The sequence below is a fragment of the Streptomyces sp. NPDC047017 genome (assembly GCF_040644175.1).
Lineage (GTDB): Bacteria > Actinomycetota > Actinomycetes > Streptomycetales > Streptomycetaceae > Streptomyces.
The window spans coordinates 19123-243674 of the sequence record NZ_JBEYVW010000015.1 but is presented as its reverse complement, the minus strand read 5'-3'; the positions used below and the strand labels follow the sequence as shown (position 1 = coordinate 243674).

Below are 224552 nucleotides of genomic sequence, written 5' to 3'. Positions count from 1 at the left end.
CGTGCCGACCGGAGGTCCAGTAGGAGTCGGCCGCCAGGTGAACGACGTTGCGGTGTGTGTTGGCCACGCCCTTGGGCTTGCCGGTGGAGCCGGAGGTGTACATGACGTACACGAGCTGCTCGGAGTGGACCGTGGCCTGCGGTGCGGCCGGGTCCGCACCCGTCCCCGCCGTCGTGTCCGTCTCGTTCTCCGTGTCGGCCTCACCCCGGGACGTGACGCGGATGACGGGGACGTCCGCGGTGAAACCGATGTCGTGCCGTGCCCGATCGGTCAGCAGGGCCATGGCGGCGGTGTCCTGGAGGATGAACTCGGAGCGCCCGGCCGGCTGGTTCGGGTCGATGGGTACGTACGCGCCGCCGGCCTTGAGAATGGCGAGGGACGAGACGACGACGCCGATGGAGCGTTCCAGGAGGACGGCGACCCGGGACTCGGTGGTGACGCCGGCGCGTCGGAGCCTGCGGGCCAGCCGGTTGGCGCAGGCGTCCAGTTCCGCGTACGTCAAGGTGGTCGTGCCGTCGGTGACGGCGTGGGCGTCGGGGGTGCGTGCCGCCTGGGCTGCGAAGAGTTCGTGGACGGAGATGTCGTGCGGATAGTCGACATCAGTGTCGTTCCAGGTGTGCAGGATCCGCTCGCGCTCGTCCGGTGTGACCATGTCGGCCTGGCGCAGGGGGGCGCCGGGATCCGCGACGAGCTGCTTCAGCAGGCTCAGGTACCGGGTCTGGTGGGAGGAAAGTTCCTGCCGTTCGTACAGGTCAGAGTTGCCGTCGAAGTCGATGACGGGGCCCCGGGCGTCGTCGACGTCACGGACGACGATGGACAGGTCGGGTACGGGTCCGCTCGACAGGTTGTGGGGGGCGCCGTGGAGATCGCCCAGGGATATGCCGTCGTTGAACGAGATGATGTTGGCGACGACGTTCCAGATGCGCTGGGTGTGGTTCCCTCCGCGGATCTCCCGGATCAGGTCCTCCGAGCGGAAGCGCTGGTGGCGCAGTGCCTGGTTCACCTCGGCGGTGGCCCGGGCGAGGAGGTCGCTGAAGGATTCCTCGCCGGAGACCGTCAGGCGGAGCGGGAGGACGTCGGAGAGGGTGGTGACGGTGTGCCTGGCGTGCACCGACTTGCGGCCCGTGACGGGAAGGCCTACCAAGATGTCCTGTTCACCGGTCATGCGACGGAGGTAGACGAAGACGGCCGCGATGAAGACGACCGCGCGTGTCGTCCTGTGCTCGTGGGCGAGGTCGCCGAGCGTGTCGCTGGCCGTCTTGTCCAGCTCCGTGGTCACCCGGGTGACGCGCCCGTTGACGCCGGGCTCGCGTGACGCGAGTGTCGTCGGGTGCGGACGGTCGGCGAACTTGTCCAGCCAGTAGGCGCGGTCGGCGGTGTACTTGGGCGAGGCGAGGTACTTGCGGTCCTCCTCGCGGAGCGGACCGAGCCCACGCGGGACGGCTGCTTCAGGCGCGTGGGTGCCCGGCGACCGGAGCGACATGTAGATCTCTCCCAGGCGCTGCTGGAACAGGAAGCCGCCGTAGCCGTCCATGAGGAGGTGGTGAAACCTCGCGTACCAGAAGTAGCGCCTGTCGGAGATCCGGAAGAGGGCGAACGACCAGAGTCGATCGGTGAGGACGTCCACGCGTCGGCGGAGGTCGGCGTGCATCCATTCCCGCGCCGCCGTCTCCGGGTCGGGCCGGTCGGAGACGTCGATGTATCCGACATCCGGGACGAGGGAGGGGTCGAGCGTCTGCCGTACGCCTTCCGGTCCTTCGCTGAACCGCTGGTGCAACGCTTCGGACTCGCGGAACGCCTGTCGGCAGGCCTCCTGGAACAGGGCGACGTCGATGTCGCCGCGGAAGTCGACGTACTCGGCGATGTTGTAGGCGTGGCCCGAAGGGTCCAGCTGGTGGCCGAACCAGATTCCCGTCTGAGCAGTGGACAGTTCCTTGTGCTCGCGCTGCTCCTCGGACATCGTCATCCCCTCACGCTTCAAGCCAACAACTGGAACGGGCAACACGACGGCGTACCGGTGCGCCGGTGTGCCGGGGCGGGGCGCCGTCGGGCCCGTGTCTCGCTCGCGGCGGGCCGCTGGTCAGCAGGCGTCCCTTCTCGCTTCGAGCACGCTGAAGAACGAGTCCGTGAGCCGGGTGACGTCCAAAAGGTGCAGGCCTGCCTGCCCGAGCAGGGCCCTGTACTGGTCCAGGGTGCGTTCGCGGCCACCGAGGACGACCATCATTCCCAGGTCGCTCCACCAGGCGGGGTGGGCTTCCCCCGATTCGGGCAGCAGCATCTCGCAGATGAGCAGGCGGCCGTCCGCGGAGAGTGCCTCGCGGCTGCGGCGCAGGATGGTGACCGCGTCGTCATCGTCCCAGTCGTGGAGGACGCTGCACATCAGGTGGGCGTCGGCGCCGGCGGGGATCTCCTGGAAGAAGTCGCCCGATGCGGTCCGGCAGCGGTCTCGCAGTGGAGCGAGTTCGCCGGAGACCTCGGCCCGTTCGACGACGCTGCGCCGGTCGAAGAGAACCCCGGTGACGTGCGGGTTGGCCGTCAGGATGGAGGCGAGTACGGCGCCCTTGCCGCCGCCGACGTCGAGGAGGCAGCGGGTGTCCTTCCATGCAGGGAGGGTGGCGAGGCCCGCATAGAGACGACCCGCCCGCTCCCGCATGCGTTCGTCGAAGGTGGCGCCGAGCTGGCCGTCGCTGTCCTTGTGGGTGAAGAAGCCGGCGCCGAACTGGCTGTCGAAGGCGGGCCGGCCGGTGGCGATGGTGTCGACGGCCCCGAGCCAGGCGCGGTAGGAGTCGACGTTGGTGAGGGTCGCCCGCATCGAGACGGACGAGTCGGTCTGGAGCAGTTGGCCCAGCCGGGTGAGGGAGAACAGGCCTTCACCGTGGTCGGTGAAGAACCCGCAGCTGGCAAGGGTCCGCAGGAGCCGTTCCAAGGCTCCGGGCGACAGCTCGAGCGCCCCGGCCAGCTCCTCCACCTTCCGTTCGCTGTCGCTGAATTCGTCCGCGATGCCCAAGTGGGCGGCGACGGACAGCGCATACGGCAGTACGGCGACGATGCTGTCGTCTGCCATGCGCAGGAATTCGCGGACCACCGGGTCGGTCGCGGTCGCGATGACGTGCTCTCGGTCGGTACTCACCCGGTTGGGCCTTCCGTTCATGCCGTCAGTTCGCTGGCGTCTTCAGGAGTTGGTGTCGCCCATGGCGTCCACCAAGCTCTTCGGGCGCATGTCCACCCAGTTCTCGTTGATGTAGTCGAGGCAGGCCTGTCGGGTGTCCTTGTCGTGGACGACGGTCCACCCTGCGGGCACCACGGCGAACGCGGGCCAGAGGGAGTGCTGTCCTTCGTCGTTGACCAGAACGGTGTAGACGCCCTCGGGGTCCTCGAACGGGTTGGCCATCGGGTCTTCCTTCCTTGCAGAGCGGATTCCACAGTGCCCGGTGCGGCTGAGTGCACCGGGTTGTTCAGCGGCCGGACGACGGCAGGCGCAGCAGCGCGCAGGCCACTGCTCCGTCGGGATCGCCGGCGCTGACCAGCGCCAGGCGGTCGCCGTCGTGGCCGGGGTCGGAGGCGGCGTGCTGTGCGGTGCTCAGCAGCGCCACGATCTGGAAGACGGAAGCGGCGGCGGAGGTGTCTCCGATCAGCGATCCGATCGCGGGCCGGGAGACGGCCTCCGTACCGAACATTTCCTCGAGCAGCAGGGTTTCCCCGGGCGTCGGCGTCCCGTCGCAGCTGCTCGGCATGGCAGCCCAGACGTCCCCGGCCGCCACTGCGGCGGCGTCGAATGCGGCGGACAGGCACGAGCGCAGGGCGGCGACGGGATCACCGTCCACGTCGATGCACGAGGTGACCGCCAGGACCTCGGCCAGGACGGTGCGCTCGGCGCCGATGCCGTCGGGCCGCTCCAGCAGGAGGACGGCGCATCCCTCGCCCAGTGCCGCGTCCGCGTCGCCGGGGTGCCGCCGGTGGTGCTCCAGCCAGGAGCGGGCCTGCGAGTACTCCTCGGTGGCGCCGACGACGACACGGTCGGCGCGGTGCTGCGCGAGCAGCCGACGGCCGTGTTCGAGGGCCATGAGGCCCGATACCCGGCCGGCGGCGAGGGTGCTGTTGGGGCCGCGGAGGCCGTGGAAGATGGCGCTTGCCGAAGTGGCCCTGTTCATGGCCATGTTCGGGATGGCTACGGGTGGCACGTCCTGGGGGTGTCGTCCCTCGAAGGAGGCGCGGGTCAGGTCTGCGTATCCCTGTGTGCTGCCGGCGGTGGTACCGAGCACGATCGCGGTGGTGAGACCGCTGTCGTCGACGATGTCTGGCGTGTGGCGCACCAGTTCGCGCACCGCCGTGATCGCCAGGCCGGTGGCCCGGTCGAGCCCTCTGGTGCCGGCCTTGCCCAGGACCTCCCGGACTTCGAAGTCCGGTACGAGATGGGCCAGCGGCTCGGCGACGACCCCCCAGACGTCGGTGTCGGGGCGCCGGGCGGTCGTGCGGCCGGCCGACAGTCCCTGTTCGAAGGGCTCGTGTCCCACCCCGAACGGCGACACGGCCGACCAGGCGGTGATGACGGGGCGCTGTGGCCGGCCCGCCTCGGTGCTCAGCACGGCTGCTCCTCTTGTGCCATCCGCTCGTGGTCCGGGTTCCGTGCGCTCGGTGGGGTGCGTTCGCCGTCGGGGCTGCCGAGGACGAGGACAGCGTTGTTGCCGCCGAAGGCCAGGGCGCTGTTCTGGACGATCCGCACGTCTGCTTCGACGGATCGGTTGGGTGTGCAGTCGACGGCGCATTCCGGGTCGGTGTGCCGGTGGTTGGCCGTGGGCGGCACGAAGCCGTGGTGGATGGCGAGCGCACCCGCCACCGCGCCGAGGGCGCTGGCCGCGCCCATGGTGTGCCCGATCATGGACTTGACGGCGGTGGCGCGGGGCAGCTGTGCGCCGAAGACGTCGTGCATGGCCTGCACTTCGGTGATGTCGTTGGTCTCGGTGCCGGTGCCGTGTGCGCAGACGAGGTCGACGTCTTCGGGGCTGATTCCGGCGTCGTCCAGGGCCAGGCGCATGCAGCGGGCCACGCTTTCCCGTTCGGGAGCGACGGGGTGGTGGGCGTCGCAGTTGAGGCCGTAGCCCATGACTTCCGCGTACACGCGGGCGCCGCGGGCGCGCGCGGAGTCTGCGTCCTCCAGCAGGAGCATGCCAGCTCCTTCGCCGAGCAGGAGGCCGTCGCGCCCTGCGTCGAAGGGGCGGCACTCCTCTTCGGCGACAAGACCGAGCCGGGTGAACCCGGCGAGCGTCTTGCGGCACAGCACGTCCGCTCCGCCCACGAGGGCGTAGTCGGCCTCGCCGGACCGTACCGCGTCGAGTCCGGCGCCGATGGCGTAGTTGCCCGCGGCGCAGGCAGTGGCGATCGTGATGGCTTCGACGTCGCGGAGGCCGAGCTCGCGCGCGAGGTGTACCGAGAGCTGCGATGCGGGTACGCGGCGGGCCAGGGTGGCCGGCATGTCTTCGAGGCCTCCGGGGAGGACCGTCTCGACTATGCCGTCCAGGTCCGGTACGCCGCCGTCCGTGGTGCCGACGGCGATGAACCCGCGCCGTCGCATGTGCAACTCCGACGCGGTCGTTCCGGCGTCCGACAGGGCCATGCGGGTTGCCGCGATGGCGAATCCCGCGGCCGGTCCCACCTCTTCCAGGGGAAGGTTGTGGATCCAGTCTCCGGGTTTGTAGTCCGCCACCTGATGTCCGCGCCGCTGCGGGAAGTCCCGTGTGTCGAAGCGGGTGATGTCGGTGGTGCCCGCGCGTCCGGCCCGCAGCGCGTCGGTGAACGGCCCGACACCGTTGCCGATGCTCGAAAGAACGCCCATGCCGGTGATGACCACTCGTCGGCGTCGGCCGTTCGCACTGTCCCCCGTGCTCTTCATCTACCGTGCCTTGGCCGTTTCGAGGATCTCCAGCACCGTTTTCAGGTCGACGATGCGCTTGAGGTCTTCCCGCGCGATTTCGATGTCGAGCGCCACTTCGATTTTGCTCTGGATTTCCACGGCGTTCATGGAGTCCGCACCGTAGTCCTCACGGAACCGTCCGGTGGGGGTCAGCTCCTCCTCCTCCAGTTCCAGCACATCGCAGATGATTTGGCGGACTTTTGCCTCGCGCTCGGCAGGAAGCACCGCTGCTCCTTTTCGCTCGGGCCGTGACGGCACAGGGAATTCATTCTTGTTCGGCCAGGGTCTGTCGGTCCAGCGATGATGTCGAATGTCACCCAAGTCACTTGGCGAGTGACGAGCGTTCGTACGCGTCGCTGTGCAGGCCGTGCCGATAGGTTTCCATTCTGAGCAGCTCTTCCAGCCGTACATTACCCAGAGCGACGTCGGCACCGAAATGGTCGAGCAGTGCGAATTGGCTCGGCTTGGTTGGCGCCTCGAATATGAGGCGATCCAGTCCGAATTCATCCGCAAGAGTGTCGGCGAGTCCGCGGCTCAGCTGGCCGCGGGAATCGAAGAGCCCCACGTCAGCGGCGTTTTCGCGGCCTTCGACGACAAGATGGGTGGCGCCTTCGTTGAGCCACTGGCCGCCCTGTGCGATGAGCCGCTTCGTCGTCGCCTCGTCGAACGCCCCGTCGTGCTTCCCCCCTATCTCGTAGGTGACCGTGAGGCCTCGGGCCGTCGCGGCCTCCAGCACGCGTCCGGGGTGGGGGTCGGAGCGGGTGAAGCCCTGTCCCGCCTCGATGCCCGTGACGTTCAGCCGCTGACACAGGTCGAGGTACTCGTCCAGCCGGCCGAGGTCGGCGGCTATCTCGAACATGCCGCCGCCGACCGTCACCGGAAGGCCGTGGTCCCGGGCGGCCCGGATCTTCTGCTGGAGACTGCTGTCCTCGATGAGCAGCCACGTCGCCATGGAGAGCTTGAGCCCCGCCATCAGGGAGTGGCTCTGGCCGATGTGGGAGACCACCGTCGCGACGTCGTAGCCGGGGTCGAAGGGGTAGGTCCGGGGCGCCCGGCGGACGACGCCCAGTGATGCGAGGAAAGCCCGTTGCGGGGACTGAGCGCCGTTCGCTTCGGACGCGATTGCTCTTTCGTTCACTGAAAGGGGGTTACCTTTCCAGTCGAGTACCCACGCCGTTCTCGACGGCTCGTCCGTAGACGGCGGCCGAGCAGGCGATGTCTCCGACGGCCTGTCCGATGGGGTTGAAGAAGATGGTCTCCTCGGGCTTCTCGCGGCCCGGACGTGCGCCGGTGACGAGCTGCGAGAGTTCCGCATGACAGCGATCGGGACCGAAGGTGCCCTGCTGCGCCATGGTGTGGAGAAGCTTCCCGGGACGCATGACCTGCTCGTAGCAGTCGACGACGACCTTGTCGCTGGCGAGGACGACGTCCGGCATGGGGTCGGCGAGCGAAACGTTCAGGAACAGGGAGCCGCGCGGCACCCATTCGGCGGGGATCCACGGCTCGGGGGCGGTGGTGACCACGAGGATGACGTCGGAGTCGCGCAGGCATCCGGCGGCGTCGTCGTGGACGTTGACGGTCAGCCCGTGCTCCTCGCGGGCCCAGCGCGCGAAGGACCCGGCCTGCTGGGGGGAGACGTCGTGGACCTCCACCGCCTCGGGCCTGTCCCACGCTTCACACAGGAGCGACAGATGCGTCCTGGCGAGGAGACCGGCTCCCAGCACCGCGAGGCGCCTGCTCTCGGGCGCCAGGTACCGGCAGGCGAGGGCGGAGACCGCGGCGGTCCGCCATGCGCTCACGAAGGAGCCGTCCATGATGGCGACGGGGTAGGCGCTGTCCGCGTCATTGAGGACGATCACCGCGGAGGCCCGCGGTACGCCCCGGACTTCCTGGTTGTCGTGGGCGCTGCCGATCCACTTGATGCCGGAAAGGTGGACCTCGCCGCCCACGTAGGCGGGCATGGCGATGATGCGGTCGGTCGGGTGCGGGCGATCGGGCCGGCGCAGATAGGGCTTGAGCGGTTGCACCACGTCGCCGGCGGCCTGGGCGCGAAGCGCGGCCTCCACGGCTTCCACGAAGAGTGTGCGTTCGGGGCCGACGGCACGTTCGACGTCGGCCGCCGACAGGTAGAGCAGCCCATCGTGTGCGATGGGGTCCAACGCGTTCAAGATTCCCCCTGGGTGCCGTTCACTGCCGATCCGAGTGCTCAGCTGTCGGCAGGCTGACCGGTGTGTGAATACGTCGCGCTGCTGCCTGTCATCCGATGGATGGCGCGGTTCACCTGATGGGCGAATTCCTGCTCCTGCTCCAGCAGGTAGAAGTGACCGCCCGGAAAGGTGTGGCTGTTGAAGGTCCCCGTTGTGGCGTCCTGCCACTTGGCCACCCTATTCCAGGGAACGCCCTCATCGTCAACACCGGCAAATGCGGTTATAGGTACAGAGATCCTGCGAAGGGGTTGCGGCGAGTATTCCCGCACGAGACGGAAATCTGCACGGACCGCGGGCAGCACCAGCTCGCGCAGTCCGGGCTCGAGCATCGGATCGGTGTACGTGCCGCCGGTCCTGCGCAGTTCGGCGATCAGCTCTTCATCGCTCTCTCCGGGCCATTCGCGTTCCGGAGGCAGGTGAGGCGGAATCTGGGCGGACACGATGAGTCCGGCCGGTCGGCGGGCGAATGACATCTCAAGGAGTCGTGCCACTTCGAACGCGACCCAGGCGCCCATACTGTGCCCGAAGAGAACAAGGGCGGAATCGTCATCGAGGTGCGGCTGCAGGGCCTGGACCACTTGGGGTGCCAGGTCTTCCATCCTGGAGGCGCACGGCTCGGATATGCGGTCCTGTCGGCCCGGGTACTGGACGGAGAGCAGATCGATTCCGTCGGGAAGCCACGAGGCCCAGGAATTGTGGAAGGAGGCGGTGCCGCCGGCGTGCGGCAGACAGAGCAGGCGTATCCGTGCGTCACGACATCGCCGGGTGCCCCGGATCCACGACGCTCCGGCGACGGGACGGTCAGAGGGCATACCCGCCTCCGCGCACTCCGAGCGGGCGCCCCTGTCCGTCGGGAACGCCTGCCGCACCCCCAGAAGCATCTGCGCCTAACGCCGCGAAACGCGACATGCCGACGCCCACACAGCGCCGTACCATGCCATTCACCCCCGTGCGAGTCAGCATATGTGATATTGCAGCTGTGAACAGGCTGCGATCATAGGTGAGTTGAGGGCAGAAGGCAACGAAGATCAACCCGTGAACGCCTGGTCACACGCCGTGATCACCGCGTGGCGCCGACGCCGGTCCGCCGGCGGCCAGCGGGCGTTCCGAGGCTCGTCAGCCCCTCCTCTCCGAGCCCGTCCGCCCGACGCGCTCAAGGACGCGCACGGCGTCTTCGAGAGGGCTTTCCGTAGCCAGCTTCTCTGCGAGCCGCCTGGCGTTCCGGGTGATGGTGGGGTCGGTCGTCGCCGTGACGATGCCAGAGCGGAGCGTTTCGGCCGTCAGATCCCGGAACTTCACGGGCGCCGCCGACACGCCGAGGCCGTGGACGTGGTCCGCCCACATCTGCTGTTCGTTGTGGAACGGACAGGCCATCTGCGGGATGCCCGCCACCAGGGCGGCGTTGTAGGTCCCGGTGCCCCCGGCGTGCACGGCTGCACGAACCCGGGGGAAGAGCCAGTCGTAGGGGACATCCCTCACCACCATGACGTTCTCGGGCGGGTCCACCACCCGTATTCCGCCCCGGCCCTCGACGATGACCGCCCGCTCGCCGGCGGCGGTCACCGCCTTGACGACCAGTTCGCCGGTCGCCTCGGGATCTCCGCCGAACATGCTGCCGAAGCCCACGGAGATGGGTGTCCGGCCCTGCTCCAGGAAGCGCACCAGCTCGGCGGGCGGCTGTCAGTCCGCGCGGTGGGGCAGCGTCCAGAACCCGGTGGTGTGCACCCACTCGGGCCAGTCGGCGGCAGGCTTCAGGACGTGCGGGCTGAAGCCGTGGAGCACGGGTGTCGGGTTGCCGTGGACATCGGTGCGGAACTCCGTGTAACCGTCCCGGGGCGCCAGCCCGAGGACGTCCGAGCGCCACTGCCCCACCCAGTCCGACAGCGGTGGCTCGAGGGGCCTGTTGACGCGGGCGTGGTCCTCCATGTTCGTAGCCGTCGGCCGCAGGCCCGGGCCCGGCGAGTACTCCCGGGAGACGACGTGGTGCGGGTAGAGGGAGGCGAGGACGTGCGGCACCCCGAGCCGCTCGGCGATTTGGTGTGTCACCTGCCGAGAGGGCGGCGAATAGACGATCAGGTCGGCCCCGGCCGAAGCCGCGTCCCACATCTCCCTCATCATCAGCGGGAACACCTGCGGGAAGAGCGCCGTCATGCGACTCCCGCAGTCGGCGCTGCACCTCTGGGTCGTCGTTGTTCAGGTACAGCCCGCGGACCTCGGGACTCGACTGGGGCCGGACCAGTTCGTCATTGAGCGGAGCGAACGGAACGTCGAATTCCGCGGCGAAGTCCCCGTAGAGACGTGGGCCGACGAGCGTGGCGGCGTGTCCTGCCCGGTTGAGCGCGTAGGCCAGGGCCAGATACGGCTGCACGTCGCCACGGCTTCCGTCCGTCACATAGACCAGAACCTTCAACTCCGTTCCTTCCTCGAGACCAGACCGGGATACATCTCGACACGGAGCGCTGCCGGGGGATCGATGCGGCTCGCAACAGGCGAACGTACGTGATGGGAGGGGGAGCGGCGGGGCGCCGCGCATCCGTGTGCCGCGGCCGTGCCCCGCTCGGGGACCGTCCCGGCCGTGTCACGGGCGGGACCGCGTCGATCATACAGGCAGCACCTCGCCGGACCGCAGCCCCACACCCCAACTCCGGCTGTTTCCAAGCTCTTTGTCGCGTTCCGGGCAAGCCACGCCCCTGCCGGGCCCCGGAGGCACAAGCGGGCGGTTCCCGCTCCGGTTGTGCCCTTGATCACTTGCAAAATACCCCGGCCGCAGGTCAAATCAAGGGGTTACGGTGCGATCGGCCACGGGGGCATCCCAGGGTGCGGGCCATTGCCGCCGCAGGCATCGCCGTGTTCCGGCACTCGTTTCCCCTGCTGCTCCGCCTGCTGTACGCCCCCATCCGGAGCGGCTCCGAGCATGGTTGTGACAGCCCATCGAGGTAGCAGAGGAAGCCAGGGAACAGGTGGACCAGAGCAGAAGGCGGATGGGTGAGGCGTCGGCCCCGACACACCACGGCGAGGTGCTTCAGGGGATGTTCCGCGACCGGGGCACGGCGCGGCGCGGCCTCGTCACCCTCCCCTGCCCCCTGTACCGTGTGCGTGCACGCTTCGCGTCGGACGGCCGGGCCGACGTCACCGTGTCCCCCGGCTGGCGCACCAAGGCCCGCACGGCCGCGCGCCTGGCTCTGTCCGCCCACGGCCTGCCCCCGGGCGGACATCTGGAGATATCCAGCGACGTGCCGCTCGGGCGCGGGTTCGGGTCTTCGACGAGTGACGTCCTCGCGGCGATCGGGGCCGTCCAGGACAGGTACGCGCTGCGCCTGCCCCCGGCGGACAAGGCCCGGCTCGCGGTACGCGCCGAGACAGCGTCCGACTCGTTGATGTTCGACTCGACGGCCGTGCTCTTCGCCCAGCGGGAGGGCGAGGTGATCGAGGATTTCGAGCACCCCCTTCCCGCGTTGTTCGTCCTCGGCTTCGGATCCAGGCCGGCACTGGGAGGCTGCGGAGTCGAGACCCTCTCCCTGCCGCCCGCCCACTACACCGATGACGACGTCCTGCAGTTCGGGGAGCTGCGCGCCATGCTCCGCGAGGCCGTTCTCGCCAAGGACGTGGCCCTGCTCGGCCACGTGGCTACTGCCAGCACCCGGCTCAACCAGCGCCACCTTCCGGTACCGCAGCTGGACCGCATCCTCAACATCGCCGAGGAAGCCCGGGCGTTGGGCCTTCAGATCTCGCACAGCGGGGATGTCGCCGGGCTGCTCTTCGACCGCGACGACCCCGCGCTCACCGTCCGCTCCACACACGCCGAGGGGTTACTGCGCGACATCGGCATCGTCGAGTCATGGAAGTTCGCGACGAACGGATGAATGAGTTCATGACGATCCAGCAATCAGCCGTCTACCCCTCGGTGATCGAGGCGGTCGAACTACCCAAGATCATACATATTGGCGGCAACCTCTACGCCGCCGCGTTCACCCTGATGAAGCTCCTGCCGGCCCGCCACATCATCGACAGGGCCATCGCCGCCGGAGACCTCACACCGGGCACGCCGGTCATCGAAACGTCCTCCGGCACCTTCGCCCTCGGACTCGCCCTCGTCTGCCGGCAGCGGGGCCTCCCGCTCACCATCGTCGGCGACCACTCCATCGACGACGACCTCCGCAACCGCCTGGAAATGCTCGGAGCCGAGGTGGAACTCGTCGAGGACCACGGGCGGCCCGGCGGTATTCAGGGGGCCCGGCTGGCCCGGGTGGAGGAGCTGCGCCGGGCCAGGCCGGAAAGTTTCGTGCCACAGCAGTACACCAACCCCGAGAACCCGGCCGCCTACGCCTCCGTGGGCCGGCTCGTGTCCCGCACTCTGGGGCCCGTCGACTCCCTCGTCGGGCCCGTCGGCTCGGGAGGGTCCACGTACGGCATCGCCTCGACCCTGCGCGCGGACACGCCAGCGCTGCGCCTGATCGGCGTCGACACGCACGGCTCCGTCATCTTCAGGGCACCGGAGGGCCCTCGGCTGCTGCGAGGTCTGGGCAGCAGCATCGTTCCGGGGAACGTCGTGCACACCGCGTACGACGAGGTCCACTGGGTGGGGCCGGGCGAGGTCTTCCACGCCACCCACGAGCTCTACCGGCGCCACGGCCTGTTCATGGGTCCGACCAGCGGTGCCGCGTTCCTCGTGGCCTCGTGGTGGGCGCAGCGCAACCGCGACTCCACAGTACTGGCGATACTCCCGGACGAGGGGTACCGCTACCAGTCCACCGTCTACAACGACGCCTGGCTGCGCGGCCAGAACGTCCGGCCCGCGCTGCCCGCCGACGGCCCCCGTCTCGTGGAGAGGCCGGGAGAGGGCGACGGGAGCTGGTCCAGACTCCTGTGGAACCGCCGCACGTACGACGACGTCGCGGGCACCTCCAACGACCTCCAGACACAAGGGAGCCCCACGTGACACAGCCCGTGCTGCTACTCGTGGAAAGCAACACGACCGGAACCGGACGGCAGTTCGCCCAGCAGGCGAGGACACTGGGCATCCGGCCCGTCCTGCTCTGCGCGGACCCCGGACGCTACCCGTACGTGGCCGAGGACGACGTGCGTGCCCTCGTCGTCGACACGGCGGACGATGCCGCCGTCCTCGTCGCCGCCCGGCGCCTGCAGGAGCAGGCTCCGATAGCCGGGGTCACGTCCAGCTCCGAGTACTACGTGGCTACCGCCGCCGCCACCGCACGCGCCCTGGGTCTGCCCGGCCCGGACGCCGACGCCGTACGGGAATGCCGCGACAAGGCACGGCAGCGACAGCGGCTGCACGAGGCGGGCGTGGGTGTTCCGCGCCACGAGCGGGTGCACGGCGTCGACGGGGCGCGGGCCGCCGCGTCTCGCATCGGGTACCCCGTCGTGCTGAAGCCCGTCCAGGGTTCCGGCAGCCTGGGCGTGCGGCTGTGCGCGGACGCCGAAGAGGTGTCGGCCCACGCCGCGGCCCTGACGTCCGCCGCCGTGAACGAGCGCGGCGTGGCCGTACCCCGGGACATCCTCGTCGAGGAGTACCTGCGCGGCGCCGAGTACTCCGTGGAAGTGTTCGGACACACGGGCGTCGTCGTCGTCGCGAAGCACCTTGGCCCGCTGCCGGACTTCGTCGAGCTGGGCCACGACGTTCCGGCCCCGATACCGGCAGACGCCACGGCACTGCTTCGGGACGAGGCCGTACGCGCGCTGAAGGCACTCGGACTCGGCTGGGGAGCCGCACACGTCGAGCTGCGCATGGACGGCGACGACGTCCGCGTCATCGAGGTCAATCCGCGGCTGGCCGGCGGCATGATCCCGGAGCTGGTCCGCCTCGCCCTCGGCGTCGATCTGGTGGCCTGTCAGGTCAGGACAGTCGTGGGTGCTTCCTCGACCGACACCCCGTCGGCGGCGGGCAGGGCGGCCGCGATCCGGTTCCTCACCTCCGGCCGTCCGGGCTTCATCGCCGACCGCACCCGGACCGAGCGGGCCCTGGAGACGGCCCGTTCGGCACCCCACACCGAGACCGCCGTGCTGTACCGCGCTCCCGACGATCGGGTCGAGCCCGCCCACGACTTCCGGGGCCGGCTCGGACACGTCATCGCAGCTGCCGCCGACGCGGCCCTCGCCGGCGCATCCGCCGACGAAGCACTGCGCGAACTGGCCGGCGCGCTCCGCCCGGCTTCCCAGGGGGCAGAAGTATGAGCTCCGAACACACCACGGATGCGGCTGCCGCGACGGCGCGACCCGGTGTGGACACCGGAAGGCTGAGCACTGGACTGAACGACGAGGCCCACGCGATCGTCTACGACCAGTACCTCTCCCCCGTCGACGTGGCCGACGGACTTGGCGAGGAGCTCCACCTCATCAGTGAGGTCGACCGCGCCCACCTGGTGATGCTCACCGAGCGCGGGATCGTCCAGCCGGCCCACGCGTCCGCCCTGCTGAAGGCCATCGACGACCTGCGCCGCTCCGACTTCGCCGCGGTACGGGCCAGGCCCATGCCCCGGGGCGTCTACCTCGCGTACGAGGGCCTGCTGACCCAGCGGCTCGGCGAGGGGATCGGCGGTGTGATGCATACCGGCCGCTCCCGGAACGACCTCAACGCGACCACGGCCCGGCTGCGCGGCCGTCGGCACTTCCTGCGCCTGGTGGACGCCACCGAGGCGTTCACGAGGACCCTTCTGGACAAGGCTGAGGAGCACAGGGCCGTCGTCATGCCCGCGTACACCCACGGGCAGCCCGCGGTTCCCATCACCTACGGGCACTACCTGGCCGGCGTGGGCTGTTCCGTGCTCCGCGCACTCGAGGACCTGCTCCATGCCGGGCGGGAGCTCGACGTCAACCCACTCGGCGCCGGAGCGGTGGGCGGCACGTCCGTGCCCATCGACCCGGAGCGCACGAGCCTCCTGCTCGGGTTCGCGGGCCCGGCGCGCAACTCGGTCGATGCCGTTGCCTCCCGGGACTTCGCGCTCAGGCTGCTGGCCGCAGCCTCGGGGCTGGGCGTCACCGTCGCCCGTGTCGCCCGGGACCTCTCGGCCTGGACCTCCGAAGAGGCCGGCCTCGTCCACCTTGCGGACGACCTGGTGGGCTCCAGCTCGATGATGCCGCAGAAACGGAACCCGTTCCTCCTGGAGCACGTCCAGGGCCGGGCGACCGCGAGCCTGGGCGCGTTCACGGCCGCCGCCTCCTCGATGGCCACCGCCTCGTACACCAACGCCATCGCCGTGGGCACGGAGGCACTGCGGCACACCTGGCCCGGGCTGGGGAACGCGACGGACGCCGTGACCCTGCTGCGGCTCGTCGTGCACGGCGCCGAACCGGATGGGGAGCGCATGCTGCGGCGCGCCGTCGAAGGCTTCACTCCCGCCACCTATCTGGCCGAGCGGCTGGTTGCCACGGGGATACCTTTCCGCAGTGCGCACCACCTGGTGGGCAAGACGGTGGTGCACGCCCTGGACACGTCCCGATCCTTCGCCGAGGCCGCCCGTGACGTTCCGGAGATCACCCGGCTGGCGTCCCACCACGGCGAGCCGGAATCCACCAGCGGGGTGGACGACTGGCTGCAACCGGCGGCTGTCGCGCGGGCCTGCGCATACGGCGGAGGACCCGGCGGTGACTCGACAGCCCGCGCCGTGGCCGCACTCCACGCTGATCTGGAGAAGGCGCGGGCCGGGTCCGATGAGCGCCGGACACGGTGGGCCGCCGGCGCAGCCGCGCTCGACGAGGCAGTGGAGAGACTGGTGTGACCACTCCCGGGGACGGCCCCGTCTGAGGTGACCCCGGCGGCGACTCTGCTGGTCTTTTCACGGTGAATCTTGCGTGATCTTCGTGAGGGCGGGACAGTGAGCTCGTATAGGCGTTCGCGGGGATCCGGTGGGGTGATCCGTGATGTCGTTGTTGTCCAGGCCCGGTTATGAGGTTCCGGCGTTGACGGAGCGGGTGGCGCGGGCGGCGTTCCCGAAGGGGTCGCTGGCGATCCGGATGCGCGACGCGCTCGGCGAGGTGTTCGTTGACGAGGAGTTCGCCGGTCTGTTCGCGACTCGCGGGTATCCGTCCACCGCGCCGGCCCGGCTCGTGATGGTTTCGGTGCTGCAGTTCGCCGAGGGCCTGACGGACCACCAGGCCGTGGAGGCCGTGCGCGTGCGAGTGGACTGGAAGTTCCTCTTGGGCCTGCCGCTGGAGGATCCGGGATTCGACGCCTCGGTACTCAGCGAGTTCCGCACTCGCCTGACCAGGCAGGACGGTCGGACGGACCGGCTGCTGACCTTGCTGCTGCGGCACCTGCGAGAACATCGCCTGCTGGAGCGCGGCGGGCGGCAGCGTACCGACGCCACCCACGTGCACGCCGCGGTCCGCCTGCTGAACCGCCTGGAACTGGCGATGGAGACGATGCGCGCGGCCCTGGAAACCCTGGCGGTCGCCGCCCCGGTCTGGCTACTCGAACACGCCCCGGCTGCGTGGTGGGAGCGGTACGCGAAGCGCGCGGACGATTACCGGCTGCCCCAGTCCGAAACCGCCCGCACCGCACTGGCCGTCATCGTGGGCGCCGACGGCTACCAGCTCTTGGACGCGGTCCATCGCCCCAACGCCCCGGCCTGGCTGCGGGAACTCCCCGCACTGCAGGTCCTGCGTCAGGTCTGGGTCCAGCAGTACTACCGCGATCAGTTGGGCCATCGCTGGCGGGACAAGAGCGACCTGCCGCCCAGCGCGACCGCGATCGGCAGCCCGTATGACACCGACGCCCGCTACGGCATCAAGCGCGGCATGGGCTGGCGAGGGTTCAAGGGGCACTTCACTGAGGTCTGCGAGCCGGACCGGCCGCACGTCATCGTCCATGTCGCCACGACCGCGGCCACCCTGAGCGACGTGGAGACCGTCGGTGCCGCCATGCCGACCTGGCCGCCGCCGACCTACTGCCGGAAAGGGAATCGGTGGACGCCGCCTACGTCAGCGTAGACCACATCCTCGAGGCCGCCCTCGTCCACGGCGTCGACCTGTTCGGTCCCGTACCCGCCGGTCACCAGTGGCAGACCCGCGACCCGGACGCCTACGACCTGACACACTTCACCGTCGACTTCGACCACCGGCATGTCACCTGTCCCACCGGTGCGGTCAGCCGCAACTGGCGTGACTCCATCAGCGCCGATGGACTGCCGACCATCCAGGTCACCTTCCGTCTCCCGGACTGCACCCCCTGCCCGCAGCGCGCTCACTGCACACGCTCGACGGTCAATGCCCGGTCCCTGACCTTCCGCCCCCGCCCGCAGTTCGAGGCCCAGCAGCGCCTGCGCGCCGAGCAGGCCACTGATGCCTGGAGGGAGCAATATGCCCTGCGCTCGGGAATCGAGGGCACCATGTCCCAGGCATCCCGTCGCTGCGACGTCCACCACGCGCGCTACAAGGGGATTGCCAAAACCCACCTGCAACACGTACTTACCGCGATTGCCCTCAACCTCGTCCGCATCGACGCATGGCTCTCTGGAACCTCGCTCGGCGGCAGCTGGACCTCACGCCTCGACCACCTCCGCCTCTCACTCGCGTCACCGTGAAAAGACCAGCAGGGTCGGCGGTGTGGACACTCTGACAACGGATCTTGCAGATCCAAGGGAAGGTGTCCTGGTGGGACGTAGGTCTCCGTATCCGGAGCAGTTCAGGAGTGACGCGGTGGCGTTGTACCGCGCGGCGGGCGGGAAGCGTACGTACGCGGCGGATGTCAGGGTGACCGGCGAGACCTTGCGGAGCTGGGTGCGCCAGGCCGACGAGCAAGCGGGCCGCGGTCGCAGCCGCGGTGACCAGACCGGGGAGAGCAGGGATGAGGAACTGGCCCGGCTGCGGGCGGAGAACGGCCGACTGTGCAGCGGTCATTGCAGTGTCCGTGCGGCTTGTGGGCTGCCCGAGCGCGGATCACATTCACCGCATTGAGCTCAAAGATGAAACTCGCATCGATCTAGGGACACGAGTGGCCGGTTAAGCGGCCGCATGTCAGGATCGAACTGTGCCTGCTTTCCTGGACGCCGCAGAGAGTTCGAGGTGCCCTGCCGTGCCGCCTCCCAGGATGAGGCGGGTAGCGTTCGTCGCGGTGCTGAGCTCGGACGGGCGGCTTGCCCTGGTGGCAGACGACCTGCCTGGACCTCTTCCCCGATGGGTACTGCCTTCAGGATCCGCCCGAGCCACAGAAACCTACCGCGAGGCGGCAATGCGCGTACTCCGCGATGTGGTCGGCGCGATGCCGGTGCGCGGGGGCGCCGTTGAAGGATGCCGTTGGGCTCCGGTGCCTGTGCCTGTCGGCCGGAGCCGTCGAGAGGCACACGTGTTCATCTTTCGTCTCGCTGCGGCTGGTGATCCGCCGGAGCATCTGTCCTGGAGAGGAGCGACACACTGGGCGGGGCCTGAGCAGTGGCAGGAGTTGTGCACACGGTGCGATCTGCCAGATGTGGATGTGCTGTTGACGGGATACCTGGAGGGGTGGGTCCCGGACGGGCGGATCACGTTGGGGTCTTGAGTCCCGGTACCTCGGCACCCGCTGTCACTCTGCCCTGGCGATTGTGGTGGCGGTCTCCTGCAGGGCCGCGGCAACCGCTGGCATATCCTGTTCACGCAGACGTACGGCGGGTGCGTAGACGGAGATCGCGGCGAGCGGTTCCCCGATGCGGTTGCGAATGGCCACGCCTACGCCGTGCAGGTCGTGTGCGCTTTCCTCGAGGTCTGCCGCCCATCCCCGGACTCTGACTTCCTCCAACTCCACCTCAAGCAGTGGCCACTCAGTGATGCTTCCTGCCGCCGTGGCAGGGAGCGCGGCCGGGAGTGTCGCGCGTACATCTGCCGGGTCGCGCAGTGCGAGCAGGGCCTTGCCCGCCGCTGTGACGTGGGCGGGGAGCTCCTGTCCGAGCGGAACGCTGACGCGCAGGACATGCCGGCACTCGACTCCGTCGAGTAGTCGGACGACGGCCGCATCCAGGGAGTACAGGCACACCGTCTCCTGTAGCTTCTCGGAGAGCTCCTCAAGGGGTCTGCGCGCCTGTCGTCGGACGTCCAGCTGGGCGATCGCTGCCAGTCCCATGCGTACGAGTTGCGGCCCCGCTGAGTATCCGTGCTGGCCAGGATCGTGGCGCAGGAAACCCGTGCGCTGGAGGGTGACCAGGATGCGGTGTGCGGTGGAACGTGAGATACCGAGCTCCCGGGCGGTTTCGGTAACACCGATCTCCCCCCGGTCATACGCCAGGACGAGAACATCCAGGGCCTTCGTCACCGACGCCAAGGCCTCTGTCGCCGACAGATGCTTGCCATCCACCATGAAGGAACCGTAGCGCTCGAACGTTCCCGGAGACCGGGAGCTTCGACAGAATCCACACGTCAGGATTCTGTGGTGGCACGTCCCACAGTTCCGGTGCTGCATCGCTCGAACCCAGCGAGCCAACTCTCCGCCAAGACAGGTCGAGCCCTGCGCTAACCTCGACCGGACTTGCCGCGCTTGAGCGCACTGCTGACCGTTTGATAGCACCTCAGAGGAACTGCGTGCGTGCCACAGTGTGCCGTCCCTACACTGGCAGCGGTCTTCCTTAGGAGTTCGCTATGGCGGGATACCGGACCAGCGCACCTGCGTCAGACAAGGGTGTCTACATCGGCCAGGCCCGGCATGCCGTGAAGGAGCTGATCACTTCACTGCGAGGCGAGTTGGCGACATTGGAAGCTGTGTACGCGATGATGTGCCAGGGAATCGAATCCACCGATGTCCGCGAAGTGCCGTCGGACGCTGGCGAGGATGCGGAAACCGCCCAGCCTTCTCGGGAGGGTCTGTCTGAAGTTTCTGTCGCCGGCGAGGATCCTTCGTCCGAAGATGCGCGCCCGGGCATTGGCGCTCGGGCCCTGGGGCCACCGCGTAACGGAAGCATGCGCGATGCGATCCTCACACTCCTGTGCGCCGCTCAAGAGGCAATGTCCATCACCGATATCGCGGCGGCGGTGCGCCCGGGAGCGGACGCGACGGTCCGCTCATCCGTAGGAAAAACCCTCAACCGCATGAAGCAACTTGGCGAGGTGGAAAACGTAGCACCGGGAATGTTTCGGGCCGTGCTGTCGTCCCGGGCTGCTTGATCCACCCGAGAACGACCCTAACCCAACAAGCAGGCCTCCCTCGATTAGCGGTCGAGGGAGGCCGCCAAACACGCGAACGGACGCTTCTCCTAGCAGGGTTCCGGTCCGTCGCGCACGTTCACTCTAGCGCTCCCATGGGTGGCGCTATAGGGCGTCTACGCCATTCCGTACTTGAGCGTGCACGGCTGACCTCAAATAGGCAATTGGGGATCAGTCATGAGCACATTGGGTCGCATTCGATCCGGGCCAGAGCGTCAGGCCCAGGGCGCGCTCCAGTCGGCAGACCGTCAGCACGTCCGGCCAGGTGGCGCCCGCCAGCAGATCGCCGATGGTCTGCCTGCCGACGTTGCTCTGTGCGGCGAGTGCACGCAGCGAGAGCTCTGGCCTCTCACGCAGGGCGGCGGCGAGGCGGCGGGCAATCGTCTGGACCACCGCCGCGGCGGGCTCCCCGGCGATCCGGGCATCCGGCCACTCCTCCGGATCGACGGCGTAGCTCCTTGGCGGCGCCGTGCGCGCTCGGCCTCCGGTCATAAAGATGCGTTCCTTCAGATCGTGATCGACACTGACACCAGCGGCCGGTTAACCGGCCACCTGTCATGGGCCTTGCGCCTGGAGGTCGCTGTGTCGAATTGCCTGCTGGCCTACGCACCGAAGGCGGAGACGGTGCCGCCCGCCCAGTGGCGCCGCATCGCTCCGGTCGTCCGCTCGCTGGGATTCATGGCCGTCGCAGCGGGACCCTACGGCCCAGACGTGGTCATGACGCCGCTCGCACGGCTGGTCGCCTGGGTCGAGGCCCAGGGCCTCCCGCTCGAACCCTCGGTGATCCTTGACCAGAGCACCGTCGAACGATTCATCCTCGTCGGCTGCCGCGACATGGCCGCCAACAGGCGCCGAACCTGCAGCAGCCAGCTGCGCCGGGCCTCCGAAGCACTCCTGCTGGACCAGCTCGGACAGCATCCGCCGATCCGGCTGAAGGCCACGGCCGTACCAGTGGCCCCCTACCCGCCGGCGGAAATCGCCTACTGGCTGATCTGGGCGCAGAGCCTGCCCACCCCGGCCCAGCGGCGCAACGCCTGTCTTCTGTTCTGTCTCGGCGTCGGCTGCGGGCTCGCCGTTGAGGATCTTGTGTACGTTCAGGGGCGGGATATCCTCGCGGGCCCCACCGGCCGGGCCCTGGTCAAGGTGCACGGGCGCCGTCCGCGCACTGTCGTATGCCGCTACGCCTACGAGGAACTGCTGCTGGCGGAAGCCGCCCACATCCCGGCGGACGCGTACGCCTTCCGGCCTGACTGGCAGGACCGCACCAGCAAGCACATCGGACTGGCTGGCCAGGTACCCGCGGATCATCGGCCGTTGTGACGGTGCAGTGCTGCAGACCCAGCGGCTGCGTACGACCTGGCTCGTCGAACTGCTGAATGCAGGCATTCCGCTGAAGGTGATCCTCAAAGCGTCGGGACTCGGGACCCTGCACAGCCTCTCGCGCTACCTCGTCTTCCTCCACGACGTGCCCGAAGCGGAGGCATCCGATCTGTTGCGGGGGGCGGCGGCATGAGCAGGAAGAACCCGGAGGACAAACCCTGCCGGCGTACCGGCCTCGCCTTACGCCCTGCACCGCAGGCCCCCGGCCGTACCCTCAGCGACCGCGTTGTGAGGCAGGTCTTCGACCTCGTGCGCCACAGTGGAATACTGGAACGCCTTCCCTCTGACGAGCACCGGCCAGGCCCGAAGGGCTTCCCGTTCCGCACAGTGCTGATCGGCCTGATCCTGTCGCAGTACATGGGCAAGAGCGCCAACATCGACGATGCGTGGGAGACACTCTTCTTCGCACTGTCTCCAGGGTCCAAAGCCCTCCTTGACGTCCCCGACGTCGACCTGCACATCCCCGAGGACGCAACCCGAGAAGAGATCGACCGCGTCGCGCACCAGCAGTACGCGACGTCGAAGCGCGTCTACCGGTCCTGGGCCTCGATGACCCGGCGCCTTGACCCGGCACCACACGACCGCCGCAAGCGGCTGTCTCTCAGCGAGGCCAAGACGATCCGACGGAAGTGGAATGCCCGCGACAACCAGGACACCGTGCGCAACCTGGAGGCCATCGCCCAGGATCTGATTCTCGCTCCGGTGATGGCTTCCTACCGGCGCGGCGACTTCGCTCGGTGGCCTGGCCACATCGCGGTCGACGACACTCCGGTTCCGGTCTGGGGCAAAGAGCCGGACTACCACCAGGACCGGGCCTCGCTTGAGATCACCGCCGGGATGTACGTGAAGGGAGGAACGCAGAAGAAGTCGGGGCCCAGCGGCAAAGCTGCAGCCTCCACGAACACTGGCACCCGGCGCGGCACGACAAACAAGCCACCGCCTCGCAAGACCAAGTCGGCACGGGAGAAGAAGGCCAAGGCGCCGGAGAAGAGAGAGTTCCGCTACGCCATGATGGCCGCGTTCCCAGGCCATGGCCATGGCGACCTCGCCGGCGCCTACCCCGCGGTCTGCCTCGGCATGATCCTTCGCACCCCGGGCACCGAACCCGGCCCGGCCGCCCTGCGCGCCATCCAGCCGGCCTTCGAACGAGGCCTGGTCAAAGACCTGTTCTGCGCCGACCGGGGCATCACCCAGGCCAAGCCTCACAACCTGCATCTGCAGCTGCTCAAATTCGGCCTCAACGCGGTGAAGCACTACAACGACGACAAGGTCGACCAGCAGGGAGAGTTCCGCGGCATGCAGCTGGTCGGCGGCGAGTTCTACTGCCCGCTGATGCCCACCCCGCTCATCACTGCAGGCGCCACATACATCGACAGCCGCACGGACGAGGACCGCGCCCACGCACTCAACCTGATCCAGTCCCGGAAGGACTACCAGACCAAGATCAAGGAATACGGGCCCGCAGGGGACCAGCGTCGACAGTGCCCCGCCCTCGGGCCGCACGCCACGGTCACCTGCTACCGCCGGCCCCAGCCGCGCCCGTCCACCGTCGTCGACCTCGACACCCCCACTGTCCGTACCCCGGCAGCCCTGCCCACCATCCCCAGGCCCAAGCGGGACACCCCCGTCTACCCCGACATCTGCAGGGGGAAGAGCATCACCGTCCCGGGCACCGTGTTGGCCAAGTGGCGGCAGAAATACCCCCTGTTCACCCCTCTGTGGCAGGAAGCCTGGTCCGGACTGCGCAGTCAGAACGAGGGCGGCAACGGCAACCTCAAGAAGTCCGCCCTCGACAGCATCGACAATCCCCAGCTCCGCCTGCCGCACGGACGCGTCGCACAGACCCTGCTCAATGCCGTCATCATCTTCGTGGCAAACCTCAGAGCCATCCGACGGTTCCTCCGCGACCAGGGCATCCAGCCCCGCAAGGCCAGCACGCAGAGCGCCGCAACCCAACCCGGTGAGCCCTCCGACCCGCCCCTGGCGCGACCGCTTCCGGCCGAGCAGGTCGAGCCTCCGCCACGCGAGTGACACACCTCCGTCGCGCTCCGCCCCCTGAAAACCCCACATGCCTGCGCCACGGCTACCAGCCGTCGCGCAGGCATGTCCTGTTTCCGCAGGTGAGAGGCGCAGTACCTGGACCGCCACCGCCTCACCTCCTCATCGAGCCGATCACGAGGCTCGAGGCCCCAGAAACGACGAATTACCGGTGAGTCACATGACTCGACCGGTAATTCGTGAACGCTTCGGGACGATCTCGTGAACGTCCCTGCTGGTGTCCGAGGGGGGACTTGAACCCCCACGCCCGATAAAGGGCACTAGCACCTCAAGCTAGCGCGTCTGCCATTCCGCCACCCGGACCAGGTGTCTGCCGCTTCGCGGGGTGTTCCCCGCGGCGACATGGACAACCATACCAAGGTTTCGCGGTGCGTTTCACCTGCGTATTCCGGTGGGCGGGGGCAGGGAGGAGGGGGCACTCAGGGGCAGCGGACGACCTGGCCGGCGTAGGAGAGGTTGCCTCCGAAGCCGAACAGGAGTACGGAGTCGCCGGTCGTGACCGTGCCGTGCTCCACCAGTTTGGACAGGGCCAGCGGGATGCTCGCCGCCGAGGTGTTGCCGGACTCGCTGACATCGCGGGCGACCACGGCGTTCACGGCGCCGATCCTCGCGGCCAGCGGCTCGATGATGCGCAGGTTCGCCTGGTGCAGGACGACCGCGGCGAGTTCCTCGGGGGCCACGCCCGCCCGCTCGCAGGTCTGCCGGGCCAGCGGCGGGAGCTGTGTGGTGGCCCACCGGTACACGCTCTGCCCCTCCTGCGCGAACCGCGGCGGCGTGCCCTCGATCCGTACCGCGTGCCCCATCTCCGGCACCGAACCCCACAGCACCGGCCCGATCCCGGCCGGCGTACCCGGCGGGCATGCCTCGACCACGGCGGCGCCCGCGCCGTCACCGACGAGCACACAGGTCGTCCGGTCGCTCCAGTCGGTCACGTCCGACATCTTGTCGGCGCCGACGACCAGGGCGCGGGTCGCGGCCCCGGCCCGCACCGTGTGATCGGCGGTGGCCAGCGCGTGGGTGAAGCCGGCGCACACCACGTTCACGTCCATCGCGGCCGGTCGCGGCACTCCCAGCCGGGCCGCCACGCGGGCGGCGGTGTTCGGGGAGCGGTCCACGGCCGTGGAGGTGGCGACCAGGACCAGGTCGATGTCGGCGGGCGTGAGACCGGCCGCCGCCAGCGCCTTGGCCGCGGCGTGCGCGGCGAGTTCGTCGACCGGCTCGTCGGGCCCGGCGATGTGCCGGGTGCGGATGCCCACCCGGCTCCTGATCCACTCGTCACTGGTGTCCACCAGGGCGGCCAGGTCCTCGTTGGTCAGCACCTCGGCGGGCTGGTAGTGGCCGACGGCGGCGATACGCGTGCCGGTGGTGCCGGTCAGGCCGGTCGTGCCGATCATGGGAGTCCCCCTCGTTGCCGTGGGTGGCGGTGCCGTGGGTGGCGGATTCATCAGTCTGATCAGTGACCCGTGGGTACGACGGCAGGTGAAACCACAGGAAACGGGGGGACTCCTTGTCGGCTTCTGTCAGACACCCGTGTCCCGCGGTGCCGCCCTCCACTGGAGGGGACCGCAGCACCTCCCGGCCCGTGCAGGACAATGAGCCCACGGCCGCTTCGGTTGCCGGACCGCACCCACACGTACAGAACCGGGGCTGATCAAGGACATGGGACGAGTCACGGAACGACGCAAGGTGATCCGCATCCGGGACGGTGCCGTCTCCACCCGTCCGGACACCCTGGTGGCCGAGGAGCCGCTGGAGATCCGGCTGAACGGCAAACCGCTCGCGATCACCATGCGCACCCCGGGCGACGACTTCGCGCTGGCGGCCGGCTTCCTGGTCAGCGAAGGGGTGCTGGGGGCCGCGTCGGACCTCGTGAACATCGTCTACTGCGCGGGCGCGACCGCGGACGGCGTGAACACCTACAACGTGGTGGACGTCAGGACCGCCCCCGACGTCGTCCTCCCCGACATCACACTCGAACGCAACGTCTACACCACCTCCTCCTGCGGCCTGTGCGGCAAGGCCAGCCTGGACGCCGTGCGGACCACCGCCCGCTGGCCGATCGCGGACACTCCCCCGGTCCGCGTCGAGCCCGGACTCCTCCTGAGCCTTCCCGACCGGCTGCGCGCCGCCCAGCGGGTCTTCGACCGGACCGGCGGGCTGCACGCGGCGGCCCTGTTCAGCGAGGAGGGCGAGCTGCTGGACATACGGGAGGACGTGGGCCGCCACAACGCGGTCGACAAACTGGTCGGCCGCGCCCTGCGAAGTGGTGGCCTGCCGCTGTCCCGGGCCATCCTGCTGGTGTCCGGCCGCGCCTCCTTCGAGCTGGCGCAGAAGGCCGTGATGGCGGGCATCCCGGTGCTGGCGGCGGTCTCGGCACCGTCCTCGCTGGCGGTGGACCTGGCCGCGGAGACCGGCCTCACCCTGGTGGGCTTCCTGCGCGGCACCGGCATGAACGTGTACGCGGGCGAGGAGCGCCTCGCGCTGAGCAGCGACAGCGACGGCGACGGCGACGGCAGTAGCGCGATGACCGAGGGCTGAACCTCAGCCTCGCGTCCCCGACACCCGGATCAGCAGCTCCACGAACCGCTCGCGCTCCGCCTGCGACAGCGGTGCGAGCAGGGTCTCATTGGCCTCGCGGGCCGCCTTCTCGCAGCGGGCCAGCAGCCGGCCGCCCTCGGCGGTGAGGCTGACCGCGTTCTTGCGGCGGTCGCCGGGGTCCGGCTCGCGCAGGACGTACCCGGCGGACTGGAGGTCGTTGAGGACGCCGACCAGGTCCTTCGGATCGAGTCCGACGCCCCGGCCGAGGTCGGCCTGGGCGACGGGGGCGAGGTCACGGACGGCGGAGAGCACCACGTGGTGCCACATCTTCAGTCCTTCCGCGGCCAGCGCCTCGGCGACCAGGGACCTCCCACGGGCGGCGGCCCGGCCGAGCAGCCAGCTGGGCAGGGAGCGGATCTCGGCGAGGGGGGCTTCGACTTCGGCCATGGCGGCAGCGTAGCGAAGAATTCGTTGGACTTCCCTACGATTGCGCCTATATCGTTGGGGCTCCCAATGAGTTCTCCGTGAGTCCGTCCGTCCCGGCGGGCCGGCCCGCCCTGGAGGTGCGATGCGACGCGTCCGTTACGAGTCGACCGGTGGCCCCCTGTTCCTGGAAGAGGTTCCCGTCCCCGAGCCGGGGCCCGGTGAACTCCTGGTGCGCTGCGAGGCGGTCGGCGTCACGCTGCCCGTCGTCCGCAAGGTCACCGAGGCCGCCGAGCCGATCGCGCTCGGCGGCGAACTGGCCGGCGCGGTCACGGCCGTCGGACCGGGCGTGACCCGCTTCCGTACCGGTCAGCGGGTGACCGGGCTCTGCTTCGGGCACGGGTACGCCGACTACGCGCTGCTGCGCGAGGCCATGGCCTCCCCCGTCCCCGACGACGCCGGTGCCGTCGACGCGGTCGCCCTGGTCCGCAGCGGTCTCGTCGCCCTCGGCGCGCTGGCTGCGGCCCGGCCCGAGCGCGGCGAGGCGGCGCTCGTGACAGCGGCGGCGAGCGGCGTGGGCCACCTCGCGGTGCAGCTCGCGCGGGTCCGCGGCGCGGCCCGCGTCGTGGGCGCGGTCTCCGATCCGGCCAAGGCGGCCTTCGTCCGCTCCCTGGGCGCCGACACAGTGGTCCGCTACGGCGACGACGGCTGGGGCGAGCCGGTCGACTACGTCCTGGACGCGGTCGGCGGCGGCCTCCTCACCCCGGCGGTGGCCGCGCTCGCGCCGGGCGGGCGGCTGGTGGCGTACAGCTCGGGCGGCGGGACCGTCCAGGCGTACGACCTGCTCGTGGGCGCCAAGTCGGTGATCGGCTTCCACATGGCCCGGATCGCCCGTGGCCGCCCCGAGCTGTACGAACGCTGGCGGCAGGAGCTGTGGCGGCTGTTCGGGGAGGGTGCGCTGCGGCCGGTCGTGCACGGCGAGTTCGCCCTTGAGGACGCGGCGAGGGCGCACGCGGCGATCGAGTCGCGGAGCAACCTCGGCAAGGTGGTGCTGCGCCCCTGAGCCGGGGAGTTCCGTCCGCGACCTCCCGGACGGCTCAGCGCGAGCCGCTCACCGGGTTCACCGTCCCCGCGGCGGCGGAAGAGGAGGAAGGAGCAGGAGCAGGAGAAAGAGAGCCGGCCGCACCCTCCGCTTCCGCGTCGTGCGCCCGGCGCTTGGCGATCACCGCGCACACCATGAGCTGCATCTGGTGGAACAGCATCAGCGGCAGTACGGCGAGGGAGGCGTGCGCGCCGAACAGGACGCTCGCCATGGGCAGCCCGGAGGCCAGGGACTTCTTCGACCCGGCGAACTGGATGGCGATGCGGTCCTGCCGGCCGAAGCCCAGCATCCGGCCGCCGTACCAGGTCAGCGCCAGCATCACGGCGAGCAGCACGGCCTCCACGGCGAGCAGGCCGCCCAGCCGCAGCGGGCTGACCTGGTGCCAGATGCCCCGGACCATGCCCTCGCTGAACGCCGTGTAGACGACGAGCAGGATCGAGCCCCGGTCGACCAGCCCGAGCACCTTCTTGTGCCGGGTGAGAAAACCGCCGACCCAGCGGCGCAGCACCTGCCCCGCCAGGAACGGCACCAGCAGTTGCAGCACGATGGTGACCAGCGAGTGCGCCGAGAAGCCGCCGCCTCCGCTGCCCAGCAGGGCGGCGGCGAGCAGCGGGGTGAGGATGATGCCCACGAGGGAGGAGAAGGAGCCGGCGCAGATCGCCGCGGGCACGTTGCCGCGGGCGATGGAGGTGAAGGCGATCGACGACTGGATGGTCGAGGGGACCAGGGTGAGGAAGAGCAGGCCCTGGTAGAGCGGCTGGTTCAGCAGTACCGGGACCAGGCCGCGGGCGGCGAGGCCGAGCAGCGGGAAGAGCACGAACGTGCAGGCCAGCACGGTGACGTGCAGGCGCCAGTGCTTCAGCCCGTCCAGCGCCTCGCGGGTGGAGAGCCGGGCGCCGTAGAGGAAGAAGAGGAAGGCGATCGCGGCGGTGGAGGCGCCGGAGGCCACATGAGCGGCGCCGCCGCGGGCCGGCAGGAGCGCGGCCACGCCCACGGTCGCCAGCAGCAGCACGATGTACGGGTCGATCGGCAGCCGGCTCGGCCAGCGCAGGCGTTTCACGGTGCTCCACTTGCTCGTACTTGCTCGTACTTGCTCTGCTTGTGCGTACTTCGGACGCCGGGTTCTCCCGCCCCATCGTCCCCCACCCCCCGGCGATCGGGAAACCGTCACACCGCTCTGACTGTCATCATGAAACGCGATGAGCGCCGCTAGTCTGGGAGGGTGTACGACCCCGCTCAGCTGCGTACCTTCCTCGCCGTCTCGCAGACGCTCAGCTTCACGCAGGCGGCGCGGCGGCTCGGGCTGCGGCAGTCGACCGTCAGCCAGCATGTGCGCCGCCTGGAGGAGGCCACCGGGCGGCTGCTGTTCACCCGCGACACCCACTCGGTGGAGCTGACCGAGGACGGCGAGGCCATGCTCGGGTTCGCGCGCCGCATCCTGGAGGCGCACGAGCAGGCGACGGCGTTCTTCACCGGGACCCGGGTGCGCGGCCGGCTGCGGTTCGGCGCGTCGGAGGACTTCGTGCTGACCCGGCTGCCGGAGATCCTGGAGCACTTCCGCTACGGGCATCCCGAGGTCGATCTCGAACTGACGGTGGAGCTGTCGGGCACGCTGCACGAGCAGCTGGCCGCCGGGAAGCTGGATCTGGTGCTGGCCAAGCGGCGGCCGCAGGACCCGCGCGGTGAGCCGGTCCGGGAGGACCGGCTGGTGTGGATCGGCGCGGAGCGGCTCCGCCTGGACCCCGACCGGCCGGTGCCGCTGATCGTCTACCCGCCGCCCGGCATCACCCGGGCGCTCGCCTTCCAGGCCCTGGAGCGCCAGGGGCGGGCGTGGCGGGTGGCGTGCACCAGCGGCAGCCTGAACGGGCTGATCGCCGCCGCCCGCGCGGGCCTGGGCGTGATGGCGCACTCGCAGGGGCTGATCCCGCCGGGTCTGGTCCGTGTGCCCGAGCGCGCCGGGCTGCCGGAGCTGGGCCGGGTCGGTTTCGTCCTCGTGCACGGCCGGCACCGGCCCTCCGCGCAGCCCGCCGCCGACGCTCTGGCGGCGGCGATCCTGGCGGGCGGCGAGCGCCTGCACCGGCGTTAGGGACCTCCCCCGGGAGCCAGAGCAGTGCCTGGGCGGTGCCTGGGCGGTGCCTGGGCGGTGCCTGGGCGGTGCGGTCAGCGCGGTCTGCGCGCGTACGTGAGCTGCTTGACGCGGCGCAGATACGGTGTCGCCTCCACGTGCTGGACGCCCGGCAGGGCGCCGAGGGGGCCGCTGAGGTAGGCGTACAGGCCGGCGGTGTCGGGGGCGACGGCGGTCGCCATGATGTTGGAGGGGCCGGCCGTGGCCGTCACGAAGGCGATCTCGGCGTGCGAGGCGAGCGCCTGGCCGACGCTGTGCAGGGCGGCGGGCGCGGCGGTGATCCACAGGGCGGCGCCGAGGCGGTGGCCGAGGAGTTCGGGGTGGTACTCGACGTCGAGGTAGACCGCGCCGGAGGCGATGAGCGCGGTCAGCCGGCGTTTGACGGCGGACTCGGAGCGGCCGGTGGCGCGCTGGAGTTCGGGCAGGCCCGCGCGGCCGTCCCGTTCCAGGGCGGCGACCAGCGGTTCGTCCTCGGGGTCGATCCGGGCCGGGCCCGGGCGGGGCGGCGTCTCGGGGCGCAGCGCCTCGGTCTCGGCGGCGGTGAGCGCGCGGAACTTGCGCACCCAGCCGTCCGGGCCGCCGAAGAAGCGGTGGAGCAGCTGGTGGGCGCGGATCTCCACCACGCTGGGGGTGCGGGGCAGCTTGCCGAGCAGCAGGTCGTCGCGGTCGCCGGGGCTGCGCGGCCGGGTCCCGCAGATCACCTCGGTGCCGCCGGAGGCGAGCGCGATCCAGTGGGTGTCGGGGCGCTTGGCGAGCGCGTCGGCGATGGTCTGGGCGGTGTCGGGGACGCAGCGCAGCCGCAGCATCCACTGGTCCTGGCCCAGCCGCTCGGGGTCGCGGACGGCGACCACCCGCAGCCCGCCCTGGGCGCGCAGCCTGCGGTAGCGGCGGGCGACGGTCTGGTCGGAGACGCCGAGGACCGCCCCGATCCGGCTGAAGGAGGCCCGGGCGTTCACTTCGAGGGCGGACAGGACCCGCAGGTCGAGCGGGTCGAAGGTGTCGGACCGCAGGACCGGTGCGGGGGATTCCGTCGTCATCCGGCTGTCTCCTGTCGGGTTCCGGCGCGCGGCGGGTGGTTCCGGGGAGGACGCCGCGCGCCGTCCATCGTAAGGAGGCGCGCGTACGCGGTGTGCGCGGGCGCCCGAGTCGCACGGCCCGCGCCTGGCGGCAGCCGCACCACACGCCACGCGCCACGCGTCGGGTGTCGGGCGCCGTACAGATTCGGTGGAGATACGGCACCGAAACTTACTGAAGCGTAAGGAATTCTGTCCGGCCCTTCCCCTTGTGGGCGCATTTTCCGCCACTGACCAGGGCGGACCTGAGCACCGCTCGCTTTTGGCCCCCCTCCCGCCCCGCCGTGGTGTGGGGTAGCTTTCACGGCGCTGTGCGGAGCGTCACAGGCAGGGCGGTACAAAGGGCGGGAGCGGGGTTTGCGCGAGTTCACCAGCCCTCCGTCGGCGTCGGCACCGCCGGTGGGCGGACTGGCCGACGTCGTGTTCCAGCACGCCCGGAAGGACCCGCTGCGCGTCGCGCTCGGCCGCAAGGACGCGACCGGGCGGTGGCGTGATGTGACCGCCGCCGAGTTCCGCGACGAGGTGCTCGCGCTCGCCAAGGGCCTGCTCGCCCAGGGCGTCCGCTTCGGCGACCGGGTCGCGATCATGTCGCGCACCCGGTACGAGTGGACGCTGTTCGACTTCGCGTTGTGGACGATCGGCGCGCAGGTGGTACCGCTGTACCCCACCTCCTCGGCCGAGCAGTGCTTCTGGACGCTGTACGACGCGGAGGTGTCGGCGGCGATCGTGGAGCACGAGGACCACGCGATGACGATCGCCACCGTCATCGACCGGCTGCCGCGGCTGCGCCGGCTGTGGCAGTTGGACACGGGGGCCGTGCAGGAGCTGTACGACGCGGGCGCGTCCCTTGAGGACGAGGTGGTGCACCGGCACCGCGAGGCCGTCACGCCCGAGTCCGTCGCCACGGTCATCTACACCTCCGGCACCACCGGCCGCCCCAAGGGCTGTGTGCTGACCCACGGCAACTTCATGGTGGAGGCGGACACGGTCCTGGACCGCTGGGAGCCGGTGTTCCACTCCCGCAAGGGCGACGAGGCCGCCACGCTGCTGTTCCTGCCACTGGCGCATGTCTTCGGCCGGATGGTGGAGGTGGCCGCGGTGCGCGGCCGGGTCCGCTTCGGCCACCAGCCGCAGCTGAACGCCGCCGCCCTGCTGCCGGACCTCCAGGCGTTCCGGCCGACGTTCATCCTCGCCGTGCCGTACATCTTCGAGAAGGTGTTCGACGCGGCCCGGCGCAAGGCCGAGAAGGAGGGCCGGGAGGGACCCTTCGAGAAGGCGGTCGACATCGCGGTGAAGTACGCGGACGCGATGGAGGCGAAGGCGTGGGGCGTGGGCCCCGGCCCGTCGGCGGCGCTGCGCGTGCAGCACCAGCTCTTCGACAAGCTCGTCTACGCCAAGGTGCGCGCGGCGATGGGCGGCCGGCTCCGCAACGCCATGTCCGGGGGTTCGGGGATGGACCGCCGGCTCGGGCTGTTCTTCGCCGGCGCCGGTGTGCAGGTCTACGAGGGCTACGGGCTGACCGAGTCCACGGCCGCCGCCACCGCCAACCCGCCCGACCGCACCCGGTACGGCACGGTCGGACAGGCCATTCCGGGCGTGACCGTGCACATCGCCGAGGACGGCGAGATCTGGCTGCGCGGCGGCAACGTCTTCCAGGGCTACCTCAACAACCAGAAGGCCACCGACGCGACCCTGCACGACGGCTGGCTGGCCACCGGCGACCTGGGCTCCCTGGACGAGGACGGCTATCTGACCATCACCGGCCGCAAGAAGGAGATCCTGGTGACCTCCGGCGGCAAGAGCGTGGCCCCGGGGGCCCTGGAGGAGCGGGTGCGCGACCATCCGCTGGTGTCCCAGTGCATCGTCGTCGGCAACGACCGCCCGTACATCGCCGCGCTGGTCACCCTCGACCACGAGGCCGTCGAGCACTGGCTGAAGATGCGCGACAAGCCGAAGCCGGCCACGGCCGCCGCCCTGGTGCGCGACGCCGATCTGGAGACCGAGGTGCGGCGGGCGGTGGTCGCCGCGAACACGCTGGTCTCCCAGGCCGAGTCGATCCGCACCTTCCGCATCCTCGCGCAGCCCTTCACCGAGGAGCACGGGCTGCTGACCCCGTCGCTGAAGCTGAAGCGCAGGGCCATCGAGAAGGCCTACGCCGACGAGGTCGAGGCACTGTACCGGGTGTGAGCCGGCGGATCGGGGGGACCGGTTCCGGACGGAGGGGCCGGTCAGGAATGCGGCACGGCCCGTGATCGTTGACGATGTCAGTACCACTTCTGACGACAAGCGAAGGATCAACAGCTCGTGAGCAGCAAGGTCCCCCCGATCACCCTGAACAACGGCGTCGAGATGCCCCAGCTGGGCTTCGGCGTGTGGCAGGTGCCGGACGACGAGGCGGAGCGCGCCGTCGCGACCGCGCTGGAGGCCGGGTACCGCAGCATCGACACAGCGGCGATCTACGACAACGAGGAGGGCACCGGCAAGGCCATCGCCGCCTCCGGCCTGCCCCGCGAGGACATCTTCGTCACCACCAAGCTCTGGAACGGCGACCAGGGCTACGACGCCACCCTGCGCGCCTTCGACACCTCGCTGGCCAAGCTCGGCCTGGAGTACGTGGATCTCTACCTGATCCACTGGCCGCTGCCGTCCGAGGGCCGGTACGTCGACACGTACAAGGCGTTCGAGAAGCTGCACGCCGACGGCCGCGCGCGGGCGATCGGCGTCTCCAACTTCCTTCCGGAGCACCTGGAGCACCTGATCGCCGAGACCTCGGTGGTCCCGGCCGTCAACCAGATCGAGCTGCATCCGCACCTGCAGCAGCGCGCCTCCCGTGAGTTCCACGCCGAGCAGGGCATCGCCACCGAGGCGTGGTCGCCGCTCGGCCAGGGCAAGGGCCTGCTGGAGGTCCCGGCGATCGTGGCGATCGCGCGGAAGCACCAGCGCACCCCGGCGCAGGTCGTGCTGCGCTGGCATGTGCAGCTGGGCAACATCGTCATCCCGAAGTCGGTGACGCCGTCCCGGATCAAGGAGAACATCGAGGTGTTCGACTTCAGCCTGGACGACGAGGACCTGGCGGCGATCAGCGCGCTCGACGAGGACCGGCGGCTGGGCCCGGACCCGGCCACCTTCGACGTGGTCTGACGGCCCACGGACCGGGCCTGACGGGCGCACGCGCCCTCGGCGGCGCGTCCCGGACCGCTTCACTGCGGTCGCGGGGCGCGCCGCTCGCGTGGGCCGGGACCCACCCGGACGGCGTGAAACGGCCCGCCCGCTCCCGGCGGTCACGCAGGGCGACAGGCCGGCCAGGCAGTTCCTCCCGCCCCGGCCTCCCGCGTGTGTTCAGCCGGTGCGGACGGCCGTGTGCACGGTGTACGCCTTGAGGACGAAGACGTCCGGCCTGCGGTGCACGCTCGCCTCGTCGTCGGGGTCGAGGAGCCGGTCGAGGGCCGCGCGGTCCTCCGCGTCGATCCTCTCGGACATGGAGTCGCGCAGCCGGCCCAGGGTGTCGGCGACATAGGCGCGGGCCTGCCCGGAGGCCGGGGCGGGCAGGTCGAGGAGGAAGGTGCGGGTGCCGGTGGGCTTGAGGCCGGCCGCGCCCAGCAGCGCCGGCCAGTCCTCCGTCTCCGCGACGGAGCCGGGCAGCTCCTCGCGCATGCGGTGGAACCACTCGGCCTCGACCGCGTCCATCCGGGCCTGCAGCCCGGGGCGGCCGACGCCGAGGTCCCGGGGCAGGTAGCGGGCGGGCAGGCCGCCCTCCAGCAGGGCGAGGGTGCCGCCGGGCGCCAGGTGCTCGGCGAACGCGGCCAGGGCGGCGCGCTGGTCGCCCAGGTGGTGCAGGCTGTTGCTGGCCCACAGCAGGTCGGCCGGGTACGCCAACTCGCTCAGCACGTCCGGGAGTTCTCCGGAGATCGTGGTGAAGCGGTCGGCGAGCCCGAGCCGGGCGGCACGGTCGCGGGCCCGCTCAAGCAGCGGTGCGGAGCCGTCCACCGCCACCACCCGGGCGTTCGGGAAGGTCTCGGCGAACAGGCAGGCGACCACCCCCGGCCCGCTGCCGGTGTCGGCGATCAGCGCGGGCTCGCGGACCGTCTGCCCCAGCCAGTCCATGACCTGCCGGTACAGCGGTGTGAAGAGTTCCGCCTGCGACTGGAGCAGCGGGGCCAGCACGGCCCAGTCGAGGTCGGCCCCGTGGTGATGGCCGTGCGGTCCCCCGTGCTCGTCGCGGCCGTGGCCGTGGTCCTGGTGGTCCTGGTGGTCGTGGACGTCGTCGTGCGGACCGTGGTGGCCGCTGTGCTCCTGCGCCATGATGATCAGCCTCTCCTCTCGGTGCGCACAGCGTGCGCCGCCGCACCGTGAACGAGCCAGTTCCGTTGCCGGGACGGCAAAAAATCAGGTGCGGAATTCTCGGTCGGTGCCCCACCATGGGCCACATGGACGACACGATGGCCGAGCGTTTCCTCGAAGACGGGTTCGTGAAGATCGAGGGCGCCGTCGCGCCGCGCGTCGCCGAGGACTGCGCCCGCCTGCTGTGGCGCGAGACGGGCTACGACCCGGAGGACCCGGGCACCTGGCAGGAGCCGGTGGTCCGGGTCTCCGACATGGCGCAGGGCCCGTTCGCGGCGGCCGTCAACAGCCCCGCGCTGCACCGGGCGTTCGACCTGCTGGTGGGCGAGGGCCGCTGGACGCCCCGGTACTCGCTGGGCTCCTTCCCGCTGCGGTTCCCGCACGAGCGGGAGCCGGACGACGCGGGCTGGCACATCGAGGGGAGCTATCTGCCCGAGGGCGCCCGGTGGTACTGGGCGAACCTGCGCTCCCGGGACCGCGCGCTGCTCATGCTGTTCCTGTTCTCCGAGGTGACCGAGGACGACGCGCCGACCCGCATCCGGGTGGGCTCCCACCTGGACGTGCCCCCGCTGCTCGCACCGTACGGCGAGGCAGGCGTGTCCACGCTCAGGATCGCGCCGCGGCTGGTCGAGGCGTCGGCGCACCGCCCGCTCGCCCACGCCACCGGCCGCCCCGGCGACGTCTACCTCTGCCATCCCTTCCTGGTGCACGCCGCCCAGCCGCACCACGGCACCCGGCCGCGTTTCATGGCGCAGCCGCCGCTGTACCCGGCGGCGCCCTACGCGCTGGACCGGCCGGACGGGGCCTATTCACCCGTGGAGGCCGCGATCCGCCGGGGGCTGGGCCGCACGGACTGACCGGGGGCGCGGACCGACCGGGGCCGCGGACCGACCCGGGCGCGGACCGACCGGGGGCCCGACTGCCCGGGCGGCTCACCCCGGCGCCCGCGCCGGCCGGTTCAGGCGGTGGGCGGGCGGCGGAAGGCGCGCAGGGTGAAGACCGGGTCGGGGCGGGGGCGGTCCTGGTCGGGGAGGGCGGCCAGCCGGCTGGCGAACTCCTCGGCGCGCGGGGCGCCGGGCGGCAGCGTGACGAACCAGCCGCGCCGCAGGTCGGCGATGGTGCGGCGGGGGCTGCGGCCCTGGCCGCGGCCGGTGAAACGGGCCCGCCCGGCCGGCCACAGGCCGTGCTCGGTGGCGTACCGGACCACCAGGGCCTCGGCGTCCCGGGCGGGGCTGGGCGGCCGGGTGGCGAGTACGGCGTCGATGTCGCTGCCCACGTTGTGGGAGGCGGCCTTGTCGACCGTGGTGACGTACACCCCGCCGGGCCGCAGGGTACGGACGCACTCGGCGACGACCGCGCGGGCGTCGGCCGGGCTCGGCGCGAGGTGCAGCAGCCAGACGCCGGTGACCGCGTCGAATCGGCCGTCCGGGAAGGGCAGCCGGCGGCCGTCGGCGAGGACGACGGCACCGGGCAGGCGCGCCGCGGCCCGGCGGGCCATGCCGGGCGCCCGGTCGGCGCCGGTCACCCGCGCGCCCGGCAGGCCGGCGGCGAGGCGGCGGCTGACGATGCCGGTGCCGCAGCCGAGGTCGAGCAGGTCGCGCGTCCCCGGCGGCAGCAGGCCGAGGACCGCCTCGGCCGCGGCGGCGGCCCGGTCCTCACCGCCGCGTAAGTCGTCGTAGCGCTCGGCTTCCTCGTCGTAGTCCAGCACGCGGCTCTCTCCCCCTCCCGTCCGGCGGCCGGATGCGGCTCAGCCCGCCCCGTGGCCCGGCGCCAGGTCCTGGACGCGCCGGGCGAGCTGGAAGTCCTTGTCGGTGACGGCGCCGCCCGCGCTGTGCGTGTTCACGCTGAGGGAGACCGTGTGGTAGCCGAGGGTGAGGTCGGAGTGGTGGTCCAGTTCCTCCTGCACCTGGGCGATGTGCACGACCAGCGCGGCGGCCGCGAAGTGGGAGCCGAGCCGGTAGGCGCGGGTGAGCCGGTCCCCTTCCAGCGACCAGCCGGGCAGCTCGGCCAGCCGCTCCTCGATCTCCTTCTGGGGCAGCGGTTCGACGGGCATGGGCCGGCTCCCTTCCTGGGCGGCGCGCGGCCGCGCGCACACGTCGTGGCGGTACGGGGGCGTACCCGCCCAGCCTGCCACAGGACGGCTGCCGCGTCCCAGGTCAGCGGGGAGGGCGGGCCCCGGGCCGGTAAAAATTCGGCCGCCGGACGGAGCCCGGTCGGCTACGGTCCTCCTCATGACCATGGTCGCGACCAAGAACACCGTGCCCCCCGCCGACCCCACCGCCCCCGCGGGGCAGGGTGTGGGCCCGCTGCTGCGGGCCTGGCGGGAGCGGCGGCGCGTCAGCCAACTGGAGCTGGCGCTGCGCGCGGACTCCTCCGCCCGGCACATCAGTTTCATCGAGACCGGCCGGTCCCGGCCCAGCGAGGAGATGGTGCTGCGGCTGGCCGAGCACCTGGAGGTGCCCGTGCGGGAACGCAACGCCCTGCTGCTGGCGGCCGGTTACGCCCCGCGCTATCCGGAGACGTCGCTGGACGACCCGGCGCTGGGCGCGCTGCGGGAGGGCCTGGAGCGGCTGATCCAGGGCTACGAGCCGTATCCGGCGCTGGTGGTCGACGCCCTGTACAACGTGGTGACGGCGAACCGGGGCATCATGATGCTGCTGGAGGGCGTCCCCGAGCACCTGCTCGCCCCGCCGCTGAACGCGATACGGCTGACGCTGCACCCCGAGGGGATGGCGCCGCGCATCCGCAATCTGCCCGAGTGGCGCGGGCACCTGCTGGCGCAGATGGAGCGGGACATCGCGCTGCACCGCTTCCCGGCGCTGCGGGAGCTGTACGAGGAGGTCGCGGCCTACCCGGTGCCGGACCGCGGTGACGGGCAGGAGGCGGCGGGCGAGGTGCCGTACTTCGCGCTGCCGCTGCGGATCGAGCACCAGGGCCAGGTGCTGTCGTTCGTCTCCTCGATCTCCACCTTCAACACGCCCATGGACGTGACGGTGTCCGAGCTGGCCATCGAGACGTTCCTCCCGGCGGACCCGGCGACGGTCAAGTACTGCCATGCGCTGATGCCTTGAGACGTGCGGGCGTGGCACACTGCTGCGCGGACCTCGACACGTGGGGGGAGGGCGTGGCGTGAGTGAGCGGCGGCCGGCGCCCACCGTGGGGCAGGTGGTGCTGGGCAGGAGGCTCCAGGAGCTGCGGGACGCGGCCGGGCTGACGCGCGAGCAGGCCGCCCGGGTGCTGCGGGTGACGTCGGCGACGGTGCGGCGCATGGAGCTGGCCGAGGTCTCGCTGAAGATCCCGTACGTGCAGGTGCTGCTGGAGACGTACGGGGTGGCCGCCGAGGAGACCGCCCAGTTCGTGCACCTGGCCGAGGAGGCCAATGAGCCGGGCTGGTGGCAGCGGTTCCACGACGTGCTGCCGGACTGGTTCAGCCTGTACGTCAGCCTGGAGGGCGCCGCCCGGCTGATCCGCTCCTACGAGCCGCATTTCGTGCCCGGGCTGCTGCAGACCGAGGACTACGCGCGCGCCGTGCTGCGGTCCGGGACGGTCGGGCAGACCGGCGCGGAGGCCATCGAGCGGCATGTGTCGCTGCGCATGGCCCGCCAGGAGCTGCTGGAGCGGCCGGACGCGCCGCACCTGTGGGTGATCGTCGAGGAGACGGTGCTGCGGCGGCCGGTGAGCGTGCGCGGCGAGGTGATGCGCGAGCAGTTGGACAAGCTGCTGGAGTACACCGAGCGGGACCGGGTCACGGTGCAGGTCGCGGAGTTCGCGGCCGGTCCGCATCCGGGGACGTACGCGCCGTTCTCGCTGTTCCGCTTCGCCGAGCCGGAGCTGCCCGACATGGTGTACACCGAGTACCTGACCGGCGCCCTGTACCTGGACTCCCGCAGCGAGGTCGCCGTGCACCTGGAGGTGCTCGACCACATGACGGCGGCCGCCGCGTCCGTCGAACGCACCCGCAAGCTGCTGCGGGAGTGCCGCCACACCTACTGAACGGGCCCTCGCGCCCCCGCTGTTCACCCGCCGACCCCCACGCTGCCCGTCCAACGCCTTGACCGAGCCGAGGAGTACGCACCGCATGACCGGACCCGACGCCGCGCCCGCCCGTATCGACACCAGCCGGCCGCACCCGGCCCGGGTGTACGACTGGTGGCTGGGCGGCAAGGACAACTACCCGGTGGACGAGGAACTGGCCCGCCGGATCCTCGCCGTGGACGACACCGCCGTCCGGGGAGCGCGGGCCAACCGGCGGTTCATGCAGCGGGCGGTACGGGCGGCCGCCGAGGCGGGCGTACGGCAGTTCCTGGACATCGGCACCGGCATCCCCACGGAGCCCAATCTGCACCAGGTGGCCCAGGGCGTCGCACCCGAGTCGCGGGTCGTGTACGCCGACAACGACCCGATCGTGCTGCGGCACGCCGAGGCGCTGCTGACCGGCTCCGCGCAGGGCTCCACCGACTATGTGCACGCCGATGTCCGTGAGCCCGGCACGATCCTGGACCTGGCCGCCCGGTCGCTGGACTTCTCCCGGCCCGTCGCGCTGTCGCTGGTGGCGCTGACGCACTACCTCTCCGACGCGGCCGACGGGGACGACGTGCACGGCCTGCTGAAGCGGTACGTCGACGCCCTCGCGCCGGGCAGCCATCTGATCGTCTCGCAGGTGACGCCGGACCTGAACCCGGAGGCGGTGGGCCGGGCCGCGGAGCTGTTCGCCCGCAACGGCACGCCGTTCCACCCCCGTTCCCTGACGGAGTTCGCCCGGTTCTTCGCGGGGCTGCGGCTGCTGGGGCCGGGGATCATCCCGGTGACGGGCTGGCGGCCGGAGCCGGTGGACGTGGCGGCCCAGGCGGAGGGCATCGTGCCGGTGTACGCGGGGGTCGCGGTCAAGCCCTGACCGCCGGCCCCGGGCTCCGGCCGGCCTCCTGAATCAGGCGGCGCCTCCCTTGGGCTCCCGGTCGTCGTCGACGATCTCCGCGTCCACGACGCCCTCGTCGTCCTGCGCACCGGCCTGACCGCCCTGACCGGTCTGCCCCGGCTCGCCCGGGCCGCCAGGTTCCTGCTGGGCCTGGGCGTACAGGGCCTGGCCCATCTTCTGGCTGACGGCGGCGAGTTCGTCCACGCCGGTGCGCAGGGCGGTGGTGTCGGCGTTCTCCTCCAGCAGGGTCTTGACCCGGGCGGCGGCCGACTCGACCTCGGTCCTGGTGTCCGCGGGGACGCGGTCGCCGTTGTCGCGGAGGAACTTCTCGGTCTGGTAGACGAGTTGCTCGGCCTGGTTGCGGGTCTCGGCGGCCTCGCGGCGGCCGCGGTCCTCCTCGGCGTACTGCTCGGCCTCGCGCATCATGCGGTCGATGTCGTCCTTGGGCAGCGCCGAGCCGCCGGTGACGGTCATCTTCTGCTCGCGGCCGGTCGCCAGGTCCTTGGCGAAGACGTGCATGATCCCGTTGGCGTCGATGTCGAAGGCGACCTCGATCTGCGGCACGCCGCGCGGGGCGGGCGGCAGCCCGGTGAGGTCGAAGACGCCGAGCTTCTTGTTGTAGGCGGCGATCTCGCGTTCGCCCTGGTAGACCTGGATGCCGACGGAGGGCTGGTTGTCGTCGGCGGTGGTGAAGATCTCCGAACGGCGGGTGGGGATCGTGGTGTTGCGCTCGATCAGCTTCGTCATGATGCCGCCCTTGGTCTCGATGCCCAGGGACAGCGGGGTGACGTCCAGGAGCAGGACGTCCTTGACGTCGCCGCGGATCACCCCGGCCTGGAGGGCGGCGCCCACGGCGACCACCTCGTCCGGGTTGACGCCCTTGTGCGGGTCCTTGCCGGTGAGTTCGCGCACCAGATCGGTCACGGCGGGCATCCGGGTGGAGCCGCCGACGAGGATCACGTGGTCGATGTCGGAGAGTTTGACGTTCGCGTCCTTGACCGCCTGGTGGAACGGCTTGGTGCAGCGGTCCAGCAGATCGGCGGTGAGTTCCTGGAACTGGGCGCGGGTGAGCTTCTCGTCCAGGTGCAGGGGGCCCTCGGCGGACGCGGTGATGTACGGCAGGTTGATCGTGGTCTCGGTGGACGAGGACAGCTCGATCTTCGCCTTCTCCGCCGCCTCGCGCAGTCGCTGCACGGCCATCCTGTCCTTCGACAGGTCCACGCCCTGCTGCCCCTTGAACCGCTTGACCAGGTGCTCGACGATCCGCTGGTCCCAGTCGTCGCCGCCCAGGCGGGTGTCGCCGTTGGTGGCCTTGACCTCGATGACGCCGTCGCCGATCTCCAGCAGGGACACGTCGAAGGTGCCGCCGCCCAGGTCGAAGACGAGGACGGTCTGCTCCTCGCCCCGGTCCAGGCCGTAGGCGAGCGCGGCGGCCGTGGGCTCGTTGATGATCCTTAGCACATTCAGGCCGGCGATCTCACCGGCCTCCTTGGTGGCCTGCCGCTGCGCGTCGTCGAAGTAGGCGGGGACGGTGATCACGGCGTCGGTGACGTCCTCGCCGAGATAGGCCTCGGTGTCCCGCTTGAGCTTCTGGAGCACCCGCGCCGACAGCTCCTGCGCCCGGTAGCGGGTGCCGTCGACGGAGCCCTCCTCGGGGAAGCGCCAGTGCGCGTCGCCCATGTGACGTTTGACGGAACGGGCGGTGCGGTCCACGTTGGTCACCGCCTGCCGCTTGGCGACCTCCCCGACGAGCACCTCGCCGCTCTTGGCGAACGCCACCACCGACGGCGTGGTGCGCGCGCCCTCGGCGTTGGCGACGACCGTGGGCTCGCCGCCCTCCAGGACGGCCACCACCGAGTTGGTCGTCCCGAGATCGATCCCGACCGCACGTGCCATCGTCGTCCCCTTTCCACCCGGTCCTGTTTCCACCCGGCCCTGTCCACCTGGGTCCTGCGGACCGGGTACCCCGGCGGGGCGGAACGACGACGCCGGACCCCGGGAACACCGGCGCCGCGCCTTCGGGGACGAGGGCGCGGCGTCGGCGGGGCGGCCGCTCGCGTCAGGCGAGCTTGGCCTCCAGGGTGATCGTGGTGCCGGTCAGGGCCTGGCTGACCGGGCAGTTCTTCTTGGCGTCCTCGGCTGCGGCGACGAAGGCGTCGTCGTCGAGGCCGGGGACGGTGCCCTCGACGGTGAGGTGGATGCCGGTGATGCCCTCGCCCGGCTGGAAGGTCACGTCCGCCTTGGTCTCGATCCTGGTGGGCGGGGTGCCGGCGCCGGCCAGGCCGTGCGAGAGGGCCATGGAGAAGCAGCTGGAGTGGGCGGCGGCGATCAGTTCCTCGGGGCTGGTCTTCCCGTTGGCCTGCTCGGCGCGCGACGGCCACGACACCGGCTGGCTGCCGATACCGGAGGAGTCGAAATCGACGACGCCGCTGCCTTCGAGCAGGTTGCCTTCCCAGACGGTGTGTGCGGTGCGCGTGGTTGCCACGGTGTGTTCCTTGCCTTTCGCCTACGCCTGGGAGCCCGTTTCCCGGGCTCCTTCGCACCCATCCGATCACATCCGTGCCTCGCACACCTGTCGAACAGGCCGCGGGACGGAGGCGATGTGCCGTGCTCCGCGGCGCTCAGGCGGCCCGTTCCTCCGGTTCCGCGGTGAGCGGCACCCGCCGGCCGGCGGCGGCCTCGCTCAGCCAGCGGCGCAGGACGCCGTGGATCTGCTCGGCGCCCACGAGCGGGCCGCTGTCCTCGGCGGGCGGGGAGCACACCAGCGGTGACAGCAGGAACGGGCGGCCCTGCGCCCCGCCGAGCCCGCCGTGCGAGCCGATCTGCTCCTCGAAGGCGAGGACTTCGCCGTCGGCCGGGTCGTACAGGGAGTTGACCATGATGTCGGCGGTGTGCGGGAAGGCGTGGGTGCGCCGGACGGCGTCGGCGGCGCCCGGGCCGAAGGCGGCCAGCGGCCCCGGGTCGGTGTCCAGGTCGTCCAGGGGCGCCTGGAAGCCGCGCGCGCCGAGCAGCACGCCGCCGTGCTGCTCGCTGCGCACCAGCAGGAAGCCGACGCCGGGGTGGTCGGCGAGGGTGGGCAGCAGCGCGGGGTGGCGGGCGTCGATCTCCTCCCGGCTCATCCGGTGCGGCACGTCCGGGAAGGAGATCAGGCCCAGGTTGCCGGAGGCGAGGACCACGGGCTCGGCGCGGCGGCCGGCGGGCGGGCGCGGCGGCCGGTGCTCCTCGACCGGGCGGCGCAGCGCGGCCCGGACCGCGGCGCGCGCCTCGGCGCCGCTGCGGGTGCGGCCGGCCCGGCGCGGCACGGGCAGTCCGCAGCCGGCCCGGACCAGATCGGCCAGGGTCAGGCCGTAGCGGGCGTGGAAGGTCTCACCGGGACTCTGGCCGTGGTCCGACAGGACGACGATCCGGTACGGGCGCGGGGCGTGCTCGGCGGCGTCCTCGATCAGCGCGAGCGCGCGGTCCAGGCGTTCCAGCACCTGGTGCGCGTCGCGGCTGTGCGGCCCGGAGTGGTGGGCCACCTCGTCGTAGGCGACGAGGTCGGCGTAGACGGCGGTGCGGCCGGCGAGCAGGTCGCCCATGACGGCGGCCACCACGACATCCCGTTCGACGACGGTGGCGAAGGCCCGCACCAGCGGGTACAGGCCGGCGCGGGAGACGCGCGGGCGCTGTCCGCGCAGCCGGGCGCGGACGGACTGGCCGATCTCGCGGCCCACCTCGGCGATGAAGGACAGCGCGGTGCGCACGGCGTTGGCGGGGTCGCAGAAGTAGGCGAAGTATCCGGCCCGGGAGCGGTTGTCGCGGCCCCGGCGGGCCGCGACGGACAGCACCAGGGCGAGTTCGCCGGCGCCGCCGCCGAACAGGTTGCCGCGGCTGGCACCGTCGGCGGCGAGCAGTCCGCCGTCGCCGGTGCGGGCGACGGCGCGGCGCTGGAGTTCGACGGCGCTGGCGGGCCGGTTGCAGACCATCACCTCGCCGGTGTCCTTCTCGTACCAGCGGAAGGCGGGCACGTCGTGGTTGCTGCCGTGCAGGATGCCGAGCTGGCTGGCGCCGGTCTGGCTGGACCAGTCGGTGCGCCAGGGGGTGAGCCGGTGGGTGGCCTCCTGGCCCGGGCCGGCGCCGAGCCAGCGGGCGACGGTCGGCATCAGTCCCCTGTCGACGGCGTCGCGCAGCACGTCGTGGCCGACGCCGTCGAGCTGGAGCATGAGGGTGCCGGGCGTCGCCGGGCACGGCGGCCGGTGCCGGCGGCGGCGGTCGGCGAGCCGGTGCAGCCGGCGCCGGTAGGCGTCGTCGTCGCGGACGGCGAGGGCGCCGCCGGTGGCGGAGGCGACCGCGGACATCACCGCGGCCACGATGACCGCGGTCTCGGGGGCGGCGCTGGGGTGGCCGGAGGGGTTGACGCGCAGGGCGAGCAGGAGCAGCGAGCCGTTGAGGAAGAACACCAGCAGCCCGAGGACCAGCGCGGGCACGAGCAGCAGCAGCTGGACGAGCAGCGGCCAGACGACGGCCGAGAGCACACCGAAGGCGCCGGCGCCGAGGGCGGCGGTGACGGCGATGGTGGTGGCGCTGTCGCCGTCGGCCGACTGGAGCCGGAAGTCCGGCAGGGCTCCGGCGAGCAGCAGCATCGTGAGCGTGGAGACGGCCCACACCGCGATGCTCCGCCCCGCCTGACTGGCGGCCCGCCGCCACCACCCGTCCCGCACGCCCGCACACCTCACGTCCCGGCCCGGTCGTCCGCACGGGCCCGGTCCAGCTTGTCACACGGGCGGGAGGGGGCGGCCGGGGCGCCGCGGGAGGGGCTGGTCACTGTCGGCCGGCTGCCGGCTGCCGGCTGCTAGCGGCCGTCGTAGCCGGCGGTCGGCATGGACAGGCGGCGGTGCACGCAGGCCTTCATCTGGGCGTCGTACGACGGCTCGGCCCGGCCCACCGTCTCCACCCGCACACCCCGCCGCGCGCACTCCGCGGTGAACGCCTCCACGGAGGACAGCGCCCGCTCCAGCACCCGGCGGCTGGGCGCGACGAACAGGTCCATGCCGGGGCGCACGCCCTCCCACAGGGCGCAGTGGTCGGGGCGCAGGCCGCGGACGAGCAGTTCGCGCGCGATGACATAGCCGTGTTCGGCCGCCCACCGGGCGCACATGGCGTGCTGGCCGCGGGAGTCGACGAGGAAGGGGTCGTCGTTCAGCTCCTCCAGTGGCGTCAGGCTGGCGATCGCCGTCACGCGGACCGGCGTCGCGGCGGCCGCGCCCCGGGCGTCCCGCACCTGTCCCATGGAGTCCCCCTCACCTCCGGGTTTTCGCCGCCGACCCTACCCCTGCACGTAGGCTCAGGGGGAGTCGCGCGAAGGAGGCAAAGAAGTGCCGGTGGAGATCACCTGGTGGGGTCACGCGACGTGCACGGTCGAGGATTCGCACGTACGTGTGCTGACCGATCCGCTGTTCGCCCGCCGTCTCGCGCATCTGCGCCGTCGCCGGGGCGCGCCGCCGCCACCGTGCGCCCGGCGCGCGGATCTGGTACTCGTCTCCCATCTGCACGCCGACCACCTGCATCTGCCGTCGCTGGCCGGGCTCGCCCCGGGCACGTGGGTGCTGGTGCCGCGCGGTGCGGCGCGGGCCGTGCCGGGGCTGCGCCGGCTCGCGCGGCCGGGCGGGCTCAGGATCACCGAGGTGGCGCCGGGCGACCGGGTCGGGGCCGGGCCGGTCTCCGTGCGGGTGGTGTCCGCGTGGCACGACGGACGGCGGCTGCCGGTGGGGCCGCGTCGCTGCCCCGCGCTGGGTTTCGTCGTCGAGGGCGAGGCGCGGACGTACTTCGCCGGGGACACCGGTCTGTTCGAGTCGATGGCCGAGGAGGTCGGGCCGGTGGACACGGCGCTGCTGCCGGTGGGCGGCTGGGGGCCGTCCCTGGGCGAGGGGCACCTGGACGCGGGCCGGGCGGCCGAGGCGCTGGCCCGGCTCTCGGCGCGCAGTGCGGTGCCGGTGCACTACGGCACGTACTGGCCGATCGGGATGGACGCTGTGCGCCCCCACGAGTTCTATGCGCCGGGTGATGAGTTCGTGCGCCTGGCCGCGCTGCGTGCGCCGGGGGTCGCGGTGCACCGGCTCGGGCACGGCGAGAGCGTGCGCCTGGAGGTCGTACGGTGATACGGCTCGCCGTCGCGGTGACGACCGTGGTGCCGCCGGAGTCCACGCAGCAGGCGCTCGGCCTTCCGTCGCTGTTCCTGCTGGTGCTGATCGGGGCGCTGGTGCCGGTGGTGCCGACCGGCGCGCTGGTCAGTTCGGCGGCGGTGGTCGCGGTGCACCAGACAGCGCCGTTCTCGCTGGCGCTGGTGTTCCTGACGGCGTCGTCGGCCGCGTTCCTCGGGGACGCGGCGCTGTACTGGCTGGGGCGGCGCGGGCTGCGGTCGAAGAACGGTTCGCGCTGGCTGGAGGCGATCCGGTCGCGCGCGCCGGAGGACCGGCTCGCGCAGGCGCAGGAGAAGCTGACCGAGCACGGGGTGGCGGTGCTGGTGCTGTCCCGGCTGGTGCCGGCCGGGCGCGTCCCGGTGATGCTGGCCTGCCTGCTGGCCAAGTGGCCGCTGCGCCGCTTCGCCCGCGGCAACCTGCCCGCCTGCCTGGCCTGGGCGGTGACGTACCAGGTGATCGGCATCCTGGGCGGCTCGCTGTTCAAGGCGCCCTGGGAGGGCGTGGTCGCCGCGATCGGACTGACGGTGCTGCTCGGCGCGGCGCCGAGCGCGTGGCGCCGGGTCCGGCGGTCGGCGCTCGCCCACCGCTCGAACTGAGCTGACGCCCGGCGGTGGCTGTGGTGGCTGTGGGTGGCTGTAGGTCGTGGTCCGCCGGGCCGCGCGTGGCGCTGAGTCATGGCTCAACTGCCCGCACATGCCGCCGTGTTGACCCAACGGCCTGCGCGTGCCACGCGCCCTGATCCGGCCTTCCGTCCGCCGGGCCGTGGGCCGTGGGCCGTGGGCCGTGGGGCCTTACGTCCTGTCCTGCCCCGACGGCCCACGCGTGGCGGGTGCGCCTCGGCCCGACCGCCTGCCGGGCCGCGCGCGCCACCGCGCCGCGTCCCGCCCCACCCCGCCCCGTCTCAGTCCAGCACGCGTGAGGCCCCCACCGGCAGGTCCCACAGGTCTTCGCGGGGCAGGCCGGCCTTCTCCCAGGCGGTGCGGACTCGGGCGAGGGGTTCGAGGACCGGTTCGGCGGAGAGGACGAACGTGCCCCAGTGCATGGGCGCCATCCGGCGGGCGCCGAGGTCCACCGCGGCCTGCACCGCCTCCTCCGGATCGCAGTGGACGTCGCTGAGCCACCAGCGGGGGTCGTAGGCGCCGATGGGCAGCAGGGCGAGGTCGATACCGGGGTAGCGGCTGCCGATACGGGAGAACCAGTGGCCGTAACCGGTGTCACCGGCGAAGTACACGCGCTGCCCGTCGGGGGCGGTGAGCACCCAGCCGCCCCACAGGCTCCGGCAGGTGTCGGTGAGGGTGCGCTTGGACCAGTGGTGGGCGGGCACGAAGTCGAGGCGCAGGCCGTCCAGTTCGGCCGCCTCCCACCAGTCCAGCTCGGTGACGCGGGTGAAGCGTCTGCGCTGGAACCAGCGGGCGAGCCCGGCGGGCACGAACACCGGGGTGTCGCGCGGGAGCCGGCGCAGGGTGGGCGCGTCCAGGTGGTCGTAGTGGTTGTGGCTGATGACGACCGCGTCGACGCGCGGCAGCGCCTGCCAGTCCACGCCGACCGGCGTGATACGGGCCGGGGTGCCGATGATGCGGCGCGACCACACCGGGTCCGTCAGTACGGTCAGGCCGCCGATCCGGACGACCCAACTGGCGTGCCCCGCCCAGGTGACGGCGACGGTCCGGGCGTCCACCCGGGGCAGTGGCCCCGGCTCGTACGGCACCAGCGGGATGCCGGCGAGTCCGTCCCGGCCCGGGCGTACGGCCCCCTCGCGGGCGAACCGGGCGAGGGCCTTGAGGCCGGGCAGCGGCGCGGTGAGCCGGTCGTGGAAGGCCCGCGGCCACACCCGCCGCTCCCCCAGCGGCCGGGGCTCGGCGAGCGGCGGGAACGCGGCGGGCGGCGCGGGTGCGAGGGTGGACGCGCTCAGGACGTCGTCGTCCCGGACACCGCCCGGGCTGGTGGTCGCGGACGTGGTCGACTCGGACTGCTGCGTCATCGAGGAAGCTCCCATCGCCGAGCGTCGTCACGGAGATCGTCGAAGACGGACTCCAAGGAGGTCAACGCGCGTCGCACCTGCGGCAGTTCCATCGGCGCCGGGGACCGGAGGCACTGCGTGCGCTCCTCGTCGGTGGCGCCGAGCAGTTCCGCGGTGGACAGGCGTACGCGCAGCGCGGCGAGGTCGTCGCCGAAGCGGTGCCCGCCGGGCGTGCTCATGCCCAGGCGGGCGCCGAGGTAGTCCTCCAGTTCCTGCGCGTCGCCGACCCCGCGGGCGGCCAGCGCGGGGCGCAGCGGGCCCAGGTCGGCGTACAGATGACGGCCGGCCTGCGGCGGCCGGGCCGGCGCGCCCGCGGCGACCACCACGGCGTGCGCGGCGCGCGCCACGCGCGCGTGCAGGCGCGTGGCGGCGGTCAGGCGCGCGGTCACCGGGCCGGGTTCGGCCAGGGCGTAGGCGGCCGCGGCGGCGACCGGTTCGGCGATCCGGGCGTCCAGCGCGGTGAGGATGTCGAGCACGCGCGCGTGCAGCGCGTCGCCGGTGGGACCGGCCGGGAAGCGGGCGATCGCCGCGGGCCAGCCGGCCGGCAGGAAGGCGCCGGCGAGGTCGCTGACGACGGTGACCCGCTCGGGCAGCATCTCGGCGGGGCTGAGCAGCACCCTCTCGTGCGGCGCGTGCACGGTGTCGCGCCAGGTCTCGTCGCTGACCAGGTGCAGTCCCTCACCGGTGGCGGCCTCGACGGTCTCGTGCAGCAACTCCGGCGGTGCGACGGTGGCGGTGGGGTCGTCGGCGACGGACAGCACCAGCAGCCGCGGGTCGCCGCCCTCGGCGCGCACCCTGCGGACGGTCTCCAGCAGGGCGTACGGGTCGGGTACGCCGCCGCACTCGGCCGGGGTGGCCACCGGGAAGGCGGGTCTGCCGAGGAGCCGGGCGTACGGCGCCCACCAGGCGGCGCAGGGCCGGGGCACCAGGACGTCACCGCCGAGCGCGGCGGTCAGCGCGAGCAGCAGGGACGGCGCCCCGGGGGCGGCGGCCACCCGGTCGGGCCAGGTGGCCAGTCCGCGGCGCGTCCAGTAGCCGCAGGCCGCGTCCAGGAGTGCCGTACCGCCGCCGATGGGCCTGTCCCGGCCGCTCGCCGCGGCCGCGGCGAGCGCGGCGGACAGCTCCGGCAGGACGGGCAGTCCGTCGTCGGGGAGGGCCGACGGCCCGTAGCGGACGGGGCCGTGGCCTTCGGGGTCCGTCCGCCGCATGGGTACCTCCGCGCAGTCCCGGACGGCGAGTCGTGTCGTCCTGTCGCTGTGGGCCTGTGGTCGTGGCCCGGTGCCGGGCCCGGTGCTGTCATGCGCCCGGTCGCCGGGTACCCGGGCGGGCGCCGTTCCATGGCCGCGGGGGCGGGTCGCGCGGATCACAACGGGCCCCGTGACGTCCGTACGTCCGCGCGTCCCTGGCCCGGTCAGCCCTCCTCCCTCCTGCGCCGCCACAGCCGGTGCGCCGCGCCGCAGAGCGCGAACGCGATGAGCGCGGCGCCGCCGATCAGCGCCGGCAGGGACGCGGTGAAGGAACCGCCCTCGCCGGCCTGTACGCCGTGCTGGGTCGCGCCGGGGACGCGTGAGGGCTGGTCACGGCCGGGGTCCCGGGTGTCCTCGGGGCGGCCGGGGGCGCGGGAGGGGGACGCGTGCGGGGCCGCCTGGCCGTGGGTGGGGTCGTACGAGGAGGAGGTGCCACGGGAGGGGGCGTACGAGGACGCGCGGGAGGCGGCGGGGGCGGGGGCGGTGTCCGGAACGGAATCCGGGCCCGGACCGGAGTCGAGGGCCGGGCCGGAGTCGAGGGCCGGGTCGTCGCCGGGGCCCACTCCGGGGTCGTGGGCGAGCGCGTCCCGCAGGATCGGGTCCTGCAAGGGGTCCTGCAGCATCTGGTCCGGCGGCAGGTCGCCGGCGGAGGTGGCCTGGGGCGCGGGGGCCGGCAGGGCACCCCCGGCGGGGACCGGCAGGCCGTCACCGGAAGCAGAATCGGAAACGGCAGCGGGACCGGACCCCGATACGGCCGGATTGCCCCGCGCGGCCGGAGGTGCCGACCGGGCCGGATGCTCCGACCGGGCCGCCGGAGCCGTCGCGGCGGCGGCCGAGGTGGCGGCTGTCGCGGCGGACCCCGTTATGAGACCGGCCAGGACGGCGGCGGACAGGGCGCGGGAGGTGGTTCGGCGCATGGGCGGGGCTCCTCGGACCGGCGGACGGCGAACGGCACGGCGTCCGTGCCTTCTGAGCCATCACAGCCCCCGGCGTCGCGCACCGCGCGCGGCCGAGCCCCATTCGCGGGACACCGGCGGGCCTATCGGGTGACGGACGGACGGCGTACCGGAAAGCCCGTGTCGGCTCCGCCTGCACGGGTACGCGGGGGGCCACCCCCGACCGATCTGGAGGGAGATATGCAGCGAGGCAGCGACCGGCTGAGTGTCCACCGTGACGACGAGATGAAGCACGAACTGCAGGGACTGCTCAGGTCGGGCCACCCCACGCGGAGCGAGGAGTGGCACGACCCGGAGCCGACCGCCGAGGACGACCCCGAGGTCTGGGGCGGACCGGTGGCCCCGGGCGGGTCCCGGGCGTCCCTGGAGACCGTGCGCCTGGAACTGGCCAGGATCCTGGGCCGCAGCGCCTTCCCCGCGGCACCGGGCGAACTGGCCCGCGTACTGCGCCGCAAGAACGCGCCCGACGCGCTGATCGAGGCGCTGGAACAGCTGCCGCGCAAGGCGCACTACGCCAATGTGCAGGAGCTGGCGAAGGACCTGACCCGCGACGAGCGGCCCGCACGGGAGGACCGTGCCTAGGCGCGCGGACCTGCCGCCGCCGGGACGGCGGCACGGGGCCAGGAACGGCAACAGGAAGGGTCCGAGGTGACGGCGGAACTCGTCAGGGACGCCATGACACCGGGTGTCGTCGCCGTGCGGCCGGACGCCTCGCTCGTCGAGGCGGCCGGGCTGATGCTCGCCCACGACATCGGTGACGTCGTCGTGGCCGACGGGCACCAGATCGTCGGTGTGCTCACCGACCGCGACATCGTGGTGCGGGCCGTGGCCGAGGGCCTCGACCCGCAGACGGTGAGCGCGGGGTCGGTGTGCACGTCCGATCCGCTGGTCGTCGGTCCGCTGGACCCCGTCGAGGCGGCCGTGGCGCTGATGCGCGAGCACGCCGTGCGCCGGCTGCCCGTCGTCGAGGACGGCCTGCCCGTCGGCGTGGTGAGCCTGGGCGACCTGGCGGAGGCCCAGGACCCGGGCTCGGCGCTCGCCGGCATCAGCCGGGCCGAGCCGGACACCGGACCGGACCCGCGCTCGGCCCCCGGGCCCGCCGGTCCCGGACCGGCCGGCCCTGGCGCGGCCGGTCCGGGAACGACCGGTCCGGGAACGACCGGCTCCGGAACCGAATCCGGCACGTGGCCATGAGGCACACGGTCATGAGACGCACGGCCATGAGACCCAACGCCATGAGCCACGCGGCCATGGGATACGCGGCCCCGAGACACGCCGCCCTGGGACGTGTGGTCACCGGACGCGCGGCCACCGCACCCCTGGTGACGAGACGCGCGCCCACCGGACCGGGCCGCCGCGCCCGCCCGGTCACGCTCCGGGCGAAGAACAGGCACGCCGGGGGCGAACAGCCCGCCGGCGGTCGACGAGAGGACTTGGAACCATCATGCGCATCGCATTTCTGACCGCACCCGAGGGCGTGGAGCAGGTCGAGCTGACCGAGCCGTGGAAGGCGGCGCGGGAGGCCGGGCACGAACCCGTGCTCGTGTCCACGCAGTCCGGCCAGGTCCAGGGGTTCGACCACCTGGACAAGGCGGACACGTTCACCGTCGACGAGGTCGTCGGGGAGACCTCCGCCGATTCCTTCGGTGGACTGGTCCTGCCGGGTGGCGTGGCCAACCCGGACTTCCTGCGCATGGACGAGAAGGCCGTCGCGTTCGTGCAGGACTTCTTCCAGCAGGGGCTTCCGGTGGCCGCGATCTGCCACGCGCCGTGGACGCTGGTCGAGGCCGACGTCGTACGCGACCGGACGCTGACCTCGTGGCCGAGCCTGCGCACGGACATCCGCAACGCGGGCGGCACCTGGGTCGACGAGCAGGTGAAGGTCTGCGGCAACGGCCCGAACACACTGGTGACCAGCCGTAAGCCGGACGACCTGAAGGCGTTCTGCCGGACCTTCCTGGAGGTGTTCGGCCACAAGAGCGGCTGAGGGAGAGCGGCTGAGGCCGTTCGCCGCGGTTCCCCGGGCGGTTCCCCTCCCCGGGCGGTTCCCCGGACGGAGCGGTGCCCGCCGACGCGCTCACCCCGCGCGCCGGCGGGCACCGCTCCGGTCAGCCGCGTTCCCGGGCGCCCTCGCGGGTGCGGCCCGCGGCGACGGGCCGCCGCGGGTTGCGGCGCAGGTACTCGCCCTCCAGCTGCGCCATGCGCTCGTTGTGGGCCCGCAGCGCGTCGTTGGAGCCGTACAGCAGCGTGTCGTGCCGCGTGCGGTGGATGGTCTCCAGCTCCTTCATGAGTTGCTGGTCGTCCAGCCGGTCCGGGTCGACTCCGGTCATCGCGATGCCCCGTTCGTCGTGTTCGTCCATGCGGTCCGGGTACCCGCCCGGCGAGCACTGCCACCGAACGGCATCCCGGAGGGAGCCATGGATCTCGCCTTCCTGCATCCACTGTACGAACATCCCGGCCCCTGGGCCTCCGTGTACGTCGACACCTCGCGGCACACGGAGGACACCGCGCACGAGCTGCACCTGACGGCCCAGGCGATGGTCCGGGAACTGGCGCGGCAGGGCGCGGACGAGGCCACCTGCCACGCCGTGGAGGACGCGGCCGAGGAGCTGCGCCACTCCCCCGACCCGCACGGCCGGGCCTTCTTCGCGCGGGCCGGCACGGTCGTCCTGGACCCGCCGCTGGCCCGGCCCCCGCAGGGGGACAGCCGGGCCGAGTGGGCGCCGCTGCCCCGGGTGGGCCCACTGCTCGAACTGGCGGGTGAGGACCCGGTGGCGATCGTGGCGTACGTCGACCGCAAGGGCGCCGACTTCGAGCTGCGCAGCGCGCTGGGGCGGCGGCCGGCGGGCACGGTGGCCGGGCGGCAGTGGCCGATCCACCGGACGAGCACCGTCGACTGGTCGGAGCGGCACTTCCAGCTGAAGGTGGAGAACACCTGGGAGCACAACGCGGCGGAGATCGCCGACGCGCTCAGTGTCTGCCAGGAGGAGGCCGGGGCCGATCTGCTGATCATGGTCGGTGCCGAGCGGGAGCGGCACGAGGTGCGCGACCGGCTGCCCAAGCGGCTGCACGACCGTGTGGTGGAGGCGTCGCACGGCGCCGGCAGCAGGCTCCTGGACGAGGACGTGGAGCAGTTGCGCGCCGAGCGTGTGCGGGACCGGATCGATGGCGAGCTGGACCGTTTCCGGGCCGCCCGGGCGCCCGACGACACGGGTCGCGCCGGTGCCGTGGAGGGGGTGCCCGCGCTGGTCGAGGCGGCCCGCGAACACCGTCTTGAGGAGTTGCTGATCCGTCCCGAGGGCGCCGACGCCCATCGTGGGGTGTGGATCGGCGAGGACGCGGACCAAGTGGCGACGCGCCGTACGGAGCTGACCGTGCTCGGCGAGCAGAACTCCTGGTCGGCGCGTGCCGACGACGCGTTGATCCGCTCGGCGGTCGCCACGGACGCGGCGGTCTTCTCGCTGGCCCCGGTGACTCCCCTGCGGGAGGAGGACGCGCCGAGCGGCGGGCTGGGCGCGATCCTGCGCTGGAAGTGACCGGCGCGCGCCCGGGACCCGGGGCCGGGGGCCGGCAGCCCGCGGCCCCGGGGAACCCCTGGGGCCCGGCTACCGGGCCCGTTCCACCCGCCGTTCGTCCCACACCGGCTCCGCGGTCTCCCGGACCCGGCCGTCGCTGCCGAAGACGAGGTAGCGGTCGAAGGAGCGGGCGAACCAGCGGTCGTGGGTGACGGCGAGGACGGTGCCCTCGAACGCCTCCAGGCCCTCTTGGAGCGCCTCGGCGGACTCCAGGTCGAGGTTGTCGGTGGGCTCGTCCAGGAGCAGGGCGGTGGCGCCCGCCAGTTCGAGCAGCAGGATCTGGAAGCGGGCCTGCTGGCCGCCGGAGAGCCGGTCGAAGCCCTGCTCCGCCTGGCCGGTCAGCTCGTAGCGGCGCAGCCGGGACATGGCGGCGCCGCGGTCCTGCGCGTGCTCGGACCACAGGATGTCCAGCAGGGTACGGCCCTGGAGTTCGGGGTGGGCGTGGGTCTGGGCGAAGTGGCCCGGGACCACGCGCGCGCCCAGCTTCCACGCGCCCGTGTGGGCCACGTCCCCACCGGCCAGCAGCCGCAGGAAATGGGACTTGCCGGAGCCGTTGGAGCCGAGCACGGCGACCCGCTCGCCGTAGAAGACCTTCAGGTCGAACGGTTTCATCAGGCCGGTCAGTTCCAGGCCCTGGCAGGTGACGGCGCGTACGCCGGTGCGGCCGCCCTTGAGGCGCATCCGGATGTCCTGCTCGCGGGGCGGCTCCGGCGGCGGGCCGGCCTCCTCGAACTTGCGCAGCCGGGTCTGGGCGGCCTGGTAGCGGGAGGCCAGTTCGTGGCTGACGGTGGCGGCCTGCCGCAGGCTCAGCACCAGCTTCTTCAGCTGCGCGTGCTTCTCGTCCCAGCGGCGGCGCAACTCCTCGAAGCGGGCGAAGCGTTCGCGCCGGGCCTCGTGGTAGGTGGCGAAGCCGCCGCCGTGCGCCCAGGCGTCGGCGCCGGCCGGTCCGGGCTCGACCGAGATGATCTTCTCGGCGGCGCGGGCGAGGAGTTCGCGGTCGTGGGAGACGAACAGGACCGTCTTGCGGGTCTCCTTGATGCGCTCCTCCAGCCAGCGCTTGCCGGGCACGTCGAGGTAGTTGTCGGGCTCGTCGAGCGGCAGCACCTCGTCGGTGCCGCGCAGCAGCGCCTCCAGGACCAGCCGCTTCTGCTCGCCGCCGGACAGGGTGCGCACCTGCCGCCACTGCGCCTTCTCGTATCCCACGCCGAGCGCGGCCGTGGTGCACATGTCCCACAGGGTCTCGGCCTCGTAGCCGCGTGCCTCGGCCCAGTCGGAGAGGGCCTGCGCGTACTGGAGCTGGGCGGCCTCGTCGTCGACCGTCATCAGGGCGTGCTCGGCGGCGTCCACGGCCCGCGCGGCCTCCCGGACCCGCGGCGGGGCGACCGACACGAGCAGGTCGCGTACGGTCGTCTCGTCCCGTACGGACCCCACGAACTGCCGCATCACGCCGAGGCCGCCGCTGACGGTGACCGTGCCGCCGTGCGGTTTCAGCTCGCCGGAGATCAGCCGGAGCAGGGTCGTCTTGCCCGCGCCGTTGGGTCCGACGAGGGCCACCGCGGCGCCCTCGCCCACCCGGAAGGAGACGTCGCCGAGCAGCGCCCTCCCGTCGGGCAGGTCGTATGCGAGGTGCGCGGCTTCCAGGTGTCCCATGGTCAGGCATTGTGTCCGCCGCCGGGAGATCCGGGCAAACCCATATCGCCGCGCGCGTGCAGTGATCACCGCCGCGCGCATGGCGTGATCGCCGTCGCGCGCGTGGCGGGCAGGCATCGGACACACAAGATCGGACGCACAAGAAACGGCCACTTCAGGGTATCGGTGCCTGTATGAGCCCAGACGTCGACCTCACCGTCCCCAAGACCGGTGCGCACAGCGCGCTGAAGCGGCTGCTGGCAGCGGACTGCCGGCTGTTCGAGGCAGCGGCCGAGCGCCACTGGCCCGGCGCCGGGCCCGTGCTGCCCCGGCTGAGCCGCAGCGCCAACCACGGCGTGCTGTGGTTCGCCGCGGCGGCCGCCATCGCGGCCACCCGCACCCCGCGCGCCCGCCGTGCCGCCGTGCGGGGCCTGGCCTCCCTGAGCCTGGCCTCGCTGACCATCAACACGCTCGGCAAGCGCTCGGTGCGCCGCCCGCGGCCCGTCCTGGACCCGGTGCCGATGATGCGCCGGCTCAAGCAGCAGCCGATCACCACGTCCTTCCCGTCCGGGCACGCGGCCTCCGCCGCCGCCTTCGCCGCCGGTGTGGCGCTGGAGTCCCCGGGCTGGGGCGCGGCGGTGGCCCCGGTGGCCCTCTCGGTGGCGGTCTCCCGGGTGTACACCGGCGTCCACTTCCCGAGCGACGTGCTGGCGGGCGCGGCGCTCGGCGTGGGGGCCGCGTTCGCCGTACGGGGCCTGGTGCCCACGCGGGCGCAGGTGGTGCCGCCGGCCCGGCCGCTGGCCGAGGTGCCCGCGCTGCCGGAGGGCGAGGGCCTGGTCCTGGTGGCCAACCACGCCTCCGGCACCGCCGAACGGGCCCGGGCCCTGCGCGACGCGCTGCCCGCCGCCGAGATCGTCGAGTGCGACCCGGAGGATGTCGCCGAGGAACTGGAGAAGGCGGCGGCGCGGGCCCGGGTGCTCGGGGTGTGCGGCGGCGACGGCACCGTGAACACGGCCGCCGGGGCCGCCCTGCGGCACAACCTGCCGCTCGCGGTGCTGCCCGGCGGCACCCTCAACCACTTCGCGTACGACCTGGGCGTGGAGGACGCGCGGGCCCTGAGCCGGGCCGTGGAGCGGGGCGAGGGGGTGCGGGTGGACGTGGGCCGCTTCAGCTCCGGGCGCGCCGAGGGCATCTTCCTCAACACTCTCAGCCTCGGCGTCTACCCCGAGCTGGTGCGGGAGCGCGAGCGCTGGTCGGAGCGGATCGGCGGCTGGCCGGCCGGGGTGCTGGCGGCGCTGCGGGTGCTGCGCGCGGACCGCCATCCGCTGCGGGCGGAGCTGCGGGGGCGCGTCCGCCCGATGTGGCTGCTGTTCGCCGGGAACGGCACCTATCACCGCATGGGCCTGGCGCCGGGCCGCCGGCTCGACCTGGCCGACGGGGCGCTGGACGTACGGGTGGTGCACGGCGGCCGGTGGCCGGCCCTGCGGCTGCTGTCCGCCGCGCTGGCGGGCCCGATCTCCCTCCCCCGGGCGCTGCGCACCGGCCGGCAGCCGCACCCCATCCATTCGGAGGCCCGGATGCGCCGGCTGGTCCTGAAGGGACTGGCGCCCGGCACGCTGCTCGCCTACGACGGCGAGGTCACGGAGGTGGAGGGCGAGGTCCGCCTGGAGAAGCTGCCCGAGGCGCTGACGGTGTACCGGCCGCTGCCCGCCGGCACCCGCCCCTGACGGCCGCCGCGTCTCCCGCGCCCGGCGGCCACCACCGCCCGTACCCGCGGCCGCCGGCGCCCGTGACTGACTGGCCGTCAGTCCATATAGCAATACGCTGGTCTCAACATTCGGCATGCGCGCGTACCGTGATCCGTACCGCCCCGGGGCCACGGGCCCGCCGGGCAAGGGTGACGAGAAGGGGTACCGCCATGCCGAAACCGCGCGAGACGGCCGTCTACACACACGGGCACCACGAGTCCGTACTGCGCTCGCACACCTGGCGCACCGCCGCCAACTCGGCGGCCTACCTGACCGGCTCGCTCAAGCCCCATATGAAGGTCCTGGACATCGGCTGCGGGCCGGGCACCATCACCGCCGACCTGGCCGAACTGGTCCCCGACGGGCATGTCACGGGCGTCGACCAGGCGCCGGGCGTGCTGGAGCAGGCGCGGGCCACGGCCGCCGGGCGGGGCCTGGACAACGTCGACTTCGCGGTCGCGGACGTACACGCCCTGGACTACCCGGACGACACGTTCTGCGTGGTCCACGCCCATCAGGTGCTGCAGCACGTGGGGGACCCCGTGCAGGCGCTGCGCGAGATGCGGCGGGTGACACGGCCGGGCGGGTTCGTCGCCGTCCGGGACGCGGACTACGCGGCGATGACGTGGTACCCCGAGGTGCCGGGCCTGGACGCCTGGCTGGAGCTGTACGAGCGGGTGGCCCGCGCCAACGGCGGTGAGCCGGACGCGGGCCGCCGGCTGCGGTCCTGGGCGCTGCGGGCGGGCTTTCCCGAGGCCGCCGTCACGGCCACCTCCGGCACCTGGACGTACGCGACCCGCGAGGAGCGGGAGTGGTGGAGCGGGCTGTGGGCCGACCGCACCCTGGCCTCGGCGTACGCCGAGCGGGCGGTCGGGGGCGGGCACGCGACCGAGGAGGAACTGCGGGCCGTCTCCCGCGCGTGGCGCGAGTGGGGCGGGCACGAGGACGCCTGGTTCGCCGTCCTGCACGGCGAGATCCTGTGCCGCAAGGACGCCTGACCAGGCACCGTCCCGGCGCTGGGCCCCGGCGCCGGGCAGCCGCTGAAGGCGTTCCCGCGTCACTCCCTGGGGAGCAGCGGTCCCAGCGGCCCGAGGTCCAGGTTGAGGTCCTCGGGCCGCAGGCCGTAGCGGTCGCGCAGCTCGCCCATGCGGTCCTCCAGAAGCATCAGGGTCAGCCCGATCCGCTCCTCCTGCTCCTCGGTGAGGTCCCCCTCGTCGAAGCGCCGCAGCGCCTGCCGCTCCATGAGCTGGCGCAGCAGCTCGACAACCGTGAGCACGAGTTTGACGAGGTCGCGCTCCACGGTGTCGGGTTCGAGTTCCAGGTGCTTGCGGGCGGTCACAACGGCTCCTCAAGGGCCTCGAAGGGGGAGGGCACCTGCGCGTTCACCGAGCTGATCAACGCGTTCAGGTCGATACGGACGAGATCGACGTCGGCGATGCGCAGGGTGATGTCGCCGGTGATGACGACCCCGCCGGCCAGCAGCCGGTCGAGCAGGTCGACCAGGGCGATCTCACGGCGTTCGACGACCGTCATGCCCTCTCCCCCGCCGTCTCACCGGCTGTCTCCCCCGCGCCGCTCTCCCCGGCCGTCCCGCCACTCGTCTCCCCTGCCGTGTCCCCGGCGAAGGAGTACGCCGCCCAGGGCCCGGTGAGTTCCACACGCAGCCCCGGGGCGTCGTCCTTCGTGCGGTCCACCAGCTCCACGAACTCCTCGGAGTGCGCGCGGGGCACCAGATAGGCGGCGTTGAGCACGTTGCGGCCGGCGGCCCCGGAGAGCGTGGGGTTCTGCGGGGCGTGCAGCCGGGAGTCCTCCGCGAACGCGGACAGCCTCTCGTGCAGACGCGTCGCGAACGTCTCGGCCCGCTGCCACTGGTCCTCGTGGGCCCGTGTCTGCTGCCGCCGCTGCCGCAGGTAGTCCCGGCCGGACGCGGCCTTGGGCGCGGGCTGCCGCGCGCCGGACTCCTCCGGACCGCTCTCCAGGTACACCTTGACGCCCCACTCCACGCGCCCCGCCAGGCGGTCCAGGGCGGCGCGGAAGTGCTCCTCCCGGGACTCGATCATGGCCCGCACCCCGCTGTCGTCCCGGAAGACCGTGGCCAGCCGCAGCGGCAGCGGGGTGGTGACGACGGTGAGCGCGTCGATCACGCCCTGGTGGGCGCGGGCGGTGGCGGCGAGCCAGTCCAGGTCCTCCAGGCGGGCCCGCAGCGCCTCCTCGGAGAAGTCCCGCTCCGGGACCTCGCTGACGACCGCGACCAGGCCGTGGTGGTTCAGCAGCTTGGCCGGCGCGCCCGCCACCCCCGTCAGCTGCGCCTGAAGGGGCGCGCCGAGGGGGCGGCAGACGGCGTAGACGTACCGCAGTCCGGTCATGGTGCCTCCTTGGGGGCCGTGCGCCGGGTACGGCCCGTACGGGCCGTACGGCCGCTGCCCTGTTCCAGCTCCAGCTCCTCCAGGCGCGCCAGTCGCTCACGCAACTCGGCGTTCTCCCGAGTGAGTTCGTCGCGGCGGGCCCGGGAGGAGAGCGCCGGGTCGCTCTCCCACCAGTCGATGCCCATCTCCTTGGCCTTGTCGACCGAGGCCACGACGAGCCGGAGTTTGATCGTGAGCAGTTCGATGTCGAGCAGGTTGATCCGGATGTCGCCGGCGATGACGACACCCTTGTCGAGCACCCGTTCAAGGATGTCGGCCAGATTGGCCCCACTGCCCGCGCCGTACGGATCCGGCAGCCTGCTCGGCGTGGTCATCGACGGCTCCCGCCCTCGGCGTACTCGTCCTCGTCCGCGGGCTCGTCCTCTTCCTCTTCCTCGTACTCGCCCTCGGGTTCGTCCTCGTACTCGTCCTCGGGTTCCTCGCCCTCGGGCTCGTCCTCGTACTCCCCCTCGGGCTCCTCGTCGGCGTCGGACTCGTAGGGCTCCTCCTCGGACTCGTCCTCGTCCTCGTAGGCGGCCTCTTCCTCGTCCGGCTCCTCCTGGCCCTCCTCCTGGCCCTCCTCGGTGCCCTCGGCCTCCTCCTCCTCGGCGACCGCGTCCTCGTGGCTCTGGACGACCTCGCCGTCGCGGATCTCCCCGCGCCAGCCGTCCTCCGCCTCTCCCTTGAGGGTGATGAACCGGGCGAAGTTCTTCAGGTCGAGCCGGGCGCGGCGGCCCTGGGCCCGCCAGATGTTGCCGGTCTTCTCGAAGAGGCCGCTGGGGTAGTACTCCATGACCAGCAGCACCCGGGTGAGGTTCTCCTCCAGCTCGTGGAAGGAGACGACGCCCTTCGTGCTGCCCTTGGCGCCCTCGGACGTCCACTGGATGCGGTAGTCGGGGATCTGCTCGGTGGTCTGGGACTTCCAGCTCCGGCTGGACCAGAAGACCTTCGCCTGCCAGTCGGAGTGGGTGTCGTCGGCGCGGCTCGCGCTCTTGACGCCCTTGGCGAAGGTGGCGAAGTCCTTGAACTGGGTCCACTGGTCGTAGGCCGTGCGCTGGGAGACGCCGACGTCCACGGACTCGATGATGACGGTCGGCTTGTTGCCGCCGCCGCTCTTGCGCTTGCCCTTGCCGCCGCCCAGGTTCTTCAGCGCGCCCACCACGCTGTCCTTGGCGTGCGAGGCGCCCAGTTCCAGCGCCGAGCGCACCGGCCCCTTGCCCTCGGCGATCTTGCGGCCGCCTTCGAGGGCGAGTTTCGCGAAGCCGGGGCTGTTGCCCTCGGCGATGTCGTTGAGCTTCCCGGTGGTCTCACCGAGCTTGCGGCCGAAGCCGGCCAGCAGCCGTTCGGCCTGCGCGGCCAGGTACTCCTGCGCCTCCGCCTTCAGCCGGTCGGCGGCCTCGCTGTGGGCGAGGTCGCTCAGCGGGTTGTCCTTGGTCGCCTTGCCCGCCGCCTTGCCGGCCGCGGAGGTCGCGGACCCGAGGGTCTCGGTCATCGGTCACCGCCGCCCTTCGCCGACCGGGACCGGGCAGCGCGGGGAGCGTCACCGGCCGCGGCCGTCTTCTTCGCGGCCGTCCTGCGGGCCGTGGTGGTCTTCTTCGCCGCCGTCTTCTTGGCGGGGGCCTTCTTCGCCGTCTTCTTGGCCGGAGCACCGGACTGTGCCTTCTGGGCGGCCTGCTTCGCGGGCGCCTTCTTGGCGGGGGCCTTCTTGGCGGCCCGGCCGCCGTTCGACCGGCGGTCACCGCCGCCGCGGCCGCCCCGGCCTTCCGCGTCCCCGGAGTCCTCCTCGGAACCGGACCCCTTTCCCGACGCCTCCTCGGATTCGTCCTCGGACTCGGGTTCCTCCTCGGCCTCGCGGCCCTCCCGGTCCTCGTACTCGTCCTCCTCGCCGGCGTCCTCGCCGCCCTCGGAGTCCCGCCGGCCACCGTCGGGCACCACACCGGCCAGTTCGTCGCGGACCTGGGCGGTACGGCCGTGCAGCCGGTCGGCGAGCGCCGTCATCTGCCGCTCGACCATGGCCCCGGAGGCCGCCTTGCCCACACCGCGCAGATCCTGGCGCAGCTGGTCCCCGATCTCCTTGAACTGGGGATTGTCCTTGAGCTGCTGGCCGAGCAGGTCCGCGAGGGCGCGCGGGCTCAGGTTGAGCTTCTTGCCCGCGACCAGGCTGCCCACGGCGAAGGCGAGTTTCGCCTTCTTGGTACGTCCCAGCAGATATCCGGCCCCTACCGCGAGGCCCAGTCCCATTCGGTTCATCGTGCCGTCCCCTCACCCGTCCCCGCGCCCCCGCGCAGGCCGATCTCCATGCGGTCCAGAAGCTCGTCCTCCTGGCGGTCGAACTCCTCCTCGGTGATCTCTCCCGCCTCCAGACGCTCCTCCAGCCGTGCGAGTTCGGCCCGGACGGTGGCCGGGTCGTAGTAGATGCGCTCCGCCTCGCGCAGCACCTGTCTGATCGCCCAGGAGCTGCCGCGCGCCGGAGCGAACGGCAGCAGCAGCACCTCCGAGATCAGTCCCATGACCTCACTCCGCTCCCGCGTCGGCCCCCGCCGCGGTACCCGCCGGCTCGGCCGGGCCGGGCTCGACGAAGCTGTAGGGCGGCAACGGGCCGTTGACGCGCAGTTCCAGATGGGGCAGGTCCTCGCGGGCCTGCTCGACGGCCTCCAGGAAGGCGGCCGCCTCGTCCCGGGCGACCAGGAAGGAGGCGTTCAGCAGCCAGCCGGTGGACTCCGGGCCCTCGCTGACCGCCGCGGCCCGGGACTCCACCGCCCGGATCACCTGGCCGCCGTCCTCGGCCTCCCGGGCCTTGACGGCCGCCGCGACCAGCTCGCCGAGCCGGATCTTGTCGTCGTAACTGCCGCCGCCGGAACTCCGGTTGGCCTCCGCCTGTGCGCGGATCTCCGGGTTCTCGGCCATCACGCGGTGCAGCACGGCGTCCTCGACGTGGCTGCCCTTGATGTTGTACTCGACCTTGCCGTCCAGCGCCCGCAGCCGCTCCTTGTAGTGCTCGGCCCGCTCGGTGAGCACTCCAGTGACGGAGTCGTCGTCCGGTGCGACGCTGCCGAACCGCATGGGCAGCACACAGCCCTCCGCGCCGGCCTCGCCGAGCACGGTCTGGTGGGCGAGGAGGTCCTTGCGCTTGGGCCGCAGCCCCTCGGGGGCGTCGCTGACCACGGCCGACAGCTCGCCCGCCGTCAGCACGCGGATCACCCTGGGCGGCTCACCGACGCCGGCCAGTCCCTCCGGCAGCGCGGGGTGCGAGGCGGCCGTGATCCCGTAGACGTACGTGCTCACTCCTGCTCCTCCTTGCGGCGCGACGACGTGGCCTTACGGGTACGCGGCCGGGACTCGGACTCGCCCGAGCTCTCGGAGCGGGCCTGCTTGAAGGCGTCGGAGACGGTCTGGGCCGCGCCGGACAGCGCGCCCTTGGACTTGCCGCGCGCACCGGACTCGGTGACCTCACCGACGAGGTCGGGCAGGCCCGGGTTCTTGTGCGGACCCGATTCGAGGTCGAGCCGGTTGCACGCTTCCGCGAAGCGCAGGTACGTGTCGACGCTCGCGACGACGACTCGTACGTCGATCTTCAGGATCTCGATACCGACAAGCGAGACCCTCACGAAAGCATCAATCACCAGCCCCCTGTCGAGGACGAGTTCCAGTACGTCGTAGAGGCCGCTGCTGCCGCCTCCGCCACCGGACGTCTGTGCCGGTACAACGGTCATGCCGACCGTGCCTCCTTGTCTGGGTGATGTGTGACTGTGTGCGGGATGTGTGTCCGGGCTAGCGGCCGCCGGAGCGGGCGTCGGACCGGCCGCGTTCGTAGCGGCTGAGCCGCCGGTAACCGGTGAGCTGCCCCTCGGGGTCGAGTTCGACCACGTAGCTCGCCATCAGGCTCATCGTGTCGGGCACCCGGGCGAGTTCCAGGACCTCGATCTCCAGAGACCAGCCGTCCTCGGTCTGCTCGAACGTGGTGACGGACTCCGGGGCCAGCCCGGTCAGCTCCGTGAACTGGGCGCGTGCCTCACGCAGCACCTCCATCGGCCGGGGCCGCTGTGGTTTCTGTGGCTTGTGTGACTCCGATTCGTGTGCGTCCTGCGGCTCTTCTGTGCTGTCTTTGTTCGCCATGGCCACCTCTCCTCTCCGTGTGGCCGCAGGTTCCATGGCCAAACCTTCACGGGCACAGCTGTCCCTGACGCCGGGCGTTCTCCCCGCGTACGACACCCTCCTGACCTGCCCGGACAGGTCAGGACAATCCCGTCAGGACCGATCAGCCGCGTCGGGCGTCCAGGCGCCGCCGGGCCGGGCCCAGTGCCCGGCCACGGCCGGGCAGCCCGGCCCAGGGGCGGGTACGGGCCTGGTCGGCGGCGTCGGCGACGGTCCAGCGGCGCGGGGCGAGGCCGGGGTCGTCGAGCTGGTCCCAGGAGACCGGGGTCGCCACCGGCGCGCCGGGCCGGGCGCGGACGGCGTAGGGGGCGACCGCGGTCTGGGCGTATCCGTTGCGCTGCACGTCCAGGTAGAGGCGGTCGCCGCGGTCCTTCTTGCGGGCGGCCGTGGTGAACCGGTCCGGGTGCGCGGCGGCCAGCAGTTCGGCGGTGTCCCGGGCGAAGGCGCGCACCGCGTCGAAGTCGTGGCGGGCGTCGAGGTGCACGATCACGTGCAGCCCGCGCGAGCCGGTCGTCATCAGCGCCGCGGGCAGCCCCAGCTCGTCGAGCAGGCCGCCCAGCAGCCGGGCCGCCTCGCGCACCGGCGCGAAGTCGTCCCCGGCCGGGTCCAGGTCGAAGACCAGCCGGTCCGGCCGCTCGATGTGCCCGGTGCGCGACAGCCAGCGGTGCGGGGTCAGGCAGGCCTGGTCCGCGAGGTACACCAGGGTGGCGGTGTCGTCGCAGACGGTGTGCGTGACGGTGCCGCCCTCCTTGGCGACCTCGGCCCGGGTGATCCAGTCCGGATAGCTCTCGGGGGTGTTCTTCTGCATGAAGACCGGCCCGTCCAGGCCGTCCGGGTGGCGCTCCAGCATGAGCGGGCGGTCGCGCAGGTGCGGCAGCATGTACCGGGCGACGGACCGGTAGTACTCGGCCAGATCCGCCTTGGTGTACTGCGCGGTGTGCCCCGTGTCCCCCTTGCCCTCTTCCCCGCCGGCGGTGTCGGCGGGGAAGAGGACCTTGTCCGGCCGGCGCACCTCCACGGTGCGCCGGCCGGCCCGTACCGTGTGCGGATCGCCGCTCACGGCACCACCGCCTCTTCCACCAGCAGCCGGGCGGAGGCGGCGATCGACTCGGCGTCGATGCCCGCCGCGTGCAGCTGCTCGGCCGGCGAGGCGGACCCGGGCATCGTGCGGACGGCGAGCCGGACCAGGCGCGGCACCGGGCGCCCGTCGAGGAAGGCGTCGAGCACCGCGTCGCCGATGCCGCCCTCCTCGCGGTGGTCCTCGACGGTGAGCAGGCAGCCGGTGTCCTCGGCGGCCTGGCGCAGGGTGGCCCGGTCGACGGGCTTGACCGAGTACAGGTCGATCACGCGGACGGGGATGCCCTCGCCGTCGAGGGCGTCGGCGGCGGCCAGCGCCTCGTGCAGGGTGACGCCCGCGGCGACGATCGTCAGCCGGTCCCGGTCACCGGAGCGCAGCACCTTGCTGCCGCCGACCGGGAACTCCTCGTCGGGCCCGTAGAGCACCGGGCTCTCGCCGCGCGAGGTGCGCAGGTAGCGGATGCCGTCCAGGTCGGCGGTGGCGGCGAGCAGCTTGGCGGTCTGGTTGGCGTCGCTCGGGTACAGCACGGTCGAGCCGTGGATGGCCCGCATCATCGCCAGGTCCTCCAGGCCCATCTGGCTGGGCCCGTCCTGCCCGATGGACACGCCCGAGTGCGAGCCGTTGACGTTGATGCCGGCGCCGCTGACGGCGGCCATCCGCAGGAAGTCGTGGGCCCGGGTGAGGAACGCCGCGAACGTGGAGGCGTACGGCAGCCAGCCGCGCCGGGCGAAACCGACCGCCGTCGCGATCATCTGCTGTTCGGCGATGTAGCACTCGAAGTAGCGCTCGGGATGCTCCTTGGCGAAGAACTCCGCGCGGGTGGAGTCACCGACCTCGCCGTCCAGGGCCACGACGTCGCCGCGCGCGGTGCCGAGCGCGGCCAGGGCGTGGCCGTAGGCGTCCCGGGTGGCGACCTCCTCGCCCTTGTCCCAGCGGGGCAGCTCCACGGTCTTCGCGCCCGCGGTGTGCGGGGAGCGGACGGAGGGCGGCTCGTGCACGTGCACGCGCAGGTCGCGCGGGCCGCCGAGTTCCTCGATCGCCTCGCCGGCGTCCTTGACCGGCTTGCCGTGCAGTCCCTCGCGGTCCTCGGTGGCCTTGACGCCCTTGCCCTTGAGGGTGCGGGCGATGATGGCGGTGGGCTGGCCCTCGGTGGAGATCGCCTCGCCGTAGGCCCGGTCGACGGCGTCCACGTCGTGGCCGTCGATCTCGATGGTGTGCCAGTCGAAGGCGCGGAAGCGGCGGGCGTAGGCGTCCAGGTCGTGGCCGTGCCGGGTGGCGCCGCGCTGGCCGAGCCGGTTGACGTCCACGATCACGGTCAGGTTGTCCAGGTGCTCGAACCCGGCGTGCTCGGCGGCCTCCCAGATCGAGCCCTCCGCCATCTCGCTGTCGCCGCACAGCACCCACACCCGGTAGTCGGTGTGGTCCAGACGCTTGCCGGCCAGCGCGATGCCGACGCCGATGGGCATGCCCTGCCCGAGGGAGCCGGTGGCCGTCTCCACCCACGGCAGCCGCTGCGGCGTGGGGTGCCCCTCCAGGCGGCTGCCCAGCTTGCGGAAGGTGAGCAGTTCCTCGTCGTCGATGGCGCCGGCCGCCTTGTAGGCGGAGTACAGCAGCGGGGAGGCGTGTCCCTTGGACAGCACGAGACGGTCGTTGCCGGGGTGGTCGGGGTGGTCGAAGTCGTAGCGGAGGTGACGGGCCAGCAGGACGGCCATCAGATCGGCGGCGGACATGGACGACGTGGGATGCCCGGAGCCCGCCGCGTCGGCGGCCCGCACGCTGTCGACCCTCAACTGCTGGCCGAGTTCGACGAGTTCGTCGCTGTTCATGTGTCTCCTTCCGTAGGGATGTCGTCGCGCTTGACCGGGCCGGGGGCGGGGTGCGGACCGGTGGGGTGCGGTTCGGCGGGCTGCGGCCGGGCGGGACGCACGGCCCCGTCCCCGGCCCCGGACGGCCCGCCCGGTCCGTTCCCGCCCGGTCCGTTCCCGCCCGGTCCGTTCCCGGCCGCCTCGGGCGGCCCACCGGACCGGCGGCCTCCGGCGGGCGACGACGGGCCGGCCCGGCCGCGCCCCGCCCCCGCCTCCGTCCCCGGTCCCGGCCGCCGAGGTGCCGGCTCCGCGCCCGCCAGCTGGGCCTTCTCCGTGTTGTCGATGATGTCCGTGATCGTCTCGCCCTCCGGAACACCGGACCCACCCGTTCCCCGCCCGCCCGCCCCGGCGGCGGCGTCCGCCCCCTCCGGGCCGCCCGCCACCCGCGCCAGCTCGGGTGACGCCGTGTCCAGCGGCACCGACCAGGACCGTACGAGTCCCAACTGCACGGCCTGGCGCGGCAGTACGGCGCCCAGCAGCCAGTCCGCGGCCACCCGGACGCGGTTGCCCGGCATCGCCGCGAGGTGGTAGCCGCGGGTGACCGCGCCGGCCAGCGGCCCGGACAGCGGCACGCCCAGCGGGTCGGCGGCGGCCTGCGCGCCGCCGAGGTCGACGACGAAGCCGAGGTCCCGGTGGCGGTAGACCTGCCGCGCGCGGACGCCGAGCGAGGCGGCGACGTTGACGGCGGCGGTCCTGCCCTGCCGCCAGGCGTGCTGGGCGGTCATCGGGGTGTATTCGCCGGGGTTGTCGAGGTCGGGCACCGCCGCCGCGTCCCCGCACGCGAACACCTCGGGCCGCCCGGGCACCTGGAGGCAGGGGTCCACGACGAGCCGGCCGCGCTCCAGCGGCTGCCCGGTGGACTCCACCAGCGGGTCGGGCCGTACGCCCACGCACCACACCAGGGTGCGGGTCGGCACGAACGCGCCGTCCGTCAGCAGCACCCCCTCGTGCGTGGCCTCCCGCACGGAGGTGCCCATGCGCACGTCCACGCCCCGTGCGCGCAGCACCCGGTCGGCGGTGCGCGAGAGCCGTTCGTCCAGTTCGGGCAGGACCCGGGGTGCGACGTCCAGGAGCAGCCAGCGGGGCCGTACGCCCCCCGGCAGCGGGCGTCGGCGCGTCTGGGCGTCGGTGTACATCTTCCCGTGCGCGGCGACCTCGGTGCCGGTGTAGCCCGCGCCGACCACCACGAAGGTGCTGCGGGCGGCCCGGCTGTCGGGGTCCTCGTCGGCGCTCGCCAGCTCCAGCTGGCGGGTGACGTGGTCGCGCAGGTACAGGGCCTCGGGCAGGCCGCGGAAGCCGTGCGCGTGCTCGGCGACGCCGGGGACCGGCAGCAGCTTGTTGACGCTGCCGACCGCCAGCACCAGCCGGTCGTACTCCAGCGTGCCGCCGGCCCCCTCGGGGCCGGTGTAGCGCACGGTGCGGGCGTCCATGTCGACGTGGTCGGCCTCGCCGAGGACCAGGCGCGCGCCGGGCAGGGTGCCGGTGAGGGAGACGGTGACCCGGCGCGGTTCCAGGATTCCCGCGGCGACCTGGGGCAGCAGCGGCAGGTACAGGAAGTAGTCCGTCGGGTTCAGCAGGGTGACCTCGGCCTTGCCGCGGGACATCCGGCACAGGGTCCGGGCCGCGTGGTAGCCGGCGAAGCCGGCACCGACGATCACGATGCGGGGTCGGCCCACGGTTCGCCTCCGGCCTGTCGCGGTGCGGGTACGGAACCTTCCGCGTCCCCCTGGCCGGGGTGCCCAAACGTGCCGGCGGCCGGGCGCGGCGGGGCCCGGCGGCCGGTTTCCGCCACCGCCGCCGGGTACTCGGGCCGCGACCCCACCCGACCATGTCGCGGAGGTACTCCCCCATGCCCGAGTACGGCTACTTCCTGTCGTGCGAGCAGTACGGCCCGGCGGACCTCGTCGAGCAGGCCAGAATGGCCGAGCAGGCCGGTTTCCAGGCGCTGTGGATCTCGGACCACTACCACCCCTGGAACGACGCGCAGGGCCAGAGCGCGTTCGTGTGGTCGGTGATCGGGGCGCTGTCCGAGGCGGTGTCGCTGCCCGTCGAGACGGCCGTGACCTGTCCGACCGTACGGATGCATCCGGCCGTGGTGGCGCAGGCCGCGGCGACCAGCGCGGTGATGACCGAGGGCCGGTTCCGGCTCGGTGTCGGCTCCGGCGAGGCGCTGAACGAGCACATCCTGGGCGACCGCTGGCCGCCGGCGCACATCCGCCTGGAGATGCTGGAGGAGGCGGTGCAGGTGATGCGCCGGCTGTTCACCGGTGAGGAGGTGAACCACCACGGTGCGCACTACACGGTGGAGAACGCCCGCCTCTACACCGTCCCCGACGAACCCGTCCCGATCGACATCTCCGGCTTCGGGCCGAAGGCGACCTCGCTCGCCGCGCGCGTGGGCGACGGCTACATCACGATGATGCCGGACGAGGAGATGGTCACCCAGTACCGCAAGGGCGGCGGCGGGGCCAAGCTGGTCAGCGGCGGTACGAAGGTGTGCTTCGGTCATGACCGCGACGAGTGCGTCCGCACGGTGCACCGGCTCTGGTACACCGAGCAGCTCCCCGGCGAGATGGGCCAGGTGCTGCCCACGCCCCGCCACTTCGAGCAGCTGGAGCCGCTGGTCACCGAGGACACGATCCGGCAGAACGTGGTGTGCGGCGACGACGCGGACCAGCACGTGGCCGCGCTGAAGGAGTTCGCCGACGCGGGCTTCGACCGGGTCTACGTCAACCAGATCGGCTCCGACCAGCGCGGTTTCTTCGATTTCTACCGCACCAAAGTGCTGCCGCAGTTGCCGTAGCGACCGGCCCCGCGCGCACGCGCCGACGCCCGCCCCCGCGAAGGCAGGGGGCGGGCGCCGATGCGCGGTACCCGTCCGGCCCCGGGTCTACCGGGTCCAGCAAGCGTCGCCGGTCAGGAAGCGTCGTCGTCCCGCGAGCGCGCCGGGTGCGGCACGGCGGGCGGGTCCGTCGGCATCGGCGGTACCGGCGGCACCGACTCGTGCGCGGACTGCCAGGACCCGGCGGACGGCCGGGCCTCGGACGGCCGGGGGCCGGACGGCCGGGGGCCGGACGGCCGGCCCGCCGACGGCTTGGCCGCGCGGCGCAGCGCGTACGCCGCCGCGCCCAGCACCGCCGCGGTGATCAGCGCGGCCGCCCAGCCGGGCAGCCCGATCGCGAGGGCGAGTCCGGCGGCGAGCGCGACGGCGGCTCCCGCGTAGAGCGCGACGGCGCCCGACGCGGCGTACAGCATGGCGGTACGGCGCTGCCTGCGGGTCTGCTCGCGCAGTTCGTCGCGCACCGTCTCGCGGGCCACCTGCGCCAGTTCGTCGACCAGGTGCTTGTCCAGATGCTCCAGATGCTCCAAGCGCTCCATGGACGGCGGGTACCCGCACAGGTGTACGCATAACGCCGGGTCGCGGTACGGTCCGGGCGATCCCCCGGAACGATCTCCCGCCGGTCCGGCCCCAACTAGGCTTGTGGGCATGGAGATTCTGGGAACCAGCCTGCGCGTCTGCGTCGACGATCTGGAGACCGCGGTCCCCTTCTACGAACGGCTGGCGGGCGTCCGGGCCCTCCAGTTCGAGCGGGGCGGTGTGAAGGTGGCCGCGGTCGGCTGCTTTCTGCTGATGAGCGGGCCGGCGGCCGAGATCGAGGTGCTGCGCAAGGTGGCGGCGACCATCGCCGTGGCGGACGTCGACGAGGCCCACCGGGTGCTGACCGAGCTGGGCGCCCGCATCGTCGCGGGCCCGGTCGGGTCCCCCGCGGGCCGCAATCTGATCGCCGTGCACCCGGACGGCACGGTGTACGAGTACGTGGACCGCCGCACCTGACCGCCGCACTCTGAGCACCCGCACCGGCACCGGCACCCGCTCAGGCCGACGGCGGGCGCATCCGGAAGTCGTGGCGCTCGGGCAGCGGTTCGTCGCAGACCCGCTCCCACACCCGGCCGATCCGCTCGTCGCCCTCCCGGAGGTCGGCGACCTCGAAGCCGTCCTCGAAGACGGCCCGGGCGCGGTCGCGGTCCCCCTCCGCGAGCAGCAACTCGGCCTCCAGGAGCCGGAACCGGCCGCGTGCCCGGGTCGCCGCGGGCACCCGGTCCCACACCGCCCGCGCCTGCCGCGGCCGCCGCACCCGCAGCAGCGCCTCGATGGCCTCCCGGGCGAGCGCCGCGGTGGCGGCGGCCCACCGCTCGCCCTGGTCGCGCCGCTCGTGGCACAGGTCGTCGAACGCCTCGGCGTACCGGTCGGCGGCCCGCTCATGGTGGCCGGACTCCTGGTCGGCGACGGCCAGGCAGCGCAGCAACGGCCACAGTGACGGGGCGAGTTCGAGCGCTCGCTCCCAGCTGCGCACCGCCTGGGCCCGGTCGCCCGCGTGCCACTGGGCGACACCGAGGTGGTACTCGGTGAGCGGGGTGGCGGGCGCCGTCTCCAGCAGGTCCCGCCAGGCCGGGGCGACCAGGGACTCCCCGGGCGGCGCGACGCGGCGCGGCTCGGGGAAGGAGCCGGTGCGCAGCAGTTCCCGCCACGGCTGCTGCGCCTCACCGATCGCGGCCTCCGCGAACGGCGTGCCGGGCAGTTTCCAGCCGGTGCGCAGCACTTCGAGCGCGCCCCAGCCCGATCCGGTGGCGAGGATCTCGCCGGGTTCGGCGTCGGCGTACGGCCTCCAGGCCGCGTGGGCGGCGTCCACGGCGGCGCGCGGCAGCACGGCCTCCAGCCGCTCCTCGGTACGGCGGACGGCGGTGTCCCACTCCCCTGCCGGGGGCGGGGCCTCCAGCGGGCCGTACGACTCCAGCCAGGCCACCTCGCTCTCCGCCTCCAGCCGTATGTGCTCCAGCTGGGTGCGGGCCAGGCCCGCCTGGATCTCGCAGTAGCCGCCGGTGCCGGGCTCGGTGAGCCACCGCTGCCAGCGCCGTCCGCCGGGCCCGGCGCCCCACACGAACAGCTTGCGGCCGCGCAGCACGTCCGTGGAGGTCTGCACCAGTCCGGCGCCGTCCTGGTCGAGGGCGGCGATCCAGCGGCGCCGGTCCTCGGGCACGTCGTAGAAGTAGTCGGCGGCGTAGGTGCTGTGCAGCGGGTAGGTGCGGTCGGCGCCGTCGTACGCCGGGACGGGCACCCGGCCGAGCCGGCGCTCGTAGCCGAAGTGGTACGCCGCCTCGGCGGGGACGAGCACCCGGCGTTCCTCGGGGACGGCGATGTTGGACCACCAGTAGGCGGGCACGGCCCGCTCGTGCGGGTTGCGCACGCGGACGCCGACGTGCAGGAAGTCGGAGCCGTCCGGCAGCCACAGGTCGACCTGGAAGGGCAGGTCGCGCAGGCGCTCCCACTCCCACAGGCGCAGCATCTCGCCCCCGTCGGGGGCCGGTACGCGGGCGGCGTGCACGGGGGCGCAGGAGAGGGTGGTGTGGCCGGTGGCGCCGATGTTCCATTCGATGCCGCCGGAGAACCAGGCGCCGTTGAGGGCGAAGTTCGCGGGCTGGAACACCGGGTTGCGGTACAGGAGTTCACGTCCGGTTGTCTTGTGGACGAGGGAGGCGATCCGGCCGCCGAGACCGGGCAGCACGGTGGCGCGCAGCCGGTCGTTCTCCAGCACGAGGGCGTCGATCCCGCGTTCCTCGCGCGCTCTGCCGTAGCCGTCGCGGACCCGTGCCGGCAGCAGGCTGTGCAGCGGGGCGTAGCCGATCTGCCGGGCCATGTCGTGCGGCAGGCCCGCCGTGTCCCGTTCGTCGATGCGGTGGACCTCGTCGAGCGGCCGCAGCGCGGGCAGCGGATTGTCCGGCCCGAGCGGTGCGGCGGGGAGGGTCAGTACCTCGCGTCGGATCGTCGTCACGACGACCATGCAACCCGGTGACCGCGGAGCTGACCAGGGGCGCTGCCGGTCAGGATTGCGCAAAGGCACCCGCCGGAGCGCGCGCCGGGGACAGCGGCGGAAATCCCGTGGGCGGGAGCGCGGGGGACCGCATACAGTCGGCCTTTCGGCCCTTTCGCCGACGAGGTGCGCGCGAGCGCGGAGGAGCAGCGGGAACAGATGAGTGAAGAGCACACCTACCGGGTCATCGTCCGGGGCACCTGGGACGGGCTGACCGAGGAGGCGCGGGCCCGGCTGCTCGCCGAGGCGGCCGGCCATTCCCTGACGAGCATGCGGTTCACCCCGGAGGGTTCGCTGTCGTACGAGCCGTCGCCGCTCAAGCACTTCTCGATGCGCTACGTCGTGGTCTGCGAGGCGCGGGACGGCGAGGAGATGGCGGCGGCGATCGCGGAGGACCGCGCTGAGACCGCGTTGCGCAACCTCGGGTACGGCTTCGCGGGTCTGCGGTCGACCGTCACGGACCTCGACACGATGAAGATCAACCGGAAGTCCGCATCCCGGCGGTGAGCGCCCACCGCTCATGGTCCCGCCGGGCCCCGTCGCCACCGGGCCCGCCGCGCCCCGCGGGCTCAGCGCAGCGCGGGCGCGTCCAGCGTCAACGTGCCCGCGTCGGCGTCCAGTTCGGCCGGGACGCCGAACGGGATCGTCAGCGCGCCCGGGCAGTGCCCGAAGCCGAACTCCTCGGCGACGGGCACCCCGAGCCCGCCGAGCCGGTCGGTGAGCAGGGCCCGCACCCGGTCGGGGGCGTCGCACTCCTCCCAGGAGCCGAGCAGCACCCCGCGCACCCCGTCCAGCCATCCGGCGCGCAGCAACTGGGTGAGGTAGCGGTCCAGGCGGTACGCCTCCTCGCCCACGTCCTCCAGGCAGAGCAGGCCGCCGGCCGCCGAGGGCCGCGCGTGCGGTGTGCCCAGTTCGGCGGCGAGCAGGGCGAGGCAGCCGCCGAGCGTGACGCCCCGGGCCCGCCCGGGCACCAGGGCCCGGCCGCCGGAGCGGAGGGTGCGGACCGTCTCGGGCGCGAACAGGGTCGCCTTCAGCTGCTCCTGCGCGCGGGCGTTCTTGAGGAAGTCGATGCCCGCCGCCATCGGCCCGTGCAGGGTGACCAGGCCCAGCCGGGTGGCGAACGCCTCGTGCAGCGCGGTGATGTCGCTGAACCCGACGAACACCTTGGGTCCCGCCGCGCGCAGGGCGTCCCAGTCCAGCAGGTCCACCATCCGCTGCGCCCCGTACCCGCCCCGCGCGCACAGCACCGCGTCCACCGACGGGTCGCACCAGGCGTGCTGGAGGTCGGCGGCGCGGTGGGCGTCGGCGCCCGCCAGGTAGTCGAACACGCCGTGCCGGTCCAGCACGTGTGGTGCCACCACCGGATCGAGGTCCCAGCCGCGCAGCACGTCGAGCCCGGCCTGCAGCCGCTCCTCGGGGACGGGACCGCTGGGGGCGACGACGGCCACGCGGGCGCCGGGGGCGAGCCGCGCGGGGCGCAGCGGTTGCGTCATGTACGGAGCTCCAGGGTGGGGACGTCCACGGCGTCGAGGCCGAACACCTGAGCGTACAGCGACAGCTCCGCCTCCAGCGCCCGCACCATGGTCGCGGCCCGCCGGAAGCCGTGCCCCTCGCCCTCGAAGGCGAGGTAGGCGTGCGGCACCCTCCGCCCGTCCAGGCGGGCCAGGAACCGCTCGCACTGCGCCGGCGGGCAGATCACGTCGTCCAGGCCCTGGAGCAGCAGGAAGGGCGCGGTGATCCGGTCGGCGCGTCCGGCCGGGGAGCGCTCGGCGTACCGTTCGGGCACGTCGGCGAGCGGCCCGACCAGGGACTCCAGATAGCGCGACTCGAAGTCGTGGGTCTCCCCCGAGGCCCAGGTGGCCAGGTCGAAGATCGGGTACAGGATGGTGCCGCAGGCGTAGACGTCGGTGCCGGTCAGCGAGGCGGCGGTGGTCCAGCCGCCGGCGCTGCCGCCGCGGATCGCGAGCCGGGAGCGGTCGGCGGTGCCCTCGTCGGCCAGGGCGAGCGCGACGGCCGCGCAGTCCTCGACGTCGACGACGCCCCACTGCTCGCGCAGCCGTTCGCGGTACGCGCGGCCGTAGCCGGTCGAGCCGCCGTAGTTCACCTCGACGACACCGATGCCCCGCGAGGTGAAGTAGGAGACCTCCAGGTCGAGGACGAGCGGGGAGCGGCTGGTGGGGCCGCCGTGCGCCCACACCACGTACGGCGGCAGCTCGCCCTCGGGCGCGGCGCAGTCCGGGTTGCGGGGCGGGTACACGTGCGCGTGCACGTCGCGGCCGCCCGGGCCGGTGAAGGTGCGTGCCCGCGGTGCGGGGTGGAGGGCGGGGTCGACCGGGTCGCGGTGGGCGGCGCCGATCACCCGGGCCCGGCCCGTGCGCGTGTCCAGCTCGACGACCTCGTACCCGCTGCGCGCACCGGCCCCGACCGCGACCACGCGCTCTCCGTGCACCGCGAGGGTGGCGTCGAACTCGGTCCAGGGGCCCGCCGCGTCGACGAGTTCGCCGGTCTCCGGGTCGAGTATGCCGAGGGCGGCCGGGCCCCGGCCGTGCACGACGGCGATCAGTCCGCTCTCCAGCGGCGCGAACCAGCGCCGGCCGAGCGTCCACAGCGGCCCGGCGAACTCCTCCTCGCGCGGGCACAGCGGCCGCCCGTCGCGGTAGAGGTGCCACCAGCCCTCGCGGTCGCTCGCGTACAGCAGGGAGCCGTCGGCGGCCCACTCGGCCTGCGCGACGGACTCCGCCGGGCCGCCGGCGACAGTGCGGACCGCGCCGAACAGGCCGTCCTCGCCCACCTCGGCCACCACGAGTTCCGTGCCGTCCCACGGCATCCGCGGATGGTCCCAGGCCAGCCAGGCCGCGCGCCGCCCGTCGGGCGACAGCCGCGGCCCGGTCACGAACCGGTGCCGCTGGGCGGCCAGTTCGCGCAGGGCGTCCCGGTCCCCGGCGGCCGAGCCGTCCAGCGGTACGGCGACCGGGACGCGCCGCACGTCCGAGGGGCCCTCGCCGGTGTACTCCTCCAGAACGCACCAGACCTCGCCGCGCTCGGGCAGCAGTAGCGGCTCCGCCCAGCGCAGTCCGCCGCCCACCGCCGACACCGGCGTGAGCGGGCGCGGTTCGCCGCCGGGCTCCCAGCGGTAGAGCCGCTGGTCCGCGAAGTGCACGAACACCACGAGCGGCGTGCCGTCCTGGGCGGTCCCGGCCCAGGGCCGGCCGCCGTACTCGATGACCCTGCTGCGCACGTTCCACGGGGCGGGCAGCACCGACTGCTCCGTCCCGTCGGCGGTGCGCCGCACCAGTGTGCGCCGGCCGCCCTCCTGCGGGCGCGGCTCGGTCCACCACACCTCGTCCCCGACGAAGCCCACCCAGTCCGGGCGGCCGTCGTGGGCGGCGACGAGCGCCGCGTCGACGGGCGACGGCCAGGAACCGTACGGCAGGATGTGCACTGTCTTCCCCCACTCTCTTGGGCGGTCACTCTTCCCGGGCGGCCGCTTCCGGGGCGGCCGCCCGGCTCAGGCGGTCCGCAGGAAGCGGTCCAGGACGCGGACACCGAAGTGCAGCGCCTCGACGGGGACGCGTTCGTCGACGCCGTGGAAGAGGGTGTTGTAGTCGAAGCCCTCGGGCAGCTTCAGCGGCGAGAAGCCGTAGCCGGTGATGCCGAGCCGGGAGAACTGCTTGGCGTCGGTGCCGCCGCCCATGCAGTACGGCACCGTGCGCCCCTCGGGCGCGAACTCCTCTACGGCGGCCCGCATCGCCGCGAACACCGGTGTGTCGACCGGCGACTGGAGGGCCTCCTCGCGGTGGTGGAACTCCCAGTCCACGTCCGGGCCGGTCAGCCGGTCCAGCGTGGCGCGGAACTCCTCCTCGCCGCCGGGCACATACCGCCCGTCGACGTACGCGACGGCCTCGCCCGGGATCACGTTGACCTTGTAACCGGCTTCCAGCATGGTCGGGTTGGCGCTGTTGCGCAGGGTGTCCTCGACCAGCCTGGCGGCCGGGCCCAGCTTGCCGAGGAAGGTGTCCATGTCGCTCAGGTCGGGCTCGACGCCGTACAGCGCGGCCAGTTCGGTGAGAGCCGCGCGGACCGTCGGGGTGAGCCGCAGCGGCCACTGGTGGGCGCCGATGCGGGTGAGAGCGGCGGCGAGCCGGGTCACCGCGTTCTCCTGGTTGGCCCGGGAGCCGTGCCCGGCCCGGCCCCGCGCGGTCAGCTTGAGCCAGGCGGTGCCGCGCTCACCGGCCGCGATGGGGTAGATCTCCCGGCCGGCGCCGTCGTGGAAGGTGAACGCCCCGGACTCGCTGACGCCCTCGGTGCAGCCCTCGAACAGCGCCGCGTGCCGCTCGGCGAGGAAGGCGGAGCCGTCCTCGGCGCTGGCCTCCTCGTCGGCGGTGAACGCGATCACCACGTCCCGGCGCGGGCGCACTCCCTGCCGGGCCCAGGCGCGGACCACGGCGAGGATCATCGCGTCCATGTTCTTCATGTCGACCGCGCCCCGGCCCCACACCACGCCGTCGCGGACCTCGCCGGAGAACGGGTGCGCGCTCCAGTCCTCGGCCCGCGCCGGCACCACGTCCAGATGACCGTGCACGAGCAGTGCGGGCGCAGACGGGTCGGTGCCCTCGATCCGGGCGACCACGTTGGCCCGGCCCGGGGTGCGTTCGAGCAGGACCGGCTCCAGGCCGGCCCCGGCCAGCTGCCCGGCGGCGTACTCGGCGGCCGGGCGCTCCCGGCAGTCGCCGCCGCCCCGGTTGGTGGTGTCGATGCGGATCAGCTCGGAGGTGAACCGGACGACCTCGTCCAGTGCCCGCTCGTCAGCCATACTGCTCCTCGATGGCGGCAGAAGCGATCGTGGTGACCGCCTTGAAGGTGCGGATGCCCTCGTACATGGTGGCGCTGGTGTACACCACCTTGCGCTCCCCGGCGCGGGTCACTCCGGGCACGACGGTGGCGGCCATGGCCAGGTGCTCGGCGTCGAACTCCACGGCGACGGTGAACGGGCCGCCCTCCGCGGGGGCGTGCCGGACCGCCAGGGCGGCCGCCTCCTTGGCCGCGGCGCGGATGTCGGCGGCGGTGCGGGCCGGGGTGCGGCACACGGCCGCGTACCGCGACACATGGTCCTTGACCGCGACCTTCAGCGCCTCCGGCGCGTACCCGAGCGCGTCCTCGCAGGCCACGTCGTCGCCGGTGACCAGGACCACCGGCACCCCGAACTCGGCGACCACGTGCGCGTTGAGCAGCCCCTCGCTGGCCCGTACGTCGTTCACCCACACCCCGGTGATGGAGTTGGCGAGGTAGGTGTGGGCGAGGACGCCCTCCATGCCGGCGCCCGCGTGGTAGCCGACGAAGGCGATGCCGTCCACGTCACCGTGCTGGACGCCCTCCACCATGGACAGCGCCTTGTGCCGGCCGGTGAGCATCTCGGCGCGCTCGTCCAGCTCTTCGAGGAGCAGGTTGCGCATGGTCGAGTGAGCCTCGTTGATGAGCACCTCGTCCGCGCCGCCGTCGAAGAAGCCGAGCACGGCGGCGTTCACGTCCGAGGTGAACATCGACCGGCACCGCTCCCACTGCGCCGCTCCCGGCAGCACGTCCGCCGGCCAGGTCACGCCGGTGGCGCCTTCCATGTCGGCGCTGATGAGGATCTTCATGGGGCCTCACGTTACGCGCCGGCGTGAGAACTGCCTACAAGCCGGCGCACGGCGAAATGCAGGTCGCGCGCGGTGTGCTCCGCCCCCCGCATTACCGGCCCGGCCGCGCGACGCTGCGTCAACACCGCTGTGCTGTGGGTGAGTTGCGTGAAAAAAATGGGGGTCGTGGTGAGATTTTGCGTGGTGGGGATTTGAATTCATCACGAAGTCGTCACTAGGTTTGGCGTCGAACTTCCGAGCGGGTGTTCACTCACAAGAAGGAGTTCGCTTCCGTGGCTTCCCACCGCCGTCCCAAAAAGCCCAGTCGCGCACGTGCCACCGTGCTGACCACGGCGGCCGCGGCCGCCGTCGCCATCAGCGCGCAGGCCGCCGACGCGGCTCCCAGCGCGAAGCCGAGCAAGGACGAGGTCAAGTCCAAGGTCGACAAGCTCTACGAAGAGGCGGAGCAGGCCACCGAGAAGTACAACGGGGCCAAGGAGAAGCAGGAGCAGCTCCAGAAGGAGATCTCCACCATCCAGGACAACGTCGCCCGCGGTCAGCAGGAGCTGAACAAGCTGCGCGACGGCATCGGCTCGATGGCGGCGGGCCAGTACCGCTCGGGCGGTATCGACCCCTCGATCCAGCTGTTCCTCTCCTCGGACCCGGACGACTACCTGGACAGGGCGTCCACCCTGAATCAGGTGAGCGGCCAGCAGGCCGACGCGCTGAAGACGATCCAGGACAAGCAGCGTCAGCTCGCCCAGCAGCGCGCCGAGGCCACCGCGAAGCTCAAGGACCTGGCCGCCACCCGCACGGAACTCGGCGCCAAGAAGAAGGAAGTCCAGGGCAAGCTCGCCGAGGCTCGGCACCTGCTCGACTCCCTCACCGCGAAGGAGAAGGCGGACCTGGAGACCGCCGAGCAGGGCCGCGCCACCCGTGGCACCGACCGCGCCGCGATCGGCAGGATCACTCCCGGCACCGGCCGGGCCGGCGCCGCCTTCGCCGCCGCCCAGAGCAAGATCGGCAGCCCCTACGTCTACACCCACACCGGCCCGTCCTCGTTCGACTGCTCGGGCCTGACCTCCTGGGCGTACGCGCAGGCCGGCGTCACCATCCCGCGCACCTCCGAGGCGCAGGCCACCATCGGGCAGCGGATCTACTCGCAGAGCCAGCTCCAGGTCGGCGACCTGGTCTTCTTCTACGGCGACCTGCACCACGTCGGTCTGTACGCGGGCAACGGCACGGTGCTGCACGCCCCGCACTCCGGTGCCTTCGTGCGCTACGAGGCGATGGGCGACATGCCCTTCCAGTTCGGCGTCCGCGTCTGACGCGACCCGCGGGGCGGGGCGTTCAGGCGGCCTGCTGGGAGGCAGCCGCGTCGGGGCGCAGATCGGCCGGAGTGAGCGGGTGCGCGGGCGGGTCGGGCAGCGCGTTATGGCGGGTGGTGCGCAGGTCGGGACCGACGTGCAGCAGTTCGCCCGCCTCCATCAGGCGCCAGTCGGGGTGGTCGTCCATGCGTTCGCTGGCCACGACCACCGCGGGGTGCTCGGCCAGGTTCGCCGAGTGGACGCGCATGCGCCCGTCGGTGCCGCTGTGGTCGAGGTGCCGGGTGCCGTGCAGACCGCCCGCCCGGCGTTCGAGGACGTACAGCTCATGGGTGGCGGGGTAACGCAGCGCCCACAGCTCGTCGGGGGTGACGAGGACCAGATTGAGGGCGTAGACGGGCAGGTGGGCCGCGATCCAGCGGGCGGCGTGCCCGATGCCCTGCGTGACGTCGCCGCCGTGGTCGCGGCTCTCGCGGGTGATGAGGGCGAAGAACCGCTCGGAGTCGGTGTCGCCCCGCACCAGTGACCGGTCCGCGCCCAGGTGCTCGTCGAGCAGGTCGAGGCCCTCGATGACGCCGTTGTGCGCGAACAGCCGGCCCTGCTGCTCGAACGGGTGGGTGTTGCGGGCGTCCAGGCCACCGGTCGAGGCGTAGCGCACATGGGCGAGGAAGGTGGCCGACTCCACCCGGCGGGCGTCCTCGGCGAAGGCGCGGTCCCGGTAGGCGGCGATCGGCGCCTTGTCGACCCTGGGAGTGCCGTCCGGGGCGAAGTAGCCGAGCCCGGTGCCGTCGGGGTCGTGGTGGCTCTGCCGGCTGAGGCTGTCGGGGGCGTCCAGCAGCCAGAAGGTGGCGTGCGTGCGCGCGGGGGCGCTGCTGAGGCCGAACAGGCGGCACATCGGGTGTCTCCCTCGTCAGTGGCGGCCGGGCCGGCGCGGGTTCTTGGTCTCCGCGCCGTGCGCGAAGGTGCCGGCGTCGTCGGCGCTGCGGTGCGGCTCGCGCTGGGTCTGAAGCCTGCTCAGCACGCGGCGCAGGTCGTCCAGGAGCAGATCGGCCAGATCGTGGCTGAAGCCGTTGCGGATCACGATGCGCAGGACCGCCAGGTCGGTGCGGTTCTTCGGGAAGGTGTACGCGGGCACCAGCCAGCCGTGCTCGCGCAGCCCGGCGGAGACGTCGTACACGCTGAACCGGTCGACGCCCGCGCGCACCCGGAAGGCGAACACCGGCAGCTCACCGCCGTCGGTGACCAGCTCGAACGGGCCCAGCTCGGCGATCCGGCCGGCCAGTCGCATGGCGATGTCCCGGCAGGTCTGCTGCACCCGCCGGTAGCCGTCGAACCCCAGCCGCAGGAAGTTGTAGTACTGCGCGACGACCTGGGCGCCGGGCCGGGAGAAGTTCAGCGCGAAGGTCGGCATGTCGCCGCCCAGGTAGTTGACGTGGAAGACGAGGTCGTCGGGGAGGGCGTCCTTGTCCCGCCACAGCGCCCAGCCGACACCGGGCATGACCAGGCCGTACTTGTGCCCGGAGGTGTTGATGGAGGCGACCCGCGGCAGCCGGAAGTCCCACTCCACGTCCGGGTCGAGGAAGGGGGCGATCATGCCGCCGGAGGCCGCGTCGACGTGGACGGGGATGTCCAGTCCGGTGCGGGACTGGAGGTCGTCCAGGGCGGCCGCGACGGCGGCGACCGGTTCGTAGCTGCCGTCGAAGGTGGAGCCGAGCACCGCGACCACCCCGATGGTGTTCTCGTCGCACAGCGCGACGGCCTGCTCGGGGGTCAGGTGGTAGCGGTCCCCCTCCATCGGAACGTAGCGCGGCTCGACCTCGAAGTAGTCGGCGAACTTGTCCCAGCAGATCTGGACGTTGACGCCCATGACCAGATTGGGCCGTTCGGTGGACCTGCCCTCGGCGCGGCGCCGGTGCTGCCAGCGCCGCTTGAGCGCGAGACCGCCGAGCATCGCCGCCTCGCTGGACCCGGTCGTGGAGCAGCCCACCGCGTGCCGGGGGTCCTCGGCGTGCCAGAGCCGGGCCAGCATGTGCACGCACCGCAGTTCGAGTTCCGCGGTCTGCGGGTACTCGTCCTTGTCGATCATGTTCTTCTGGAGGCACTCGTCCATGAGCGCCCTGGCCTGCGGTTCGGTCCAGGTGGAGACGAAGGTCGCCAGGTTCTGCCGGGCGTTGCCGTCGAGCATCAGCTCGTCGTGCACCACCTGATAGGCAGTGTCCGGCTCCATCTCCCCCTCCGGCAGCGCGTAGCGCGGCACCTGGAGGGGTTCGCGGCTGAAGAGCGGGTTGACCGCCAGGTCCCGGCTCTCACCACGGTGGTCGCGGTCGTTCCACACGGCCATGCGCGCTCCGCCTTCGTTCGTCGTCGCTCTCACCGGCGGTCCTGCGCGGACCTCAGCGTTCCAGGAGGTCGAACAGTTCCTCCCAGCGGCTGGTGACGGCGTCCGGGTCGAACCGCCGTACGCTGCGCAGGGCCTGCTCGCCCATCCTGTCACGCAGCTGCCCGTCGGACATCAAGCGCACGAGGTGCCGGGCGAGTTCGGAGGTGTTGCCGGGCCGGGCCAGCAGCCCGTCCGCCTCGTGGGTGACGATCTCACGCACCCCGGGGGCGCAGTCGAACGCCACGCACGGCACCCCGCCTGCCATCGCCTCCAGCAGGACCAGCGGGAAGCCCTCGCCGCGGGAGGACTGCACGAAGACGGAGGCGGCGCGCAGCGCCCCGGGCACGTCGCCGGTCTGCCCGGCGAAGTCCACCGAGCCGTCCAGGCCCAGTTCGGCGCACTGCCGCCGCAGCCCGGCCTCGGCCTCCCCGCTGCCGTGGATGCGCAGGGTCCAGCCGGGCTGGTGCGGCACGGTCTCGGCCCAGGCGTCCAGGAGCAGGTCGACGCCTTTCTCGTGGGAGAGCCGGCCGACGCTCAGCACCGTCTTCTCGGTGCGCGGGGACGGTGTGCCGAACGCGACCGGCAGCGGGTTGGGCAGGAAGCCGACGTTGTTCAGGCCCTCGCCCACCCAGCGGTCGGCGTCCTCCTGGGTGAGGGCCAGCAGCCGGTCCACGTCCGTGAAGTACTTCTTGACGCGTGCGAACCGGGACGACTTGCGGGCGGTGTCGAAGGACTCGTGGGTCATGCCGATCACGGGGTGGCCGGCGGTGTCCGCGAGCGCCACCCACTCCATCGCCCACACCTGCGGGACGATGATCACCGCGCCGGGCCCGGCGGCCCGGAACAGGGCGGTGAGCCGGGCGGCGGCGCCGCGCATCCGCCGCTCGTGGCGGCGCGCGGCCGGGCCGGCCGCCCCCAGCAGGCGGCGCGGGCGGGGGCGGCCTGGCGGCCGCTGGGCGTAGAGCGTCACCGTGCGGAACGGGGGCCGTTCGCCCAGGTCCATGGGGTGGTTGGCGGGGGCGATGCCGACGACGGTGACCCGGTGGCCGCGCCCGGCCAGCAGTCCGGCCAGCTGGGCCTGCCAGCGGCCCACGCCGCCCAGTTCGTCGACCTCGTTGGCCACGAAGATGATGTCGCGCTGGGTCATCGGGCCTCTCCCACGGGTCCGAAGAAACGGTCCACGATCTGCGCCGCGGCGTCCCCGCGGTCGTACTCGCCGTACTTCTCCACGAATTCCTTGAGCCGTGCCTCGTACGCGGTGTGCACGGCGGTCAGGTCGCCGAGCGCGGCGAACAGCTCCTCCTGGGTCCGCGGGACCGGCCCGGGCGCCTCGGCGAGCAGGTCGAAGTAGGTGCCGCGGGTGTCCTCGGCGTACTCCTCCCAGTCGTGGGCGTAGAACACCATCGGGCGCTGGAGCAGCGCGTAGTCGAACATCACGGAGGAGTAGTCCGTGATCAGGGCGTCGGAGAGCAGCATCAGCGGCGTGATGTCCGGCTCGGCGCTGACGTCGACGACGCGGCCGGCCACCGCGGGGGGCAGGGTGAGCCGGTTCAGGTAGTGCGCGCGCACCAGCAGCACGTACGCGTCGCCGTAGCGGTCGGCGAACTCCTCGACGTCGAAGGGGAACGCGAACTCGCGTACGGGTCCGCCCGGGCGGGAGCGGAAGGTGGGCGCGTACAGCAGCACCCGGCGGCCGGGGGCGATGCCCAGGCGTTCGGCGAGCTGCCGGGTGCCGGGGTCCGGGGTGCCGGACTGCCGGGCCCGTACCAGCGCGTCGTTGCGCGGGTAGCCGGTGCGCAGCAGCTTGTGCTCCGGGACGCGGTAGGCGCGGGCGAGGGTGCGCACGTCGTGCTCGCCGCGGACCACGAAGTGGTCGAACCGGTCCAGGGCCTGCTGGTAGGTGAGCTGTTCCTGCTCGGACCGCATCCGCTGGAGGGGTTCGTCGAAGCCCATCTTCTTGAGCGCGGAGCCGTGCCAGGTCTGGATGTACGTCGTCTCCGGGCGCTTGGCCAGGCGCAGCGGGTAGCCCTGGTTGTCGATCCAGTACTCGGCCTGGGCGAGCGCCTTGAGGTACCGCCACGACCAGCGGCGCACCAGCTCGGCGTCCTCGGGGAAGCCGTCGGGGCGCGCGCCGGCGTAGGACCAGATGGGGGTGAGGGGCAGGCCGCGGCGGCGGATCTCCTCGTAGATCGCGCGCGGGCTGTCGCTGTACTGCTTGCCGAGGTGGCTCTCGAAGACGACGGTGCCCTTGCGGACGGGCAGTTTCGTCAGCATGCGGTCGTAGACCTGGAGCTTGCGGGTGCCGGAGTGCAGGTCGCGGCGGACGGCGCGCAGGGTGCGGTAGGCGCCCTTGGCGGTGCGGGCGGGGCGGCCGTGCAGGTTGCGTTCCACGGCGGCGCGGCCGGTGCGGGCGAGCCGGCCGTGCTGGGTGAGCCGGAAGGCGAGGTGGCCCTTGGCGGACACCTGGGCCTGGAGGCGGTCGGCCAGGAGCCGGGTCAGGCGCGGCCGGACCGGAAGGGCGTCGGCGTGCTCCAGGTCGACGGTGCCGACGGTGAGCCGGCTGGTGGTGCGGCTGCCGTCCGCGGTCAGGTGCAGCCGGACGTCCCAGACGTCGTCGATGACGCCGAGCGGGCGCAGCCGCCGGCCGAGCGGGAGCTCGGCCCGCCAGCTGATCGCGTCGCCCTCGTGGACGAGGTCGGCCACCGGGAAGCGGAAGGTCTGCAGGCTGCGGCGCCGGGCGCGGAACTCCAGCTCGGCGGTGAGGCGGGCGTCCGGCGGGACGGTGTGCAGCGGGTTGACGATCTTCCCGGCCAGCTGTACGTCGCCGCCGTGCACCCGGTACTCGGTGAGCCGGTTGCGCAGGTACATCTGGTGCAGCCGCTTGGCGTGGTGGCCGAGGGCGGTGACGTCCAGGACGGAGCGCATCTCGGGGTCGTCGAGGTAGCGGTCGGTCCAGTAGATCCGGCCGTCGCGCTCGGTCAGCGGGGTGGCGATCTTGTCCCGGTTGATCAGGGTGTCGATGGCCGGCATCAGGTCGGTCCAGTCCTCGCGCAGCAGCAGCTGGGCGCAGATGGCGTGGACGCGGTCGAGTTCGGCGTAGGCCGCGTCGGGGAAGTCCCGCACATAGCCGCGGGCCAGTTCGGCGAAGCCGTGGCGGTAGTCGTCGTCGAGGAACGGCAGTTCCCGCAGGTACAGCACGAGGTCGTGCTTGAGGAACTTGATGTCCTTGGCCAGTTTCAGCCCGGCCTCGCCCCGCTGGTCGAGGAGGGCGTCGATACGGCGGTGGATCTCGACCCGGTCGGCGAAGTTGCGGATCTCGCCGCGCCGGTTGCTGATCGACTTGTCGGCGGTCTTCTCGGCGACGTTCCAGAAGTAGACCGTGTTGGGGACGAGGGTGATCCGCCGGGCGGCCAGGTAGGCCTGGGCGGAGAACAGCAGGTCCTCGTAGTGGATGCCCCGAGGGAAGGCGAGGCCGCCGCCGAGGAGGAAGTCGCGCCGGTAGCACTTGTTGGTCGACAGGGTGTCGAAGACGAACAGGTCCGGCAGTTCGGCGACGGAGTCGAGGGTGCGGGTGGCGCGGTACAGCCACGGGTACCACGGGACGCGCTTGCCGTGCCGGCTGTCGGTGAACACCCGTACGCACCGGCCGGAGACGAGGTCGGCGCCGGTGCGGTCGGCGGCCTCGACCATGTTGCGGCAGGCGTTGCGTTCCAGGGTGTCGTCGCTGTCCAGGAACATCACGTACCGGCCGCGGGCGGCCTTGACACCCTGGTTGCGGGGCTCCCCGCAGCCGCCGCTGTTGGCCGGCAGGCGGATCGCGCGGACCGTGCCGGGGTGGGCGGCGGCCAGCGCCCGCGCGACCTCGTGGGAGCCGTCCGTCGAGCAGTCGTCGGCGATGATCACCTCGACGTTGCGCAGGGTCTGCGCGAGGACGGAGCCTACGGCCGTCGCAAGTCGCTCCCGGTCGTTGTAGACGATGACGACGACACTGACGTCCGGTGCGGGCGCGGCGCTCGACACGGCCACCTCTCGTCTCTGTTCCGTGGGGGGTGCGGTGGGTGGGGGCGGGTGCGCGGGGGCGGTCCATGCCCCGCGACGGGCGGGGGAAGCGGCCGTCCCCGCACCCCAAACTACGCCAATGCGACAATACGCAGTCCTGCTGACACGCAGGTCCGGCGGGGCGGAGAGAGGCGCGCCGGGGGCGGGATAGGCGGGCCCGCGCCCCCGGCGGCCGGGTCAGTCCTCGTGGCCGAGCTGGAGGTCCCGCTCGGTGCGGCCGCCGCCGGCGACCTGGAGGACCGTGGCGACCGGCGGGTAGCCGGCCGCGATCACGGTGTACTCGCCGGAGGAGAGGTCGACGAACCGGAAGGTCCCGTCGGCTCCGGTGGTGAGCGTGTCGACGACGTTGCCTGCCGCGTCGAGGAGGGTGACGCGGGCCTCCTCGACGGGGCGGCCGCCGCTGGCCCGGACGGTTCCGCGCAGCACCGCGCCGCCCGCCAGCTCCACGTCCTGGCGGGTCTCCCGGGAGGCCTGCACGCTGACCGGGAGCGCGGCGGGGCGGAAGGCGGGCGCGCTGGCGGCGAGGGTGTACTCGCCGGCGACCAGCTCGGTGATGACGTAGCCGCCCTCGCGGCCGCTGCGGGTGCTGGCGACGACCTCGCCGTGCACATTGGTCAGGGTGACGGCGGCGTCCCGCACGGGGCTGCCGTCCGCGGTGCACACGGTGCCCGCGAGGCGTCCGGCGCCGCCGAGGACGACGTCGAGTTCGACGGGCCGCTCCCCGACGGTGACCGAGACCGCCTGCGGCTGGTGCCCGCCGGCCGCGGCGATCAGGACGTAGGAGCCGGTGCCCGGGGTGGACAGCGCGTACCGGCCGTCCTCGCCGCTCGCGCCCCGCCCGATCTGCTGTCCGCCGACGTCGATCAGGGTGAGCGCGGCGCGGGGCACGACGGTGCCGTCCGCGTGCTGCACCGTGCCGCAGACGGGGACTCCGGCCGGGTAGGGCGCGCGGGCCTGCGGCACGGTGGGGTGCGGCGGCTCGGGGTCGGTCTCGAAGGCGGCCGGGGCGGGGGTGTTGTGGGACACCAGCGGTTTCTCCTTGAGGAAGCAGGCGATGATCAGGCCGAGGACGAGCACCGGCACCAGATAGAGGAAGATCCGCGGCATGGCGTCGGCGTACGCCTGGATGTAGGCGTCGCGCAGGGCCGGCGGCAGGGTGCGCACCACCTGGGGGGTGATCGACTCGGGGTCGGGGAGGGCGGCGCCCGCGCGCGGGGGGAGGCGGTCGCGCAGCGCGTCGGCGAGCCGGTCGGCGAAGAGGGTGCCGAAGATCGCGGCGCCGACGCTGCCGCCGATCTGCCGGAAGTAGTTGTTGGCGCTGGTGGCGGTGCCCAGGTCGGCGGGGCGCACGGAGTTCTGCACGGCGAGCACCAGCACCGGCATCACCAGGCCGATGCCGGCCCCGAGCACGGCCATCCAGGCGCTGTACTCCAGGCGGGAGGTGTCCACCTCCAGGCGGGACAGCAGCCACATGCCGACGGCGGACAGGGCGCTGCCGAGCAGCGGGTAGACCCGGTAGCGGCCGGTGCGGCTGATGAGCTGCCCGGAGACGATCGACGCGCCGACGATGCCGCCCATCATGGGCAGCATCAGCAGCCCGGACCCGGTGGCGGAGGCGCCGTCGACCATCTGCAGGAAGGTCGGCAGATAGCTGGCCGCGCCGAACAGGGCGACGCCGATGACCAGGCCGACCAGGCCGCTGATGGTGAAGACGGAGTCGCGGAACAGCCGGAGCGGGATGAGGGGTTCGGCGGCCAGGCGTTCGGCGACGGCGAAGAGGGCGGTGGCCGCCACGGCGCCCGCGCCCAGGCCCCAGATCACGCGCGAGTTCCAGGCGTACTCGGTGCCGCCCCAGCTGGTCAGCAGCACCAGGCAGGTGGACGCGGCGCCGAGCAGCAGGGTGCCCAGGACGTCGAAGCGGCCCCGGGCCCGCTGCCTGGGCAGTTTCAGCACGACGGTGACGACGGCCAGGGTGACCAGGCCGAAGGGCACGTTGACGTAGAAGCACCAGCGCCAGGAGAGGTGGTCGGTGAAGTAGCCGCCGAGCAGGGGGCCTGCGACGGAGGCGAGGCCGAAGGCGGCGCCGATCAGGCCCATGAACCGGCCGCGCTGCCGGGGCGGGACGATGTCCGCGATGATGGCCTGGACGCCGATCATCAGGCCGCCCGCACCGACGCCCTGCACCGCGCGGAAGGCGATCATCTGGTCCATGGTCTGCGCCCGGCCGGCCAGCGCGGAGCCGACGACGAAGACCAGGATGGCGAACTGGAAGACGCCCTTGCGGCCGATCAGATCGCCGAGCTTGCCGTAGACGGGCAGCCCGACGGTGGCGGTGAGCAGGTAGGCGGTGATCGCCCAGGACATCTTGTCCAGGCCGTGCAGCTCGCCGACGATCTTCGGGAGCGCGGTGGCGACGATCATCTGGTCCAGGGCGGCCAGCAGCAGCGCGAGCATCAGCCCGACGAAGACCAGCCGCACCCGGCGCGGGCTGAGCGGCTCCGGGCCGGCCGGCGGCGCGGCGGCGGCGCTCCGCGCGGGCGCGGCGCGCGGGTCCGGTGGCGCCGCGACCGGTTCGTCCTGCGCCAGAGTGATCCCGCCCACGCCGCCCACGTACCTCTCCCTCGTCGCACTGCCGCGCGGTCGCCGCGCGTAACAGCGACAACTACGGGCGGCGCGGCGGGTTACGGCACAGCGCGGCGTGGCGGGGAGATCACTCGAACCGGTGAAGGGGTCAACATGGGCCCCTCGGCGGCGAGTTGTCCGCTGAGGACTACTTCTCCACCTCGGCGGCGAGCTTGGCCAGCAGGGCGTCGTAGATCCGGCCGAGGCCCTTGGGGGCGAACGTCTTCTCGAAGAAGCCGCCGATGCCGCCGGCGCCCTGCCAGGTGGTGGTGACGACGACCCGGGAACGGCCCTCGCCGGCCGGGGTGACCCGCCAGGTGGTGACCATGGAGGAGTTGCGGTCCTTCTCGACCAGCTCGCCGTCGGTGGGCTCGCTGACCTCCAGCAGGCAGTCGCGGACGCGCTTGCTGGTGGCCTGGAGCTTCCAGTGCACGAGGGTGCCCTCGCCGTCGCCGCCCTCGCGCACCTCGTACTCGCTGAAGTGCTCGGGCAGCAGCCGCTCGCGGGTGCCGCTGTAGTCGGCGAGGGCGTCGAACACCTTCTCCGCGTCCGCCGCGACGACCCGCTCCGTAGTGGCCTCGACCTGCGCCATGGGGTTCCTCCAGGACATCCGTTCTCAGGGTGGGAGCAAAGCCAACCACCCCGTCGCCCGGCGCCCCAAATCGGGGTCCGCACGATCGGGGTCCGCACGATCAAGGGAACAAGTGTTCTATTCTGTGGCCAGTGCTACCGAGGAGGCGTCATGCGCTGGGACAACCTCACCGCGGGCCCGGACGACACCGGGAACGCCGCGACCGCCGGGAGCGCCGCGCACGGCCGGGCCGAGGCCGCGCTGTTCGGCGCGGAGGCGGTCACGACCCGGACCTTCGACACACCGGAGTTCCGCGGGATCACCTTCCACGAGGTCCGGGCCCGTTCGATCGTGAACCGGGTGCCGGGAGCCTCCCGAATGCCGTTCGAATGGACGGTCAACCCCTACCGGGGCTGCACGCACGCGTGCGTGTACTGCTTCGCCCGCAAGTCGCACAGCTACCTGGACCTGGACACGGGCCTCGGCTTCGACAGCCAGATCGTGGTCAAGGTGAACGCGCCCGAGCTGCTGCGCCACCGGCTGGCCTCACCCCGCTGGCAGGGCGAGCACATCGCGATGGGCACCAACGTGGACTGCTACCAGCGCGCCGAGGGCCGCTATGGCCTGATGCCCGGCATCCTCGCCGCGCTGCGCGACCACGCGAACCCGTTCTCCGTCCTCACCAAGGGGACGCTCATCCTGCGCGACCTGGACCTGATCGTCCAGGCCGCCGAGGTCACCGACGTGGGCATCTCCGTCTCGGTCGGCTTCACCGACACCGAGCTGTGGCGCACCGTGGAGCCGGGCACGCCCGCGCCGGAACGCCGCCTGGACGTCGTACGCACGCTCGGGGAGCACGGCATCGGCTGCGGGGTGCTGATGGCGCCGGTCATCCCCTTCCTGAGCGACCATCCCGACCGGCTGCGGGCCACCGTGCGGGCGATCGCGGCGGCCGGGGCCACCTCCGTCACCCCGCTGGCCCTGCATCTGCGCCCCGGCGCCCGGGAGTGGTTCATGGCCTGGCTCGGCCGGCACCACCCGCACCTCGTCGGCCGCTACGAGCGGCTGTACGCCGGGGGCGCCTACGCGCCGAAGTGGTACCAGCGCCACATCACCCGCCAGGTGCACGACCTCGCCCGGGAGTACGGCATCGGCCCCACGCGCGCGGGGGCGGCGCGGCGCGTCCGGACGCCCGAGCCGGCCGCGACGGCGCCGGCCCCGGCGTCCGGACCCGTGCAGCTCTCGCTCCTCTGAGAGCGGCCGGGGTCCGGTGCCGGGGCCGGCGTGCGGTGATGCGGTCCGCGGTCTGCGGTCTGCGATGGGGCGGTCAGCCGTGCGTCGGCGGGTCCGGTGTCAGTTGCTCGGGGATCTCGGCGTCCGGCCAGTTCGGCGGCGGACCCGGGAACAGGAAGTTCTCCCAGGCGTCCAGGGCGAACATCAGGAGCAGGAGTGCCACCGGGACGAGCAGGGCTATCACGATCACGGCGCCTCCTCACGGAGTGGTGATCCGAGCGGTGGGCAGGCGGGAAGCGGGTCGGCGAGCGGTTCTTCTCCAGCGTGCGGCCGATCGAGTTACCGCGCACCTCCAGGCCCCGCCCCGGGTGGGCCGTTCGGGTGACGGCCCCGGGCCGGGCGCGGCGGGCGGGAAACACGGTCCCGGCGGGCGATCGTTCGAGGGCATCGCGCGGCGCAATCGGGTCAAGAACCGCCGGGGGACGTTCCGCGGGGTGCGCATCCCGGGACGATGCGGCGAGGATCGCCCACTTCGCGGTCCGCAGCCTCTCCGTCCTGGGAGGACGCATGAGAAAACGCGCCGCCGCGCTCTGCGGTGCCGCCGTCGTCGTGGCCGGTTCGCTCACCGCCGTCCCCGCCGGCGCGAGCACCTCCCCCACCTCCCCCACCGCGGCCGCCGCCCCGGCGGCTCCCACCGCCCCGGTCGCCTGGAAGGACTGCGGCACCGCCGACCACCCGACGCTCCAGTGCGGGTCCGTGCGGGTGCCGCTCGACCACGAGGACCCCGCCGGGCAGCAGATCACGCTGGCGCTGTCCCGGGTCCCGCACACCGCCAAGACGTTCCAGGGGCCGCTGCTGGTCAACCCCGGCGGGCCCGGTGGCAGCGGGCTCACGCTCGCCGCCTTCGTCGCCTCCGCGCTGCCCGCGCCGGTCGCCGCCCAGTACGACGTCATCGGCTTCGACCCGCGCGGGGTGGGGGCGAGCACCCCGGCCGTCGACTGCGCGCCGGACCACTTCGCGCCCGTGCGCCCGGACTCGGTGCCCGCCACGCCCGCGCTGGAGGAGGCCGGCATCGCGCGCGTGCGGTCGTACGCGGCCGCCTGCGCGAAGAAGTACGCGCCCGTGCTGCCGTTCCTCGACACGGTCAGCGCCGCCACCGACCTGGACACCGTCCGGCGGGCGCTCGGCGCACCGAAGATCAACTACTTCGGTTACTCCTACGGCACCTACCTCGGCGCGGTGTACGCCAAGCTGTTCCCGGAGCGGGTGCGCCGGCTGGTGCTGGACTCGATCGTCGACCCGGGCGGTGTCTGGTACGACGACAACCTCCGCCAGGACCTCGCCTTCGACGACCGCCACCGCGCGTTCATGGCGTGGGTCGCCAGGTACGACACGACGTACCGGCTGGGCACCGACCCGGGCCGCGTGGAAGCGCGGTGGTACACGATGCGGGCCGCGCTCGCCGAGCGGCCCGCGGGCGGCGAGGTCGGCGCCTCCGAGCTGGAGGACACCTTCATCCCCGGCGGCTACTACAACGGCTACTGGCCGCGGCTCGCCCAGGCGTTCGCGGCGTACGTGAACGACAAGGAGACCGGCCCGCTGGTCGCCGCGTACCGGGACCTCGGCGCCGTCGACTCCTCGGGCACCAACGGCTACAGCGTGTACGCCTCGGTGCAGTGCCGGGACGCCGCCTGGCCGCGTGACTGGCGGCGGTGGCACGCGGACACCTGGGCGGTGTACCGCAAGGCGCCGTTCATGGCCTGGAACAACGCCTGGTACAACGCGCCGTGCGCCTTCTGGCCGACCGCCGCCCGCACTCCGGTGTCCCTCGCCAACGACGCGCTGCCGCCGGCCCTGCTGTTCCAGGCCACCGACGACGCCGCCACGCCCTACGAGGGTGGCGTGACGGTGCATCACCTGCTGGCGGGCTCGCGGCTGGTCGTCGAGCAGGGCGGCGGCAACCACGGGATCACCCTGAGCGGGAACGCCTGCCTGGACGACCACCTGTCGGCGTACCTGGGCGACGGGACCGTGCCGCCCGCGGCGGCGGGGGCGGCCGACGCGGTGTGCCGGAAGGCACCGGACCCGGAGCCGCCGGGCACGAAGGCGGCGGCGCCCGCCGCGCGGGCCGGCGCCGCGCGCGGTGCGGCCCTGCACGCGCTGGTCGGCTTCCGGCGCTGAGCAACCGGCAGGCCCCCGGCGCGGGTTCGGGACCGGTTGTCACACCCGTGGTCCACCATGGGGACATGAACGAACCGATCAGGATCACCGCCCCGCAGGGCGTGGCCCCCGCCCCGCAGTACTCCCACGTCGTGATGGGCACCGGCCGCTTCGTCGCGGTCTCCGGGCAGCTCGCCCTGGACGAGGCCGGCGGGCTGGTCGGCGCGGGCGATCCGGCCGCCCAGGCCGCCCAGGTCTTCGAGAACCTGCGGCGCTGCCTGGCGGCCGCCGGGGCGAGCTTCGACGACGTCGTCAAACTCACCTATTTCGTCACCGACATGGGCCATATGCCGGCCATCCGCGCGGCCCGCTCCGCCCACATACCCGACGACCGCCTCCCGGCCGCCTCGGCGGTCCAGGTCGCGGCCCTGGTGCGCCCGGAGTTCCTGATGGAGATCGAGGCGTTCGCGGTGGTCGGCGGCTGAGGGTCAGCGCCGCCCGGGGAGCCGGGCCAGCGCGTGCACCGCGGCCTCGGCCAGGGCCGGGTGGGCCAGGGCCTCGGTGAGGACCGGGCGGGCCCGCGCGTCCCCGAGCGCGCCCAGGCCCTCCACGCAGGCCAGGGCGACGCGGCGGTGAGGGTCGTGCGGGCGCAGCCGGCGCTGGAGTGTGGTGATCAGGGCGGGTACGGACTCGGGGGCGCGCAGGAGGACCAGCAGGCGCACGGGGTGCAGCGCGTAGGCGACGCGCAGTTCGTTGGTGGCGAGCGCGGCCGCCGCGCGGGCCGTGCGGGGGTCGCCGAGGCGGGCCAGGGCGTGGGCGGCGCCGGCGCAGCGCTGCGGGTCGCGGTGGTTGAGGAGCAGGACCAGGGACTCGAAGGCGCGGCGGTCGCCGCCCGTGCCCAGCCGGAACGCCGCCAGTTCCCTGGCCCACAGCGGCTGCGCCGGCGCCGTGAGGACCTCGGCCAGCTCGTCCGGGTCCTCGGTCGCCGCGAGATGCCGGTACGCGGCCGTCCCGCCCGACTCCTGCCGTAAGCGCTCCGTGAGTGATCGCGACTCTTCGTCCACGACAGCAGCGTAGGGGCGTGCCCGCCGGTGCGGGAGCCATCTCGCGCACTCAGGGGCTGGCGCGCTCGTTACTCACGGGTTAAGCTCAGACGAGCGGGTTACCCACTCGCATCGACTCGCAGTGGCCTGGTGACGCAGCCACCGCGAGTGTCGTCGGTCCGGTATCTCTCAGATACCGCTGTTCGACCCGGCCCCGGGACAGGGCCGGCCGGCCTTCCGCCGCAGCACGGGCGTGTGCGCGCCCGCGGCGAACGGTCCCGGGCGTGTGCGCTCGCAGCCCGGCGACACCCGCAATCGCAGCCCTTCCCGCACGCACCCGGTGCGCCGTCGGCGTACCGGGGCGCGTTCCCAGTCGTCACCCCTCATTCCTGGAGTCCCGCGATGGCCGCTCCCCTCTCCGACACCCCTCTGTCCCCGCTCAAGACGGTCGCCGTCGTGGGTCTGGGCACCATGGGCACCGGTATCACCGAAGTCCTGGCCCGGGCCGGCCGCGAGGTCGTCGGCATCGACGTCAGCGAGGCCGCGGCGGCCCGTGCCGTCGGCGCCCTGGAGACCTCCACCGCACGCGCCGTGGCGCGTGGCAAGCTGACCGAGAAGGACCGCGCGGAGGTCCTCGCCCGGGTGCGCACCTCCACCGACCTGGCCGCCGCGGCCGGCGCCGATCTGGTTGTCGAGGTGGCGCCGGAGTCGTACGAGGTCAAGCACCGGATCTTCCGTGAACTCGACGGCATCGTGCGGCCGCAGACCATCCTGGCGACCGGCACCAACGCCCTGTCGGTGACCCGGCTGGCCGCCGACTCGGCCCACCCCGAGCGGGTGCTGGGCCTGCACTTCTTCAACCCGGCGCCGGCCATGAAGCTGGTGGAGGTGGTCTCCTCGGTGCTGACCGCGCCGCAGGCCGTCGCCGCCGTCACCGACCTCGCCCTGGACCTCGGCAAGGAGCCCGTCGCGGTCGGCGACCGGCCCGGGTTCGTCGCCGACGGGCTGCTGTTCGGCTACCTCAACCAGGCCGCCGCGATGTACGAGGCGAAGTACGCCTCCCGCGAGGACATCGACGCCGCGATGCGGTTCGGCTGCGGTCTGCCGATGGGCCCGCTGGCCCTGCTCGACCTGATCGGCGTGGACACGGCACGCACGGTCCTGGAGGCCATGTACGCCGAGTCGCGCGACCGGCTGCACGCCCCCGCGCCCATCCTCAAGCAGCTCAGCGAGGCGGGGCTGACCGGCCGCAAGACGGGGCGCGGTTTCTACAGCTACGAGGCGCCGGGCAGCGGGACGGTGGTGCCGGACGCGCTGACCCCGCCGGAGGGGTACTCCCCCGTCCCCGGGCGGCCCGTGCGGTCGGTGGGGGTCGCCGGTTCGGGCACCATGGCCTCCGGTATCGCGGAGGTGTTCGCCAAGGGCGGGTACGAGGTCGTGCTCGCCGCCCGCAGTCCGGAGAAAGCACAGGCCGCCAAGGCCCGTATCGGCACGTCGCTGGCGCGCTCCGTCGACAAGGGGCGGCTGAGCGCCGAGGTGGCCGCGCAGACCCTGGACCGGATCACGGCGACCGGCAGCTACGACGACTTCGCCGACGTGGACCTCGCCGTGGAGGCGGTCGCCGAGGACCTGGCGGTCAAGCAGCAGCTGTTCGGGACGCTGGACAAGGTCTGCAAGCCGGGCGCGGTGCTGGCCACCACCACCTCCTCGCTGCCCGTGGTCGCCTGCGCCCGCGCCACCTCGCGCCCGCAGGACGTGATCGGCCTGCACTTCTTCAACCCGGCGCCGGCCATGAAGCTGGTCGAGGTGGTGCGCACGGTGCTGACGGCCGACGACGTCCACGCCACCGCGGGCGAGGTGTGCGCGAAGATCCGCAAGCACCCGGTGGACTGCGGCGACCGGGCCGGTTTCATCGTGAACGCGCTGCTGTTCCCCTACCTCAACAACGCGGTCAAGATGGTCCAGGAGCACTACGCCTCGCTCGACGACATCGACGCGGCGATGAAGCTGGGCGGCGGCTATCCGATGGGGCCCTTCGAGCTGCTGGACGTGGTGGGCCTGGACGTCTCGCTGGCCATCGAGAAGGTGCTGCACCGCGAGTTCCGCGACCCGGGCCTGGCGCCCGCGCCCCTGCTGGAGCATCTGGTGGCCGCGGGCTGCCTCGGCCGCAAGACGGGCCGCGGCTTCCGCGAATATGCCCGCCGCTGACGCGCCGGCGCCCGGCGCGGGCCGGCCGGAGGACCGGTTCCGGGACGGGCGGGAGTGGGGCGGCCTGCTGGATCCGGCCGGCCCGCCCCCGCCCGCCGGGGGCGGGCAAAGCCGGGGACCTGCGCACTCGGCCGCGCGGATGCAGTACGTTCAGGTCATGCCCCAGCCCGCCAAGACCTCACGTACCCCCGCCACGGCCGACGCGCCGGAGAGCGCGGCCGGCTCCCGCGCCGCCGCGCAGCGGCTCAAGATGCGCCGGGAGCTGGCGGCCGCCGCGATGGAGCTGTTCGCGACGAAGGGGTACGAGGCGACCACGGTCGACGAGATCGCCGCGGCGGCCGGGGTCGCCCGCCGCACCTTCTTCCGCCACTTCCGCTCCAAGGAAGAGGCGATCTTCCCCGACCACGACGACACCCTGATCCGCGCGGAGGCGGTGCTGAACGCCGCCCCCGCGCACGAGCACCCGCTCGACACGGTGTGCCGGGGCATCAAGGAAGTCATGAAGATGTACGCGGCCCGGCCGGAGATCTCGGTGGCCCGCTACAAGCTGACCCGCGAGGTGCCCACCCTGCGGGAGGCGGAGATCGCCTCGGTGGCCCGCTACGAGCGCCTGTTCACCCGCTATCTGCTGGGCCACTTCGACGAGCGGGCGCACGCCGACGACGCCAACGACGACCCGCTGCTCGCCGAGGTCGCCGCCTCGGCGGTGGTCACGGCCCACAACCACGTGCTGCGGCGCTGGCTGCGGGCGGGCGGCCAGGGAGACGTGGAGACGCAGCTCGACCACGCCTTCGCGATCGTCCGCCGGACCTTCGGCACCGGGATCGGGGCCGGCCGCACGACGGGCGCCGCCGCCCAGCCCGCCGCTCCGGCGGCGGTCTCCCGGCACGGCGAGGTACTGGTCACCGTGGCCCGTACCGATGCCCCGCTGGACGAGGTCATGCGGACCATCGAGGCGGCGCTGAAGGACCGCTGAGCCCCCTCCGGCGCCGGAGGCGCGCCGCGGACGACCACGGTCGGCCCATGGACGGCCACCCTGCGGGGTGGCCGTTTCGGCATGTCAGGGGCCGTTTTCGGGGAGACCGCGGGCGGCGTTCGATCGATCATCGCTCATTTGTTACGTAAAGATTTCGTCTGAGCGAAAGTTGTGGCACTCAGTGCCTTGTCAGCTGACACGCGGTGTCATACGTTGAAGGAGTCCGGGCGACCGGCGTGCGGCGACCGCACCGCGCGCAGGCTGTCCCGGCGGGCCACCGGCCCGCACGTCCGGACGCCTGCGTCACAGGCAACCCTCCCGCGCCACCCAGCGCCGCCCGCACCACCCGCCGCACCGATGGCACCCCGCCGGACCGACGGCACCACCCCAGAATCCCCAGCAGCACCGACGTACCCCTCAGCGCCCCTCCCTCAAGGGCGCTCACCGCCGGAGGCAACACCGTGACCGTGAAGGACATCCTGGACGCGATCCAGTCGAAGGACGCCACGTCCGCCGACTTCGCCGCACTGCCGCTCCCCGAGTCGTACCGCGCGATCACCGTGCACAAGGACGAGACGGAGATGTTCGCGGGCCTCGAGACCCGCGACAAGGACCCGCGCAAGTCCATCCACCTGGACGAGGTGCCGGTGCCCGAACTGGGCCCGGGCGAGGCCCTGGTGGCCGTGATGGCCTCCTCGGTCAACTACAACTCGGTGTGGACCTCGATCTTCGAGCCGCTGTCCACGTTCGGGTTCCTGGAGCGCTACGGCCGTACCAACGAGCTGGCCAAGCGGCACGATCTGCCGTACCACATCATCGGCTCCGACCTCGCGGGCGTCGTCCTGCGCACCGGCCCGGGCGTCAACGCCTGGAAGCCCGGCGACGAGGTCGTCGCGCACTGCCTGTCGGTCGAGATGGAGTCCAGCGACGGCCACAACGACACCATGCTCGACCCCGAGCAGCGCATCTGGGGCTTCGAGACCAACTTCGGCGGGCTCGCCGAGATCGCGCTCGTCAAGTCCAACCAGCTGATGCCCAAGCCGGCCCACCTCAGCTGGGAGGAGGCCGCCGCGCCGGGCCTGGTCAACTCCACCGCCTACCGCCAGCTGGTCTCCCGCAACGGCGCCGGCATGAAGCAGGGCGACAACGTGCTCATCTGGGGCGCCAGCGGCGGCCTCGGCTCGTACGCCACGCAGTTCGCGCTGGCCGGCGGCGCCAACCCGATCTGCGTGGTGAGCAGCCCGCAGAAGGCGGACATCTGCCGGGCGATGGGCGCCGAGGCGATCATCGACCGCACCGCCGAGGGCTACAAGTTCTGGAAGGACGAGCAGACCCAGGACCCGAAGGAGTGGAAGCGCTTCGGCAAGCGCATCCGCGAGCTGACCGGCGGCGAGGACATCGACATCGTCTTCGAGCACCCCGGCCGCGAGACCTTCGGCGCCTCCGTCTTCGTCACCCGCAAGGGCGGCACCATCACCACCTGCGCCTCCACCTCGGGCTACATGCACGAGTACGACAACCGCTACCTGTGGATGTCGCTGAAGCGCATCATCGGCTCGCACTTCGCCAACTACCGCGAGGCCTGGGAGGCCAACCGCCTCATCGCGAAGGGGAAGATCCACCCGACGCTGTCCAAGGTCTACGCCCTGGAGGAGACCGGCCAGGCCGCCCACGACGTGCACCGCAACGCCCACCAGGGCAAGGTCGGCGTGCTGTGCATGGCCCCCGAGGAAGGCCTCGGGGTGCGCGACGAGGAGTCGCGCGCCGAGCACCTCGACGCCATCAACCGCTTCCGGAACATCTGAGGGCACCCATGAGTGAGCGTCAGCCCGCCGACGGGCGGCGGGAGAAGGACCGGCCGTGGCTCATGCGCACGTACGCCGGCCACTCCACCGCCGAGGCGTCCAACGAGTTGTACCGGCGTAATCTCGCCAAGGGCCAGACCGGTCTGTCGGTCGCGTTCGACCTGCCGACGCAGACCGGCTACGACTCCGACCACGTCCTCGCCCGCGGCGAGGTCGGCCGGGTCGGGGTGCCGGTCGCGCACCTCGGTGACATGCGCCGGCTGTTCCAGGACATCCCCCTGGAGCAGATGAACACCTCGATGACGATCAACGCCACCGCCATGTGGCTGCTGGCGCTCTATCAGGTCGTCGCCGAGGAACAGGGCGCGGACATCACCAGGCTCCAGGGCACCACCCAGAACGACATCGTCAAGGAGTACCTGTCCCGCGGCACACACGTCTTCCCGCCCGGGCCTTCCCTGCGCCTGACCACGGACATGATCGCGTACACGGTCTCCCACCTCCCGAAGTGGAACCCGATCAACATCTGCAGCTACCACCTGCAGGAGGCCGGGGCCACACCGGTGCAGGAGATCGCGTACGCGATGTCCACCGCGATCGCCGTGCTCGACGCGGTGCGCGACTCGGGCCAGGTGCCGCGGGAGCGCATGGGCGACGTCGTCGGCCGGATCTCCTTCTTCGTGAACGCGGGCGTCCGGTTCGTCGAGGAGATGTGCAAGATGCGCGCCTTCGGCCGCATCTGGGACAAGGTCACCCGGGAGCGGTACGGCATCGAGAACCCCAAGCACCGCCGCTTCCGCTACGGCGTCCAGGTCAACTCCCTGGGCCTGACGGAGGCGCAGCCGGAGAACAACGTCCAGCGGATCGTCCTGGAGATGCTGGCCGTCACCCTCTCCAAGGACGCCCGCGCGCGTGCCGTGCAGCTGCCGGCCTGGAACGAGGCCCTGGGCCTGCCCCGCCCCTGGGACCAGCAGTGGTCGCTGCGCATCCAGCAGGTGCTCGCCTACGAGTCGGACCTGCTGGAGTACGACGACATCTTCGAGGGCTCGAAGGTGATCGAGGCGACGGTGGACACCCTGGTCACCGACGTCCTCGCGGAGATCGACCACATCGAGGAGCTGGGCGGCGCGCTGGCCGCCGTGGAGTCCGGTTACCTGAAGTCGCAGCTGGTCGCCTCGCACGCCGAGCGCCGGGGCCGGATCGAGTCCGGCCAGGAGAAGATCATCGGGGTCAACATCTTCGAGGGCACCGAGCCCAACCCGCTCACCGCCGACCTGGACACCGCGATCCAGACGGTGGACCCGGCGGTCGAGGCCCGGGTGGTGGACTCGCTGCGGCGCTGGCGCGACTCCCGCTACCAGCCGCCGTTCAACCACCCGCGCCCGTGCAAGGCGCTGGAGCGGCTGAAGGAGGCGGCCAAGGGCACCGACAACCTGATGGAGGCCACCTTGGAGTGCGCCCGCGCGGGTGTCACGACCGGTGAGTGGGCCGGGGCGCTGCGGGAGGTGTTCGGCGAGTTCCGCGCGCCGACCGGGGTGTCCTCCGCCCCGGTGGCCGTCCCCGCCGAGCAGGGGTCCGCCCTGTCCGAGGTGCGCTCCCGGGTGGAGCTGACGGCCCGCGACCTGGGCGTGGGCAAGCTGCGCTTCCTGGTCGGCAAGCCGGGCCTGGACGGGCACTCCAACGGGGCCGAGCAGATCGCCGTGCGGGCCCGCGACGCCGGCTTCGAGGTGGTCTACCAGGGCATCCGGCTCACCCCGGAGCAGATCGTGGACGCGGCCCTGGCCGAGGACGTGCACGCGGTCGGCCTGTCCATCCTGTCCGGCTCGCACGCCCAGCTGGTGCCGGACGTGCTGGAACGGCTGCGTGTGGCGGGTGCCACAGACATTCCGGTGATCGCCGGTGGCATCATCCCTGGCGGTGACGCCGAACAACTGAAGGCCGCCGGTGTGGCCGCGGTCTTCACCCCGAAGGACTTCGACATCACCGGCATCATCGGCGCGATCGTCGACGAGATCCGGAAAGCGAACAAGCTCGACCCCCTGGAGGTCCCCGCATGACCGCCCGCCCGTCTCCCACCACCGCCCCTTCGGCGAGCGGCTCCGCCGCACACCTCCCTTCTGTCGACCGTCTCCGCCCGCGGCGCTCGTGCCTGGCCGTCCCCGGCAGCAACCCGCGCTTCCTGGAGAAGGCGCAGGGCCTCCCCGCCGACCAGGTCTTCCTCGACCTGGAGGACGCGTGCGCGCCGCTGGCCAAGCCCGAGGCGCGGCACACCATCGTCAAGTTCCTCAACGAGGGCGACTGGACGGGCAAGACGCGGGTGGTCCGGGTCAACGACTGGACGACCGAGTGGACGTACCGGGACGTCGTCACCGTGGTCGAGGGGGCCGGCCCGAACCTCGACTGCATCATGCTGCCCAAGGTGCAGAACGCCGAGCAGGTGGTGGCCCTGGACCTGCTGCTCACCCAGATCGAGAAGACCATGGGCTTCGAGGTCGGCCGGATCGGCATCGAGGCGCAGATCGAGAACGCGCAGGGCCTCAACAACGTCAACGAGATCGCCAAGGCCTCGCCGCGCATCGAGACGATCATCTTCGGCCCGGCCGACTTCATGGCCTCGATCAACATGAAGTCGCTGGTCGTGGGCGAGCAGCCGCCGGGCTACCCGGCGGACGCGTACCACTACATCCTGATGCGGATCCTGATGGCCGCCCGCGCCAACGACCTCCAGGCGATCGACGGCCCCTACCTGCAGATCCGCAATGTCGACGGGTTCCGCGAGGTCGCCGGGCGGGCCGCCGCGCTCGGCTTCGACGGCAAGTGGGTGCTGCACCCCGGCCAGGTGGACGCCGCCAACGAGGTCTTCTCGCCCTCCCAGGAGGACTACGACCACGCCGAGCTGATCCTGGACGCGTACGAGTACTGCACGTCCGAGGCGGGCGGCAAGAAGGGCTCGGCGATGCTCGGCGACGAGATGATCGACGAGGCCAGCCGCAAGATGGCGCTGGTCGTCGCCGGCAAGGGACGGGCGGCCGGGATGCGGCGCACGTCGAAGTTCGAGATCCCGGAGGGCTGAGCGCGATGCAGTTCGGACGGACCTACGAGGAGTTCGAGGTCGGCGCGGTCTACAAGCACTGGCCCGGCAAGACGGTCACCGAGTACGACGACCACCTCTTCTGCCTCCTCACCATGAACCACCACCCGCTGCACCTGGACGCCCACTACGCGGGGGAGACGACGGACTTCGGCAAGAACGTCGTCGTGGGCAACTACATCTACTCGCTGCTGCTCGGCATGTCCGTCCCGGACGTCTCCGGCAAGGCGATCGCCAACCTGGAGATCGAGTCGCTCAAGCACGTGGCGCCGACCTTCCACGGCGACACGCTCTACGGCGAGACGACGGTGCTGGACAAGTGGCCGTCGAAGTCGAAGAACGACCGCGGCATCGTGCATGTCGAGACCAAGGGCTACAAGCAGGACGGCACCCTCGTGTGCGTCTTCCGCCGCAAGGTGATGGTGCCGACCGAGACGTACACCAAGGAGCGCGGCGGCGAGCAGCCGGGCCGTCCCGAGCTGAAGGAACAGGGGAAGTAGATGAGCCGTCTCGCCCAGACCCACGGTCTCACCGACGTCCAGCGGGAGATCGTCTCCACCGTCCGGGACTTTGTCGACAAAGAGATCATTCCGGTCGCGACCGAGCTGGAGCACCGCGACGAGTACCCGCAGCAGATCGTGGACGGCCTCAAGGAGCTGGGCCTGTTCGGTCTGATGATCCCCGAGGAGTACGGGGGCCTGGGCGAGTCGCTGCTGACCTACGCGCTGTGCGTGGAGGAGATCGCGCGCGGCTGGATGTCGGTGTCCGGCATCATCAACACCCACTTCATCGTCGCGTACATGCTCAAGCAGCACGGCACGCGGGAGCAGAAGGACCACTTCCTGCCGAGGATGGCCCTCGGGGACATCCGGGGCGCCTTCTCGATGTCGGAGCCGGCACTGGGCTCGGACGTGTCCGCCATCACGTCGAAGGCAGTGCGGGACGGCGACGAGTACGTCCTGGACGGCCAGAAGATGTGGCTGACCAACGGCGGCACCTCCTCGCTGGTGGCCGTGCTGGTGCGCAGTGACGAGGGTCACCCCGAGGGGACGGCCGCGCACAAGTCCATGACGACCTTCCTGGTGGAGAAGGAGCCCGGCTTCGGCGAGGTCCGGCCCGGCCTGACCATCCCCGGCAAGATCGACAAGATGGGCTACAAGGGCGTCGACACCACCGAGCTGATCATGGACGGCCTGCGCGTGCCGGCCGACCGGGTGCTCGGCGGCGCCACCGGCCGGGGCTTCTACCAGATGATGGACGGCGTCGAGGTGGGCCGGGTGAACGTGGCGGCCCGGGGCTGCGGCGTCGCCCAGCGCGCCTTCGAGCTGGGGGCGCGGTACGCCCAGCAGCGGCACACCTTCGGCAAGCCGATCGCCCAGCACCAGGCCATCCAGTTCAAGCTGGCGGAGATGGCCACCAAGGTCGAGGCGGCGCATGCGATGATGGTGAACGCGGCCCGGAAGAAGGACTCCGGACAGCGCAACGACCTGGAGGCGGGTATGGCGAAGTACCTGGCCTCCGAGTACTGCAAGGAGGTCGTCGAGGACGCCTTCCGGATCCACGGCGGCTACGGCTTCTCCAAGGAGTACGAGATCGAGCGCCTCTACCGCGAGGCCCCGATGCTGCTCATCGGTGAAGGTACCGCCGAGATCCAGAAAATGATCATCGGCCGCCGACTGCTCGAAGAGTATCGGTTCCAGGGCTGATTGTCCGCATACGGGGTGTTTTCTGGGAGAAGAAGATCACACCCCGTCAGCGGTCTTCGGCCGCCGACTCGGCTTCCCGGCTTACCCAGTTGTGGCCCTTAACCGCTACGATCGCGGAAAGCCGCCGTCCCCCGTCGAGAGCGCGGCATCATCCGCTACGAAGGTCATCCATGCCCCACAGCCAAACCTCTGCACCTCGCGACAGCCTCGCCGGCGTACGCCTCGCGCGCGGAGCATCGCCGTGGCTTCTGCCGACCGTCGCCACCGCAGCCGTCAGCCTGGTCCGCGCCCGCCGCTCGGGCGTGGCCAAGGCCGTGGCCGTCCCCGCCACCGCGCTCGCGGCGGGGATGCTGTGGTTCTTCCGCGACCCCGAGCGCGAGATCACCCAGGGCCGGGTCGTCTCGCCCGCCGACGGTGTGGTGCAGAGCATCATGCCGTGGAAGGACGGCCGCACCCGCGTCGCCGTCTTCATGAGCCCGCTGAACGTCCACGTCAACCGTGCCCCGCTCGCCGGCACGGTCACGTCGGTCGAGCACATCCCCGGTGGGTTCGTTCCCGCGTTCAACAAGGAGAGCGAGAACAACGAGCGGGTCGTCTGGCACTTCGACACCGAACTCGGCGACATCGAGATGATCCAGATCGCCGGCGCGGTGGCCCGCCGCATCGTCCCCTACATCCCGTCGGGCACCAAGGTCGAGCAGGGCGAGCGGGTCGGTCTGATCCGGTTCGGCTCGCGCGTCGACCTGTACCTGCCCGAGGGCGTGGAGGTCGCGGTCGAGGTCGGCCAGAAGACCGTGGCTGGGGTGACTCGCATTGACCGTGATTGATCCGGAGACCCAGGCCGGCTGGGTGCCCGAGGCCGCGGACGTGGACGACGACGAGGAGATGCCCCTCTCGCTGCGCCTGTCGATAGCGGACACCCTCACCCTGGGCAACGCCACGTGCGGCTTCATGGCCGTGTACTTCACCACGACCGGCATCCTGATCCCGCACCTCACCGGGAGCCAGGAGAACGGCATGGCCCGGCACAGCGCCGCCACCGCCGTCATCCTGATGCTGTGCGCGGCGGTCTTCGACCTGTTCGACGGCCTGGTCGCGCGCAAGCTGCGCTCCTCCCCCATGGGCGCGGAGCTGGACAACCTCTCCGACCTGATCAGCTTCGGGCTGGCGCCGGCGTACTTCGTGCTGGTCTACGGCATGGTCGCGGACGACGCCCACCAGCGGATGGCCGCGCTCGGGGCGATCGTGGTGCTGCTCGCGGTCGTGCTGCGGCTGGCCAGGTTCTCCTGCGTGACGCTGAAGGACGGCATGTTCCAGGGCATGCCCTCGCCCTTCGGCGCGCTCACGGTGGTCTCCATCGTGCTCCTGGAGCTGCCCTTCGTGGCGACGCTGCTGGCGATCGTGGGCACCGCGTGGCTGATGGTGAGCCGGGTGGAGTACCCCAAGCCGCGGGGCCGTCTCGCGGTGGCGATGCTCGCCTGGATCGTGCTGTCGATGGGGCTGCTGGCCGCCTGGGCCTTCGACGCCCCGAGCGGGCAGCTGCTGCTGCAGACCGGCTGCGCGCTGCAGCTGGTCATGGGCGCGGTGATCCCGCTGTTCGCCACGGCCCGCCGGGTGAACAACTTCCGCGACAACCGGCGCGAGGCGCGGGCGACACAGCTGCCGTAGCCGCGTCGTATGTCAGTAGTACGTGAGAGGGTCCCGGAACCGTACGGTTCCGGGACCCTCTCTTTCGCACAGGAAGGGCCGGTCAGCGCAGGTAGTCCTCGCCGAGGCGCTCGGCCAGCCGCTCCAGGATCGGGCCGGCCTCGGCGATGCAGGTGTCCACGTCGGACTCGATGTCCGTCAGCACGTACGCGCGGCGGATACCGGCCCGGCCCAGCGCCTCGGGCGCCAGGGCCAGCCGTCCGCACACCGCGACGACCTCCTTGCCCGCGGCGCGCGCGGCGGCGGCGACCCCGGCGGGGGCCTTGCCGTGCAGGGTCTGCTCGTCGAGGGAGCCCTCGCCGGTGATCACCAGGGTGGCGCGCTCCAGCGCGGGCGCGAAGCCGAGCACGTCGAGCATGACCTCGATACCGGCCCGGAAGCGGGCGCCCACGATCAGCGCCCCGTAGCCGATGCCGCCGGCCGCGCCGGCGCCGGGCGAGGCCGCGTACTCGGCGGCCCGGGCGCCGATCGCCTCCTCCAGGACCTTCGCGAAGTGCGCGAGCGCCGCGTCCAGCGTGGCCACGTCCTGCGGGGACGCGCCCTTCTGCGGCCCGTAGACCGCCGGGGCGCCCTTCGGGCCGGTCAGCGGGTTGTCGACGTCGCTGGCGAGCACGAACTCGACCGAGGCGAGCCGCGGGTCCAGGCCGGACAGGTCGGCGTGGGCCAGGTCGGCCAGTGCCCCGCCGCCGGGCCCGACCGGCTCCCCGTCCGCCGTGGAGAAACGCGCCCCGAGCGCGGCCAGCATGCCCGCGCCGCCGTCGGTGGTCGCGCTGCCGCCGACCCCGAACACGATGGTCCGGGCGCCCGCGTCCAGCGCGGCGCGCAGCAGCTCGCCGGAGCCGTACGTGGACGCGGTCAGCGGCGCGAAGACACCGGCCGGCAGCCGCTGCAGGCCGCTGGCCTCGGCCATCTCCACGACCGCGGTGTCGCCGCGCAGCGCGAACGCCGCCGTCACCTCGTCGCCGAGGGGACCGGCGACCCGTACCTCCCGGCGCTCGAACCCGGCCGCGACGGCCGCGTCCACGGTCCCGTCGCCGCCGTCGGCCACGGGCAGCGCCTCGACCTCCAGCTCCGGTACGACCCGCCGCAGCCCGGCCGTCACCCGCTCGGCGACCTGCACGGCCGTCAGCGAGCCCTTGAACTTGTCCGCGGCAATCAGCACCCTGCGGGTGCCGTGCACTGCAGCGTCCGCCACCTTGCTTTCCCCTTGCTCTCCGGGCCCCGTACGTCAGGGCCAGTCGCGCCGCTGCGACCATAACCGGCGACCGGCCCCGGCGTCATGCCCCGCCCGCTGGCTGAGAAGGCGAGGACGGCCGGGAACGGCGACCGCGCCGCCCGCCCGCGGGCTCCCCCGCCCGGACCTGCGCTCGCTACCCTGCCTGGATGACGACTCCAGAGCCGCCGGACTACGCCGCCTACATCGCCGGGCTCCCCCGGGTGCTGGCCGGTGCCGCCACCCTCTTCCGGGACGGGCGGGGCAGGGTGCTGCTCGTCGAGCCGAACTACCGCGAGGGATGGGCGCTGCCGGGCGGCACGATCGAGTCCGGGACCGGGGAGGGCCCGCGCGCGGGTGCGCGCCGCGAGACGCGGGAGGAGATCGGCCTCGACCGCGAGCCCGGACGGCTGCTCGCGGTGGACTGGGTGCCCGGCCCCGGCCGCCCGCCCCTGGTGGCGTACGTCTACGACGGCGGCGTCCTGTCCGAGGAGGAGTTCACGGCGATCCGCCTCCAGGAGGAGGAACTGCTGTCCTGGCGCCTCGTCCCCCGCGACGGACTCCCCGCCCATCTGCCGGGCCCCCTGTGCCGCCGGGTCCTGGCCGCCCTGGACGTGGTCACCGAGGACACCGGCACGGCGGAGCTGGAGAACGGGCACCGGGCCGGGTGAGCCGCCAGGACGCCTGACGGCCGGCGGCGCGCCCGGACGGCTAGAACAGCGCCGCGCCGCTCTCGAAGTCCAGGAGCCGCTGCTTGCGGGGCAGGCCGCCGCCGTAGCCGGTGAGGTTGCCGTCGGCGCCGACGACGCGGTGGCAGGGGACGATGATGCCGATGGGGTTCTTGCCGTTGGCGAGGCCGACCGCGCGGGAGGCGCCGGGGGTGCCGAGGGTGTGGGCGAGGTCGCCGTACGAGCGGGTCTCGCCGTAGGGGATGGCGCGCAGCTGCTCCCAGACGCGGCGCTGGAAGGGGGTGCCGGACAGGCTCAGCGGCAGGGTGAACCGCCGCAGCCGGCCCGCGAAGTACGCGGCCAGCTGGTCCTTCGCCTCGTCGAAGGGGTGCTCGTCGCGCTCGCCGAAGGTCTCCTCGGGCGGGCGGTGGCGCTGGTCGGTCATGTACAGGCCGCACAGCACGCCGTCGCCGTCGGCGACGAGGGTGAGCGGGCCGTAGGGGCTGTCGATGACGGTGTGCTGCTTGCTGACGGAACTCATGGCGGTACGTCCTCAGACGGGCAGGAAGTTGATCGGGTGGTCGTCGGTGGCCCACAGGTACTGCACGGCGTACGCCCGCCAGGGGCGCCAGGGCGCCGTGCGGGCGGTGAGCGCCGCGGGGGTCGAGGGCAGGCCCAGCTCGCGGGCGGCGCGCCGGATGCCGAGGTCGGTGGCGAGGAAGGCGTCGGGATCGCCCAGGGCGCGCATGGCGATGACGTCGGCCGTCCAGGGGCCGAAGCCGGGCAGCGCGAGCAGGCGGGCGCGGGTCTGGGGCCAGTCGCTGTCCACGCCCAGCCGCAGGGTGCCGTCGGCGAGGTGGCTCACCAGGGTGGTGAACGTGGTACGCCGGGTGCGGGGCATGGCCAGGGACTCGGGGTCGAGGGCGGCCAGGGACTCGGGGGCGGGGAAGAGGTGGGTGAGGCCGCCCTCGGGGTCGTCGACCGGTTCGCCGTGCGCGGTGACCAGGCGGGCCGCGTGGGTGCGGGCGGCGGCCGTGGAGACCTGCTGGCCGAGCACGGCCCGGACGGCGAACTCGGCCTCGTCCACGGTGCGCGGCACGCGCCGGCCGGGCGCCTTGGCGACCAGGGGTGCGAGCACCGGGTCGGTGCGCAGCTGGTCGTCGACGGCGGCCGGGTCGGCGTCCAGGTCGAGCAGGCGCCGGCAGCGGGCGATGGCAACGGGCAGGTCGCGCAGGTCGCTGAGGGTGAGCCGGCAGGCGATGTGGTCCGGGCGCGGGGTGAGCGCGGCGATGCCGTGGCCGTAGGGCAGGCGCAGGGTCCGCCGGTAGGCGCCCTCGCGCCACTCCTCGACGCCGGGCACGGCGGTCGCCGCGAGGTGCCCGAAGAGGTTGTCCGGGGTGAGCGGGGCGCGGAAGGGCAGGCGCAGCGCGAGGACGCCGGGGGTGCCCGGCTGCTCGGTGCCCGCCCGTCCCCGGACACGGGCGCGCAGTTCGCCGGGGGCCAGCGCGAACACCGCCCGCACGGTGTCGTTGAAGGCGCGGATCGAGGAGAACCCGGCGGCGAAGGCGATCTCCGCCATCGGCAGGGCGGTGGTCTCGATCAGCAGCCGGGCCGTCTGGGCGCGCTGGGCGCGGGCGAGCGCGAGCGGTCCCGCGCCGAGTTCGGCCAGGAGCTGGCGTTCCACCTGGCGGGTGCTGTAGCCGAGGCGGGCGGCGAGCCCGGGTACGCCGTGCCGGTCCACCACGCCGTCGGCGATCAGCCGCATGGCGCGGGCCACCAGATCGGCGCGCCGGTTCCAGGCCGGGGAGCCGGGGCTGGTGTCGGGCCGGCAGCGCTTGCAGGCCCGGAACCCGGCCTGCTGGCAGGCGGCCGCACTCGGGTGGAAGACCATGTTCTCCGGCTTGGGCGGCACCGCGGGGCAGCTGGGCCGGCAGTAGATCCGGGTCGTCACGACGGCGGTGAAGAACCAGCCGTCGAACCGCGCGTCCTTGGACTGGACGGCCCGGACACAGCGCGCCCGGTCGGTGTGCATCGCGTTCCGCATGCCTCCAGGATGGGGGACCGGACGCGCGTGGGCTGGCGAGAATCCGACATGGACGTGCGGGGTGCTGGACCCCGCCGGTTCACCCGGACGTCACACGTGTCACAGTTTCCCGGCAGGTGCGACGGCAACCAGGGCGTTGCTTTTCGCATCCTGCAACGTGCCGGGTGTTCGCGGGCCGTCCCCCGAATCCCGGCTGCAAGTGTTTTCGTACAGCGGTACCGGATGCGGTCGCCGCTACGGGAGGGTGACCGCGTGGCGCTGACTGGCACGACGTTCTTCTTCGTTCTCGTCGTCGCGACCGTCATCGCGATGATCGGCACGGTCGCGGTGTGGTCCATGGTGCGCGGGCCGAGGCCGGTGCGCTGGCTGACGCACGGGGTGATGATCGCCGTGTGCCAGCTCACCGCGATCTCCGTGGTGGCGACCTGGATCAACAACAGTTACGGGCTGTACGCCTCCTGGGACGACCTGCTGGGCCGCACGGACGCCGCGAACGCGGAGGCGATGCCCGGCCCGCCGCCGAGCCGTGCGCAGTTCAACCACGGCACGCGCGGCGGCATGCTCGACACGTACTTCCGCGGCGGCCGCTCCACCCTGTCGGGCCAGGTCCTGGTGTGGACCCCGCCCCAGTACGACGACCCCGCCTACCGCAAGAAGAAGTTCCCGGTGGTGTTCCTGCTGCACGGCGTCCCCGGCTCCCCGCAGTCCTGGCTGGAGCGCGGCGGCATCCCCGGGGACTACGAGGATCTGCTGAAGCAGCGCAAGACGAACCCGTTCATCCTGGTGATGCCGGTGATCGACCCGGGCAGCGTGGACACCGACTGCAGCGACCTGCCGCACCGCAAGGTCGCCACCTGGCTGGCCTACGACGTGCCGGATCTGGTCCGGCAGAAGTTCCGTACCGTGCCGGGGCCCCGCGGCATGGGCCTGATGGGCTTCTCGACCGGCGGCTACTGCGCGGCGAAGCTGCCCCTGCAGTATCCGAAGGTGTTCGCCGCGGGCGCCGCCATCGACCCGGACCCGCTGACCGGCGACCCGTCCGTGCTGCGCGACCCGGCGGTGCGCCGGGCCAACGCCCCGACCGAACTCGTCGCCCGTTCCAAGGCGCCGGTCAGCCTGTTCCTGGCCACCTCGCGGCAGGACCGGCTCAGCCCGCCCTCGTCCATCGAGAAGTTCCTGACGGCCGCCGGCCCCTCCACGGTCCAGGTGCGCACCCAGCTGCTGTCCAGCGGCGGGCACAACTTCCACACCTTCGCGGCGTCGTACCCGATGGCGTTCCACTGGCTCAGCACCTGGCTGTCCGGGCCGCGCTGAGCGCGAGGCCGGTCAGGTACCGCGCCCGGTGCCGAGCCGGGCGGCGAACGCCTCGTACGCCGGTTCGTCGAAGAGGACGAATCTGACCTCCTCGACGGCGGTGTCCGTCTCGCGCACGGTCTGTACGGCGACGCGCGCGGCGTCGTCCAGCGGCCAGCGGTAGACGCCGGTCGAGATCGCCGGGAAGGCGACCGTCCGCGCGCCCAGTTCGTCGGCGACGCGCAGGGACTCGCGGTAGCAGGAGGCCAGCGGCGAGGGATCGCTGCCGGGGCCCTGGTACACGGGTCCGACGGTGTGGATCACCCAGCGGGCGTCCAGGGCGCCCGCCGTGGTGGCGACGGCCCGGCCGGTGGGCAGTCCCCCGCCGTACCGGGAGGCGCGCAGGGCGCGGCACTCCTCCAGGATGGCGGGGCCGCCGCGGCGGTGGATCGCGCCGTCGACGCCTCCGCCGCCGAGCAGCGAGGAGTTGGCGGCGTTGACGAGGGCGTCGGCGCTCTGCCGGGTGATGTCGCCGCGGACGAGCGTGAGGGCGGGGGTCATGTCTGTCGCAGCCTCCTCCAGACGGCCTTCGCCGCGTTGTGCCCCGGCATGCCGTGCACGCCGGGTCCCGGCGGGGTCGCCGAGGAGCAGATGAAGACGGCCGGGTGCGGGGTGTGGTACGGGAACAGGGTCGGCTTGGGGCGCAGCAGGATCTGGAGTCCGGACACCGCGCCGGTGGCGATGTCCCCGCCGACGTAGTTGGCGTTGCGGGCGGCGAGTTCGGGCGGTCCCGCGGTGGCGCGGGCGAGGACGCGGTCGCTGAAGCCCGGGGCGAACCGCTCCAGTTGGCGTTCGACGGCGTCGGTGAGGTCGCCGGTCCAGCCGCTCGGCACATGGCCGTACGCCCAGAAGACGTGCTTGCCGGCGGGGGCGCGGGTGGGGTCGGCGACGGTGGGCTGGACCGTGATGAGGAAGGGCCGTTCGGGGGCGCGGCCCTCGCGGGAGGCGGCGCGCAGCGCGGTGCCGATCTCGGTGCTGTCCGCGCCGATCTGCACGGTGCCGGCGCGGCGGGCCTCCTCGGCGGTCCACGGGACCGGGCCGTCCAGCGCGTAGTCGATCTTGAAGGTGCCGGGGCCGTAGCGGTAGCTGTCGTAGGCGCGGCCGAGCCCGGCGATGCGGGCAAGGGCGGTGGGCGAGGTGTCGAAGACGTACGCGCGCGCGGGCGGCAGGTCGTCCAGGCGCTTGACCTCGTAGTCGGTGTGCACGGCGCCGCCGAGGTCGGTGAGGTACCCGGCGAGGGCGTCGGAGATGGCCTGGGAGCCGCCGCGGGCCAGCGGCCAGCCCCGCGCGTGCGCGGCCAGGGCGAAGACGAGTCCGACGGCGCCGGTGGCGAATCCGCCGAGGGGGGCCATGACATGGGCGACGAGACCCGCGAACAGGGTCCTGGCCCGCTCGTCGCGGAAGCGGCGCATCAGCCAGGTCGCCGGGGGCAGTCCGGCCAGGCCGAAGCGGGCGAGGGTGACCGGGTCGCGGGGCAGCGCGGTCAGCGGCAGCGACATGAAGTCGCGGACGAGCGTGTCCCATCGGGGCAGGAACGGCTCGACCAGCCTGCGGTAGGTGCCGGCGTCGCGCGGCCCGAAGGAGGCGGCCGTCTCGGCGACCGAGCGGGCCAGGACCGCGGCGGTGCCGTCCGGGAAGGGGTGGGCCATGGGCAGCTCGGGGTGGAGCCAGCGCAGGCCGTACCGGTCCAGGGGCAGGGCGCGGAAGGCGGGCGAGTTGACGGCCAGGGGGTGCGCCGCGGAGCACGGGTCGTGCCGGAAGCCGGGCAGGGTCAGTTCCTCGGTGCGGGCGCCGCCGCCGACCGTGTCCCGGGCCTCGAACACGGCCGTGGAGAAGCCGCGGCGGGCCAGCTCCACGGCGGCGGTCAGTCCGTTCGGCCCCGCACCCACCACGACCGCATCGAGCATCGACGGCACCTCGGACCCCTTCGTCAGCTTCGTCAGCCGATGGCCACTGGGGGCCAGGATATGCCGCCGGGCCGGGGCGCCGGGCCGCCGGGAGCACCCCCGGGCCGCGGGGGAGCGCCCCCGGGCCGCAGGGACAGGCCCTCGGGTCCCCGGGGCGCGCCCTGGGCACCCGCCGGGCTCCGGCCCCGGCGGCCACGGCCGCCGCGGTGCGCGGGCTCAGACCATGGCCGTCAGCAGGCCGATCACCCGCCGGGCGGTCGCCGCGTCCCGTGCGGCCGTGAACGGCAGGCTGTTGCCCCCGGTGATACGGAAGGGCTCGCCGGAGAGGGTCAGGTGGGCGCCGCCCGCCTCCTCGACCAGCAGCAGGCCCGCCGCGTGGTCCCACGCCGCTTCCCAGGAGAACGCCGTGGCATCCAGCTCGCCGCGCGCGATGGCGAGGTACTCCAGGCCGGCCGAGCCGCAGGAGCGGTGGGCCACCCCGGCCGCGCGCAGGCCCAGCAGGGCCCGCTTCTGCTCGTCGGTCGTGTAGTCCGGGTGGGAGGTGGCCACCCGCAGGTCCCGGTCCGGGTCGGGCGCGCCGCAGCGCAGCCGCTCGCCGTCGAGGAAGGCGCCCCGGCCGCGGATCGCCGTGGCGAACTGGTCGCGGGCCGGTGCGAACGTCCAGGAGGCCAGGATCTCGCCACGCAGGGCGAGGGCGACCAGGGTGCAGAAGCCGGGGTCGCCGTGCACGAACTGGCGGGTGCCGTCGACCGGGTCGACGATCCAGACCGGGGCGTCGCCGCGTATCGCCCCGTAGACGGCGGGGTCGGCGTGCACCGCCTCCTCGCCGACCACGACGGAGCCGGGCAGCAGGGCGCCGAGCGCGTCGGTGAGGTACCGCTCGGCGAGCCGGTCGGCGTCGGTCACCAGGTCGTGCGGGCCGGACTTCTGGTCGATCTCGTGCTCCGCGAGCCGGCGGAAGCGGGGCATGATCTCGGCCGCGGCGGCCTTGCGGACCGCCTCTTCCACGTCGGCCGAGTGACGTGCGAGAAACTCCTCGATGGTTTCCGTCTCTTCGATCATGCCTCCATGAGAGCACAGGCCACTGACAACGCCCGCCCTGCCGGTGGCCGCCGGGTGGAATCGCGGTGAACTGCGTTCGCGCGCGGAGCGGGGCCGCGAACCGCCCGCCGCAGCGGCCCGCCGCTCGCCTCGGCACCCGGCCCCTCACCTCAGCGGCCGACCGCGTACCCCTGCATTCCGCGCGGGTTGGCCGCCGCCGACAGGACGCCGGTGCGCGGGTCCCGGGCCACCGCGCACAGGCGCCCCTCGGACCAGGCATCGCCGACCGTCACGTCATGGCCGCGGCGGCGCAGCTCCGCGACCACCTCCGCGTCCGTGCGGGACTCCACGGTGACGCTGCCCGGACGCGTCCCGCGCGGGTGGAACGAGCCGGGGAAGGCGTCGTTGTGCCAGTTCGGGGCGTCCACGGCGCCCTGGAGGTCGAGTCCGCCGCGGACGGCGGGGCGCAGCGCGACGGCCAGGAAGAAGTGCAGCTGCCACTGGTCCTGCTGGTCGCCGCCGGGCGTGCCGAAGGCCAGCACGGGCACGCCGTCGCGCAGGGCGAGCGAGGGGGTGAGGGTGGTGCGCGGGCGGCGGCCGGGCGTCAGCGAGTTCGGCAGGCCCTCCTCCAGCCAGGTCATCTGGAGCCGGGTGCCGAGCGGGAAGCCGAGTCCGGGCACCACGGGGTTGGACTGGAGCCAGCCGCCGCTGGGCGTGGCGGCGACCATGTTGCCCCAGCGGTCGACGACGTCCAGGTGGCAGGTGTCGCCGCGGGTGCCGCCGTCGGCGTCCACCCGCGGTTCGCCCGGCACCGGGGAGGCGGGCGGCTCGGCGACGGTCGGCTCCCCGACGCCGAGGGCGTCGAAGGCATGCGGCCCGGTGGCGGTGCGGCCGGCGAGCGCGCTCAGGCGCGGGGTACGCCCGCCGGGGCTGCCGGGCCGCAGCTCGTAGGACGCCTCGGCGCCGATCAGGCCGCGCCGCTCCTCGTTGTACGGCGCCGACAGCAGTTCGGCCAGCGGTACCTCGGCGGCGTCGCCGTACCAGGCCTCGCGGTCGGCCATGGCGAGTTTGCAACCCTCGACGAGCAGGTGGACGTAGTCGGCGGACCCGTACCGGGGCAGTTCGGGCGGGAGCAGGGCGAGCTGCTGGAGGAGGACCGGGCCCTGGCTCCAGGGGCCGGCCTTGCAGACGGTCCAGCCGTTCCAGCCGTGGGTCGCCGGTGGTTCGTAGGCCGCCGACCAGGCGGCGAGGTCGGCGGCCGTGAGAGTGCCCGTGTGGTGGGCGCCGCTGGTGTCCAGGGTGGGCCGGCCGGACTGCCGGACGAGCGCCTCGGCGATGAAGCCGGACCGCCACACCTCCCGCGCGGCCTCGATGCGCGCCTCCCGGTCCCCGGCGCCCGCGGTCTCGGCCAGCAGCCGCTTCCAGGTGGCGGCGAGCGCCGGGTTGCGCAGCAACTCCCCGGGGCGCGGCGGCCGGCCGCCGGGCAGGTACACCTCGGCCGACGAGGTCCACTCGGTCTCGAACAGCTCCCGTACGGTCTCCACGGTCGCCCCGACGCGCTCCACGGGCGGATGCCCGTGCTCGGCGTACCCGATGGCGTACGTGAGGACGTCGGCCAGGTCCAGGGTGCCGTGGTCGCGCAGCAGCAGCATCCACGCGTCGAAGGCGCCCGGGACGGCGGCGGCCAGCGGTCCGGTGCCCGGTACGAGGTCGAGTCCGAGTCCCCGGTAGTGCGCGATGGTCGCCCCGGCCGGCGCCACGCCCTGCCCGCACAGCACCCGCACCTCGCCGCCGGCCGGCGCGAGCAGGATCGGCACCTCGCCGGCGGGCCCGTTGAGGTGGGGTTCCACGACGTGCAGCACGAACGCGCCGGCCACGGCCGCGTCGTAGGCGTTGCCGCCGCCCTCCAGTACGGCCATCGCCGACTGCGAGGCCAGCCAGTGCGTGGAGGACACCATCCCGAAGGTGCCCTGGAGGGTGGGCCGGGTCGTGAACATGGGGGACCTCTCACCTCGCTGTCTGCCCGCGTCGGGCTGCCCGCGTCGGCCGGAACGAGGACCTCCGCTCCCCGGAGGGCGATCGGCCGCCCCGCGCCCCGGACGGCCCCCATGCTCCCACCGGCCGGGGCCCGGCGTCCGGCGATGCGATGACCTGGTGACGCCGCGAGGCGGGTCACTCCGCGCGCCCCGGCCGGCCCGGCGGTCAGGGCCGGGAACGCAGGATCTCGGCCGGGACGTCGGAGGCAGCCGTGCTCGGGGATGCGGTGGCCGTGCGTGCTCCTCGGGTCGGTGGTGGCCGACTCGCCGGTGAGCGCCTCGTATGCGGCAGCGTCCACCCCTTCTCCGCGGTGTCGCGCGGGTCCCGCACGCCGTGGCGGTGGGCGTGGTCCGAGGTGCGGACGACGGTGAGTCGGAAGTCCGTGACCGACCCGTCCGCGGGCAGGTCCGGCCGGGCCGGCGGCTCGTCCGGGTCCACGTCCCGCAGGCTGCCGAAGCCGAGGCCGCGCACGCACTCCTTGGCCGGCGTCCGGCGGCTGGGCGTCCGGGCCGCCGGTGGCCGGGGCGGCGTGCGGGCCGGTCCCGGGGCCGGTTGCCGTCAGTCCGGGTCCGAGGGTGAGCAGCAGGACGGGGAGGGTGGCGGCGGCTCTGCGCATCGGCCCGGCCCATCAGGGCGCGCGCGGCGCGACCGGGACGGAAGCCATAGTTCCGGGTCACGGGACCGTCGCAGGGGAGCCGCCCGCGTACCGGACCGGCCCGGCTGTGCGACTGCTCGGGCGCGGGAGGAGGCCGCGCTTCCGTCGCACAGACTCTCGTGTGACACTGTCGTCCCGTCCGCAGTGTGGACTCCCCCCGCCTCGTCCGTCCGACACGAGAAGTGCTCCCGTGCGTGATCTCCCCCTGCCGTTCGCGCTCACCGCGCGGCTGAGTCCGGTCCTCGTGCTCGCCTGCGCCGGCTGGGCGTTGACGTCCGGGCCGCTGGCAGCGCAGGCCGCCGGCAGTCACCGGGCCGCCGCCGGACCGGAGAGCGGCGCCGCGGGCGCCGGGTCGTCCGCGGTGTCCGGGCCGTCCTCCGCGCCGTCCTCGTCCGGGCAGCCAGCGGCGTACGCGGCGGCTCCGGCGCCGTGCTCGGCGGTGTCCGCGAAGACGCTCGCCGCCCTGGTGCCGGGCGCGCCGCCCGCGGGCAAGGAGATCGCGTCCACGGACAGCCAGGTGCGCCGCACCTGCTCGTGGAACGCGCTCAAGGGCTACGACTACCGCTGGCTCGACGTGTCCTTCGAGATCATGCGCTCCGACGCGGCGGCGCGGTCCTCGTACCAGCAGCGGACCGCGGAGAAGAGCGGCGGCGGGGCGGTCCCCGGGCTCGGTGACGCCGCGTACTCGGTGGTGAACCTGACCACCGAGGACAAGCAGCAGACCCGTGAGGGCGTGGTGCTGGTGCGTGCCGCCAACGCGCTGGTGGTCGTCACGTACAACGGCAGCGACTTCGAGTCGAAGAAGGCGCCGGACACGGACGAGATCAACAAGGGCGCCATCGGCGCGGCCCGGGAGGCGGTCGCCGCGCTGCGGGGCGGCCGGGGCGGCTGACCGCCCCGGCCGCGCCGCGCGGTCAGGCCGCCGGGCGGCGCCGGGCCGCCGGCAGCGTCAGCAGCAGGTAGAGGGCCATGGACGTGCCCAGGCCCACCGCCCAGCCGTAGTCGGCGAGCGGCCTGAGCGCGGGAATCGGCCGGCCGTCGAGCAGCGGATGGAAGTCCGCGCCGCCGACGGCCAGCACACCGCCCGCCGCGAACGCCGCCACGGCCCGCCAGTTCCAGCCGCCCGTGTACCAGTAGCGTCCGCCCGCGCGGTACAGGTCGACGAGGTCGAGCCGGGCCCGGCGCAGCACCCAGTAGTCCGCGATGAGGATGCCGGCGACCGTGCCGAGCAGCCCGCCGACCAGGCCCAGCCAGGTGAAGATGTAGCCCTGCGGGTCGGCGTACAGCTTCCACGGGCAGATCGCCACGGCCAGTACGGCGGTGATCAGGGCGCCGGTGCGGAAGCTGATCCTGCGCGGCGCGATGTTCGAGAAGTCGAACGCCGGGGAGACCAGATTGGCGGCGATGTTCACCGACAGGGTCGCCACCAGCACGGTCACCAGGGCGTACAGCAGACCGATCACGTTGTCCGTCTTGGCGGCCAACTGCACCGGGTCCCAGACCGGTCGGCCGTACACGGCCTGCGAGCCGGAGGTGACGAGGACCGACAGGAACGCGAACAGGGTCATCGTCGTGGGCAGGCCGAGTGCCTGGCCGCGGGTCTGCGCCCGCTGGCTCCTGCCGTACCGGGTGAAGTCGGGGATGTTCAGGGACAGCGTGGACCAGAAGCCGATCATGCCCATGAGGGAGGGCGCGAACAGCTTCCAGAAGTGGGCGCCCCAGCCCAGCCTGGACGGCTGGTCGAACAGCGGGCCGAGGCCGCCGGCCCGCACGCTCATCCGGCCCAGCATCACGAACGCGCCGACCAGGACGAAGGGCGCCGCCCAGTTCTCGAAGCGGCGGATGGTGTCCATGCCCCGGTGGATGATCGCGACCTGGAGCACCCAGAAGAGCGCGAACGACAGCCACATCGTCCAGGCGTACCCGCCGGTCTCGGCGGCCTTCGTCCAGCGGTCGCCGATCAGTTTCCCGGCCAGGAAGTAGATCGCCTCGCCGCCGATCCAGGTCTGGATGCCGAACCAGCCGCACGCCACCAGCGCCCGTACCACGGCGGGCAGGTTGGCCCCGCGCACCCCGAAGGAGGCGCGGGCGAACACCGGGAAGGGAATGCCGTACTTGGGTCCCGCGTGCCCGGTGAGCAGCATCGGGACCAGCACGATCAGATTGGCCAGGGCGATGGTGAGCACCGCCTGCTTCCAGTCCATGCCGACCGCGATCAGACCGGAGGCGAGGGTCCAGGAGGCCGTGTTGTGGGCCATGCCGACCCAGAGCGCGGAGAAGTTGTACGTCGTCCAGGTGCGCCCGGCGACGGGGACCGGGAGCAGGTCCGCGTTGGCGTGCGGGCCGTCGGGCGACGGGGTGCCGGGGGCGATCTCCACGCGTCCGTCGGGGAGGACGACCTGGGTGGACGGCGGTATGGCCGGGGGTGCGGTGTCGGTCATGGGCGGCCCAATCGGTGGGTACCGGCTAGCTGGCGTTGACGACGGGGATGACCTCACGGCCGTACGCGTCGATCACGGCTTCCCGCGCGTCGTGCATGGCGTACACGGCGAACTGGTCCACGCCCAGTGCGCGCAGCGCGTTCAGCTTCTCGATGTGCTTGCCGACCGGGCCGATCAGGCAGAACCGGTCGACGATCTCGTCGGGCACGAACGCGGTGTCCGGGTTGCCGCTGCGTCCGTGGTGGGCGTAGTCGTAGCCCTGGCGGGCCTTGATGTAGTCGGTGAGCGCGTCGGGCACGTCGGCGGAGTGCTCGCCGTAGCGGGCGACGAGGTCGGCGACGTGGTTGCCGACCATGCCGCCGAACCAGCGGCACTGCTCGCGGGCGTGGGCGAGCGCCTCGGGCGAGTCGTCGGCGGTGACGTAGGCGGGCGCGGCCACGCAGATCCTCACCTCGGCCGGGTCGCGTCCGGCGGCGGCCGCGGCGTCCTTCACCGCCTTGACCATGTACTCGGTGAGGTAGAGGTCGGCGAGCTGGAGGATGAACCCGTCGGCCTCCTCGCCGGTCATCCGCAGCGCCTTGGGCCCGTACGCGGCCATCCAGACGGGGAGTTCGGCACCCGGCTTGATCCAGGGGAACCGGACCGGGGTGCCGCCGCCGAGGTCGGCCTCCTCGCCGCGGCCCAGCGCCCGGATGACCTTCATGGCCTCGCTGATCCGGGCCAGCGTGTTGGGCTTGCGGCCGGCCACCCGCATCGCGGAGTCGCCGCGGCCGATGCCGCAGACCGTGCGGTTGCCGAACATGTCGTTGAGGGTGGCGAAGGTGGAGGCGGTGACCTCCCAGGTGCGGGTGCCCGGGTTGGTCACCATGGGGCCGACCGTCAGCTTCTCGGTCCGGGCGAGGATCTGGCTGTAGATGACGAACGGTTCCTGCCACAGCACGGAGGAGTCGAAGGTCCAGCCGTAGCGGAAGCCGTTGTGCTCGGCGCGCCGCATCAGGCTGACGACGCGTGCGGCCGGCGGGTCGGTCTGCAGGACGAGTCCGAAGTCCATGGGCACCGCTCCTAGTCGAGGTACTGGCAGGTGGAGCGCGGGGTGTAGACGCCGTGTCCGGGGCGTCCGGTGTACTCGCGCCCGGTGATGACGGGCTCCCCGCGCGAGAGCACGGTCTCCACCCGGCCGGTGACGCGCCGGCCCTCGTACGCCGAGTAGTCGACGTTCATGTGGTGGGTCCGGGCGGAGATGACCTGCTCGGCGTGCGGGTCGTAGACGACGACGTCGGCGTCCGCGCCGGGGGCGAGGGTGCCCTTCTTCGGGTAGAGGCCGAACATCCGGGCCGGGGCGGCGCAGGCGATCTCGATCCAGCGGCGGCGCGAGAGGTGCCCGTCGACGACGGCCTGGTGGAGCAGGTCCATCCGGTTCTCCACGCCCGGCAGCCCGTTGGGGATCTTGGAGAAGTCGCCGCGGCCCAGCTCCTTCTGCCCGCTGAAGCAGAAGGGGCAGTGGTCGGTGGAGACCACCTGGAGGTCGTCGGTGCGCAGGCCCCGCCACAGGGCGGCCTGGTGGCCCCGGGGGCGCAGGGGCGTGCTGCACACGTACTTGGCGCCCTCGAAATCCGGTTCGGCGAGGTTGTCGGTGGACAGGAACAGGTACTGCGGGCAGGTCTCGCCGAAGACGGGCAGCCCTTCGTCGCGGGCCCGGGTCAGCTCGGCGACCGCCTCGCGCGCCGAGACGTGCACGACGTACAGCGGGGCGCCGGCCACCTGGGCCAGCCGGATCGCGCGGTGGGTGGCCTCGGCCTCCAGGAGCGCCTTGCGGACCTCGCCGTGGTGGCGGGGGTCGGTCTCGCCGCGGGCCAGGGCCTGTTCGACCAGGACGTCGATGGCGATGCCGTTCTCGGCGTGCATCATGATCAGCCCGCCGTTGCCGGCGGCGCGCTGCATGGCGCGCAGGATCTGCCCGTCGTCGCTGTAGAAGACCCCCGGGTATGCCATGAACTGCTTGAAGGAGGTCACGCCCTCCTCCACCAGCAGGTCCATCTCCTTCAGCGTCTCCTCGGTGACATCGGAGACGATCATGTGGAAGCCGTAGTCGACGGCGCAGTTGCCCTCGGCCTTGGCGTGCCAGGCGTCCAGGCCCTCGCGCAGGGTGCCGCCCTTGGCCTGGATGGCGAAGTCCACGATGGTGGTGGTGCCGCCCCAGGCGGCGGCCCGGGTGCCGGTCTCGAAGGTGTCCGAGGCGTAGGTGCCGCCGAACGGCATCTCCATGTGGGTGTGGCCGTCCACGCCGCCGGGGATGACGTACTTCCCGGTGGCGTCGATGGTCCGTTCGGCGGTGAACGCCTCGGCGGCCGGGGTGCCGGAGGCGGCGAGGGCGGCGATGCGGCCGTCCTCGATCAGGACGTCGGCGTGGATCTCGTCGGCGGCGGTGATGACGAGTCCGCCGCGGATGACGGTACGGCTGCTCATGGTCCCTCTCCTGCCAGGGTGGGCGGTGCGGTCAGGGCGCCGTCAGCGGGCCGTACGTGCCCGGTGCCCGGTCGCGGTAGAACTGCCAGCGGTCGCGGACCTCGCGCAGCTTGGCCAGGTCCAGGTCGCGGACGACGAGTTCGCTCTCCTTGTCGCTCGCCACCTCGCCGGCGAACTGCGCCTCGGGGTCGACGAAGTAGCTCGTCCCGTAGAAGTCGTCGTCGCCGTACTCCTCCACGCCGACCCGGTTGATCGCGCCGACGAAGTACGCGTTGGCTGCGGCCGCGGCCGGCTGCTCCAGCTGCCACAGGTAGCCGGACAGGCCGCGGGAGGTGGCCGAGGGGTTGAAGACGATCTCGGCGCCTGCCAGGCCCAGCGCCCGCCAGCCCTCCGGGAAGTGCCGGTCGTAGCAGATGTAGACGCCGATCCTGCCGGCGGCGGTCTCGAACACGGGCCAGCCGCTGTTGCCGGGCCGGAAGTAGAACTTCTCCCAGAAGCCGCGCACCTGCGGGATGTGGGTCTTGCGGTACTTGCCGAGGTAGGAGCCGTCGGCGTCGATGACGGCGGCGGTGTTGTAGAGGACGCCGGGCTGTTCCTCCTCGTACATCGGCAGGACCAGGACGATGCCCAGTTCGGCGGCGAGCGCCTGGAAGCGGCGCACGATCGGCCCCTCGGGGATGTGCTCGGCGTACGCGTAGAACGCCGGGTCCTGCACCTGGCAGAAGTACGGGCCGTAGAACAGCTCCTGGAAGCACAGCACCTGGGCGCCCTGGGCGGCGGCGTCGCGGACCGCCTGCTCGTGCACGGCGATCATGGATTCCTTGTCGCCGGTCCAGGCGGTCTGGAAGACGGCGGCACGGATCACTCGGCTCATCGGGAACCTCCGCTCGTTCGGTGTGCCGTGAGCCTAGAAAGCCGGCCGGCCCGCTCGCAGGTGCACCGTGTCACGGCCGGCCGGCCCCGGCGTGCCACCGTGTCACGCCTGCTGGGCGTCGTGCGCGAGCAGGGCGATGTGCACGGAGGCGGCCTGCTCGAAGTCGTCGAGGTCGACCCCGAGGCGGCTCTGGATGGCCTCCAGGCGGCGGTAGAGCGCGGGGCGGGAGACATGGTGGAGCTGGGCGGTGCGGGACTTGTTGCGGCCGGTGGCGAGGTAGGTGCGCAGCACACCGAGCAGCTCGTCCCCGCCGGCCGGGGACAGCAGTCCGTCCAGCTCCCGTTCGGCGAAGGACTGCACATGCGGGTCGTCGCGCAGCAGCCGGACCAGGCCGCGCAGGTGGACGTCCCCCAGCCGGACCACGGCGGGCAGGCCGAGCGCGGCGGCGGAGTCGGCCACGGCGTCGGCGACGTGCCGGGCCTCGCGCAGCCCGGCGGGCACGTCGTCCCAGGCGGTACGGGCGTCGGCGGCGGCCACGACGGTGCGTTCCTCGCCGGATTCCGCGCGCAGCCGCTCGGCGAAGTGCCGGGTGAGGGCCTCGGCGTCCTGGTCGCGGGCGAGGCTGAGCAGCACGGCGGTGCCGCCCTCGGGCAGGGCGGCGGCGAGTCCGGGCAGGCCCAGCAGCCGCAGCAGCCGGTCGACGCCGGCCGGTTCCGCGTCACGTACCACCAGCGGCACGAAGGCGCGCCGGTTGACCGGCAGGCCGGCCGCCCGGGCCCGGGGCAGCAGTTGCCGGGCCGGTACGGCCTGGCCGGCCAGGCCGGTGAGCAGGCCCTGCGCGGACTGCTCCTCCCAGGTGCGGCCCGCGGTGCCGCCCAGCATGCGGTGCAGGACCAGGGCCTCGGCGGCGCGTTCGGCCAGCAGCCGGCCGGTGGCGGTGTCCCCGCGGTGGCCGCAGAGCACGATCCGGCCCCACCGCTCCCCGCGGCCGCCCAGTTCGGCGCGGACCCAGCCGTCGCCCTCGCGGCCGCCCGCCTGCCGCGCGATGCGCTCCCAGTCGCGCAGCACGTCGTCCACCGCGGACCGCTCCCCCGCCGTGGCGAGGACCCGGTGGGCGAGGTTGGTGACGACGACGGGGCAGGCGCTGTGCCGGGCGATCTCGTCGAGCAGCGCCTGCGCCGGGGCGCCCGCGGTGATCAGCGCGGTCAGCGCGGTGCGTACGGACTCCGAGAGGCTGACGGCGGCGAACTTGCGCCGCACCAGCCGGGACTGGACCTCCTCGGTCAGCTCGGCGAACGGGAACGGGCGGTGCAGCACGATCAGCGGCAGCCCGCACCGCTCGGCCGCCCGGCGCATCACCTCGGGCGGCTCGGGGAAGGCCCGGCCGAGGCCCAGCACCACGGCCGCGGCCTCCGCGCGGTGCAGCGAGCGGATGTACTCGGCCTGCTTGTCCTCGTCGCCGGCCAGCAGCACGCCGGTGGTGAGGACCATCTCGCCGCCGCTGAGCATCACCCCGACGTCGGCCGCCTCGGCGACGTGCACCCAGCGCACGGCCCGGTCGAGGCGGGCGGCGCCGGCCACCACCTCGGGTTCCCCGGCGAGCACCCGTTCGAGGGTGAGCACCTGACGCACCGACAGGACGGGGTCCGGCGGGGTCCGGGCGGCCGCCTCCGGGTGGGTGCGGGCGGTCGGGACCGCGTCCGAGGCGGTGGTCATGGGCTGCGCCCCTTTGTTCGACCGGGGTGGTGGGTGGGTGCCGGCGGGTGCCCTCAGTACGCGCCGCGCAGCGCGCGTTCCAGGATCGCGGCGCCCTCCTCGGCCTCGGCGACGGTCAGGGACAGCGGCGGGGCGACGCGCAGGGCGCTGGTGTCGTGGCCGCCGCCCTTGCCGATGAGCAGGCCGCCCTCGCGGGCCGCCTCCAGCACCGCGGCGGCCGCCCTCGGGTCGGCCTCGCCCGTGTCCGGCCGGGCCAGCTCGACGCCGATCATCAGACCGCGCCCGCGCACCTCCCGTACGCCGGGCAGCTGTGCGGCGACGGCCCGCAGCCGCTCGATGAGCAGGCCGCCGACCCGCCGCGCGTTGCCCTGGAGGTCGTGCTCGATCAGGTAGTTGAGGTTGGCGAGCCCCGCGGCCATGGTGATCTGGGTGCCGCCGAAGGTGGAGATGCTGTTGGCGTCCAGGCAGTTCATGAGGTCGGCGCGGGCGACGACCCCGCCGATGGACATGCCGTTGCCGATGCCCTTGGCGAAGGTGAGGATGTCCGGCGGCCCGCTGCGCCCGTGCGCCTGCCAGCCCCAGAAGTGGTCGCCGGTGCGGCCCCAGCCGGTCTGCACCTCGTCGGCGATCCACAGGATGCCGTGTTCCGCGAGGACGTCCCGGAAGGCGGCGTACAGGCCGTCGGGCGGGGAGGTGAAGCCGCCGACGCCCTGGACCGGCTCGGCGATCAGCGCGGCGGGCGGCCGGGTGTGGCCGAGCAGGTCCCGGAGGTCCGCGACGCAGGCCGCGATGAACTCGGCGTCGCTCAGCTGCGCGAACGGGCCGCGGGTGCGTACGCCGCCGTGCACGTACAGCGTCTGCAGCGGGGAGAGGGAACTGGGCGACCAGGAGCGGTTGCCGGTGATGCCGACGGTGCTGAAGGAGCGGCCGTGGTAGCTGTTGCGCATGGCCAGGACCGTGTTGCTGCGCCGGTACGCCGTCGCCAGCAGCAGCGCGGTGTCGTTGGCCTCGGTGCCGGAGGTGGTGAAGAAAACCCGGGCGTCCGGGATGCCGCTCAACTGGGCCACGCGCTCGGCCAGTTCCACCATCGGCCGGTTGAGGTAGAGGGTGGAGGAGTGGATGATCCGGCCGGCCTGCTCGCTGACCGCCTTGGTGACCTCGGGCAGCGCGTGCGCGGTCATGGTGGTGAGGATGCCGCCGAAGAAGTCGAGGTAGCGCCGGCCGGTGGCGTCCCAGACGTGGCGGCCCTCGCCGTGGGTGATCTCCAGCGGGTCCTCGTAGTAGAGGGCGAGCCAGTCGGGCAGCACGGCCCGGTGCCGGTCGTACAGGTCGTTCACGGCTGCACCAGCCCTTCGTAGGCGTCGGGGCGGCGGTCGCGGTAGAAGGCCCACTGCTGCCGCACCTCGTCGATGAGGTCGAAGTCGAGGTCGCGGAGGAGCAGTTCCTCCGCGGTGTCGGCGGCCGCGTCCCCGACGGTCCGGCCGCGCGGGTCGACGAAGTAGCTCGTCCCGTAGAAGTCGTTGTCGCCGTACTCCTCGCGGCCGACCCGGTTGATCGCGGCGACGAAGTACGCGTTGGCGACGGCGGCGGCCGGCTGCTCCAGCCGCCACAGGTGGGCGGACAGGCCGCGGTGGGTGGCGGAGGGGTTGTAGACGAGCTGGGCGCCGTTCAGGCCGAGCTGGCGCCAGCCCTCGGGGAAGTGGCGGTCGTAGCAGATGTAGACGCCGACCTTGCCGACGGCGGTGTCGAAGACGGGCCAGCCCAGGTTGCCGGGCTTGAAGTAGTACTTCTCCCAGAACCCCTCGACCTGCGGGATGTGGTGCTTGCGGTACTTGCCGAGGTAGCTGCCGTCGGCGTCGATCACGGCGGCGGTGTTGTAGTAGAACCCGGACCGCTCGACCTCGAAGACCGGGACGACGATCACCATGCCGGTCTCGCGGGCGAGGTCCCGCATCCGCCGCACCGTGGGCCCGTCCGGCACCGGCTCCGCCCAGCGGTAGTGCGCGCTGTCCTGGACCTGGCAGAAGTAGGGCGCGTTGAAGACTTCCTGGAACCCGATGATCCGGGCCCCGCGGCGGGCCGCCTCGCGGGCGTGCTCCTCGTGCTTGGCGACCATGGACTCGGTGTCGCCGGTCCAGGTGGCCTGGACCAGGGCCGCGCGGACGACATGGGGCATGAGCTGCTCCTTCGACGTACGTCAGAGCCTCTACGCCCGTAGAACGGACCTAGAGGCACGAACGTAAGCCCCCCGGCCCGGCTTGCCAAGACCATCGTCGTGAACCCGCGGAGTCGATCGTGTTTCGCACTCCGGTGGGCGAGTGCCGCGTCGCGCGCGCGGGCGCCCGCGCGCGGGCCGCACCGCCCGGCGCGTCGTGCGGCGCGCTCCCCGGTGCGCCCGCGATCCGCTCCGTGGTGCGCCCCGGTGCGGTGCGCCGAACCGGCGTACGCCCCTGCTCCGCGTCCTGCGGAGGCGGGCTCCCACCGGTCATCACCCACACGTGCGTATTGCGCTGGCAAACGCCCATAACGGGCTAAGCGGAGCGTACGGTTCATGGTGTTTACGGTTCCGAATGCGTGCAGGAACACAGCAGTCGACTGCTCGTGACCGCCGCGTCCGCGACCGTCCCGCCTTGTCCGCGGCTTCCCTCTTTTCCGAAGTGAAGGGCGAGCGGCAGGCACACCGTCACCCGTGAGCGGCGGACCCAGACGGCCTTTCCGGCTCGTCCGCCCCTGCCAGAACGGTCGGAGCACATGAACAGACCCGCCATGCCGGCCCCCGGCTGGACCCCCGATGCCGTCGTCTTCGACTGCGACGGCACCCTGGTCGACTCGGAGCAGCACTGGCAAAGAGCGCGCGCCGTCGTGCTGCGCGCCTTCGGGCACGCCCCGAGCCCCGAGTTCGCGGAGCGCGCGAAGGGCCTGCACTACCGGGACTGCGGCGCCCTCATGGCCGACCTCGTCGGCGAGCCGGCCCACGCGGAGGAGATGACCCAGCAACTGCTCAACACCTTCCGCGCCCTGGTGGCGCGGGAACCGGTGGCCACCCGCGGGGCGCGGCAGCTGGTGCGCGCCCTGGACCGGGTCGCACCCTTGGCGGTGGCCAGCAACTGCCCCGCCGACGTGGTGGAGTTCTGCCTGGAGTCGGTGGATCTACGCCATCACTTCCGGCACATCGTCGTGCCCGAGGGGGACGTGCTCCCCAAACCGCACCCGGACACCTACGCCAAGGCCGCGCGGCTGCTCGGCGCCTCCGGCGGTGACGTGCTGGCCGTGGAGGACTCGGTGAACGGCATGAAGGCCGCCGTGGCCGCGGGGCTGCGGGTCATCGGGGTGGGCCCGGACCCGGAGCCCGAGGCCCTCGCCCTGGCCGATCTGTGGGTCGGCGCGCTCGACGATCCACGGCTGGCGGCCTGGACGGAGAGCCTGCCGGCGGCCCGCCGCCCGGACAGCGGGCCCGCGGACACCGGACGGGGGAACGCCGGGCACGGTGACGCCGGACACTCGGACGCCCGAAGCCCGGACACCGCACGCCCGGGCGGCGCTCCGGACGGGCCGAGGATCCCCGGTCCGGGCGGAGCCTCGGGACAGGGCGTCACCCCCTCCGCGCCCTGACGGCCCATCCGCCCCGTCGAGCGGTCCGCGCCGGTGGCCCGCCCCGTGCGAGCGGGTCACCGGACGGCCGTCGCCCACGGCCGTCAGCCACCGCCGAAGGCCGGCCGCCGGGCGCCGAGGGCGCCGCGCTCCCGTGCGCGTCCCGGCCCGTCACACCCGGGCCGCCGCGCACCTTCCCGCCAGTTCGTCCATCGACAGTCCGAGGGCGTGCGCCACGGCGGCCACGGTGAAGAAGGCCGGGGTGGGCGCCCGGCCAGTCTCGATCTTGCGCAGGGTCTCGGCCGAGATGCCCGCGCTCGCCGCGACCTCCGTCATGCTGCGGCCGCCGCGCGCCGCGCGCAGCAGCAGGCCGAGCCGCTCGCCGCGCTCGCGCTCTTCCGGGGTCAGGGGGGTGCGGACCATGCCGTCATCCTACCGCTCCGACGTTATTCAAATCCCGTGATGACAATCCCGGATTTAAATACCGGCGCAGTAATGGGCAGGGGGGAACTGAAGGCCGAGGCGTCGATCGAGGCCCTGTACGCGGCCGGCCAGGTCGTCGCCCGGCCGCTCACCGCCGTGCGCGAGGCGGCGGACGTGGGGGGGGGCTCCCTGCTGGAGCTGGACGAGGTGTGGCGCACGCATCGCCTCCGTGAACGACGCGATCGTGCACGGCATCCCGACCCGCTACCGGCTGCGCGACGGAGACCTCGTCCCGCTGGGCTTCGGCGCCTCGCTGGGCGGTCGGTTCGGCGCTCAGCTTCGTCGGCCGCCCGCGCACGGCCGACCTGGAGCTGATCGCGGCCGCCGAGGCGGCGCCGGTCGCGGGCATCGAGGCGGCCGTGGTCGGCAACCGCGTCGGGGACATCGCCCACGCCGTCGGCTCGGTGTGCCGCGCGGCCGGGTACGGCGTCCCGGACGGCTTCGGCGGCCACGGCGTGGGCCGCCAGACGCACGAGGACCCCGGAGTGCCCGACGAGGGCCGCCCCGGCCGCGGCTTCCCGCTGCGCCACGGCCGGGTGCAGGCCATCGAGCCGATGCTGATCGGCGGCGGCACGGACGGCTACCACGCGGACCCGGACGGCTGGACGCTGCGCACGGACGGCGGCTCCCGGGCGGCCCACGGGGAACACACCGTGGCGATCACCGACGACGGGCCCCGGGTCCTCACCGCGCGGCCGGCCGGGTAGCCCGGCGGCGGGGCCGTACCGGGCGGGCAGGCAGGCAGGCCGCCCGACATGCCCGGCGCAACGGAACATGCAACCGTGGGCATGAGCCCCGCTCACCCGGTTACCCGGCGGGAGCCACCCGTCAGCGAAGGAACGGAAAGCGATGACCAGCGGTTTCGTCGGTCCGGAGGGCGACCCCTTCGGCGAATTCTTCGCCCGGTTCTTCGGCGGACCCCGCCCCGGTCCCCGGCACGTCGACATCGGCAGGCTGCTCAGCCAGCCCGCCCGGGAACTCGTCAAGGGCGCGGCCCAGTACGCCGCCGATCACGGCAGCCGGGACCTGGACACCGAGCACCTGCTCCGCGCGGCGCTCGCCACCGAACCCACCCGCAGCCTGCTCAGCCGGGCCGGCGCGGACCCGGACTCGATCGCCACGCAGATCGACGAGCGGTCCGGTCCCGTCCAGAGCCCGCCGGGCGAGGCGCCACCGCCCCCTCCCACCACCCTCGCGCTCACCCCGGCCGTCAAGCGCGCCCTGCTGGACGCGCACGACATGGCCCGGGCCAGCGGCGCCGGGTACATCGGCCCGGAGCACGTGCTCAGCGCGCTCGCCGCGAACCCCGACTCGGCGGCCGGGCACATCCTGAACGCGGCCCGGTTCGCCGCCTCCGGACTGCCGCCCGAGGCGCCGGAGGCCGCCGCCGCACAGGGCGGCGAGCGACAGCAGCGCGCCACCGGCACGCCCACCCTGGACAAGTACGGGCGCGATCTGACCGACCTGGCCCGGCAGGGCCGGATCGACCCGGTGATCGGGCGCGACCAGGAGATCGAGCAGACCATCGAGGTGCTCTCCCGGCGCGGGAAGAACAACCCCGTGCTGATCGGGGACGCCGGTGTCGGCAAGACCGCCATCGTGGAAGGACTCGCCCAGCGGATCGCGGACGGCGACGTGCCCGACATCCTGCTCGGCCGCCGGGTGGTGGCCCTGGACCTGACCGGCGTGGTCGCCGGCACCCGTTACCGGGGCGACTTCGAGGAGCGGCTGAACACCATCGTCACCGAGATCCGCACCCACTCCGAACGCCTGATCGTCTTCATCGACGAGCTGCACACGGTGGTCGGCGCGGGCGGCGGCGGCGAGGGCGGCTCCATGGACGCGGGCAACATCCTCAAGCCCGCCCTGGCCCGCGGCGAGCTGCACATCGTGGGCGCGACCACCCTGGAGGAGTACCGGCGGATCGAGAAGGACGCGGCGCTGGCCCGCCGCTTCCAGCCGATCCTGGTGCCCGAGCCGACCGCCGCGGACGCCATCGAGATCCTGCGCGGGCTGCGCGACCGCTACGAGGCCCACCATCAGGTGCGCTACACCGACGAGGCCCTGCTGGCCGCCGTGGAGCTGTCCGACCGGTATCTGACCGACCGGCGGCTGCCGGACAAGGCGATCGACCTGATCGACCAGGCCGGCGCGCGGGTACGGCTGCGGGCGCGCACCAAGGGCACCGACGTACGGGCCATGGAGCGCGAGGTCGAGCAGCTGGCCCTGGACAAGGACCAGGCGGTCGCGGACGAACAGTACGAGCAGGCCACGCAGTTGCGGGACCGCATCGTGGAACTCAAGCAGCGGATCGCGGAGGCCGGGAACACCGAGGAGGCCGACGAGGGGCAGCACCTGGAGGTGACCGCCGAGGCCGTCGCGGAGGTGGTGTCCCGGCAGACCGGCATCCCCGTCAGCAGCCTCACCCAGGAGGAGAAGGAGCGCCTGCTCGGCCTGGAGGGGCATCTGCACCGGCGGGTGGTCGGCCAGGAGGAGGCCGTCGCCGTGGTCGCGGACGCCGTGCTGCGCTCGCGGGCCGGACTGGCCAGCCCCGACCGGCCGATCGGCAGCTTCCTCTTCCTCGGCCCGACCGGCGTCGGCAAGACCGAGCTGGCCCGGGCGCTGGCGGAGGCGCTGTTCGGCAGCGAGGACCGCATGGTCCGCCTCGACATGAGCGAGTACCAGGAACGGCACACCGTCAGCCGGCTGGTGGGCGCCCCGCCGGGCTATGTCGGCCACGAGGAGGCCGGCCAGCTCACCGAGGTGGTGCGCCGGCACCCGTACTCGTTGCTCCTGCTGGACGAGGTGGAGAAGGCCCACCCGGACGTCTTCAACATCCTCCTCCAGGTGCTGGACGACGGGCGGCTGACGGACTCCCAGGGCCGCACGGTGGACTTCGCCAACACCGTCATCGTGATGACCAGCAACCTCGGCTCCGAGGCGATCACCCGGCGCGGCGCCGGGATCGGGTTCGGCGCGGGCGGTGCGGACGCCGACGAGGAGGCGCGGCGCGAGCAGATCCTGCGGCCGCTGCGGGAGCACTTCCGGCCCGAGTTCCTCAACCGCATCGACGAGATCGTGGTGTTCCGCCAGCTCACCGCCGGGCAGTTGCGGCAGATCACCGATCTGCTGCTGGAGCAGACGCGCCGGCTGCTGCACGCGCAGGGCGTCACCGTCGCGTTCACCGACGCGGCCGTGGACTGGCTGGCGCAGCGCGGCTACCAGCCGGAGTACGGTGCCCGGCCGCTGCGCCGGACCATCCAGCGCGAGGTCGACAACCAGCTGTCCCGGCTGCTGCTCGACGGCCGGGCCGGCGAGGGCGGCCGGGTCACGGTGGACGTCGAGGACGGGCGGCTCGCCTTCCGGACCCAGGACCCGTCGGCGGCGCCCCCACCCGCGCCCGCCGGCTGAGGCGCGCCGAGAGCGGCGTGGGCGAGCGGTGGGCCCGCCTCCCGGTGCGGGAGGCGGGCCCACCGTCATGTTCCGAAGGGCGGCTACGAAGCCGGGTGGACGACCATCGCCGAGCCGCCGCCCCTGCGGACCTTCTCGGCCGCCGCCAGCCATCTGCCGTCGGGCAGGCGCTGTACGCCGGTGGCGGCGCCGATCTCCGGGTTGAGCGTGAAGGAGTGGCCGATCGCCTCCAGCCGCTGCTTCAACGGGCTGTTGTAGAGGGCCGGTTCGAGTTCGGTGGTGGCCGCGTTGCGCTGGCTGGCGCGCGGGGCGGCGATCGCGTCGACCAGGGGCATGCGCCGGTCGAGGAAGTTGGTGAGCGTCTGCAGGACGGTGGTGATGATGGTGGCCCCGCCGGGTGAACCGAGCGCCACCACGGGCCGGTTGTGCCCGTCGAGGACGATCGTCGGTGAGATGGACGAGCGCGGGCGCTTGCCCGGTCCCGGCAGGTTCGGGTCGTGCACGGCCGGGTTGGCCGGGGCGAAGGAGAAGTCCGTCAGCTCGTTGTTGAGCAGGAAGCCCCGGCCGGGCACGGTCATGGCGCTGCCGCCGGTCTGCTCGATGGTGAGCGTGTAGGAGACGACGTCACCCCACTTGTCGGCCACCGTCAGATGGGTGGTGTTCTCGCCCTCGTACGTGGTCGGGGCGGCGGTGCCGCCGGTGCCGCAGGCCGCGGGGTGGCGCGGGTCGCCCGGCGCGAGCGGGCTGGTGAGGACCGCGTCGTCCTTGATCAGGCAGGCGCGGGAGTCGGCGTACTTCTGCGAAAGGAGCTGCCTGGTCGGCACGTTCTCGAAGGCCGGGTCACCGACCCAGCGTCCCCGGTCCGCGAACGCGATGCGGCTGGCCTCGATGTAGTGGTGCAGGTACTGGACCTCGCTCGCCTTCGACAGGTCCGTCTTCTCCAGGATGTTGAGCGCCTCACCGACCGTGGTGCCGCCGGAGGAGGAGGGCGCTATGGAGTAGACGTTCAGGCCGCGGTAGGAGGCCCTGGTGGGCGCCTGGAGCTTGGCCCGGTAGACGGCGAGGTCCTTCTCGGCCAGCTTGCCGGGGCGGGCGTTCCAGCCGGAGGCGGGGTCCACGCGCGGGTGTTCGACCGTCTTGACGATGTCGTCGCCTATGTCGCCGCGGTAGACGGCGCCCGTGCCCTCGCGGGCCAGCTCCTCGTAGGTGCGGGCCAGTTCGGGGTTCTTGAAGGTGGACCCGACGACGGGCAGCTTGCCGCCGGGCAGGAACAGCTTCGCGGTGTCCGGGAAGGCACGGAAGCGGGTCTCGTTGCCGGCGGTCTGCGAGCGGAAGGTGTCGTCCACGGTGAAGCCGTCGCGGGCGAGCCGCTCGGCCGGTTTCAGCACCGAGGCGAGGTTGCGGCTGCCCCACTGGTCCAGGGCCGTCTGCCAGGTGGCGGGCGTGCCGGGGGTGCCGACGCTCAGGCCGCTGCTGACCGCGTCGTTGAAGGAGAGCGGCTTGCCGTTCTCCAGGAACAGGTCGGGTCCGGCGGACAGCGGTGCCGTCTCCCGGCCGTCGATGGTGTGCACCGTGCGGGACCTGGCGTCGTAGTAGACGAAGTAGCCGCCTCCGCCGACGCCGGAGGAGTAGGGCTCGGTGACGCCGAGGGCGGCGGCGGTGGCCACGGCCGCGTCGACCGCGTTGCCGCCCTTGCGCAGCACCTCGATGCCGGCCGCGGAGGCGTCCGCGTCGACGCTCGCGACGGCGCCGCCGTAGCCGGCGGCCACCGGGGTCTTCGCCGGGGGTCTCGGCTTCGCGTCGGGCCGCGCGGCGGGCGGGGCCGCGGCGCCCACCGACACCACGGCGGCCGAGACCGCCAGGACCGCCAGTTTCCGTGTGACAGGGCGACGCATCCGCACCTCCAGTCAGGAACCGTCCGCGCAGCCTAATCGATTGCCATGATCCCGTCAGGACGGTCTCGAACACAGTACCGTCCGGGCCGCTACTGTGCGCGGCCGGACGATGACGCGCGCGACACCGTCCTGGGGGTGGCCCGGGCGTGGTGGCCGGTGGACGTGACCCGTGCGGCCCTGGCGCCGCTGCCGGCGGCGGAGCCGTCACCGGACGACCCCGCGGCGAGCACAACCCGCCCGGCGCGCAGCTGACCTCCTCCTCGCCTGCGGACGTCCTGTCGTGTCTGTCCGAACCGCCGCGCGAGCAGTGATCTCCGGCTGCCGCCGGCCGGGTATGGCTCTGTGGACCGCTGCCCCCTGAGACGGTCGTGAACGGCACATCGTAGTCGAGGTTCGCCGCGATGAGCCCGCCGCCGGGAAGGACGCCCTGCGGCGGCCCTGCCCGGATGCACTCGCTCACGGCTTTGCGGTGGTTGCCGCAAACTATCCGGGGTACGCGGGACCGGCCGCACGACACGGGCTTTTCCGGCATAAGCCGTATTTACGCCTCAATCCTCCGAAAGCTCCGCATACAGCTGGGACAGCTCCGGTACGCCGCTCTCGGCCCAGGCGTGCCCGGCCTGTACGACATCGGACTCCCGCCCGGAGGCGAGCCGCACGACGGGATGGCCGTTGGGCCAGATCTCCCAAGCCGCGCCGGGCAGGGTCCGCACGATCACGGTGCCCAGGTACAGCCCGGCGTCATTGCCGAGCCAGGACACCTTCTCCGCGTCGTCCCGCCAGCGCGGCAGCAGCTGGTCCAGCTCCTCCAGCGAGCCGGGCGACTCGTCGAGCCGGATCCCGGCCTCGGACGCCTGGACGCGCAACAGTTCGCAACTGGAAAGCAGGTCGGCGAGGTCGCCCGGGTCGGGAGTTCCGTCACCGGCGGAGACGACCGCGACTCCGAGGGCGGGTGCGTGCTTCTTGCGCCAGTTGCCCACGAACGGGATGTTCATGCGCCCAGCGTCGCACCGGCGGCGCCGCGCGCACCACAGGCGGGAACGCCGGTGTGGCGCCCGGAGGGGCCCGGGACCCGCCCCGGCGGACCTCGTCCCGGCGGCCCCCGCGCTAGACGTCCAGGTCGACCACCACGGGCGCGTGATCGGAGGCGCCCTTGCCCTTGCGCTCCTCCCGGTCCACGTAGGCGTCGGTGACGGCCTTGGCGAAGGGCTCGTTGGCGTACACCAGGTCGATGCGCATGCCGCGGTTCTTGGGGAAGCAGAGCTGGCGGTAGTCCCAGTACGTGTACGCGTGGTCGTACTTCAGGGGCTGCGGGACCACGTCCGACAGGCCCGCCTCGCGCAGGGACGCCAGGGCGGCGCGCTCGGCCGGGGTGACATGGGTGGCGCCCTCGAAGGCCGCCCTGTCGTACACGTCGTCGTCCGTCGGCGCGACGTTGTAGTCACCGAGGACGGCGAACGGGCGGCTGCCGGCCGCGTCGCCCGCGACGGCCGCCTTGAGGGCCTCGAACCACTGGAGCTTGTAGGCGTAGTGCGGGTGGTCCACCTCGCGGCCGTTGGGCACGTAGACCGACCAGACGCGGACCGGGCCGCAGGTCACGGAGAGGGCGCGGGGCTCCTGCGCACCGTCGTAACCGGGGTCGCCGGGCAGGCCCTTGACCACGTCCTCCAGGCCCACCCGGGAGAGCACCGCCACGCCGTTCCACCGGCCGGTGGCGTGCACCGCCGCCTCGTAGCCCGCCGCGCGCAGCTGGTCGAACGGGAACTGGTCCTCGGCGATCTTGGCCTCCTGGAGGCACAGCACGTCGGTGCCGGTGCTCTCCAGCCAGGCCAGCAGCCTCGGGAGGCGGGCGGTGATCGAGTTCACGTTCCAGGTGGCGATGCGCATGCCTCACAACCTACCCGGCGGCACTGACAACCCCGCCCGCCCGGACCTCACACGTCGGCCGACTCCCCCGGCGTGAGCCGCAGGTGCTCGGCGCCGCCCAGGGCGCCGATCTGGTGGTCGTAGATGGGGCGGGCCAGGTCGGTCAGGAGCGCGTCGTGGATGTCGTACGCCCGCCGCGGCTCGACCTCGCGGACGTACTCGATCACTTCCGCGATCTTGTTCCAGGGGGCCATCACCGGGAGCATCAGCGTCTGGACCGGCCGGTCCGGCACGGTGAGCGCGTCGCCGGGGTGGAAGACCGTGCCGCCGTCGATCAGGTAGCCGACGTTGGTGATGCGCGGGATGTCCGGGTGGATCACGGCGTGCAGCTCGCCGTGGACCTGCACGTCGAAGCCGGCGGCGGTGAAGGTGTCGCCGTGGCCGACGGTGTGCACCCGGCCCGGGAAGGCGGCCGAGACCTGCTCCGCGACCGACTTGAGGGTCCAGATCTCGGCGGCCGGGTTCGCCTCCAGGGCGGCCCGCAGCCGGTCCTCGGCGAAGTGGTCCATGTGCTCGTGCGTCACCAGGACGGCTTCGGCGCCGACCGCCGCGTCCTCCTCGCTGAAGGCGCCGGGGTCGATGACGAGGGCGCGGCCGTCCTTCTCCAGGCGGACACAGGCGTGCGACTTCTTGGTGAGCTTCATGATTCCATCCTGCCGCGCGCCGGCGGGCCGGTGGCGTCACCCGGCCGGGGTCGTCTCCTCCAGGACGACCCGCTGGGCCACCTTGAAGGCCCGGGCCGCCGCCGGCATGCCGCAGTACACCGCCGTCTGGAGCAGCACTTCCTTGATCTCGTCCGGGGTCAGCCCGGTACGCAGCGCCGCCCGCGTGTGCGCGGCCAGCTCGTCCGCGTCCCCGGCAGCGACCAGCGCGGCCAGCGCGACACAGCTGCGGGTGCGCCGGTCCAGGCCGGGCCGGTCCCAGACGCCGCCCCAGGCGCAGCGGGTGAGGAACTCCTGGAAGTCGCCGGAGAAGTCGCCGGCCTGCTCCAGCTCCCGGTCGACGTGCGCGTCGCCGAGCACCTCGCGGCGGATCTTGAGTCCGGTGTCGTACGGGTCCGGTCCGGGCGCGGGTGCGGACGGCACCGCCGCCGACGCGATCTCGGCGACCGGCGCGGTCTGCGGCGGCTGCGGGGACGCGGCCAGGACCGGCCGGGCGGGGGCGGCGACGATGGCGATCTGGCCGGTGCCGGACTCGAAGGCGGGCTGCCAGGCCGAGGAGAAGTGCCGCACCAGCAGGTCGGTGACGGCGGCGGGCTGCTCCACCGGGACCAGATGCGAGGCGCCGGGCACCACGGCCAGGCGGGCGTCCCGGATGCCGGCGACCAGGGTGCGGGCCTCGGCGGGGCCGGTGACCTGGTCCTCCGAGCCGACCAGGACGAGGGTGGGCACGACCGCCCGGCCGAGTTCGGCGCGCACGTCGAAGGCGGCCAGCGCCTCGCAGGCGGCGATGTAGCAGCCGGGGTCGGTGGTGCGCACCATCTGCACCGCCCAGTCGGTGATCGCCGGCTGGGCGGCCGCGAACCCGCCGGTGAACCAGCGGTCCGGGGAGGTCCGGGCGATCGGGTCGAGCCCGTTGGTCCGGACGATCACCCCGCGCTGGCGGAACTCGTCCGCCGTGCCGAACCGCGGCGAGGCCGCGATCAGCGCGAGGGAGGCGAGGCGCTCGGGGTGGCGCAGCGCCAGCTCGACGCCGACCGCGCCGCCCAGCGCGCAGCCCGCGTAACCGAAGCGCTGCACCCCGAGCCCGTCGAGCGTGGCCAGCAGCCGCGCGGTCAGCTCCGTCACCGATCCGGCCGGATGTGCGGGCGCGCCGCCGTGTCCGGGCAGGTCGAACCGGAAGACACGCCACTGCTTCGTCAGCTCCGGCACCTGCCGGTCCCACATGTGCCAGGTCGTCCCGAGTGAGGGGCCGAGGATGAGGACCGGGGCGTCTTCCGGGCCGTCGAAGCGGTACTGGAGGGTGTTCGTCGGTGTCTCACTCACCGCTCCACGCTAACCGCCGTCCGGGACATCCCCGTCCCGGGGGCCCCACTCTCCACACCGCGCTACCGGGGATCGTCGAGGGATCTTCACGCTTTCTTCGCTCGGGGGCGGGCGGTCGGGCCCCGGGGTGGTTGTCGCGTGGGGTCGGGTGGCCGGTCCCCGGGACGGTTACCGGGTGTCCGGGTCGGTCAGGGCGGTCAGGGCGCCGACCGGGTCCAGGTCGGCGGTGCCGCGCGGCCACCAGTCGTCGTGGCCGGGTTCGGATTCGTACGCGTACCAGAGGCCGTCCCGGCCCAGGCGGAGCTGGAGCCGGCCGCTCGGGTGGGTGAGCCGGTTGCGCCAGGGTCTGAAGGCGGGCAGGCCGGCGGCGAGCAGCAGGGGGCGGGCCCGGTCGAACCGGCCGGCCGGCGGGTCCCAGGGTTCCTCCAGGGCGGCGAGTCCCTCCTCGCCGCCCTGCCGCCAGGCGGCCACCGCGCGCGCCAGCTCGGCCGGCGTGCGTCCGGCGGCGGAGGCGAGCGAGGCGTACAGGGACCGGGTGGCCGCGGTCAGTCCGGAACCGGGTCGGGCCGCGGCCAGGCGCACCGCGTCCTGCCACAGCGTCAGTCCGCCGACGGGGTCGCGGCCGGTGGTGAGCAGGGCGTGGGCGCGCGCGGCCGCGTCGGTGGCCAGCTGGTCCAGGGCGAAGGGGTCCGGGCTGCCCGGGGCCGCGGGGTACGCCGGGGGCTGTTCGGGGTGCGGCGGGGGCGGCAGCGGAGGGGGCAGGGGCAGGGGGCGGTGCGCTACGGCGTCGGTGGCGCGCACGCCGGGCAGCGGCTCCGGGCCCCGCTCCTGGGCGGCGCGGGCCGCCCTGGCCGCGCTCAGCCGGGACAGCGCGTCGAGCAGTTCCCGTTCACCCCGGCCGCGGAGCAGCAGCAGGACGAAGGGGTCCGCGTCCAGCAGCCGCGCGGTCTGGTAGCACAGGGCCGCCGCGTGCTTGCAGGGGTGGCCGCGGTCGGGGCAGTTGCAGTGCGGTTCGAGGTCTCCCGGTCCTGGCAGCAGCGGTACCCCGCAGTCGGCGAGCGACTGGGGCAGTTCCTTGTCGAGGAGTGCGGCGATGTGCCCGGGGCGGTCCGTGGCCGCCTCAAGGAACCGGTCCCAGTCGGTGTCGCTCAGCGTCCGCAGCCGGACCTGGGCGCGGTACGGGCGCGGGCGGCTGCCCTGGACGTACCCCAGGACCAGGCCGGGCGTCACGGTGATGGCGTCCACATGCCCCTGCTCCGCGTAACCACGTCCCCGGGCCAGACGCGCCGCGTCCAGCGCGTCTTCCTCCAGCGCGGTGATCCACGCGTTGCCCCACCAGGTCTCGGCGAGTCCGGTGGCGGCCGCTGCCTCTGCCGGTGCCGGTGGCGGTGGCGTCAACGCCGGGAAGGTGCGCCGCAGTTCGCCGTCCCGGCGGGGGGCGGCCATGGAGCCGGGGAGGAGGGGGGTGGCGGTGCCTGGAGTTGCCGGTGGGTCGGCTCGCTCGTCTGCTTCCTCCGCTGTTTCCTCCGCTTCCTCCGCTTGCTCGGCGGGGTGGGGGTCGGCAGGGAGGTCGGTCCCGCGGACGGGGGGTGCGCCAGTGGGCGCGGCGTCGGGTTCGGCGGGGGGCGTGGCGATGGAACGGCTTCGCGTGCTGCCGGTGTCCGGGGCGGTCGGTGACAGGGTGGCCGCGGCCGCGCGTGGAGACGGTGCCGACGCCGTCGGGGCACGGAACGCGTCCGCGAGGAGTTCCCCCACCTGGCGGACACCGGCCCGGCGGACCGGAACGTCCCTTCGGGGCCTGCCGAGGCGGGGCGCGGGACGGGACGGGGGGCGGGCGCCCTCCGCCGGGCGCGACGGTGTTCCGCCCGGTGTCTCCCGCTTGGCCGCGGCGGCTGTCTCGGCATCGGCCTTGGCCGCGGCCTCGCTACGAGCGCGGGCGGCACGCAGGGCTTCGCGCGCTACGTCACCGGGGCGCGCGCCGGAGGGACGCGCCGGGCTCCGAGCCGGCTCTGCGGGGACCGCGCGGGCGGAGGCCACCTCCGTGGGGGCCTCTCCGGCGGAGTCCTGCCCGGTGGAGTCCTGCCCGGTGGAGTCCTGCCCGGCAGGGGTCGGCAGTCGCGGGGTGGAGTCGTCCAGCTCGGTGGTGTCTTCGTGTGCCGGGGTACCCCCCTGATCGGTGGGGGCTTCCCTTCCGGAGGTGTCTCCCCGTCGAGCGGTGTCGCCCTGCCCGGCGAGGTCGTCGTGCCCGGCGGTGGCCCTCGGCTCAGCGGGGCCGCCGCTCCGTCCAGCGGTTTCCTCCCGGCCGGACGGCGCGGCCTCCTGCCCTGCGGACTGCTCCCGCGCTGGAGAGACCTCGTGTCCCGCGATCTTCTCCCACTCCGAAGAGACCCCCCTCTCGTGCGAGGCCCCGTGGTCGGAACCGGCGTCGTGGCCGGGACGGCCCCCGCGCCCAGCGGTACCCTCCCGCGCGCCGGACAGGGCCGCGCGGGCCGCGTCCGCCGGGCGAGGCGTTCGCCGGGCCGGGGCGCTCGGCGCCGAGGCGGGAGCTGCCGGAGCGGGGGCCACCGGTGCGGAGGTCGCCGGGGCGGAGGACGCCGGGGCGGTCGACGGCCGGTTCTCGCGGGCCGCGCGGAGCGCCTCGCGGGCCGCGTCCGCCGGGCGTGCGGGCGCCGGGTCCCGGCCGGTGCCGTGCCCTCCGCTCACGGGACCAGCGCCGGACGGCGCGTCCGGCGCCTCGTCAAGGACAGCCGGCGCCTCCCCCGTCACGCCCCCGGCGGAACTCCCCTCCCCTGCCTCGTCCCGGGCGGACGGCCTCTCGCCCGCCTCGTCCCGCGCGGACAGCGCCTCGCGCGCCTCGTCCGAGGTCGGCCGCAGCTCCGGCGGTGTGGGCCGCTCGGTCCGTTCCGGGGTGTCCATCAGGCCTCCCTGCGCAGGGACACGAGGTCGGACAGTTCGCGGTCGGTCAGTTCGGTGAGGGACGATTCGCCTGTGCCGAGGATGGCGTCGGCGAGGGCGCGCTTGGCGGTGAGCATGTCGGCGATGCGGTCCTCGACGGTGCCCTCGGCGATGAGGCGGTGGACCTGGACGGGCTGGGTCTGGCCGATGCGGTAGGCGCGGTCGGTGGCCTGTTCCTCGACGGCCGGGTTCCACCAGCGGTCGAAGTGCACGACGTGGCCCGCGCGGGTGAGGTTGAGGCCGGTGCCGGCCGCCTTCAGGGACAGCACGAGCACCGGGGTCGCGCCCTCCTGGAAGCGGTCCACCATGCGTTCGCGCTCCGGGACCGGCGTACCGCCGTGGAGCAGGTCGACGGGGACCGCGCGGGCGGCGAGGTGGGAGGCGATGAGGCGGGCCATGCCGACGTACTGGGTGAAGACCAGGGCGGAGCCGTCCTCGGTGAGGAGGGTGTCGAGCAGTTCGTCGAGGAGGGCGAGTTTCCCGGAGCGGGCCGTGAGGCGGTCGCCGCCGCGCGGGTGGTCCTCCTTGAGGTACAGGGCGGGATGGTCGCAGATCTGCTTGAGCGAGGTGAGCAGCTTGAGGACCAGGCCGCGCCGGGCGATGCCGTCGGCGCTCTCGATGGCGGCCATCGACTCGCGCACCACCGCCTCGTACAGCGCGGCCTGTTCCCGGGTGAGCGGGACGGGGTGGTCGGTCTCGGTCTTGGGCGGCAGCTCGGGGACGATGCCGGGGTCGGACTTGCGGCGGCGCAGCAGGAAGGGCCGTACCAGGCGGGCCAGGCGGGTCACCGCTTCCTCGTCCTCGCCGTTCTCCACGGCGCGCGCGTGCCGGGCGCGGAAGGACTTGAGCGGGCCCAGGAGGCCGGGGGTGGTCCAGTCGAGCAGGGCCCACAGTTCGGAGAGGTTGTTCTCCACCGGTGTGCCGGTGAGGGCCACGCGCGCGGGGGACGGGATGGTGCGCAGCGCCTTCGCGGTCGCCGAGTACGGGTTCTTGACGTGCTGTGCCTCGTCCGCGACGACCATGCCCCAGGGCTGCTCGGCCAGCAGGGGGGCGGCCGAGCGCATGGTGCCGTACGTGGTGAGCACGAAGCCGCCGTCGAGGCCGGACAGGGTGCGGTCGGCCCCGTGGAAGCGGCGGACGGGGACGCCGGGGGCGAAGCGGTTGATCTCCCGCTGCCAGTTGCCCAGCAGGGAGGCCGGGCAGACCACCAGGGTGGGAGCGTGGTGGGCGCGCTTGAGGTGCAGGGCGATGAGGGTGACCGTCTTGCCGAGGCCCATGTCGTCGGCGAGGCAGCCGCCGAGGCCGAGGGAGGTCATGAGGTCGAGCCAGGCCAGGCCGCACAGCTGGTAGTCGCGCAGCGTGGCGTTCAGGCCCGGGGGCGGTTCGGCGGGCCGTACACCGGCGGTGATGCGGTCGCGCAGGGCAGCCAGCGCGCCGGTCGGCACCGCCGCGACCGTCTCGCCGTCGACCTCCGCGGTGCCGGTGAGCGCCACCGAGAGGGCGTCGACCGGGTCGAGCAGGCCCAGGTCGCGCTTGCGGGCCTTGCGCACGAGGGCGGGGTCGACCAGCACCCAGCTGTCCCGCAGCCGGACGACCGGGCGGTGGGCCTCGGCGAGGGCGTCCATCTCGGTGTCGGTGAGCGGGTCGCCGCCGAGCGCCAGCTGCCAGTGGAAGCGCAGCAGTTCCTCGCTCTCGAAGAATCCGGTGCCGTCGGTCGCGGAGCCGGGCGCGGGGCGCACCACGGCCGTGGCGGTGAGGTCGTGCGCCAGGTCCCGGGGCCAGTGCACGGCGACACCGGCCGCCGCGAGCCGGGTGGCGGCCATGCCGAGCAGCTCACCGACCTCCTGTTCGGACAGGGCGAGGACGTCGGGCACTTCTTGTTCGGCGAGCCGGTCCAGCGGGGGCCAGACGCGGGCGGCACGGCGTACGGCCAGGGCGGCGTCCACGCGCGCGCGGGGGCCGAACGCCTGGTCGGCCTCGCCCGCCCACAGGGCCGCCGCGTCGGCGACCAGGGTGGGGTCCGCGAGGCTGTGCACCTGGACGACGACGGCACCGGCGCCGCGGGCCGGGGCGCCGCGCGGGCCGGGCTCGGCGCGGGTGCCGGTGTCGAACAGGTCGTACGCCGACAGGTCCAGGCGCAGCGAGATCCGCACTCCGGCGTCCATGCCCGCGGCGACCTCGGCCGCCCAGTCGTGGGCGGCCGGCAGGTGCTGCGCGCCGCGGGCCGCGAAGGGTTTTCCCGCGGTGTGCGGCGCGGCCGGGGTGCGGGGCAGGGTGTCGGCGACCGCGTCGAGGAAGGCGCGCAGCAGGGCGTCCGGGCGGGGCAGCCGCAGCGGGCCGGGGCCGGGCAGTGGGACGGCGTGGCCCTCGTGGGGCAGGGCGGCGGCGAGGGCGCGCAGGTGGGCGATGTCCTCGGGGTCCAGGGGGCCCGCGCGCCAGGCGTCGTGCCCGGTGGCGGTCAGTCCGGGGAGCAGCCGGCCCCTGGCCGCGAGCCGCAGCGCGTGCAGGGCGGCGCCGCCCCAGCAGGCCGTGGCGGGGTGGGCCGCCGGGTCGTGCCGGGCGCGCACCAGGTGGGGCAGCGCCTGGTCGACGGGCAGCGTCAGGGCCGGGGCGGTCCTGCGCCGGACACCCTGCCCGTGCCGCCGGACGACGGTGAGCCGGGTGCGGACGGGTCGGCGGTCGAGAAGTTCGGCCGGGGCGGGGTGGCCGCCCGGGAGTTCGGCCGGGGTGGGTCGGCCGCTGGGCGACTCGGCGGGTCCGAGCCCGTCGTCGGGAGACTCGGCGTACTCGATCCGATCGTCGGAGGACTCGGCGTACCCGATCCGGCCGTCAGGGAATTCGACGGGTCCGAGCCCATTGTCGGGAGACTCGGCGGCCCCGAGCAGGTCGCCGGGGGAATCGGCTGCTCCGAGCCGGTCGTCGCCGTCGGCGGCCCAGACCTCACCGTCCGGGTCCCAGAAGGCGATCCGGCCCTCGCGCGGCAGCGGCGCGGGCAGGAAGACGGCGGCGAGCCGCACGGACACCGCGTCCGGCGCGGCACCCGTCGCCGCCCCGGCCGTGCCCGCCCCGGGCACGGCCCTGCCTCTCGCGGCCGTCCCGGCCGTCTCCGCCATGGCCGTCGTCTGGCTCATACGTCTCGTCACCTCCCGCACACCTGTCGTCCCGGTCGTCGCCGTCGCCCCGGTCGTCCCGGTCGTCTTCGACTCTACGGGCGGGGTCTGACAATCGGCTCCGGCCGGGTTCCGGGCCGGGCGCGGACCGCGAGGGACTGGCCGGGTTCGGGCCGGTCCGGGCTAGGGAACGGTCTGCGAGACGACGTACACCACCGGCAGCTGCGGGTTGGCGAGGTTCACGATGACGTCCTGGCTGGGGGCCGGGTTCTTCTGGCTGTGGCTGAGGCCCCACCACTGCCCGGGTCCCTTGAACGTCCAGCCGGTGATCTCGCGGTCGCGGTCGCTGAAGGTGATGTCGCCCTTCTTGAGGTCGCCGCGGCTGGCGCCCATCGCCTCCAGGAAGGTGTCGAGGCCCGGCTGGGAGGTACGGAACTGGACGTAGAGACGGCTGGTCTTCCAGTTGTTCGTCTCGTAGGAGGCGACCCGGTCGGCGGGGTGCGGGATGGGCACCTGGTACAGGCGGCGCTGCACCCTGGCCGGGTAGGTGGGGGTGAGGCCGGTCGCCGCGTACTTGTCCTGTTTGTCCTTGCCGCTGTCCCGGCTCTGGGCGGCGGAGATGACCAGATAGCCGGCCGGGACGCCGATGAGCAGCACGATGATCAGCAGAGTCAGGGACCGGCGGCGGTTGCGGTGGCGACGGTCCTCGACCGGCCCGGGCGGCGGTTCCTGCGCGGGACCGGCCTGGTGCGGCAGCGACGTCGTCGTCACAGCGACTCCCGGGACACGCGGCGGGCCTCGGCGTACTTCTCGTAGCGGTCGTGGCGCTCCACGCGGCGGCGCTTGGCGCGCCGGAAACGGCGGGCGACCAGCCGGGCCAGGTCGGCGGCGCCGACCATGCCGGCCTCCGGGCCGAGCTGGGCGCGGACGATCCGGGCCTCGGGGCGGTAGCCGCGCCCGGTGAGGTGGCGTTTGAACGCGTCGCGCGCGGGGCCGATGAGCAGGTCGTCGGCCGCGGAGACACCGCCGCCGATGACGAAGCAGGACGGATCGAGGGCGGCGGCGAGGTTGGCGATGCCGACGCCGAGCCACTGGCCGATGTCCTGGAGCAGCTCGATGCACATGGCGTCGCCCTCGCGGGCCAGCTCGGTGATCATCGGGCCGGTGATGTCGGAGACCTGGCCCTTGACGTGCTCGATGATCCCGTAGGCGACCGGGGAGTCGGCGGCGGCCAGCTCGCGCGCCTCGCGCACCAGGGCGTTGCCGGAGCTGTACTGCTCCCAGCAGCCGCGGTTGCCGCACGGGCAGCGGTGCCCGCCGGGCACGACCTGCATATGGCCGAACTCGCCGGCCACGCCGTACTTGCCCCGCTTGACCTGGCCGTCCTCCAGGATCGCGCCGCCGATGCCGGTGCCCAGGGTGATCATGACGAGGTGGTCCTCGCCGCGGCCCGCGCCGAAGCGCCACTCGGCCCAGGCTGCGGCGTTGGCGTCGTTGTCGACCAGGACCGGCACCGACAGGCGCTCGGAGAGGCGGTCGCGCAGCGGTTCGTTGCGCCAGGACAGGTGCGGGGCGAAGAGCACGCGGTTGCGGTCGGCGTCGACCCAGCCCGCCGCGCCGATGCCGACGGCGTGCACGTCGTGCCGGTCGGAGAGGTCCAGGACCAGTTCGGCGATGGTGTCCTCGACGACCTTGGGGCTCTTGGACTTGTCCGGGGTCTCCGTGCGCAGCCTCTCCAGGATGTTGCCGTCGGCGTCGACGACGCCCGCCATCACCTTGGTGCCGCCGATGTCGATGCCGACCGTGGGCACCCGGGGCGCCGTCAGGTGGGAGCGGCGCTCCCGGGTGCCCACGGTGCGCAGGACCGTGGCGCGGCGGGAGCCGATGGGGGCGGTGAGGTCGCGGTAGGTGCTCATCGGCCCCGATTCTGCCGCACCGGCGGTAAGGGTGTCGTACGGGCCCGTGGGCGGGCCGGGGCGTCGCACGGGCCGCACGCGCGCGCGTGGCGGCCCTTCCGGTCCGGCCCAACGCCCCTCAGGGAGCGGGTTTTTCGAGTTCGTGACGGAGGTCGTCGAGTTCGCTGCCGCCCGCCATCTGCCGGGTCAGTTCGTCGAGGGTGATCTCGTCCCGTGTGTGATGGCCCACCATCGCGCCCCGCTTCAGCAGGACGAAACGGTCCCCCACGAGGTACGCGTGATGCGGATTGTGGGTGATGAGCACAACACCGAGACCCTGGTCGCGTGCCGCGGCGACATACTTCAGCACCACGCCCGACTGCTTCACGCCGAGCGCGGCCGTGGGCTCGTCCAGGACGAGGACCTTCGCGCCGAAGTGGACCGCGCGGGCGATGGCCACGCACTGGCGTTCGCCGCCCGAAAGGGTGCCGATGGGCTGGTCGACGTCCCGGAGGTCGATGCCCATGCGCAGCAGTTCCTCGTGCGTGGTGCGCCGCATGAGGTCGACGTCCATGCGCTTGAAGGGGCCGGCGCCCTTGCGGGGCTCGGAGCCGAGGAAGAAGTTGCGCCACACCGGCATCAGGCCGACCACGGCCAGGTCCTGGTAGACGGTCGCGATGCCCCGGTCCAGGGCCTCGCGCGGGGAGGACAGGGTGGTCTCCTCCCCCTCGATGCGCAGCACGCCGCCGTCGTGCCGGTGCAGTCCGGCGATCATCTTGATCAGTGTGGACTTGCCGGCGCCGTTGTCGCCGAGGACGCAGGTGATCTCCCCGGCGTGCACTTCCAGGGAGACGCCTTCGAGGGCGCGGACGGTGCCGTAGTGCTTGCTGACGTCCGCGAGTTCCACGAGGGGCGTACGCGGTTCGGACTGCGTCATGCGGTGGCCTCCGCCCGCTTGCGGACCCAGGCGTTGAGCAGGGTCGCCAGGAGCAGCATCGCTCCGAGGAAGAACTTGAACCAGTCGGGGTTCCACTCGGCGAAGACGATGCCCTTGCTGGTCATGCCGAACAGGAACGCGCCGACCGCCGAGCCGATGGCGCTGCCGTAGCCGCCGGTGATCAGGCAGCCGCCGATGACGGCGGCGATGATGTAGATCAGCTCGTTGCCGACGCCCTCGCCGGACTGCACCGCGTCGAAGGAGAACAGCAGGTGCTGGCCGGAGATCCAGGCGCCGAAGGCCACGCCCATGTAGAGGCCGATCTTGGTCCTGGTGACCGGGACGCCCACCGCGCGGGCGGCGTCCTGGTTGCCGCCGACCGCGAAGATCCAGTTGCCGGTGCGGGTGCGCAGCAGGATCCAGGAGGCGACGGCGACCAGGGCGAGCCACCACAGGATGGTGATCTTGAAGTCGACACCGCCGACGGTGAAGGTGGAGGCGAAGACGGCGTGGGCGGCGGGGAAGCCCTCCATGTCGGCGATGGTCTTGGTGGAGACCGTGCCGTCGATCAGCTTGGTGAAGCCGAGGTTCATGCCGGTCAGCATCAGGAAGGTGCCCAGCGTGATGATGAAGCTGGGCAGCTTGGTGCGGGTGAGCATGAAGCCGTTGAACGCGCCGATCGCGAGGGTGACCAGCAGCGAGACGCCGACGCCGACCCACACGTCGGCGGTCAGCTGGTAGCTGAACATCGACGAGATCAGCGCGGAGGAGGTGACCATCACGCCCGCGGACAGGTCGAACTCGCCGCCGATCATCAGCAGCGCGACCGGGACGGCCATGATGCCGATCGTCGAGGACGCGTACAGGACGGTGCTGAGGCTGGCGGCGCGCAGGAAGCCGTCGGCGACGGCGGCGAAGAAGACGAAGACGGCGATCGCGCCGACGACCGAGCCCAGCTCGGGCCGGGCGAGCAGCTTGCGCAGCGGGGAGGTCCCCAGCAGCCGTTCGTCGGCGCCGGGCGCGGCCTTGCTCGTGGTGGTGCTCATCGGGTGCCCCGCTCCGCGTACTCCTGCAGCGCGGCGGCCTGGTCCTTGGTGACGATCTGCGGGCCGGTGAGCACCGGCCGGCCGCCGCCGAGGACGTCGCCGTTGTACTTGTACAGCCACAGCAGGTCGACGGCCTGGTAGCCCTGGAGGTAGGGCTGCTGGTCGACGGCGAAGCCGAGGGTGCCGTCCTTCAGCTCGCCGGCGACCTTGGCGTTGAGGTCGAAGGTGTCGATCTCGGCCTTGCTGCCCGCGTCGGCCTTGGCCTTCACGGCGGTGTCCGCGTAGGGCGCGCCGAGCGTGACGACCGCGTCGACGTCCTTGTCGGCCTGGAGCTTGGCGCCGATCGCGGACTGGACGTCGGGCATGTTGGTGCCGTTGACGTAGAGGTTCTCCACCTTGCCGGTGAAGGTCTTGGCCACGCCGGCGCAGCGCTGCTCGTGGCCGACGTTGCCCTGCTCGTGCAGGACGCACAGGGCCTTCTTGCGGCCGCGCTTGCTCAGCTCCTCGCCCACCGCCTCACCGGCTACCGTCTCGTCCTGGCCTACGTGGGTGAGCGCGCCGAACGCCTTGGACTCGGCGGAGCCGGAGTTCACCGTGATCACCGGGATGCCGGCCTTCTCGGCGCGGGCGACGGCGGCCTTCATCGCGTCGGGCTTGGCGAGCGTGACGATGATGCCGTCGACCTTCTTGTCGACCGCCGCGTCCACGAGCTGCGCCTGCTGCTGGGCCTCGTCGTCGTGCGAGTACAGGAAGTTGATGTTGTCCTTGACGGCGGCCTGCTTGGCGCCGCTCTGCACGATGTCCCAGAAGGTGTCGCCGTCACCCGAGTGGGTGATCATGGCGAAGGTCCAGCGGGGGGTGTTCACCGCCGCCCGGCCCTGGGCCGCCGCGGCCTTGCGGGCGTCCTCCGCCCGTTTGCCGCCGGTGCTGCTGCATCCCGCGAGGGACAGCGACAGTGCCCCTGCCAGCGCGATGCCTACCCAGGTTGGAAACCGTGCCACGAGGCTGAGCCCTTCTCGCCGTGTTCGAACGTACGTACGGGGCCGACGACCATCGCATCAGCCCCGAACATCGCATTATCGGACACCGGTGCGGATGGGTGCACCGCCGGGGAGCGGTCGGCCGCCGTTTTGTCCGGACATGGTGCGGGATCGCCCGGTCGAGGCGCGGCGGGTACGGGGCACCGGAAGGCGTGATGATACGCCCGCCCGCGGCCGGGAGGCAGTCCCGGGAGCGCGGGGAGACAGTGCCGGAAGCGCGGGGAGGCAGTCCCGGAAGCGCGGGGAGGCAGTCCCGGGACCTACGAGCGACGGTACGAGCGACCGCCGGGCCGCCGGGCCGTACGAGCGATCTAACGACCGCGTGAGCGATCTCAGGACCGTACGAGCAGCTGGAACTCGAAGGAGTAGCAGGACGGCCGGTAGGCGTGGGCGCCGAACTCGACCGTACGGCCGGTGTCGTCGAAGGTGGTGCGTTCCATGGTGAGCAGCGGGGCGCCCTCCTGCTCCCCCAGCCGCTCGGCCTCGGCCGCGGCGGCGGCCCGGGCGCCGATGGTCTGGCGGGCGCTGTGCAGGGTGATCCCGGCGGCGCGCAGCAGCCGGTACAGGCCGGTGGCCTCAAGGCGCGCGGTGTCCAGGTCGAGCAGGCCGGGGGGCAGGTGGTTGATCAGGTACGCCAGCGGCTCGTCGGCGGCGAGCCGCAGCCGTTCGACGCGGTGCACCTCGCTGCCCTCGGCCACGCCCAGCGCCCCGGCGATCTCGGCGGACGCTGTGACGACCGTGTTGACCAGTACTTTCGTCGTCGGCCGCTGTCCGGCCGCCGCCAGGTCGTCGTAGAGGCTGCTCAGCTCCAGCGGGCGCTTGACCCTGCTGTGCACGACCTGGGTGCCGACCCCGCGGCGGCGCACCAGCAGGCCCTTGTCGACGAGCGTCTGGATGGCCTGGCGGACGGTGGGCCGGGACAGGCCGAGGCGTGCGGCGAGTTCGATCTCGTTGCCCAGCAGGCTGCCGGGCGGGAGCGCGCCCTGCTCGATCCCCGCTTCGAGCTGCTGCGCCAGCTGGTAGTACAGCGGCACCGGGGAACTCCGGTCCACCCGGAGCGCGAGGGACGCGGTGGGGTCCAGAACTGGTTTGGGCACGGCCCGAGCGTAGCCCTGGGGCCGGTTGACGGGAAGTCGTATCGTCACGTTGTCCGGACATATGCATTGACAGTGCCGGGGGTGCGCCCTCACCTTGTTCCCATGCGCATCGGGGTCATCGGTACGGGCCGGATCGGCACCGTTCACGCGAACACGCTCAGCCGTCATCGCGAGGTCGGCTCGCTGATCCTCACGGACGTCGATCCGGCGCGGGCGCAGGGGCTGGCCCACCGGCTGGGCGAGACGGCGGCGCCCGGGGTGGACGAGATCTTCACCTGGGGCGTGGACGCGGTGGTGATCGCGACGGCGACCGCGGCACACGCCGAGCTGATCGGCCGGGCGGCGCGCTCCGGGCTCCCGGTGTTCTGCGAGAAGCCGGTCGCGCTGGACCTGCCGGGCACCCTGCACGCGCTCGCCGAGGTGGCGGCGGCCGGGACCGTGCTGCAGATGGGCTTCCAGCGCCGTTTCGACAGGGGGTACGCGGGGGCGCGGGATGCGGTCCGCTCCGGGCGGCTGGGCCGGCTGCACACCGTGCGCGCGCTCACCTCGGACCCGGCCCCGCCGCCGGCGGACTGGCTGGCGCTGTCCGGCGGGCTGTTCCGGGACACGCTGATCCACGACTTCGACATGGTGCGGTGGGTGACCGGGCGCGAGATCGTCGACGTGTACGCGTCCGGGTCCGACGGCGGGCCCGGGGTGTTCCGCGACGCGGGCGACGTCGGCACCGGCGCGGCCGTGCTCACGCTCGACGACGGCACCCTGGTCACGGCGACGGGGACCCGGCTCAACGGCGCCGGTTACGACGTCCGCATGGAGCTGGCCGGGGAGCGGGACCAGATCGTGGTGGGCCTGGACGACCGTACGCCGATCGCGTCCACCGAGCCGACCGGTCCGCCGGCCGCGGACCAGCCCTGGACCGGGTTCCTCGACCGCTTCGGCCCGGCGTACGAGGCCGAGCTGACCGCCTTCGTCGAGGTCGTCCGCGGGGAGCGGCCCAATCCGTGCGACGGGTACGAGGGGTTGCAGGCGCTGCGGGTCGCCGAGGCCTGCGAGCTGTCCCGCCGCGAGCACCGCCCGGTGGCCCTGCCGGAGATCCCGGACGGCACGCGCTCCGCGCTCGGGTGACCGGCCCGGGGGTCAGCGGCTGCTGACCGGCCCAGGGTCCAGCGGCTGATGGCTGCCAGGGGCACCCGAAGGCTCCGAGCGTGCTACCAGCGCACCGGGAGGGTGCGGGTGCCCCGGATCAGCATGCCCGGCAGCCACTCCCCGGACGGGCCGTCGAGGGCGAGGGCGGGGGCCCGGTGCAGGAGGGAGCGCAGGGCGACGCGGGCCTCCAGGCGGGCCAGGGGCGCGCCGAGACAGAAGTGGATGCCGTGGCCGAAGGCGAGGTGGCCGCGGGTGTCGCGGCGGACGTCGAAGCGGTCCGGGGACGGATAGCGGCCGCCGTCCCGGCCGGCGGCGGCGATCCCGACCAGCACCGGCTCGCCCGGGGCGATGGCGGTGCCCGCGATCTCCAGGGGCTCGGCCGCGTACCGGAAGGTGGCGCTCTCCACCGGGCCCTCGTAGCGCAGCGTCTCCTCGACGGCGCCGTCGAGGAGGCCGGGGTCGGCCAGCACCGCGGCGAGCTGGGCGGGGTGGGCGAGCAGGGCGCGCACCGTGTTGGCGATGAGGTTGACCGTGGTCTCGTGGCCCGCGATCAGCAGCAGGAAGGCCATGCCGCGCAGCTCGCCCGGCGAGAGGCGGTCGCCGTCCTCGGCGGTGGTGCGGATCAGGGCGCCGAGCAGGTCGTCGGCCGGACCGGCGGACCGCTTGTCCTCGATCAGGCCGGTGAGATACGCGCCGAGCCGGTCCACGGCCTCGATGGCCGCCTCCTCGCTGGTGGGCGCGACGACCTCGTTGGACATCTCCCGGAACGCGCCCCGGTCGATCTCGGGCACCCCGAGCAGCTCGCAGATGACCGTGAGGGGCAGCGGGAAGGCGAACTCCTCCACCAGATCGGCCCGGCCGTGCGGCAGCATCGCGTCCAGCAGCTCGTCGGTGATCGCCTGGACCCGGGGCCGCAGCGCCTCGACGCGGCGGGCGGTGAAGGCGCGGGTGACCAGCGAGCGCAGCCGGGTGTGCTGCGGCGGGTCGGTGATCAGCAGGTGCTTGCCGATCGCGTCCTCCACCGGGATCGCGTCCATCGCGGTGGTGACGTCCTTGGCGAGCCGGGGGTCGGCGAGGGCCGCGCGGGCCTCCTCGTACCCGACGACCAGCCAGGTCTCGTACGCCTCGGGCGGCGGCAGCCGCACCCGGTGGACCGGGCCGAGGGCGCGCAGTTCGGCGTAGACGGGGTGCGGGTCGGCGCGGAACGCGGCGCCGTACTCCGCGAGGTCGATCACGTCCGCCATCACCACTCCCGTCGTCCGGGGCCCCGTCGGCTCCCTGACCGGACAACGCGCGACCCCGGCCCGAAGTGCCCGCCGACACGATCTTCTTCACCTTCTCTACCGCTCTACCGCTCCACCGCTCCACGGCTCTACCGCTCTACCGCTCTACCGCTCTACGACGCGTCCTCGTCGAGGAGTCCGGCGTCGTGGGCGAGCAGGGCGATCTGCACGCGGTTGGTGAGGGAGAGCTTGGCCAGGACGCGGGAGACGTGGGTCTTGACGGTGGCCACGCTCATGTACAGCTCGGCGGCGATCTGCGCGTTGGCCAGCCCCCGGCCGACGCGGACGGCCACCTCGCGCTCGCGGTCGTTGAGGGCGGCCAGGCGCTCACGCGCGCGGGAGCGCCGGTCGTCGGCGGCGGTACCGGCCGCGTGCCGCATCAGCTGGCGGGTGACGGTGGGCGAGAGCACGGGGTCGCCGGCCGCCACCCGGCGCACCGCCTCGACGATCCGGTCCGGCGGGGTGTCCTTGAGGAGGAACCCGGCGGCGCCGGCCCGCAGCGCGCGCAGCACCTGCTCGTCGGCGTGGAAGGTGGTCAGGACCATGACCTGCGGCGCGTCGGGGCGGGCGAGCAGCCGTTCCGTCGCCGTGAGGCCGTCCACGCCCGGCATCCGTACGTCCATGAGGACGACGTCCGGACGGGTCCGGTCGGTCAGCTCCCCGACCTCGCCGCCGTCGGCCGCCTCACCGACGATCTCGATGTCGGCGGCACCGCCCAGCATGAAGGACAGCCCGGCCCTCACCAGGGGGTCGTCGTCGACGAGGAGCACTCGGATCACGGTCATGGGCCCAGCCAACCAAACGGCCGCCGCCCCGGCCATACCGGCTCCCCGCCGGCGACGGGACCCGCCGAGGTCCCCGAGGGCGCGTACGCGCCGCCTGCGTGGGAAGACAGGCGTGCATGCGTGCCGCGTACGTCGAAGAGCTGGGCCCGTGCGAGCTGATCCACTGGGGCGAGCTGCCCGCTCCGGTGCCGGGGCCCGGGGAGGTGCTGGTGGACGTGCTGGCGACCACGGTCGACCCGGTGGACACGTTCGTGCGCTCCGGGCTGTTCCGTACGCCGCTGCCGTTCCCGTTCGTGGTGGGGCGCGATCTGGTGGGCACGGTGGCGGCGGACGGGGCGGGGTTCGCCGCGGGCGAGAGGGTGTGGTGCGACAGCCTCGGCCACGACGGACGGCAGGGGGCCGCGGCCGAGCAGGCGGCGGTGCCGGCCGACCGCCTCTACCGGCTGCCGCCGGGCGTGCGCCCCGAGGAGGCGGTGGCCGTGTTCCACCCCGCCGCCACCGCCTTCCTGGCCCTGTTCACCCACGGCGGGCTGCGCGCCGGGGAGACGGTCCTGGTGGGTGGCGCGGGCGGCAACGTGGGCGGCGCGCTGGTGGAGCTGGCGGCGGCCGCGGGGGCTCGCGTGCTCGCGACGGCCGCGCCCCGTGACCACGCCCGCGTACGCTCCCTGGGCGCGGCGGATGTCGTGGACTACCGAGCGGAGGATCTCGCCGTGCGGCTGGCGGCGCTCGCCCCGGACGGGGTCGACGTGCACGTGGACACCTCCGGGCACAACGAGCTGCGCACCGCCGTCGCCCTGCTCGCCCTCCGCGGCCGGATCGTCCTGCTGGCCGGGGCCCGGGACGAGCCGGTCACGGCCCTGCCGACCGGGCCGCTGTACATGAAGGACGGTTCCGTGCGCGGTTTCGTCATCTCGCACGCCACGGCCGGGGAACTGGCCGAGGCGGCGGCAGCGGTCAACGAACGGCTGGCGGCGGGCGGCCTGCGCCCGCGCGCGATCGAGTACCAGCCCCTCAGCGCGACGGCGGACGTGCACCGGCGGATGGAGCGGGGGGAGCTGCGTGGGCGGCGGGTCGTGTTGCGGCCTTGAGGGTCCGGCAGCATGGCAGTACGGCAGCCGGTGGCCCAGCAGTCGGACGGGTCTGGGTCGCCAGGCACCCTGGGCAGCCAGGCGTCCCGGGCAGCCGGGCGTCCCGGGCCTCCCGTGTCTCCCGTGTCTCCCGGGCCTCCCGTGTCACCCACGCCGCAGCGCGCCCAGGCGCCTCACCCCCACGGCAGCCGGGCCCGTACCTCGAAGCCGCCGTTCGGGGTCGGGCCGTGGTGCAGGGTGCCGCCGGCCAGGGTGGCTCGTTCGGTGAGGCCGATCAGGCCCTGGCCGGAGCCCGGGACGTGCGGGACCTCGCCGTCCGGGGGCGGATTGCGTACATGGACGGCGAGGCCCTGGCCCGGGGCGCCGGTGAGGGTCACCGTGACCTCCGTGCCGGGGGCGTGCTTGCGGGCGTTGGTCAGGGCCTCCTGGGCGATGCGGTACGCGGTGCGGCCGACCGAGGCGGGTGCCGCCTCCGGCTCGCGGACCCGGTCGACCAGGACGACCTTCATGCCGGCCTCGCGGGACTCGGCGACCAGCGCGTCCAGCGCGGCCAGGGTCGGCTGGGGGCGCCCGCCGTCGTCGGCGTCGCCCGCGCGCAGGACGCCGATGATCTCCCGCAGGTCCTGCAACGCCTCGTGCGCGCTCTCCCGGATGATCCCCGCGGCCCGCCCGATCTCCGTGCGGGGCGCGTCGGGCCGGAACTCCAGTGCGCCGGCGTGCACGCTCAGCAGCGTGAGCCGGTGCGCGAGGACGTCGTGCATCTCCCGGGCGATGGCCTCGCGGGCGAGCCGCTGCGCCTGCTCGGCGCGCAGCCGCGCCTCGGTCTCGGCGCGCCGCGCCCGGTCCCGCAGGCTCACCATGAGCTGCCGCTTGGACCGTACGAACATGCCCCAGCCGATGACCGTGAGCGTCAGCACGGCGGTGAAGGCGATGACGCCCGCGAAGGGCAGGTCGGGGTCCGGGCGCAGCCAGTAGAAGACCGGGACGAGGGCGAGCTGGGCACCGCCGACCCAGGCGACGTACCGGAAGGGCCGGTGCACCGCGAGGGTGAAGAGGGCGACGAGGCCGACCCCGCCCGAGGTGTTGGAGACGAGGCCGACCGGGATCATCGCGACGGCCAGGGCGACGGGATGGCGGCGGCGCAGCCACAGGGCGCCGCAGGCGAGCGCGCCGACCGCCTGGTCGGCCACGGCGAGGGGGTGCGGCAGGCCCGGCTCCTGGCCCAGGGATTCGGCCGCGGCCAGTCCGAGACCGGCGGCCAGCAGGAAGCAGGAGAAGTCGACGACCCAGTCGCGCGCGGTGCGCCGGGAGCGGCCGGAGCGCGCGGCGTCGGGGGCCGGGTCGAGCACGTCGGCCACCGCCGACGGCAGCCACCACCGCCGTCCGGTCGCCGCCCGCGGTCCCTGCATCAGTCCGTCACCTGTCACAGTCGACAAATCTACGCAACGGCGGAGCCTGCTCCCCACCGGCGGAGCACTCCCGCGACCAAGGTCGCCGGGGCGTCGACTTAAGTCGCGCCACCTGACGCGGACTGTGGACTTCCGCCGGTCACGGCGCGCCTCGCGTCGACACCACGATCTGATCACTGTCGAGCGCCCGCGATGGCCGGTGCACGAGGCCACTCGGACCGGAATAAAGCAACTTCGACATGGCCCGCAGAGGCAGCTACCTTCACCTGGCCCTCGGCGATCGCCCACGGTCGTACGGGAGTTCCCGCAGGCTGAGCCACCCGCCATGGGTGAGTTCGGCATGTCCGCGAATCCCCGCCCCCGTGCGTGAGCCGCCGAAACGGGTCCACACCAGGCACCCCCGACCAGGGAGAGACGCATGCCCCGTCTTGCGCTGTACACATTCGGCGTCCTGAAATCACCTCTCGCCGATCCCGCACCCCTCACGGACGAGTTCTACGACATCGGTGAGACCGTCTACCGGGAGATCGGCCGGCACCCCGGGTACCTCGCGCGTGCCGAAGCGGCAGACGGCGACCGGGGCACGCTCTTCGAGGCGGACTGGGGTGCTTGGGGAGAGTTCGCCGTACCGGTCTGGTACGGCAAGGGCCGTACGCGGGAGACCACCGCCCTGGCCACGTCCCTCTCCCTCTGGACCGGCCTGCGCCCCGCCTTCGACGCCGTCTACACCGGTCCGCACCGTGCGGCGCTGAACCGGCGTTACGACTGGTTCGAGAGGACAGGACACCCGAATCACGTGTTCTGGTGGGTCTCCGACGGCGCGATACCCCTCTGGCAGGACGGGGTTTCCAGGCTGGAACACGTCCACGAGCACGGTTCCGCGCCGCACGCCTTCACCTTCCCCCACTCGTTCGCCCCGGACGGAACTCCGATCAGAGGCAAGGGCATCGGCGGGGCACCGGAAGAGGCGTGAATGCCCGGGAGTGCCCGGGAGTGCTGGGGCGCCTCGGTCCCGGTATCGGGGAGCGGGGCCACCGGAGTCGCACGAACGTAGACCTTCGTCTGCCTGTCGGGCGTGAACAGCAGACTCTCGACGGTCACCGCGCACCCCGCGGCCGATGCGCGCGAGCGGCGTTCCGGGTGAGGCTCGGGGACATGAAGAAGGTGCTGGAGGTCGTCGGGTTCCTCGCTCTGCTGCAGGGCGTGCTGGGTTTCGTGCAGCAGTTCACGCACTGGCACGTGGGGGTGGTGCGGCTCCTGCCGGTCCTGCACGGCTACGAGGTGTTCACGAGTTTCGCCCTGATCGTGCTGGCCTGCGCCCTGTTCGCCGTCGCCGACAGCGGCCGCAAGCTGTGATCCCGGCGCCGGGCGGCCGGTGGGGGCCGCCCGGTCGCCCGGCCGCCCGGTTCAGCAGCCGAAGTCGATCAGGTCGAACGTCTCGTAGTGATCCCCGGTGTAGTAGTCCTCCTGGCTCTGCTCGCCGGTGACGACGCGCCGGGCGCCGCGGGTGGGGGAACCGGGCGTGATCACGGTGTACTCGTGGTAATAGCCGGCCGACTGGCTGGGCAGCACGCCCTCGCGGTTCTGGAAGACGACGCCGTCCTGGTCGTAGGGGAAGGGGCCGCCCTGGTCGATCAGGTCGAGCGTGTCGTGCGCCTGGGAGGGCAGGGCGGCGTAGCAGACGCTGCCGACCGAGGCGGGGGCGGCGGCGGCCTGGCCGGCGGAGACGGTGCCGCCCACCAGGAGGGCGGCCAGGAGGGCGCCGGCGGCGCCGATGCGGGACATGCGCGGGGGGAAGGTCATGGGCTCATGATGACGCGCGTAGACAGTGGCATGTCAATGTCAAAGCCGTGGAGTTCCCTGGCAAGTCCGGTGAATTCATCGGGGGTTGACCTGCGGGGACGGGTGTTCGCCCGACGTTCATACGGCAGCGCCGCGGGCGGACCGGCAGGGCCGGGCGGGGCCGGCGGGGACGGGCGGGCGGTCCCCTGCCGGGGGCCGGTGTGCTCGCTCGCCGTGTCATCCGGCGTGCGTCGAGAGCAGTCCCCCGGTCGGTCCCTGCTTGTCGCCGCCCTGGGCCTTGCGCAGGGCGTTGGCCAGGCCCTCGATGGTGAGGGACTGGAGGATGACCCGGCCGCTGCCCTCCAGGGTGGCCAGGGACAGGCCCTCGCCGCCGAAGACGGCGTTCATCAGGCCCTGGCGGTTCAGGCCGCCGACGCGCTGGACGCCGTAGCGGATGCCCTCCTCGAAGGCGACGACGCAGCCGGTGTCGACCTCGATACGGCCGCCGAAGTCCGCCGGGTCGAGGTCGATGAAGTTGCCGGCGCCCGCGATGATCACCGTGCCGTGCCCGGTGAACTTCTCCAGGACGAAGCCCTCGCCGCCGGCCATGCCGGTGCGCCCGCCGGTGAAGGCGATGCCGAAGTCGACGGTGGACTCGGCGGCGACGAAGGCGTCCTTCTCCGCGAACCACGCGCGCGTGCCGTCCAGCTCCAGCGCGCGCATCTCGCCGGGCAGCACGCCCGCGAAGCCGACCGTGCCCTCGCCGCCCTGCGCCGTGAAGTACTCGGCGCGGCGACGGCGCCCTCGCGCGCCAGGGCGCCGATGTGGCGCTCACCTATGTGAACGCGAAGGAGGCGGCCGAGGACGTCGTACGGGCGGTGCAGCGGCTCGGGCGGCGGGCGGTGGTGCTGCGCGCGGACGCGGCCGACGCGCGGGAGCCGGCCGAGGCCGTCGACCGTGCGGCCCCAGGAGCTGGGGGCGCTCGATGTGCTGGTGGACAACGCCGGGGTAGGGCTGCTCGGCCCGCTGGAGAGCCTGTCCCCCGCCGACCTGGAACGGGTCCTCGCGGTGAACGTGCGGGCCGTCTTCCTGGCCTGCCGGCAGGCCGCCGCGCTGATGGGGCGGGGCGGCCGGATCATCACCGTCGGCTCCCTGCATGACCCAGCGCGTCCCGGGCCGCGCGGGATCACGGCGAACATCGTCCACCCCGGTCCCGTGGACACCGGCATGAACCCGGCCGACGGACCGTACACCGCCGGTCAGGCCGCGATGACGGCACTGGGCCGCTTCGGCACCGCCGACGAGGTGGCGTCCATGGTCGCCTGTCTCGCGGGCGCCGAAGCGTCCTATGTCACCGGGGCCGAGTCCGCGGTGGACGGCGGGCACGCAGCGTGAGGGCGAAGACGCCGCGAGCGGGGTGAGGCGACGCGGGGCGCACCGGTGCTGTCAAGCCGGTGCGCCCCGCGGGCCTGGTCGAGGGCCTGACTCCGCGGCGCGGTCCTGCGCAGCGCGGTTCCTACGCAGCGCGGTTCCTGCGGGACTCCGTGCGGGTCCCGGCGGGGCTCAGCCCCCCAGTTCCTGGTGCCGAGCCGCCAGGCGCGCGGTCCCCTCCTCGGTCAGGGAGCCGAACAGGCGCAGGCGGGAGATGCCTCCGTCCGGGAAGATGTCCACGCGCGCGTGCGTGGCGGCGACGGGCTCGGACAGGACGAAGCGGTGGTTGGTGTCGGGCTGGCAGCGGGTGCGCGGCAGGATCTCGCGCCACTCGCCGTCCTCGCCGTCCTTGACGGACACCGACGCCCAGCCGGCGCTGTTGCCCTTGAGGTAGGCGGTGTCGATCTCGACGGCACGGATCTCGGACCGGGCGGCCAGCCGGTAGCTGATCCAGTCGTTGCCCTGGTCGCGGCGGCGGCGGGTCTCCCAGCCGTCGTCCATCTTGCGCGAGCGGCCCGGCTGGATGGTGTTGGTGGCCGGCGAGTAGAAGAGGTTCGAGGCGTCCTCGACCCGGCCGCCGTTCTCCAGGGCGACCACGTCGAAGGTGCCGAGCGCGGCCAGCCACCGCGGGTCGGGCACGACCTCGCCGTACACGCGCAGCCGCGCGATGCCGCCGTCGGGGTGCTGGTTGACGCGCAGGTGCGTGAAGGTCTGCTCGACGTCGACCTCGAAGCCGTTGGCCGCGTGGCCGCCGATCGGGGTGCGCGGGACGAGGGTGGTCCACTTGACGTCGTCGGCGAGGAGTTCGGCCGGGGACGGGAAGCCCGGCACGCTGGTGGCCTCGATCGACACGGCCTGCGGGTAGTTGCCGCGGAAGTGCGCGGTGTCGACGACGACGCCGCGGACGACGCCGGGCGCGCCCAGGCGGACCAGCGCCCAGTCGTGGTCGTCCTCGGTGGGCCAGGGGTGGTCGGCGGAGGCACCGCGGCGGCGGCGGGTCTCCCAGCCGTCCATGACCTTGCCCTTGTGCCCGAAGTGCTCGGGGTCGAACTCGGCGGGCTCGGGCACCAGCAGGTTCTCGCGCTGGGCGAAGAACTCGTCGTTGGCGGCGATCACCCCGGCGCCGAGCCGGCGGTCGGCGAGGTTAGCGTACTGGGTGAAGGGGAGGTCGGCGGTGCGGTAGTCGGCGTACGGGTCACCGCCTCCGTAGGGGTTCGCGTCGCCGGTGAAACGAGGAGTCGCCGTCACGGTGATCAGTGCTTCCTTTCGGGAGTCGGCCGGTGCGGGTGGGCGCGGGTGCGGAGGCTGGTCACGCGCCCGCGCGGGCGGGAGGTGGTTCAGTGGGGCCGGGTCAGCAGGCGGCCCTTCGGTGCGCTGAACTCGCCGGCCTCGACGATGCGTTCGCCGCGCAGCCAGGTGGACTTCACCACGCCGTGCAGGGTGCGGCCCGCGTACGCGGTGACGCGGTTGCGGTGCTGGAGGGCGGCCGGGTCGACGGTGAAGGTCTCGTCGGGGGCGAGCACGGCGAAGTCGGCGTCGCGGCCGGCCTCGATGGCGCCCTTGCGGTCCAGGCCGGCCAGGGCGGCGGTGCGCGCTGACATCCAGCGGACCACGTCCTCCAGGCCGTGACCGCGCCCGCGGGCCTCGGTCCACACGGCGGACAGGCTGAGCTGGAGGCCGGAGATGCCGCCCCAGGCGGTGGCGAAGTCGTCCGTCTTGAGGTCGGCGGTGGAGGGCGAGTGGTCGGTGACGACGCAGTCGATGGTGCCGTCGGCCAGCGCCTGCCAGAGCAGGTCCTGGTTGGCGGCCTCGCGGATGGGCGGGCAGCACTTGAACTCGCTGGCGCCGTCCGGGACCTCCTCGGCGGTCAGGGTCAGGTAGTGCGGGCAGGTCTCGACCGTGATCCGTACGCCCTCGGCCCTGGCCTCGGCGATCAGCGGCAGCGCGTCGCTGGAGGAGAGGTGGAGCACGTGCACGCGCGCGTTCAGCCGCTTGGCCTGGGCGATCAGCGTGGCGATGGCGGTGTCCTCGGCGTCGCGCGGACGGGAGGCGAGGAAGTCGGTGTACCGGGGGCCGCCGTGCTGCGGGGCGGCGTCGAGGTGGTGCGGGTCCTCCGCGTGCACGATCAGCAGACCGTCGAAGCCGGCTATCTCGGCGAGCGAGGTGCCCAGCTGGTCCTGGGACAGGTGCGGGAACTCCTCCACGCCGGAGGGCGACAGGAACGCCTTGAAGCCGAAGACGCCGGCGTCGTGCAGCGGGCGCAGGTCCTTGACGTTGTCGGGCAGGGCGCCGCCCCAGAAGCCGACATCGATGTGCGCCTTGTCCCGGGCCACGTCCTGCTTGACGCGCAGGTGGTCCACCGTGGTGGTGGGCGGCAGGGAGTTGAGCGGCATGTCGATCAGGGTGGTGATGCCGCCGGCCGCGGCCGCGCGGGTGGCGGTCCAGAAGCCCTCCCACTCGGTGCGGCCGGGGTCGTTCACATGGACGTGGGTGTCGACCAGGCCGGGCAGCAGGACGTCGTCACCGAGGTCCTCCAGGCGGGCGCCGGCCGGTACCGGCGCGTCGTAGGGCAGTACGGCCGTGATCGTGCCGCCGGCGACCTCGACGGACGCGGGGCGCGTCCCCTCGGGCGTGATGACCCGTGTCGAGCGCAGCACCAGTTCAGCGTCGGACACCCGGACCCCTCTCTTCGTCGCCGCCATGCTTCCGGGAAACGGGACGCAGGGGGATGTACACCCACAGACGTCCATGTACACGCATGTACACCCATGTAACGGACTTCAACGTTCTGTTGAAGGAGTCTTCACTCCCGCCCTCGCCCCGTCAAGGGGCACACTGCTGGACAACGAGTGGCCGGGCACACTCTGGACGTTTCCACAAAGCGGAATTAAGATTCCAACAGACAGAACGTAGTTCCGTACAGGCAGGGAGTCAACCGGCCCCCGGGTAGGCTTTTGCCCTTCCTGCCAGCCCCGAAAGGAACGCGCCGTGCCGACGTCCAGCGCCAGCACCACCGACTCCGCCAAGCCCGCCGCCAGCGGTGGCGTCCAGTCCCTAGAGCGGGCCTTCGATCTCCTCGAGCGGATGGCGGACGCGGGCGGCGAGGTGGGTCTCAGTGAACTCTCGGCGGCCAGCGGCCTGCCGCTGCCGACCATCCACCGCCTGATGCGCACCCTGGTGGCCTGCGGGTACGTCCGGCAGCAGCCGAACCGGCGGTACGCGCTCGGCCCCCGGCTGATCCGCCTGGGCGAGTCCGCGTCCCGGCTGCTCGGCACCTGGGCCCGCCCCTATCTGGCCCGCCTCGTCGACGAGACCGGCGAGACCGCCAACATGGCGCTGCTGGACGGCGACGAGATCGTGTACGTGGCGCAGGTGCCCTCCCGGCACTCCATGCGGATGTTCACCGAGGTCGGCCGGCGGGTGCTGCCGCACTCCACCGGTGTGGGCAAGGCGCTCCTCGCGCACACCCCGGACCACGAGGTGCGCGCCCTGCTGTCGCGCACCGGGATGCCCGCCACCACGGAGAAGACGATCACCACGGCGGACGGCTTCCTGGCCGCCCTGAAGGACGTGCGGGAACTCGGCTACGCCATGGACGACAACGAGCAGGAGATAGGGGTCCGCTGCGTCGCCGTCTCGGTGCCCGACTCGCCGACCGCCGCCGCGATCTCCATCTCCGGCCCGGCGGGCCGCGTCACCGAGTCGGTGACCGAGCGCATCGTCCCGGTCCTGCAGCAGGTGGCCGCCGAGCTGTCGCAGGCCCTGACCAGCGCGGGCCCCGCGGCCTGAGCGACGGCCCGGCGCCGCCCCCGCCCCGCCTCAGCCGGCGCGGGCCGACAGCCTGCCGTCGCGCATCTCCCGCACCGCGTCCGCCGCGCCCAGGTGGGTGTGGTCGTGGGTGACCAGGACGGTCGCCGTGTCCCGCTCGCGGGTCAGGCGGGTCAGCAGGGCGAGGACGGCCGCGCCGCGTTCGTGGTCGAGGGCGCTGGTGGGTTCGTCGACCAGGAGCACGGACGGCTCGTTCACCAGCGCGCGGGCGATGTTGACGCGCTGGCGCTGGCCGCCGGAGAGCTGGTGCGGGCGCCGGTGCGCCTGGCCGTCCAGGCCGACCGCGGCCAGCAGCTCCCGGGCGCGGCCCGCCGCCGGCCGGCGGCCGTCCAGGCGGGCCATGACCTCCAGCTGCTCCAGCGCCGTCAGCGAGGGCAGCAGGTTCGGCTGCTGGAAGACGATGCCGATGCGGCGCCGCCGCAGCACCGCGCGTTCGGCGGCGCTCAGGGAGGCCGTCGCCGCCCCGTCCACGTACACCCGCCCGCTGTCCGGTGTGATCAGCGTGGCCGCGACCGCGAGCAGGCTGGACTTGCCCGAGCCGGACGGTCCCACCACGGCGGTGACGGTGCCCGCGGGCACCTCAAGGCGGACCCGGTCCAGGGCGGTCAGCCGGCCGTCCCCGTCGGGGTAGGTCAGGGTGATGTCGTCGAGGACGAGGCTCATCGCACGCCTCCCCACGCGGTCAACGGATCGAGGACGAGGCTCATCGCACGCCTCCCAGCGCGGTCAGCGGATCGACGGCGGTGATCCGCCGGACGGACAGGCCGGCGCCCAGCACACCGAGGGCGATCATCACCGCGGCGGGCACCAGCACGGTGGAGACGTCGAGCACGAACGGCACCGACCCGCCCCGTACCAGCACGCCGGCCAGGCTCGCGAGGGCGGTCCCGAGCAGGGCCCCGGCGGTCAGCAGCAGCGCCGCCTGCCCCAGCGCGTCGAAGAGCAGGTCCCGGGTGGCGGCCCCGAGCGCCTTGAGCACCGCGATGTCGGGGGACCGCTGGATGGTCCACACCGTGAAGAAGGCCCCGACGACCAGCGCGGAGATGGCGAACAGGAAGCCGCGCATCAGCTGCAGCGAGCCGTTCTCCGCCTGGTAGGAGCCGATGGCGGCCGGCGCGTCCCGCTTGGCGAGGGTCCTGGTCCCGGCGGCCCGGTCGGCGGCGGCCACCTCGGCGCCGTGGGTGCGCAGCGCGATCACCGTGGCCCGGCCGCCGTCCCACGCCGTCCACACCACGGGCGTGTGGCTGTAGGAGGCGTCGCCCGAGACGGCCGCGACCGTCCAGGTGACGGACCCCAGGCGCACCCGGTCCCCGGCGGCCACGCCCAGTTCCGCGGCGGCCCGGTGCGAGAGCACCGCCCGGCCGGGCGCGACACCGGCGGGCGCGAGACCGGAGGCGGGCCGCACCGCGAACACCGACAGCGCCGCCGTACGGCTCCCGGCGGCGGCCTCCACCGTGCCGATCGCGACCGGTTCGGCGTACGGCACCCGCCGCGCCCAGGCGCCGAGCGCGGACGGCGGCAGCGAGGAGCCGGTGAAGGACACCGGTCGGCCGCCCGGCGGCGCGGCGAAGGCGAGGTGGTCGGCGGGCAGGCCCTCGACCGCCGAGGTGTTCTCCTCGGCGAGCCCGGCGGTCAGCCCGGACAGCAGCCCCACCAGCAGGGTGATCAGTGTGACCACGGCTCCCATCAGGGCGAACCGCCCCTTGGCGAACCGGAGGTCTCTCCATGCGACGAACATGGCCCCACCCTCCTGGGCGCGCGCCCGCCGGGGCATCGCGCCGGAGCACGCTCGTCCCGGGCCGAAGGAGGCAGCCGGCTTTCCACCTTTCGGTTGACCGGCGGCGCGCCCGGCCCGCTTACGCTGGACCCGCCATGGACGTCCGCCCCCACTCCCCCGTCGTCGCCGCCCTGCGCCTGTGCCTGTACGCGCTGTTCGCGGGCCTGCTCGTGTTCGCCGCGGTCCGGGCGGACAGCCCGGCGGCGGTGGCCGCGGCGCTCGCGACCGGCGCGGTGTTCGCCTGCGGTGTGCTGAGTCCGCCGGTGCGGCGCTCACGCCGTACGGCCTCGCTGTGGCTGGCGGCGCTCGGCGCGGCCTGGCTGGTGCTGCTGGTCTTCTCCCCGGCGGCCGTGTGGGCGGCGTTCCCGCTGTACTTCCTCCAGCTGCACCTGCTGCCGGTGCGCTGGGGCCTGCCCGCGGTGACGGCGACCGCGGCGGCGGCGATCGCCGGGTTCACCGGGCACGGCGGGCAGGCGGGGCCGGGCGCGTTCATCGGCCCGTTGCTGGGCGCGGCGGTCGCGGTCGCCACGGTGCTCGGCTACGAGGCCCTGTACCGGGAGAGCGAGCGGCGCCGCGAGCTGATCGAGGAGTTGGTGGCCACCCGCGCCGAACTCGCCGGCGCCGAGCGCGCCGCGGGCACCCTCGCCGAGCGCGAGCGGCTGGCCCGGGAGATCCACGACACACTCGCCCAGGGCCTGTCCAGCATCCAGCTCCTGCTGCGCGCCGCCCAGCGCGCGATGCCCGCGGGCTCGCCGGCCGCCGCGCACATCGAGCAGGCCCGCGCCACCGCGCAGGACAATCTGGCCGAGGCCCGCCGTTTCGTGCGCGCGCTGACCCCGCCGGACCTGGAGCACGGCTCGCTGGCCGGGGCGCTGGAACGGCTCTGCTCGCGCGCGGCGGGCCCGCCCACGGTGCGTTTCTCGGTGAGCGGCGCCCCGGCCGGGCTGCCCACCCCCTACGAGGTGGCGCTGCTCAGGATCGCCCAGTCGGCGCTCGGCAACACCCTGCGGCACGCCCGGGCCGGCCGCGCGGAGATCACCCTGAGCTTCATGGACACGGCGGTGGCGCTCGACGTGGTCGACGACGGGACCGGTTTCGTACCGGAGGCGGTCCCCGTCGGCGCGGGCGCGGCCTGCGGTCCGGCGGACGGCGGGTTCGGGCTGCCCGCGATGCGCTCGCGCGCCGAGGCGCTGGGCGGCACGTTCGCGGTGGAGTCAGCGCCCGGGCAGGGCACGGCGGTGGCGGTCACCCTGCCGTACCCGGCCGCCGCGGCGCGGCCCGGGGGCGGCGCGTGACGATCCGGCTGCTGCTGGCGGACGACCATCCCGTGGTCCGCGCGGGCCTCAAGGCCGTGCTGTCCGCCGAGCCCGATTTCGAGATCGCCGGGGAGGCGCCGACGGCGGAGCGCGCCGTGGAGCTGGCCGCGGCGGGCGGGGTCGACGTGGTGCTGATGGATCTGCAGTTCGGTCCCGGCGGCGCGCACGGCGCGGAGGCGACGGCGGCGATCACCGCCCGGCCCGGCGCCCCGCGCGTCCTGGTGCTGACCACGTACGACACCGACGCGGACATCCTCGCCGCGGTGGAGGCGGGGGCGGCCGGCTATCTGCTGAAGGACGCCCCGCCCCAGGAGCTGGCCGCGGCGGTGCGCACCGCCGCCTCCGGCCGCTCCGCGCTGGCCCCGGCGGTCGCGCACCGCCTGATGGACCGGATGCGCGCTCCCGCCGCCGCGCTCAGCCGCCGCGAGCTGGAGGTGCTGGAACTGGTCCAGGAGGGCCTGTCCAACCTGGAAATCAGCAAGCGCCTGTTTCTGAGCCAGGCCACGGTCAAGTCCCATCTGGTGCACATCTACGCCAAGCTGGGCGTGGAGTCGCGTACGGCGGCCGTGGCGGCGGCCACCGAGCAGGGGCTCGTCCGGCGCCGCCGGCCCTGACCACACCACCGGACTCCCCGGGCGAGGCGCGCGGGGCCGGGGCCTCTGGTCCGCGCAGGCCGGGACTCCGGTCCGCACGGGCCGGGCCGCCGGGCCACGCAGGCCGGGACTCCGGTGCGCGTGAGGCCGGGACTCCGATCTGCTCTGCACGAGGCCGGGACTCTGGTCCGCACGGGGCCGGGCCTGCGATCCGCACGGGGGCCGGCCCCCTGGTCCGCGCAGGCCCGCCGTCAGCCGCGCGGCGGCTCGCCGAACAGGTCCACCGCGGCCCGTACGCCGGTCAGGCCGGCCGCCAGGGCGCTGACCGAGCCTATCGATCCGGCGATCAGCAGCAGCGAGCGGCGCAGCCGCGGGGTCTCGGGGACGCCGTGCGCGGCCATCGCGGCGAGCGCGGCGAGTTCGTCCTCGGCAATCGCCCGGTCGGAGAACTCCGCGGGATGCGCGGCCAGTTGCCGGCGCAACCGGGACACCGCGGTACGCAGCTGTGCCACCCTCGGGTCCTTCGGGTCCTCTCCGCTGCCGGTCACCGGCCTCTGCCCCAAGCTCCGCAACACGGCCCTCCCCCTCGCACGTCGTCGTCACGCAGCGCGGTCCTCGGACGCGTCAGTAAACGCCACCGGGCCCCGGCGCGCCACCATGGGGACCGAAATTCAGCCCCGGAAACCGTAGGGTCCGCGGGCCTTCACCCAGGGAGGGCGTATGACGGTCGCAGAGGACGAGGTCGCCGGTCTGGTGCTGGCCGCCGGCGGCGGACGGCGGCTCGGCGGGCGGCCCAAGGCGCTGCTCGAACACCGCGGGCGCCTGCTGGTGGACCACGCGGCCGACGTGCTGCGCGCGGCGGGCTGCCGGCGCGTGCACGTGGTCCTGGGGGCGCGGGCGCGGGACGTACGCGCGCGGGCGGCGCTGGCGGGCTGCGTGCTGGTGGACAACCCGGACTGGGAGGAGGGCATGGGCTCCTCGCTGCGGGCCGGGCTGGAATCGCTGGCCGGGACCGGCGCGCGGGCGGCCCTGGTCTCGCTCGTCGACCAGCCGGGGATCGGGGCGGCGGCGGTGGCCCGGGTGCGCGCGGCCTACCGGGACGAGTCGTCGCTGGCCTCGGCGGCGTACGACGGCGTACGCGGGCACCCGGTCCTGTTCGGTTCGGCGCACTGGGCGGGCATCTTCGCGAGTGCGCACGGCGACCGGGGGGCACGCGCCTATCTGAAGGAGCACGCGGCCGGGCTCACCCTCGTGGAGTGCGGGGACGTGGCCGCGGCCTGGGACATCGACACCGAGGCTGACCTGGGACACCTGGAGTGAACGGGGTGGCACCGAGCGCCAGCTTTCCTCGACTCAGAGAATCTCGACATCAACAAACCATTGAAGTTCCACGATGAGGAAACTACTATCCACTGATCAGAGGCACCCGACCGCACAGCGGGTGCGAAATAACCCCATTCGTACGCCATGGCACCCGGTGCCACCGCTGAAGGAAGTGACAGCTCATGTCCGCACCAGCGCCGTCTCCGCTGGCCATCGTCGACGCCGAGCCCCTGCCCCGGCAGGAGGAGGTCCTCTCCGAGGCGGCGCTCGCCTTCGTGGCGGAGCTGCACCGGCGGTTCACGCCGCGCCGCGACGAACTCCTCGCCCGCCGTGCGGAGCGCCGCGCCGAGATCGCCCGCACCTCCACCCTCGACTTCCTCCCGGAGACGGCCGCCGTCCGCGCGGACGACTCCTGGAAGGTCGCCCCGGCCCCCGCGGCCCTGGACGACCGCCGGGTCGAGATCACCGGTCCCACCGACCGCAAGATGACCATCAACGCGCTCAACTCGGGCGCGAAGGTCTGGCTCGCCGACTTCGAGGACGCCTCCGCGCCCACCTGGGAGAACGTCGTCCTCGGCCAGCTCAACCTGATCGACGCCTACATGCGCGGCATCGACTTCACCGACGAGAAGTCCGGCAAGTCGTACGCGCTGCGCCCGGCCGGTGAACTCGCCACGGTCGTGATGCGCCCGCGCGGCTGGCACCTGACCGAGCGCCACCTCGTGGACGCCGGCGGCACACCGGTGCCCGGTGCCCTCGTCGACTTCGGCCTGTACTTCTTCCACAACGCGCAGCGCCTGCTCGACCTCGGCAAGGGCCCGTACTTCTACCTGCCCAAGACGGAGTCGCACCTGGAGGCCCGCCTCTGGAACGAGATCTTCGTCTTCGCCCAGGACTACGTCGGCGTCCCGCAGGGCACGGTCCGCGCCACCGTCCTGATCGAGACGATCACCGCCGCGTACGAGATGGAGGAGATCCTCTACGAGCTGCGCGACCACGCCTCCGGGCTGAACGCGGGCCGCTGGGACTACCTGTTCTCCATCGTCAAGAACTTCCGTGACGGCGGTGAGCGGTTCGTCCTGCCGGACCGCAACGCGGTGACGATGACCGCCCCGTTCATGCGCGCGTACACCGAACTGCTGGTGCGCACCTGCCACAAGCGCGGCGCGCACGCGATCGGCGGCATGGCGGCGTTCATCCCCTCGCGCCGGGACGCCGAGGTCAACAAGGTGGCCTTCGAGAAGGTCCGCGCCGACAAGGACCGCGAGGCCGGCGACGGCTTCGACGGCTCCTGGGTCGCCCACCCCGATCTGGTGCCGATCGCCATGGAGTCCTTCGACAAGGTGCTGGGCGACAGGCCCAACCAGAAGGACCGGCTGCGCGAGGACGTCGACGTCAAGGCGGCCGACCTGATCGCGATCGACTCCCTCGACGCCAGGCCGACCTACGCAGGACTGGTCAACGCCGTGCAGGTGGGCATCCGTTACATCGAGGCGTGGCTGCGCGGCCTGGGCGCCGTCGCCATCTTCAACCTCATGGAGGACGCGGCCACCGCCGAGATCTCCCGCTCGCAGATCTGGCAGTGGATCAACGCGGGCGTGCGGTTCGAGAACGGCGAGAAGGCCACGCCCGAGCTGGCCCGCAAGGTCGCCGACGAGGAACTGGACACCATCCGCGAGGAGATCGGCGACGAGGCGTTCGCCGCCGGCCACTGGCAGCAGGCCCACGACCTGCTGCTCCAGGTCTCCCTCGACGACGACTACGCCGACTTCCTGACGCTGCCGGCGTACGAGCAGCTCAAGGGCTGACCCCGCACCGGCCGCCCGCGGCCGGACCACGGACAGGACGGCCCCGGGAGGATGTCCCCGGGGCCGTCCGGCATGTTCCCGGCGGGCTATTCCAGGTGGGCGGACCAGTCCTGCTCGGCGGCGGGCTTGCCGTGCAGGTCGGGGACGTGCTTGAGCCAGGCGGGCCGGCCCGCCTGCGTCCTCGCGGCCCGCCGGGTCTCCTCGGCGGCCAGCTCGCCCGGGGTGGGGAAGCCGGTGGGCAGCCAGGCCGCGGACGCCCGCACGCGCGCGTGCAGATGCCCCACGTAGGCGTCGCGCACCTCCCCGGGCGTGGCGAAGCCCTCCTCCAGCGCCAGCCAGGCGTCCGGCACCTGGGCGACCACCTCCCGCAGCAGCGCCTCGGTCACCCGCGGCGCCAGCTCCGCGTCGGCGGCGCGCACATCGGGCGCGTACCGGCCGAGGGCGTGGTGCCGGAAGTCGTACGCCTTCTCCGGTGCGGAGAGGTCCCAGCGGTGGTGGAAGACGAGGGCGGCGCCGTGGTCGATGAGCCACAGGCGCGGGGGCACGGTGCCGAGTGTCGGCCAGATCATCAGATTGGAGCTGTGGACGGTCCGGTCCACGTTGGCGGTCAGCGCGTCGAGCCAGACGATCCGGCCCGCCTCCAGCGGATCCACCCGGAACGTCCGGGCGGCCTCCGGGGTGAAGTCCCACGCCCCCGGCAGATGATCCATGCCGAGGTTGATCCCCGCGCTGGCCCCGTGCAGCTCCCGCACCTCCTGATGCGGCTCGTGCGCGGCGATCGCCGGATCGAAGCGCACGAGGACCAGCTCGGGGAAGCGCAGCCCGAGCGCGCGCGCCAGCTCCCCGACGATCACCTCGGCGACCAGCGCCTTGCGCCCCTGCGCGGAGCCGGTGAACTTCACGACGTACGTACCGCAGTCGTCGGCCTCGACGAGGGCGGGGACGGAACCGCCGGAGTGGAGGGGGGCGAGGTATCGGACAGCGGTCACGTCGCGCAGCACACCGGCCAGGGTACGGCAGGGCTAATGGCCACCGGCCGGGGGCGGGCCGTCCGCCAGTGGGTTCGGGAGGGGGTGGTAGCGGGCGGCGGCGCCGTCCGCGGACGTCCAGCGCAGGAGCAGGTTCGTCTTGCCGGGGAGGGTCGGGGAGGCGAGGAGGGCGGGGATCTCGGGGAGGGCGTGGCGGGCGAGTTCGGCGCGGACGGCGGGCCACGGGTCGAAGCCCGGGTGGTGGGCGGCCAGGGCGGCGGCGATCTCCGCGAGGTGGTTGACGATCAGGCAGTAGACCAGGCGTTCCCAGCCGGCCGCCCGGGAGACCTCCGGCAGCAGTTTGACGCCCTCCGCGTCACGGAACAGCGCCCCCACGGGCAGGCCGTCGGCGTCCACGGCGATCACCGAGTTCTGCAGGTGGGCCTCCAGGACCACGCCGTGGTCCGCGAAGGCGCCCAGGGCCGGGGGCACCGTCTGGCGCAGGTACGCCGTCCACCACACCGCCGGGTCCACCGGGCCGTCCAGCGGGGTGCCGTCGAAGCCCTCGGCGAGGGCCGCGGCGAGCAGCGCCGTCGTACCGGGCGGCAGGTGCTGTTCCAGGCCGTCGCGGACCACGACGGCCAGTTGTTCGAACGCGAAGGCGGCGGTGCGGTAGCCGCGGTCGCTCAGCCAGGCCGCCGGGCCGCCGAGCCGCGCGAAGGCGGCGGTCACCGCCGCGTCCGTGCGGCGCAGGCGCAGCAGGTCGTGCCGCCACAGCCGGCGGACGTCGTTGGTGATGCGCACGTCCAGACTGAACTTCAGGAACAGGTCGCCGCCGGGAGCGGGGGCGTGCACGGTGCGGATCGCGGCCGTGGGCCGGACCTCGAAGGCGGTGGTGCCGAGCCGGATCAGCCGGCCGTCCGCGAACGCCCCGGCCAGGTCGGGGGCCGCCAGGTCGAGCTGCCAGGGGTGGGCGGGCAGCAGCCGGTAGCCGGGCGGCGCCTGGCCGAGCGCGTCGAGCGCGGAGGTGTCGCCCTCCTCGACGGCCAGGTCGGCGCGCACCCCGAGCAGCACCAGCGGGAAGCGGGCGTGCGCCTCGGGCGCGTACGGCAGCCAGGAGGCGACCGGGCCGCCGCCGCGCGCCTTGGGGGCGGGGTGGCAGGGGTGGCCGGTGACCAGGGACTGCTCGGAACGGGTGTAGGGGTCGGCGGGCGGGGGCACGGTGTCGCGGGCGGCGAGGAGCGCGGCGACCGCCTCCCGGCTGTCGAGCATCTCCGCGGGCAGTTCGTCGTTGGTCAGGCCGGTGTGCCGGCGCAGTTCCTCGGCCACCAGTTTGACCAGTTCGGTGTGGTCGACGCGGTGCCAGGCCCCCGCCGCGTACACCTCGGGTTCGGCGGGCCGCCGGCCGGCGCGCACCCGCAGCAGCCGGCCGCCGCCGGGCAGCCGGTACGTGTGTCGTCCGTCCCGCCGTCCATCCCACTGCCCGCCCGGCTGTCCTTGCCGGTCCGGGCACGGGTCCGGGCACGGCCGGGCCACCTCACGGATCAGGCAGTTGAGCAGGGGAGCGGCCGCGTACGCGTCGGCGCGCGCCGCGACGTCCGTGCTGGGCGGCCTGAGTTCGACGCGTTCCATTGGTTCCCTACGTCCACTCGGTGCGAAGGTGATCAGTATGTCTGCCCGGCGGGTACCGCCGTGACGCCCCCGCCCGCGCCCGATCCCCCGCCCGATCCGCACCCGAGGAGCCCGAACGTGCACCGTTTCCCGACCGCCGAGGCCGAGATCGGCGCGGAGTTGGCCGAGCTGCGACCCGGCCTCGTCCCACGGTACGCACAGGAGTTGCCCGGCGCGCGGGCGGCCGTGCTGACCCGGCTGTGGCGGGCGCTGGCGTACGAGCCGCTGCCGTGGATCGCCGGCCGGGAGCGGGCCGGGGACGAACTGGTCCTGCGGCTGCGCGACGGCCGCCGGCTGAGCGGCCCGGCGGCCGACCCGTACGCCACCGCCGCCTACGTCACGGTGCTGCGCCTGGACGGCCGGGACCACGGCGATCCGGCCCGCCTCATGACCGCTCTCGGCGTACCGCACGGGCCCGCGTTCGCCGCCGAACTCGCGCACAGCGCGGCCTCCTCGGCGCTGTCCCGGGCCGACGCCGTGCCGTGTCCGGCGCATCCCGGGGAGTGGCCGGCGCGGGACTGGGAGTGGGAGCAGCGGGTGGTCGACGGGCATCCGTTCCACCCCGGCTGCCGGTCGCGGCCGGGTTTCTCGGTGGCCGAGCAGCTGGCGTACGGTCCCGAGCACCGGCCGGTGGTGAAGCTGGCGCTGGTGCCGGTGCCGGTGGCGGAGTGCCTGGTGAGCGGGGAGTGGCCCGAGGGGCTGCGGGACGGCGGGCGGCTGCTGGTGCCGGTGCATCCGTGGCAGGCGGAGCACGTGCTGAAGCGGCCGGGCGAGGAGCGGGTGGCCGCCGCGCATCCGCTGATGTCGCTGCGGACCCTCGCCCTGCCGGGCGGCCCGCATGTGAAGACCGCGCTGAGCGCCCGGCTGACGTCGTCGGTGCGGGACATCTCGGTCGCCTCGGTGGCGGCCTCGGCGGCGCTGTCGGCGTTCGCGCAGGAGCTGGCGGGCCGCACCGACGGCCTGCTGCACATCACCCGCACCCTGGGGGCGGCCACCGCCCACTCCCCCGACCTGGCGGCCCTGTGGCGCGAGTCGCCGCAGGTGTACGCGGCTCCGGGCGAGCATGTGCTGCCGGTGGCCGCGCTGCCCGGCACCGGGCTGCCGAACTCGCCTGCCTGGCTGGCCGGTTTCACCCGGCTCACCCTCGCGGTGGGGCTGCGGCTGCTGGAGCTGGGCGTGGCCCTGGAGGCGCACGGCCAGAACCTGCTGGTCGTCCTGGACGGCACCGGTGCCCCGCTGCGGCTGGTCTACCGCGACCTCGCCGACATCCGGGTCAGCCCGTCCCGGCTGGCCCGGCACGGCCTGCCGGTGCCGGAGCTGCCCGCCCGGAACCTGACGGACGATCCGACGGCCCTGCGGCGCAAGCTGTTCGGTTCGCTGGTGGCGGGAGCGCTGGCGGGGACGGCGGGTTCGGGCGCCGCGCTGGGGGCGGCGCTGGAGAGCGCCGTACGGGAGCTGCCGCGCACCGCGGACCTGGCGGCGCTGTGCGAACGGCCGCTGCCCGCCAAGGCGCTGACGCTGATGCGGCTGTCCCCCGGGACGCCCGGCGACCAGTGGACGGACCTGCCCCACCCGCTCGTTTTGGATCAGGGCACGCCTGGTCAATAGGATCCGCCGATGATCACAAGACAACGGCTGGCGGCAGGAGTCTGTGCTCTGCTCGCCGCCCTGACGGCCGGGGCGGCCTTCCCGGCCGGCGCGGCAGCCGACGAGACGGGCGGCCCGGCCGCTCCCAAGGTCGAACTCGTCCTGGATGTCAGCGGTTCCATGAGCACCCGGGACATCGACGGCGGTACGCGGATGGCGGCGGCCAAGCAGGCGTTCAACGAGGTGCTGGACGCCACGCCCGAGGAGGTGCGGCTCGGCATCCGCACCCTGGGCGCCAACTACCGCGGCAACGACCGCAAGACGGGCTGCAAGGACACCGCGCAGCTCTACCCGGTCGGCCCGCTGAACCGCACCGAGGCCAAGACGGCCGTGGCGACCCTGGCCCCGACCGGCTGGACCCCCATCGGACCCGCGCTGCTGAAGGCGGCCACCGATCTGGAGGGCGGCGAGGGCACCCGCCGTATCGTCCTGATCAGCGACGGCGAGGACACCTGCCAGCCCCTTGACCCGTGCGAGGTGGCCCGCGAGATAGCGGCCAAGGGCATCGGCCTGACCATCGACACGCTGGGCCTGGTCCCGGACGCCAAGACCCGCGACCAGCTCAGCTGCATCGCCGACGCGACCGGCGGGACGTACACGTCCGTGCAGCACAAGGAGCAACTCTCGGACCGGGTGGGCCAGTTGGTCGACCGGGCCGCCGATCCGGTGGTGACCCCGGTCGCCACCGAGGGCGCCGCCGACTGCGCCAAGGCCCCGGCGCTCAAGTCCGGCCTCTACACCGACCGCGAGGAGTTCGGACAGCAGCGCTGGTACCGGGTGGACGTGAACCCCGGCCAGGAGCTGCGCGCCTCGGTGAGCGTGGCCGACGACCGGGCCGTGAACCCGGACTACGGGATGCTGCTGCGGGCCGTCACCCGGCAGGGCCGCGAGCTGGTGCGCGGCGAGGCGGCGGGCACCGGCCGGACCGACGTGGTCTCGACGGGCCTGCGCTACCCGAAGGCCAAGAGCGACGGCGACGGCGCGCCCGCCGAGACGGTGTGCCTCCAGGTCACCAACTCCTTCTCGGCGGCGCCCGGGGTGAAGACCTCGCCGGGGCTGCCGCTGGAGCTGACCGTGGACGTGGTGGACGGCCCGGACCAGGCCCATGACGTGGCCGCGTTCGGACTGGGCCGCGGCTGGTGGCTGCTGGGCCTGCTGGTGGTCGTCGGCTTCCTGGCCGGAGTGGTCTGGGGCTGGCTCTCGCGCTGGCGCGTGGCGATCTGGAGGACCAACTGATGCGTTTCACCCGTGCGTTGAGCGGCGCACTGCTGGTACTCGGGCTCGCGGCGGCTCCCGCGGCGGCCGACGCCTCCCCCTCGGCGAGCCCTTCCGGCGACAGCGCGGCGCCGTCCCGGGCGGGCACGTCGTTCCGTACCGCGACGGAGATCGAGCAGGGGCAGCGGGCCACGGCCGACGGCTCCACCGGCGACTACCTGTACTGGTCGTTCCCGGCGGACGCCGGTCAGCGCCCCACCGTCAGCGCGACGGTGAAGCTGCCGGACAAGCACACCGCGCAGACCTGGCAGCTCGACGTCTACGACGGCCTGCGCCGCCGCCAGGCATGCCAGTACGGCACCCAGACCCGCACCGCCCCCGAGGGCACCGCCTCCGTCGCCCTGACCTGTGTGCTGCGCACGGTGCGCGGCTGGTCGGAGCCGTGGGCGGACGACCCGCTGCCCGGCACGTACTACGTCCGGCTCACGGCGGTCGGCCTCCAGGCCACCGACCTGGGGCTGCCGGTGAGCGCCGAAGTGAAGGCCGACTCGAAGCACATCGGCGGCGCGGCGGCGGTGGACGGCTCGCTGTCCCGGCCCCTGGTCCCGGGGATCGCGGTCAAGGACCAGCAGGGCGACGGGGACGCGAAGAGCGCCGGGGACGCGAAGGGCGAAGGGGACGCGAACGGCGACGGCTCGAAGAAGCCGGCCGTGCTGGCCGGTATCGAGCCGGACGGCGGGTGGTCCTCCGGCTGGTGGTCCGACCGCTGGGTGTGGACCGGGATCGGCGCGGTGCTGGCCGCGCTCGCGGGCATCGGCGGATACGCGCTGACGCGCGGTTCGGGACGGCCGTCGCAGGTACCGCCGGGCGCCTGACGCCCCGCCACCTCACCTGACCCGCAAGGCCCGCCTCCCTCTCCCGAGGCGGGCCTTGCCGCCTCACGCCTCCCGCAGGCTCTTGGCCGGCGGGCTGTCACCGGTGACGTCCACCCGGCCGGCGCGCACCGCCGCGGCGAGGGTCGTCTCCCCGCGGGCGAGGGCCGCGCAGGTGGCGGAGTCCAGGGCGAGGCGGGCGTCGGGCTCGCCGGGCGCGGGACCGTCGCCGTAGACGGGGCCGTCCCCGGCACCGGCGTACAGATGGAACACGCCTTCCTCCAGCCGTACTTCGACGATCCCCTCGCCCTCCAGGGCGCGCAGCAGCGGCAGCGCGAACCAGTGGGCGCGCACCGCGTCGGTGGGCCGCTGCTCGCCCAGCTCGGCCTGTCCCCACTCCCCCAGCGCCTGGAGCACGGGCAGCAAGTCGCGTCCGCGCGGCGTCAGTTCGTACACGAAGGCGGCGCCGGGCGGGGGCAGCCGGCGCCGGGTCGCCAGTCCGTCGCGTTCCATGTCCTTCAGCCGCGAGGCGAGGACGTCGGTGCTCACCCCCGGCAGGTCGGCGTGCAGGTCCGTGTAGCGGCGGGGACCGGCCAGCAGTTCCCGGACGATCAGCAGGGTCCAGCGGTCGCCCACGGTGTCCAGCGCGCGGGCGGCGGAGCAGTACTGGTCGTAGCTTCGGCGAGGTGACATGCGACGCAGTCTAGACACGTTGTTGGACTTTCCAAGCTCCCACTTGGTAAAACCAAGCACCACAAGTTTCCGGAGGGGTCCATGGAGTTCCGGCAGTCGAGCAAGCTGAGCGAGGTCTGTTACGAGATCCGCGGCCCGGTGATCGAGCACGCCAACGCGCTGGAGGAGGCGGGCCACAGCGTGCTGCGCCTGAACACCGGCAACCCGGCGCTGTTCGGCTTCGAGGCGCCGGAGGAGATCCTCCAGGACATGATCCGGATGCTGCCCCGGGCGCACGGCTACACCGACTCGCGCGGTGTCCTCTCCGCCCGCCGCGCGGTCGCCCAGCGCTACCAGGAACGCGGCCTGGAGGTCGGCGTCGACGACGTGTTCCTCGGCAACGGCGTCTCCGAGCTGGTGTCGATGGCGGTGCAGGCGCTGGTGGAGGACGGCGACGAAGTCCTCATCCCCGCCCCGGACTTCCCGCTGTGGACGGCGGTGACCACGCTGGCCGGCGGCAAGGCGGTCCACTACCTGTGCGACGAGCAGGCCGACTGGTACCCGGACCTGGACGACATGGCGTCCAAGATCACCGACCGCACCCGGGCGGTCGTCATCATCAACCCCAACAACCCCACCGGCGCGGTCTACCCCAAGGAGATCCTGGAGGGCATCCTCGACCTAGCCCGGCGGCACGGCCTGATGGTCTTCGCGGACGAGATCTACGACCAGATCCTCTACGACGACGCCGTGCACCACTCCACCGCCGCCCTCGCCCCGGATCTGGTCGTCCTCACCTTCTGCGGCCTGTCCAAGACCTACCGCGTGGCGGGCTTCCGCTCCGGCTGGCTGGCGGTGACCGGTCCCCGGCAGCGCGCGAGGAACTACCTGGAGGGCCTGACCATGCTGGCCTCCATGCGGCTGTGCGCCAACGCGCCCGCCCAGTACGCGATCCAGGCCGCGCTGGGCGGCCGTCAGTCCATCCACGAACTGACCGCGCCGGGCGGCCGGCTGCACGAGCAGCGCAACACCGCCTGGGAGAAGCTGAATGAGATCCCCGGGGTCAGCTGCGTGAAGCCGAAGGGCGCGCTGTACGCCTTCGCCCGCCTCGACCCGAGGGTCCACCAGATCCACGACGACGAGAAGTTCGTCCTGGACCTGCTCCTGCGCGAGAAGATCCAGGTCGTCCAGGGCACCGGCTTCAACTGGCCCACCCCGGACCACTTCCGCATCCTCACCCTGCCGCACGCGGACGTACTGGACACGGCGATCAGCAGGATCGGACGGTTCCTGGGCGGGTACCGGCAGTAGGTGGGGACGGGGCGAGCGGCGGCGTCAACTACCCGCGCCCGAAGAGGACCTCGCACCAGACGGTCTTCGTGTACGGGTCCGCGCTCGTCACTCCCCAGTGTGTCGACAGGGCCTCGACCAGAAGCAGTCCCCGGCCCGACTCCGTGTCCGGCGACGGCTGCGGGAGAGTGGGCGGCGGCCGGTGGTCCGGCCTCGCGTCCGTGACCTCGATCCGCAGCGCCGGGTCGGCGGCGTAGAAAGTGAGCGTCAGGCGGAAGTCCCGGCCCCGCACCCGGCCGTGCCGCACCGCGTTCGCGGCGAGTTCCGCGACCAGCAGCGCGGCCGTCTCGCTCGCCTCCGTGTCGTACCCCCAGCCCCACTCCGCGAGTTGCTGCGCCGCCAGGCGGCGGGCCAGCCGGGCGCCTCTCGGCGTGGCCGACAGCCGGATCGTGAACTGCCCGGTGGGCGCCATGGAGTCTGCGGTCCACCCAGGGGTGGAGATATCGGCGTTCATGTCACCCAGCGTGGCCGATCGTCCCTACGCTGCCCAGTGAAGATGACGGTACGCAGCGTTACTGTCCGGGTGCTGTCCGGGACTGTACGGGCGGGGACGCGTTACGCGGTGTACCGGCGGGGAGTTGAGACCAGGCGACACACGGAGGTACCGGAGCATGGACGCGACGGAGCAAGGACAGCTCATCGACGACCCGATGGAAGTGACCTGGGGAGACGAAGAGACAGCGGCGGTCCTTCGGACAGTAGGGAGGGTCATCAAGAAGTGCCGCGAGCGCATGGGGCTCACCCAGGCCGAGTTGGGCCTGGCCATCGGCTACAGCGAGGAGCAGGTCTCCGCGGTAGAACGCGGACGGCGCGCACCGAAGCTGCAGTTCCTCAAGGAGGCGGAGCGCGTACTCGATGCCGGTGGTGTGATCATCGCGCTGCAGCAGGATGTGGAGGAGGTTCGGTACCCCAAGAGGATTCGGGACTTGCGGAACCTGGAGGCACAGGCCGTCGAGATCTGCTGTTACGCCGACGCTGTCATCCATGGCCTGCTCCAGACGCCGGACTATGCCCAGGCCTTGTACAGCTCGCGTCGTCCTGTCTTCAGCGAAGAGGAAGTGGAACGCCTCGTCACGGCACGCATGGCTCGGCACGAGATCTTCGACCGACAGCCGATGCCTGTCCTCAGCTTCGTACTGGAAGAGGTGGCCTTGCTCCGCCCTCTTGGCGGCAGAATGGTGATGCGGAACCAGCTTGAGCATCTGTTGGAGGTCGGCCAACGACGGAACGTGGAGATCCAGGTGATGCCCACGAACTGCGACGACCACGCCGGCCTGGCTGGTTCGATCCAGCTGATGCGGCTCCATGAGGGGAACACGGTGGCGCACACGGAAGCGCAGCTCACCAGCCACCTCATGTCCCATCCCAAGCAGGTTCAAATCGTCGATGCCCGCTACGGCATCATCCGGTCTCGGGCTCTCACGCCCCGTAAGTCGCTGGCCTTCATCGAGAAAGTACTGGGAGAGACATGATGACCATCCCCTCGTCTGGGAACAATTCCGCGCTCGCGTGGTTCAAGAGCAGCTACAGCACCAACGACGGCCCCGAGTGCGTCGAAGTCGCCCACACGCCCCGCACCATCCACGTCCGTGACTCCAAAACCACCCAAGGCCCCCACCTGGCCTTCGCCCCGCAGGGATGGGCCGCCTTCCTTCCCTACGCCGCCGACTGCTGAACGGCTCCGTACCGGCCGTACGGCCCAGTCCCGACTGCGGCCGTACCCGGTACGTGTCAGGGTGTCGTCGGTGACGACAGGGAAGGAACAGCGGACGTGGGTGATCTCTTTCTCGTCCGGCACGGGGAGACCGAGTGGTCGCGGTCCGGGCGGCACACCGGCCGCACCGACGTGCCGCTGACCGAGCGCGGGCGCGAGGAGGCGCGGCGACTGGTGCCGCTCATCCGCTCGCACCGGATCGGCGCCGCGTTCGTCAGCCCGATGCAGCGCGCGCGGGAGACGGCCGAGCTGATCGGGGTCCCGGACGCACGGGTCGACATGGACCTGCGCGAATGGGACTACGGCGGCTACGAGGGGATCACCACGCCCGAGATCCAGCGCACCCGGCCGGGCTGGTTCCTGTTCACGGACGGGGTCGCGCCCGGGCCGCCGGAGCATCCCGGGGAGACGGTGGAGCAGGTCGGGGAGCGGGCCGACCGGATGCTCGCCAAGGTGGACGCCGCCTTCGCCAACACGGAAGGGGTCGTGCTGCTGGTCGCCCACGGCCACTTCCTGCGGGTGCTCACCGCCCGCCGCCTCGGGCTGCCGCCGTCCTCGGGCGCGCTGTTCCAACTGGCCACGGGCACGGTGTGCCGGCTGGGCACGGAACACGACCGGCCGGTGATCGCGGCGTGGAACATCCGGCCGGCCGGCCCCTCCTGACCTCCGGGGCGAGGCCGCCCGCGTCCTCACTGTCAGACCCTGGCCGTACTCTTCGAAGGGGCCGTGAGGACCGTCCTCGGTGCCCGCTCGGGGAGGGAGTACGCCGTGACGCGACCGCCGACCGCCGCGCAGCGCCGCGTGCTCGACGCCGCCGATCCCGTGTCCGGGCGGGTCAGGGGGACCCCGGCGCAGCTCGCGGCGCTGGTCAAGCATGGCCTCGCCTTCCGGCATCCGCGGCCGCCGCACGCGTACTTCCTGACCCCGGCCGGCCATCGGATACGCGAGGCGGCGCCCGAGCCGGAGGGTGCCGCCGGGGAGACGGCCGTGGCCGGTGCGCCCGGGGTGTTCGCCGCCCGGACCGGCGGTGAGGAGACGCCGGTGGACGTGGGCGCCGCCCGGGTCCGCGAGGTGCGCAGTGCCTGGCAGGGGCTGCTGGAGCTGCGCCGGATGACCAACGCGGACGGGGCGATTGACCGGCCCTGCGGCTGGGAGCGCGCGCATCTCGTGCGGGCCGCCGCGCTCGCCCTGGAGGCCGCCGGGCACCGGCCCGCCGGACCGGACGGCGACGGCTACCGGGTACGGGCGACGCCGCAGCCGGAGGCGGTCGCGGTCCACGGTCAGGACACCGAGGCGCTGCGGGCCTGCGCGGCCACGCTGGAGCGGGCCGGGTGGCAGGCCGGGGAGTACACGGAGCCGCGTACGCGAGCCCGGTACCTGCTGGCCTCGCCGCGGCGGGTGTGACCGCACTCCCCCGCCGACGCCGCCAGGGGCACGGCGGTGTGCCGTGCCCCTGGTGCGGTCGTACGTCGGGTCAGTGCGTGCCCACCGGGTGGGCCGCCTCCGCGATCTCCTCGCCGCCCTCCATCGGGTGGGTGACGTCCTCCGCGTCGCGGCCCTTGCCGATGTGGTTGAAGAGCAGGTTGAGCACGACGGCCACCACGCAGCCGGTGGAGATGCCGGAGTCGAGGACGATCCGGGCCGTCTCGGGGAAGGCGTGGTAGAAGTTCGGCGCGGTGATCGGGATGATGCCCGCGGCCAGCGAGACGGCGACGATCAGGACGTTGTTGTCCTTGTCCAGGGCCGCCCGGACCAGGGTCTGGATGCCGCTGGCGGCGACCGAGCCGAACAGCACCACGCCGGCGCCGCCGAGCACCGGGCGCGGTACGACGGCGATCAGCGAGGCGGCCGTCGGGCACAGGCCCATCAGGACCAGGAATCCGCCGCCGACGGCGACCACGTACCGGCTGCGGATGCGGGTCATGGCCACCAGACCGATGTTCTGCGCGAAGGCGCTGCACATGAAGCCGTTGAACAGCGGGCTGAGGGCGGAGCCGAGGGTGTCGGCGCGCAGGCCGGCCGCGATCGTCTTCTCGTCCGCCGGGCGCTCGACGATCTCGCCGAGGGCCAGCATGTCGGCCGTGGACTCGGTCATGCAGACCACCATGACCACGCACATCGACAGGATCGCGGCGACCTGGAACTGCGGGGCGCCGAAGTGGAACGGGGTCGGGAAGCCGACCACGTCGGCGTCGGCGACCGGGCCGAAGTCGGTGGCGCCGAACGGAATCGCGATGAGCGTGCCGAGGACGAGACCGATCAGCACGGCGATCTGCTTGACGAAGCCGCGGGTGAAGCGGCGCAGCAGCAGCACGACGGCGAGGGTGATGCCGGCCAGCGTCAGGTTGGTCACCGAGCCGTAGTCGTGCGCGGCCGGGTCGGGTCCCTGCGCCCAGCCGAAGGCGACCGGCAGCAGCGAGACACCGATGAGGGTGATCACGCTGCCGGTGACGACCGGCGGGAAGAAGCGGATGGCCTTGCAGAACAGCGGGGCGAACACGAAGCCGAGGAGTCCGGCGACGATGACCGCGCCGAAGATGATCGGCAGCGCGTCCGACTTGTCCTTGGTGGAGGCGGCGATCGCGGTCATGGGGGCGACACCGGCGAAGGTGACGCCGTTGACGAACGGCAGCCGGGCGCCGATCTTCCAGACTCCGAGGGTCTGCAGGAAGGTGGCGAGGCCCGCGGTGAACAGGCAGGCGCCGGTGAGGAAGGTGAGGTCGCCGGGGCTCAGGCCGATGGCCGCGCCGACGATCAGGGGCGGGGCGACCACACCCGCGTACATGGCGGCCACGTGCTGCAGGCCGCTGGTCGCCATTTTCAGGGCGGGGAGTTTCTCGTCGACGGGGTGGGTGGACTCGGCTGGCTGTCGTGCCTCATCGCGGGACGCGGGTTGAGTGGCCACGGCTGCTCCTCCGGTCGGTTAGACACGTCTACTGGCGTGTGTGTCAGGGAGGGTGGTGCGTGTGGTCGTGCGGGACCGGGGACGGGCCGTCGCGAACCCCGAGGGGCGGCGAACGGGTACCGGTCCGGGGCGCGCGCGTCCACGCGCGCCCCGGGGCCGGCTGCCGCGGACCCCGCTCGGGTCCGCGGCACCGGCCGGGAGCCGTCCCTCCCGGCCGGAGTTCTCGGGCCGCTCAGTGCTGGGCGGCGATGCGTGCCAGGCGCCGTGCCTCCGCACGGGTGGCGTGCGCGATGGCGTCCTCGTCGGCGTGCAGCAGCCGGCCGTCCTCGACGATCTGCCGGCCGCCCACGAAGGACGCCGTGACCGGGGCGGCCGCGCCGAACACCAGCGCCGTCACGGGGTCGGCGATGGAGGCGTGGGCCAGGGTGTCCAGGTTCCACAGCACGAGGTCGGCGAGCTTGCCCGGCTCCAGCGAGCCGGTCTGCCCGGCCCGGCCGAGCACCTGGGCGCCGCCGTAGGTGCCGAGCCGCAGCGCCTGGCGGGCGTTCAGGGCGGCCTCGCGGTACGCGCCGAGCCGGTTGACCAGCAGGGCGTTGCGCAGTTCGGTGTGGAGTTCGCCGGACTCGTTGGAGGCGGTGCCGTCGACGCCGAGGCCGACCGGGACGCCCGCGGCGAGCAGGTCGGGGACCCGGGCTATGCCGGCCGCGAGGCGGGCGTTGGAGGACGGGCAGTGCGCCACGCCGGTCTTCGTGCGGGCGAAGGCGGCGATGTCGGCGTCGGTCATGTGGACGCAGTGCGCCATCCACACGTCCTCGCCGAGCCAGCCCGTCGACTCGAAGTAGTCGGTGGGGCCCATGCCGAACAGCTCGTGGCAGAACTTCTCCTCCTCCACGGTCTCCGAGCCGTGGGTGTGCAGCCGCACACCGAGCCGGCGGGCCAGCTCGGCGCCCTGGCGCATGAGTTCGGTGGAGACGGAGAAGGGCGAGCAGGGGGCGACGGCCACCTGGGTCATGGCGTCGAAGGAGGCGTCGTGGTGCTTGGTGACGGTCTCCTCGGTGGCGGCGAGCGCGTCCTCCAGCGTCTCGACGGCGAAGTCCGGCGGCAGCCCGCCGTCCTTCTCGCTGCGGTCCATCGAGCCGCGGGCCAGCGTGAAGCGGACGCCCAGCTCGGCGGCGGCCCGGATGATCGCGCCGGACAGATCGCCGGAGCCGTGCGGGTGGACGTAGTGGTGGTCCATGGCGGTGGTGACGCCGCCGCGGGCCATCATGGCCAGCGAGCCCTGGGCCGCGGCGTACACCATCTCCTCGTCGATGCGCGCCCAGGTGGGGTAGAGCGCGACGAGCCAGTCGAACAGGTTGTGGTCGGTGGCCAGACCCCGGGTGATCCACTGGTAGAAGTGGTGGTGGGTGTTGACTAGGCCCGGGGTGGCCAGGTGGCCGCGCGCGTCGATGCGGCGCACCACGTTCTCCAGGCCGCTGGGGGCCTGGCCCGCGCCGACCGACTCGATCCTGTTCCCGGCGAGGACGAGGTGTCCCGAGGCGTACTCGGTGTCGTGCGCGTCCACGGTGGCGATCGCGCAGTTCTCGACGACGACGCGCTGGGCTGCCGCTGGTGCCATGGCGCTTCCTTGTCTTTTCGGTGGCGGCCCGTGGACGGGGTGGGTCCACGGGGTGGGCACGGCAGGACCCTAGGAGGATTTGAGTGCCGGAGCCGGCCGGCTCCGGGTGCCGAGATGGTGGAAGAACAGGTTGAGCGAGACCGCGACGATCGCTCCGGCGCTGATCCCGGAGCCGAGGACGGTCTGCGCCCAGGCCGGGAACTCGGCGTAGAAGGTCGGGGCGGCCAGCGGGATGATGCCGGCGCCGAGCGCGACGGCCACCAGGATGATGTTGGAGCTGTCGTCGAGTCCGGCTTCCGAGAGCGTACGGATGCCGCTGACGGCGATCGACCCGAACAGGACGATGCCGGCGCCGCCGAGGACCGGCATGGGCACCAGGGAGACGACCGCGCCGAGCACCGGGAAGGCGCCGAGCACCAGCAGGGCGCCGCCGGCGACGGCGACGACGTAGCGGCTGCGCACCCGGGTGAGCGAGACGACGCCGACGTTCTGGGCGAAGGCCGAGGTGGGGAAGCCGCCGAAGACGGGGCCGAGCAGGGTGGCGATGCCGTCGGTGCGCAGGCCGCGGGTGATGGTCCGGGCATCCGCGCGGCGGTTGCAGATCTCGCCGAGGGCGAGCATGCCGGCACTGGACTCGGTCATCAGCACCAGCATCACGATGCACAGCGAGAGGATGGCCGCGGGCTGGAAGACCGGGGTGCCGAAGGCGAACGGCGTGGGCAGCGCGGCGACCGGGGCCGACTTGATGCCGCTGAAGTCGGCCATCCCGAACGGCATGGCGGCCAGGGTGCCGACCAGTAGGCCGAACAGCAGGGCGACCTGCTTGACGAAGCCCTTGCCGAAGCGCTGGATGAGCAGGATGACGACCAGGGTGAACGCGGCGAGGGCGAGGTTCTTCATGGCGCCGAAGTCGGCGGCGGTCTTGTCGCCGCCCTGGGCCCAGCCGACCGGGACCGGCATCAGCGTGACCCCGATGAGCGTGATCACCACGCCGGTGACCAGCGGCGGGAAGAACCTGAGCAGCCGGCCGAAGAACGGGCCGATGGCCAGGCAGAACACTCCGGCGACCATCACCGCCCCGTAGATCGCGGGGAGTTGGTGGCCCTTGGAGTTGGTCTCGGCGATCGCGAGGATCGGTGCGATACCGGCGGAGGAGGCCGCGTTGACGAACGGCAGGCGGTTGCCGACGACACCCTTGACACCGATGGTCTGCAGGATGGTCGCGACACCGGCGATGAGCAGGGACGCGGCGATCAGGCGGGTGCGGGCCGCGACGTCCAGTCCGCAGGCCTGACCGATGATGAGCGGAGGAGTGACAACGCCCGCGTACATCGCGGCGATGTGCTGGAGAGCGGCGGGGACGAGCCGCGAGGGGTGGAGCTTCTCGTCCACCGGGTGCACGGACGTGACGGCGTCCTCGGTGTGCACCGGCGGGGTGGAACACGGGCCTTTCGCGGGCCCCTTTGCACGCTGTGCCATTCTGTTCCCTCCGGTGTGGCGCGCCACCGGTCCGAAGGCCCGGACCGGTGGCGCGCGTCCCGCGTCAGAGGTTGGTCATGTCGACCGGGATGAGCTGCTCGGCGCCGTCGCGCAGGATGGTGGCCTCGATCAGGCCGTACGGGCGGTCGGCGGCGTAGTAGACGGCGCCGTCCTTGGCCTCGTTGTCGATCCCGAAGGGCGACAGGTCCGAGCGGAAGTGGTGCTTGTTGGGCATCGAGAAGCGGATCTCGTCGACCTCGTCGCGGGAGTTCAGCACCCGCACGCCCATCTCGAAGAGGGTCTGCTGGAGCGAGTACGAGTAGGTCTCGGCGAACGCCTGCAGCGCGTGCTTGCGCACCCCGTTGTACGAGCGGTCCCAGGCGGGAGCGTGCGAGTCGATGCCGTCCCAGTTGTGCCGCCACCAGGTGGAGACGGTGGTGGCGAGAATGCGGTCGTAGTCCTCCTGGAGGGTGGTGTACTTGTCCTTCAGGTAGCCGAAGAACTCGGAGTTGGTGGAGTTCAGGACGGTCAGGTCCTTGAACCCGGAGAGCACCTGGATGCCGTGGCCGTCGTAGGTGATCTGCGCGACGCGGGTCTCCTGGCCCTTGCGGACGAAGGAGTGGGCGATCTCGTCGGCGCCGACGAAGCGCGCGCCGCCCTTGGAGGTCTCGATCCGCTCCCAGCCGTACTCCTCGACGCGGATGCGGGCCCGGGAGATGGAGCCGGTGCTGTCCACGAAGTGGCGGGCGAGCTTGACGCCGAAGTCCTCGGCGCTCTCGATCCCGTGCTCCTTGGCGAAGGCGTACACCGTGTTCTTGGTGGTGTCGGTCGGCAGGACGTTGGCGTTGGAACCGCTGCGGTGGACCTCCTCCATGTCGCCGGAGAGGGCGACGGAGACGTTCAGGTCCTTGATGTGGTGCGTGTCGCCGTCACGCGTGATCTTGACGACGCGGTTCTCGGCCTTGCCGTACTGGTTCTGTCCCAGGACGAAACGGGTCATGGTGTCGGTCAGCTCCCTCGGTAAACGGAGTAGCCGAACGGGTTGAGCAGCAGCGGAACGTGGTAGTGCTCACCGGGCACCACCGCGAAGGCGATGGTGACCTCGGGGAAGAACACCGGCCTGCTGTTCTCGCTGTCCCGGAGCGCGGGGGCGTCCTGCTGGGCCGCGGCTTGTTTCTTGGCGAAGTACGGCTCGGTCTCGAACACGAGCCGTACGTGGGTGGTCCCCTCCGGCAGTGCCGGGAGGTCCTTGCACCGCCCGTCCGCGTCGGTCGCGGAGCCGCCGAGCGGCTGCCAGTCCGCCGCCCCGCCCGAGCGGGCGGACAGCTGGACGGCGACGCCCCCGGCGGGGCGGCCGGCGCTGGTGTCCAGGATGTGCGTGGACACTGAGGCGGTGGTCTCGGTGCTCATCTTTTCCTCTTCAGGCGTCTTCTTCAGGCGTCTTCTTCGGCGTCTTCGAGCAGGGGACTCACGCGTCTTCGAGCAGGCGCGCGAGGCGGATGCGGTTGATCTTCCCCAGTTCGGTGCGGATGATCTCCCGCTCCTGCTCCGGTGCGTTGCCGATCCGCTCCTTGACCGCGTCCCGCATCTGCTCGCCGGTCCGGCCGGTGGCGCAGATGAGGAAGACGTGGCCGAACTTGTCCTGGTAGGCCAGGTTGAGTTCGAGCATCTCCGCCTTGAGGGCCTCGGAGGCGCCGGCCATGCCGCTCTGTTCGCGGGCGGAGGTCGGGTCACCGGGCTTGGGGCGGCCGATCGGCGGGTGGCCGGCCATCGCCTCCGCCAGGTCCGCCGCCGTCAGCTCGGCCATGGCGGCGTCACTGGCGGCGTACAGGTCCTCGGCACCGGCGTGGGGCCGGGCGGCGAGCAGCCGCTGGGCCCACGCCGTGGAGGCGCACGCCTCCAGGAGCGCGGCACGGGCCGCGGCCTCCGGGAGAGCGTTGAAACGGGCGAGGCCCGACGGCGTGGAACTCGTAGTCACGGGAGCCTCCGTGGCCGGAATGGCCTGTGTGCTGAACGGGCTGCGGATAGCTAACGCCCTCCGAAACATCACGTCAACACTTTGTTGAAAATTCTGAACAAACCTCGAACCGGGCCTGCTCGCTCCCGGACCGGTCCCGTCCGGGCCCGGTCACGCCCCTCCCGCCCGCGGCGGCTCAGCCTTCCTTTTCCCGGTTCAGGTAGTTGTAGACGGTGAAGCGGCTGACGCCCAGCGCGCCCGCCACGGTCTCCACCCCGTGCCGTACGGAGAAGGCGCCGCGCGCCTCCAGGACCCGCACGATCTCCTGTTTGGCCCGGCGGTCCAGATCAGCCAGCGGCACGCCCCGGCGGCGCTCCATGGCGACCAGGATGTGGTCGAGCGAGTCGGCGAGCTGGGGCAGGCGCACGGCGACCGCGTCCAGGCCCTCCCAGGCGAGCACGACGTCGTCGGGCCCGGCCTCGTCGGGCGGGAGCAGTTCGCCGCCGATGGCGTCGACCAGCGGCTTGACCGCCGTGATGAAGGGCTCTTCCCCGGTCACCTATCACCCTCCCCGATCACGTTGACCTGCAGCGAGATCCGGGTGGCGCCGGCCCGCAGGCTCTTGCGCAGCAGGGTGTCCACGACGGCCAGCACGGCGTCGGCGCCTCCCTCGGCGGTGTTGCCGAACGGGCCGACGTCCACGGCGTCCAGCTCGGCGGCCTCGACGACCTCCCGCGCGGCCAGCGCGTGCGGGGGTGCCTCGTCCAGGTCGAAGGGTTCGGTCGTGAACTCCACTCTCAATCGCACGCGCTCAACCTAACGCGCAAGGCCCGTTTTCGGGCGGCCTCGGACGGCCGGAAGCCCGCCGGCCGGCCGGCCCCTCTTGACAAGCTCCGACACACGACGGCAATCTTCCAGTAAGCAGAAATGAACTTCCGTAATACGGAATTGCACACACGGAAGGGAGCGCGACCCTGATGGGATTCGCAGACCAGCGCTTCAACGTCAACCTGTCGATCCTCTTCACGGAACTCCCGCTCCTGGAGCGTCCCGCGGCCGCCGCCGCGGCCGGCTTCACCGCGGTCGAGCTGTGGTGGCCCTGGGTCGACGCCCCCACCCCCGAGCAGTCCGAGCTTGACGCCCTCAAGCAGGCGATCGAGGACGCGGGAGTCCAGCTCACCGGGCTGAACTTCTACGCCGGGCAGCTCCCGGGCCCCGACCGCGGCGCGCTGTCGGTCCCGGGCGCGGAGTCGGAGAGGTTCCGCGCCAACATCGACGTGGCCATCGAATTCGGCCGGTCGCTCGGCTGCACGACGTTCAACGCGCTCTACGGCAACCGCGTCGAGGGCGTGGACCCGGCCGAGCAGGACGCGCTCGCCCTGGAGAACCTGGTCCTGGCGGCCCGGGCCGTCGGCGCCGTCGGCGGCACGGTCCTGATCGAGGCGCTGAACAAGCCCGAGTCGCCGCTGTGCCCGCTGGTCAGCGCGCCCGCCGCGATCGAGGTCGTGGACAAGGTGAACGCGGCCACCGGCCTCGGCAACGCCAAGTTCCTGATGGACCTGTACCACCTGTCGATGAACGGCGAGGACCTGCCCTCGGTGATCGAGCGGTACGCCGCGAAGACCGGCCATGTGCAGATCGCCGACAACCCCGGGCGCGGCGCCCCCGGCACCGGCTCCCTCCCCCTGGAGGAGCTGCTCGACCAGCTGAAGAAGGCCGGTTACGACGGCTGGGTCGGCCTGGAGTACAAGCCCGGCGACCGGCCGAGCGCCGAGTCCTTCGACTGGCTCCCGGCCGGGGCCCGCGCGGCCCGCTGACCTTCCGACACAGCACAGTTTTTTGCAGAGAGGCACCCCTGTCATGAGCAACCCCGCAGCTTCCTCCCAGTCCGCCCGCCCGGCGATCGCGTGGATCGGCCTCGGCATCATGGGCTCCCCCATGTCCGAGAACCTGATCAAGGCGGGTTACCAGGTCACCGGCTTCACGCTGGAGCAGGAGAAGCTGGACCGCCTGGCCGCCGCCGGCGGCACCGTGGCCGGCTCGATCGCCGAGGCCGTCAAGGACGCCGACGTGATCATCACGATGGTGCCCGCCTCCCCGCAGGTCGAGGCGATCGCCTACGGCCCGGACGGCATCCTGGAGAACGCGAAGTCCGGCGCGCTCCTCATCGACATGTCCTCGATCACCCCGCAGACCTCGGTCGACCTGGCCAAGGCCGCCGAGCCCAAGGGCGTGCGCGTCCTGGACGCTCCCGTCTCCGGCGGCGAGGCCGGCGCGATCGAGGCCGTCCTGTCCATCATGGTCGGCGGCGAGCAGGCCGACTTCGACCAGGCCAAGCCGCTCTTCGACGCGCTGGGCAAGACCATCGTGCTGTGCGGTCCGCACGGCTCGGGCCAGACCGTGAAGGCCGCCAACCAGCTGATCGTCGCCGTGAACATCCAGGCGTGCGCCGAGGCCGTGGTCTTCCTGGAGAAGTCCGGTGTGAACCTCCAGGCCGCCCTGGACGTCCTCAACGGCGGTCTGGCCGGCTCCACCGTGCTGACCCGCAAGAAGGACAACTTCCTCAACCGGGACTTCAAGCCGGGCTTCCGCATCGACCTGCACCACAAGGACATGGGCATCGTCACCGACGCCGCCCGCAACGTGGGTGCGGCCCTCCCGGTCGGTGCCGTGGTCGCCCAGCTGGTCGCCTCGCTGCGCGCCCAGGGCGACGGCGGCCTGGACCACTCGGCCCTGCTGCGGGCCGTGGAGCGCCTGTCCGGCGCCCAGGTCTGACCTGGCCGGCCGGTCACACAGCCCCGGGGGGCGCCGCCGCCGACACCTGTCCTGTCGCGCCCAGGCGGCGGCGTCCACCCGGTCCACCCCTCCGGTCGTCCGCCCGGGCCCGTCTCCGGCGGCAGCCCCGACCGGGAATTCAACAAACTGTTGACGCCCTGGTCGCCCAAACCTAGGCTCCACAAAGCGGAAACAAGTTTCCGCTGCCCCCGCATGGAAGGTCCACGATGTCGCAGCGCGTGCTCACGACAGAGTCCGGCGCCCCGGTCGCCGACAACCAGAACTCCGCCTCCGCCGGCATCGGCGGCCCGCTCCTCCTCCAGGACCAGCACCTCCTGGAGAAGCTGGCGCGCTTCAACCGCGAGCGCATCCCGGAGCGCGTGGTGCACGCCCGTGGTTCCGGCGCCTACGGCCACTTCGAGGTGACCGACGACGTCACCGGCTTCACCCACGCCGACTTCCTGAGCGAGATCGGCAAGCGCACCGAGCTGTTCATCCGCTTCTCCACGGTGGCGGACTCCCTCGGCGGCGCGGACGCGGTGCGCGACCCGCGCGGCTTCGCGGTGAAGTTCTACACCGAGGAGGGCAACTACGACCTCGTCGGCAACAACACCCCGGTGTTCTTCATCAAGGACCCGGTCAAGTTCCCCGACTTCATCCACTCGCAGAAGCGCGACCCGTTCACCGGGCGCCAGGAGCCGGACAACGTCTGGGACTTCTGGGCCCACTCCCCCGAGGCCACGCACCAGGTGACCTGGCTGATGGGTGACCGCGGCATCCCGGCGTCGTACCGCCACATGGACGGCTTCGGCTCCCACACCTACCAGTGGACGAACGCCAAGGGCGAGGGCTTCTTCGTCAAGTACCACTTCAAGACGGACCAGGGCATCCGCTGCCTGACCGGCGAGGAGGCCGCCGCGCTGGCCGGCGGCGACGCGAACTCCCACCAGACCGACCTGCTCCAGGCGATCGAGCGCGGGGTGCACCCGTCCTGGACGCTGTACGTCCAGATCATGTCGGCGGCCCAGGCGGCGGACTACCGCTTCAACCCGTTCGACCTGACCAAGGTGTGGCCGCACAAGGACTACCCGCTGCAGCGCGTGGGCCGCATGGTGCTGGACCGCAACCCGGACAACGTGTTCGCCGAGGTCGAGCAGGCCGCGTTCTCCCCGAACAACTTCGTGCCGGGCATCGGTCCCTCGCCGGACAAGATGCTCCAGGGCCGCCTGTTCGCCTACGCGGACGCCCACCGCTACCGCCTGGGCGTCAACCACACCGCGCTCGCGGTGAACGCCCCGAAGGCCGTGCCCGGCGGTGCCGCCAACTACGGCCGCGACGGTCTCATGGCGTCCAACGCCCAGGGCCGCCACGCCAAGAACTACGAGCCGAACTCCTACGACGGCCCGGTCGAGACCGGCCGCCCGCTCGCGGCCCCGCTGGCCGTCTCCGGGCACACCGGCACCCACGAGGCCCCGCTGCACACCAAGGACGACCACTTCTTCCAGGCGGGCGAGCTGTACCGCCTCATGTCGGAGGCGGAGAAGGAGCGGCTGGTCGCCACCATCGCCGGCGGTCTCTCGCAGGTCTCCCGCAACGACGTCGTCGAGAAGAACCTCGCACACTTCCACGCCGCCGACCCCGAGTACGGCAAGCGTGTGGAGGCGGCGGTCCGCGCCCTGCGCGAGGACTGAGCCGCGAGCCGCGTCCGGTGTCCTGACGGGGAGGTCAGGACCCGGACGCGTACGCCCCGCGCGGGCGTCGGGCGACCCGGATGAGGGGTGGTCACCCGACGGCCGCGCGGACAGGGCGAGGACCGCGGCGGCGTGCGAGCCAGTGCGGTGGTGAAGGTCCCGGGACCGTCTTCTCGACCAGAGGGAAGGCGCTCCGGCTCCGTCGCACCCGCCGCGGTCCCACCCGGTGCACCCGTGCACCACACCCCGCTTCCCGCGGGGCCCCCAGACTCCGTCCGGCGGCGCGAACGTCCTGTCGCGCCCAGTCTCGCGCCGTCGGACGGCCTCAGACAACCGAACACCTCACCGGCCGGGCAGCGCCGGATGCGGACGGTCCCGCATCCGGCGCTGCCTTGCGTTGTCTTGCGCTGCCTTGCGCCGCCTTGCGTTGTCTTGTGCTGTCTTGTGCTGTCCCAAGCTGCCCCGCGCCGCGCCTGTCCGTGCCAGGAGGTTTCTCCCGGGGTGCGCTCCTGCTGTCCGCGCAGGAGTCTTGGGGCATGGACCACCCCACGCAGCATCCGCACATCGTGGTGCATCCGCCGGCCCTGGACGGCTCCCGGCGGGTCACCGAGGGCGACGTGACCCTGGGACTCGCCTCCCACCTGGACGACGTGATCGAGATCCTCCGGCTCGCCGACCTGGACCGCATCGAGGTGGAGGAGAGCGACCTCATCGACTGGCAGGGCGGCGGCCCGGAGGACTGGCCGGGCCTGTCGGACGACGAGGACGCCTGAAGGGGCCTGGGGCGCCTGGCGTCCGCCGGTACGGGACCAGCCCCCGCCGACGCGGGACAGCGCGAAGGGGCGGCCCCCCTCTCGGGTGGCCGCCCCTGCTCTCCGCGGTGCGGGTGGGTCAGACCTTCAGGGTCTTGACCGCGGTCGGCGCGTGGCCCGGCTCGGTGGCGAGTTCCTCGAACTCGACGACGTTGCCGATGTCGTTCGTGCCGGACATGGAGATGTTGGTGACGCGCTCCAGGATCGCCTCGACGACGACCGGGACCTGGTACTCGGCGGCGAGCTTCTTGGCCTGCTCCAGGGCGGCGCCCAGCTCGCTGGGGTCGGTCACCCGGATCGCCTTGCAGCCCAGGCCCTCGGCGACCTTGACGTGGTCGACGCCGTAGACGCCCAGCTCGGGCGAGTTGATGTTCTCGAACTCCAGCTTCACCTGGAAGTCCATGTCGAACCCGCGCTGCGCCTGGCGGATCAGGCCCAGGTAGGAGTTGTTGACGAGGACGTGCACGTAGGGGATCTTGTGCTGCGCGCCGACGGCCAGCTCCTCCAGCATGAACTGGAAGTCGTAGTCGCCGGAGAGGGCGACGACCGGGGAGTCCGGGTCGGCCTTGGCGACACCGAGGGCGGCCGGGATGGTCCAGCCGAGCGGGCCGGCCTGGCCGCAGTTGATCCAGTGCCGCGGCCGGTAGACGTGCAGCATCTGGGCGCCGGCGATCTGCGAGAGGCCGATGGTGGAGACGTACCGGGTCTCGGGCCCGAACGCCTTGTTCATCTCCTCGTAGACGCGCTGCGGCTTGATCGGGATGTTGTCGAAGTGGGTACGCCGCTGGAGCTTGGCCTTGCGCTCCTGCGCGGCGGCGGCCCACTCGGAGCGGTCGGGCAGCTCGCCGGCCGCCTTCAGCTCCCTGGCCACCTCGACGAACAGCTCCAGCGCGGCCTTGGCGTCGGAGGCGATGCCGTAGTCGGGCGCGAAGATCTTGCCGATCTGGGTGGGCTCGACGTCCACGTGCACGAACTTGCGGCCGGCCGTGTAGACGTCCAGCTTGCCGGTGTGGCGGTTGGCCCAGCGGTTGCCGATGCCGAGGACGAAGTCGGACTCCAGGAAGGTCGCGTTGCCGTAGCGGTGCGAGGTCTGCAGGCCGACCATGCCGGCGTTCAGGTCGTGGTCGTCGGGCAGGATGCCCCAGCCCATCAGGGTCGGCACCACCGGGACGCCGGTCAGCTCGGCGAACTCGACGAGCAGCTCGGAGGCGTCGGCGTTGATGACACCGCCGCCCGCGACGATCAGCGGCCGCTCGGAGGCGGTCAGCAGGGACAGCGCCTTCTCGACCTGGGCGCGGGTCGCGGCCGGCTTGTAGACCGGGAGCGGCTCGTACGTCTCGGGGTCGAACTCGATCTCCGTCAGCTGCACGTCGATCGGCAGGTCGATCAGGACCGGGCCGGGACGGCCGGAGCGCATCAGGTGGAACGCCTGCTGGAAGACGCCGGGGACCTGCGCGGCCTCCAGGACGGTGACCGCCATCTTGGTCACCGGCTTGGCGATGGAGGCGATGTCGACGGCCTGGAAGTCCTCCTTGTGGATCACGGCGGTCGGGGCCTGGCCCGTGATGCACAGGATCGGGATGGAGTCACCGATGGCCGAGTACAGGCCGGTGATCATGTCGGTGCCGGCCGGGCCGGAGGTACCGATGCAGACGCCGATGTTGCCGGCGCGCGTACGCGTGTAGCCCTCGGCCATGTGCGAGGCGCCCTCGACATGGCGGGCGAGGGTGTGGCCGATGCCGCCGGCAGCCTTGAGCGCCGCGTAGAAGGGGTTGATCGCCGCGCCCGGCACACCGAACGCGTCGGTGACGCCCTCGCGCTTGAGGATCTCAACTGCCGCGCGGGCAGCGGTCATACGAGCCATCGAGTACTCCTGCTTCGGCTGTCTTCTGCTGTCTCGGCTGCCGGATGGTCACTCCCGTCGCGCCCCGCGGTGAGCTTCTCCGTACTTCCGTATAGCGGAAAGTAATTTCTACGATCTGGAAGCAATGTAAGGCGGTGCGTCAAGGCCGTCAAGAGTGGGCAGCACGAGCACCCGCCCGGACGGGGTCACGGGCGGGTGCGGGGGAAGCGGAGGAAGCAGGGGAAGCAGAGGATGCCGGCGGTGCCGGGCCGGAGGGGTCCTGAGCCTCCGGGGACGCTAGTTCTCCGGCGGCGCCGCGGTGACGGCGTCGGCCGCGCCGTACCGGCGGCGCAGTTCGATCTTGCGGACCTTGCCGGACACCGTCATCGGGAAGGAGTCGAGGACGGCGAGCCGGGTGGGGATCTTGTAGTGGGCCAGCCGTCCCGCGCAGAAGGCGCGGATCTCCTCCAGTGCGGGCGGGTCGGCCGCGTCGAGCGGGACGACGCAGGCGAGGACCTCCTCGCCGTACGTCTCGTGCGGCGTCCCGACGACCTGGACGTCACGGATCCCGGGGTGGCCGTGGAGGAACTCCTCGATCTCGCGCGGGTAGATGTTCTCGCCGCCCCGGATGATCATGTCCTTGATGCGGCCGACGATCTCCACATAGCCGTCCTCGCGCATCACCGCGAGGTCCCCGGTGTGCATCCAGCGGCCCGCGTCGACGGCCTCGGCGGTCTTCTCGGGCTCCTCCCAGTAGCCGAGCATCACGCTGTAGCCGCGGGTGCACAGCTCGCCCGCCTCACCGCGGGGCCGGGTGACGCCGGTGGCCGGGTCGACGACCTTCACCTCGATGTGCGGCAGCACCCGGCCGACCGTGCCGGTGCGGTGTTCGAGGTCGTCGTCCGTCCTGGTCTGCAGCGACACGGGGGAGGTCTCGGTCATGCCGTAGCAGATGGAGACCTGCTCCATGTGCATCTCGGCGACCACCCGTTTCATCACCTCCACCGGGCAGGGCGAGCCGGCCATGATGCCGGTGCGCAGGGTGGACAGGTCGTACGCCGTGAAGCCGGGCAGGTTCAGCTCGGCGATGAACATGGTGGGGACGCCGTACAGGGAGGTGCAGCGCTCCCGCTGGACGGCGTCCAGGGTGGCCGCCGGGTCGAAGGAGGGCGCCGGGATGACCACGCAGGCGCCGTGCGAGGTGGCCGCGAGGTTGCCCATCACCATGCCGAAGCAGTGGTAGAAGGGTACCGGGACGCAGATGCGGTCCTGCTCGGTGTAGGCGACCGACTCCCCGACGAAGTAACCGTTGTTGAGGATGTTGTGATGGGAGAGGACGGCTCCCTTGGGAAAGCCGGTGGTGCCCGAGGTGTACTGGATGTTGATGGGGTCGTCGCAGGACAGGGCGGCGGCGCGCGCTCGCAGCTCCTCGGCCAGGCCGCCCGCCCGGTCGTCCGTCCGGTCGTCCGTGCCGCGGGCGAGCAGCGCGTCCCAGGACGCGTCCCCGAAGTAGACGGTCTCCCGCAACTGCGGGCAGTTGCCGCGCACTTCGCCGACCATCGCCCGGTAGTCGCTGGACTTGTGCCGCACCGAGGCGAAGAGCAGGCGGACGCCCGCCTGCTTGAGGACGTACTCCACCTCGTGGGTGCGGTACGCCGGGTTGATGTTGACCATGATCGCGCCGATCCGGGCGGTGGCGTACTGGACCAGCATCCACTCGGCGCAGTTGACGGCCCAGATGCCGACCCGGTCGCCCTTGGCCACCCCGGACGCGAGCAGGGCGCGGGCCAGCCGGTCGGTGTCCGCGGCGAACTCGGCGTACGTCCAGCGCCGGCCGGAGGGGACGTCGACGAGCGCCTCGCGGCCGGGCCAGGCGGCGACGGCCCGGTCCAGGTCGGCGCCGATGGTGTCGCCGAGCAGGGCGGTGGCGCTGGTGCCGTGGGTGTACGACGCTTCGGCGGTCACCGGAAGTCCTCCTCGCGGTACTCGGCGTCCGAGCCGCCGGCCGTGGCCTCGCGCAGCTCGATCCGGCGGATCTTGCCGGAGACGGTCTTGGGCAGCTCGCCGAACTCCAGTCGGCGGATCCTCTTGTAGGGGGCGAGGACCTGGCGGGAGTGCTCGAAAAGCACCTTGGCGGTGTCGGGGCCGGGCTGCCAGCCCGCGGCGAGCACGACGTACGCCTTCGGGACGGCCAGGCGCAGCGCGTCCGGCGCGGGCACGACGGCCGCCTCGGCCACCGCCTCGTGCTCCAGCAGCGCGCTCTCCAGCTCGAAGGGGCTGATCTTGTAGTCGGATGCCTTGAAGACATCGTCCGCCCGCCCGATATAGAAGATATATCCCTCTTCGTCCCGGCGGCCGACGTCACCCGTGCGGTAGTAGCCGCCGGCCATCGCCTCGGCCGTGCGGTCGGCGTCGCCGTGGTAGCCGGTCATCAGGCCGACCGGGCGCGCGGACAGGTCGAGCGCGATCTCGCCCTCGGCGGCGCCGGGCGCGCCGGAGACCGGGTCGAGGAGTTCGACGCGGTAGCCGGGGCTGGGCCGGCCCATGGAGCCGGTCTTCAGCACCTGGCCGGGGCTGTTGGAGACCTGCACGGCCGTCTCGGTCTGCCCGAACCCGTCCCGGACGGTCACCCCCCAGGCCCGCCGGACCTGTTCGACGACCTCCGGGTTGAGCGGTTCGCCCGCGGCGGCGACCTCGCGGGGCGGGGTGTCCAGCCGGGTCAGGTCGGCCTGGATGAGCATCCGCCACACGGTCGGCGGGGCGCAGAAGGTGGTGACGCCGGCGCGGTCCATCTCGGCCATCAGCCGGGCCGGGTCGAAGCGGGTGTAGTTGTGGACGAAGACGGTCGCCTCGGCGTTCCACGGGGCGAACAGGTTGGACCAGGCGTGCTTGGCCCAGCCGGGCGAGGAGATGTTCAGGTGCACGTCGCCGGGCTTGAGGCCGATCCAGTACATGGTGGCCAGGTGCCCGATGGGGTACGAGGTGTGGGTGTGCTCGACCAGCTTGGGGTGGGCGGTGGTGCCCGAGGTGAAGTAGAGCATCAGCGGGTCGTCGGCGAGGGTGGGGCCGTCGGGGAGGAACCCGGCGGGGGCGGCGTACACGTCCTCGTACGGCTCCCAGCCCTCGACGGGCAGGCCGCCGACCGCGATCCGGGTGTAGGCGCCGGGCACCTCCTCGAACTTGGCGGTGTCCTCGGCGCGCGCGATCACGTGCTTGACCCGGCCGCGGCGCACGCGGTCGCGCAGGTCGGCGGGGCCGAGGAGCGGGGTGGCGGGGATGACGACGGCGCGCAGTTTCATCGCGGCGAGCGCGGTCTCCCACAGCTCGGCCTGGTTGCCGAGCACGACGAGGACCCGGTCCTCGGCGGCGACCCCGCGGTCGCGCAGCCAGTTCGCGGCGCGGTCGGAGCGCTCGGACAGCTCGGCGAAGGACAGGCGGACCTCGGTGCCGTCCTCCTCGACGATGTGCAGGGCGGTGCGGTCGTTGCCCTCGGCGACGGCGTCGAACCAGTCCAGTGCCCAGTTGAAGTGCTCGGGGCGGGGCCACTCGAAGCCGGCGTACGCCGTGGCGTAGTCGTCACGGTGTTCCAGCAGGAAGTCCCGCGCCGCGCGGAAGGTCTCCGTCGCCGTCGTCATCTGTCCTCCAGGTGCGGTCCGGCATCCGGACCCTTGCGGTACGGCTCGGCTCAATCGTGTAATCCGTGATGCAGGTCTCACTACCCCCGAACGGGGGTGTGGTGGGCGCGGGTCGGCGGCGAAGGGGTGAGCGGGTGACGGCGGAGGCGTACGGGGCGGTGGAGATCCGGGGTGCGCTGGTACGGCTGCGCCGGGCGACGGGTCTGCCGGTCGCCTTCGGCGGGCTGGTCGAGCCGGGCCGGCCGCGGGTGCGGATCAGCGAGCTGACCGGTACGGCGACGCTCGCGCTCAGCGCGCTGGCGGTGACCTCCGGCAACGGGCTGGGCGGCAAGGCGGTGGCGCTCGCCCGGCCCTGCGCGGTGACGGACTACTCGCTGTCCCGGCGGATCAGCCACGAGTACGACACGGCGGTGGCGACGGAGGGGCTGCGTTCGGTGCTCGCGGTGCCGGTGGTGGTACGGCGCCGGGTGCGCGGCGTGCTGTACGGGGCGCTGCGCACGGCCCAGCCGCTCGGGGAGCGCACGCTGAGCGCGGCGGTGGCGGCGGCGCGGGACGTGGAGCAGGCGCTGGTGGTGCGGGAGGAGGCGCGGGACCTGCTGGCGGCCGCCCGGCCGGAGCCGGTGGCCGGGCAATCGGTGCCGGGCGCGGCCTGGGAGCAGGTCCGCGAGGCGCACGCGGCGCTGCGCGCCCTGGCGCCGCGGATCTCCGATCCCGCCCTGCGCGCGGAACTCCTGGACGCCTGCGGCCTGCTGACCGCGGCGGCCGCCCCCGCCCGGGAGGTGGGCCTCGCTCCCCGGGAGGTGGACGTGCTCGCCTGCGTCGCCGCGGGCGCCACCAACGCGACCGCCGCCGCCCGGCTGGGTCTGGCCCCCGAGACGGTGAAGAGCTACCTCCGCTCCGCCATGTGCAGACTGGGCGCCCACACCCGCGGCGAGGCGGTGACGGCGGCACGGCGGGCGGGGGTGCTGCCGTAACGGGCGGGGCGGGCTCACGGCCGGTGGCCGCATGGTGGGCGGTGGGTACCGTCCGCCGGGTCGTCGGGGTACCTTCGAAGGGCTGTCCGTGTGGGGTCTGTATTCAATCGACGGGGCTTTGAATTCACCGATGCTCCGGCGCTGTTATTTCCCTCACCACCCCAGCGGTCCGAAATTCCAGGGCACGTTGCCTAGAATTTGGCCCGGACACGACACACGAGGGGAGCGGTGACCGTGCGACGGGACTTCAAGGGCCCTGCGGGCTGCCGCTCCGAGCTGGTCATCGGGCAGGAGGAGCCGTCCGCTGCGGCGCGTGAGCAGCTCGCCCGGGGCGGCAGTGTGCTGCTGCACGGCCCGGCCGGAATAGGAAAGTCGACGGTACTGCGGGCATTGGCCGAGGAATACGCCCCGGCGGCCCGTACCGTGTTGCGCTGCTCGGCGACCGAGTCCGAATCGCACCTGCCGTTCCTCGCCCTGGCCGACCTCTTCGGCCTGGTCCTGGACGACGTGGCCGGCGCCCTGCCCGCCGCCCAGCGCACCGCGCTGGAGTCCGCGCTCACCGGACGCGGCGAGTCCACCCTCCAGCGCGACGGCCTCGCCCTGCGCCTGGCCGTACTGTCCGCGCTGCGCGCGCTGGCCGCCGAGGGCCCCGTCCTGATCGTCGCCGACGACCTCCAGTGGCTGGACGCGGCCAGCGCGGAACTGCTCGGCTTCGCCGCCCGCCGGCTGGGCGGCACCCCGGTGCGGATGCTGTGCGCGGTGCGCACCGAGGACGAGGAGTACGACCGCCAGCTGCGCGCCTGCCCGCCCGACACCCTCTCGGTGCCGCTCGGCCCCCTCACCCGCGCCCAGGTCTCCGCGCTGCTCGACCACCGCGGCTACACCGGGCTGCCCCGCTCCACGGTCCGCGAGATCCACCGCACCAGCGGCGGCAACCCGCTGTTCGCCCTGGAACTGGGCCGGGCCCTGGCCGGCACCCCCGCCCCGCCCCGGCCGGGCGAACCGCTGCCGGTGCCGACCTCGCTGCGGGCGCTGGTGCTCAGCCGGCTGGAGATGCTGTCCGACGGGGCCCGCCGCACCCTCCTGGTGGCCAGCGCCGGAGCCCGCCCCACCCTCGCCCTGCTGCGCGCGGCGGGCCGGGAGAACGCCGAGGCGGAGTGCGCGCAGGCCGCCGGACTCGGCCTGCTGGCCACCGAACCGGAGGGCCCGGCCGTACGGTTCGCGCATCCGCTGATCTCCGCCGCGCTGTACGCGGAGGCGCCCGCGCAGGAGCGGCGCGCCGCGCACGCCGCGCTGTCCACGGCGGCCTCCGACCCGATAGAGCGCGCCCGGCACCTGGCGCTGGCCACCACCGGCACCGACCCGGAGGTGGCCGCCCGGCTCGCCGGGGCCGCCGCGCTGGCCCGGGACCGCGGCGCGCCCTCGGTGGCCGCCTCACTCGGCCTGCTCGCCGCCCGGCACACCCCGGCCGACGGCGAACCGGGCCCGGAGGAACGGCGGTTGCAGGCCGCCGAGGACGCCATCACGGCCGGTGAGGTGGACCTCGCCCGGGACATCGCCCGCGAGGTGCTGACCCGGGCCACCGTGCCCGCCGAACGGGTGCGGGCGTGGATGGTGGTGATCGAGGCCGCCGGGCAGGCCCTCGGCGACGTGGACGCCGTCTTCCCGCAGGCCCTCGCCGACGCCGGTGACGATCCGGGGCTGCTCGCCCTGGTCCACTACCAGCTGGCCTGGCGCGGCATGGTCGTGGAGGGCGACTTCGACGAGGCCCGCCAGGAGGCCGCGCACGCCGCCGAGCTGGCCGCGCGCGGCCACGACCGCCGCACCGAGCTGATGGCGCTCGCCTTCCAGGCGTCCACCGAGACCCTGATGGGCCATCCGGACGCGCCCGCCACCATCAGACGCGCCCTGACCGAGCCGCAGGACCCGTACGTGGCCTGCCACCACAACGGCGTCGGCTCGGCCCGTTACCGCTTCCTGCTGATGAGCGACCGGCTCACCGAGGCGCGGGCCACCATCACCGGGCTGCTGCGCGAGGTGCGGCGGCGCGGCATGGCCGAGAGCGAGGTGCACTTCCTGCGGCTGCTCGCCGAGACCGAACTGCGCGCCGGGCACTGCGGCCGGGCCCTCGAACTGGCCCGGGAGAGCCTGCGGCTGGCCCGGGACGCCGGTATCGGCGAGGGCGCCTCGGCGATGCTGGCCTGCTTCGCCGAGGCGTCCGGCGGGGACACCGAGCGGGCGCTGGAGCTGGCCCGGGAGGCGGTCGGGCTCGCCGAGGAGGACGGCGACCAGATGTACCTCTCCCGGGCGCTGGCCGCCCTCGGATACGCCCAACTGGTCGCCGGGGACGCCCCGGCCGCCGTCGCCGCGCTGCGCCGGGTGCGGGAGCTGGAGGTGGGGCTCGGCATCACCGACCCGGCGCGGGGCCGCTGGCACGGCGACCTGGCCGAGGCGCTGGTGTTGGTCGGGGAGCCGGGCGAGGCGCAGCAGGTCATCGACGCGGCCCGCGCGCACGCGCTGCGCCTCGGCCGGGAGAGCGTGCTGGCCGTCCTGGACCGGTCCGAGGCGCTGGTGCGGGCGGCCCACGGCGACCAGGACAGCGCCGTGGCCCGGCTGACCTCCGCGCAGGACCGGCTGGCGAAGCTGGGCAACGGCCTGGAGGAGGCGCGGGCCGCGTTCGCGCTGGCCCGGCTGCGCGCCCTGCCGCCGGCCTACGGCTTCCCCCGGACCGGGGGGACCGCCCGGCCGGCCCCGACGGTGTACGAGGAGGCGGCGCGCCTGTTCCGGCGCTGCCGGGCGCTGCCGTGGCTGCGCCGGGTGGAGGCCGCCGCCGTCGCCCGTCCGGCGCAGCCGGAGGTGGTCCCCGCGGCGCTGGACCAACTGGCCTCGATGGAACGCCAGGTGGCGGCGCTGGTCATGGAGGGTTCGACCAACCGGGAGATCGCCGCACGGCTGTTCATCAGCGTGAAGACGGTGGAGGCGACGCTGACCCGGGTCTACCGCAAGCTGGGGATCCGTTCGCGGGTGGACATCGTCCGATTGGCGGCAGCCCGGCGCGCGAAGTGAGCGGGGCGCGGGTTGACTGGCCGCGTGGATCCAGTGCGGGCCGCCCGGCGACGTCCGTATGACGACGTCCGGGTGACGACCGGGTGACGATCGAGGGTTTTCCCTGACCGGCTCCGTTAGGGGGTTCCCTCATTGGAGGCGGCCGGGCAGGCCCCTAGCGTGAGGGACGTGCCGCTCGCCCGGGCACGCGGGAGTCCGAGCACCGGATCCCAGGATCCGCCGTGCTCAGCCCCACCGCCCGTGCGACCCCGCCGGCCAGCACCACGAGGAGACGCATGTTCGGCCTCACCCGCGTCAGAGGGACGCGTGCCGGACGGACCACCGCCGCACTCGCGGCCGGTGCCGCCGCCGCGGCCACGCTCCTCACCGCCCCCTCCGCCGTCGCTGCCGCCCGTCCCGTGACCGGCCTCCCCCAGTCCGTGGTCGGCGGCACGACGACCACGGCGTCCGCCTACCCGTTCGTCATGCAGCTCACGGACGCGTCCGGCAACCAGTTCTGCGGCGGCACCCTGGTCGCGGCCCGCAAGGTGGTCACCGCGGCGCACTGCGTGGCCGGGGAGAGCGCGGCCGGCCTGCGCGTGGTGGGCGGGCGCACCTATCTCGACGGCTCCGACGGCACGGTGGGCAGGGTCAGCGGCATCTGGGTCGACCCGCACTACACGAACACGGCCGACGGCTCGGACGTGGCCGTGCTGACCCTGGCGGCCCCGATGCCGTACACCGCCGCGCAGTACGTCCGCGCCGGCCGCACCGGCGTGTACGCGGCCGGCACCACCGCCCGTGTCCTGGGCTGGGGCACCACCTCGGAAAGCGGCGGTCCCTCGCGCCAGTTGCGGACCGCGACCGTGCCGGTCGTGCCCGACAGCGGGTGCGCGGACGCGTATGGCTCCGACTTCGTCGCGAGCGACATGGTTTGCGCCGGATACACCTCCGGCGGCACAGACACCTGCCAGGGCGACAGCGGCGGTCCCCTGCTAGTCGGGGGCGTCCTGGCAGGGATCACTTCCTGGGGCAACGGCTGCGCCGAGGCGGGTTATCCGGGGGTCTACACCCGGCTGGCCACGTTCTCCCGCCTCGTCGACGCGCAGCTCGGCTCCTAGGACTCCCGGGGGCGGAACCCCCCGGGTGCACGCCAGGGGGCGTTGCGGGCCACCACGAGCGGCCCGCAACGCCCCCTCTCCACGCGGCCTTCGCGTCCGCGCGGTCCCCCGCGCCGCGCGGCGCCCGCTACGCGTCCGCGGTGAGCGCTACTTGTTCCGCGGTGAGCTTCCCGGCCACGCCCCAGCTGTCCGCGGGGACCTCGTGGATCCACACCTGCACGGTCTCGGCCGGGATGTGGTACGCGTCGACGAAGGCGTCGGTGACGCGCTTGACCAGGTCGCGCTTGTTCGATGTCGCGCGGGCCCTGCTGGACGGTGACGATCGGCATGGCTGACTCCCTCGGTTCCGGCGGCTGTGGCCGCTCGCTGTGCGGTGGGTCCAGTCCACCGCGTCCGGGGCCCGCGGCCAAGGGGCAGTCCGCGGCCGCAGCGATCAGTTCCGGTGATCGCCGCAGGCCACCAGCAGGGTGTCCACGTGCGGGGAGGGGCCGGCGGCGCGGACGGCAAGCCCGGTGGGCAGCGCCAGGCCCGGCGCGCGGAAGGGCACGAAGGCCACCCGGGGGCTGTGCAGCAGTCCGGCGTGGGAGGCGTACACGACGGTCCACAGCGGGCGGGTGCCGATGGTGGCCAGGGTGTCCTGGAGCGAGCCGCCGGCCGGTCCGGGCGGCGGCTCGAACCCGGCCGCGTGGCAGGCGCCGATGACGAGGTCGACCAGGGCCGGGTTGTCCCGGCGCGAGGTGAGGGTGAGCGGCAGGCCGGCCAGCTCGGCGAGGTCCAGCTCCGCCCGGGCGGCCAGCGGGTGGCTCGCGGGCAGGGCGGCCACCAGCGGGTCCTGCCACAGGGGCACCACCCGCAGGCCGGGCACGGGGTCGGCGGCGCGGACGAACGCCGCGTCCAGCTCGCCGCCCGCGACCCGGGCCGGCCGGTCGGCGACCGGCAGCGAGGCCAGTTCGACCGGCACGTCGGGGGCGCGTTCGGCGAACGCGGCGAGCACCCGGTCCAGATGGCCGCCGAGGCCGGTGCTGGTGCCGATGCGCAGCCCGGCCGGCGGGGCGACGGCCGCCCGGGCCCGCTCCGCCGCCGCGAGCACTGTACGCGCCTGGGGCAGCAGCCGCTCCCCCGCCGCCGTCAGCCGCACCCGGCGCGGCGAGCGGTCGAACAGCTCGGCGCCCAGGTCCCGTTCCAGCCGCTGGATCTGCTGGCTGACGGCCGACTGCACGATGTGCAGGCGGTCCGCCGCCCGGCCGAAGTGCAACTCCTCGGCCACGGTGACGAAGTAGGTGAGCTGCCGCAGTTCCATGGGCCAGACTCTGGTTTCCGACGCTTGCGGAGTTTCTGGCCAGGGCTTCGCGTGGGGAGCGTGCGGGTCCGGGGCCGGCTTGTGGCCGGCCCCGGGGGGCGGGCCTGCGGCCGGGACCGGGGGGCGGGCCTGCGGCCGGGACCGGGGGGGGCGGGCCTGCGGCCGGGGCCGGGGGCGGGCCTGCGGCCGGTCCGGAGTACGGGCCTGCGGCCGGGGCCGGGACCGGGGGGCGGACCAGGGGCCGGGACCGGGTCGCGAGCCTGCGACCGGACCGGCCCGGACGGCGGGCCCGCGACCGGGGCCGGGACCAGGTGGCGGACCAGGAGCCGGGACCGGGTCGCGAGCCTGCGACCGGACCGGCCCGGACGGCGGGCCTGCGGCCGGGACCGGGTGCGGGTCACCGGGCGGTGATCGGGCCGAATCGGACGGTGTACGGCGTCCCCGGGTGCAGGACGGTCATCATGCGCAGGCCCTCGTCGGCCACCTCCTGGCGCTGGGCGCGGGTCAGCTCGGCGAAGGGCCGGACGACGAGCGTGTCGCCGTCCGGCTTCCACAGGCCGGCCAGGAAGCCGTCGGCGAGGAGGGTGCGGTGGGCCTGGTTGCCCCGCGCGTTGCGGCCCTTGAGGTGGGCAGGCACCACGCGGGCGCGGTCGGCGTGGGAGAGCAGCAGGTTGTCGAACTCGGGCAGGAAGCGGGGCGGGGCCGGGGTGTCCGGGCCGGGGCGGGGCGCGTCGGGGCGGTCGAACAGCTCGACGCCGTTCTCGTCCCGGAAGGTGAGCAGGCCGGGGCGGAGCTGTTCGAAGGCGGCGCGCAGCCGGGTCAGTCCCGCCCAGGTCTGCATGTCCTGGACGGAGGCGGACCCGTAGGCGGCGAGGTGGCGCAGGACTGTGTCCCGGAGGTCCGGCGCCGGTCCGGCGGTACGGCCGAGCCAGTGTTCGGCGGTGGTGAAGGCCACCTGCCCGCTGCGGCCCCACAGCCCGCGCGGGGTGACCTGGACCAGCGGGAGCAGGCAGCGGGCGGCGACGCCGAGGGCCTGCGGGGCGGCGTCCGGCCAGGTGCCGCGCAGCGCCTCGCGCAGTTGCCCCATGGTGCGTGGCGCGCTCTCGACGAGGTCGCGGGCGAGGGCGGCGAGCCGGTCGAGGTCGACGCCGGCGAGCCCCGTACGGAACTGGGTCAGTTCACGGGTGCGGGCGGGCTGGACCAGGGGGCGCAGGGCGAGGCAGTCGTCGGCGGTGTGGGCGTGCGGGGTCGAGCGCAGGGTGACGATGCGGACCACCTCGCGGTCGGCCAGGAGCCCGGACAGCTCGCCGGGCGTGAACCCGTCCAGCCGGGCGGCGAGGGCGAGGTAGGGCGGCTGGACGTGCTGCGCCTGGAGGCCGAGAAGGTGTTCGACGGCGGCCCGGGCGGACAGCGGCGCGCGGCGCAGCAGGAGCCGGCGGGCGAGGGTCGCGCGGTTCACGGCGCGGGCGCCGAGCACGGGCCGGGCCGCCACGGAGGCCGTCGTCTTCGTCATGCCCGCACGCCAGCGAGGCTTGCGGACAGCTACGGTCCGCGATCGGGGGCGTCGGGTCGTTCCGGGGGCGGCGGGGCCGCGCACCAGCCCGTCCAGCGGCGCACGGTGATCGTCACGACCGGGCCCTGCGGCGGACGCCCGGCGTACTGCGGGTACTTGTCCCCCAGCAGCGCCAGCGCCTCCCGCCGGTCCCGGCACGCGACGGCGTCCGCGTCACCGGGCGGCAGGACGCGGGCGGTGCCGTCGGCCCGGACCCACCACAGCCCCGCCCAGTCCTCGCCGTAGGCGTCCGCCAGCAGGCACACGGACGGGTGCACGGCGATGTCGCTCAGCCGCCGCAGCCGGGTGGTGCTCTTCGGCTTGTGGTCGACCGCCGTGACGATCCGGTCCGCGCCGCCGACGGCGAACACCACCGGCACCAGCCGGGGGCGCCCGGCCGCGTCCACGGTGGCCAGGCGCGCCACCCGCGCGGCCGTGAACCGCCGCCGGGCCTCCTCGCGGTCCATGCGCGGCACCTGCCCGCCTCCTTCCCGGGCGCGTGAGGGCGATCATGGAATGGGTACCCTCTCGGCACCGCTTCGGTCACACCATGGCGGCGGGGACCAAGGCGGGGACCAAAGGGGACACCGGCGAAGGGAGACGCATGCCGCAGCTCGCGGTTCCGCTGTGGGACGTGGCCAACGGGCAGGGTCTGCGCCAGCTGGCCGAGCTGGGGCTCGCGCTGGTGCTGTCCAGCCTGATCGGCTGGGAGCGCGAGGCCCACCAGAAGAGCGCCGGGCTGCGCACCCACACCCTGGTCGGTGTCGCCAGCGCGCTGATGATGGAGGTGTCCCAGCACGGGTTCGCCAATGTGCTCGGCCTGGAGCACGTGTCCTTCGACCCGTCCCGGGTGGCCGCCCAGATCGTCTCCGGCATCGGCTTCATCGGCGGCGGCCTGATCTTCGTACGGCGGGACGCGGTACGCGGGCTGACCACCGCCGCCACCATCTGGCTGACCTGCGCGGTCGGCATGGCCTGCGGGGGCGGGCTGCCGATCCTGGCGCTGGCCACCACCGTGCTGCACTTCCTGGTGGTGCGCGGGTATCCCCGGCTCTCGCACAAGCTCGTGCGCGGCGGCGCGCTGCCCGCCACGGTCGAGGTCCGGCTGACGTATCTGACCGGCCGGGCGCTGCTGCCCCGGCTGATGGAGGCGTGCACCCGGCGGGGCTTTCGCATCCTGGAGGTCAAGGCCGACCGGCTGCCCGGCCGCACCGACTCGGCGGCCCGCGTCCTGCTGCGCCTGGAGGGCACCGCGAACGCCGGGGAGCTGGCGTCCGAGCTGTTCCGGGACGACGGGGTGGTGGACGTCGAGCTGAACCTCGGGCGGGACGAGGAGGAGCAGGAGGAGTAGCCGCGCCCCGGGCCTCGGGTCCGGGCCGCGAGCGGTGTTCGGCCGGGCGGGTGAACGCGGTGCGGGCGGGTGAACGCGGTGCATGGCGTCCCGGCGGACGGGCACCCGGGGCGCGCTGTGTACCCGCCACCGCGTGCCGCGCGCGCCCTGCTCGCCGGGTGGTTCAGCTTCCCGGACGGGGAGGCGACCGCCGGGGACGTGCTGGCCCTGCACCGGGTGGAGGACGTGCTGCAACGGGCCGGGCTGCCCTACGACGTCGCCTGGAGCCCCGGTTTCCGGGCCGACGCCCCGCAGCTGGACGAGGTCTCGCCCGACCGGTACGGCTGGCTGGTGTTCGTGTGCGGTCCACTGCACGGGCCGCAGGTCGAGGAGCTGCACCACCGGTTCGCGCGCTGCCTGCGGATCGCGGTGGGCACTTCCGTGATCGACCCCGGCAGCCCGGCGGTGACCGGCTTCCACCACGTACTGGCCCGGGACGGTCAGGGCACCGGGCCGTCCCTCGACCTGGCGGCCGGCGCCCCCGCCCTCCCGGCGCGGCCCGTGGTCGGGGTGATCCTCACGCACGGGCAGCACGAGTACGGGCCGGCCCGCCGCCACGACACGGTCGCCGGGCACCTCACCTCCTGGCTGCACGGCAAGGACTGCGCGCGGCTGGAGCTGGACACCCGGCTCGACACCCACGACTGGCGGCTGTGCGCGACCCCCGCCCAGCTGGAGTCGGTACTGCTGCGCCTGGATCTGGTCGTCACCGACCGGCTGCACGGGATGGTGCTCGCGCTGCGCGCCGGCACGCCCGCGCTGGCCGTGGACCCGGTCGCCGGGGGCGCGAAGGTCAGCGCCCAGGCGCGCGCCTGCGGCTGGCCCGCCCTGGTGCCCGCCGAACGCCTGGAGCGGGCGGGCCCGGCCGAACTGGACCGCTGGTGGGAATGGTGCCTGACCTCGGGACGGGTCGCCGCCCGGCAGATCCGCGACGAGTTCGCGACGGGTACGCCCACGGACGCGGCGACGGGGCTCCTGGAGGCACTGCGGGCGGTGCGCGCCGGTTAGCGCGCGGGGCGTCCGGGCACCCGGCACATGAGGCGGCAGGCAGCCCGGTCCCCCGTAGGAGCAACAGTGTCGACAAACAGACTCCCCGATCGCGAACAGCGGATCCTGGACGAGATAGAGCACGCCCTGAGCCAGGACCGGCGGCTGGTCCGCAGGCTCGGCAGCACGCGCCGGCGGCGGCGCCCCGACCTGTCCCGGATCGCGGCCTACACGCCCCGCCCCTGGGTCGTGGGGCTGCTGCTCGCGGTCTCCGTCGCCCTCATGACGGCCGGGGCCGTCACCTCCGAGCCGGGCGTCATCTGGGGGTTCGCCGTGGTGTGGCCGGTGGCCCTGTTCGCCGCGTTCCGGCTGCTGTGCCGGTGGTCGCGGACGGGCTGAGGCGGGTCGGTCCGGACCGGACGCACGCGGGCCCCGCCGTGGTACGCACCACGGCGGGGCCCGCTGTCTGCCGGTCGACCCGATCTCCAAGGCCGGGGGCTGGGATTGGCGGGTCGGCGGGGCCTACCAGCCGCCGCTGCCGACCTCGGTGCGGGAGTTCAGCCCGCCGCTGCCGGTGCCCTTGTAGAGATAGAGCTTGCCGGTCTCGCCCGGGTCGGACTCGACGGCGGCCAGGTCACCGACACCGTCACCACTGAAGTCGGCGCCCGCGTAGCCCGAGATACCGTTCCAGCCACCGGAACCGATCTCCGTACGCGACGACAGACCCGAACCCGTCCCCTTGTACAGGTAGAGCTTGCCGGTCGACTTCTCCGTGGCGACCAAGTCGTCCTTGCCGTCCTTGTTCATGTCACCCGGGCTGACCACCTTGTCGACACCGTTCCAGCCACCGGAACCGATCTCCACCCGGCCACTCGCACCCGAAATCGTCCCGTCACCCTTGCCCTTGTAGAGGTAGAGCTTGCCCGTGTCGATCTCGTTGCCGCCGACGTCATCGATGCCATCACCGTTGAAGTCGCCCACGAAGATGTTCGACATGCCGTTCCAGCCACCCGAACCGATCTCCGTACGAGATGCGAGGCCCGAGCCGGTGCCCTTGTAAAGGAACAGCTTGCCGCTGGACTTCTCCGTGCCGACGATGTCGTCCTTGCCGTCCTGGTCCAGATCACCGGCGGCCAGGTTCGCCATACCGTTCCAACCACCGGAACCGATCTCCACCCGCGAAGACGCCGCACCGATGTTCGGGTTCGGGTACAGCCACAGCTTCCCCGTCGACACCTCCACCCCGACCAGATCGGCCTTCCCGTCACCGTTGAAGTCACCCGCCGTCAGATTCGTCATCCCCGGATCGGTGGGCGGATCGGGGTACGGGTCCGCGTGGTCGGTGGCGAGTCCGGTGCCGGGACTGCACGTCCAGGCCCCGGCGCCCTGGTCCGCGAGGATCTTCTCGGCTATGAGGATCTGCTCTTTCTTGGTCGCCTGGTTGGGGTAGGCCGCGTAGGCGGTGCCGCCGTAGTACCGCCAGTTGGCGAGGTTGATCTGGAGGCCGCCGTAGTAGGCGGGGGTCGTGTTGCTGACGATGGTCCAGTCGTCGTGGCTCTCGCAGTGGGCCACCTTGTCCCAGGTGCTGACCGAGGCCGCCGAGGCGGTGGTGGACAGGAGCGGCACGGTGAGCAGGCCGGCGAGTGCGACGACGACGCGACGGGGAGTGAACGCGGTCATGGGAAGGCGACCGAACCTTTCAGGGTGAAGGGTGAAGGGCGAATGGGGGAGGGTGAAGGGAGACGGGCACGGAGAAGGGCGGGGCCGCGGGCTCGTTGTGCCAGGCGGCCCCGCCCGGCGTTCTCGTGTTACCAGCCGCCGCTGCCGACCTCGGTGCGGGAGTTCAGCCCGCCACTGCCGGTGCCCTTGTAGAGATAGAGCTTGCCGGTCTCGCCCGGGTCGGACTCGACGGCAGCCAGGTCGCCCACACCGTCACCACTGAAGTCGGCGCCCGCGTAGCCCGAGATACCGTTCCAGCCGCCCGAACCGATCTCCATACGCGACGACAGACCCGAACCCGTCCCCTTGTACAGGTAGAGCTTGCCGGTCGACTTCTCCGTGGCGACCAAGTCGTCCTTGCCGTCCTTGTTCATGTCACCCGGGCTGACCACCTTGTTGACACCGTTCCAGCCACCGGAACCGATCTCCACCCGGCCGCTCATACCTGAGATCGTGCCGTCGCCCTTGCCCTTGTAGAGGTAGAGCTTGCCCGTGTCGATCTCGTTGCCGCCGACATCGTCGATGCCGTCGCCGTTGAAGTCGCCCACGAAGATGTTCGACATGCCGTTCCAGCCACCCGAACCGATCTCCGTACGCGACGACAGACCCGAACCCGTGCCCTTGTAAAGGAACAGCTTGCCGCTGGACTTCTCCGTGCCGACGATGTCGTCCTTGCCGTCCTGGTTCAGATCACCGGCGGCCAGATTCGCCATACCGTTCCACCCACCGGAACCGATCTCCACCCGCGACGACGCCGCACCGATGTTCGGGTTCGGGTACAGCCACAACTTCCCCGTCGACACCTCCACCCCGACCAGATCGGCCTTCCCGTCACCGTTGAAGTCACCCGCCGTCAGATTCGTCATCCCCGGGTCCGCGACCGTGGTGGCGGTGCCGACGTCGACGTAGTCCCGGTCGATCTGGATCGTGGTGCCGCCGTAGGTCTCGGTGACGTTGCCGGCGTACTGGTGCACGCGCTGGTGGTCGGCCCACTGGCTCGCGGGGACGAAGCTGTCGTCGGTGTCGGCCTGGCCGTTCCAGTTGGCCATCCAGACCACGTCGGGGCGCTTGAGCGTGGAGGACGAGTAGACGTCGGAGAGGTCGTTGATCCCGGAGCTGGAGGAGCTGTACACGCCGGAGCGGTAGTGCAGTTCCTGGATGCGCTCCGTCCAGCCGGACAGGTAGTCGAGGACGGTCGAGCGGTAGCCGGAGGAGTACGACTCCATGTCGATGTAGAGCACGGTGCCGGGGGCGAAGCCGAGGTCCTGGGCGAGGCCCACGGCCGCGTCGGCGGCCGCCCTGCCCTGGCTGTTCGCGCTCGACGACGAGATGCTCGCCGCCTGGAGACCGGCGTAGATGGGCATCACGTGCCAGCCGTCCGCGCTGCGCTGGCTCACCCACGCGGCACTCAGGTTGGGCTGCGCGCAGGCGCGGCTCGGGCCGCCCATGTAGACGGCCACGCCCCGGTAGGGGGAGGACGCCCAGTCGCCCATGGCTCCCGAGGAGGGCGCCGAGCAGGCGTCGAACGCCTTGCCCTTGTAGCCGGTGCTCGGGGCCACGGCGGCGAGCGCGGCCGTCCTGCGGCCGGCTTGCGGTGCGGGGGAAGGAGCGGACTGGGGCTTGGCGGCGGCGTCGGTGCCGACGGTGCTCAGCAGCTGGTCGATGGCGGCCTGGGACGCCCCGTGACTGGCGGTCAGGTAGACGCCGGCGCCCTCGAACGCCAGCCGCGCCTCCCGGGAGTCCGTGGCCGGCAGGGTCTTCGGCGCGGACGAGCCGGCGGGGACGTCGACCTGGGGTATGTCGTAGCGGGGGCCGGCGCCGGCGAACGTCTCCAGGACGATCGCCTCGGTCTTCTCCGCGATGACATGGGTGGGGCAGTTCTGCTCGGTTCCCGGGTGTCCGAGGTAGACGGTGTGCTGGTCCATCCGCACGCAGGTGTGGGGGTCGGCGGCGAGGTCGACCACGGTCCAGTGGGCGGGGACCTGGAGGGTGAGGCCGTGGTAGGCGACGGTGGTGGCCGACTCGGCGGCGGAGGCGGACGCGCCGCACTGGAGCAGGGCGGTGACGGCGCAGGCGGCGGTGAGGGAGGATGCGGCGCGTCTCAGGTGACGGCTGTTCATGACTTCCTTCGGACAGAGGGGCCGATGGGCGGGCGGGCAGACCGCTGTGCGGGCACGGGCCTGGGATTCGGGCGCGCGGACAGGGCGCGATGGCGCTCCCCCGCGAAACGAGGAGAGAGAGCGGGGAGAGGCCGGGTGGGGCGCGGGGCGGGTCCGGGCGGTGGCCCTCGGGGACCCGCCCCGCTTCACACGGCGGGGCGGCTCACGGCTTCGCCCCGGGGCCTACCAGCCGCCGCTGCCGACCTCGGTGCGGGAGTTCAGCCCGCCACTGCCGGTGCCCTTGTAGAGGTAGAGCTTGCCGGTCTCGCCCGGGTCGGACTCGACGGCGGCCAGGTCGCCCACACCGTCACCACTGAAGTCGGCGCCCGCGTAGCCCGAGATGCCGTTCCAGCCGCCCGAACCGATCTCCGTACGGGAGGACAGGCCGGAGCCGGTGCCCTTGTACAGGTAGAGCTTGCCGGTCGACTTCTCCGTGGCGACCAAGTCGTCCTTGCCGTCCTTGTTCATGTCACCAGGGCTGACCACCTTGTTGACACCGTTCCAGCCACCGGAACCGATCTCCACCCGGCCGCTCATACCCGAGATCGTGCCGTCGCCCTTGCCCTTGTAGAGGTAGAGCTTGCCCGTGTCGATCTCGTTGCCGCCGACATCGTCGATGCCATCACCGTTGAAGTCGCCCACGAAGATGTTCGACATGCCGTTCCAGCCGCCCGAACCGATCTCCGTACGCGACGACAGACCCGAGCCGGTGCCCTTGTAGAGGAACAGCTTGCCGCTGGACTTCTCCGTGCCGACGATGTCGTCCTTGCCGTCCTGGTTCAGATCACCGGCGGCCAGATTCGCCATACCGTTCCACCCACCGGAACCGATCTCCACCCGCGAAGACGCCGCACCGATATTCGGGTTCGGGTACAGCCACAGCTTCCCCGTCGACACCTCCACCCCGACCAGATCGGCCTTCCCGTCACCGTTGAAGTCACCCGCCGTCAGGTTCGTCATCCCCGGGTCGTCGGGCTTGACCACGTCGTCGATCACGGACTTGTTGCGTACCGGTACGAAGGTGCCGTAGCCGGAGAAGTAGGGGTAGGGGATCTCGCGGTGGTGCACCCCGCTGCCGGTGAACTCGTAGCCGATGTAGCTGGTGTGGTCGCTGTCCGCCCACTTGTCGAAGAGGACGATGTGGCCGTTGGCGCCGCTGTTGTCGTTGAGGAGGGCGTCACCGGGCTTCAGGTCGCCCTTGGAGATGGACTGGATGACGCCGGCGCTCGCGAAGGTGTCGGTGGTCAGCGACGAGCTGAGGTGCCAGGCCATCGACGCGTAGCCCGAGCAGTCCGTGCGGTAGCCGTCGTGGCTGCCGGTCCAGCTGTAGTCGAGGCCGATGCCGACCCAGCTCTGGGCCCGGTCTATGACGTCGCCGCGGGTGATGGTCGGGGCCGCCGAGGCCGCCGAGAGCGCGCGGCCCCCGGGGACCGGCGTGACCGCTCCCTGGCCCGGGCCGGCCTGCAACTGGGCCGGCGTGTCGGCCGCGGGCCGCACCGGGGCGGCCGCGGCGGAGCCGGTCGCGACGGTGAGCAGGCCGCAGGAGACGGACGCCGTGACGGCGAGGGCGATCGCGGTGGAGCGGAGCGAGACATTGCTCGGCATGACGAATCCTCAGAAAGGTGTGGTGGTGCGTGACGTGTTGAGGTGCGCGGCGACGCGAAGCGGGCACGTCGGTGTGCCGGGGCCGGTGGTCCGTGGCCGTGCGAGGGGAGCTGCGCCCGCCTCGGGGCATGCCGGACCGCGCGGTGGCGCCGCGTGGGAAGTACAGGGAAGGGGAAGGTCAGATCCCCGTGATGCGATACCGCGCCAGCAGACCGGAGTCGCTCGCGTCCGCCAGAAGGTCGGCGGCCTGCGCGGCGGCCCGGTCGCTCGTGGGCGCGGAGATGAACAGGACTACCCCGATGCCGTCGAACAGGCAGCGGGCCCGGACGTGTTCGAGCCGGTGCCGCGGGGCGGCGTGAGCCCACAGGAGGTCTTGCAGGGCATGTGCGTCGGCGGGACCCGAAGCCGGTTCCGCGCTGCCGGTCACATGCAGTTGGACGAGGAACATGCCGGCCCGGCCTGCGCCGGCGTGTCCACTGCCGGCGCGCCGGACCGCGGGCTGTCCCAGCCGATACCCGACGCCGGCGGGGCATCCCAGCCGATGCCCGTCAGTCGGGGGGTGTCCCAGCCGATACCCGTCAGCTGCGGGGAGTCCCAGCCGATGCCCGCGCCGACGGGGGCGACCGCCGCCACCGCTCCCGGGCCCCGGCCCTCCGCCACGGCGGTCGCGGACGATGCGGCTCCCAGCAGGATCGCGGTGGCCACACTGCCCATGACGACGTGTCTGAAGCGGGTATTGCGAGACATGTCCATCCCCCTCGGTACAGATGCTGATCCCGGCTCGCGGTGCCCTTCCGGGCCGCCGCTGCTTCGGTGAACACCACTGTGCCCGGGCCGCACGGCCGGCGGGAGGGGTACCGCCTGTCACCATCTGGCCTGGCACCTTGGTGCAGCTTCCACTACCCGTTCACCAAGTGACCCGTTGGTTGCGCTCATTTGAAGCTGGTGCGAAGATCGCGTGCAGATGGGCGTTGGACGAGGGGACGTCCAACTGCGGCGGGGGGCCGAATGCTTGAGATGTTGGGGCTTGATCCGCGTACGGCGGCTGTCTATCAGTGCATGCTTTCCAGACCCGAGTTGGGCGTGCTGGAGCTGTGCGGCGCACTGGGCCTGCCCGAAGAGGAAGTACGCGCGTCCCTGGACCGGCTGGCCGACCTCACCCTGGTGCGGCAGTCGCTGGAGAAGCCGGGACAGCTGCGGGTGCTCAGTCCGGAACTCGCCCTTGAGGTGATGCTCCACCGGCAGGAACAGGACGTGCTGCGGCAGCAGCAGCGGCTGGCCGCCGCGAAGCTGGCGGCGGCCCAGGCGATCGCCGAACGCGCCGCCCGCCGGCCGTCCTTCGACGACGGCACGGGCGCCGATGTGCTGCTGGGACTCGACGCGATACAGGAGCGGCTGGAATCCCTCGCGAGGGAACTGAGCAGCGAATGCCTGTCGGTGATGCCGGGCGGGGCCCAGTCCCAGGCGAGCCTGGACGCGTCCCGCCCCCTCGACGAGGTGGCGATGGACCGCGGTGTGTCCATGCTGACGCTCTATCAGGACAGTGTGCGCAACGACCCGGCGACCCTCGACTACGCGCGCTGGATGTCCGAAGGAGGTGGCCAGGTGCGGACGGCGCCGCTGCTGCCGCCCCGGTTCCTCGTCTTCGACCGGCGGATCGCCGTGGTCCCGATCGACCCCGCGAACACCCGCCGCGGGGCCCTGTGCACCAGTGAGCCCGCAGTCGTCGCCACCTTGTGCGCGATGTTCTTCCAGGCCTGGGAGACCGCCGTGCCGCTGGGCGCCGGACAGCCCGGCGAAGGGCTCAGCGGCAACGAGAAGCTGCTGCTGAAACTGCTGGCGGGCGGCCTGACGGACGACGCCGCAGCCAAGCGGCTGGGGGTGTCGCTGCGGACCGTGCGGCGCCAGATGTCGTCGCTGATGGAGCGGCTCAACGCCAGGAGCCGGTTCGAGGCGGGCCTGAAGGCGGCGCAGCTCGGCTGGATCTGACCTCGTCCACCCCCGGGGCACAAGCCTCCGGCGCACACGGCTCCGGGGCGCGGGGCTCCGGAGCACACGGCTCCGGAGCGCGGGGCTCCGGAGCACACGGCTCCGGAGCGCGGGGCTTCAAGGCGCACAGCCCCGGGAGACAGGTCAGCCCGTGTAACTGCGGGCCGTCGACCGGCGCTGTGCCGGTTCCAGCGTGCGCAGGCGTGCCTCGACCTCCGCCGGCAGCACCCGGCGTTCGCGCAGCACCCACGGCAGGGCCGCCGCCGCCTCGGCGAAGGCACGCAGCGACGCCGTGTCGCGCGGCACCGTGCGGGCCAGGTGCAGGGTGCGGCGCAGGGCGGGCCGCAGCGGCCGGCGCAGCCAGGTGAACCACAGGGTGTTGCGGATGCCGTCCCGGCGGCGGCGCGTGGCGTCCCGTACCACGGACGGGTGGTGATGGATGGTCAGGTGGTCGGCGTACGTCAGCCACCAGCCGGCCGCCGCCAGGTCCGCGGCCAGCAGTTCCTCCTCGCCGCCGAGCCACAGCCGCGGGTGGAAGCCGCCCGCGCGGCGGAACGCGTCGGTGCGCAGCACGGTGGCCGCGGCGAGGAAGGAGCCGAGCGCCGGGCCGGGCAGCCAGGCCGGTCCGGGCACGGGTGAGGTGCGCAGTTCCTCGACGATGGGGTCCTCGGTGCCGTGCGGTTCGACGACGATCCGGGCGGTGACGGCGGCGAGCGCGGAGTGCCGGTCGAGGAGGTCGGCGGCGCCCGTGAGGGAGCCCGGCGCCCACCAGGAGTCGTCGTCGCAGAAGGCGACGTAGGGGGTGCGGACCTGGCGCACGGCCAGGTTGCGGCCGACGGCGCCCAGGTTGCGGCCGGGGCGCAGCAGCCGTACCCGCGGATGGTGGCGGGCCACGGCGGCGGAGGTGCCGTCGGTGGAGCCGTTGTCGGTGACGATCACCTCGGGCCGCTCGGGCAGCCCGGCCAAGTGGCCGAGGGTGCGCAGGAGTTCGGGGCGCCGGTTGTGGGTGATGACCACGACGGTGGTGCGGGGGTCGGTCATGGGGTGCCTCCGGTCCGCCCGGGGCCGGTGTCCGCGTCGAGCAGGCGGGCGGCGCGTTCGAGGTGCGGGGGCAGGGCGCGGCGGGCGCGCAGGGCGCCCGGCAGGCGGGTGAGCGTCTCGCGCAGGGCGTGCCGGGCGTGCGGGTCGCGGCGGGCGTCGGCGGCCAGGCCGCGGGTGCGGGCGAGGGCGTGCGGCAGGGGGCGGCGCAGCCAGGCGGTGAGGATCTCGTTGCGGCGCTGGACGGCGGGGCGGCCGGTGCGCGCGGTGGGCGCGGGGTGGTGGTGGGCGATCACCTCGGGGCAGTGGGTGACGCCCCAGCCGCGGGCGGCGAGATCGTAGGCGAGCAGGGTCTCCTCGGCGCCGAAGAAGATCAGCGGGTGGAAGCCGCCGGCGTCCAGGTAGGCGGTGCGGCGGGTGACGGAGGCGCAGGCGAGGAAGCCGAGGACCTGGGTGCCGGGCAGGTCGGCGGCGGGGCCGAGCGGGGAGTCGGCGAGCACCTTGTTCAGCGGGTCGTCCTCCTGTCCGGGGCCGACCAGGGTGCGGGCGGCGAGCAGGCCGAGCCGGGGGTGCCTCCCGAAGAGGCGGGCGGCCTCGGCCAGCGCGCCCGGCGCCCACCAGGAGTCGTCGTCGCTGAAGGCCACGTAGGGGGTGCTGAGGGCGCGCACGCCGTGGGTGCGGGCGACGGCGCCCCGGTTGAACGGCAGGGCCAGTACGCGGATCTGCGGGAACTGGCAGGCGAGCAGGGCGCGGGTGTCGTCGGTCGAGGCGTTGTCGGCGACGACGATCTCGGGGTGCTCGGGGAGGGCGAGCAGGTGGGTGAGGGTGACGGCGAGCTGGGCGGAGCGGTCGCGGGTGGCGATGACCACGCCGACGGGTGCGTGTTCCATGGTGCTGCTCGGCCTTCGTCAGGTCGGCGGCTCGGGGAGCGCGTCGAGGGCGTCCAGGACCTCTTCGGTGCCGATCCGCAGCAGGGCGGGGTCGGGGCGGCGGCCGTGCGGGTCGCCCTGCGGGCCGTGCCACAGCGCGGTGTGCCTCGGGTCGTCCGGGGGCGGCCCCCACCGGCCGGGCGGGACCGGTCCGCACAGGGTGACCGAGCGGGTGGCGTGGGCGACGGCCAGGTGGGCGATGCCGGTGTCGCCGCTGAGCACGGCGCGGGCGCCGGCCACCAGTGCCGACAGCCGGTCCAGGGGCAGGCCGCCGCCGAACACGTCCGCGTCGGGCAGGCCCGCCCTCTTGGCGAGGGTGGCGACGAGGTCGCCCTCGTCCGCTCCCCCGGTGGCGACGACCCGGTGCCCGCGCTCGCGCAGGGTCCGCGCGACGGCGGCGAACCGGTCGACGGGCCAGCAGCGGGCGGGGGAACCGGCGCCGGGGTGCACGACGATCGCGCCGGGGGCCGGTGAGTGGGCGGCGGGCGGCACCAGCCGCAGGTCGGCGGGGTCGGCGGCGAGGCCGTACCAGCGCAGCAGCCTGCACCAGCGGTCGCGTTCGTGCTCGTCGGCGTACCAGGGCGGCCCCTGGATACCGGGGGTCCCGGGGTGCGCGAAGGCGAACAGCCGTCCGGGGCCGAGGACTTCGAGGAGGCGGTGGCTGGGCGGGCCGTTGCCGTGCAGGTCGACGGCGATGTCCGGGGGCGGGCCGGTCCAGTCGAGGGCATCGGGTACGGCGCGGCCGGGCGCGGCGGCGGGCAGCAGCCGGTCGACGGCGCCCGTCGCCGCGGCGAGCGGGGCGAGCGGCTCCGGTGCGGCGAGCACGATCTCGTGGCCCGGGAAGCCGCGGCGCAGGCCGCGCAGGGCGGGGACGCCGGCCAGCAGGTCACCGAGCCCGAGGGCGCGCAGCACCAGCACGCGGGGGCGGCCGGGCGGCCCATGCCCGTCTCCGTCCCCGTGCTCCGGTATGTCCTCGTGCCTTGATACGTCCCCGCGCCCCGGCACGCCCGCGTGTCCGGGTACGTCTCGGTGCCCCTGTACCTGCCCGTGTCCCGGTACGTCCCCGCGCCCCCGTACCTGCCCGTGTCCCGGTACGTCCCCGCGCCCCCGTACCTGCCCGTGTCCCGGTACGTCCCCGCGCCCCCGTACCCGTCCATGTCCCGCTCCGGCGGTCATCGCGCTCCCTCCGCCGCCCGGGCCATCAGGGCCGTCGAGGAGCGGCCGTCCAGGTAGGGCAGCAGGACGGCCTGGCCGCCCCACTCCTGGAGCAGGGCCGCCTCGGGGAGGTCGGCGCCCGCGTAGTCGCCGCCCTTGACCCAGACGTCGGGGCGGAGTTCGGCCAGCAGGCGTTCGGGGGTGTCCTCGTCGAAGACGGCCACGGCGTCCACGCAGGCCAGGGCGCGCAGTACGCGGACGCGGTCGGCGAGCGGGTTGACCGGCCGGCCGTCGCCCTTGCGGCGCCGTACCGAGGAGTCGGAGTTGACGCAGACCACCAGGCAGTCGCCGACCCGCCGGGCGGCCTGGAGGAGGCCCACGTGCCCGGCGTGCAGCAGGTCGAAGCAGCCGCCCGCGGCGACGACGGTGCCGCCGGCCGCCCGGACGCGGGCGATCAGTTCGGCGGGGCCGTCCCCGCGGGCCGGGACGGTGCCGGTGTGCCGGGTGCCGAGCAGGGCGCCCGCCCCGCCGGCGCCGACGAAGGCGGTCGCCGCGGTGACGGCGCCCTCCACGGCCTCTCCGACGAGCGCGCCGTCGGCGAGCAGCCCGGCGGCGGTGGCGGCGAACCGGTCGCCGGCGCCGCACGGGTCGCCGTGGTGCGCGGCCGTGACCGGTACCAGCAGGGGGTGTTCGCCGTACGAGAGGAGGGCGCCGCGCGGGCCGAGGGTGACCGTGACGGCGGCGACCCGCCAGTGCCGTACCAGCGCGGACGCCTCGCGGGCGGCAATGCGCAGTTCGCTGCCGGGAGCGGCGGGCCCGCCGTCCGGCCTTGGCGGCGGGGTGGCCTCGGCGTCCTCGGGCAGGGCGGCGGCGAAGGTGTGGGCCTCCGCGCGGGCCGGGGTGGCCAGGCGGGTGCCGGGCGCCGGGGGGCCGCCGCGCGGGTGCGGGTCCCACACCAGCGGGGGGCGTCTGCGCAGTTCGGCCCGCAGGGCGTCGGCCGCGCCGCGGCCGTAGTCGGAGACGAGGACGGCGTCGGCGGCGGCGAGCACCGCGCGGGCCTCGCCGGTGGCCCCGCGGACCCGGCCGGTGCCGCGGTCGAGGCGGACGACGGGCCGGCCCTGGGCCAGGACGCGGGTCTTCTCCGCCACCTGCCCGGCCATCGGCAGCGCGACCACGGTCAGCCAGGGCTCCAGGAGCCGGCGCAGTTCCCGCCCGGCCGGACCGTCGTCGAGGCCGGTGACCAGGGTGACGTCGCGGCCGTCGCGGGCGGCGAGGTACGCGGTGAGGGCGGCGCCGCCCGGCCGTACCCGCTCGTCGCAGTCGGCGACCACCGGCACGGGCGCGTCGGGCGCGAGCCGGTCCGCGTGTCCGGTCAGGTCGCGGTCGAGGAGCGCGTCGCCGACCACGACCAGGGGTGCCTTGCCCGTCATGTCACCTCCCGGGCCGTGCGAGGGCCGCGTCGAAGGCCGCGCACACCATGTGCACCGCGACCAGATGGAGTTCCTGCACGGTGGCGGTGGACGCGCCGGCCGCGCACAGCGCCTCGTCGCTGCCCGCGCTGAGCGGGTTGGGCGCCGGTCCGGTCAGTGCCCACACCCGCATCCCGGCGGCGCGTCCCGCGTCGGCCGCGGACAGCAGGTTGGCGCTGGCGCCGCTGGTGGACAGCAGGATCAGGACGTCGCCGTCGCGGCCGTGGGCGCGCACCTGGCGGGCGAACACCTCGTCCACGCCGTAGTCGTTGGCGATGGCGGTGGTGCTGGAGGTGTCGGCGTGCAGGGCGATCGCGGAGTAGGGCGGGCGGTCGTCGCGGTAGCGGCCGACGAGTTCGGCGGTGAGGTGCTGGGCCTGGGCGGCGCTGCCGCCGTTGCCCGCGGCGAGCAGCCGTCCGCCGCCGCCGAGGACGGCGGCGAGCTGCTCGCCCCACCGCTGGGTGATGTGCGCGGACGTGCGGAACCGGGCGAGTGCGGCGCGGAGTTCGTCGCAGTGTCCGGTGACGGCGGGGGCGTGCACGCTCATGACGTCACCTCCGGGTGCTCGGCGGGTGCGGGGGCGCATCAGGCCACCTCCGAATCGACGGCGCGGCCGGCCGCGACCTGCCGGTAGACCTGTTCCACGCCGTCGGCGACGCGCCGCCAGGTGAAGCGGGCCAGGACGCGTTCGCGGCCGGCGTGGCCGTAGCGGCGGCGGGTGCGGTCGCTGCCGAGCAGGTCGCGTACGGCGACGGCGACGGCCCCGGGGTCACCCCGCGGGACCAGCCGGCCGGTGCGGTGGTCGGCGACCGAGTCGCGGTGGCCGCCCACGTCGGTGGCGACGACGGGCACCGCGCAGGCCATCGCCTCCAGCGGCACGATGCCGAACGGTTCGTAGGCGGGGGTGCACAGCACGAGGTCGGCGCTGCGCATCAGGGCGGGCATCCGGGCCGGGTCCACGGCGCCGAGCAGCCGTATCCGGTCGCCGACGCCCTCGCGGGCGGCCAGGTCCAGCAGCCGTCCCGCCTCGGGGTCGGTGTGCAGCCGGTCGGGCGGCGGGCCGCCGGCGACGAGGAGTTCGGTGTGCGGGATCCGGGTGAGGGCGCGGATCGCCTCGTCGTAGCCCTTGCGGCGGACCAGCCGGCCGCAGGACAGCAGCCGGTGGCGGTGGGTGCGGGCAGGGGCGGCGGCCGGGTCGGCGCCGGGGTGGAAGTGGGTGGAGTCGACCCCGCAGGGCACCACGGACACCTGACGCGGGGAGATGCCCATGCCGGCGAGTTCACGCACCTCGTCGGAGCAGGTGGCCAGGACCCGGTCGCAGGTGCGGCCGATCTGCCGCTCCACGCCGACGCGTTCGTGCGGGCTGGTGTCCTCGCGGCCCTGGTGGCGGCGCTTGACGGTGCCCAGCGCGTGGAAGGTCTGGACGACGGGGACGCCGTGCGGTCCGGCACCGAGCAGGGAGGCCATGCCGGACATCCAGAAGTGGGCGTGCACGAGGTCGGGCCGCTCCCGGCGCCAGGCCCGGGCCAGGTGGGCGCCGAAGTCGGGCATGTGCGCGAACAGGGCGTCCTTGGGGATGACCTCGGGCGGTCCGGCCGGTACGTGCTCGACGACGGCGCCGCCGGGCAGCGGCACCCGGTCGGGCGGTGCGGCCGCGTCGCGCCGGGTGTAGACGGTGACGTCGTGTCCGCGGCGCGCCAGTTCCTCGGTGAGGCGGGCGACGTACACGTTCTGGCCACCGGCGTCGACCCCGCCGAGCGCGGCGAGCGGGCTCGCGTGCTCGGACACCATGGCGATCCTCATCGGGTGACCTCCTTCAGCAGCCGCTCCCAGTCGTCCAGGAAGCGGGTCAGCCCGTAGCGGGAGAGCGCGGCGGTCCGTGCTCCCTGGCCGGCCGTGCGGGCGTGCGGCGGGTCTGCGACGAAGTCCCGTACGGCGTCGGTGAGTACGTCGACGCGGTTGGAGACCACCCCGGCGCCGGGCGGCACCGCCTCGGTGACCTCGGTGGTGGCGAGGGCGACCACGGGCATGCCCAGGTGCATCGCCTCCAGCAGGGACAGCCCGAGGGAGGTCCAGCGGACCGGGTGGAGGTAGAGGCGGCGCCGGGCCATCTCCCGGTGCAGCTCGCGCTGGACGAGTTCGTGGCCGCGGCACCGCTCGGGCGGCAGGCCCAGGTGGCCGGCGAGCGAGCCGGTCTTCATGCCGAACACGTCGAGCGGGGCGGCCTGCGCGAAGCACGGCAGCAGGTCGGTGCCGGTGGTGCGGCCGCGCCGGACGGGCTCGTTGACGACGACGGCCGCGTGCGGTATCTCGCCGGTCCACAGCGGGCCGGGGTCGACGATGCCGTGTTCGATGACGGTGGTCTCGGCGCTCCCGGCGTCCCACATCAGCCGGTTGAAGTGGGTGACGTGGACGAGCGGGATGCCGGCGGGCAGGCCGGTGACGGGGTGCCGGGTGTCGGGCACGTCGCCGTGGGGGGCGTTGTGCTCCAGGTACACCATGGGCGGGGTGCGGCCGAGCCAGTGCCGTACCAGGTCGTACTCGTGCGGGCGTTGCAGGACCACCAGATCGATGTCCGCGTCCCGCAGGTCCTCCGGCGGGAGTTCGATCACCGAGGCGGGCCAGTCGAAGGTGCGGGCGCGGCCGAGGCCGTCGGGGCCGCGGTCGGGGATGACGGGGACGACGTAGGTGTGCGGGCCCTGGACGAACGCCGTGGTCCAGGAGCCGTGCACATGCCAGATGAGGATCCTCACGCCTGCATCACCTTCTCCACGGCGGCGAGCACGTCGGTGGCGGTCACCGACTCCAGGCAGGGGTGGCCGGGCACCGGGCAGGTGCGGGCGCGGCTGCCCGCGCAGGGGGCGTCCTGGTCGCCGAGCAGCACGTACGGGACGCCGTAGGGGCGCCAGCGCTCGGCCGGTACGACCGGCGCGAACAGGGAGACGACGGGGGTGCCGACGGCGGCGGCCAGGTGCGCGGGCCCGGTGTTACCGGTGACGGCCGCGCGGGCGCCCGCCAGGACGCCGGCGAGTTCGGGGGCGCCGGTGCGGCCGCCGAGGTCGAGGCCGTCCTCGCCGGCGACGTACGCGGTCAGGTCCTTCTCCCCCGGGCCGCCGGTCACCACCACCCGGTGCCCGGCCGCGGCGAGTTCGGCGACCGCCCGCGCGCACCGGCGCGGGCTCCAGGCGCGGGCGGGGACGCTCGCGCCGGGGTGCAGGACGACGTACGGGTCCGGGCCGGTGAGGTGGGCGGTGGCGGGCGGGGGCAGCACGCGCGGCCGGCCGTCGTCGGGGCACGGGAATCCGGCCGCCACGGCCAGGTCGAGGGCGGCCTCGGCCTCGTGGGCGTGCGGGGCGCGCCGGTGGCGTACGTCGAGCAGGGAGCCGGGGTAGTCGACGCTGTCGGCGGCGATGTGCCGGACGCCGGCCAGGCGCAGCAGCAGCGCGGTGGGCAGCGGGGACTGGTGGAAGGAGGTGAGGATCAGGGCGGTGTCGGCGTCCAGGGCGCCGAGCAGTCTCTCGATGTCGGCGCGGTCCACGGGCGGTGGTGCGAACCCGGCCCAGGGCGCGTCCCAGACGACGATCTCGTCCACGCCGGGCAGCAGCCGGGCGGCGCTCTCGCCGCGCGGCCCGCACAGCAGGGTGACCCGGTCGGCGCGGGCGGCGACGGCGCGCACGGCCGGTCCTGCGAGCAGCACGTCGCCGAAGCTGTCGAGCCGGGTGACCAGCGCTTTCATCGCGCCCTCCGGGGGGCGGGCCCGCGCGGGGGCGGCCCGTCGGTGGCGTAGGCGGCCGGCAGGGGGCGTACGTCGGCGAGGACGCGGCCCCAGGGCGGGCCGGCCAGGATCGCGCGTGCGGCGGTCGGCAGGCCGGCGGCGATGTGCCCGGCGGCGGCCGTCTCCTCGGGGCGGGTGACGGGGGTGGGGACGAGGATGCCGTGGGCGCCGGCCCTGCGGGCGGCCTCCAGGTCGGTGCCGATGTCGCCGACGACCACGACGGCGGCGGGGTCGGCGCCGAGCCGTGCGGCGGCCTCGTGGATCAGGCCCGGCCGCGGTTTGCGGCAGGGGCAGCCCTCGCCGGGGCCGTGCGGGCAGACGGCCCACACGTCGAAGGGGCCGAGCAGGGCGTCCACGCGCGCGTTGACGCGCTCGACGTCGGCGGGGGCGAGCAGGGAGCGGGCCACGCCGGACTGGTTGGTGACGACGCCGGTGGCCAGGCCCGCCGCGCGCAGCAGGTCCACCGCCTCGCGGGCGCCCGGCATCGGGCGGACCAGCTCGGGGTCGCCGTTGTAGGGGACGTCCTCGACGAGGGTGCCGTCGCGGTCGAACAGGACGGCGCGGATCGGGGTCACGGGGCCGCCTCCTGCCAGGCCGGCGCGGACCGACATCACCGGGCCACCACCCGCCAGGCCGACGCCGATCGACATCACCGGGCCACCACCCGCCAGGCCGACGCCGATCGACATCACCGGGCCACCACCCGCCAGGCCGACGCCGATCGACATCACCGGGCCAC

The 224552-nt window shown here is 73.1% G+C and carries 202 protein-coding genes, 1 tRNA gene and 7 pseudogenes (1 of these 210 running past the window's edge); 80 read left to right on the top strand and 130 right to left on the bottom strand.

Going from position 1 to position 224552, the window contains the following annotated elements; all coding sequences use genetic code 11:
* The 12 genes and pseudogenes from ABZ858_RS25255 to ABZ858_RS25200 form a co-directional block, all read right to left on the bottom strand.
* Positions 1–1966 carry part of the coding region annotated (locus ABZ858_RS25255; protein WP_361382802.1) for an amino acid adenylation domain-containing protein on the bottom strand (this coding region is incomplete at its 3' end). The annotated region extends 1316 nt beyond the left edge of the window, so 1966 of the 3282 annotated nt are shown.
* Between the two features lie 114 nt (positions 1967–2080).
* Positions 2081–3130, bottom strand: coding sequence for a methyltransferase (locus ABZ858_RS25250; protein WP_361382799.1), 1050 nt, complete (start codon positions 3128–3130; stop codon positions 2081–2083).
* A gap of 42 nt (positions 3131–3172) precedes the next feature.
* A complete protein-coding gene (locus ABZ858_RS25245) occupies positions 3173–3391 on the bottom strand; it encodes an MbtH family protein (RefSeq protein WP_361382796.1) in 219 nt (72 codons plus the stop codon).
* 64 nt (positions 3392–3455) lie between these two features.
* A complete protein-coding gene (locus ABZ858_RS25240; RefSeq protein WP_361382793.1) occupies positions 3456–4586 on the bottom strand; it encodes a beta-ketoacyl synthase N-terminal-like domain-containing protein in 1131 nt (376 codons plus the stop codon).
* On the bottom strand, positions 4580–5890 hold the full coding sequence (locus tag ABZ858_RS25235) for a beta-ketoacyl-[acyl-carrier-protein] synthase family protein (RefSeq protein ID WP_361382790.1): 1311 nt from the start codon (positions 5888–5890) through the stop codon (positions 4580–4582). The genes ABZ858_RS25240 and ABZ858_RS25235 overlap by 7 nt, the downstream gene beginning before the upstream one ends.
* The gene (locus tag ABZ858_RS25230; RefSeq protein ID WP_361382787.1) at positions 5891–6136 is read right to left on the bottom strand and encodes an acyl carrier protein; all 246 of its coding nucleotides are present in this window, start codon (positions 6134–6136) and stop codon (positions 5891–5893) included. It lies immediately after the preceding gene.
* 97 nt (positions 6137–6233) lie between these two features.
* Entirely contained in the window at positions 6234–7049 is an 816-nt protein-coding gene (locus ABZ858_RS25225) for a phosphosulfolactate synthase (protein WP_361382784.1), read from the bottom strand.
* Between the two features lie 10 nt (positions 7050–7059).
* Positions 7060–8070 carry a 2,3-diaminopropionate biosynthesis protein SbnB gene (locus ABZ858_RS25220; protein ID WP_361382781.1) on the bottom strand — a complete coding sequence of 337 codons (1011 nt, stop codon included), beginning with the start codon at positions 8068–8070 and terminating at the stop codon, positions 7060–7062.
* A gap of 47 nt (positions 8071–8117) precedes the next feature.
* Entirely contained in the window at positions 8118–8930 is an 813-nt protein-coding gene (locus tag ABZ858_RS25215) for an alpha/beta fold hydrolase (RefSeq protein WP_361382778.1), read from the bottom strand.
* Between the two features lie 304 nt (positions 8931–9234).
* The gene (locus ABZ858_RS25210) at positions 9235–9744 is read right to left on the bottom strand and encodes a glycosyltransferase (protein WP_361382775.1); all 510 of its coding nucleotides are present in this window, start codon (positions 9742–9744) and stop codon (positions 9235–9237) included.
* Between the two features lie 54 nt (positions 9745–9798).
* Positions 9799–10269 (bottom strand): hypothetical protein, encoded by a 471-nt coding sequence (locus tag ABZ858_RS25205; protein ID WP_361382772.1) that lies wholly within the window; start codon positions 10267–10269, stop codon positions 9799–9801.
* 88 nt (positions 10270–10357) lie between these two features.
* A pseudogene (locus ABZ858_RS25200) lies at positions 10358–10651 on the bottom strand (glycosyltransferase); the annotation flags it as partial.
* Between the two features lie 559 nt (positions 10652–11210).
* Between ABZ858_RS25200 and ABZ858_RS25195 the strand changes: the two are divergent.
* From ABZ858_RS25195 to ABZ858_RS25160, 8 genes and pseudogenes are all read left to right on the top strand, one after another.
* Positions 11211–11981, top strand: coding sequence for a kinase (locus ABZ858_RS25195; RefSeq protein ID WP_361382769.1), 771 nt, complete (start codon positions 11211–11213; stop codon positions 11979–11981).
* An 8-nt stretch (positions 11982–11989) separates the two neighbouring features.
* On the top strand, positions 11990–13057 hold the full coding sequence (locus ABZ858_RS25190) for a pyridoxal-phosphate dependent enzyme (RefSeq protein ID WP_361382766.1): 1068 nt from the start codon (positions 11990–11992) through the stop codon (positions 13055–13057).
* Positions 13054–14310 carry an ATP-grasp domain-containing protein gene (locus tag ABZ858_RS25185; protein WP_361382763.1) on the top strand — a complete coding sequence of 419 codons (1257 nt, stop codon included), beginning with the start codon at positions 13054–13056 and terminating at the stop codon, positions 14308–14310. The genes ABZ858_RS25190 and ABZ858_RS25185 overlap by 4 nt, the downstream gene beginning before the upstream one ends.
* A gap of 47 nt (positions 14311–14357) precedes the next feature.
* Positions 14358–15854, top strand: a complete 1497-nt coding sequence (gene argH / locus ABZ858_RS25180; protein WP_361382760.1) for an argininosuccinate lyase — start codon at positions 14358–14360, stop codon at positions 15852–15854.
* A 142-nt stretch (positions 15855–15996) separates the two neighbouring features.
* The gene (locus ABZ858_RS25175) at positions 15997–17064 is read left to right on the top strand and encodes a transposase (RefSeq protein WP_361382757.1); all 1068 of its coding nucleotides are present in this window, start codon (positions 15997–15999) and stop codon (positions 17062–17064) included.
* Positions 17040–17657 (top strand): transposase, encoded by a 618-nt coding sequence (locus ABZ858_RS25170; protein ID WP_361382754.1) that lies wholly within the window; start codon positions 17040–17042, stop codon positions 17655–17657. Before ABZ858_RS25175 ends, ABZ858_RS25170 begins: the two co-directional genes overlap by 25 nt.
* 70 nt (positions 17658–17727) lie before the next feature.
* Positions 17728–17961 (top strand): annotated as a pseudogene (locus ABZ858_RS25165) (transposase); the annotation flags it as partial.
* A 202-nt stretch (positions 17962–18163) separates the two neighbouring features.
* Positions 18164–18610 (top strand): NUDIX domain-containing protein, encoded by a 447-nt coding sequence (locus ABZ858_RS25160; RefSeq protein ID WP_361382823.1) that lies wholly within the window; start codon positions 18164–18166, stop codon positions 18608–18610.
* Between the two features lie 24 nt (positions 18611–18634).
* Here ABZ858_RS25160 and ABZ858_RS25155 read toward each other — a convergent pair whose 3' ends face one another.
* Entirely contained in the window at positions 18635–19402 is a 768-nt protein-coding gene (locus tag ABZ858_RS25155; RefSeq protein WP_189734008.1) for an IclR family transcriptional regulator, read from the bottom strand.
* A 278-nt stretch (positions 19403–19680) separates the two neighbouring features.
* On the opposite strand from ABZ858_RS25155, the gene ABZ858_RS25150 reads away from it, so the two are divergent.
* Positions 19681–20202: a hypothetical protein gene (locus ABZ858_RS25150; protein WP_361382751.1), complete on the top strand. Its 522-nt coding sequence runs from the start codon at positions 19681–19683 to the stop codon at positions 20200–20202.
* Positions 20203–20412: 210 nt separating this feature from the next.
* On the opposite strand, the gene ABZ858_RS25145 is transcribed toward ABZ858_RS25150, so the two are convergent.
* Positions 20413–20733 (bottom strand): helix-turn-helix transcriptional regulator, encoded by a 321-nt coding sequence (locus tag ABZ858_RS25145; RefSeq protein WP_361382748.1) that lies wholly within the window; start codon positions 20731–20733, stop codon positions 20413–20415.
* Between the two features lie 21 nt (positions 20734–20754).
* Here ABZ858_RS25145 and ABZ858_RS25140 point away from each other — a divergent pair, with 21 nt between their 5' ends.
* The 3 genes from ABZ858_RS25140 to ABZ858_RS25130 are packed head-to-tail and all read left to right on the top strand — an operon-like array spanning position 20755 to position 23652.
* The gene (locus ABZ858_RS25140; protein ID WP_361382745.1) at positions 20755–21561 is read left to right on the top strand and encodes a hypothetical protein; all 807 of its coding nucleotides are present in this window, start codon (positions 20755–20757) and stop codon (positions 21559–21561) included.
* 7 nt (positions 21562–21568) lie between these two features.
* The gene (locus ABZ858_RS25135; RefSeq protein ID WP_361382742.1) at positions 21569–21754 is read left to right on the top strand and encodes a hypothetical protein; all 186 of its coding nucleotides are present in this window, start codon (positions 21569–21571) and stop codon (positions 21752–21754) included.
* A complete protein-coding gene (locus ABZ858_RS25130) occupies positions 21751–23652 on the top strand; it encodes a hypothetical protein (RefSeq protein ID WP_361382739.1) in 1902 nt (633 codons plus the stop codon). The genes ABZ858_RS25135 and ABZ858_RS25130 overlap by 4 nt, the downstream gene beginning before the upstream one ends.
* 242 nt (positions 23653–23894) lie before the next feature.
* Here ABZ858_RS25130 and ABZ858_RS25125 read toward each other — a convergent pair.
* Positions 23895–23982 (bottom strand) — tRNA-Leu (locus ABZ858_RS25125).
* Between the two features lie 116 nt (positions 23983–24098).
* On the bottom strand, positions 24099–25073 hold the full coding sequence (locus tag ABZ858_RS25120; RefSeq protein WP_361382736.1) for a beta-ketoacyl-ACP synthase III: 975 nt from the start codon (positions 25071–25073) through the stop codon (positions 24099–24101).
* 265 nt (positions 25074–25338) lie between these two features.
* Here ABZ858_RS25120 and fdhD point away from each other — a divergent pair, with 265 nt between their 5' ends.
* Positions 25339–26217: a formate dehydrogenase accessory sulfurtransferase FdhD gene (gene fdhD / locus ABZ858_RS25115; protein ID WP_361382733.1), complete on the top strand. Its 879-nt coding sequence runs from the start codon at positions 25339–25341 to the stop codon at positions 26215–26217.
* A 3-nt stretch (positions 26218–26220) separates the two neighbouring features.
* Here the strand turns inward: fdhD and ABZ858_RS25110 are convergent, their stop codons facing one another.
* Positions 26221–26664, bottom strand: a complete 444-nt coding sequence (locus ABZ858_RS25110) for a MarR family winged helix-turn-helix transcriptional regulator (RefSeq protein ID WP_361382730.1) — start codon at positions 26662–26664, stop codon at positions 26221–26223.
* Between the two features lie 121 nt (positions 26665–26785).
* Between ABZ858_RS25110 and ABZ858_RS25105 the strand changes: the two genes are divergently transcribed.
* The gene (locus ABZ858_RS25105; RefSeq protein WP_361382727.1) at positions 26786–27703 is read left to right on the top strand and encodes a zinc-binding dehydrogenase; all 918 of its coding nucleotides are present in this window, start codon (positions 26786–26788) and stop codon (positions 27701–27703) included.
* Positions 27704–27737: 34 nt separating this feature from the next.
* Here ABZ858_RS25105 and ABZ858_RS25100 read toward each other — a convergent pair whose 3' ends face one another.
* A complete protein-coding gene (locus ABZ858_RS25100; RefSeq protein ID WP_361382724.1) occupies positions 27738–28802 on the bottom strand; it encodes a bile acid:sodium symporter family protein in 1065 nt (354 codons plus the stop codon).
* A 162-nt stretch (positions 28803–28964) separates the two neighbouring features.
* On the opposite strand from ABZ858_RS25100, the gene ABZ858_RS25095 reads away from it, so the two are divergent.
* Positions 28965–29828, top strand: coding sequence for a LysR substrate-binding domain-containing protein (locus ABZ858_RS25095; RefSeq protein ID WP_361382721.1), 864 nt, complete (start codon positions 28965–28967; stop codon positions 29826–29828).
* A 74-nt stretch (positions 29829–29902) separates the two neighbouring features.
* On the opposite strand, the gene ABZ858_RS25090 is transcribed toward ABZ858_RS25095, so the two are convergent.
* Entirely contained in the window at positions 29903–30904 is a 1002-nt protein-coding gene (locus ABZ858_RS25090; protein ID WP_361382717.1) for an Lrp/AsnC family transcriptional regulator, read from the bottom strand.
* Positions 30905–31297: 393 nt separating this feature from the next.
* On the opposite strand from ABZ858_RS25090, the gene ABZ858_RS25085 reads away from it, so the two are divergent.
* Positions 31298–33127: a long-chain fatty acid--CoA ligase gene (locus ABZ858_RS25085; protein WP_361382714.1), complete on the top strand. Its 1830-nt coding sequence runs from the start codon at positions 31298–31300 to the stop codon at positions 33125–33127.
* A 117-nt stretch (positions 33128–33244) separates the two neighbouring features.
* The gene (locus tag ABZ858_RS25080) at positions 33245–34081 is read left to right on the top strand and encodes an aldo/keto reductase (protein WP_361382711.1); all 837 of its coding nucleotides are present in this window, start codon (positions 33245–33247) and stop codon (positions 34079–34081) included.
* A gap of 198 nt (positions 34082–34279) precedes the next feature.
* On the opposite strand, the gene ABZ858_RS25075 is transcribed toward ABZ858_RS25080, so the two are convergent.
* The gene (locus ABZ858_RS25075; protein ID WP_361382708.1) at positions 34280–35242 is read right to left on the bottom strand and encodes a class I SAM-dependent methyltransferase; all 963 of its coding nucleotides are present in this window, start codon (positions 35240–35242) and stop codon (positions 34280–34282) included.
* 125 nt (positions 35243–35367) lie between these two features.
* Here ABZ858_RS25075 and ABZ858_RS25070 point away from each other — a divergent pair, with 125 nt between their 5' ends.
* Positions 35368–36138: a phytanoyl-CoA dioxygenase family protein gene (locus tag ABZ858_RS25070; protein ID WP_361382705.1), complete on the top strand. Its 771-nt coding sequence runs from the start codon at positions 35368–35370 to the stop codon at positions 36136–36138.
* A 101-nt stretch (positions 36139–36239) separates the two neighbouring features.
* Here ABZ858_RS25070 and ABZ858_RS25065 read toward each other — a convergent pair whose 3' ends face one another.
* Positions 36240–36989: a class I SAM-dependent methyltransferase gene (locus ABZ858_RS25065; protein ID WP_361382702.1), complete on the bottom strand. Its 750-nt coding sequence runs from the start codon at positions 36987–36989 to the stop codon at positions 36240–36242.
* Between the two features lie 39 nt (positions 36990–37028).
* Positions 37029–37334 carry a 4a-hydroxytetrahydrobiopterin dehydratase gene (locus tag ABZ858_RS25060; RefSeq protein ID WP_361382699.1) on the bottom strand — a complete coding sequence of 102 codons (306 nt, stop codon included), beginning with the start codon at positions 37332–37334 and terminating at the stop codon, positions 37029–37031.
* 178 nt (positions 37335–37512) lie between these two features.
* Here ABZ858_RS25060 and ABZ858_RS25055 point away from each other — a divergent pair, with 178 nt between their 5' ends.
* The 3 genes from ABZ858_RS25055 to ABZ858_RS25045 all read left to right on the top strand — a co-directional run bounded on the left by ABZ858_RS25055 (position 37513) and on the right by ABZ858_RS25045 (position 40175).
* On the top strand, positions 37513–38352 hold the full coding sequence (locus ABZ858_RS25055) for a helix-turn-helix transcriptional regulator (protein ID WP_361382696.1): 840 nt from the start codon (positions 37513–37515) through the stop codon (positions 38350–38352).
* A 58-nt stretch (positions 38353–38410) separates the two neighbouring features.
* A complete protein-coding gene (locus tag ABZ858_RS25050) occupies positions 38411–39274 on the top strand; it encodes a helix-turn-helix transcriptional regulator (protein WP_361382693.1) in 864 nt (287 codons plus the stop codon).
* An 85-nt stretch (positions 39275–39359) separates the two neighbouring features.
* A complete protein-coding gene (locus ABZ858_RS25045; RefSeq protein ID WP_361382690.1) occupies positions 39360–40175 on the top strand; it encodes an SAM-dependent methyltransferase in 816 nt (271 codons plus the stop codon).
* Between the two features lie 33 nt (positions 40176–40208).
* Here the strand turns inward: ABZ858_RS25045 and dnaK are convergent, their stop codons facing one another.
* The 4 genes from dnaK to ABZ858_RS25025 all read right to left on the bottom strand — a co-directional run bounded on the left by dnaK (position 40209) and on the right by ABZ858_RS25025 (position 45465).
* Positions 40209–42092: a molecular chaperone DnaK gene (gene dnaK, locus ABZ858_RS25040; protein ID WP_361382687.1), complete on the bottom strand. Its 1884-nt coding sequence runs from the start codon at positions 42090–42092 to the stop codon at positions 40209–40211.
* 163 nt (positions 42093–42255) lie between these two features.
* Positions 42256–42681, bottom strand: a complete 426-nt coding sequence (locus tag ABZ858_RS25035) for an OsmC family protein (RefSeq protein WP_361382684.1) — start codon at positions 42679–42681, stop codon at positions 42256–42258.
* A gap of 136 nt (positions 42682–42817) precedes the next feature.
* Positions 42818–44896: an alkaline phosphatase family protein gene (locus ABZ858_RS25030; protein WP_361382681.1), complete on the bottom strand. Its 2079-nt coding sequence runs from the start codon at positions 44894–44896 to the stop codon at positions 42818–42820.
* A gap of 131 nt (positions 44897–45027) precedes the next feature.
* On the bottom strand, positions 45028–45465 hold the full coding sequence (locus tag ABZ858_RS25025) for a hypothetical protein (protein WP_361382678.1): 438 nt from the start codon (positions 45463–45465) through the stop codon (positions 45028–45030).
* 85 nt (positions 45466–45550) lie between these two features.
* Here ABZ858_RS25025 and ABZ858_RS25020 point away from each other — a divergent pair, with 85 nt between their 5' ends.
* Together ABZ858_RS25020 and ABZ858_RS25015 are read left to right on the top strand one after the other, a co-directional pair.
* Positions 45551–46333 (top strand): MBL fold metallo-hydrolase, encoded by a 783-nt coding sequence (locus tag ABZ858_RS25020; protein WP_361382675.1) that lies wholly within the window; start codon positions 45551–45553, stop codon positions 46331–46333.
* A complete protein-coding gene (locus ABZ858_RS25015; RefSeq protein ID WP_361382672.1) occupies positions 46330–46971 on the top strand; it encodes a VTT domain-containing protein in 642 nt (213 codons plus the stop codon). The genes ABZ858_RS25020 and ABZ858_RS25015 overlap by 4 nt, the downstream gene beginning before the upstream one ends.
* A 305-nt stretch (positions 46972–47276) precedes the next feature.
* Here the strand turns inward: ABZ858_RS25015 and ABZ858_RS25010 are convergent, their stop codons facing one another.
* The 3 genes from ABZ858_RS25010 to ABZ858_RS25000 all read right to left on the bottom strand — a co-directional run bounded on the left by ABZ858_RS25010 (position 47277) and on the right by ABZ858_RS25000 (position 50559).
* Entirely contained in the window at positions 47277–48356 is a 1080-nt protein-coding gene (locus ABZ858_RS25010) for an MBL fold metallo-hydrolase (RefSeq protein WP_361382669.1), read from the bottom strand.
* Positions 48353–49603 carry an aminotransferase class I/II-fold pyridoxal phosphate-dependent enzyme gene (locus ABZ858_RS25005; RefSeq protein WP_361382666.1) on the bottom strand — a complete coding sequence of 417 codons (1251 nt, stop codon included), beginning with the start codon at positions 49601–49603 and terminating at the stop codon, positions 48353–48355. Before ABZ858_RS25005 ends, ABZ858_RS25010 begins: the two co-directional genes overlap by 4 nt.
* Positions 49604–49806: 203 nt before the next feature.
* Positions 49807–50559, bottom strand: coding sequence for a hypothetical protein (locus ABZ858_RS25000; RefSeq protein ID WP_361382663.1), 753 nt, complete (start codon positions 50557–50559; stop codon positions 49807–49809).
* A 219-nt stretch (positions 50560–50778) separates the two neighbouring features.
* On the opposite strand from ABZ858_RS25000, the gene ABZ858_RS24995 reads away from it, so the two are divergent.
* From ABZ858_RS24995 to ABZ858_RS24985, 3 genes and pseudogenes are all read left to right on the top strand, one after another.
* On the top strand, positions 50779–51180 hold the full coding sequence (locus ABZ858_RS24995) for a DUF2795 domain-containing protein (protein WP_361382660.1): 402 nt from the start codon (positions 50779–50781) through the stop codon (positions 51178–51180).
* Positions 51181–51273: 93 nt separating this feature from the next.
* Positions 51274–51663, top strand: a pseudogene (locus tag ABZ858_RS24990) (CBS domain-containing protein); the annotation flags it as partial.
* 379 nt (positions 51664–52042) lie between these two features.
* Entirely contained in the window at positions 52043–52585 is a 543-nt protein-coding gene (locus tag ABZ858_RS24985; protein ID WP_361382657.1) for a type 1 glutamine amidotransferase domain-containing protein, read from the top strand.
* A 121-nt stretch (positions 52586–52706) separates the two neighbouring features.
* On the opposite strand, the gene ABZ858_RS24980 is transcribed toward ABZ858_RS24985, so the two are convergent.
* Positions 52707–52958, bottom strand: coding sequence for a DUF6158 family protein (locus ABZ858_RS24980; protein WP_361382654.1), 252 nt, complete (start codon positions 52956–52958; stop codon positions 52707–52709).
* 57 nt (positions 52959–53015) lie between these two features.
* Here ABZ858_RS24980 and ABZ858_RS24975 point away from each other — a divergent pair, with 57 nt between their 5' ends.
* Positions 53016–54134 carry a Vms1/Ankzf1 family peptidyl-tRNA hydrolase gene (locus ABZ858_RS24975; protein ID WP_361382651.1) on the top strand — a complete coding sequence of 373 codons (1119 nt, stop codon included), beginning with the start codon at positions 53016–53018 and terminating at the stop codon, positions 54132–54134.
* Positions 54135–54203: 69 nt separating this feature from the next.
* Here the strand turns inward: ABZ858_RS24975 and ABZ858_RS24970 are convergent, their stop codons facing one another.
* Positions 54204–55823, bottom strand: coding sequence for an ATP-binding cassette domain-containing protein (locus ABZ858_RS24970; protein WP_361382648.1), 1620 nt, complete (start codon positions 55821–55823; stop codon positions 54204–54206).
* Positions 55824–55996: 173 nt separating this feature from the next.
* Here ABZ858_RS24970 and ABZ858_RS24965 point away from each other — a divergent pair, with 173 nt between their 5' ends.
* On the top strand, positions 55997–57529 hold the full coding sequence (locus ABZ858_RS24965; RefSeq protein WP_361382645.1) for a phosphatase PAP2 family protein: 1533 nt from the start codon (positions 55997–55999) through the stop codon (positions 57527–57529).
* Positions 57530–57720: 191 nt separating this feature from the next.
* Positions 57721–58548: a class I SAM-dependent methyltransferase gene (locus tag ABZ858_RS24960; RefSeq protein WP_361382642.1), complete on the top strand. Its 828-nt coding sequence runs from the start codon at positions 57721–57723 to the stop codon at positions 58546–58548.
* 59 nt (positions 58549–58607) lie between these two features.
* Here ABZ858_RS24960 and ABZ858_RS24955 read toward each other — a convergent pair whose 3' ends face one another.
* The 13 genes from ABZ858_RS24955 to ABZ858_RS24895 all read right to left on the bottom strand — a co-directional run bounded on the left by ABZ858_RS24955 (position 58608) and on the right by ABZ858_RS24895 (position 68729).
* A complete protein-coding gene (locus ABZ858_RS24955) occupies positions 58608–58889 on the bottom strand; it encodes a gas vesicle protein K (protein ID WP_361382639.1) in 282 nt (93 codons plus the stop codon).
* Complete coding sequence (locus tag ABZ858_RS24950; RefSeq protein WP_361382636.1) at positions 58886–59083, bottom strand: gas vesicle protein; 198 nt, start codon at positions 59081–59083, stop codon at positions 58886–58888. Before ABZ858_RS24950 ends, ABZ858_RS24955 begins: the two co-directional genes overlap by 4 nt.
* Entirely contained in the window at positions 59080–59916 is an 837-nt protein-coding gene (locus ABZ858_RS24945) for a GvpL/GvpF family gas vesicle protein (protein ID WP_361382633.1), read from the bottom strand. Before ABZ858_RS24945 ends, ABZ858_RS24950 begins: the two co-directional genes overlap by 4 nt.
* Complete coding sequence (locus ABZ858_RS24940) at positions 59913–60290, bottom strand: gas vesicle protein (RefSeq protein ID WP_361382631.1); 378 nt, start codon at positions 60288–60290, stop codon at positions 59913–59915. The genes ABZ858_RS24945 and ABZ858_RS24940 overlap by 4 nt, the downstream gene beginning before the upstream one ends.
* Complete coding sequence (locus ABZ858_RS24935; RefSeq protein WP_361382628.1) at positions 60287–61447, bottom strand: SRPBCC family protein; 1161 nt, start codon at positions 61445–61447, stop codon at positions 60287–60289. The genes ABZ858_RS24940 and ABZ858_RS24935 overlap by 4 nt, the downstream gene beginning before the upstream one ends.
* Positions 61444–62205, bottom strand: a complete 762-nt coding sequence (locus tag ABZ858_RS24930) for a DNA primase (RefSeq protein WP_361382625.1) — start codon at positions 62203–62205, stop codon at positions 61444–61446. The genes ABZ858_RS24935 and ABZ858_RS24930 overlap by 4 nt, the downstream gene beginning before the upstream one ends.
* The gene (locus tag ABZ858_RS24925) at positions 62202–62465 is read right to left on the bottom strand and encodes a gas vesicle protein GvpG (RefSeq protein ID WP_361382622.1); all 264 of its coding nucleotides are present in this window, start codon (positions 62463–62465) and stop codon (positions 62202–62204) included. The genes ABZ858_RS24930 and ABZ858_RS24925 overlap by 4 nt, the downstream gene beginning before the upstream one ends.
* A 4-nt stretch (positions 62466–62469) precedes the next feature.
* The gene (locus tag ABZ858_RS24920) at positions 62470–63240 is read right to left on the bottom strand and encodes a GvpL/GvpF family gas vesicle protein (protein WP_361382619.1); all 771 of its coding nucleotides are present in this window, start codon (positions 63238–63240) and stop codon (positions 62470–62472) included.
* The gene (locus ABZ858_RS24915) at positions 63237–63668 is read right to left on the bottom strand and encodes a gas vesicle structural protein GvpA (protein ID WP_361382616.1); all 432 of its coding nucleotides are present in this window, start codon (positions 63666–63668) and stop codon (positions 63237–63239) included. The genes ABZ858_RS24920 and ABZ858_RS24915 overlap by 4 nt, the downstream gene beginning before the upstream one ends.
* A gap of 58 nt (positions 63669–63726) precedes the next feature.
* Positions 63727–64071: a gas vesicle protein gene (locus tag ABZ858_RS24910; protein WP_361382613.1), complete on the bottom strand. Its 345-nt coding sequence runs from the start codon at positions 64069–64071 to the stop codon at positions 63727–63729.
* A gap of 142 nt (positions 64072–64213) precedes the next feature.
* The gene (gene ligD, locus ABZ858_RS24905) at positions 64214–65170 is read right to left on the bottom strand and encodes a non-homologous end-joining DNA ligase (RefSeq protein ID WP_361382610.1); all 957 of its coding nucleotides are present in this window, start codon (positions 65168–65170) and stop codon (positions 64214–64216) included.
* Positions 65167–67014: a transketolase gene (locus ABZ858_RS24900; protein ID WP_361382607.1), complete on the bottom strand. Its 1848-nt coding sequence runs from the start codon at positions 67012–67014 to the stop codon at positions 65167–65169. The genes ligD and ABZ858_RS24900 overlap by 4 nt, the downstream gene beginning before the upstream one ends.
* On the bottom strand, positions 67011–68729 hold the full coding sequence (locus tag ABZ858_RS24895; protein ID WP_361382604.1) for an NAD(P)/FAD-dependent oxidoreductase: 1719 nt from the start codon (positions 68727–68729) through the stop codon (positions 67011–67013). Before ABZ858_RS24895 ends, ABZ858_RS24900 begins: the two co-directional genes overlap by 4 nt.
* Positions 68730–68902: 173 nt before the next feature.
* Between ABZ858_RS24895 and ABZ858_RS24890 the strand changes: the two genes are divergently transcribed.
* On the top strand, positions 68903–69856 hold the full coding sequence (locus ABZ858_RS24890) for an LLM class F420-dependent oxidoreductase (protein ID WP_361382601.1): 954 nt from the start codon (positions 68903–68905) through the stop codon (positions 69854–69856).
* A 113-nt stretch (positions 69857–69969) separates the two neighbouring features.
* Here ABZ858_RS24890 and ABZ858_RS24885 read toward each other — a convergent pair whose 3' ends face one another.
* Entirely contained in the window at positions 69970–70431 is a 462-nt protein-coding gene (locus ABZ858_RS24885; RefSeq protein WP_361382598.1) for a phage holin family protein, read from the bottom strand.
* Between the two features lie 109 nt (positions 70432–70540).
* Between ABZ858_RS24885 and ABZ858_RS24880 the strand changes: the two genes are divergently transcribed.
* Positions 70541–70888 carry a VOC family protein gene (locus ABZ858_RS24880; protein WP_361382595.1) on the top strand — a complete coding sequence of 116 codons (348 nt, stop codon included), beginning with the start codon at positions 70541–70543 and terminating at the stop codon, positions 70886–70888.
* 40 nt (positions 70889–70928) lie between these two features.
* On the opposite strand, the gene ABZ858_RS24875 is transcribed toward ABZ858_RS24880, so the two are convergent.
* On the bottom strand, positions 70929–72893 hold the full coding sequence (locus tag ABZ858_RS24875) for a DUF5107 domain-containing protein (RefSeq protein ID WP_361382592.1): 1965 nt from the start codon (positions 72891–72893) through the stop codon (positions 70929–70931).
* Positions 72894–73082: 189 nt separating this feature from the next.
* Here ABZ858_RS24875 and ABZ858_RS24870 point away from each other — a divergent pair, with 189 nt between their 5' ends.
* Positions 73083–73430 (top strand): DUF6204 family protein, encoded by a 348-nt coding sequence (locus tag ABZ858_RS24870; RefSeq protein ID WP_361382589.1) that lies wholly within the window; start codon positions 73083–73085, stop codon positions 73428–73430.
* 62 nt (positions 73431–73492) lie between these two features.
* Here ABZ858_RS24870 and ABZ858_RS24865 read toward each other — a convergent pair whose 3' ends face one another.
* The 4 genes from ABZ858_RS24865 to ABZ858_RS24850 all read right to left on the bottom strand — a co-directional run bounded on the left by ABZ858_RS24865 (position 73493) and on the right by ABZ858_RS24850 (position 78562).
* Positions 73493–74416, bottom strand: a complete 924-nt coding sequence (locus ABZ858_RS24865) for an LD-carboxypeptidase (RefSeq protein ID WP_361382586.1) — start codon at positions 74414–74416, stop codon at positions 73493–73495.
* Positions 74413–76365, bottom strand: a complete 1953-nt coding sequence (locus ABZ858_RS24860; RefSeq protein ID WP_361382583.1) for a prolyl oligopeptidase family serine peptidase — start codon at positions 76363–76365, stop codon at positions 74413–74415. Before ABZ858_RS24860 ends, ABZ858_RS24865 begins: the two co-directional genes overlap by 4 nt.
* 66 nt (positions 76366–76431) lie before the next feature.
* On the bottom strand, positions 76432–77736 hold the full coding sequence (locus tag ABZ858_RS24855) for a M20/M25/M40 family metallo-hydrolase (RefSeq protein ID WP_361382580.1): 1305 nt from the start codon (positions 77734–77736) through the stop codon (positions 76432–76434).
* Entirely contained in the window at positions 77729–78562 is an 834-nt protein-coding gene (locus ABZ858_RS24850) for a M55 family metallopeptidase (RefSeq protein ID WP_361382577.1), read from the bottom strand. Before ABZ858_RS24850 ends, ABZ858_RS24855 begins: the two co-directional genes overlap by 8 nt.
* 272 nt (positions 78563–78834) lie before the next feature.
* Between ABZ858_RS24850 and ABZ858_RS24845 the strand changes: the two genes are divergently transcribed.
* Entirely contained in the window at positions 78835–79869 is a 1035-nt protein-coding gene (locus ABZ858_RS24845) for an NlpC/P60 family protein (RefSeq protein WP_361382574.1), read from the top strand.
* 22 nt (positions 79870–79891) lie between these two features.
* Here the strand turns inward: ABZ858_RS24845 and ABZ858_RS24840 are convergent, their stop codons facing one another.
* The 6 genes from ABZ858_RS24840 to ABZ858_RS24815 form a co-directional block, all read right to left on the bottom strand.
* Positions 79892–80761 carry a class II glutamine amidotransferase gene (locus tag ABZ858_RS24840; protein ID WP_361382571.1) on the bottom strand — a complete coding sequence of 290 codons (870 nt, stop codon included), beginning with the start codon at positions 80759–80761 and terminating at the stop codon, positions 79892–79894.
* Between the two features lie 15 nt (positions 80762–80776).
* Complete coding sequence (locus ABZ858_RS24835) at positions 80777–82207, bottom strand: glutamate decarboxylase (protein ID WP_361382568.1); 1431 nt, start codon at positions 82205–82207, stop codon at positions 80777–80779.
* A 52-nt stretch (positions 82208–82259) separates the two neighbouring features.
* A complete protein-coding gene (locus ABZ858_RS24830) occupies positions 82260–83393 on the bottom strand; it encodes a glycosyltransferase (RefSeq protein WP_361382565.1) in 1134 nt (377 codons plus the stop codon).
* Positions 83390–86272 carry a bifunctional glycosyltransferase family 2 protein/CDP-glycerol:glycerophosphate glycerophosphotransferase gene (locus ABZ858_RS24825; RefSeq protein WP_361382562.1) on the bottom strand — a complete coding sequence of 961 codons (2883 nt, stop codon included), beginning with the start codon at positions 86270–86272 and terminating at the stop codon, positions 83390–83392. Before ABZ858_RS24825 ends, ABZ858_RS24830 begins: the two co-directional genes overlap by 4 nt.
* 210 nt (positions 86273–86482) lie before the next feature.
* Positions 86483–88906: an MFS transporter gene (locus ABZ858_RS24820; RefSeq protein ID WP_361382559.1), complete on the bottom strand. Its 2424-nt coding sequence runs from the start codon at positions 88904–88906 to the stop codon at positions 86483–86485.
* 169 nt (positions 88907–89075) lie between these two features.
* Positions 89076–89519 (bottom strand): SRPBCC family protein, encoded by a 444-nt coding sequence (locus tag ABZ858_RS24815; protein WP_361382556.1) that lies wholly within the window; start codon positions 89517–89519, stop codon positions 89076–89078.
* Positions 89520–89669: 150 nt separating this feature from the next.
* Here ABZ858_RS24815 and ABZ858_RS24810 point away from each other — a divergent pair, with 150 nt between their 5' ends.
* Entirely contained in the window at positions 89670–90752 is a 1083-nt protein-coding gene (locus ABZ858_RS24810; protein WP_361382554.1) for an Rv2578c family radical SAM protein, read from the top strand.
* Between the two features lie 73 nt (positions 90753–90825).
* Here ABZ858_RS24810 and ABZ858_RS24805 read toward each other — a convergent pair whose 3' ends face one another.
* Positions 90826–90981 (bottom strand): hypothetical protein, encoded by a 156-nt coding sequence (locus ABZ858_RS24805; RefSeq protein WP_361382552.1) that lies wholly within the window; start codon positions 90979–90981, stop codon positions 90826–90828.
* A 317-nt stretch (positions 90982–91298) separates the two neighbouring features.
* Here ABZ858_RS24805 and ABZ858_RS24800 point away from each other — a divergent pair, with 317 nt between their 5' ends.
* Together ABZ858_RS24800 and ABZ858_RS24795 are read left to right on the top strand one after the other, a co-directional pair.
* Positions 91299–92912 carry an alpha/beta hydrolase gene (locus ABZ858_RS24800; protein ID WP_361382549.1) on the top strand — a complete coding sequence of 538 codons (1614 nt, stop codon included), beginning with the start codon at positions 91299–91301 and terminating at the stop codon, positions 92910–92912.
* A 65-nt stretch (positions 92913–92977) separates the two neighbouring features.
* A complete protein-coding gene (locus ABZ858_RS24795) occupies positions 92978–93376 on the top strand; it encodes a RidA family protein (protein WP_361382546.1) in 399 nt (132 codons plus the stop codon).
* A gap of 3 nt (positions 93377–93379) precedes the next feature.
* On the opposite strand, the gene ABZ858_RS24790 is transcribed toward ABZ858_RS24795, so the two are convergent.
* The gene (locus tag ABZ858_RS24790; protein WP_361382543.1) at positions 93380–93955 is read right to left on the bottom strand and encodes an adenylosuccinate lyase; all 576 of its coding nucleotides are present in this window, start codon (positions 93953–93955) and stop codon (positions 93380–93382) included.
* A 381-nt stretch (positions 93956–94336) separates the two neighbouring features.
* Between ABZ858_RS24790 and ABZ858_RS24785 the strand changes: the two genes are divergently transcribed.
* From ABZ858_RS24785 to pssA, 9 genes are all read left to right on the top strand, one after another.
* Positions 94337–96142, top strand: a complete 1806-nt coding sequence (locus ABZ858_RS24785) for a 3-hydroxybutyryl-CoA dehydrogenase (protein WP_361382540.1) — start codon at positions 94337–94339, stop codon at positions 96140–96142.
* Positions 96143–96299: 157 nt separating this feature from the next.
* Entirely contained in the window at positions 96300–97118 is an 819-nt protein-coding gene (locus ABZ858_RS24780) for a TetR family transcriptional regulator (RefSeq protein WP_361382537.1), read from the top strand.
* Between the two features lie 461 nt (positions 97119–97579).
* Positions 97580–98923, top strand: a complete 1344-nt coding sequence (gene ccrA / locus ABZ858_RS24775) for a crotonyl-CoA carboxylase/reductase (protein WP_361382534.1) — start codon at positions 97580–97582, stop codon at positions 98921–98923.
* Between the two features lie 8 nt (positions 98924–98931).
* Complete coding sequence (locus ABZ858_RS24770; protein ID WP_361382531.1) at positions 98932–100980, top strand: protein meaA; 2049 nt, start codon at positions 98932–98934, stop codon at positions 100978–100980.
* Entirely contained in the window at positions 100977–101996 is a 1020-nt protein-coding gene (locus tag ABZ858_RS24765) for a CoA ester lyase (RefSeq protein WP_361382528.1), read from the top strand. Before ABZ858_RS24770 ends, ABZ858_RS24765 begins: the two co-directional genes overlap by 4 nt.
* Before the next feature lie 5 nt (positions 101997–102001).
* Positions 102002–102514, top strand: coding sequence for a MaoC family dehydratase (locus ABZ858_RS24760; protein ID WP_361382525.1), 513 nt, complete (start codon positions 102002–102004; stop codon positions 102512–102514).
* The gene (locus tag ABZ858_RS24755; RefSeq protein WP_361382522.1) at positions 102515–103720 is read left to right on the top strand and encodes an acyl-CoA dehydrogenase family protein; all 1206 of its coding nucleotides are present in this window, start codon (positions 102515–102517) and stop codon (positions 103718–103720) included.
* A 170-nt stretch (positions 103721–103890) separates the two neighbouring features.
* Positions 103891–104547 (top strand): phosphatidylserine decarboxylase, encoded by a 657-nt coding sequence (locus tag ABZ858_RS24750; RefSeq protein WP_361382519.1) that lies wholly within the window; start codon positions 103891–103893, stop codon positions 104545–104547.
* A 22-nt stretch (positions 104548–104569) separates the two neighbouring features.
* Positions 104570–105388: a CDP-diacylglycerol--serine O-phosphatidyltransferase gene (pssA, locus tag ABZ858_RS24745; RefSeq protein WP_361382820.1), complete on the top strand. Its 819-nt coding sequence runs from the start codon at positions 104570–104572 to the stop codon at positions 105386–105388.
* A gap of 82 nt (positions 105389–105470) precedes the next feature.
* Here the strand turns inward: pssA and ABZ858_RS24740 are convergent, their stop codons facing one another.
* Positions 105471–106589: a glycerate kinase gene (locus tag ABZ858_RS24740; protein ID WP_361382817.1), complete on the bottom strand. Its 1119-nt coding sequence runs from the start codon at positions 106587–106589 to the stop codon at positions 105471–105473.
* Between the two features lie 221 nt (positions 106590–106810).
* Between ABZ858_RS24740 and ABZ858_RS24735 the strand changes: the two genes are divergently transcribed.
* Positions 106811–107311, top strand: coding sequence for an NUDIX hydrolase (locus ABZ858_RS24735; protein ID WP_361382516.1), 501 nt, complete (start codon positions 106811–106813; stop codon positions 107309–107311).
* A gap of 40 nt (positions 107312–107351) precedes the next feature.
* Here the strand turns inward: ABZ858_RS24735 and ABZ858_RS24730 are convergent, their stop codons facing one another.
* A complete protein-coding gene (locus ABZ858_RS24730) occupies positions 107352–107849 on the bottom strand; it encodes a methylated-DNA--[protein]-cysteine S-methyltransferase (RefSeq protein ID WP_361382513.1) in 498 nt (165 codons plus the stop codon).
* Between the two features lie 12 nt (positions 107850–107861).
* Positions 107862–109352, bottom strand: coding sequence for an AlkA N-terminal domain-containing protein (locus ABZ858_RS24725; RefSeq protein ID WP_361382509.1), 1491 nt, complete (start codon positions 109350–109352; stop codon positions 107862–107864).
* 252 nt (positions 109353–109604) lie between these two features.
* Here ABZ858_RS24725 and ABZ858_RS24720 point away from each other — a divergent pair, with 252 nt between their 5' ends.
* A complete protein-coding gene (locus tag ABZ858_RS24720; RefSeq protein ID WP_361382506.1) occupies positions 109605–110666 on the top strand; it encodes an alpha/beta hydrolase-fold protein in 1062 nt (353 codons plus the stop codon).
* A 12-nt stretch (positions 110667–110678) separates the two neighbouring features.
* On the opposite strand, the gene ABZ858_RS24715 is transcribed toward ABZ858_RS24720, so the two are convergent.
* The 5 genes from ABZ858_RS24715 to ABZ858_RS24695 all read right to left on the bottom strand — a co-directional run bounded on the left by ABZ858_RS24715 (position 110679) and on the right by ABZ858_RS24695 (position 116161).
* Complete coding sequence (locus ABZ858_RS24715; RefSeq protein ID WP_361382503.1) at positions 110679–111206, bottom strand: O-acetyl-ADP-ribose deacetylase; 528 nt, start codon at positions 111204–111206, stop codon at positions 110679–110681.
* Positions 111203–112612 carry an NAD(P)/FAD-dependent oxidoreductase gene (locus ABZ858_RS24710; protein WP_361382500.1) on the bottom strand — a complete coding sequence of 470 codons (1410 nt, stop codon included), beginning with the start codon at positions 112610–112612 and terminating at the stop codon, positions 111203–111205. The genes ABZ858_RS24715 and ABZ858_RS24710 overlap by 4 nt, the downstream gene beginning before the upstream one ends.
* Positions 112613–112828: 216 nt before the next feature.
* On the bottom strand, positions 112829–113674 hold the full coding sequence (locus tag ABZ858_RS24705) for an inositol monophosphatase family protein (protein ID WP_361382497.1): 846 nt from the start codon (positions 113672–113674) through the stop codon (positions 112829–112831).
* A 149-nt stretch (positions 113675–113823) separates the two neighbouring features.
* Positions 113824–115650 carry a gamma-glutamyltransferase gene (locus ABZ858_RS24700; protein ID WP_361382495.1) on the bottom strand — a complete coding sequence of 609 codons (1827 nt, stop codon included), beginning with the start codon at positions 115648–115650 and terminating at the stop codon, positions 113824–113826.
* Positions 115651–115855: 205 nt separating this feature from the next.
* Positions 115856–116161, bottom strand: coding sequence for a hypothetical protein (locus ABZ858_RS24695; protein WP_361382492.1), 306 nt, complete (start codon positions 116159–116161; stop codon positions 115856–115858).
* A 374-nt stretch (positions 116162–116535) separates the two neighbouring features.
* Between ABZ858_RS24695 and ABZ858_RS24690 the strand changes: the two genes are divergently transcribed.
* Positions 116536–117237 (top strand): hypothetical protein, encoded by a 702-nt coding sequence (locus ABZ858_RS24690; RefSeq protein ID WP_361382489.1) that lies wholly within the window; start codon positions 116536–116538, stop codon positions 117235–117237.
* Positions 117238–117259: 22 nt separating this feature from the next.
* Here ABZ858_RS24690 and ABZ858_RS24685 read toward each other — a convergent pair whose 3' ends face one another.
* The 7 genes from ABZ858_RS24685 to ABZ858_RS24655 form a co-directional block, all read right to left on the bottom strand.
* Positions 117260–118786: an NCS1 family nucleobase:cation symporter-1 gene (locus ABZ858_RS24685; RefSeq protein WP_361382486.1), complete on the bottom strand. Its 1527-nt coding sequence runs from the start codon at positions 118784–118786 to the stop codon at positions 117260–117262.
* Positions 118787–118811: 25 nt separating this feature from the next.
* Entirely contained in the window at positions 118812–119837 is a 1026-nt protein-coding gene (locus ABZ858_RS24680; protein ID WP_361382483.1) for a TIGR03842 family LLM class F420-dependent oxidoreductase, read from the bottom strand.
* Between the two features lie 11 nt (positions 119838–119848).
* Positions 119849–121252, bottom strand: coding sequence for a dihydropyrimidinase (gene hydA, locus ABZ858_RS24675; RefSeq protein ID WP_361382480.1), 1404 nt, complete (start codon positions 121250–121252; stop codon positions 119849–119851).
* A gap of 31 nt (positions 121253–121283) precedes the next feature.
* The gene (locus ABZ858_RS24670) at positions 121284–122126 is read right to left on the bottom strand and encodes a nitrilase-related carbon-nitrogen hydrolase (RefSeq protein WP_361382477.1); all 843 of its coding nucleotides are present in this window, start codon (positions 122124–122126) and stop codon (positions 121284–121286) included.
* 102 nt (positions 122127–122228) lie between these two features.
* The gene (locus tag ABZ858_RS24665) at positions 122229–123842 is read right to left on the bottom strand and encodes a PucR family transcriptional regulator (protein WP_361382474.1); all 1614 of its coding nucleotides are present in this window, start codon (positions 123840–123842) and stop codon (positions 122229–122231) included.
* A 53-nt stretch (positions 123843–123895) separates the two neighbouring features.
* Complete coding sequence (locus ABZ858_RS24660; protein WP_361382470.1) at positions 123896–125179, bottom strand: aspartate aminotransferase family protein; 1284 nt, start codon at positions 125177–125179, stop codon at positions 123896–123898.
* Positions 125176–126018 (bottom strand): nitrilase-related carbon-nitrogen hydrolase, encoded by an 843-nt coding sequence (locus ABZ858_RS24655; protein ID WP_361382467.1) that lies wholly within the window; start codon positions 126016–126018, stop codon positions 125176–125178. Before ABZ858_RS24655 ends, ABZ858_RS24660 begins: the two co-directional genes overlap by 4 nt.
* Positions 126019–126593: 575 nt before the next feature.
* Between ABZ858_RS24655 and ABZ858_RS24650 the strand changes: the two genes are divergently transcribed.
* A complete protein-coding gene (locus ABZ858_RS24650) occupies positions 126594–127454 on the top strand; it encodes an HAD family phosphatase (protein WP_361382464.1) in 861 nt (286 codons plus the stop codon).
* A 150-nt stretch (positions 127455–127604) separates the two neighbouring features.
* Here the strand turns inward: ABZ858_RS24650 and ABZ858_RS24645 are convergent, their stop codons facing one another.
* Positions 127605–127856 carry a helix-turn-helix transcriptional regulator gene (locus ABZ858_RS24645; protein WP_361382461.1) on the bottom strand — a complete coding sequence of 84 codons (252 nt, stop codon included), beginning with the start codon at positions 127854–127856 and terminating at the stop codon, positions 127605–127607.
* Between the two features lie 72 nt (positions 127857–127928).
* Between ABZ858_RS24645 and ABZ858_RS24640 the strand changes: the two are divergent.
* Both ABZ858_RS24640 and ABZ858_RS24635 read left to right on the top strand, forming a co-directional pair.
* A pseudogene (locus ABZ858_RS24640) lies at positions 127929–128623 on the top strand (M24 family metallopeptidase).
* Between the two features lie 142 nt (positions 128624–128765).
* On the top strand, positions 128766–131327 hold the full coding sequence (locus ABZ858_RS24635; protein WP_361382458.1) for an ATP-dependent Clp protease ATP-binding subunit: 2562 nt from the start codon (positions 128766–128768) through the stop codon (positions 131325–131327).
* Between the two features lie 83 nt (positions 131328–131410).
* Here the strand turns inward: ABZ858_RS24635 and ggt are convergent, their stop codons facing one another.
* From ggt to ABZ858_RS24570, 13 genes are all read right to left on the bottom strand, one after another.
* Positions 131411–133222 (bottom strand): gamma-glutamyltransferase, encoded by a 1812-nt coding sequence (gene ggt, locus ABZ858_RS24630; RefSeq protein ID WP_361382455.1) that lies wholly within the window; start codon positions 133220–133222, stop codon positions 131411–131413.
* A 548-nt stretch (positions 133223–133770) separates the two neighbouring features.
* On the bottom strand, positions 133771–134217 hold the full coding sequence (locus tag ABZ858_RS24625; protein ID WP_361382452.1) for a DUF6278 family protein: 447 nt from the start codon (positions 134215–134217) through the stop codon (positions 133771–133773).
* A gap of 112 nt (positions 134218–134329) precedes the next feature.
* Entirely contained in the window at positions 134330–135109 is a 780-nt protein-coding gene (locus ABZ858_RS24620; RefSeq protein WP_361382449.1) for an exodeoxyribonuclease III, read from the bottom strand.
* 47 nt (positions 135110–135156) lie between these two features.
* Entirely contained in the window at positions 135157–135792 is a 636-nt protein-coding gene (locus ABZ858_RS24615) for an MBL fold metallo-hydrolase (protein ID WP_361382446.1), read from the bottom strand.
* 36 nt (positions 135793–135828) lie between these two features.
* Positions 135829–137133 (bottom strand): alpha/beta fold hydrolase, encoded by a 1305-nt coding sequence (locus tag ABZ858_RS24610; RefSeq protein WP_361382443.1) that lies wholly within the window; start codon positions 137131–137133, stop codon positions 135829–135831.
* A gap of 168 nt (positions 137134–137301) precedes the next feature.
* The gene (locus ABZ858_RS24605) at positions 137302–139698 is read right to left on the bottom strand and encodes an SWIM zinc finger family protein (protein WP_361382814.1); all 2397 of its coding nucleotides are present in this window, start codon (positions 139696–139698) and stop codon (positions 137302–137304) included.
* 350 nt (positions 139699–140048) lie between these two features.
* Positions 140049–143219: a DEAD/DEAH box helicase gene (locus ABZ858_RS24600; RefSeq protein WP_361382440.1), complete on the bottom strand. Its 3171-nt coding sequence runs from the start codon at positions 143217–143219 to the stop codon at positions 140049–140051.
* Positions 143220–143381: 162 nt separating this feature from the next.
* A complete protein-coding gene (locus ABZ858_RS24595; RefSeq protein WP_361382437.1) occupies positions 143382–143969 on the bottom strand; it encodes a sugar kinase in 588 nt (195 codons plus the stop codon).
* Positions 143966–145114: an ROK family glucokinase gene (locus ABZ858_RS24590; RefSeq protein WP_361382434.1), complete on the bottom strand. Its 1149-nt coding sequence runs from the start codon at positions 145112–145114 to the stop codon at positions 143966–143968. The genes ABZ858_RS24595 and ABZ858_RS24590 overlap by 4 nt, the downstream gene beginning before the upstream one ends.
* Positions 145115–145232: 118 nt before the next feature.
* A complete protein-coding gene (locus ABZ858_RS24585) occupies positions 145233–146030 on the bottom strand; it encodes an ATP-binding cassette domain-containing protein (protein ID WP_361382431.1) in 798 nt (265 codons plus the stop codon).
* Positions 146027–147076 carry an ABC transporter permease gene (locus tag ABZ858_RS24580; RefSeq protein WP_361382428.1) on the bottom strand — a complete coding sequence of 350 codons (1050 nt, stop codon included), beginning with the start codon at positions 147074–147076 and terminating at the stop codon, positions 146027–146029. The genes ABZ858_RS24585 and ABZ858_RS24580 overlap by 4 nt, the downstream gene beginning before the upstream one ends.
* On the bottom strand, positions 147073–148077 hold the full coding sequence (locus ABZ858_RS24575) for a sugar ABC transporter substrate-binding protein (RefSeq protein WP_361382425.1): 1005 nt from the start codon (positions 148075–148077) through the stop codon (positions 147073–147075). The genes ABZ858_RS24580 and ABZ858_RS24575 overlap by 4 nt, the downstream gene beginning before the upstream one ends.
* A gap of 371 nt (positions 148078–148448) precedes the next feature.
* The gene (locus tag ABZ858_RS24570; protein ID WP_361382811.1) at positions 148449–149198 is read right to left on the bottom strand and encodes a GntR family transcriptional regulator; all 750 of its coding nucleotides are present in this window, start codon (positions 149196–149198) and stop codon (positions 148449–148451) included.
* A gap of 117 nt (positions 149199–149315) precedes the next feature.
* On the opposite strand from ABZ858_RS24570, the gene ABZ858_RS24565 reads away from it, so the two are divergent.
* The gene (locus ABZ858_RS24565; RefSeq protein ID WP_361382422.1) at positions 149316–150338 is read left to right on the top strand and encodes a Gfo/Idh/MocA family oxidoreductase; all 1023 of its coding nucleotides are present in this window, start codon (positions 149316–149318) and stop codon (positions 150336–150338) included.
* 83 nt (positions 150339–150421) lie between these two features.
* Here the strand turns inward: ABZ858_RS24565 and ABZ858_RS24560 are convergent, their stop codons facing one another.
* Together ABZ858_RS24560 and ABZ858_RS24555 are read right to left on the bottom strand one after the other, a co-directional pair.
* The gene (locus ABZ858_RS24560; RefSeq protein WP_361382418.1) at positions 150422–151603 is read right to left on the bottom strand and encodes a cytochrome P450; all 1182 of its coding nucleotides are present in this window, start codon (positions 151601–151603) and stop codon (positions 150422–150424) included.
* Positions 151604–151755: 152 nt separating this feature from the next.
* A complete protein-coding gene (locus ABZ858_RS24555; protein WP_361382415.1) occupies positions 151756–152427 on the bottom strand; it encodes a response regulator transcription factor in 672 nt (223 codons plus the stop codon).
* Between the two features lie 116 nt (positions 152428–152543).
* On the opposite strand from ABZ858_RS24555, the gene ABZ858_RS24550 reads away from it, so the two are divergent.
* Positions 152544–153515, top strand: a complete 972-nt coding sequence (locus ABZ858_RS24550; protein WP_361382413.1) for a zinc-binding dehydrogenase — start codon at positions 152544–152546, stop codon at positions 153513–153515.
* 173 nt (positions 153516–153688) lie between these two features.
* Here the strand turns inward: ABZ858_RS24550 and ABZ858_RS24545 are convergent, their stop codons facing one another.
* Positions 153689–154924, bottom strand: coding sequence for a histidine kinase (locus ABZ858_RS24545; protein WP_361382411.1), 1236 nt, complete (start codon positions 154922–154924; stop codon positions 153689–153691).
* Between the two features lie 418 nt (positions 154925–155342).
* Between ABZ858_RS24545 and ABZ858_RS24540 the strand changes: the two genes are divergently transcribed.
* The gene (locus ABZ858_RS24540) at positions 155343–155897 is read left to right on the top strand and encodes a DUF3291 domain-containing protein (RefSeq protein WP_361382408.1); all 555 of its coding nucleotides are present in this window, start codon (positions 155343–155345) and stop codon (positions 155895–155897) included.
* Positions 155898–156079: 182 nt separating this feature from the next.
* A complete protein-coding gene (locus ABZ858_RS24535) occupies positions 156080–156280 on the top strand; it encodes a hypothetical protein (protein ID WP_361382406.1) in 201 nt (66 codons plus the stop codon).
* Positions 156281–156331: 51 nt separating this feature from the next.
* Here ABZ858_RS24535 and ABZ858_RS24530 read toward each other — a convergent pair whose 3' ends face one another.
* Together ABZ858_RS24530 and ABZ858_RS24525 are read right to left on the bottom strand one after the other, a co-directional pair.
* Positions 156332–156727 (bottom strand): ribonuclease domain-containing protein, encoded by a 396-nt coding sequence (locus ABZ858_RS24530; protein WP_361382403.1) that lies wholly within the window; start codon positions 156725–156727, stop codon positions 156332–156334.
* A gap of 216 nt (positions 156728–156943) precedes the next feature.
* A pseudogene (locus ABZ858_RS24525) lies at positions 156944–157492 on the bottom strand (AIM24 family protein); the annotation flags it as partial.
* Here ABZ858_RS24525 and ABZ858_RS24520 point away from each other — a divergent pair.
* Positions 157475–158101 (top strand): annotated as a pseudogene (locus ABZ858_RS24520) (SDR family oxidoreductase). The pseudogenes ABZ858_RS24525 and ABZ858_RS24520 overlap by 18 nt on opposite strands.
* 168 nt (positions 158102–158269) lie before the next feature.
* On the opposite strand, the gene alc reads toward ABZ858_RS24520, so the two are convergent.
* On the bottom strand, positions 158270–159385 hold the full coding sequence (alc, locus tag ABZ858_RS24515) for an allantoicase (protein ID WP_361382400.1): 1116 nt from the start codon (positions 159383–159385) through the stop codon (positions 158270–158272).
* 89 nt (positions 159386–159474) lie between these two features.
* Positions 159475–160812 carry an allantoinase AllB gene (allB, locus tag ABZ858_RS24510; RefSeq protein ID WP_361382397.1) on the bottom strand — a complete coding sequence of 446 codons (1338 nt, stop codon included), beginning with the start codon at positions 160810–160812 and terminating at the stop codon, positions 159475–159477.
* A gap of 313 nt (positions 160813–161125) precedes the next feature.
* Here allB and ABZ858_RS24505 point away from each other — a divergent pair, with 313 nt between their 5' ends.
* Complete coding sequence (locus ABZ858_RS24505) at positions 161126–161926, top strand: IclR family transcriptional regulator (protein ID WP_361382395.1); 801 nt, start codon at positions 161126–161128, stop codon at positions 161924–161926.
* Positions 161927–161956: 30 nt separating this feature from the next.
* Here the strand turns inward: ABZ858_RS24505 and ABZ858_RS24500 are convergent, their stop codons facing one another.
* Both ABZ858_RS24500 and ABZ858_RS24495 read right to left on the bottom strand, forming a co-directional pair.
* Positions 161957–162628, bottom strand: a complete 672-nt coding sequence (locus tag ABZ858_RS24500; RefSeq protein WP_361382392.1) for an ABC transporter ATP-binding protein — start codon at positions 162626–162628, stop codon at positions 161957–161959.
* 40 nt (positions 162629–162668) lie between these two features.
* Entirely contained in the window at positions 162669–163703 is a 1035-nt protein-coding gene (locus ABZ858_RS24495; protein ID WP_361382389.1) for an ABC transporter permease, read from the bottom strand.
* 134 nt (positions 163704–163837) lie between these two features.
* Between ABZ858_RS24495 and ABZ858_RS24490 the strand changes: the two genes are divergently transcribed.
* Both ABZ858_RS24490 and ABZ858_RS24485 read left to right on the top strand, forming a co-directional pair.
* A complete protein-coding gene (locus tag ABZ858_RS24490; protein ID WP_361382386.1) occupies positions 163838–165037 on the top strand; it encodes a sensor histidine kinase in 1200 nt (399 codons plus the stop codon).
* Positions 165034–165672: a response regulator transcription factor gene (locus tag ABZ858_RS24485; RefSeq protein WP_361382383.1), complete on the top strand. Its 639-nt coding sequence runs from the start codon at positions 165034–165036 to the stop codon at positions 165670–165672. Before ABZ858_RS24490 ends, ABZ858_RS24485 begins: the two co-directional genes overlap by 4 nt.
* A 230-nt stretch (positions 165673–165902) precedes the next feature.
* Here ABZ858_RS24485 and ABZ858_RS24480 read toward each other — a convergent pair whose 3' ends face one another.
* Positions 165903–166226, bottom strand: coding sequence for a DUF5955 family protein (locus tag ABZ858_RS24480; RefSeq protein WP_361382380.1), 324 nt, complete (start codon positions 166224–166226; stop codon positions 165903–165905).
* Positions 166227–166371: 145 nt separating this feature from the next.
* Here ABZ858_RS24480 and ABZ858_RS24475 point away from each other — a divergent pair, with 145 nt between their 5' ends.
* Positions 166372–166971, top strand: a complete 600-nt coding sequence (locus ABZ858_RS24475) for a nucleotidyltransferase family protein (RefSeq protein WP_361382377.1) — start codon at positions 166372–166374, stop codon at positions 166969–166971.
* A gap of 185 nt (positions 166972–167156) precedes the next feature.
* Positions 167157–168782: a malate synthase A gene (gene aceB, locus ABZ858_RS24470; protein WP_361382374.1), complete on the top strand. Its 1626-nt coding sequence runs from the start codon at positions 167157–167159 to the stop codon at positions 168780–168782.
* A gap of 86 nt (positions 168783–168868) precedes the next feature.
* Here aceB and ABZ858_RS24465 read toward each other — a convergent pair whose 3' ends face one another.
* A complete protein-coding gene (locus ABZ858_RS24465) occupies positions 168869–169783 on the bottom strand; it encodes a HipA family kinase (RefSeq protein WP_361382371.1) in 915 nt (304 codons plus the stop codon).
* 21 nt (positions 169784–169804) lie between these two features.
* The gene (locus ABZ858_RS24460; protein WP_361382368.1) at positions 169805–171382 is read right to left on the bottom strand and encodes an IucA/IucC family protein; all 1578 of its coding nucleotides are present in this window, start codon (positions 171380–171382) and stop codon (positions 169805–169807) included.
* A 117-nt stretch (positions 171383–171499) separates the two neighbouring features.
* On the opposite strand from ABZ858_RS24460, the gene ABZ858_RS24455 reads away from it, so the two are divergent.
* From ABZ858_RS24455 to ABZ858_RS24445, 3 genes are read left to right on the top strand one after another with little or no spacing between them, the layout of a single operon-like run.
* The gene (locus tag ABZ858_RS24455; RefSeq protein ID WP_361382365.1) at positions 171500–173029 is read left to right on the top strand and encodes an IucA/IucC family protein; all 1530 of its coding nucleotides are present in this window, start codon (positions 171500–171502) and stop codon (positions 173027–173029) included.
* Between the two features lie 9 nt (positions 173030–173038).
* On the top strand, positions 173039–174304 hold the full coding sequence (locus ABZ858_RS24450) for a VWA domain-containing protein (RefSeq protein WP_361382362.1): 1266 nt from the start codon (positions 173039–173041) through the stop codon (positions 174302–174304).
* On the top strand, positions 174304–175158 hold the full coding sequence (locus tag ABZ858_RS24445; protein WP_361382359.1) for a hypothetical protein: 855 nt from the start codon (positions 174304–174306) through the stop codon (positions 175156–175158). The genes ABZ858_RS24450 and ABZ858_RS24445 overlap by 1 nt, the downstream gene beginning before the upstream one ends.
* Positions 175159–175221: 63 nt before the next feature.
* Here ABZ858_RS24445 and ABZ858_RS24440 read toward each other — a convergent pair whose 3' ends face one another.
* Entirely contained in the window at positions 175222–175848 is a 627-nt protein-coding gene (locus ABZ858_RS24440) for a winged helix-turn-helix transcriptional regulator (protein WP_361382356.1), read from the bottom strand.
* 81 nt (positions 175849–175929) lie between these two features.
* Here ABZ858_RS24440 and ABZ858_RS24435 point away from each other — a divergent pair, with 81 nt between their 5' ends.
* Entirely contained in the window at positions 175930–177138 is a 1209-nt protein-coding gene (locus ABZ858_RS24435; protein ID WP_361382353.1) for a pyridoxal phosphate-dependent aminotransferase, read from the top strand.
* Between the two features lie 28 nt (positions 177139–177166).
* On the opposite strand, the gene ABZ858_RS24430 is transcribed toward ABZ858_RS24435, so the two are convergent.
* Positions 177167–177631: an ATP-binding protein gene (locus ABZ858_RS24430; RefSeq protein WP_361382350.1), complete on the bottom strand. Its 465-nt coding sequence runs from the start codon at positions 177629–177631 to the stop codon at positions 177167–177169.
* A 157-nt stretch (positions 177632–177788) separates the two neighbouring features.
* On the opposite strand from ABZ858_RS24430, the gene ABZ858_RS24425 reads away from it, so the two are divergent.
* The 4 genes from ABZ858_RS24425 (at position 177789) to ABZ858_RS24410 (ending at position 180295) form a co-directional block, all read left to right on the top strand.
* The gene (locus ABZ858_RS24425; protein WP_361382347.1) at positions 177789–178649 is read left to right on the top strand and encodes a helix-turn-helix transcriptional regulator; all 861 of its coding nucleotides are present in this window, start codon (positions 177789–177791) and stop codon (positions 178647–178649) included.
* A complete protein-coding gene (locus tag ABZ858_RS24420; protein ID WP_361382344.1) occupies positions 178646–178852 on the top strand; it encodes a DUF397 domain-containing protein in 207 nt (68 codons plus the stop codon). The genes ABZ858_RS24425 and ABZ858_RS24420 overlap by 4 nt, the downstream gene beginning before the upstream one ends.
* A 96-nt stretch (positions 178853–178948) precedes the next feature.
* On the top strand, positions 178949–179554 hold the full coding sequence (locus tag ABZ858_RS24415; RefSeq protein ID WP_361382341.1) for a histidine phosphatase family protein: 606 nt from the start codon (positions 178949–178951) through the stop codon (positions 179552–179554).
* A gap of 105 nt (positions 179555–179659) precedes the next feature.
* Positions 179660–180295 carry a hypothetical protein gene (locus tag ABZ858_RS24410; protein WP_361382338.1) on the top strand — a complete coding sequence of 212 codons (636 nt, stop codon included), beginning with the start codon at positions 179660–179662 and terminating at the stop codon, positions 180293–180295.
* A 70-nt stretch (positions 180296–180365) separates the two neighbouring features.
* Here the strand turns inward: ABZ858_RS24410 and ABZ858_RS24405 are convergent, their stop codons facing one another.
* The 8 genes from ABZ858_RS24405 to ABZ858_RS24370 all read right to left on the bottom strand — a co-directional run bounded on the left by ABZ858_RS24405 (position 180366) and on the right by ABZ858_RS24370 (position 187657).
* Complete coding sequence (locus ABZ858_RS24405; RefSeq protein WP_361382335.1) at positions 180366–181796, bottom strand: nucleobase:cation symporter-2 family protein; 1431 nt, start codon at positions 181794–181796, stop codon at positions 180366–180368.
* Positions 181797–182028: 232 nt separating this feature from the next.
* Positions 182029–183414, bottom strand: a complete 1386-nt coding sequence (locus ABZ858_RS24400) for an 8-oxoguanine deaminase (protein ID WP_361382332.1) — start codon at positions 183412–183414, stop codon at positions 182029–182031.
* A gap of 69 nt (positions 183415–183483) precedes the next feature.
* Entirely contained in the window at positions 183484–184893 is a 1410-nt protein-coding gene (locus tag ABZ858_RS24395) for a nucleobase:cation symporter-2 family protein (RefSeq protein ID WP_361382329.1), read from the bottom strand.
* 64 nt (positions 184894–184957) lie between these two features.
* Positions 184958–185893: a factor-independent urate hydroxylase gene (gene pucL / locus ABZ858_RS24390; RefSeq protein ID WP_361382327.1), complete on the bottom strand. Its 936-nt coding sequence runs from the start codon at positions 185891–185893 to the stop codon at positions 184958–184960.
* Between the two features lie 8 nt (positions 185894–185901).
* Complete coding sequence (gene uraH, locus ABZ858_RS24385; RefSeq protein WP_361382324.1) at positions 185902–186303, bottom strand: hydroxyisourate hydrolase; 402 nt, start codon at positions 186301–186303, stop codon at positions 185902–185904.
* A 58-nt stretch (positions 186304–186361) separates the two neighbouring features.
* Positions 186362–186871 (bottom strand): 2-oxo-4-hydroxy-4-carboxy-5-ureidoimidazoline decarboxylase, encoded by a 510-nt coding sequence (gene uraD / locus ABZ858_RS24380; protein WP_361382322.1) that lies wholly within the window; start codon positions 186869–186871, stop codon positions 186362–186364.
* A 175-nt stretch (positions 186872–187046) separates the two neighbouring features.
* Positions 187047–187409 carry a helix-turn-helix domain-containing protein gene (locus ABZ858_RS24375; protein ID WP_361382319.1) on the bottom strand — a complete coding sequence of 121 codons (363 nt, stop codon included), beginning with the start codon at positions 187407–187409 and terminating at the stop codon, positions 187047–187049.
* Positions 187406–187657: a hypothetical protein gene (locus ABZ858_RS24370; RefSeq protein ID WP_361382316.1), complete on the bottom strand. Its 252-nt coding sequence runs from the start codon at positions 187655–187657 to the stop codon at positions 187406–187408. The genes ABZ858_RS24375 and ABZ858_RS24370 overlap by 4 nt, the downstream gene beginning before the upstream one ends.
* A gap of 170 nt (positions 187658–187827) precedes the next feature.
* Between ABZ858_RS24370 and ABZ858_RS24365 the strand changes: the two genes are divergently transcribed.
* The 4 genes from ABZ858_RS24365 (at position 187828) to ABZ858_RS24350 (ending at position 192089) form a co-directional block, all read left to right on the top strand.
* The gene (locus tag ABZ858_RS24365) at positions 187828–188667 is read left to right on the top strand and encodes a TIM barrel protein (RefSeq protein ID WP_361382313.1); all 840 of its coding nucleotides are present in this window, start codon (positions 187828–187830) and stop codon (positions 188665–188667) included.
* A 43-nt stretch (positions 188668–188710) separates the two neighbouring features.
* Entirely contained in the window at positions 188711–189625 is a 915-nt protein-coding gene (locus ABZ858_RS24360) for a 2-hydroxy-3-oxopropionate reductase (protein WP_361382310.1), read from the top strand.
* A gap of 227 nt (positions 189626–189852) precedes the next feature.
* Positions 189853–191316, top strand: a complete 1464-nt coding sequence (locus ABZ858_RS24355; RefSeq protein WP_361382307.1) for a catalase — start codon at positions 189853–189855, stop codon at positions 191314–191316.
* Positions 191317–191852: 536 nt separating this feature from the next.
* Positions 191853–192089 carry a hypothetical protein gene (locus ABZ858_RS24350; RefSeq protein ID WP_361382304.1) on the top strand — a complete coding sequence of 79 codons (237 nt, stop codon included), beginning with the start codon at positions 191853–191855 and terminating at the stop codon, positions 192087–192089.
* A gap of 118 nt (positions 192090–192207) precedes the next feature.
* Here the strand turns inward: ABZ858_RS24350 and gcl are convergent, their stop codons facing one another.
* The 3 genes from gcl to ABZ858_RS24335 form a co-directional block, all read right to left on the bottom strand.
* Entirely contained in the window at positions 192208–193992 is a 1785-nt protein-coding gene (gene gcl / locus ABZ858_RS24345) for a glyoxylate carboligase (protein ID WP_361382301.1), read from the bottom strand.
* Positions 193993–194268: 276 nt separating this feature from the next.
* Positions 194269–195936, bottom strand: a complete 1668-nt coding sequence (locus ABZ858_RS24340) for an AMP-binding protein (RefSeq protein ID WP_361382298.1) — start codon at positions 195934–195936, stop codon at positions 194269–194271.
* Entirely contained in the window at positions 195933–197606 is a 1674-nt protein-coding gene (locus ABZ858_RS24335) for an AMP-binding protein (RefSeq protein ID WP_361382295.1), read from the bottom strand. Before ABZ858_RS24335 ends, ABZ858_RS24340 begins: the two co-directional genes overlap by 4 nt.
* A 134-nt stretch (positions 197607–197740) precedes the next feature.
* Between ABZ858_RS24335 and ABZ858_RS24330 the strand changes: the two genes are divergently transcribed.
* The 3 genes from ABZ858_RS24330 (at position 197741) to ABZ858_RS24320 (ending at position 202746) form a co-directional block, all read left to right on the top strand.
* Positions 197741–198580 (top strand): LuxR C-terminal-related transcriptional regulator, encoded by an 840-nt coding sequence (locus ABZ858_RS24330; protein ID WP_361382292.1) that lies wholly within the window; start codon positions 197741–197743, stop codon positions 198578–198580.
* 228 nt (positions 198581–198808) lie between these two features.
* Positions 198809–201646, top strand: coding sequence for an AAA family ATPase (locus ABZ858_RS24325; RefSeq protein WP_361382289.1), 2838 nt, complete (start codon positions 198809–198811; stop codon positions 201644–201646).
* A 275-nt stretch (positions 201647–201921) separates the two neighbouring features.
* Positions 201922–202746: a serine protease gene (locus ABZ858_RS24320; protein WP_361382286.1), complete on the top strand. Its 825-nt coding sequence runs from the start codon at positions 201922–201924 to the stop codon at positions 202744–202746.
* A gap of 127 nt (positions 202747–202873) precedes the next feature.
* On the opposite strand, the gene ABZ858_RS24315 is transcribed toward ABZ858_RS24320, so the two are convergent.
* The 4 genes from ABZ858_RS24315 to ABZ858_RS24300 form a co-directional block, all read right to left on the bottom strand.
* On the bottom strand, positions 202874–203134 hold the full coding sequence (locus tag ABZ858_RS24315; RefSeq protein ID WP_361382283.1) for a tautomerase family protein: 261 nt from the start codon (positions 203132–203134) through the stop codon (positions 202874–202876).
* A 45-nt stretch (positions 203135–203179) separates the two neighbouring features.
* On the bottom strand, positions 203180–204046 hold the full coding sequence (locus ABZ858_RS24310) for a LysR family transcriptional regulator (protein WP_361382280.1): 867 nt from the start codon (positions 204044–204046) through the stop codon (positions 203180–203182).
* Positions 204047–204443: 397 nt separating this feature from the next.
* The gene (locus ABZ858_RS24305) at positions 204444–205559 is read right to left on the bottom strand and encodes a winged helix DNA-binding domain-containing protein (protein WP_361382277.1); all 1116 of its coding nucleotides are present in this window, start codon (positions 205557–205559) and stop codon (positions 204444–204446) included.
* Between the two features lie 29 nt (positions 205560–205588).
* The gene (locus tag ABZ858_RS24300; protein ID WP_361382274.1) at positions 205589–206074 is read right to left on the bottom strand and encodes a TIGR03668 family PPOX class F420-dependent oxidoreductase; all 486 of its coding nucleotides are present in this window, start codon (positions 206072–206074) and stop codon (positions 205589–205591) included.
* A gap of 128 nt (positions 206075–206202) precedes the next feature.
* Here ABZ858_RS24300 and ABZ858_RS24295 point away from each other — a divergent pair, with 128 nt between their 5' ends.
* From ABZ858_RS24295 to ABZ858_RS24285, 3 genes are all read left to right on the top strand, one after another.
* Complete coding sequence (locus tag ABZ858_RS24295) at positions 206203–206949, top strand: MgtC/SapB family protein (RefSeq protein WP_361382271.1); 747 nt, start codon at positions 206203–206205, stop codon at positions 206947–206949.
* Between the two features lie 117 nt (positions 206950–207066).
* The gene (locus ABZ858_RS24290; RefSeq protein ID WP_361382808.1) at positions 207067–207996 is read left to right on the top strand and encodes a polysaccharide pyruvyl transferase family protein; all 930 of its coding nucleotides are present in this window, start codon (positions 207067–207069) and stop codon (positions 207994–207996) included.
* 66 nt (positions 207997–208062) lie between these two features.
* Positions 208063–208374 carry a DUF3040 domain-containing protein gene (locus tag ABZ858_RS24285; protein WP_361382268.1) on the top strand — a complete coding sequence of 104 codons (312 nt, stop codon included), beginning with the start codon at positions 208063–208065 and terminating at the stop codon, positions 208372–208374.
* A 123-nt stretch (positions 208375–208497) separates the two neighbouring features.
* Here ABZ858_RS24285 and ABZ858_RS24280 read toward each other — a convergent pair whose 3' ends face one another.
* The 5 genes from ABZ858_RS24280 to ABZ858_RS24260 all read right to left on the bottom strand — a co-directional run bounded on the left by ABZ858_RS24280 (position 208498) and on the right by ABZ858_RS24260 (position 214205).
* Positions 208498–209655 (bottom strand): FG-GAP-like repeat-containing protein, encoded by a 1158-nt coding sequence (locus ABZ858_RS24280; RefSeq protein WP_361382265.1) that lies wholly within the window; start codon positions 209653–209655, stop codon positions 208498–208500.
* Between the two features lie 128 nt (positions 209656–209783).
* Positions 209784–211814, bottom strand: coding sequence for a glycoside hydrolase domain-containing protein (locus ABZ858_RS24275; RefSeq protein WP_361382262.1), 2031 nt, complete (start codon positions 211812–211814; stop codon positions 209784–209786).
* Positions 211815–212036: 222 nt separating this feature from the next.
* The gene (locus tag ABZ858_RS24270; RefSeq protein ID WP_361382259.1) at positions 212037–213458 is read right to left on the bottom strand and encodes an FG-GAP-like repeat-containing protein; all 1422 of its coding nucleotides are present in this window, start codon (positions 213456–213458) and stop codon (positions 212037–212039) included.
* A gap of 178 nt (positions 213459–213636) precedes the next feature.
* Complete coding sequence (locus tag ABZ858_RS24265; protein ID WP_361382256.1) at positions 213637–213906, bottom strand: hypothetical protein; 270 nt, start codon at positions 213904–213906, stop codon at positions 213637–213639.
* The gene (locus tag ABZ858_RS24260; RefSeq protein ID WP_361382253.1) at positions 213882–214205 is read right to left on the bottom strand and encodes a hypothetical protein; all 324 of its coding nucleotides are present in this window, start codon (positions 214203–214205) and stop codon (positions 213882–213884) included. The genes ABZ858_RS24265 and ABZ858_RS24260 overlap by 25 nt, the downstream gene beginning before the upstream one ends.
* 312 nt (positions 214206–214517) lie before the next feature.
* On the opposite strand from ABZ858_RS24260, the gene ABZ858_RS24255 reads away from it, so the two are divergent.
* A complete protein-coding gene (locus ABZ858_RS24255; RefSeq protein ID WP_361382250.1) occupies positions 214518–215447 on the top strand; it encodes a LuxR C-terminal-related transcriptional regulator in 930 nt (309 codons plus the stop codon).
* Between the two features lie 144 nt (positions 215448–215591).
* Here ABZ858_RS24255 and ABZ858_RS24250 read toward each other — a convergent pair whose 3' ends face one another.
* From ABZ858_RS24250 to ABZ858_RS24210, 9 genes and pseudogenes are all read right to left on the bottom strand, one after another.
* On the bottom strand, positions 215592–216488 hold the full coding sequence (locus tag ABZ858_RS24250) for a glycosyltransferase family 2 protein (protein ID WP_361382247.1): 897 nt from the start codon (positions 216486–216488) through the stop codon (positions 215592–215594).
* Positions 216485–217375: a glycosyltransferase gene (locus ABZ858_RS24245; RefSeq protein ID WP_361382244.1), complete on the bottom strand. Its 891-nt coding sequence runs from the start codon at positions 217373–217375 to the stop codon at positions 216485–216487. The genes ABZ858_RS24250 and ABZ858_RS24245 overlap by 4 nt, the downstream gene beginning before the upstream one ends.
* 33 nt (positions 217376–217408) lie before the next feature.
* A pseudogene (locus ABZ858_RS24240) lies at positions 217409–218590 on the bottom strand (glycosyltransferase family 9 protein); the annotation flags it as partial.
* Positions 218587–219999, bottom strand: coding sequence for a D-glycero-beta-D-manno-heptose 1-phosphate adenylyltransferase (rfaE2, locus tag ABZ858_RS24235; protein ID WP_361382241.1), 1413 nt, complete (start codon positions 219997–219999; stop codon positions 218587–218589). The gene rfaE2 and the pseudogene ABZ858_RS24240, both read right to left, overlap by 4 nt.
* 1 nt (position 220000) lies before the next feature.
* Entirely contained in the window at positions 220001–220585 is a 585-nt protein-coding gene (locus ABZ858_RS24230; protein ID WP_361382238.1) for an SIS domain-containing protein, read from the bottom strand.
* Positions 220586–220623: 38 nt separating this feature from the next.
* Positions 220624–221841 carry a glycosyltransferase gene (locus ABZ858_RS24225; protein ID WP_361382235.1) on the bottom strand — a complete coding sequence of 406 codons (1218 nt, stop codon included), beginning with the start codon at positions 221839–221841 and terminating at the stop codon, positions 220624–220626.
* Positions 221838–222791 (bottom strand): glycosyltransferase, encoded by a 954-nt coding sequence (locus tag ABZ858_RS24220; RefSeq protein WP_361382232.1) that lies wholly within the window; start codon positions 222789–222791, stop codon positions 221838–221840. Before ABZ858_RS24220 ends, ABZ858_RS24225 begins: the two co-directional genes overlap by 4 nt.
* Entirely contained in the window at positions 222788–223774 is a 987-nt protein-coding gene (locus tag ABZ858_RS24215; protein WP_361382229.1) for a glycosyltransferase family 9 protein, read from the bottom strand. The genes ABZ858_RS24220 and ABZ858_RS24215 overlap by 4 nt, the downstream gene beginning before the upstream one ends.
* On the bottom strand, positions 223771–224544 hold the full coding sequence (locus ABZ858_RS24210) for an HAD family hydrolase (RefSeq protein ID WP_361382805.1): 774 nt from the start codon (positions 224542–224544) through the stop codon (positions 223771–223773). The genes ABZ858_RS24215 and ABZ858_RS24210 overlap by 4 nt, the downstream gene beginning before the upstream one ends.
* Positions 224545–224552: the final 8 nt, after the last annotated feature.

What these genes read in the sequence shown, in the direction of transcription:
- ABZ858_RS25245 (WP_361382796.1), bottom strand. Translation starts at nt 3,391, where the DNA reads ATGGCCAACCCGTTCGAGGACCCCGAGGGCGTCTACACCGTTCTGGTC.
- ABZ858_RS25235 (WP_361382790.1), bottom strand. Translation starts at nt 5,890, where the DNA reads ATGAAGAGCACGGGGGACAGTGCGAACGGCCGACGCCGACGAGTGGTC.
- ABZ858_RS25215 (WP_361382778.1), bottom strand. Translation starts at nt 8,930, where the DNA reads ATGCCCTCTGACCGTCCCGTCGCCGGAGCGTCGTGGATCCGGGGCACC.
- ABZ858_RS25205 (WP_361382772.1), bottom strand. Translation starts at nt 10,269, where the DNA reads ATGACGGCGCTCTTCCCGCAGGTGTTCCCGCTGATGATGAGGGAGATG.
- ABZ858_RS25190 (WP_361382766.1), top strand. Translation starts at nt 11,990, where the DNA reads ATGACGATCCAGCAATCAGCCGTCTACCCCTCGGTGATCGAGGCGGTC.
- ABZ858_RS25175 (WP_361382757.1), top strand. Translation starts at nt 15,997, where the DNA reads ATGTCGTTGTTGTCCAGGCCCGGTTATGAGGTTCCGGCGTTGACGGAG.
- ABZ858_RS25160 (WP_361382823.1), top strand. Translation starts at nt 18,164, where the DNA reads ATGAGGCGGGTAGCGTTCGTCGCGGTGCTGAGCTCGGACGGGCGGCTT.
- ABZ858_RS25155 (WP_189734008.1), bottom strand. Translation starts at nt 19,402, where the DNA reads ATGGTGGATGGCAAGCATCTGTCGGCGACAGAGGCCTTGGCGTCGGTG.
- ABZ858_RS25150 (WP_361382751.1), top strand. Translation starts at nt 19,681, where the DNA reads ATGGCGGGATACCGGACCAGCGCACCTGCGTCAGACAAGGGTGTCTAC.
- ABZ858_RS25145 (WP_361382748.1), bottom strand. Translation starts at nt 20,733, where the DNA reads ATGACCGGAGGCCGAGCGCGCACGGCGCCGCCAAGGAGCTACGCCGTC.
- ABZ858_RS25130 (WP_361382739.1), top strand. Translation starts at nt 21,751, where the DNA reads ATGAGCAGGAAGAACCCGGAGGACAAACCCTGCCGGCGTACCGGCCTC.
- ABZ858_RS25120 (WP_361382736.1), bottom strand. Translation starts at nt 25,073, where the DNA reads ATGATCGGCACGACCGGCCTGACCGGCACCACCGGCACGCGTATCGCC.
- fdhD (WP_361382733.1), top strand. Translation starts at nt 25,339, where the DNA reads ATGGGACGAGTCACGGAACGACGCAAGGTGATCCGCATCCGGGACGGT.
- ABZ858_RS25110 (WP_361382730.1), bottom strand. Translation starts at nt 26,664, where the DNA reads ATGGCCGAAGTCGAAGCCCCCCTCGCCGAGATCCGCTCCCTGCCCAGC.
- ABZ858_RS25105 (WP_361382727.1), top strand. Translation starts at nt 26,786, where the DNA reads ATGCGACGCGTCCGTTACGAGTCGACCGGTGGCCCCCTGTTCCTGGAA.
- ABZ858_RS25090 (WP_361382717.1), bottom strand. Translation starts at nt 30,904, where the DNA reads ATGACGACGGAATCCCCCGCACCGGTCCTGCGGTCCGACACCTTCGAC.
- ABZ858_RS25075 (WP_361382708.1), bottom strand. Translation starts at nt 35,242, where the DNA reads ATGGCGCAGGAGCACAGCGGCCACCACGGTCCGCACGACGACGTCCAC.
- ABZ858_RS25070 (WP_361382705.1), top strand. Translation starts at nt 35,368, where the DNA reads ATGGACGACACGATGGCCGAGCGTTTCCTCGAAGACGGGTTCGTGAAG.
- ABZ858_RS25060 (WP_361382699.1), bottom strand. Translation starts at nt 37,334, where the DNA reads ATGCCCGTCGAACCGCTGCCCCAGAAGGAGATCGAGGAGCGGCTGGCC.
- ABZ858_RS25055 (WP_361382696.1), top strand. Translation starts at nt 37,513, where the DNA reads ATGACCATGGTCGCGACCAAGAACACCGTGCCCCCCGCCGACCCCACC.
- ABZ858_RS25045 (WP_361382690.1), top strand. Translation starts at nt 39,360, where the DNA reads ATGACCGGACCCGACGCCGCGCCCGCCCGTATCGACACCAGCCGGCCG.
- dnaK (WP_361382687.1), bottom strand. Translation starts at nt 42,092, where the DNA reads ATGGCACGTGCGGTCGGGATCGATCTCGGGACGACCAACTCGGTGGTG.
- ABZ858_RS25025 (WP_361382678.1), bottom strand. Translation starts at nt 45,465, where the DNA reads ATGGGACAGGTGCGGGACGCCCGGGGCGCGGCCGCCGCGACGCCGGTC.
- ABZ858_RS25010 (WP_361382669.1), bottom strand. Translation starts at nt 48,356, where the DNA reads ATGACGCAGCAGTCCGAGTCGACCACGTCCGCGACCACCAGCCCGGGC.
- ABZ858_RS25005 (WP_361382666.1), bottom strand. Translation starts at nt 49,603, where the DNA reads ATGCGGCGGACGGACCCCGAAGGCCACGGCCCCGTCCGCTACGGGCCG.
- ABZ858_RS25000 (WP_361382663.1), bottom strand. Translation starts at nt 50,559, where the DNA reads ATGCGCCGAACCACCTCCCGCGCCCTGTCCGCCGCCGTCCTGGCCGGT.
- ABZ858_RS24995 (WP_361382660.1), top strand. Translation starts at nt 50,779, where the DNA reads ATGCAGCGAGGCAGCGACCGGCTGAGTGTCCACCGTGACGACGAGATG.
- ABZ858_RS24985 (WP_361382657.1), top strand. Translation starts at nt 52,043, where the DNA reads ATGCGCATCGCATTTCTGACCGCACCCGAGGGCGTGGAGCAGGTCGAG.
- ABZ858_RS24980 (WP_361382654.1), bottom strand. Translation starts at nt 52,958, where the DNA reads ATGGACGAACACGACGAACGGGGCATCGCGATGACCGGAGTCGACCCG.
- ABZ858_RS24975 (WP_361382651.1), top strand. Translation starts at nt 53,016, where the DNA reads ATGGATCTCGCCTTCCTGCATCCACTGTACGAACATCCCGGCCCCTGG.
- ABZ858_RS24970 (WP_361382648.1), bottom strand. Translation starts at nt 55,823, where the DNA reads ATGGGACACCTGGAAGCCGCGCACCTCGCATACGACCTGCCCGACGGG.
- ABZ858_RS24965 (WP_361382645.1), top strand. Translation starts at nt 55,997, where the DNA reads ATGAGCCCAGACGTCGACCTCACCGTCCCCAAGACCGGTGCGCACAGC.
- ABZ858_RS24960 (WP_361382642.1), top strand. Translation starts at nt 57,721, where the DNA reads ATGCCGAAACCGCGCGAGACGGCCGTCTACACACACGGGCACCACGAG.
- ABZ858_RS24950 (WP_361382636.1), bottom strand. Translation starts at nt 59,083, where the DNA reads ATGACGGTCGTCGAACGCCGTGAGATCGCCCTGGTCGACCTGCTCGAC.
- ABZ858_RS24945 (WP_361382633.1), bottom strand. Translation starts at nt 59,916, where the DNA reads ATGACCGGACTGCGGTACGTCTACGCCGTCTGCCGCCCCCTCGGCGCG.
- ABZ858_RS24940 (WP_361382631.1), bottom strand. Translation starts at nt 60,290, where the DNA reads ATGACCACGCCGAGCAGGCTGCCGGATCCGTACGGCGCGGGCAGTGGG.
- ABZ858_RS24935 (WP_361382628.1), bottom strand. Translation starts at nt 61,447, where the DNA reads ATGACCGAGACCCTCGGGTCCGCGACCTCCGCGGCCGGCAAGGCGGCG.
- ABZ858_RS24930 (WP_361382625.1), bottom strand. Translation starts at nt 62,205, where the DNA reads ATGAACCGAATGGGACTGGGCCTCGCGGTAGGGGCCGGATATCTGCTG.
- ABZ858_RS24925 (WP_361382622.1), bottom strand. Translation starts at nt 62,465, where the DNA reads ATGGGACTGATCTCGGAGGTGCTGCTGCTGCCGTTCGCTCCGGCGCGC.
- ABZ858_RS24915 (WP_361382616.1), bottom strand. Translation starts at nt 63,668, where the DNA reads ATGACCGTTGTACCGGCACAGACGTCCGGTGGCGGAGGCGGCAGCAGC.
- ABZ858_RS24910 (WP_361382613.1), bottom strand. Translation starts at nt 64,071, where the DNA reads ATGGCGAACAAAGACAGCACAGAAGAGCCGCAGGACGCACACGAATCG.
- ABZ858_RS24900 (WP_361382607.1), bottom strand. Translation starts at nt 67,014, where the DNA reads ATGAACAGCGACGAACTCGTCGAACTCGGCCAGCAGTTGAGGGTCGAC.
- ABZ858_RS24890 (WP_361382601.1), top strand. Translation starts at nt 68,903, where the DNA reads ATGCCCGAGTACGGCTACTTCCTGTCGTGCGAGCAGTACGGCCCGGCG.
- ABZ858_RS24885 (WP_361382598.1), bottom strand. Translation starts at nt 70,431, where the DNA reads ATGGAGCGCTTGGAGCATCTGGAGCATCTGGACAAGCACCTGGTCGAC.
- ABZ858_RS24880 (WP_361382595.1), top strand. Translation starts at nt 70,541, where the DNA reads ATGGAGATTCTGGGAACCAGCCTGCGCGTCTGCGTCGACGATCTGGAG.
- ABZ858_RS24875 (WP_361382592.1), bottom strand. Translation starts at nt 72,893, where the DNA reads ATGGTCGTCGTGACGACGATCCGACGCGAGGTACTGACCCTCCCCGCC.
- ABZ858_RS24870 (WP_361382589.1), top strand. Translation starts at nt 73,083, where the DNA reads ATGAGTGAAGAGCACACCTACCGGGTCATCGTCCGGGGCACCTGGGAC.
- ABZ858_RS24865 (WP_361382586.1), bottom strand. Translation starts at nt 74,416, where the DNA reads ATGACGCAACCGCTGCGCCCCGCGCGGCTCGCCCCCGGCGCCCGCGTG.
- ABZ858_RS24855 (WP_361382580.1), bottom strand. Translation starts at nt 77,736, where the DNA reads ATGGCTGACGAGCGGGCACTGGACGAGGTCGTCCGGTTCACCTCCGAG.
- ABZ858_RS24850 (WP_361382577.1), bottom strand. Translation starts at nt 78,562, where the DNA reads ATGAAGATCCTCATCAGCGCCGACATGGAAGGCGCCACCGGCGTGACC.
- ABZ858_RS24840 (WP_361382571.1), bottom strand. Translation starts at nt 80,761, where the DNA reads ATGTGCCGCCTGTTCGGCCTCAGCAGCGCCCCCGCGCGCACGCACGCC.
- ABZ858_RS24835 (WP_361382568.1), bottom strand. Translation starts at nt 82,207, where the DNA reads ATGGCCGTGTGGAACGACCGCGACCACCGTGGTGAGAGCCGGGACCTG.
- ABZ858_RS24830 (WP_361382565.1), bottom strand. Translation starts at nt 83,393, where the DNA reads ATGACCCAGCGCGACATCATCTTCGTGGCCAACGAGGTCGACGAACTG.
- ABZ858_RS24815 (WP_361382556.1), bottom strand. Translation starts at nt 89,519, where the DNA reads ATGGCGCAGGTCGAGGCCACTACGGAGCGGGTCGTCGCGGCGGACGCG.
- ABZ858_RS24810 (WP_361382554.1), top strand. Translation starts at nt 89,670, where the DNA reads ATGCGCTGGGACAACCTCACCGCGGGCCCGGACGACACCGGGAACGCC.
- ABZ858_RS24800 (WP_361382549.1), top strand. Translation starts at nt 91,299, where the DNA reads ATGAGAAAACGCGCCGCCGCGCTCTGCGGTGCCGCCGTCGTCGTGGCC.
- ABZ858_RS24795 (WP_361382546.1), top strand. Translation starts at nt 92,978, where the DNA reads ATGAACGAACCGATCAGGATCACCGCCCCGCAGGGCGTGGCCCCCGCC.
- ABZ858_RS24785 (WP_361382540.1), top strand. Translation starts at nt 94,337, where the DNA reads ATGGCCGCTCCCCTCTCCGACACCCCTCTGTCCCCGCTCAAGACGGTC.
- ABZ858_RS24780 (WP_361382537.1), top strand. Translation starts at nt 96,300, where the DNA reads ATGCCCCAGCCCGCCAAGACCTCACGTACCCCCGCCACGGCCGACGCG.
- ABZ858_RS24770 (WP_361382531.1), top strand. Translation starts at nt 98,932, where the DNA reads ATGAGTGAGCGTCAGCCCGCCGACGGGCGGCGGGAGAAGGACCGGCCG.
- ABZ858_RS24765 (WP_361382528.1), top strand. Translation starts at nt 100,977, where the DNA reads ATGACCGCCCGCCCGTCTCCCACCACCGCCCCTTCGGCGAGCGGCTCC.
- ABZ858_RS24760 (WP_361382525.1), top strand. Translation starts at nt 102,002, where the DNA reads ATGCAGTTCGGACGGACCTACGAGGAGTTCGAGGTCGGCGCGGTCTAC.
- ABZ858_RS24755 (WP_361382522.1), top strand. Translation starts at nt 102,515, where the DNA reads ATGAGCCGTCTCGCCCAGACCCACGGTCTCACCGACGTCCAGCGGGAG.
- ABZ858_RS24750 (WP_361382519.1), top strand. Translation starts at nt 103,891, where the DNA reads ATGCCCCACAGCCAAACCTCTGCACCTCGCGACAGCCTCGCCGGCGTA.
- ABZ858_RS24735 (WP_361382516.1), top strand. Translation starts at nt 106,811, where the DNA reads ATGACGACTCCAGAGCCGCCGGACTACGCCGCCTACATCGCCGGGCTC.
- ABZ858_RS24730 (WP_361382513.1), bottom strand. Translation starts at nt 107,849, where the DNA reads ATGAGTTCCGTCAGCAAGCAGCACACCGTCATCGACAGCCCCTACGGC.
- ABZ858_RS24725 (WP_361382509.1), bottom strand. Translation starts at nt 109,352, where the DNA reads ATGCGGAACGCGATGCACACCGACCGGGCGCGCTGTGTCCGGGCCGTC.
- ABZ858_RS24715 (WP_361382503.1), bottom strand. Translation starts at nt 111,206, where the DNA reads ATGACCCCCGCCCTCACGCTCGTCCGCGGCGACATCACCCGGCAGAGC.
- ABZ858_RS24710 (WP_361382500.1), bottom strand. Translation starts at nt 112,612, where the DNA reads ATGCTCGATGCGGTCGTGGTGGGTGCGGGGCCGAACGGACTGACCGCC.
- ABZ858_RS24705 (WP_361382497.1), bottom strand. Translation starts at nt 113,674, where the DNA reads ATGATCGAAGAGACGGAAACCATCGAGGAGTTTCTCGCACGTCACTCG.
- ABZ858_RS24700 (WP_361382495.1), bottom strand. Translation starts at nt 115,650, where the DNA reads ATGTTCACGACCCGGCCCACCCTCCAGGGCACCTTCGGGATGGTGTCC.
- ABZ858_RS24685 (WP_361382486.1), bottom strand. Translation starts at nt 118,786, where the DNA reads ATGACCGACACCGCACCCCCGGCCATACCGCCGTCCACCCAGGTCGTC.
- ABZ858_RS24680 (WP_361382483.1), bottom strand. Translation starts at nt 119,837, where the DNA reads ATGGACTTCGGACTCGTCCTGCAGACCGACCCGCCGGCCGCACGCGTC.
- hydA (WP_361382480.1), bottom strand. Translation starts at nt 121,252, where the DNA reads ATGAGCAGCCGTACCGTCATCCGCGGCGGACTCGTCATCACCGCCGCC.
- ABZ858_RS24670 (WP_361382477.1), bottom strand. Translation starts at nt 122,126, where the DNA reads ATGAGCCGAGTGATCCGTGCCGCCGTCTTCCAGACCGCCTGGACCGGC.
- ABZ858_RS24665 (WP_361382474.1), bottom strand. Translation starts at nt 123,842, where the DNA reads ATGACCACCGCCTCGGACGCGGTCCCGACCGCCCGCACCCACCCGGAG.
- ABZ858_RS24655 (WP_361382467.1), bottom strand. Translation starts at nt 126,018, where the DNA reads ATGCCCCATGTCGTCCGCGCGGCCCTGGTCCAGGCCACCTGGACCGGC.
- ABZ858_RS24650 (WP_361382464.1), top strand. Translation starts at nt 126,594, where the DNA reads ATGAACAGACCCGCCATGCCGGCCCCCGGCTGGACCCCCGATGCCGTC.
- ABZ858_RS24645 (WP_361382461.1), bottom strand. Translation starts at nt 127,856, where the DNA reads ATGGTCCGCACCCCCCTGACCCCGGAAGAGCGCGAGCGCGGCGAGCGG.
- ABZ858_RS24635 (WP_361382458.1), top strand. Translation starts at nt 128,766, where the DNA reads ATGACCAGCGGTTTCGTCGGTCCGGAGGGCGACCCCTTCGGCGAATTC.
- ggt (WP_361382455.1), bottom strand. Translation starts at nt 133,222, where the DNA reads ATGCGTCGCCCTGTCACACGGAAACTGGCGGTCCTGGCGGTCTCGGCC.
- ABZ858_RS24625 (WP_361382452.1), bottom strand. Translation starts at nt 134,217, where the DNA reads ATGAACATCCCGTTCGTGGGCAACTGGCGCAAGAAGCACGCACCCGCC.
- ABZ858_RS24620 (WP_361382449.1), bottom strand. Translation starts at nt 135,109, where the DNA reads ATGCGCATCGCCACCTGGAACGTGAACTCGATCACCGCCCGCCTCCCG.
- ABZ858_RS24615 (WP_361382446.1), bottom strand. Translation starts at nt 135,792, where the DNA reads ATGAAGCTCACCAAGAAGTCGCACGCCTGTGTCCGCCTGGAGAAGGAC.
- ABZ858_RS24600 (WP_361382440.1), bottom strand. Translation starts at nt 143,219, where the DNA reads ATGAGCCAGACGACGGCCATGGCGGAGACGGCCGGGACGGCCGCGAGA.
- ABZ858_RS24590 (WP_361382434.1), bottom strand. Translation starts at nt 145,114, where the DNA reads ATGAGCACCTACCGCGACCTCACCGCCCCCATCGGCTCCCGCCGCGCC.
- ABZ858_RS24585 (WP_361382431.1), bottom strand. Translation starts at nt 146,030, where the DNA reads ATGACGCAGTCCGAACCGCGTACGCCCCTCGTGGAACTCGCGGACGTC.
- ABZ858_RS24580 (WP_361382428.1), bottom strand. Translation starts at nt 147,076, where the DNA reads ATGAGCACCACCACGAGCAAGGCCGCGCCCGGCGCCGACGAACGGCTG.
- ABZ858_RS24565 (WP_361382422.1), top strand. Translation starts at nt 149,316, where the DNA reads ATGCGCATCGGGGTCATCGGTACGGGCCGGATCGGCACCGTTCACGCG.
- ABZ858_RS24560 (WP_361382418.1), bottom strand. Translation starts at nt 151,603, where the DNA reads ATGGCGGACGTGATCGACCTCGCGGAGTACGGCGCCGCGTTCCGCGCC.
- ABZ858_RS24555 (WP_361382415.1), bottom strand. Translation starts at nt 152,427, where the DNA reads ATGACCGTGATCCGAGTGCTCCTCGTCGACGACGACCCCCTGGTGAGG.
- ABZ858_RS24550 (WP_361382413.1), top strand. Translation starts at nt 152,544, where the DNA reads ATGCGTGCCGCGTACGTCGAAGAGCTGGGCCCGTGCGAGCTGATCCAC.
- ABZ858_RS24545 (WP_361382411.1), bottom strand. Translation starts at nt 154,924, where the DNA reads ATGCAGGGACCGCGGGCGGCGACCGGACGGCGGTGGTGGCTGCCGTCG.
- ABZ858_RS24540 (WP_361382408.1), top strand. Translation starts at nt 155,343, where the DNA reads ATGCCCCGTCTTGCGCTGTACACATTCGGCGTCCTGAAATCACCTCTC.
- ABZ858_RS24535 (WP_361382406.1), top strand. Translation starts at nt 156,080, where the DNA reads ATGAAGAAGGTGCTGGAGGTCGTCGGGTTCCTCGCTCTGCTGCAGGGC.
- ABZ858_RS24530 (WP_361382403.1), bottom strand. Translation starts at nt 156,727, where the DNA reads ATGACCTTCCCCCCGCGCATGTCCCGCATCGGCGCCGCCGGCGCCCTC.
- ABZ858_RS24500 (WP_361382392.1), bottom strand. Translation starts at nt 162,628, where the DNA reads ATGAGCCTCGTCCTCGACGACATCACCCTGACCTACCCCGACGGGGAC.
- ABZ858_RS24495 (WP_361382389.1), bottom strand. Translation starts at nt 163,703, where the DNA reads ATGTTCGTCGCATGGAGAGACCTCCGGTTCGCCAAGGGGCGGTTCGCC.
- ABZ858_RS24490 (WP_361382386.1), top strand. Translation starts at nt 163,838, where the DNA reads ATGGACGTCCGCCCCCACTCCCCCGTCGTCGCCGCCCTGCGCCTGTGC.
- ABZ858_RS24475 (WP_361382377.1), top strand. Translation starts at nt 166,372, where the DNA reads ATGACGGTCGCAGAGGACGAGGTCGCCGGTCTGGTGCTGGCCGCCGGC.
- aceB (WP_361382374.1), top strand. Translation starts at nt 167,157, where the DNA reads ATGTCCGCACCAGCGCCGTCTCCGCTGGCCATCGTCGACGCCGAGCCC.
- ABZ858_RS24460 (WP_361382368.1), bottom strand. Translation starts at nt 171,382, where the DNA reads ATGGAACGCGTCGAACTCAGGCCGCCCAGCACGGACGTCGCGGCGCGC.
- ABZ858_RS24450 (WP_361382362.1), top strand. Translation starts at nt 173,039, where the DNA reads ATGATCACAAGACAACGGCTGGCGGCAGGAGTCTGTGCTCTGCTCGCC.
- ABZ858_RS24445 (WP_361382359.1), top strand. Translation starts at nt 174,304, where the DNA reads ATGCGTTTCACCCGTGCGTTGAGCGGCGCACTGCTGGTACTCGGGCTC.
- ABZ858_RS24440 (WP_361382356.1), bottom strand. Translation starts at nt 175,848, where the DNA reads ATGTCACCTCGCCGAAGCTACGACCAGTACTGCTCCGCCGCCCGCGCG.
- ABZ858_RS24435 (WP_361382353.1), top strand. Translation starts at nt 175,930, where the DNA reads ATGGAGTTCCGGCAGTCGAGCAAGCTGAGCGAGGTCTGTTACGAGATC.
- ABZ858_RS24430 (WP_361382350.1), bottom strand. Translation starts at nt 177,631, where the DNA reads ATGAACGCCGATATCTCCACCCCTGGGTGGACCGCAGACTCCATGGCG.
- ABZ858_RS24425 (WP_361382347.1), top strand. Translation starts at nt 177,789, where the DNA reads ATGGACGCGACGGAGCAAGGACAGCTCATCGACGACCCGATGGAAGTG.
- ABZ858_RS24420 (WP_361382344.1), top strand. Translation starts at nt 178,646, where the DNA reads ATGATGACCATCCCCTCGTCTGGGAACAATTCCGCGCTCGCGTGGTTC.
- ABZ858_RS24400 (WP_361382332.1), bottom strand. Translation starts at nt 183,414, where the DNA reads ATGGCACCAGCGGCAGCCCAGCGCGTCGTCGTCGAGAACTGCGCGATC.
- ABZ858_RS24395 (WP_361382329.1), bottom strand. Translation starts at nt 184,893, where the DNA reads ATGGCACAGCGTGCAAAGGGGCCCGCGAAAGGCCCGTGTTCCACCCCG.
- pucL (WP_361382327.1), bottom strand. Translation starts at nt 185,893, where the DNA reads ATGACCCGTTTCGTCCTGGGACAGAACCAGTACGGCAAGGCCGAGAAC.
- uraH (WP_361382324.1), bottom strand. Translation starts at nt 186,303, where the DNA reads ATGAGCACCGAGACCACCGCCTCAGTGTCCACGCACATCCTGGACACC.
- ABZ858_RS24365 (WP_361382313.1), top strand. Translation starts at nt 187,828, where the DNA reads ATGGGATTCGCAGACCAGCGCTTCAACGTCAACCTGTCGATCCTCTTC.
- ABZ858_RS24360 (WP_361382310.1), top strand. Translation starts at nt 188,711, where the DNA reads ATGAGCAACCCCGCAGCTTCCTCCCAGTCCGCCCGCCCGGCGATCGCG.
- ABZ858_RS24355 (WP_361382307.1), top strand. Translation starts at nt 189,853, where the DNA reads ATGTCGCAGCGCGTGCTCACGACAGAGTCCGGCGCCCCGGTCGCCGAC.
- ABZ858_RS24350 (WP_361382304.1), top strand. Translation starts at nt 191,853, where the DNA reads ATGGACCACCCCACGCAGCATCCGCACATCGTGGTGCATCCGCCGGCC.
- gcl (WP_361382301.1), bottom strand. Translation starts at nt 193,992, where the DNA reads ATGGCTCGTATGACCGCTGCCCGCGCGGCAGTTGAGATCCTCAAGCGC.
- ABZ858_RS24335 (WP_361382295.1), bottom strand. Translation starts at nt 197,606, where the DNA reads ATGACGACGGCGACGGAGACCTTCCGCGCGGCGCGGGACTTCCTGCTG.
- ABZ858_RS24320 (WP_361382286.1), top strand. Translation starts at nt 201,922, where the DNA reads ATGTTCGGCCTCACCCGCGTCAGAGGGACGCGTGCCGGACGGACCACC.
- ABZ858_RS24310 (WP_361382280.1), bottom strand. Translation starts at nt 204,046, where the DNA reads ATGGAACTGCGGCAGCTCACCTACTTCGTCACCGTGGCCGAGGAGTTG.
- ABZ858_RS24305 (WP_361382277.1), bottom strand. Translation starts at nt 205,559, where the DNA reads ATGACGAAGACGACGGCCTCCGTGGCGGCCCGGCCCGTGCTCGGCGCC.
- ABZ858_RS24295 (WP_361382271.1), top strand. Translation starts at nt 206,203, where the DNA reads ATGCCGCAGCTCGCGGTTCCGCTGTGGGACGTGGCCAACGGGCAGGGT.
- ABZ858_RS24280 (WP_361382265.1), bottom strand. Translation starts at nt 209,655, where the DNA reads ATGACCGCGTTCACTCCCCGTCGCGTCGTCGTCGCACTCGCCGGCCTG.
- ABZ858_RS24275 (WP_361382262.1), bottom strand. Translation starts at nt 211,814, where the DNA reads ATGAACAGCCGTCACCTGAGACGCGCCGCATCCTCCCTCACCGCCGCC.
- ABZ858_RS24270 (WP_361382259.1), bottom strand. Translation starts at nt 213,458, where the DNA reads ATGCCGAGCAATGTCTCGCTCCGCTCCACCGCGATCGCCCTCGCCGTC.
- ABZ858_RS24265 (WP_361382256.1), bottom strand. Translation starts at nt 213,906, where the DNA reads ATGTTCCTCGTCCAACTGCATGTGACCGGCAGCGCGGAACCGGCTTCG.
- ABZ858_RS24260 (WP_361382253.1), bottom strand. Translation starts at nt 214,205, where the DNA reads ATGTCTCGCAATACCCGCTTCAGACACGTCGTCATGGGCAGTGTGGCC.
- ABZ858_RS24255 (WP_361382250.1), top strand. Translation starts at nt 214,518, where the DNA reads ATGCTTTCCAGACCCGAGTTGGGCGTGCTGGAGCTGTGCGGCGCACTG.
- ABZ858_RS24250 (WP_361382247.1), bottom strand. Translation starts at nt 216,488, where the DNA reads ATGACCGACCCCCGCACCACCGTCGTGGTCATCACCCACAACCGGCGC.
- ABZ858_RS24245 (WP_361382244.1), bottom strand. Translation starts at nt 217,375, where the DNA reads ATGGAACACGCACCCGTCGGCGTGGTCATCGCCACCCGCGACCGCTCC.
- rfaE2 (WP_361382241.1), bottom strand. Translation starts at nt 219,999, where the DNA reads ATGACGGGCAAGGCACCCCTGGTCGTGGTCGGCGACGCGCTCCTCGAC.
- ABZ858_RS24230 (WP_361382238.1), bottom strand. Translation starts at nt 220,585, where the DNA reads ATGAGCGTGCACGCCCCCGCCGTCACCGGACACTGCGACGAACTCCGC.
- ABZ858_RS24225 (WP_361382235.1), bottom strand. Translation starts at nt 221,841, where the DNA reads ATGAGGATCGCCATGGTGTCCGAGCACGCGAGCCCGCTCGCCGCGCTC.
- ABZ858_RS24215 (WP_361382229.1), bottom strand. Translation starts at nt 223,774, where the DNA reads ATGAAAGCGCTGGTCACCCGGCTCGACAGCTTCGGCGACGTGCTGCTC.